This window comes from Micromonospora sp. NPDC049107 (genome assembly GCF_040648595.1).
In the GTDB taxonomy this organism is placed as follows: domain Bacteria; phylum Actinomycetota; class Actinomycetes; order Mycobacteriales; family Micromonosporaceae; genus Micromonospora.
The window spans coordinates 783157-1009866 of sequence record NZ_JBEZEC010000001.1 but is presented as its reverse complement, the minus strand read 5'-3'; the positions used below and the strand labels follow the sequence as shown (position 1 = coordinate 1009866).

Sequence of the window (226710 nt, the reverse complement as noted above, 5' to 3'; positions counted from 1 at the left end):
GGCGCTGCTCGGGCAGGGCGGCTTCGACCGGCTCAATCCGGCCGGCGTGGCGTTCGCGTTCGGCGCGGGCACGATGTGGGCCGCGTACATCGTGCTCAGCGCCCGCGTCGGCGGCCGGTTCCCCGGCGCGGACGGGCTCGCCCTCGCGCTCACCCTGGCCGCGCTGGTCACCCTGCCGCTGGGCATCGTCGACGGCGGCGCGGTCCTGCTCGACCCGCAGGTGCTCGCGTTCGGCGCGGCCCTCGCGGTGCTCGCCTCCGGCCTGCCGTACACCCTGGAACTGCTGGCGCTGCGCCGGATGCCCACCGCCACCTTCGCGGTGCTGATGAGTCTCGGCCCAGCCGTCGCCACCCTCGCCGGCTGGCTGGTGCTGCGCCAGGCGCTGACCGTGTCGGAGTGCGTCGCCATCGTGTTGGTCATCGCCGCCAGCATCGGCGCGGTACGGGTCAGCGCAGCAGTCGCAGGGCCCCGGGCACTGCGGTGATCGTCACCGGGAGGCCGAGCGAGCGTTCCCCGTCGGCGTACGTGACGATCCCGTCGGCGGCCAACTCCACCGTACGGGCCCGGTAGCTGCTCACCACCGGGTGCTCGACGTGGGTGCCCTGGTAGATGTGCGGCTTCACCCGGATCATCGTGCGCCGGTCCGCTCGACCGGCCACCACCACGTCCAGCAGCCCGTCGGTCGGGTCGGCGTCGGGGCAGATCCGCATCCCACCGCCATACGACGGGCAGTTGCCCACCGCCACCAGCACCGCGTCCATGTCGTGCACCACCCCGTCGAGGCGCATCGTGTAGCGCCGCGGCTTCAGGCGGGCCATCTCGATCAGGATCGCCAGGTCGTACCGGCGGGGGCCGCGCGGCCACCGCATCCGGTTGGCCCGCTCGTTGACGATCGCGTCGAAGCCCGCCGCGAGGACCGCGCCGTACCAGCGTTGCGCGCCATCGACGCCCGTCATCCGGGCCAGGTCGACCTCGCGGCTCCGGCCGGTACGCAGCGCCTCGGCGATCACCTCCACGGCGGCGACCGGATCGGCGGGAAAACCGGTGTCGATCGCGAAGTCGTTGCCGGTGCCGGCGGGCACCGGTCCGAACGGGATGTCGGTGCCGGCCACGGCCTGCAGCGCCCGGTGCACGGTGCCGTCTCCGCCGATCGCGACCAGCGCGCCCGCGCCCTCGGCGACCGCCGTCCGGCAGGCCACCTCCGCCTCATCGGGGGTGGACGCCGACAGCACCGTCACCGGCCGGCCGGCGGCGGACAGCCCGTCCAGCAGTCGGGGCAGCAGGGCCCGCCGCCGTCCCCGGCCGGCCGTCGGGTTGGCGAGCACGGCCACCGGGCCGGCGGCCGACGCGGCGTCCTCCGCCGGTCCGGGCCGAAACTCTTTCACGGTCACGGCCAGCACCGTACTCGTCGTACATCTGATGTTCATCGTGCGGAGGTAGCGCTCCCAACCCACCGGGCGGCTCGAATCGGTCGACGGCGGACACAGCGACGCCGCCCCCACCTGGCGGGGACGGCGTCGGCTGGCTCTGGCGGCGCGGGGCCGTCAGGTCATGTCGTCGTAACGGCGTTCGATCGGCGCCGGCTTCGCGATCGGCTCCGGAGCGCCGATCGGCGCGGTCGCGTCGACCCGCTGCCCGGCCACGACCGGGTCCGGGTCGAACTCCAGCGGCGAGACCTCGTCGTCGTCGAGACCGGCGTAGACCTCCTTGCCGCGACCCCGCCGCCGGTCGTTGATGAACGCGATGCCCACCGCGCCGAAGTAGAGCGCGGAGAGGCAGACCGCCAGGGCGGTCATCCCGAACGGGTCGGGGGTGGGGGTGACCACGGCGGAGAACGCGAAGAACACGAAGATCGCCACCCGCCACCAGCTCAGCAGCCGCTTCGCGCTGGCCAGGCCGACGAAGTTGAGCATCAGCACGATCAGCGGGAACTCGAACGCCACCCCGAACAGCAGGATCAGGTTGGTGACGAAGGAGATGTACCGGGTGACTTCCAGCGTGGTCGAGATGTCATCGCCGGACACGTTCATCAGGAACTCGAGGCCCTTGGCGGTGACGAAGAAGGCCAACACCGCGCCGGCGGCGAACAGCGGCGCCGCCAGGGCCGTGAACGCGTACGCGTAGCGCCGCTCGTGCCGGTGCAGCCCCGGCGCGATGAACGCCCAGAGCTGGTAGAGCCAGATCGGCGCCGCGATGATCAGGCCCACCCAGAGGCCGATCTTCAGGTTCAGCAGGAAGAGGTCCGCCGGGCCGAGCTGGACGAACAGGCACTTGCCGGACGCGTCCTTCGACCCCGGCAGGTCGCAGTACGGCTGCGACAGCAAATGCCGCACCGGCTCGGCCAGCCAGATGCCGAAGCCGAAACCGACCAGGATCGCCAGCGAGGCGCGGAACAGACGGTTGCGCAGCTCACGGACGTGCTCGATGAGCGTCATCGAGCCGTCGGCGGCCCGCTCGAACGTGCTCGGGCCGCGCTTACGCAGGGCGAAGGCCACGGTGCGAAGGCCCTTCGGTCAGTTGTCGCGGACGCGGTGCACCGGGTCGACGACCGGCTGCTGCGCCGGCGCCTGCTGGTACGGCGGCTGCTGCGGCTGCCCGGCGTACGGCGGCTGCTGCCCGGCGTGCGGCGGCAGCGGCTGGTAGCCGGCCTGCGCGTCGGCCTTCTCGGCCAGGTCGCGGTCGTCGTCCTGCAGGCTCTTGGTCTCGGCCTTGATGATCCGCAGCGAGCGACCCAGCGAACGGGCCGCGTCCGGAAGCCGCTTCGCACCGAAGAGCAGGATCAGCACAACCACGAGAACGGCGATGTGCCACGGCTTGAGGGCACCCATGAGAAGCTCCAGTCGCTCTGTGTCCGGGGGGTGGTACGCAGCCCATCGTACGTGCGGATCGGTGCGATGCCACCCGCCGGGTGGTGATGGATCGGCCCGGCCGGTGAAGTCTTGACCAACGCGCGATGATCCGTCAACCACCTGGGCCGACGGCGCGGTCAGCCGCGCTTGGCCTTGATCAGCTCAAGGCGCTGCTGGGCGGTGTCGAGCTGACGTTGGACGCCCTCGGCGCGCTGCTGCAACGCCTCGGCGGTCTCCCGCAGCGCCTCCGCCTCACCGGCCCGGCGCTGCAACGCCTCGGCGGCGCGGCGCAGCTTGGACAGCCGGGCCAGCACCGGGCGTACGGCCAGCGCGAGCGCCACGAGCGGGAGCAGCACCAGCGCGAGCACGATCCAGATCAGCACGCCGGCCAGCCTACTGGGTGCGGCCGGCCACCGCCGGATCGCCCGACGGCGCTCCGGGGGCCGCGGCCGTGCGGTCGTCGTCGGGCAGCCGCGTCACCGGCGCGGGCACCGCGTACGCGTCGAGCGCGGCGGACGCGGTCGCCCGGACCTGCTCGGCCAGCTCGACGGGGGCGACCACGGTGACGTCCGGGCCGAGGCCGAGCACGAACCGTCGCGCCCACCCCAGGTCGGTCACGCGCAGCGAGACGAGCCACTGGTCACCGTCGCCGGCCTCGACCCGCTCGCACGGGTAGTACTCGGTGATCCACCGTTCGCCGCGCCCGATCCGCAGGGTGATCAGCGGCAGGTCGGGCGACGGCCGGAAGACCCCCTCGGTGCGATCGTGCGGGACGGCCTGCGGCGGAACGGCGGCCGGCTCGTCCAGCTCGGTTATCGCGTCGATCCGGTCGGCGCGGAACAGCCGCACCGCCTCCGCGCGCCGGCACCACGCCTCCACGTACGCCCGACCGCCGACCATCAGCATCCGCAGCGGGTCGATCACCCGCTCGGTGGTCTCGTCCCGGGCCGCCGTGTAGTAGGTGATCCGCAGCGCTCGGCCGCCCTCCACGGCGGCGCGCAGCGCCTCGACCCGCCGGGTGTCCCCGGGGAGCCGGACCGCGACCGGCGCGCCCACCAGGTCACCGGCGGCGTCCTCGATCTTGGCGAGGGCCCGTTCGATGGCGTCCCGGTTGGCGACGCCGGGGGTCTCGGCGAGCATCCGCAGCGCCACCACGAGCGCGAGGGCCTCGTCGGGGGTGAGCCGCAGCGGCCGGTCGATGCCGGCGTCGTAGGTGATGGTCACCCGGTCGCCGTCGAACGCCATGTCGATCAGATCACCGGGGCCGTAACCGGGCAGCCCGCACACCCACAGCAGCTCCAGGTCCTCCCGGAGCTGTCGTTCGGTGACACCCAGGTCACCGGCCGCCTCGGCGACCTCGATGCCCGGTCGGGCCAGCAGGTAGGGCACCAGGTTGAGCAGGCGCGCCAACCGGTCGGCGGAGGTCTTGGAACCGCCGCGGGCGGCCGGGCGGGTCACCGGGCACCCCCGGAAACCGCCAGCTCGTCGTGGCGGACCGCGATCTCCTTGAGCCGCTGGATGACCGCCTCGCGGACCTCCGGCGGGTCGAGCACGCGGACGTCCGGCCCGTACCCGACAAGGTGGCCGGCCAGACCGTCCGGGTCGGCGTACGGCAGGACCAGGCGGTCGCCGTCCGGCCCGGCGGTCACCTCGACCGCCCACCGACGCAGCCCGGCGGCCCGGCCGGGCGCGGCCAGCACGGTCGCCCGGCCGGTGCGCTCCACCGGCCCGGACCAGCGGGCCACGTGACTGATCAGGTCTTCTCCCAGCGGCGGCTCGTAGGCGCCGGACGCGCCGGTCACCCGGACGGCGCCGACCACCCGGGAGAGGCGGAAGCAGCGGGTGGCGTCCCGGTCCAGGTCGTGGCCGACCACGTACCACCGGCCCCGCCAGCAGACCACGCCCCACGGTTGGAGCCGGCGGCGGCTGGGGGCGTCCCGGTCGGGTACCCGGTAGTCGAAGCCCACCTCCCGGCGGTCCCGGGCGGCGGCGGTCAGCGGCGCGAACGCCGGGTCGACGGTGACCATCGGCTCCAGGCCGAGGGTGGCCTGCGGGTCGACGTCCACCCCGGCGGCGCGCAGCTTGGCCAGCCCGGAGGACGCGGCGGCGGCCAGCCCGGCGTGCTGCCACAGCCGGGCGGCGATGCCGACGGCGGCGGCCTCGTCCGGTTCGAGGGGGATGTCGGGCAGCGCGTACTCGCGGTGGGCGATGCGGTAGCCGGGCTCGGCGTCGAAGACGCTGGCCGTGCCGGTCTCCAGGGGGACGCCCAACTCGCGCAGCTCGGCCTTGTCCCGCTCGAACTTGCGCTGGAACGCCTCGTGGTCGCGCGCGTCGTCGGGATCGTGCTCGTAGCCGGGCACGGTCGCGGCGATCTGCGCGGCGGTCAGGAACCGTCGCGTGGACAGCAGGCAGATCACCAGGTTGACCAGGCGTTCGGTGCGGGTCCGCGACACGCGGTAGACGCTAGCAGCCGACGCGCCCACATCGTGCACCCACGCGGGGCGTGCCGCACACTTGTTCGGATCGGGTCCTCCCCCGGCGCGCCGCCGCTCACCGCCATAGGGTTTCCCTCATGTCGCAAGCCGGGATGAAGACCGAGAGCGAGAGCGTCGGCACCGTGGTCGTCGCGGGCGTCGCCAACCTCGCCATCGCGGTCGCCAAGCTGGTCGCCGGGCTGATCTCGGGGTCGGCCGCGATGCTGTCCGAGGCGGCGCACTCGGTCGCCGACACCACCACCGAGGTGCTGCTGTTTCAGGCGCTGCGCCGGGGCGCCCGGCCGGCCGACAAACGGCACCCCTTCGGGTACGGCAAGGAGAGCTACGTCTGGGCGTTCTTCGCCGCGATGTTCACCTTCGTGGCCGGCGCCGGTTTCGCCGTCACCCACGGCGTCACCACGATCCTCGTGCACGAGCACAGCGGCGACTACCTCGTGTCGTACATCGTGCTGGCGGTCTCGTTCGTCATCGAGTCGATCTCGCTGGCCCGGGCCGTGCGGCAGGTCCGGCGCGAGTCCGAGCGCTGGCAGACCACCCCGCGACGGTTCCTGCGGCTCACCGCCGACACCACCGTCAAGGCCGTCTTCCTGGAGGACAGCGCGGCCCTGATCGGCCTGGTGCTCGCGGGGCTCGGCGTCGGCCTGTCGCACGCCACCGGCGACGAGGTGTGGGACGGCGTCGCGTCGATCCTCATCGGCCTGCTGCTGCTGACCGTCGCCGGGATCCTCGCCAGCAACAACCTGTCGCTGCTGGTCGGCCGGGCCGTCCCGGAGCGGCTGCGTCGCGAGATCGAGCAGGAACTGGCCGGCCTGCCCGAGGTGGAACGCATCGACACCCTGCTGACCATGCAGCTCGGCCCGGACGACATCCTCGTCGCCGCGAAGGTCGACTTCCGCGACGAGGCCACCGGCGCGCAGATCGAGACCACCGCCGACGAGGCCGAGCGGCGGCTCACCGAGCGCTACCCGGAGATCCGGTTCGTCTTCCTCGACCCGACCCGCTCGCTGCCGGGCGCCACCGGCACCGCCCGCCACACCCAGGCCGCGCCGCCCGCCTCCCCCGGCGACGAGCGGACCTGAACCCGAGCGGCGTCGCACCCGGTCGCGGTCCGCCGCGCCCGCGCGGCTAGCGTGCCCGTCATGGTGCGATGGCGTACGGGGACGGTGGCGGCGCTGCGACGGCAGTGGACCGGGGCGGTGGAACTCGACGTCGACCTGCCCGACGGCACGCGCATGCGGGCGCTGGCCTATCCCGAGCTGGTCGGCACGCCCGAGCCCGGCGACCGGGTGCTGCTCAACGCCGGCGCGCTGCTGATGGGGCTGGGCACCGGCGGGTACGCCCTCGTGGTGGCGGTGCCGGACCGGCTGCCCCCGGACCCGCCGGACGCCGGCGACACCCGCGACGCCGGGCACCTGGTCAAGGCCCGCTACACGCCGTTGCAGCCGATCCTGCTCGGTGTCGACGAGGAGGCGTCCCCGCACCGGGCCGTGCTGGCCGACGCCGACGACCTGGGCGGCCTGCCCGTGGTCACCGCCGACCTGCACTCGGCGTTGCCGGCGATCCTGGCCGGCATCCGGGCCGACGCCCCTCGGGCGCGGGTCGCGTACCTGCTCACCGACGGTGGCGCGCTGCCGGCCTGGTTCTCCCGCACCCTGGCCGGGCTGCGCGACGAGCTGGTCGGGACGATCACCGTCGGGCAGGCGTTCGGCGGTGACCTCGAGGCCACCACCCTGCACGGCGGTCTGCTCGCCGCCCACCACGTGCTGCGCGCCGACGTGGCGATCGTGGCGCAGGGCCCCGGCAACCTGGGCACCGGCACCCGGTGGGGCTTCTCCGGTGTCGCCGTCGGTGAGGCGGTCAACGCGATCGCCACGCTCGGCGGGCGGCCGGTCGGCTCGCTGCGCATCTCCGACGCCGACCCCCGCCCCCGGCACAACGGGGTGTCGCACCACAGCCTCACCGCGTACGGCCGGGTGGCGCTCGCCCCGGCGGAGTTGGTGGTGCCCGACGGCCTGGACCCGGCCCTGGCCGCCGAGGTCGACGCCGCCCTGGCGCCGCTGGCGGCCCGGCACCGGATCGTGCAGGTGCCCACCGCCGGCCTCGACGCCGCGCTGCGCGCCAGCCCCGTCCCCCTGTCCACCATGGGCCGCCCCCTGGACGCCGACCACGCCTACTTCCTGGCAGCAGCAGCCGCCGGCCGCCAAGCCACCACCCACCTCCCCTAACCCCAACCCCACCCCACCCCACCCCCACCCCCCAGCCCCGGTGATCAAGAGGTTTGCGTCAGAATCCGGCGCGATATTGACGCGAACCTCTTGATCACCGGGGGCAATCGGTGGGGTTAGCGGATCACGGGGCGTTGGTCTCGGGGTAGGGCCTCGATGAGTTCTCGGGGCAGATTGAGGGTGTCGGCGCTGACCTCGGGCGGGGTGTTCGCCATCCACTGGGTCAGCGAGACGGACTCGAACCGGGGCTTGCGGAACATCTCCAGGAACACCAGCGGCTCGGTGCCGAGGTTCTCGATGTAGTGGCCGTAGGCGAACGGCACGTACCCGACGTCACCGGCGCGCATGTCGAAGGTGCCGGCCACGCCCTGACTGGCGAACACGCCCATCCGACCGTGGCCAGACAGGTAGTACTGCCACTCGTCGTCGGTGGGGTGCCAGTGCAGTTCCCGCATCCCGCCCGGATCCACCTCGACCAGCGCGGCGCAGATCGTGGTGGCCGCGGCGAACTGGGTGACGTCGGCGATGCGGACCTGCCCGCCCGGGAACCGCTGCGGCTGCTGGGCGAGCAGCCGGTGACTGAGGCTGCGGGGCACGTCCCCGGTCGGGCTGACGACCCGGTCCTGGTCCAGCGGCGGCGGCACCTGCCCGGCGAAGATGTACTTTTCCCGCTCGGGGATCGAGTCGAGCTGATCGAGCCGCCACCCGAAGTTCTTGGCCAGCACCTCCTTCGGGGTGTGCGCGAAGAAGTCGCTGATCAGGAACGTGCCGTTCTCGGTGAACGCGCCGTCGTCGAAGACCAGCAGGAACTCCACACCCTCGTCGAGCGCCTGGATGTGGTGCGGCACCCCCTGCGGGAAGAACCACAGGTCGCCGGCGCGTACGTCGTCGAGGAAGTTGCGGCCCTCCTGGTCGACGGCGCTGATCCGGGCGCTGCCACGCGACACGTACGCCCACTCGGACTGCTTGTGCCAGTGCAGCTCCCGGTACCCGCCCGGTTCCAGCGCCATGTCCACGCCACTGAGCTCGGTGGCGATGGGCAACTCCCGTACGGTCACCTCCCGGGTCCATCCGCCGCGCTGCACCCGGGTGTGCGCGTCCGAGAAGGAGAACCGCAGGTTCGGCAGCGTGCCCGCGTCCGTGCTCGGTGGAGTCAACAGATCGGGGTTCTGCCGGTCGCGGACCACGTCGCGTGGCCCGGGGTCCACCCAGCCCCCACCGTCGCGTTCGGGCTGGGGCACCGTCGGGTCGTTCATGATCGCCTCCCGCGTCGTCGCGTCCTCGCGCCGCCGGCCCACTGGGCGGCAGGACGGCCCGCGACGGCGACGGCCAGCGGATACCCGGTGGGGCGACCCGGCCGGGCCAACCCCTGGCCCCGACGGGTCAGCACGTCCGACACCGCGCGGGGCAGCGATCACCGGACACCGTGCGCGACCGCGCGGGGCGGGGATCACCGGCACACCACGCGCGACCGCGCGGGGCGGGATCAGGAGAGGAAGATCAGGGCGAGCCAGCCGCCCACGATGAGCGCCAGCGCCACGGCCAGCACCCAGGTCGGCACGGTGTACTCGCCGCGCCGGTTGCGGTCGATCTCGGCGCGGATCTTCTCCCGCCGGCGCTCGACCCAGTTCTGCCGCGCGTCGCCGCGCTCGGAGGGGTCGGATGGTCCAGAAGTCGTCATGGCGCGCCCAGCCTACCGGTCGTGCCGGCCCCGTCGGCGTACACCACCGTCGGGGCCGGCGGACCCGTCACATGCTGGCGATCAGCCGCTCCACCCGCTCGTCGTACGCCCGGAACGGGTCCTTGCAGAGCACGGTGCGTTGCGCCTGGTCGTTGAGCTTCAGGTGCACCCAGTCGACGGTGAAGTCGCGCCGCTTCTCCTGGGCGTGCCGGATGAACTCGCCGCGCAGCCGCGCCCGGGTGGTCTGCGGCGGAGTCTCCTTCGCCTCGAAGATCTCCGGGTCGGTGGCCACCCGGTCCACCTCGCCGCGGCGCTCCAACAGCCCGTAGAGGCCCCGGCCACGGCGCACGTCGTGGTACGCCAGGTCCATCTGCGCCACCCGGGGGTGCGACAACGGCAGGTCGTGCTTGCGCTGGTACCGCTCGATCAGCCGCAGCTTGCTGACCCAGTCGATCTCCCGCGAGACCGGCTCCAGGTCACCGCTCTCCACCGCGTTGAGCACCCGGCCCCACAACTCGACCACCCGCTTGGCGGCCTGGTCGCCGCCGCGCCGCTCGACGAACTCGGTGGCCTTGGCCAGGTACTCCTGCTGGATGTCCAGCGCGCTCACCTCCTTGCCGGAGGCCAGGCGCACCTTGCGGCGGCCGGTGATGTCGTGCGACACCTCGCGGATCGCCCGGATCGGGTTCTCCAGCGACAGGTCCCGCATGACCACGCCGGCCTCGATCATCCGCAGCACGATGTCGGCCGTGCCGACCTTGAGCAGCGTGGTGACCTCGTTCATGTTCGAGTCACCGACGATGACGTGCAGGCGCCGGTAGCGCTCGGCGTCGGCGTGCGGCTCGTCGCGCGTGTTGATGATCGGGCGACTGCGGGTGGTCGCCGACGAGACGCCCTCCCAGATGTGCTCGGCCCGCTGCGAGAGGCAGTAGACCGCGCCGCGCGGGGTCTGCAGCACCTTGCCGGCCCCACAGATCAACTGCCGGGTCACCAGGAACGGGATGAGCACGTCGGCGAGCCGGCCGAACTCCCCGTGCCGGGAGACCAGGTAGTTCTCGTGGCAGCCGTACGAGTTGCCGGCCGAGTCGGTGTTGTTCTTGAACAGGTAGATCTCACCTGCGATGCCCTCGTCGTGCAGCCGCTTCTCCGCGTCGACGAGCAGCCCTTCCAGGATCCGCTCGCCGGCCCGGTCGTGGGCCACCAGGTCGGTCACCGAGTCGCACTCCGGTGTCGCGTACTCCGGGTGCGACCCGACGTCCAGGTAGAGACGGGCCCCATTGCGCAGGAACACGTTGCTCGACCGACCCCAGGACACGACGCGCCGGAACAGATACCGCGCGACCTCGTCCGGGGACAGCCTCCGCTGCCCGCGATAGGTGCAGGTGACGCCGTACTCGGTCTCGAGGCCGAAGATTCGCCGCTCCATGATGAGACATTAGCCGCCCGGAGGCCCGGTTCGTCACTGTCACACCACAGGTCGTGCCCGAGGGATGGTCACATAGCGGCTGAGTGCGACATTCCGTCCGGTCCGAGGCTGGCCACGAACCGCCGGCAGGCGTCGTACTCCGGAAGCAGGCCGCTCTCGCGGGCCTGCGCGAGGGTCGGCGCGGCGTCGTCGCGCGCGGACAGCAGCGCCGTGTCGGCGGGCCACTCGATGCCCAGTTCCTCGTCGAGCGGGTGCACCGCGTGCTCGCCGGTCGGGTTGTACGTGGCCGAGCAGAGGTAGCTCAGTGTCGCGTCGTCGGTCAGCGCGCAGAACCCGTGCCCCAGGCCCTCGCTGAGGTAGACGGCCCGCCGGTCGGTGTCGTCCAACCGGACGCCCTCCCAACGGCCGAAGGTCGGTGAGCCGACCCGCAGGTCGACGATCACGTCGAGGACCGCTCCGCGCACGCAGGTCACGTACTTCGCCTGCCCAGGAGGTACGTCGGCGAAGTGGATGCCGCGCACCACGCCGCGCGCGGAGACCGACAGGTTGGCCTGGGCGAGGCGCAGCGGGTGCCCCACCGCCTCGGCGAGCTTGTCGAAGCGGTACCACTCCATGAACATGCCGCGCGGGTCGCCGTGCTGCTGGGGGCTGATCTCCCAGGCGCCCTCGATGCTCAGCTCGCGGATCTTCACCAGGACACCCCGTTGCCGTCCAGCAGGCCGAGCAGGTAGTCGCCGTACCCGCTCTTGGTCAGCGGCGCGGCCAGCGCACGCAGCTGGTCGTCGTCGATCAGGCCGGCCCGCCAGGCCACCTCCTCGACACAACCGATCTTGAGGCCCTGCCGCTCCTCGACCACCCGGACGAACTCGGCGGCCTGCATCATTGAGGTGAACGTGCCGGTGTCCAGCCACGCGGTGCCGCGATCGAGCACCGTCACCGACAGCTCGCCGGTCTCCCGGTACACCTCGTTGACGGCGGTGATCTCCAGCTCGCCGCGAGCGCTCGGGGTGAGCTTGCGGGCGATGTCGACCACCCGATTGTCGTAGAAGTACAGGCCGGGTACCGCGTAGCGGGACTTCGGCCGCGCCGGCTTCTCCTCGATCGAGAGCACCCGGCCGTCGGCGTCGAAGTCGACCACGCCGTACTCCTGGGGGTTGGCGACCTGGTAGGCGAAGACCCGGCCGCCGACAGGGTCACCGTGGTCGGCGAGCTGCCGTCCCAGCCCCACGCCGTGGAAGATGTTGTCGCCGAGGATCAGCGCCACCGACTCGTCGCCGATGAAGTCCGCGCCGAGGATGAACGCCTGCGCGATGCCCTCCGGGCGCGCCTGGGCGGCGTACTCCAGCCGCAGCCCGAACTGGCTGCCGTCGCCGAGCAGCCGGCGGAACTGGTCCTGGTCCTCCGGTGTCGTGATCACCAGGATCTCCCGGACCCCGGACATCACCAGAGTAGAGAGCGGATAGTAGATCATCGGTTTGTCGAAGACCGGCATCAGTTGCTTGGACACCGCGCGGGTGATCGGCCACAGTCGGGATCCGGTACCGCCGGCAAGGAGGATTCCACGCACCGGCGAAGCCTACCGGCACGGCTACGGAACGTGCGTGGGGGTCGCGTCCCACGTCCGCCGACGAACGTCGCGTACACTTCCGAACCCGTGAGGATCCTCGTCACCGGCGGAGCCGGATTCATCGGGTCGGAGTACGTTCGACTGTTGCTGGGCAAGCCCCTGGGCAACGCTGAGGGCGTACCCCCGCTCGAACCGGCGGTCGTGACCGTGCTCGACAAGTTGACCTACTCGGGCAACCGGGCCAACCTCGACCCGGTCCGCGACGACCCTCGCCTGCGGTTCGTGCAGGGTGACATCTGCGACCCGGTCGTGGTCGACGAGGTCGTCGCCGACCACGACGTGATCGTGCACTTCGCCGCCGAGTCGCACGTCGACCGCTCGATCGCCGGCGCCGCGCCGTTCGTCACCACCAACGTGCTGGGCACCCAGACGCTGCTCGACGCGGCGCTACGCCACGGCACCGGCCGGTTCGTGCACGTCTCCACCGACGAGGTGTACGGCTCCATCGACGAGGGTTCCTGGACCGAGACCTGGCCCCTCGCCCCGAACTCCCCGTACTCGGCGTCCAAGGCCGGCTCCGACCTGCTCGCCCTGGCCTACCACCGCACCCACGGCATGGACGTGGTCGTCACCCGCTGCTCCAACAACTACGGTCCGTACCAGTTCCCGGAGAAGGTCATCCCGCTGTTCGTGACCAACCTGCTCGACGGCGGGACGGTTCCGCTGTACGGCGACGGCGGCAACATCCGCGACTGGCTGCACGTGCACGACCACTGCCGGGGCATCGCGCTGGTCCAGCAGAAGGGTCGCGCCGGCGAGGTCTACAACATCGGCGGCGGCACCGAGCTGACCAACAAGGAGCTGACCGGCCGGCTGCTGGACGCCTGCGGCGCTGACTGGGACCGCGTCGTGCCCGTCGCCGACCGCAAGGGCCACGACCGCCGGTACTCCCTCGACATCAGCAAGATCAGCGAAGAGCTGGGCTACCAGCCCAGCGTCACCCTCGACGACGGCCTCGCCGAAACCGTGCGCTGGTACCAGGAGAACCGGGCCTGGTGGGAGCCGCTGAAGTCGGCCCCCACCGCATGACCCGACTACTCGTCACCGGCGCCGGAGGGATGCTCGGCCGGGACCTGGTCACCGTCCTGGAGACCCGGCCCGACCTGAAGGTCACCGCCGCCGCCCGTACCGACCTGGACATCACCGACCCCGCTGCGGTCCGCACCGCCGTCGCCGGACACGACGTCGTGATCAACGCCGCCGCGTGGACCAACGTCGACGGCGCGGAAGCCGACGAGACGGCGGCCACCGCCGTCAACGGCCACGGCGTGGCGAACCTCGCGGCGGCGTGCGCCACCAGCGGCACCCGGTTAGTTCAGGTCTCCACCGACTACGTCCTCGCCGGCGACGCCGACTCCCCCTACCCGGAGGACGCGCCGACCGCGCCCGTCAACGCGTACGGGCGCGGCAAGCTGGTCGGCGAGCAGGCCGTCGCCCGCCTGCTGCCGGACACCGGGTACGTCGTCCGCACCGCGTGGCTGTACGGCGCGCACGGGCCGAACTTCGTGGCGACCATGCTGCGGCTGGCCGGCCAACGCGAGCACCTCGACGTGGTCGACGACCAGCACGGGCAGCCCACCTGGTCGTACCGTCTCGCCGAGCGACTGGTCGCGCTCGCCGACGCCGCCCTGGACGGTCGCGCCGCTCCCGGCGTCTACCACGGCACCTGCGCCGGCCAGACCACCTGGTACGGGCTGGCCCGTGCCGCGTTCACCCTGGCCGGTCTGGACCCGGACCGGATCCGACCCACCACGAGCGACAGGTATCCTCGTCCCGCCCCCCGTCCGGCGTACAGTGTGCTAGGGCACAGCCGCTGGGCGGCCGCGGGTCTGCCGCCGCTTCCGGATTGGCATTCCACCCTGGTTGACGCGTTCCACTCCCCCGCTCCACCCGCCCCGTGGAAGGTCGCATGAAGCTCACCCTCGTCACCGGCCTGACCGGCCTGATACTGCTGGCCACGATCGTCGAGCTGCTGCGTCGCCGGCAGCTCCGCGAGAAGTACGGCATGCTCTGGCTCTGCGTCCTGGTGATCGTCATTCCCCTGTCGCTCTTCCCCCGCCTGCTGGACAACGTCGCCGAGCTGCTCGGCGTCCAGTCCGGCGTGAGCCTCGTGCTCTTCCTCGGCATCGTCTTCCTGCTGCTGGTCTGCGTGCACCTCAGCTGGGAGGTCAGCGCCCTGGAGGAAGAGACCCGGACCCTGGCAGAAGACTTCGCCCTGCTCCGCGCCGAGATCGACGCGGACCGGGCGGCCCGAGACGAACTGGTGTCGCACGATGGTTAACGGCAAGCGGGTCCTGATCATCATCCCCGCGCTCAACGAGTCCGGCTCCATCGCCGACGTCGTCGGCGAGGTCCGCGGCGAACTGCCCGGCGTCGACGTGCTCGTGGTCGACGACGGCTCCACCGACCGCACCGCCGCCGTCGCCTCCGCCGCCGGCGCCCGGGTCGCGAAACTCCCGTACAACCTCGGTGTCGGCGGCGCCATGCGGGTGGGGTACCGGTACGCCCGCGATCACGACTACGACGTGGCCATCCAGATCGACGCGGACGGCCAGCACGACCCGCGGTACGTGCCCAAGCTCGTCGACCTGCTCGACGAGACCGACCTGGTGATCGGCGCCCGGTTCGCCGGCGAGGGCGACTACAACGTCCGCGGCCCCCGCCGCTGGGCCATGGTCATGCTCTCCGGCGTGCTGTCCCGCGTCGCCCGCACCAAGCTCACCGACACCACCTCCGGGTTCCGGGCCGCCAACCGCCGGGTGATCGACATGTTCGCCACCTGGTACCCCGTGGAATACCTGGGTGACACGGTCGAGACGCTCGTGCACACCGCCCGGCGGGGCTACACCATCCGCCAGGTGCCGGTGGCGATGCGCAAGCGGATGGCCGGCACCCCCAGCCACTCCCCGGCCAAGGCCATGATCTACCTCGGTCGGGCCTTCGCCGTCCTCACGTTGGCGCTCATTCGCCGGTGATCCGGCGACTGCTGAGTCTGGTCCCACCGGGCACCGTCGCCGTCGGCGCCGGCCTGGCCCTGCTGGGGCTCGCCTCCTACGTCCACCTGGCCGTCGCCGGGCACAGCCTCACCGCGGCCGACTACTCGTCGCTCGCGGCGCTCTGGACGATCGTCTTCACCTTCGGCATCGGCCTGTTCATGCCCGTCGAACAGGAGGTCGCCCGGCTCGTCGCCGGCCGGCGCAGCCAGGGCCTACCCCCAGGACCGGTACTGGCCCGAGGGGCGGCCCTGGCCGCCGGTCTGCTCGCCGCCGTGGTCGCGCTGATCATCGCCGCCCGCGGGCCGCTCACCGACCGGTTCTTCGCTGGCGACGGCACCATGGTCGCCGTCCTGATCGGGTCCCTCGCCGCGCTCGCCGTCGCGCACACCACTCGCGGCGTGCTCTCCGGCCTGCAACTGTTCCCCTGGTACGGCACCCAACTCGGCGTTGACGGCGGCCTGCGCATCGCCCTCGTCGCCCTGCTCGGCCTGACCGGCGTCACCTCCCCCGTCTGGTTCGGCGCGGTGCTGATCGCCGCCCCGCTGATCGGCGTGGCGATCACCGCCCCACCCGTGCTCCGGGCCGTCGGCGGCGGCGTCCCCGTCGCCTGGGCCGCGTTCCTGCGCGGCCTCGGCCTGCTCATCACGTCCAGCCTGCTCTCCCAGGTCGTCGTCAACATCGGCGTGATCAACGTGAAGGTGCTGGACCCCTCCGACGTGGCCACCGCCGGCGCGCTGCTCTCCGCGCTGGTGCTCGTCCGGATCCCACTGTTCGTCTTCGCCTCGCTCCAGGCGTCCCTGCTACCCGGCCTCGCCACCTCCGCCGCGACCGGCGACCGTACGGCCTTCAACAGCCTCCTGCGGCGGGCCCTGGGCATCGTCACCGCGCTCGGCCTCACCGGGGCTGTGCTCGCCGTCCTGCTCGGCCCGTGGCTGGTGCGGACCCTCTTCGACGCGCCCGACGTGCTCGGCCACGGTGACTTCGCCTGGCTCGCCGTGGCCACCCTCGCCTACCTCTGGGCGATGGTCCTCGGTCAGGCGCTGCTCGCCCTCGACCGGCACCGGGCCCAGGCCGTCGCCTGGGCCGTGGGCGTGGCCGCGCTGGTCGCCGCCACCCTCGCGCCGGTGGCCACCGCGCTGCGGGTCGAACTCGGCTACGCCATCGGCTCCGTCGTGGTCGCCGCCACCATGGCCGCCCTGCTGCGCGGCACCCGATCCCCCGCGCCGGCCCCCACCCCCACCCACGAAGCCGCCGCACCCGAAGTAACCACCGCCCCCTGACCCACCACCCCAGCCCAGCCCGGCCCACTCCGGCCCGGCGATCTTGCAGTTTCTGTCGCGACCAATCGTCATCAAACTGACTTTTCGTCAACCGAAAGTGCAAGATCGGCGGGCTGGAGCGGGGCGGGGAACGCGTACGGCGGGCGGCCCGGAAACCGGGCCGCCCGCCGTGTGCGCGTACGGAACTACTTGCCGTCCGCCGGCTTGTCCTCCAGGTCGGCCGAGCCCGCCGACGTCGTCGGCTTGTGCGCCTCCGTGGTCGGCTGCGCCGGCGTGTCCGGCCCACCCGCCTCGGCCGGCTCCTCCGCCGCCGCGACATCACCGTCGAGCAGCGCCGTCAGCGCCGCCCCCGTGATCCGCCGGAACGTACGCCCCACCCGCTGACGGTCCAGCACCGCCACCTCGAGCTGGTTCGCGGCGATCGTACGGGCCGCGCCACCCTCACCGCCGACGGTGCTCAACGCCTGCACCGCCACCCGGACGGCCTCACCGAGGGACATGTCCGCCCGGTGCTGCGACTTCAACACACCGGTGATCGCCTCGGCCTGGCCGCCCATCGCCATCCGGCCCGGCTCGTCGTTGACCGACCCGTCGTACGTGAGCCGGTACAGCTCGTCGTCGTCCGGGGTCGCCCCGACCTCCGCCACACAGATCTCCACCTCGAAGGGCTTCGACTGCTCGGTGAAGATCGCGCCGAGCGTCTGCGCGAACGCGTTGGCGAGGGCGCGTCCGGTCACGTCACGCCGGTCGTAGCTGAGGCCGTTCAGGTCGGCCATCCGCACACCCGCGCGGCGCAGGTTCTCGAACTCGTTGTACCGGCCGACCGCGGCGAAGCCGATCCGGTCATAGATCTCACTGACCTTGTGCAGGGCGCTGGAGAGGTTCTCCGCGACGAAGAGCACCCCGCCGGAGTAGCTCAGGACCACCGCGCTGCGACCCCGGGCGATGCCCTTGCGGGCCAGCTCGGAGCGGTCGCGCATGATCTGTTCGGGCGAGGCGTAGAACTGCATGGCCACGGCGGCGGTTCTCCTTACGGCGCTTGCTGACGACTGCTGACTGGTGGGGGTGGACGGCGCTCAGCCGCCCGGATTCTCCATCCGACCGGCGACCACACCCTCGGCGATCGCCGCCGTCTCGGTGTCGGTCAACCGGCGGGTGCCCTCGGCGGTAGCGGTCATCACCACCGGATAGATCCGGCGGGTCAGGTCCGGTCCGCCGGTCGCGGTGTCGTCGTCGGCCGCGTCGTAGAGCGCCTCGACCGCGAGCCGGGTCGCGTCCTCGAGAGACACGCCGGTCCGGAAACGCTTCTTGAGCGCCGACTTGGCGAAGAGCGAGCCGGAGCCGATGGCGTCGTACCCGGTCTCCTCGTACGGGCCACCGGTCACGTCGAAGCTGAAGATCCGCCCGGCGCGCGCCGGGTCGCTGGCGGCCAGGTCGAAGCCCGCGAACAGCGGGACCACGGCGAGGCCCTGCATGGCCGCGCCCAGGTTGCCCCGGATCATCGACGCCAACCGGTTGGCCTTGCCGTCGAGCGAGAGCATCGCGCCCTCGATCTTCTCGTAGTGCTCCAGTTCCACCTGGAACAGTCGCATCAGCTCGATGCCGATGCCCGCCGTGCCCGCGATCCCGACCAGCGAGTACGCGTCGGCGGGGTGCACCTTCTCGATGTCGCGCTGGGCGATCAGGTTGCCCATGGTGGCCCGTCGGTCGCCGGCCATCACCACGCCACCGGCGGCCGAGATGGCCACGATGGTGGTCGCGTGCGGCGCCAGGTCGGCGGCCATGCCCGGTGGGAGCGGCCGACGACCGGGCAGCATCTCGGGGGCCACCCGGCTCAGAAACGTGGTGAAGGAGGACGTCCCCGCGTTGGTGAACACATCTGGTAGACGCCCGGATGGATCAAAGCCCGCTGCCACGTGGTTCCTCTCAGGTACGTGATCGCCCTGGCCAGCCTCGTAGGACTGTCACGGAACTGGCCAAGACCACCGTTGCAGTTGAAGCAGAGTATCCCGCGCACCCATCCGGTGCGATGATCGTGGTCCAGATGTTGCGGGTCCGCGCCGCCACAGATCGCGCAGACCCCGTCCTGCTCGGCCAGGAGCTCCTGAAACTCCTTCTCCCCGATGCCGTAGCGCCGCTGGAGGTGGTACTCGCGACTGCCGCCATGCAGTCGGAGCCTGCTCTCCTTGCCCTTCTCGTTGTGGCAGGGCTTGCAGTATCGGCCGTAGCCGCTGCGGGCGGAGCGGTTACGCGGAAAGTCATCCAGGGGCTTTGTGACATCGCAGTCAGGGCACCTTCGATGCCCTTCCGGCACCGCGGGCAACTGCCGCACATCCCTGCCCTGCTGCTCCTTCACGCGCTTGGCATAGCTCGCCTTGGATCGAGCGTTGAAGCAGGGCTTGCAGTAGCTACCCCGACCCTCCGGCCGCTTGCTGTTCGCGCAGAATTGATCAAGGGGGAGCCACTCACCGCAGTCGCGGCAGCGGCGGTGGCCATCTTGGTCATTCAGAGGCATATCCGTTTTGCCCGGCTATGCCCTATTCGCCCCCTTTCTGTACATAGCCCCTCACAAATTCTTCTGCGTTTTCCTCCAGGACGGAGTCGATCTCGTCGAGCAGGTCGTCGACGTCCTCGGTGATCTCGGCGTGCCGCTCGGCCACCTCGGGGTTGGCCTCGGTGGTGACGTCCTCGATTTCCTCGCCCTGGCGGGACTTGCCGGACTGCGACTGGCCGCCGCTGTCATGAGTGGCCATTGCTGCCTCCTCCACGATCGTCTGCGATGAACTTACCTCGCCAGGACGACGAAAAGCCCGCCGCGCGCCGGCTTGCGGCACACGGCGGGCATTCGGTTGGCGCGTTCAGCCGCCGGTCAGCGTCTCCAGCAGGTCCTTGGCGCTGGCGCAGCGGTCGAACAGGGCTCCGACGTGGGCGCGGGTGCCCCGCTCCGGCTCCATCATCGGTACCCGGACCAGCGACTCCCGGCCCACGTCGAAGATCACCGAGTCCCAGCTCGCGGCGACCACCTCGGAGGCGTACTGCGCGAGGCAGCGGCCCCGGAAGTAGGCCCGGGTGTCCTCCGGTGGCTCGGTCATCGCGCTGCGGACCTCCTCGTCGGTGAGCAGCGTCTTCATCGCCCCACGGGAGACGAGCCGGTTGTAGAGGCCCTTCTCCGGGCGTACGTCGGAGTACTGCAGGTCGACGAGCTGGAGCTTGTGGGAGCCCCAGCCGAGCTTCTCCCGCTCCCGGTAGCCCTCCAGCAGCCGCAGCTTGGCCACCCAGTCCAACTCGTCCACGCAGAGCATCGGGTCGCGACCGAGCCGGTCCAGGACGCCCTCCCACCGGTCCAGCACGTCGGCGGTCTGCTCGTCGACGTCGGCGCCGTAGCGGTCGTCGACAAAGGACCGGACCCGTTCGAGGTACGCCCACTGCACGTCCAGGGCGGTCAGCCGGCGGCCGTCGCGCAACCGCATGAGGTGCGTGAGGGACGGGTCGTGGCTGACCGCGCGCAGTTCGCTGACCGGGTCGGCGATGCCGAGGTCGGCGCCGAGCGCCTTCTCCTCGATCATGGTGAGGATCAGCGCGGTGGTGCCCACCTTGAGGTAGGTGGAGATCTCGGAGAGGTTGGCGTCGCCGATGATGACGTGCAGCCGGCGGTACTTGTCGGCGTCGGCGTGCGGCTCGTCGCGGGTGTTGATGATCGGGCGTTTGAGGGTGGTCTCGAGGCCGACCTCGACCTCGAAGAAGTCGGCGCGCTGGGAGATCTGGAAGCCGCTCTGCCCGCCGTCCTGTCCGATGCCGACGCGGCCGGCGCCGCAGACGATCTGGCGGGTCACGAAGAAGGGCGTCAGGTACGCCACGATGTCGGCGAACGGGGTCTGCCGGCGCATCAGGTAGTTCTCGTGGGCGCCGTAGCTCGCGCCCTTGTTGTCGGTGTTGTTCTTGTAGAGGTGGATGGGCTGGCTGCCGGGGATGGTGGCGGCGCGGCGGGACGCCTCGGCCATCACCCGCTCGCCGGCCTTGTCCCAGCGCACGATGTCGCGGGGGGTGGTGACCTCGGGGGTGGAGTATTCGGGGTGCGCGTGGTCCACGTAGAGGCGTGCGCCATTGGTGAGTATCACGTTGGCCAGGCCCAGGTCCTCGTCGGCGAGGGCCTCGGCGGGGTCGTAGGCGGCACCGGAGTAGGTGAAGCCGCGGGCGTCGCGCAGCGGCGACTCCTCTTCGTAGTCCCAGCGGGCGCGACCGCCCCGGTTGAGTTCGGGCCGGGCCCCGTAGGCGTTGACCACCTGGGACGAGGTGACCATCGGGTTGGCTCCGGCCTGGCCGGGCACGGAGATGCCGTACTCGACCTCGGTGCCCATGATCCGTCTTACGCTCATCGACCTACCCGCTTCGCTCGCCCGACCCGGTCCCCGTCATGTCGAGCGTAGTCCGACTGTTCGGGGTCGGGGGCGCGCCGGTGCGGGCGGGTCACGGGTGTCGCCCCGCGTCCCGCCCGCCGCGTTCAGTACTTGATGGTCATTGGAACGGTGGTGACCCGGCCGCGTAGATCCGGGTACTTGGTCAGCAGCTTGTCGACGCGTCGTTGCGCGACCGGGTCGCTGATCAGCAGACGGAGTGGGCCTCGGGTCGTACGCAGCATCATCCGGGTGCGCTCGGGCTCCTCGAACAACGTCGGCACATAGATCGCCTTTTCGGTCCGCCCGCTGGTGCCCTGCAGGGCGGAGAGACAGATCGACTCGACGTAACCGCGGTAGCCGGTCCGGTCGAGCACCACGGTGACGGTGCCCGGCTGCTCGGGGTAGCGGCGGTAGGCCGCGGCGCACACCTGGGCGAACCGCACCGGGTTGTCGACGTCGTGGTCGATCCAGCTCTGCGCCCAGTTCTGCTTGTCGACCACGAGCAGGCTGTGCCGCCAGCCGGTGAGCCCGCAGAGGACCACCACGGTGAGCACGGCCAGGGCGGCGGCAAGGGCGGAGACGGCGGCGCCGCGGGCACGGCGGCGGACCGCGCCGCCGGACGGGACGGGCAGCAGCACGACGAGGGCGGCGACGCCGACGAACAGGCCGACGGTGGCGAGGTGCACGCCCTTCATGAAGTAGTAGGCGGGCTGGATGCCGGTGAGGACGTTGGCCAGGGCGATGGCGAGGGCGAAGGCGACGGCTACCGCGATGGCGGCGAGGTGTCGGCGCCAGGCCCGGTCGGCGCGGCGGGCCTGGATCACGAGGCCGATCAGGACGATCGGGGTGAGGCCGAGCAGCGCCCGCCACGCCTCGGCGATCTCCGGGCCGGCCTTGGCGTCGAGGGCCTCGGTCTGGCCTGCGGCGAAGATCCCCAGCAGCATGGGCAGCGGCGCGAGCAGGGCGGTGACCAGGCCGACGGCGAGCACGGTCCGGCGGATGCGGAGCAACTCCCGGCGGTGCGCGATCAGCCAACCGAGCACCAGCAGCCCGGCCGGGGGGAGGAACAGGTAGTAGGTGAAGCCGATACCGATGAGCAGGGCGCCGAGCAGAACGAGTTGTTCCCGGTTGCCGGCGAGCGGGCGTACGACGAGTGCGGTCACCGCGACGGCGAGCGCGAGCCCCAGCGCCTCGCTGGGGTAGCCGGCGATCAGCAGCCGGGGCAGCTGGCTGCCGAGGACGAGGGCGCCCACGACGACGGTCAGGACGACCCGGTGCAGCGGGTGCAGGGGGCCGGGAAGCCGTTGGGCGGCCCAGAAGAGGGTGAGCGCGAGCAGGCCGAAGGTGGCGAGACACCACCACCCGTAGTGGCTGAGGCTGCTCGCGCCGCTCGGGGTGCCGGTGGCGGAGCGCAGGTGCGCGTCGAGCACGGCGGCGTTGAGGTGCCAGCCCTGCGGGTAGCGGACGAGCAGGGAGACGATGTCCTCGCGGGCGGCGGCGGGGTCGAGGAAGACGTACCCGCCGAGCCGTCCGATGGCGTCGACGAGGGCGACGTGGCGGAAGTTGTCCTCGCCGAGGGCGAGCAGGCTGAGACGGCCGGCGAGGCGGCCGGCCCGCAGCCAGGGCGACGCGAAATAGCCGACGATGGCGACGGTGGCGACGACGGGCAGCAGGTCGGTCCAGCCGGGCCGGGGCAGGGTGGGGCGTCGGCCGGTCGCCGCGGCGATGAGGGCGAGGACGGTGAGCGCGGTACCGCTGACCGCGACGGGGTGCAGCCCCCAGGGCCAGAGGGTGAAGAGCAGCCCGGCGGCGGTGGTGACGCCGACGAGCAGCAGCATGGCGAGCACGAGCCGGTCGAGCAGGGTGCGGCCGCCGCGGAGCAGGCTGGCCGTGGCCAGCAGCACCAGCGGGGGCAGCAGCCAGGCCAGGTGCAGGGGGTACGCCACCGCGGGTACCAGCCAGGCGACCGCCAGCGCGACGAGCAGCGCGCGGTACGGGCGGGCGGGGGGCGGGGTCCGCTGGTCGACCGCAGGGCGTGCCGGCGGGTCGGTGACGGTGAGTTCGGACGGCACGCGGATCCTCGACGTTTCGCAGGGTTGGAAGCGCCACAGCGTACCGGTTCGGGTGGGCGGGCGTGGGCCGGTGTGACGAGCGGGGCCCGGGGCGCGTCGCGTCCCGGGCCCCGCTGGTGTCAGCGCCTGCCTACAGGTACTGGCCGGTGTTGCTGGCGGTCTCGATGGACCGGCCGGCCTCGGTGCCCTTGCCGCCGGAGACGAGCGTACGGATGTAGACGATCCGTTCGCCCTTCTTGCCGGAGATGCGGGCCCAGTCGTCGGGGTTGGTGGTGTTGGGCAGGTCCTCGTTCTCGCGGAACTCGTCGACGCAGGCGTCGAGGAGGTGCTGCAGGCGTAGGCCCTTGCGACCGGAGGTGAGGAATTCCTTGATGGCCATCTTCTTGCTCCGGTCGACGATGTTCTGGATCATCGCGCCGGAGTTGAAGTCCTTGAAGTAGAGGACTTCCTTGTCACCGTTGGCGTAGGTGACCTCGAGGAAGCGGTTCTCCTCGGTCTCCGAGTACATCCGCAGAACGACGGCGTCGATCATCGCGGCCACCGTGGCCTGCGCGTCGGTGCCGTGTTCGGCGAGGTCGTCCGGGTGCAGTGGCAGCCCGGAGAGGATGTACTTGGAGAAGATGTCCTTGGCCGCCTCGGCGTCCGGCCGCTCGATCTTGATCTTCACGTCGAGCCGGCCCGGGCGCAGGATCGCCGGGTCGATCATGTCTTCCCGGTTGGAGGCGCCGATGACGATGACGTTCTCCAGCCCCTCCACGCCGTCGATCTCGCTGAGCAGCTGCGGGACGATGGTGTTCTCCACGTCGGACGAGACGCCGGAGCCACGGGTCCGGAAGATCGAGTCCATCTCGTCGAAGAACACGATCACCGGCGTGCCCTCACCGGCCTTCTCCCGAGCCCGCTGGAAGATCAGCCGGATGTGCCGCTCGGTCTCGCCGACGTACTTGTTGAGCAGCTCCGGGCCCTTGATGTTCAGGAAGAAGCTGGTGTGCTTCTCCTTGCCCTGCCGCTCGGCGATCTTCTTGGCCAGGGAGTTGGCCACCGCCTTGGCGATCAGCGTCTTGCCGCAGCCGGGCGGTCCATAGAGCAGGATGCCCTTGGGCGGGCGGAGCTGGTGCTCACGGAACAGGTCCGCGTGCAGGAACGGCAGCTCCACCGCGTCGCGGATCTGCTCGATCTGGGACTGGAGGCCACCGATGTCGGAGTAGTCGACGTCCGGCACCTCCTCCAGGACCAGCTCCTCGACCTCGCTCTTCGGAATCCGCTCGTACGCGTACGCCGAGCGGGGCTCGATCATGAGCGAGTCGCCGGCCCGGATCGCCGAGCCGATGAGCGTCTCGGCGAGGTGCACGATGCGCTCCTCGTCGGAGTGGGAGACCACCAGCGCCCGGTCGCCCGGACCGCCGTTCGGCCCCTCCAGGATCTCCTTGAGCATCACCACCTCGCCGACCCGCTCGTACCCGAACGCGTCGACGATGTTGAGCGCGTCGTTGAGCAGGACCTCCTGGCCGCGCCGCAGCTCGGCCACGTCCAGCGAGGGCGAGACGGCGACCCGCAGTTTGCGGCCGCCGGTGAACACGTCCACGGTGCCGTCGTCGTGCTTGGCCAGGAAGACTCCGTAGCCACTTGGCGGCTGTGCGAGCCGGTCGATCTCCTCCTTGAGCGTGACGATCTGCGTGCGAGCTTCCTTGAGGGTGCTCACCAGCCGGTCGTTGTTCTCGGTCAGCCGCGCCAACTGTGCCTGGGTGGCCGCCAGCCGCTCTTCGAGCTGCCGGACGTGTCGGGGGCTTTCGGTCAACTTGCGCCGCACCAGGGCGAGTTCCTCCTGAAGGAACGCGACCTGCGTGGAGAGATCGTGGGCTTCCTTCTCCCACCGTGCGGCGCGCGAGTCCGCGTCGTCGCTGCGTGCTGCCACGTCCCACCTCCCCGGGGGGCTTGAACGTTCTGAGCTAACACTAGCCGCTATGAGCCCGATTCGGTCCCACGCAACACCCTCGTCACTGAACCTTGATCGCCAAGGGGTGGTCTGCGGGGTCGTTAACGGCGTTCGGGTACCGTCGGAGGCTGGTACGGGAGAACATGGGGGGTGCACCGGTGGCCGAGGTCGCGACCGACCAGTTGCAGGTCTGGGTGGACCAGGATCTCTGCACGGGCGATGGGCTCTGCGTGCAGTACGCGCCAGAGGTGTTCGAGTTCGACATCGACGGCCTGGCGTACGTCAAGGGCGCCGACGGTGAGCTGAGGTTGGCCCCGGGCAGCCGGGTCGACGTGCCCGAGCACCTGCGACTCGAAGTGATCGACTCCGCGAAGGAGTGCCCGGGCGACTGCATCCACGTGGTGCGCGGCGACGGCGTCGAGGTCGCCGGCCCGGACGCCGAGGACGACTGAACCGACGCCGCGCGGTCCGCGCGACGCCGGCCCCAACGGGGTACGCCTCAGAGCATCGGGCGGCCGACCACCGAGGCGACCAGCCGTGCGAACTCCTCCAGCCGGGCGATCTGCCCGGCCCCACCGTCGTCGAGGGTCTTGCCGAACCGCAGCGCGTCGTGCCGGGGCGTACCGGCCATCTCCTCGCTCGGCGGCGCCTCGTCCAGCGAGGTGAGCAGCAGGTAGACGTCGATGCTGTCGACCCGGATCTCGCCGCTGTCGGAGCGGTTCAGTCGCCGCCGGCAGCCCACCTCGGTGACCGTGGAGACGGGCACCACCCGCAGCGACGACGTCATCGAACCGGGCGGCCCCTCCCCCGGCGGCACGTCCTCGCCGTGCCAGAGGATCAGCCGGCTGCCGTCGCAGACGACGACCTCCTGCCACACCCCGTTGACCTCGTTGACGAAGCGTTCCAGGGTGAAGCCGAGCACCGAGGCGCCGCGCAGCACCCCGCCGAGCGCTTCCAGCGCGACGTCCGGGTCCCGCAGATAGGCGCGCGCCGCCGACTCCAGGTCCTGGTAGGGCGACCAGTCCGGAAACACGGCGGGCAGGTCGCCGCCGCCGTAACCCGGTCGGCTCATCGGGCCGCCTCCCCCCGCTCACCGATGGTCACGGCCTGTCCATCTCCCCCGTCGCGTCGGGCTGCCCGTCGGCGGCCTGGGCGGCGGCTGCCTGACGGGCCGCCTCGGCCGCGCGCAGGTCCTCGCGGCGCTGCACGTACGCCTCGGTGCCCTTGCTGGGTTTGCGGCGACGCGGCGGCGCGGTGACGCCCGGGGCGAGCTTGCGCGCCGAGACCAGGAACGCCGTGTGCGCGATCATCCGGTGGTCGGGGCGGACGGCGAGGCCCTCGGCGTGCCAGTCGCGCACCATCGACTCCCAGGCGCGCGGCTCGGTCCAGCCGCCGCGCTCACGCAGCGCCTCGACCAGCTCGGAGAGCTGCGGGGTGGTGGCCACGTAGCCGATGAACACGCCGCCGGGCACCAACGCCCGCTCGACCATGTCGAGGGTCTCCCAGGGGGTGAGCATGTCCAGGATGATCCGGTCGAAGCCGGTCTCCTGGCACTGCGCGACGTCGCCGACGTGCAGGTGCCACGACGGGTGCGGCCCGTTGAAGAACGCCTCGACGTTGCGCTTGGCGATCTGGGCGAAGTCGTCGCGTACCTCGAACGAGTGCAGCTCGCCCTCGGTGCCGACGGCGCGCAACAGGGAGCAACTCAGCGCGCCGGAGCCGGCGCCGGCCTCGAGGACCTTGGCGCCGGGGAAGATGTCGCCCATCGCGACGATCTGCGCCGAGTCCTTCGGGTAGATCACCTGGGCGCCGCGCGGCATCGAGAGCACGTAGTCAGACAGCAGCGGACGCAGCGCCAGGAACGCGGTGCCGCCGCCGGAGGTGGTCACCACGCTGCCGTCGGGCAGCCCGATCAGCGCGTCGTGCGCCAGAATGCCGCGGTGGGTGTGGAACTCCTTGCCGTGCTCCAGCGTGACGGTGTGCATCCGCCCCTTGGGGTCGGTCAGCTGCACCCGGTCGCCGGGCCGGAACGGGCCTCGGTGCACGGGTGTCAGCGTCCGGGGGGCGTCGTCGGCTGCGACGGTGGAGGGAGTTGCGGTCACGGTGTCATCTTCCGGTTGGGTTCGAGGAGCTGTGCCAGGTCCCCGATGTGCAGAATGCCGACGACATCTTCGCCTGACGTCACCACGTACTGCGCGCCCGGGTGGGTCTGCACGGCCTCCATCACCCGTTCGCCGTCGAGTCCCAGCGTCAGGGTGGGGAGCGCGGTGAGCGGCCGGGCGACGGAGTCCACCGCCAGCCAGGCGCGACGCTCGACGGGTACGGCCGCGGCGGCGGCCGGGTCGACCAACGCCACCGGGCGGCCGGTGGAGTCGGTGACCAGCAGCGCGGCGGCGGGCTGCCCGCCCTCGGCGCGGCGGCGCTGGGCCTCGGCCAGCGGCGTGCCGGTGGTCACCGGCCAGATCGGCCGAGCCAGTTGGGCCAGGTCGATCAGCGGGAACCGACGACTGACCCGCGCGGCGCGGATCGACTGCCCGGCGCCGCGCCAGAGGGTGACGGCGACCAGCAGCATCAGCGGCAGCGCCACCGGGGCCAGGTGGTCGGTGGCGGTCAGTATCCCGACCAGCGCGGCGGTGCCGACGGCGACGACCCGGCCGGCCCAGCCGGCGACCTCGGTGCCACGGTGCCGGTCGCGGGTGAGACCCCACACGGCGGCGCGTAGCGCCCGGCCGCCGTCCAGCGGCAGCCCGGGCAGGATGTTGAACACCGCGACGATGACGTTGCTCAGCGCGAGCTGGAAGGCGAGCTGGTGGCCGACGGTGCCCGCCGGCAGGGCGAGGGTGGCGGCGACCGCGAGGGCGCCGAGCACCGCGGAGACCGCCGGGCCGGCCAGCGAGACCAGCAGGTCGATCCGGGGCGTCGGGGCGTCCCGCTCCATCTCGGTGTACCCGCCGAGCAGTTCGAGGGTGATTCCCCGCACACCGATGCCGTAGCGGCGGGCGGTGAGCGCGTGGCCCAGCTCGTGCAGCAGCACCGAGCCGAGCAGGGAGACCACGAATCCGAAGCCGATGAGGTAGCCGCTGATCTGCGGCAGGTCCAGTTGTCGGCGGGCGAACTCGGCGTAGAGCACGGCGACCAGCACGGCGAGCAGGAGCATCGACGCGTTGAGGTGCAGGGGCACCCCGAACACCCGGCCCACGCTCAGACCGGGTCGCCGGTCGGACCGGCGCGGCGGCCGGGAGGTCTGCTCCATCGCACCGATGCTACGGACCGGTCACCTGCGGGGCGGGCGGCGGGCGGTGTCACACCGGTGCCCTAACCTTTGCGCACATGACGGCGGAACCGGTCACCACCCCCCAGTCCTCTCCCCCGGCGCAGACGCCGCCGACGGTGCGGGCCTCGCTGTCGCCGTCGCGGGCGGCGGATTTCAAGACCTGCCCGCTGCTCTACCGGTTCCGCAGCATCGACCGGTTGCCCGAGCGGACGACCCTTGAGCAGGCCCGGGGCACGCTGGTGCACGCGGTGCTGGAGCGGCTCTTCGACCTGCCCGCGTCGAGCCGCACACCGGCCGCGGCCGGTGACCTGGTGGCCCCCCAGTGGGACCGACTGGTCACCGAGCAGCCGGAGCTGGCCGCGATCTTCGACGATGCCGAGCCGGCCGGTCCGGTGGAGTTCCTGCGCTCCGCGGCGGGGCTACTCGAGGGCTACTTCGCGGTGGAGGATCCGACCCGCCTGGAACCGGCCGAGCGCGAGAGCCTGATCTCGGCGGTCGTCGACGAGGAGCTGCTGATCCGGGGCTACCTCGACCGGCTCGACGTGGCCCCGGACGGCGCGCTGCGGGTGGTCGACTACAAGACCGGCGGCGCGCCCCGGGAGGCGTTCGAGGCGCGGGCGCTGTTCCAACTGAAGTTCTACGCGTTGGTGCTGTGGCGCACCCGTGGGGTGGTGCCCCGGGTGCTGCGCCTGCTCTACCTGCGCGACGCCGAGGTGTTGGACTACACGCCCGACGCCGACGAGCTGCTCCGCTTCGAGCGCACCGTGGTGGCGCTGTGGCGGGCGATCGAGCAGGCCACCGCCCGGCAGGACTTCCGACCCCGGCCGAGCAAGCTGTGCGACTGGTGCAGTCACCAGGCGCTGTGCCCCACGTTCGGCGGCACCCCACCCCCGTTCCCCGTAACGGCGACAACCGCCGACCCCCTCCGCGACGCCCGCACCACCCCCACACCCCCCGGCGCCGACGAGTAACCCCACCGCCCACCCGCACCCCGCCCCGCCCCGCCCCGCCCCGCCCCGCCCCGCCGATCTTGCACTTTCGGATGTCGACCTCATCGGAGTCGCACCTTTTGTCCCCACAGAAAGTGCAAGATCGACGGCGTCAGGAGGGCCCAGCCCCGGCACCGCCCGACCGGAGCGGTGCGGTCCGGGTCGGGACAGGGCGCCCGGCCGACCTCTACCGTGGTCCGCGACGCACAGGCCGGTGGAGCGGGGACGGGAGACGAGATGAGCGATCGGGTGGCCCCGGCGCGGCCGGTACGGATCCTGCTCGCCGACGACCAGCCGCTGCTGCGCACGGGCTTCCGGATGGTGCTGGGCGCCGAGGGCGACCTGGACGTGGTGGCGGAGGCCGGTGACGGCGTGGAGGCCGTGGAGCTGTCCCGACGGCTCCTGCCCGACGTCGTGCTGATGGACATCCGGATGCCCCGGATGGACGGGGTGGCGGCGACCCGGGCCATCGTCGACTCCCGCCTGCCGGTGCGGGTGCTGGTGCTGACGACGTTCGATCTCGACGAGTACGTGGTGGGGGCGCTGCGCGCGGGCGCGAGCGGATTCCTGGCCAAGGACGTACCCGCCGAGGAGCTGATCGCGGCGATCCGCACGGTGGCCGGCGGGGACGCGGTGGTCGCGCCGCGGATCCTGCGGCGACTGCTCGACCGCTTCGCCGACCTGTTGCCCGACCCGGCGGCGACGCCGTCGGCGGCCCTCAACGCGCTCACCGACCGGGAACGTGAGGTGCTGGTGCAGGTGGCCCGAGGACTGTCCAACGCCGAGATCGCGGCGGTGTTGTCGGTCAGCGAGACCACCGTCAAGACCCACGTCGGGCACCTGCTGACCAAGCTGCGGCTGCGCGACCGCGTGCAGGCCGTCGTGCTGGCGTACGAGTCGGGTCTGGTCCGCCCACGGGCGTAGTCGCCACGCGGCGACTACCTCACCCGGCGTACCCGAAGATCCCCCCGGGGAGGGACGGCCCGGCTTGCCGTCGTCACCTACCGTGACCGGAGGCGGCGTCGCGCGGTTGACCCTCCTGTGACGTGCGGGGGAAGTGTGCGAAACCGGTCGATCGGCCGTCGGGTCAGGGGCAACCCTGATGCGGCATGGGGGTGCACCCGCAGCGGGAAATCCGCTGCGCGTCCCCCCAGGGGCGGACGGGACGGGCGCTCGCAGCGCCGATGATTGAACGGTCGCGCCGGACCATCGGGGGGCGGCGTGGGATTCGGACAGACGGAAGAGGTAGATGACGTGACCGCGACGGTAGGCCGGCAGGCGCAGGCCGCGGCCCGGGCGAACGACGTGTGGAAGGTGTACGGCAGCGGCGAGGCCCAGGTCATCGCGCTGCGGGGGGTAAGCGCGGAGTTCGAACGTGGCCGCTTTACCGCGATCATGGGGCCGTCGGGTTCCGGCAAGTCCACGCTGATGCACTGCCTCGCCGGTCTGGACTCGGTCACCCGGGGGACGGTGTCGATCGGTGAGACGACGGTCACCGGGCTGGGCGACTCGGGGCTGACGAAGCTGCGCCGGGAGAAGGTGGGCTTCATCTTCCAGCAGTTCAACCTGCTGCCGACGCTCACCGCGAAGGAGAACATCCTACTGCCGATGTCGATCGCCGGGCGCAAGCCCGACCAGGCGTGGTACGACACGGTGATCAAGACGGTGGGCCTGCAGGACCGGCTGGACCACCGGCCGGCGCAGCTCTCCGGCGGTCAGCAGCAGCGGGTGGCGTGCGCGCGGGCGCTGGTCGCCCGCCCCGAGGTGATCTTCGCGGACGAGCCGACCGGCAACCTGGACTCGCGCTCCGGCGCGGAGGTGCTCGGCTTCCTGCGCGACTCGGTGCGCGAGCACGGTCAGACCATCGTGATGGTCACCCACGACCCGACCGCCGCCGCGTACGCCGACCGGGTGGTCTTCCTGGCCGACGGTCAGATCGTGTCGGAGCTGATCGAGCCGACCGCCGACACCGTGCTGGACACCATGAAGAAGCTGGACACGCCGGCCGAGGTGGGCAACTGATGTTCCGGGCGACACTCAAGAGTCTGCTGGCCCGCAAGGTCCGGCTGATCCTGTCCGCGCTGGCGGTGGTGCTCGGGGTCATGTTCGTCTCGGGCGCGTTCGTGCTGACCGACACGCTGGGTCGCTCCTTCGACTCGGTGTTCGCCGACGGCTTCTCCGAGATCGACGTGAACGTCGCGGCGAAGCCGAAGATCGAGGTCAGCGAGTTGGAGGGCGAGCAGACCTCCGCTCCGCTGCCGGCCGCCGTGGTCGACCGGGTCAAGCAGGTGCCGGGGGTGGCCTCCGCGACCGGTGTCGTCAACGCCGACGGCGCACGGGTGATCGGCAGCAACGGCAAGGTCGTCACGTCGTTCGGTCCGCCGCAGCTCGGTGAGAACTGGGTCGGCGAGAGCGACCTGCTGCAACTGCGCGAGGGCCGCGCTCCGCAGGCCGACGACGAGATCGTGATCAACAAGTCGCTGGCCACGACCGCGAAGGTGCGCGTCGGCGAGAAGGTCGGCGTGCTGACCGCGTTCGAGTCGAAGAAGCGGGACTTCACCCTCGTCGGCATCGCCGGTTACAGCGGTGACCGGGACTCGATCGGCGGCGTCAACGAGGTCTTCTTCACCACCCCGGTGGCGCAGCGGCTGATGCTGGGCGAGCCGGACACCTTCAGCAGCGTCACCGTCCGCACCGCCGGCGGGGTCTCCGACGAGGCGCTGCGCGACGACATGGCCCGCACCCTGGGTGCGGACTTCGACGTGAAGACCGGCGAGCAACTGGCCGAGGACGCCGCGGCGAGCCTGAAGGAGGGCCTGTCGTTCTTCAACAAGATCCTGCTGGGCTTCGCCGCGGTGGCGCTGCTGGTCGCCACGTTCCTGATCCTCAACACCTTCTCGATCATCGTGGCGCAGCGCACCCGGGAGTTGGCGCTGATGCGCGCCATCGGGGCGAGCAGCCGCCAGATCATCGGCTCGGTGGTGCTGGAGGCCATCGCGGTCGGTCTGCTCGCGTCGGTGCTCGGTCTCGCCGCCGGCATCGGGGTGGGCGCGCTGCTGGCGTTCCTGTTCGGCAAGCTGGCCGGTGGGCTGACCCTGGCCGGGATCGGCGTGCCGGCGGCGGCCGTGATCGGGTCGTTCGGCGTCGGCCTGGTGATCACCGTGGTGGCGGCGCTGCTGCCGGCGCTGCGGGCCTCCCGGATCCCGCCGATCGCCGCCATGCAGGACGTGGCCACGCCGGACCGGTCGTTGACCAAGATCACCGTGGCCGGGTCGGTGGTCACCGGCATCGGCGCGGTGCTGCTGTTCCTGGGGCTCAGCGGCAACGCGGGCGGCCAGACGCTCGCCACCATCCTCGGCGGCGTGCTGTTCGCCTTCATCGGTGTGGCGCTGCTGACTCCACTGATCAGCCGGCCGGTGGTGAACCTGCTCGGCGCGATCTTCTCCTGGTCGGTGCCGGGCAAGCTGGGCCGGCTCAACTCCGGGCGCAACCCGCGCCGCACGGCCATCACGGCCGCCGCGCTGATGGTCGGCATCGCGCTGGTCACCGGCATCACGGTGATCCTGGACTCGGCCAAGAGCAGCATCAGCGCGCTCGCCCAGGACACCATCAAGGCCGAGCTGGTGATCGCCGGTCAGCAGGGCGGCCCGCGTCCGCCGAGCTTCGACCCGAGCGTGCTGGACCAGGCGAAGGCGCTGCCCGGCGTGCGGATGGTCGACGGCGAGTACGGCGACATGGGGCGCATCGACGGCGAGAGCACGTGGGTGGCGGCGAGCAGCGACATCGCGTCACTGCGGCAGATCTTCGGCGCGAAGGCCGCCGCGGGTGACATCGACCGGCTCTCGCCGACGCAGATGCTCGCCAGCTCCGACACCGCCAAGTCGCGGGGATGGTCGGTCGGCTCGACCGTCAGCGTGCAGCTGACCCGGGGCGAGGCCCGCACGTACACGATCAGCGGCATCTACGAGTCGTCGCAGCTGACCAACCCGGTGACGTTGCCGGCGACGGCGGCGAAGGACTTCGCGATCCCGCAGCCCATCCAGGGCTTCATCCAGCTCGCGCCGGGGGCCCGGGTGGCTGACGTGCAACCGCGGGTGGAGACGCTGCTCGCGGACAGCCCCGAGGTGTCGGTGGCCGACCGGGACGCGTTCATCAAGCAGCAGACGAGTTCGCTCGACGGGCTGCTCACGATGATCAAGATCCTGTTGGCGCTGGCCATCATCATCGCCGGGCTCGGCATCATCAACACCCTGGCGCTGTCGGTGCTGGAACGGACCCGGGAGCTGGGTCTGCTGCGGGCGATCGGCCTGCGGCGCGGCCAGACGATGGGCATGATCACCGTGGAGGCGGTGGTGATCTCCGTGTTCGGTGCGCTGCTGGGCGTGGCGGTCGGCACCGGCCTCGGCGCCGCGGTGGTCGAGGCGCTCAAGGACGAGGGCATCACCGACCTGAACCTCCCCTGGGGGCAGATGGTCGTCTTCCTCGGTCTCGCCGCGATCATCGGGGTGGTGGCCGCGGTGCTCCCCGCCGTGCGGGCGGCCCGGATCAACGTCCTGGGCGCGATCGCCCACGACTGACGCCAGGTACGACAACGAGGGGGTCCCGCACCGCGGGGCCCCCTCGTTCTTTCCGGCCGCGGCTTTCCTTCAGGCCGCGGCGCGGTCGGTCAGCAGCGCCGCCAGCGCCGCCAGGTCCACGCCGACCAGGCTTCGCACCTGGTGTACGGCGGGGATGGGGGGCAACGCCACCTCGGCGGGTACGGCCAGCACGGCCGCCCCGGAGGCGAGCGCGCTGGCCACCCCGGTCGGTGAGTCCTCGATCGCCACGCACCGCTCGATCGGCGCGCCCAACAGCCGGGCGGCGGTCAGGTACGGCTCGGGGTGCGGCTTGGCCGCCACCACCTCGTCACCCGCGACCACCACGTCGAAGGTGTCCCGCCCGAGGGTGTCCAGGGCGACCTCGACCAGCGCCCGGGGGCTGGAGGTGACCAGGGCGGTGGGGACTCCCGCCGCGCGGACCGCGTGCAGCAGCTCGAACGCGCCCGGCCGCCAGGGCAGACCGGTACGGAACAGCTCCAGGATCCGGGCGTTGATCCACGCCGCGCTGATCTCCGGATCGCGCTCGGGTTGGCCCAGGTCGTCGTGCAGGATGCGCATCGACTCGGCCATGGCCGTGCCGATGATCGACCGGCGGGCATCGACGGACAGCTCCCCGCCGTACTCGCGGGCCAGCTCCTGCAACGCGACGTCCCACAGCTTCTCGCTGTCGACCAGCGTGCCGTCCATGTCGAAGAGCACGGCGGCGGGGTGTTGGCTGCTCAGCGGATCCTCCAGGGGTCGTGACCGACACCGGCGATCCTGCCAGCCGGGTCCGCCGCCGGTGGCGGCAACGGCTCCGAGGGTGACCGGGGCAACCCCGCTCAGCTCAGGTCGCACTCCTTCAGCGAGCGTTCGTAGCCACGGAAGAACCTGTCGGTACGCTGTTCGGCGGTGCCGTGCGCGCCCTCGGCGAACCACGGCTGGTCCGGGTCGTCGCCGACCGCCGCCACGCCCTCGCGGAACTCGTCCAGGTCGCCCTTGGCGAGTTTCAGGTCGCCGGCGCGCACCGAGTCGCCGAGGTACGCCCCGGCCATGCAGTCGGCCTGCAACTCCTGCTGGATGGTGAAGCTGTAGTTGATGCCCAGGCGCACCTGGATGCCGTGGGCGTACTCGTGACCGAGCAGGTAGAACACGAACGCGTCACCGACCTCGCGGAACGCCGCCACCGACCAGGCCACGTCGTACGCGATGAAGTCGCCCTGCGAGCAGTAGACCGCGTTGTTGCGCGGCAGTGGCTGACCGCCGCAGGAGACCTCACCGGCCCGCTGGTACGGGGTGACCCGCCGGATCGGCGTGAAGCGCTGCCCGGACGCCTTGAACTGGGCCGCCCAGTAGCGCTCCGCGATCGCCTGCGCGTCGGCGACGTCCTGTTTGAACTCGGCCACGGTGGTGGTGCTGTCGGCGCGGGTGGTGTTCGGCTCCGGCGAGGCGGCCGGCGGGTTCGCCCCTGGACGTTCACCCTCCGGCTCGGCCAGGCCACCTCCCGCGCAGGCGAGCGACACCAGCGCGACGACCACCAGGCCCACGAGAGGTCCCCGCGCGACGCGTCCCGACCATGCCCCCACTGTGCCTCCCCAGACCTCGGCGCCCGCACCACGCCATACCCCGACGGTACGACCACCACGCCCGTCACCGGATTCACGCACAACCACCCCGGACGGTTCACGCCCCGCACAGACCCCCTTCCCCCTCCCACCCCGACCCCCTCCCGATGGGCCCGGTGATCAAGAAGTTTGCGTCAGCCCGTGCGGCGTGTCGTGACGCGAACCTCTTGATCACCGGGCCCATCGGGTGGGGGTGGGTGGGGACGGTTCACCTGGTGGGGGTCGGGGTCGGGGGGCCAGAATGGGCCGGGGCGGAGGTGGCCGTCCGGTCGGGAGGGCGACGTGCACGTGCTCGGCAGCCGTCGACGAAGCCAACCGGCCCCGGCGCATGTCGTGTGGCGGTCGCTGCGGGACCCGTACGAGGCCGGCAGTCGGCCCTGGCTGGAGTTGCGCGACGACGAGGTGCCGCCACGGGTGGTGGCGGGGTACGCGCCGGTGCTGCTGGTGTGGTCGTCGCTGTGGCCGCACCGGCCACTGGACGAGATCCGTTTCGACATCTCACCCGGGCATCCCGGCGGTGACTGCGCGGTGCGCTGGACCCTGACCACCCCCGACCCGGACCTGCCCAGCGAGAGCACCCTCGGCTACCTCCGCCACCGCCTCAACTACCTGATCAACAACCGCCTCCGCCTCTCCTACGGTCAATAACCCCCCACCCACCTACCGCCGTTGATCATGAAGTTATCGCGCCGACACGCCGACATCGATGGCAATAACTTCATGATCAACGGAACGAAAGCGCGGGCGGGAGGGGCGGGGGATGTCCGGGGGGTGGGGTTGGGTTCGACGTTTCTGGTGAGCGGTGCCGGGGCGGCACCGGGAACAGGAAGGCCACCATGAAATACATGATCATGCTTTACGGGTCGCAGCGGGACTACGACGCGTTGTCGGGCCGGCCCTCCGACCGGCCGGCCATGTCGGCCGAGCAGGTGGCGGCCATGCACCAGCACATGGAGACGTTCCACCAGGCGCTCGCCGAGTCCGGGGAACTCGTCGACGCGCGGGGCCTGAGCGAGCCCGTGCACGCCCGTCGCGTACGGGCGCAGGGCGGGACGCCCGTGGTCACCGACGGCCCGTACGCGGAGACGCAGGAGGTCCTGGCGGGTTACACGGTCGTGGAGTGCGTCAGCTTCGACCGGGCCACCGAGATCGCCGCCGGCCTGGTCGACCCGGACACCCCGGGGGCGTACGTGGACGTGCGGCCGGTGCTCGAGGGCGTCGAGGACCTGGCCGGCTGAGCACGTGCCCGAGGCACCCGCCGAGGACCTGCTGCGCGAGTTGGCGCCGCAGGTCCTCGGCGCGCTCGTCCGCCGCTTCGGGCACTTCGACACGGCCGAGGACGCGGTGCAGGAGTCGTTGATCGCGGCGGCGGACACCTGGCCGCGCGACGGCGTACCGGACAGTCCCCGGGCGTGGTTGATCACCGTCGCGTCCCGGCGGCTCACCGACCTGCTCCGGCGCGACCAGGCGCGGGCGCGGCGGGAGGAGAGGGCGGCCCGGTGGATGCTGCCGGAGCAGTGGCTCGCGCCGGCCGCCGACCGGCTCCAGGACGCCGACGACACGCTCATCCTGGTGTTCCTGTGCTGCCATCCGGCGCTCACCCCGGCGTCGCAGATCGCGCTGACGCTGCGCGCGGTCGGCGGGTTGAGCACCGCGGAGGTGGCCCGCGCGTTCCTGGTGCCGGAGGCGACCATGACCCGGCGGATCAGCCGGGGAAAGCAGCGGATCCGCGACAGCGGCCTCCGGTTCGCCCCACCGACGGCAACGGAGCGCGCCGATCGGGTCGCCGCGGTACTGCACGTGCTCTACCTGGTGTTCACCGAGGGGTACGCGCGTACCGCCGGGCCGGGGCTGCTGCGCGCCGACCTGACCGCCGAGGCGATCCGACTGACGCGGTTGGTGCGAAGGCTGCTGCCCGACGACCCCGAGGTCACGGGACTACTCGCGTTGATGCTGCTCACCGACGCCCGCGCGCCGGCGCGGATCGGTCCACACGGCGAGTTGGTGCCGATGGCCGAACAGGACCGCGCCCGGTGGCGGGCCGACCAGATCGCCGAGGGCGTCGCGTTGGTCGGCGAGGCGCTGCCGCGCGGGCCCGTCGGGCCGTACCAGCTCCAGGCGGCCATCGCGGCCGTGCACGACGAGGCGCCGAGCGCGGCGGCCACCGACTGGGCACAGATCACCGCCCTCTACGAGGTGCTGCTGGGCCTGTCCGACAACCCGGTGGTGTCGCTCAACCACGCCGTCGCGGTGGCGATGAGCCGGGGGGCTCGGGCCGGCCTGGCGCTGCTCGCCCACCTGGACGGCGACGCCCGGTTGGCCGACGATCCGCGGCTGCCGGCCGCCCGCGCCCACCTGTGGGAACTGACCGGTGAGCGGGCCGCGGCGCGCGAGGCGTACCGGATGGCGGCCGCACGCTCGACGAACCTGGCGCAGCAGCGCTACCTCAACGCCCGCGCGGACCGGCTGGTCGACGACCCGCCGCCCGCCGGCTGAGGTAGCGACCCGGCCGGGCGTCGACCCCAGCCGAACGCCCACAGCCGAGGCGGGCCGGGCGGACGGTGGCGTCAGGGGCTGGCGGCGAGGAAGACGAACGCGGCCAGCAACACGAGGTGGACGCCGCCCTGCAACACGTTGGCCCGCCCCGGTACGACGGTCAGCACCGCCGTCACCGCGGTGAGGGCCAGCAGCGCGAGCTGGGTGCCGCCGAGGCCGAGCAGCAGCGGGCCGTCCAGCCAGATCGAGGCGATGGCGATGACCGGAATGGTCAGACCGATGCTGGCCATCGCGGAGCCGAGGGCGAGGTTGAGACTGATCTGTACGCGGTCGCGGCGGGCGGCGCGGGCGGCGGCGAGGGTCTCCGGCAGCAGCACCAGCAGGGCGATGATCACACCGACGAACGCGTGCGGCAGGTTGGCGGCCGCCACGCCGGCCTCGATGGTCGGTGAGACGGTCTTGGCGTCGCCGACCACCGCGACCAGCGCGACCAGCAGCAGGGCGAGGCTGACCAGCGCCGCGCGGGTGGTGGGCGGCTTGGCGTGCTCCTCCGCGTCGATGACCCGACCCTCGGTGTCGACCGGCAGGAAGTAGTCGCGGTGCCGGCCGGTCTGCACCAGCACGAACAGCCCGTACAGCGCGAGCGAGGCGACGGCGGCGAAGGTGAGCTGGGCCGGGCTGAACTCCGGGCCGGGCCGGGCGGTGGTGAAGGTCGGGATGACCAGGCTCAGCGTGGCCAGGGTGATCACCGTCGCCAGGGCGCCGCCGGTGCCCTCGGGGTTGAACACGGCCACCCGCCGGCGCAGCGCCCCGAGCAGCAGGGACAGGCCCAGGATGCCGTTACACGTGATCATGACGGCGGCGAAGACGGTGTCGCGGGCGAGCGACTGGGTCTTCTCCGGGCCGCTGATCATCAGGGTGACGATGAGGGCCACCTCGATGACGGTGACCGCGACGGCGAGCACCAGCGAGCCGTACGGCTCCCCCACCCGGTGTGCCACCACCTCGGCGTGGTGCACGGCCGCGAGCACCGCGCCGCCCAGTAGCGCGGCGACCACCACGACGACCGGGCCGGGGAGATCTCGCCCCCACGTCACGAGCAACACCAGCACCGCGAGCACGGGTACGGCGACGGTCCAATCGAGCAGGCGGGATCGAAGCTGGGCTGGCATGCGTCAAGAGTGCCAGGTCACATGATCATGTGCCCACCATCGATGCGCCTCGTGGCGTAATCCGTAACCCATAGGTTACGCTTCCGGCGTGGACGAGGTGGCCGCGGCGATCGCGGACCCGGTACGGCGGCGCATCCTGAGCATGCTGCGTGACGCGCCGCTGACCGCTGGCGAGATCGCCCAACGGTTCGCCATCAGCCGCCCGGCGGTCAGCCGCCATCTGCGGGTGCTCCGCGAGAGCGGGCTGGTCCGCGACGAGCTGGTCGGCCGCACCAGGATCTACCGCCTCGATCCCGCCCCGCTCGCCCCGCTCGTCGACTGGCTCGGCGGGCTCGCCGCGCCGGACCGGTGGGAGCAGCGCCTCGACGCCCTCGAGACCGAGGTCTATCGGACCCGCCGGGAACGCCGCACCCGCGGCCCGGCCGCCCATCGAACGGAGCACACCGCATGACCCGGACCCCCGCTGGCCGCCTGTTCCGCACCGCCACCGGCCACGACCTCGTCCTCACCCGCACCTTCCGCGCCCCGGCGGCGGACGTGTGGGCGAGCCTGACGGACCCGGAGCGCACCGCCCGCTGGTTCGGCCCGTGGGAGGGCGACGCCCGGCCCGGCAACACCATCCGCGTCCAGATGGCGTACGAGGAGCAGCAGCCCTGGTGCGACGTACGCGTCGAGGAGTGCGAACCGCCTCGTCGCCTGGCCGTGTCGATGGTCGACGATCACGGCGACTGGCTGCTGGGATTCGCGCTGACCGAGACCGACGGCACGACCGAGCTGCGCTTCACCCAGCACCTGCGCAGCCTCGACGGCGTCGCCGAGGTGGGCGCCGGCTGGGAGTACTACCTCGACATGCTGGTCGCCTCGCGGGACGGCACGCCCCGACCGGAGTTCGACGAGTACCACCCGGCGATGCGGTCCTACTACGAGGCGCTGGCCGACGGGGTCTGAGGGTCGACCTCCCGCCGCAGTCGGGCGAACTCGGCCGTCAGCGCCGGCAGCGGGAAGTGGGCGTTCAGGCCGCTGGGGTTGGGCAGCACCCAGACCCGGGCCGGGCCCATCCGATCCGGCTGCGGGCCCAGCGCGGCCTTCGGCCGGACGAACGCGATCCGGTACGCGGTCACGCCGAGCACCGCCACCCACCGCGGCCGGTGCCGCTCGACCTTGACCGCCAGCCCGGTCACCCCGGCGACCAGCTCGGCGGCGGTCAGCTCGTCGGCCCGGGCCGTGGCCCGGTTGCTGAGGCTGGTGAGGCCCAGCCCCTGCCGGAGCAGTTCGGCGCGCTCCCACGGGCGCAGTTCCCGGTCGGTGAAGCCCGCGCCGTGCAGGGCCGGCCAGAAGCGGCTGCCCCGCCGGGCGAAGTGCTCCCCCACCGCCGCCGAGTAGAGCCCCGGGTTGAACCCACAGAACAGCACCCGCAGGCCAGGGCCGATGACATCCACCAGGCCGCGACCGGCCGCCGCCGCGACCTCGTGGCGGGTCGGCGGCCGCCACGGCGGTGACACGTCCGCGTCCATGACACCGATCCTGCCGTACGCGCCGACGCCCGTCCCCGCTTGCCGACGACGGCGACGCACGGACCCGGTGCGCGCCGATGGTCATGCTTTGACACCCTGAGCCGATGCAATCCACCGACCACCTGACCGCCAGCCGTTACGCGCGGATGCGCTGGAACACGCCCCTGTCGGAGGAGCACGCGGCCCTGCTGCTGCGCCGCCTCGACGTCCGCCCCGGCGCGCGTGTGTTGGACCTGGGCTGTGGGTGGGGCGAACTGCTGCTGCGCGCTGTCGCCGCCGGCGGTGTGGCCGGTCCGGTCGCGACGAGGGGCGTGGGCGTCGACACCGACGAGGCGGTCCTCGCCCGGGGCCGCAGGCTCGCCACCGAGAGATCGCTGAACCGGCACGTCGCCTTCGTGGAGGGCGAGGCCGCCGCCTGGCAGGAGCCGGCCGACCGGGTTCTGTGCGTCGGCTCGGCGCACGCCTTCGGGGGCACCGGAGCGGCCCTCGACGCCCTCGCCACCGTGGTCCGCCCCGGTGGGCGGCTGCTGCTCGGCGAGGGGTACTGGCAGCGTGATCCCAGCGCGGAGGTCGCGGAGATCTTCGGTGCGGACGTCACCGACCTCGCGGGCCTCGTCGAGGCCGCCCGTGAGCGAGGCTGGCGGCTGCTGCATCTGAGTACCGCCGACCAGCGGGAGTGGGACGACTTCGAGTCCAGCTGGCTCGCGGGCCGACAAGAGTGGCTGTTGACCTATCCCGAGGACCCCCGCGCGGCCCAGGTCCGCACCGAGCTCGACGACCGGCTGCGCGAGTACGTGGGCGGCTACCGCGGCGTACTCGGCCTCGCGTACCTGGTCCTCGGTCGCTGACACCTCTGCCCAAGGTCACCGCCCTGGTGTACGTCGCGTCCGGCGAATGCCGGGCTCGTGCGCGCGTCCCAGGCCGCAGCACGTGGGGTTGACGGGCGCAGACATCGGAGGTTTACTGCCTCAACGACACCAGTCGATACTATCCGTCCGTCCACACTGGCCGGTTGGAGTCGTCGGCTGGCTCGTGTACCGCAACACGGCACCATCACCACCGCTCCACATCACCACCGCTCCACATCACCTCAGCCGAGCATCGGCGGCCCGGCTTCCGCATCACCGCCACCATGGCCCCTGACGCGCCCACGCGCGCCGTGCGGGGTCGACGCTCAGCTAAGGAGCATCACCATGCGTTCCCGTCCCCGCCTGTTGGCCCTCGTCACCGGCCTGGCCGTGATGATGGCCGGTCTGGTCGCGCTGCCGACCACCGCCTCGGCGGCACCACTGACCAAGGTCCTGGTGTTCAGCAAGACCGCCGGCTTCCGGCACTCGGCCATCCCCAACGGCATCGCGGCCATCCAGCAGCTCGGCGCTGCCAACGGCTTCAGCGTGACCGCCACCGAGGACGCCAACCAGTTCACCACCTCCAACCTGGCCCAGTACCAGGCGGTGGTCTTCATGTCGACGACCGGCGATGTGCTCAACTCCAGCCAGCAGACCGCCTTCGAGCAGTACATCGCCGCTGGCGGCGGATACGTCGGCGTGCACGCGGCCGCGGACACCGAGTACAGCTGGCCGTGGTACGGGCAGTTGGTCGGGGCGTGGTTCGACTCGCACCCGGCGATCCAGACCGCGACCGTGAAGATCGAGGACCGGAGCAACCCCTCGACCGCGCACCTCGGCGCCACCTGGGTCCGCTCCGACGAGTGGTACAACTACCGCACCAACCCCCGGTCCACCGCACGGATCCTCGCCAGCCTCGACGAGTCGTCCTACAGCGGCGGCAACATGAACGGCGACCACCCGATCACCTGGTGCAAGGCGTACGGCGGCGGACGGGCCTGGTACACGGGTCTCGGGCACACCGAGGCGTCGTACACCGACCCGAACTTCACCCGGATGCTGCTCGGTGGCCTGCAGGTCGCCGCTGGTTCGGTGAGCGCCAACTGCTCGCCGGGGACGAACCCGACCACCCCGCCGCCGACCACGGCCCCGCCGACCACCCCGCCGCCGACCACCGCGCCGCCCACGACGGCTCCGCCGACCACCCCGCCGCCCGCCGTCGCCGGTTCGACCCTGCGGGCCCGCGCCAACAACCAGTACGTCAGCGCGTCCAACGCCAGCACCCCGCTGATCGCCAACAAGACGTCCGTCGGCACCAGTGAGCGGTTCGAACTGGTCAACCTCGCCAACGGCAACGTCGCGCTGAAGGCCAAGAGCAACGGGCAGTTCGTCGCGGCGGAGAACGCCGGGGCCTCCGCGCTGATCGCCAACCGGGCCACCGCCGGCGCGTGGGAGACGTTCCAGCTGATCCGCAACTCCGACGGCACGGTGAGCCTGCGGGCCACGGTGAACAGCCGGTACGTGGCCGCCGACAACGGAGGCTCCTCCCCGCTGATCGCCAACCGGACCTCCATCGGTCAGTGGGAGAAGTTCGACCTCGTCACCACCAACTGACCGCACCACGACCCACACCCCGCCACCCACACCTGGTCGTGGTGCGCCCCAGCACGCCCCGGCCCTGGTCGTCGAGGAAGGACGATCATGCTTTCGAAATCCCGGCGCTGGTCCCGGGCACTCGTCGCGGCGGTCACCACCGTCGCGAGTGTGACCCTGGCCGTGGCCGCCAACTCCCCCGCCGCGCAGGCGGTGGTGATTCCCGCCAGTGACTACCAACAGATCAAACTCGCCACCGGCTCCGCCGAGCTGGGCGAGGCCATGTCGCTGGCCGTCCTGCCCAACCGCTCGGTGCTGCACACCGCCCGCAACGGCGTCCTGCGGGTGACCGACGTGGCCGGCAACACCAAGACCTCCGGCACCCTGTCGGTCTACACCCACGACGAGGAGGGGTTGCAGGGCGTCGCCGTCGACCCCGGCTTCGCCACCAACCGGTGGATCTACCTGTACTACTCGCCCACGCTGAGCACCCCGTCCGGGGACGCGCCCACCACCGGCTCGCAGTCCGACTGGGACCGGTGGAAGGGGCACCTGCGGCTGTCCCGGTTCACCCTCAACAGCGACGACACGCTCAACCTGAGCAGCGAGAAGATCGTGCTCCAGGTCGCCAACGACCGTGGGCAGTGCTGCCACGTCGGCGGTGACCTGGACTTCGACGCCGCCGGCAACCTGTACCTGACCACCGGTGACGACACCAACCCGTTCGAGTCGTCGGGCTACGCGCCGCTGGACGAGCGGACCAACCGCAACCCGCAGTTCGACGCCCAGCGCTCCGCCGGCAACACGAACGACCTGCGGGGCAAGGTGCTGCGGATCACGCCGCAGGCGGACGGGACGTACACCATCCCGTCGGGCAACCTGTTCGCGCCCGGCACGGCCAACACCCGTCCCGAGATCTACGCGATGGGTATGCGCAACCCGTTCCGGATGAGCGTGGACAAGGCGACCGGCGTCGTCTACGTCGGCGACTACGGCCCGGACGCGGGAAGCACCAACTCCAGCCGGGGCCCGCAGGGTCAGGTCGAGTTCAACCGGATCACCGCGCCGGGCAACTACGGCTGGCCGTACTGCACCGGCAGCAACACCAGCAACGAAACATACAACGAATACACCTTCCCGTCCGGGCCGTCGCAGTCGAAGTACAACTGCACGGGTGGGCCGACCAACAACTCGTTCCGCAACACCGGCCTGCAGACCCTGCCCGCGGCGAAGCCGGCCTGGATCAAGTACGCCGGCGACTCCGGCTCACCGTCGGAGTTCGGCAGCGGCTCCGAGTCGCCGATGGCCGGACCGGTGTACCGGTACGACGCCTCGCTCAACTCCAGCGTCAAGTTCCCGCAGTCGCTGAACGGCCTGTTCTTCGCCGGTGAGTACGGTCGCCGCTGGATCAAGCCCATCGCCATCAACTCCGACGGCTCGCGGGGGGAGATCTCCAGCTTCCCGTGGTCCGGCACGCAGGTCATGGACATGGCCTTCGGCCCGGATGGCGCGCTGTACGTGCTGGACTACGGCACCGGCTCGAACAACCAGGCGCTCTTCCGGATCGAGTACATCGGCGGCGGCAACCGCAACCCCATCGCGGTCGCCTCGGCGAACCCGACGTCCGGGGCCAACCCGTTGACGGTGAACTTCTCCTCGGCGGGCAGCTCCGACCCCGAGGGTGGGGCGCTGAGCTACCTGTGGACGTTCGGTGACGGCACCACGTCGACGGCGGCGAACCCCACCAAGACGTACACCACCAACGGCACGTACTCCCCCACGTTGAAGGTCACCGACCCGACCGGGCTGACCGGTACGGCGAGCCTGGTCGTCACCGTGGGCAACACCGCGCCGACGGTGACGCTCACCTCGCCCGCCGACGGGCAGCTGTTCAACTTCGGTGACACCATCTCGTACCAGATCAGCGTGAGCGACCCGCAGGACGGCACCATCGACTGTTCCAAGGTGAGCCTGACGTACGCGCTGGGCCACGACAGTCACGCCCACCAGATCACCTCGAAGAACGGGTGCAGCGGCTCGATCACCGTCCCGACCGACGGCGAGCACGACTCCGCAGCCAACATCTACGGGGTCTTCGACGCCGCCTACACCGACAACGGCGGGCTGACCACGCACAGCATCCGGACGCTGCAACCGAAGCACCGCCAGGGTGAGCACTTCGGCGGCCAGTCGGGCGTCCAGGCCACCGACCACACCAGCGCCGAGGGTGGCCGCACGGCCGGGTTCATCGAGAACAACGACTGGATCTCGTACACGCCGTACAACCTGACCGGCGCGAACCGCATCACCGTGCGGGCGTCGTCGGCCGGGGCCGGCGGCACGATCGAGGTGCGGACCGGGTCGGCAACCGGCACCCTGCTGGGCACCGTCACGGTGCCGGTGACCGGCAACTGGGAGACCTTCACCGAGGTGTCCGGCACGATCAGCAACCCGCCCAGCGCGTCGACCACCCTGTACCTGGTGTTCAAGGGCGGGTCGGGCTACCTGTTCGACGTGGACGCGTTCACCTTCACCACCGGCACCGGTGGCAGCACGCCGGTGACCACGCTACGGGCGCAGATCAACAACCAGTACGTGTCGGCGGTCGGCACCACCGCGCTGATCGCCAACAAGGCCAGCGTCGGCAGCACCGAGCAGTTCGACCGGGTGGACGCCGGCAACGGCAACATCGCCCTGAAGTCGCGCTCCAACGGGCTCTACGTCTCGGCCACGAGCACTACCGCACCGTTGGTCGCCACCGGCACGTCGATCGGGGCGGCGCAGACCTTCCAGATCGTCAACAACTCGGACGGGACGGTCAGTCTGCGCGCCACGATCAACAACCAGTTCGTGTGCGCGGAGAACTCCGGGGCCGGGTCTCTGATCGCCAACCGGACGTCCGCCGGAGCCTGGGAGAAGTTCTACCTGACCACCGGCTGACACGTGGTGGGCCCGGCCCGTTCGGTGACCGGGCCGGGCCCACCGCACCATCGACTGCCGACGCGCCGCGTCGACAAGGGCCTGTTTCATAAGGGCGGTCGAGCCGAGGCGGAGTCCGGGCGGCGATCCGGCAAGGCGCGGTTTCGTCCGGATACAACACCGGTATCCGGACGAAACCGCAACGCTGCCGGTCGTCGTCCGGGCCCGCCGCAGGCCGGCCAGTCCTCATGAAGCAGGCCCTAGGGGTCCCCGCCGTCACGAGTCGGCGGGGACTCCGCTGTCGAGTTGCCCGATCACCGGCGCCAGCAGATCGTTGAGTTCCCTGGCCAGCACCACGACCGCCCGCCGCGCCGCGGCGGGCACATTGTCGTGGGGACCGTCGGGTGTCGGCGGCAGGCCGTCGAGCGGCAGCGGGGCCTCCACCTGGAGCAGCGCCCGCAGGTACGGGCGGCGCGTCCGGTCCTGCTCGGTGGGCGTGGTGAACTGGCCGAACAACTGCGGCCAGTTCTCCCACCCACGGTCGCGTTGCCACTGCTTGCTCCAGGTCAGCTCCGCGGGCCAGCGGGAGGCCACGGTGACCGCGCAGACCATGCTGCCGTCCCACGGGCTGCGTTCGCAGGTCGCCGAGATGATCCGCCGGTGCCACCGGACGAAGCCGGGCGACAGCTCGCTGGCCACCCGCCAGGCCGTCGCGGCGAACGCGACCGGCGCGAAGTCCCCCCAGGTCTCGGCGAAGTCACCGATCCGGCGGAGCACCTCGGCCTCGTACCGGCCGTGGCCGTCGGCGCCGTGCTCGCGGTCGAACTGCTCGTCCAGCCAGAAGGCGCGCGGTTCCGGCATCCTCGACCCCGTTCTTAACGATCGCGCCCGCCACGGTCACGCGTCGGTCACGCACGGATACGGACGCCTCTATCCCACCATGATGCAGAACGGGTGGCCGGCCGGGTCGGCGTACACGCGCAACGGCTCTTCGGGGTCCTCGATCCGGTCGTAGCGCAGCCGGCCGCCGAGGCGCAGCACGCGCTCGTGTTGGACCAGCAGTTCGTCGACGGAATCCACGGTCAGGTCCAGGTGTAGCTGTTGTGGCACATCGTTCTTCGGCCACGTCGTCTCGGGCAGGCTGTCGACCTGCTGGACCGCGATCTGCGGGCCACCATCCGGGGACCGCAACACCAACCAGTCACGACCGCGCTCGTCGGGTCGGCCGTCTGCCGGTGGCTCGTCGCCGGGCCGGTAGACGAGGCCCATGAGCTGCCGGTAGAACTCCGCCAACTCCCGCGCGTCGGTGCCGTCGAGCACCACCGACGTCAGCCGGGGAACGCTCTCCTGGTCGACCATCCTCGATCACCTCCGGACGCCATTCTGGCCGGGCCACGCTGCCGTCGCATCCGCAGGCGGCACCGTACTTGACACACACCCCGCTGGACAGTGGACGATTCAGCGTGCGAATTCTCGTGGTGGGTGGCAGTGGCCTGATCGGCGCGCACGTCGTGGAGGTGCTGCGCGAGCGCGGTCACGACACGACCTCGGTGGCGCGTTCCGCCCAGCCGGGGGTCGACCACCTGCTCGATGTGGGGTCCGCCTCGATCGACGAGCTGCGGTCGTTGCTCGCCGGTCACGACGGCGTCGTGTACGCCACCCGGACCGACGAGCAGCGGCCGTTGCCGAAGCCGATCTACCCGCAGTTCCGGCGGGAGAACGTCGATCCGGTGGTACGCCTGTTCACCGCCGCCCGCGACGAGGGCCTCACCCGTGGGGTGGTCATGGGCTCGTACTACACGTACTTCGACCGGCTCCATCCGCAGTGGCGGCTCGGTGAGCGGCACACGTACATCCGCTGCCGGCTGGAGCAGGCCCGCGAGGGGCGTGCCGCCGCCGGCCCGGGCCTGCCGGTCGCCGTACTCGAGCTGCCCTTCGTCTTCGGTCGGGCTGGTGACCGGCTACCGAACTGGGCCGGGCCGCTGGACCGGTGGGCGCGCTCTCGTACCCCTTTGCTGGCGCCGACCGGCGGAAGCGCCGCGGCCTCGGCGCGCAGCGTGGCCGAGGTCGCGGCCGACGCCCTCGAGAGCGCCAGCGGCGCGGACATCCCGGTCGCCGACGAGAACCTCACCTGGCACGACATGCTCGGGCGCATCGCCGAGGCGGTCGGCCGACGCCGCCGGGTCGGCCGGCTGCCGGCCGGCGCGGCGCGGACGGCGCTGCGGCTGGGCGGCGCGGCGCAGGCGCTCGGTCGCAAGGAGTCCGGGATCAACCCGACCTTCCTCGCCGACCTTCTGCTCGCCGAGCTGTTCATCGAGCCGACGACCGGCCGTTCGCTGGACGCCGCGCTGCGCGAGACCTTCCCCGGTTAGCCGGGTGGACGCGCGAGGTACGCCGTCTTGACGTCGGCCGAGAACCCGCAGGCACGGTAGAAGGCGTGGGTGGCCGGGTTCCGCGAGCCGGTCATCAGCATCGCCTTGTAGCAGCCCGCGTCCCAGGCGGCCTGGAGCGTGCCGGCCATGATCTGCCGACCCAGACCGGTACCTCGCCGCGATTCCTCGACGACGACGTTCTCGATCACCGCGTACGGCGACGCCGACCGGCTGAGGTTGGGGATCACGTTGAGGTACGTGGTGGCGACGACGATCCCGTCCAGTTCCAGGACGAACAGCCGCAGGCCTGGTGAGCGGAGGATCTGCGCGAAGGCCGCCCGGTCGGTGCCGTCGTCCAACACCGGATCGTCCGGGTTCAGCTGTCGGTAGAGGCGGATGATCTGCGCGAAGTCGTCGGGCCGGGCCGCACGGAACATGCCGGCAGCGTAGCGGCGACGATGGGCGGGCGCTGTCCGCGCGGGCACGTCCCTCGCGTGACCGATCGCGATCAGGATCTTGACAGCCCTGGGTGGGAGGGGAAGCATCATCGCCGATTAGACAACGTTGTCAAACCCGTGCGTGGCTCCGATGTGGAGTGCGAACGCGTGACGGGTCGCCGCCGCCGAGCTTCGTGCAGACGGTGCCAACCGAAGGGCCAACACTGTGTCAGACACATCGGCGCGCCTGGCGTACACCGCCAAACGCCGAACCCTCGCCGCCGCCACCGCCGTGGCCGTGGCGGCGCTGGCGGCGGTCTCCGCGGGCACACCCGCCGCGGCCGCCGCGCCTGTCCGCCTGGTCACCGACCCCGCCGGGTACGTCAACCCGCTGATCGGTTCCACGAACCTCGGCAACACCTACCCCGGAGCGGTCCGCCCCTTCGGGATGCTGGCCTGGAGCCCGCAGACCAGCGCCGGCAAGCAGACCTCGACCCCCGCGCCCGGTGGCTACGAGTACGGCGCGACCCGGATCCGCGGCTTCAGCCTCACCCACCTCAACGGGGTCGGCTGCAACGGCGGCGCGGGCGACATCCCGATCATGCCGGTCGTGGGCGACGTCAACTCCTCGCCGTCCGTCGACACCTCCGACGCGACGTACGCGAGCAGCTTCTCCCACCAGAACGAGACCGCGCGGGCCGGCTACTACCGGGTGGGCCTCGACAGTGGCGCGTCGGCGGAGCTGACCACCACCCCCCGCACCGGCTCGGGCCGGTTCGGCTTCCCGGCCGACCAGCCCGCCAGCATGCTGTTCCGCACCTCCAACTCGGAGACCGGCAGCACCGACGCCACCGTACGGGTGGACGCCGCGGCCCGGACCGTCACCGGCTCGGTCACCGCCGGCAACTTCTGCGGCCCGCACAGCGAGAACAACCGCAAGTCCCTGTACACGCTGCACTTCACCGCCCACTTCGACCAGCCCTTCGCCAAGGTCGGCACGTGGCAGGACGGCACCCGGACGCCGGACGCCACGACGGCGACCGGCGGCACCGGCCTCGACGCGGGCAACCCCGTGCCGGGCAAGGGGTCCGGCGCGTACGTCACCTTCGCCCAGGGCACCACGACCGTCGGCGTGAAGGTCGCCATCTCGTACGTCAGCCTGGACAACGCCGAGGCCAACCTGCGGGCTGAGAACCCACGGCAGAAGAGCTTCGACGCGGTCCGGTCGGAGGCCACGGCGGCCTGGCAGCGCGAGCTGAGCAAGATCAAGGTCGGCGGCGGCACCAACGACCAGCTCAGCACCTTCTACACGGCGCTGTACCACTCCATGCTCGAACCCACCCTGACCAGTGACGTCGACGGCCGCTACCTCGGCGCCGACGGCACGCCGCACCGGCTCACCAAGGGCCAGGACGCGCAGTACGGCACCTTCTCCGGCTGGGACCAGTACCGCGCCCAGGTGCAGCTGATGACGCTGGTCAACCCGAAGGCGGGCAGCGACTATGCGCAGTCGTTGTTCAACTACGCCACCCAGCGGGGCGGCGAGTGGGACCGCTGGCTGCTCCAGCACGGCAAGACGAGCGTCATGTCCGGCGACCCGTCGGCCCCGGCGATCGCCGGCATCCACGCCTTCGGCGGCCGGGACTTCGACGTCAAGGGCGCTCTCCGGTCGCTGATCACCGCGGCGACGGTGCCGAACGCCAACGACTCCGACAGCGCCGGTTGCAACGTGGCGTGCGTCGGTCAGCGTCCCGCCCTCGACAAGTACCTGGAGTTGGGCTACGTCCCCGCTGACGGCTGCTCCTGCTGGGGCGGCGCGGCCGAGACGATGGAGGACGCGGTCGCCGACTCCGCGCTCGCCGAGCTCGCCGGGCAGGTCGGCGACCAGGCGAACGAGCGGATTTTCCGTAAGCGGTCGGGCACCTGGAGCAACGTCTTCGACCTGACCGCCACCGCGCAGGGCGGCTACCCGCGCTCCCGCAAGGCCGACGGCACCTGGGCGGAGCGCGACTTCCAGCCCGCGACCGAGAGCGGGTTCGTCGAGGGCAGCAGTGCCCGCTACACCTGGATGGTCTACTCCGACGTCGCCGGCCTGGCCCGCGCCATGGGCGGCAACAAGGTGGCCGAGCAGCGCCTCGACGCCTTCTTCCGTACGCCGGACGGCGCCTTCGACTTCTCGGCCCGCGACCTCACCCGGTACGACCCCACGAACGAACCGGACATGAACGCGCCCTACCTCTACAACTACTTCGGCGCCGCCGACAAGACCCAGCAGACGGTCCGCGCGGTGATGGACCAGCTGTGGGGCAACACCCCCGGCGGCATCCCGGGCAACGACGACGCCGGCACCATGTCGTCGTGGTACGTCTTCTCCGCGCTGGGCATGTACCCGCAGAACCCGAGCCGGGCCGACCTGGTGCTCACCGCGCCGCTCTTTCGGCGCGCGGTGATCGACGCCGGACCCGGCCGCCGGATCACCGTCGACGCCCCGGCCGCGTCGGCCCAGAACACGTACATCCAGTCGGTCAAGGTCAACGGTAGGACGTCGACCCGGAGCTGGGTCCCCGACACCCTCGTCAACAAGGGCGGCACCGTCTCCTTCGTACTCGGCGACAAGCCGAACACCAAGTGGGGCAGCTCCCCCGCCGACGCCCCGCCCTCGTACGGCGACGGCCGGCGGCCGTACCTGACGGGCGCGAGCCCGCAGACGCTGAAGGTGGAGCCGGGCAGCACCTCGGCGACGACGTACAAGATCCAGGCATTGACCGAGGCTGCCACCACCGCGCGCTGGAAGGTCAGCGCGCCCGCCGGCCTGACCGTCACGCCCAGGCAGGGCGAGTTCAGACTGGCCGGCGACGGGTTGGGCAGCAGGGAGCTCACCGTCTCCGCGCCGGCCGACCTCAAGCCCGGCGCCTACGCCGTGACGGTGACCGCCACCACCACCTCCGGTACGGCACTGCCCACCGTCACCATCCCCGTGACGGTCGCCGTGCGGGACAGCGTGCTGTGGAACCTCAACAACAACGGCATCTCGGCCGACGACACCAATCCGCAGGCCAACTTCGACACCGGCGGCTGGAGCTACTCCGCCACGGCGCTCGAAGCCGCCGGGGTGAAGCCGGGATCCACCGTGTCGGCCAACGGGTTCGACTTCACCTGGCCGAACGTGGCCCCAGGCGACCCGGACAACATCCTGGTCGGCGGCGGCGGTCAGGTGCTCAGCGTGCAGGCGGCGGAGGGTGACACGAAGCTGAGCCTGCTGGGCAGCGCCGCGTTCGGTGCCACCAGCGGCACGCTGACGCTGACGTACACCGACGGCACGACGCAGCAGGCGACGGTCGGCTTCAGCGACTGGACGCTGGGCGGCGGGTCCGACCAGCCGTCGTTCGGCAACGTGACGGCGGTGCACACCACGTACCGCGACAAGATGGGCTCGGGGGTCGAGCCGGTGGCGACGTACGTCTTCGCGACGACCCCGATCGACCTGCAGCCGGGCAAGCGGCTCGCGAGCCTGACGCTGCCCACCACCGCCGAGGGCGGCGTCATCCACCTCTTCGGGGTGGCGACGGACTGACGCGAGACACGAGGGCCTGCTCCGCCACTCGGCGGAGCAGGCCCTCATTGGTACGCGCCGGCTGCACGCCGGGCGGTGGCGCTCAGCGCAGCTCCTCGGCCAACCCGACGACGATGCCCTCGGGGCCGCGGACGTAGCAGAGCAGGAAGATGTCCTCGTACCGCTGCACCTCCCCGACCAGTTCCGCCCCGTGGCGGCGCAGCCGGGCGATCGTGTCCTCGACGTCGTCCACGGCGAACATGATCCGGCGAATGCCGAGGGTGTTCGTCGGCGCGTCCTCCGGCTCGTGCCGAACGGCCTTCGGCGCGTGGAACATCGCCAGCTCGACCTTGCCGTGACCGTCCGGGGTACGCAGCATCGCGACCTCCTGCCGCACGTCGTCGATGCCGATGACACGCTCCACCCAGCGCCCCTCGACCGGTCCCCGGCCCTCCACCTCCAAGCCGAGTTCGACGAAGAACGCGATGACCGCGTCGAGGTCCTCGACCACGATGAGGACGTTGTCCATCCGCCGGATCGCCATGCTGGTTCCTCCTCTACGTGTGGTCGCCGGGACCGACGTCGCCGGCCTGCCGCGCGGCGATGTCGACGAACTCCCGCACCAGCGGTGACCGGTTGTTCTCGGCCCAGGCCAGGCACACCTGGTTGTCAGCGAGGTCGCCGACGGGCACGTGGACGACGTCCGGCCTGGTATAGAACCTCGCGATCGACAGCGGCAGGATCACCACCCCGGCCCCTGCGGCGACGTGCTCCAGCTTTTCCTCGACGGAGGTCAGCACCGGCCGGGGGCGGGGCTCCGGGTCCGTCGGACGATTCGGCAGGTCCCGCCACTCCGGCACCGCGTCCGGGTCCTGAAGCAGGCGCTCCTGGGCCAACTCGGCGAGGTCGACCGACTCCTTGCCGGCCAGATGATGTTCGCCGGGCAGGACCACGACGCGGGGTTCGGTGAACAGCGGGCGGAGGCGCAGGCCCCGCTGGTCGACCGGAAGCCGCACGTAGCCGACGTCGGCGCGCCCCTCGCGGAGCACCTCGGCCTGGTCGTCCCGGGAGGTGCGGACGACACCGACAGCCAGTTCGGGGTGCAGCTGAGCGATGGCACGGGCCTCGGCCGTGACGATGATGCCCGGCATGAACGCGATGGTGAACGTCGGCCGGCCGTGCGCCGCCCGCTGCACCCGCCGACCCAGGGCCTCGGCCGAGGCCAGAAGCGGACCGGCGTCGGCCAACAGTTGACGACCGGCCTCGGTCAGCACGGTGGAGCGGCGATCCCGAACGAAAAGCTCGGCGCGGAGTTCGCGCTCGAACGCCCGGATCTGCCGCGACAGGACCGGCTGGGCGATGTGCAGCCGCGCGGCCGCCCGGCCGAAGTGCAGCTCCTCGGCGACGGCCACAAAGTAGCGGAGCTTACGCAGATCGACGTCCATCCGACCCTCCCGTCCAGCACTCACGATACCCGTCGGGCATCACAGCAGCTCAAAGAGGTCTTGGACGTGAGCATCAGTGCCGACGCACCGTAGTGAGCGTCAGCCGAACGATCCGGAAGGACCATCATGACCCTCACCGACCAGCGCGTCGTCGTCCTGGGCGGCACCTCGGGAATCGGGCTCGCGACCGCCGCCCGGGCCGCCCAGGAGGGCGCCCAGGTCGTGGTCGCCTCGCGCAACCGGCACAGCGTGGACCGCGCCCTCGCCGCCCTGCCGGCCGGCACCCAGGGGTACGTCGCCGACCTCGCCGACCCGGCCGACGTGACGCGCCTGTTCCAGGGGCTCGGCCCGTTCGACCACCTCGTTTACACCGCCGGCGAACCGCTCGCGCTGATGTCCGTCGACGCCCTCGACCTCGCCGCCGCCCGTACCGCCTTCAACCTGCGCTACTTCGGTTCGCTGACGGCGGTCCACGCGGCGCTCCCGCACCTGCGGCCCGGCGGGTCGGTCACCCTCACCACCGGCACCGCCAATCACCGGCCGAAGGCGGGCTGGTCGGTGGTCGCCGGCATCACCGGAGCGATCGACGCGCTGGTCCGCTCGCTCGCCGTCGAACTGGCGCCGATCCGGGTCAACGCCGTCTCGGCCGGCGTCATCCGCTCACCGCTGTGGGACACACTGCCCGACGACACCCGAGAGCAGATGTACGCCCACCTCAGCGCGTCACTGCCGCTCGGCCGCGTGGGCGAGCCCGAGGAGGTCGCCGAAGCGTTCGTCTACCTCCTGCGGTCGACGTACGCCACCGGCACGCTGGTCACCGTGGACGGCGGCACCCTGCTCGCCTGAGAACGGCGCGCTTCGCCTCCCTCTCGCCATGCCAGGACAGGCACCCGATGACCCCCACTGACGTGCTTGATTATTCCGCGCTTGTCGGAGCAGGAAAGCATTTACCCCAATCCAGCATTCACCGGGAATGCCCAACACCAACGGAGGCAACTCGCATGAAGTTGAGATCGTTCGCAAGCGCTACGGCCACGATTGTTGCTCTGACTGGCGGCATGACTGCCTTCGCATCGCCCGTCAACGCATCTGTTTCACAAGGTTACATCAAGGGGATTGACTCGATCAATGACGACTGGGGGGACGAGGGAGTACTCAGCACCACCTCTCACTCATACAGTCTGGCCACGGGCCTCTGGCAGCAGGTCCTCAAGGGAGAGGGGCTCTATTCGGGCTCTGTCGACTGCGCCTTCGGACCTATGACAAAGTCGGCAACCGAAGCCTTCCAGTCGCGTTATCATCTACCGATAGATGGCGCCGCCGGCCCTCAAACCATGGGGCGAGCTGACGACTTTCTCAAGTTGGGCACAACCGACACGTATATCGACTATGATCGCGGCATTAACGGTGGGGCGTGGTTCCGTCGCATCGACAGCACCTATCACCTATATCTCAACGGAGCTTGGCGGCCAGCCTCCTATTCGTCAACGGCTGGCTGTTAACCGGCACTTGCTCCAGGTTCTCTTTCCTGGACAATCCGTTGGTTGAGAGCAGCGCGCTACGGTAGCTGTCGTCATCCCGTATGCCGTCGACCCGCCTTTCCGGGGAGCAGGCCTCCGCCCGGTCCGCCACGTCAGGATGGCTTTGACGCACGTTCGGACGCTGGCGGGTCGGGCGGTGGTCTGCTCGGCTTGCCCGGGTCGATGGCAGGCGGGATGGCCCGCGCAACCACCCACGGACCGCAACCCGTCAACGGGGTTGCGCCCCTCGGGCAGACGGCAGGTCGCCGGCCGGGGCGTGACCCTATCCAACGCGTACGCACGATCACGCCCGTGACAGTGGACGCTGCGCCCACCGGGCGCTGCCCCGGCCTCTCGCCTCGATCCCGTATGGGAAGCTGCGGCGGTGACGACGTTCAACATCCGTACCGCCACGCCGGCAGACGACGGTTTCCTGGTCGACATGCTCGTGCAGGCCGTCAACTGGCTGCCCGAGCGCAACTGGTCACGCGAGGAGATCCTGACGAAGCCCGAGCTGGCCCACTACGTCGCCGGCTGGATGCGCCCGGGAGACTTCGGGGTCGTCGCCGTGGATCCGGCTGATCGGCCGATCGGCGCGGCCTGGTGCCGACACCTGACCGCCGGCGACCCGGGCTACGGGTACGTCAGTGACGACGTGCCCGAGCTGACCCTCGGGGTGGTGGACTCCTGGCGCAATCGCGGCGTGGGCCGGGCGCTCGTACGCGCGGTGCTGTCCGTCGGAGCCGAGCGCGGCCTACGGGCGGTGTCGTTGAGCGTGGAGCGGGCCAACTTCGCCGCGAAGCTCTACGCGAGCGAAGGCTTCCACACGGTCGAGTCGCTCGACGACGCCGACACCATGGTCGCCCAGCTCGCCGACGGCGCCTCGGCTGACGCCGACCCGTCGGTCAACGAGAACCCCTGACCGTCGACGTCGCGGGCTACTGCCCGGGCCGCGCACCGTCCGGCGCGACCGGCCCGTACACGTGGCGACGCACGAGGTCGTCCCGTTCCAGGATCACGTCAACGACCTGCCAGAACTCAGCGATCCTCGGATGACTCAGCCCCTCTTCCCGGCTGAGCTTGCGCCCGAAGATCGGACTGTCGCCGCCCACCTCGCCACCGTTCACGAGCGTCGCGGCAGGGGCCGGGGAACCGACCACGGGACCGACCCGGCAGCCGAACGTGATGTGGTCGTCGACGCGATCCTGGCCCCACGTCCCTAAGATGGCATCGATCCAGGCCTCGTGAACCCCGTCGTGGTGATAGCAGCTCGCGAAGTAGACAGCGAAGGCGGTGTCGCCCTCGTAGATGTTGGCCCAGGTCCGGTCCGCCTGCGTGTCGCAGCACTGGCACACGAACTCGCGTACCTGGCGGCTGCTCTCATCGATCACGAGATTCACGGCGCGAACTCTAGCGGCACCGAGCGCAATCCCTCGACGGCGGCAATACTCGATCAGAGTGCGACGTGACCGTCATCCAGCGACGTCGTCCGCACTGGATCTCCTACGCTGAATCTCCACGTTGATCTCGGCCGCCCGCCGCTGCAACGGCAGCGCCTCCTCCACCAGCCCCAGAGCGCTCAACGTGTACGCCAGGTTGTGCAACCGGAGCGCGATCGTGGGATGCCCCGCCGGCAACGCCGCCTCACTGATCTCCAACGCCCGCCGCTGCAACGGCAACGCCTCCCCCGCCCGCCCCAGAGTCCCCAACGTGTACGCCAGGGTGTCCAATCGGACCGCGATCGTGGGATGCCCCGCCGGCAACGCCGCCTCACTAATTTCCAACGCCCGGCGCCGCAGCGGCAGCGCCTCCTCCGCCTGCCCCAGATCCACCAACGTGCCCGCCAGGTTGTTCAACCGGGTCGCTATGTCGGGGTGTTCGGCCGGCAAGGCCGCCTCACTGATCTCCAACGCCCGCCGCTGCAACGGCAACGCCTCCTCCGCCTGGCCCAGATCCCCCAAGGTTCCCGCCAGGTTGTTCAGTCGGAGGGCGATGTCCGGGTGCCCTGCCGGCAACGCCGCCTCACTGATCTCCAACGCCCGCCGCTGCAACGGCAACGCCTCCCCGGCCCGCCCCAGAGTCCCCAACGTGTACGCCAGGTTGTCCAATCTGGTGGCAATGATGGGGTGCCCCGCCGGCAACGCCGCCTCACTGATCTCCAACGCCCGCCGCCGCAGCGACAGCGCCTCCTCCACCTGCCCCAGCGCCCGCAAGGTGCCCGCCAAGTTGTCCAACCTGAGCGCGATATCCGGATGCCCCGCCGGCAACGCCGCCTCACTGATCTCCAACGCCCGCCGCTGCAACGGCAACGCCTCCCCCGCCCGCCCCAGAGCCCCCAACGTGTACGCCAGGTTGTCGAGTCGGAGCGCGACTGTGGGGTGGCCCGCCGGCAACGCCGCCTCACTGATCTCCAACGCGCGCAGTCGCAACGGCAGCGACTCGCCCGCCCGTCCCAGAGCCACCAACGTGGACGCGAGATTGTCCAGCCTCAGCGCGATGTCCGGATGCCCCGCCGGCAGCGCCGCCTCACTGATCCCCAGCACCCGCTCCTCAGCCTGTAGAGCCTGGCCGTACCTCGCCTGCGTGTAGTGATAGAACGCGACCTGGCCCAGCAGGTACGCGAGGGTCAAATTGACGCTGTCCTCGGGCATGTGGTGATCGAGCGCGTCGACGTGTGGAACAAATGCCCTCCACTGCGGCCAGATGTCGACGTCTTGTGCGGGGTTGCCTGGTGGGCGGGCTCGGTCGAGCAGAGCCAATGCGCGGTCGAGGACTTGCTGCCACAACGACTCGTCAGGATCGGTGGGCTCGTCGTGGTGGTCAACCTGCGTCTGCGCCTGGCTGCGGACCACCGTCTGCACGAGTCGGTGCATGCTGACGGTCGTCTGCGTGAGTGTGACCAGGTTGTACGACGCCAACGCCGCCAACGCCTGGTCGACAGCACCGGCCTGCTCGGCATAACCAGCCAAGATCGATCGTGGGACGTCGTCGGGCGCGTAGCACGACAGTATCCGCAGCAGGTCGATCGCTGCCGGTCGGACTTCGCGTAGCTGGTCGAGGGTGAGGAGCCACACCTGGGCCACCGCGCGCTCCGCCTGGTCCCCCTCGGCGATGGTGTTCAACACCTCGGACGGCTGCGCCCGTAGCCGATCCAGGTATACCGACACCGGCAGGCGCGTCTGCCTCAGGTAGCCCGCCGCCTGCTGCAACGCCAATGGCAGGTACCCCAACTCGTCGGCCAACACCGCCGCCGCCAACACATCCCGCTGCTCCCCCGGCTCCAGCAACAGCCGCACCGCGGACTCGCGATCCAGCATGTCCAGGCGTAGACACCCGTCGACAAGCGCCTCCCAGTTCACGTTGCGCCGCGTGGTGATCAACAGGTGCCCGGTGTCGAGCTGCGCCAACAACGGCTCGACATGTGAGCGCTGCTCCACGTTGTCCAGCACGAGCAACCAGCCCGACTGGTTCTGCAACCAACCGACGGCCCATCTCGCGGCCTCCGCGACGGTCGCCGTCAGCATCAGTTCCGGGTTCATCCGGGCCGTCAACGCCGCCAAGCCATTCTCGATCGCCGCCGGGCTGTCAGCGGTCACCCACCACCGCACCGGGTACCGATCACGCCGCTGATGGGCGTACTGCAACGCCAACTCGGTCTTGCCCACCCCACCCAGGCCATGCACCGCCTGGCAGATCACCCCGCTACCGGCGGACATCACCGCCTCCAATGCGGTCAACTCGTCCTGCCGGCCCACGAACAGCCGCGTCGACGGCTTGGGCAGGTTGTGCAACCGCTTCCCAGTGTCGGGCGCCGTCGACGCCCGGTGCAGCTCGATGCGCCGCGCGTCGACCTTCGCGTCGTCCCCCGTGATGGCGAGCCCGCTGATCTCCCCCGCCGCGATCGACCGACGGCCCTCGGCGCTCACCTCACCAGGCTCCCCCGGGCCGGGGGCATCCCGGTCGCTCATCGAGTCACCTGGCCACCGTCCCCGGTGATCACCACCCCGCTGATCGTCTGGCCGGCGACAGACCGCTCACCCGACGCCGTGATCGTCACCCCCGCCGACGCCAGCAGCTGCGACAACTCGGCGGCCAACCGCGCATCGGCAGCAACCGCCTTGCGGATCTGCCACCGCAACGCCGCCAATCGATCCTCGTCATCCGGATCTTCGGCCACATCGAGTACCGCTGCCTCCACCAACGGGGCTGACTCCTCCCGTCCCAGCAACCGGCGCAGCAGCCGTCCACCCAGACCGACCGTCGCGTCCGCTGCCACCTCCTGCACCCGCGCCACCACACCCGCTCCGTACGCTCCGGCCGCCGCCGCCACGTACGGCACCACCGCACCAGCCAGCGAAGTCACATCCGGATCCATCAGCCCTCGCCCTCCGAGCCAGCAACCAGCGACCTCGATCAGTACCACACCGATGCACGCACCGTAAGGGCGCGGCCTCAACCACCGCGAGTCACCGCAGGAGCTACCCCCGGCGCATCAGGGCTCACTAGGGTGACCAGTGCGGGTCGAGGCTCTTGCCGTGCCCCTGGGGGCATCGTCCGTAGCCGGTGCTGGACACGTTCCAGTGGTGGGAGCAGTACGGGACGTCGCACCGCGCGCACAATCCAGCGTCGTCGTAGAAGCCGGCCGTCGTGACGGCGGCGTACCGGTACGGCGGGGTGAAGGCGTCGACGATGCGCTGCGCCTCTGCCGGGTCCGCCGGTCGTCCAAGCCCGTTGCCCGCCGCGACCCCGGAATACAGCAGCCACCACCGCTGGCCGGTGTGGCGCTTCCGCGCGGCGGCGTAGGCGTCGCGCTGCGCCGACGACCAGCGCTGCCATTCAACCGGCTGGCCATCCGGTGCGACAAGTTCCACGCGGGTGGCCGGACGCCCACACACCGCGCACGGCGGCTCGGCGACGAAGGCTTCAGACATGGCCCCCATCCTCCTACGACCGCCGGGCGGACTGGACCGTCGATGCCGCCAAGGCCGGGGGCGCTACTTGGCGTTGAAGTAGCTCGCCTCTGGGTGGTGGACCACGATGGCGTCGGTGGCCTGCTCCGGCATGAGCTGGAACTCCTCCGACAACTCGACGCCGATCCGCTCCGCGCCCAACAGGTCCACGATCTTCGCCCGGTCCTCCAGATCGGGGCAGGCCGGGTAGCCGAACGCGTACCGGCAGCCCCGATAGTCGTTGCGCAGAATGCCCGCCAGGTCCTGCGGGTCGTCGTGGCCCAGCGGACGCCCGTCGGGCAGGGTCAACTCGGACCGCACGCGCCGGTGCCAGTACTCGGCGAGCGCCTCGGTGAGCTGCACGGACAGCCCGTGCACCTCCAGGTAGTCGCGGTACTCGTTGCGGGCGAACAGCTTCGCCGCGTACTCGCTGACGGGTTGCCCGACCGTGACCAGTTGCAGCGCGACCACATCGAGCTGGTCGCCCTTGGGCCGGAAGAAGTCCGCGAGGCAGAGCCGTCGCTCCTGCCGCTGGCGGGGGAACGAGAACCGGGCGCGCTCCGCGTGCCCGTTCTCGTCGAGCACCACCAGGTCATTTCCTTCGGAGTACGCCGGGAAGTAGCCGTACACCACGGCTGCCTCAAGGACCTGGTCGGCGATCAGCCGGTCCAGCCAGTACCGCAGACGCGGCCGACCCTCGGTCTCGACCAGTTCGTCGTAGGAGGGCCCGTTGCCGCCGCGGGCGCCGTTGAGCCCCCACTGCCCACGGAACGTGGCCCGCTCGTCGAGCAGCGCCGCGTAGTCGGCCATCGGAACGCCCTTGACGACGCGCGTGCCGAAGAACGGCGGGGTGGGTACCTCCACGTCGACGGCCACGTCGGAGCGGACCGAGGAGTCGTGCAGCTCCGGCAGCGAGTCGGTGACCAGCGTGCGCTGCCGCTCGCGGCGGGCCCGGCGGGTGGCCAGCGCCGCCTCGCGCTCCGGGTCGACGACCGGGGCGCCGCCGCGCTTGGCGGTCATCACCCGGTCCATCAGGGACAGACCCTCGAACGCGTCGCGCGCGTAGTGCACCTGCCCGGGGTACGTCGAGCGCAGGTCGTCCTCGACGTACGACCGGGTCAGCGCCGCCCCACCCAGCAGGACAGGCCAGCGCTCGGCAACACCGCGGGTGGCCATCTCGGCCAGGTTCTCCTTCATGATGACCGTGCTCTTGACCAGCAGCCCGGACATGCCGATCGCGTCGGCGCGGTGCTGCTCGGCGGCGTCGAGGATCGCGCTGATCGGCTGCTTGATGCCGATGTTGACGACCTCGTAGCCGTTGTTGGACAGGATGATGTCGACCAGGTTCTTGCCGATGTCGTGCACGTCGCCGCGCACGGTGGCCAGCACGATGCGGCCCTTGCCGCCGTCCTCGGTGGCCTCCATGTGCGGTTCCAGGTACGCCACGGCGGTCTTCATCACCTCGGCGGACTGGAGCACGAACGGCAGCTGCATCTGCCCGGAGCCGAACAGCTCGCCGACGACCTTCATGCCGTCCAGCAGGATGTCGTTGATGATCGACAACGGGGACCGGCCGCCGGCCATCGCCTCGTCCAGGTCGGCCTCCAGGCCGTTGCGCTCGCCGTCGATGATGCGCCGCTTGAGCCGCTCGTCCAGCGGCAGCGCCGCCAACTCCTGCGCGCGGGTGGCCCGCGCGCTGGTCACGTCGACGCCCTCGAACAGCTCCAGGAAACGCTGCACCGGGTCGTACCCGTCGCGCCGCCGGTCGTAGACCAGGTCGAGCGCGACCTCGCGCTGCTCGTCGGGGATCTTCGTCATCGGCAGGATCTTGCTGGCGTGCACGATCGCCGAGCTCAGACCGGCCTGCACGCACTCGTGCAGGAACACCGAGTTGAGCACCTGCCGGGCGGCCGGGTTGAGGCCGAAGGAGATGTTCGAGATGCCCAGGGTGAAGTTGACCCCCGGGTACCGCTGGGCGATCTCCCGGATCGCCTCGATCGTCTCAAGGCCGTCGCGGCGGGTCTCCTCCTGCCCGGTGGCGATCGGGAAGGTCAGCGCGTCGATCAGGATGTCCGCGCGGTCCATCCCCCACCGGCCGGTCAGGTCGTCGATCAGCCGCGCGGCGACCCGGACCTTCCACTCCTTCGTGCGCGCCTGCCCCTCCTCGTCGATGAGCAGCGCCACCACCGACGCGCCGTGCTCGCGCACGATGGGCATCACCCGCGCGTACCGGGAGTCGGGGCCGTCGCCGTCCTCGAAGTTCACCGAGTTGACCACGCAGCGGCCACCGAGCATCTCCAGCCCGGCCTCGACGACGGCCGGCTCGGTGGAGTCCAGCATGATCGGCAGCGTCGACGCGGTGGCGAACCGGCCGGCCAGCTCGCGCATGTCCCGCGTACCGTCGCGGCCGACGTAGTCGACGCACAGGTCGAGCAGGTGCGAGCCGTCGCGGGCCTGGCTACGGGCGATCTCGACGCAGGCCCGCCAGTCGGCGGCGAGCATGGCCTCCCGGAACGCCTTGGAGCCGTTGGCGTTGGTCCGCTCTCCGACCATCAGCACCGAGGCGTCCTGGGCGAACGGCACCGGGTGGTAGATCGACGACACACCCGGCTCGTGTCGGGGCTCGCGCGGCGACGCGGTGACGCCGTGCAGCCGCTCGGCCAGCACCCGGATGTGCTCCGGGGTGGTGCCGCAGCAGCCGCCGACGAGCCCCACGCCGTACTCGGAGATGAACCGTTCCAGGGCCTCGGCCAGCTCCACGGGAGTCAGCGGGAAGTACGCGCCGTCGGCCGTCAACACCGGCAGACCGGCGTTCGGCATCACCGACAGCGGGATCCGGGAGTGCTGCGACAGGTAGCGCAGGTGCTCGCTCATCTCGGCCGGGCCGGTCGAGCAGTTCAACCCGATCAGGTCCACCCCGAGCGGCTCGATCGCCGCCAGGGCCGCGCCGATCTCGCTGCCCACCAGCATCGTGCCGGTGGTCTCCACCGCCACGTGGCAGATGATCGGTACCCGCTGGCCCAGCTCGGCCATCGCCCGCTTCGACCCGACGATCGCCGCCTTGACCTGCAACAGGTCCTGGCAGGTCTCGATGATCAGCGCGTCCGCGCCGCCGGCGATCAGGCCGGCGGCGTTCTCCTGGTACGCGTCGCGCAGGGTCGCGTAGCCGGCGTGACCGAGGGTGGGCAGCTTGGTGCCCGGGCCGATCGAGCCGAGCACGAAGCGGGGCCGCTCCGGCGTGCTGGCCGCGTCGGCGGCCTCCCGGGCGATCCGCGCGCCCGCCTCGGACAGTTCGCGGATGCGCTGCGGGATGTCGTACTCGCCGAGGTTTGCCAGGTTGGCGCCGAACGTGTTGGTCTCCACGCAGTCCGCGCCGGCGGCCAGGTACGCGTCGTGCACCCCCCGCACCACGTCGGGGCGGGTGACGTTGAGGATCTCGTTGCATCCCTCGAGGCCGTCGAAGTCGTCGAGAGTGAGGTCGGCGGCCTGCAGCATCGTGCCCATCGCCCCGTCGGCGATGAGGATCCGATCGGCCAGCACATCCAGCAACGAAGTCCGCACCCGTTCAGGTTAGTGCGGCCCCACGCGAACCCGAGCCCCGTCCACGCCCGATCCCATATTGTGTCGGGCGGATCACCCTGTCCGGTTCGCCGCCGTATGCCCGGTGGCGCAGTGGGTGGACCGGCGCGGCCGACGGGCCGCATCCCTGCCCGGCACGTAGGCTGACGGACGTGAAGGAGAACAGGGACGCCATCGTGCACCACGGTCCGACAACCGGGCGCGGTCCCGGTGCCGGCCGCCACGAGCAGGGTGAGGTGACGGCGTGACCGAGTTCGACGGACTGCCGGTCCTGCGGTCCCCCGTGGCCATCGCCGCGTTCGAGGGCTGGAACGACGCCGCCGACGCCTCCACCGCGGCCGTCGAGCACCTGGAACAGGTCTGGAACGCCCGGCAGATCACCGAGCTGGACCCGGAGGACTTCTACGACTTCCAGGTCAGCCGGCCCACCATCACCATGGCCGACGGGGAGACCCGCCGGGTGGAGTGGCCGACGACCCGGTTCATGGTGGCCAGCCCCGAAGGCACCGACCGCGACGTGGTGCTGATCCGGGGCATCGAGCCGAGCATGCGCTGGCGGACGTTCTGCGAGCAGGTGCTGGAGATCTGCCACAGCCTGGAGGTGGAGCGGGTGGTGCTGCTCGGCGCGTTGCTGGCCGACGTGCCGTACACCCGGCCGTTGCCCATCAGCGGCAGCGCCTCCGACGCCCAGGCCGCGGAGCGCTACCAGCTCACCCCCACCCGGTACGACGGGCCGACCGGCATCGTCGGCGTACTGCACGACGCGTGCGCCCGCGCCGAGGTCGACGCCGTGTCGTTCTGGGTGCACGTGCCGCACTACGCCAACAACCCGCCCTGCCCCAAGGCCACCCTCGCCCTGCTGCACCGGGTCGAGGAGGTCGTCGACCTGCCGGTGCCGATGGCCGACCTGGCCGAGGAGTCCGCCGAGTGGGAGCAGCGGGTACGCAGCGCCGCCGAGCAGGACGCCGAGCTGGGCGAGTACGTCCGCGAGCTGGAGGAACGCGTCGGCGACGAGGGCATCACCCCGTTGACCGGTGACGAGATCGCCCAGGAGTTCGAGAAGTACCTGCGGCGTCGAGGCGGTTCGGCCGGCCCCACCGCCGGCTCCTGGTAGCACTGTCCGTCGCGGGCCCTCGGACCTCCTCTGGTCCGGGGGCCCGTCTCCGCGCTCGGGGGTCCGTTTCCGTTTTCGGGGCCCGTTTCCGCGTGTCCAGAGTGGCGCCGTCACACCCTCTAAGGCATCCTAGGAACCTAGATGTGATCAAGGAGGCGGATGTGCAGATCAATCCCGGCGCCGCCGAGTTCCCCCACCGGCAGATCGCCGCGCAGCTCAAGGCCCAGGTCCGCCGCGGCGACTGGGGCCCCGGCGAGCGGCTGCCGTCCATCCCGGCCATCGCCGAGATGTTCGGCGTCGCCAAGCAGACCGTGCAACGCGCCGTCGACCAGCTACGGGTCGAGGGCATCCTGATCACCAAACCCGGCTCGGGCACGTACGTCCGGGGCACCCGGCGTCGACTGAACCGCCTCTCCCGGGGCCGGTACGGCGGGTTCCGCGGCTACCACACCGACCTGGCCGCCCGATACCGCCAACAGCTCGTCTCCGTCGGCCTCTCTCCCGCGCCCGCCGAGGTCGCCGACGCGTTCGGCGTCTCCGACGGCACCAACCTGCTCTGCCGTCGCCACCTCGTACGCACCGACGACTCCCCCGTCGAGGTCGGCGCCTCCTGGTTCCTCCCCCGCGACACCGACGGCACGTCGCTGGAGCGGGCCGAGGCGTTCGGCCGGCCGCTCTACCAGGAGGCCGAGGAGGCCACCGGCCGCCGGTACGTGTCGGCCACCGACACGATCAGCGCCCGCCAGCCCAGCCGCGAGGAGGCCGAGACCCTCCAGATCCGGCCCGACACACCGGTGCTGCACCTGCTGCACATCGCGTACGACAGTCACCGCAAGCCCATCGAGGTCGCCCAGGCCACCTGGCCCGGCCCGATGACCACCCTCACCGAGGAGTACCAGATCCCCGGCCCCAGCGCAGCGCCCGACCCGGACCCCGGCCTGGTCCTGGGCTAGCCGGCACTCCGGCCTGGCCTGCCCGCCTTAGCCCGTTCGTTCCGCGCCCCGGCCCGACCGCCTCCCTCGCCTCCGTCCGGCCCTGACCACCTCGACCGGCCCGATCCTGCCCTGCCCCGCTCGGGACACCCACCACCGGGACGGGAGCTGCGAAATCGCGGGGTGCCGGAGCGCTCCCGGTGAGTTTCCTGTCGAACGCACCGCCCTATACATCTATACACTCGGTATCTATACTGCGAGTATATAGCTGGCCGGGGATTGGTTCCGGCGGCTCACAACCCAGGGGAGGGTCAATGCCAACCGTCAAATCTGTTGGTGCACGGGGGATCACACGCCGTGGCCTTGTCGGAGCCGCACTGGCGGTCGGGGCCGGCGCATCGATGGGCATTGCCGGCCGCGCCTCGGCGGCAACCGCCGGTTCAGGCCCGGTCCGACTCCGCCTCCCCAGGCCGACCGGGCCGTACCGTGTGGGGGTGGTACCGCTGCACCTGGTCGACCGGTCGCAGCCGGAACCACTGGCCGGGCCGGGGCGGTACCGGGAACTGATGGTCAGCGTCTGGTATCCCGCCCGAGACGAGAGGCGCTACCCGCGCTACCCGTGGATGACCCCCGCCTCGATGCGCGTGCTGCTGGCCTCCGCCGGGTTCGACTCCGACGCCGCGCTGGCACCGTTGACGGCCGGGCACGAGGGTGCCCCGGTGCGGCACCCGGGCCGGCGGTTGCCGGTTGTGCTGTATTCGCATGGCGCCGGCAGCCACCGTTCGGACACCACGATCGTGGTGCAGGAGCTCGCCAGCCACGGGTACGTGGTGGTCACCGTGGACCACACGTACGACGGGTTCAGCGAATTCCCCGACGGCCGAGTCACCATCCCGGAGGACGACTTCGATTCCACTCCGTGGACCTACACGCGGGACGTCCGGTTCGTCCTCGACCAGATCGCCGACCTCGCTGCCGGGGGGAACCCCGACGTCGACCACGCGCCACTACCGAGCGGGCTGGGCGCCACCCTCGACCTGAGTCGGATCGGCATGTTCGGCTGGTCGAAGGGCGGCACCGCGACAGCCCTGACCCTGGGCACCGACCGACGGGTCCGGGCGGGGCTGAGCCTGGACGCCCCGATGCTGTCCCAGCCGCTGCCCACCACCGACCTGTACCGGCCGTTCATGCTCATGACCGCGGAGAACACCCGGGCCGCGATGCCCGCCGTCGCCGAGTTCTTCACGCACCTACGCGGATGGCGACTCGACGTCCAGGCCGCCGGCGCCATCCACTCGTCCTACGGCGACAACCAGTGGCTCGTGCCGCAACTGGCAAAGCTCATCGGCATGAGCGACGAGGAACTCGCCACCTGGGTCGGCACGCTCGACCCTGCCCGCGCGGTCCGCATCGGGCAGGCGTACCCGCTGGCGTTCTTCGACAGGCACCTGCGGCACCGGAGCGGCCACCTACTGAACGGGCCGAGCCGGTCGTTCCCCGAGGTGGCGTACCTTCCGTGACCGTCTGATCGACTCGGCTTCCTGGAAGTCGGGGCATCCCAGGCATCCGGACAGCGCGGTTTCAAGGAACCCGAGTCGATCAAGGACGGGCAGCCCCGATGGGGAACGGCCGGGCTGTTAGAGGCGGATGCCGAGGAGGGCGTCTACGGTTTTCGCGAAGAGGGCCGGGGCTTCCGGGTCTTCCGTGGCGCCGGAGAGGGCCGCGTCGGCCCAGCGGTCGGCGACGGCCAGAGCGCCGGGGGTGTCGAGGTCGTCGGCCAGTCTGGCGCGTACCCCGGACAGCAGCTCGGCCCCGGACGGCCCGGCGGGCGCGGCGGCGGCCCGCCGCCAGCGGTCCAGCCGCTCCTGCGCGGCCGTGAGCAGGTCGTCGGTCCAGGTGCGGTCGCTGCGGTAGTGGCCGGAGATCAACGCGAGCCGGATCGCCATCGGGTCGACCTTGTCGGCGCGCAGCCGGGACACGAAGACCAGGTTGCCGCGGGACTTGGACATCTTCTCGCCGTCCAGGCCGATCATGCCGGCGTGCACGTAGTGCTCGGCGAACGGGGCCTGGCCGGTGAGCCGTTCGGCGTGCGCGGCGGACGCCTCGTGATGCGGGAAGAGCAGGTCGTTGCCGCCGCCCTGCACGTCGATGCGGTCGCCGAGCAGGTTCAGCGCGATGACCGCGCACTCGATGTGCCAGCCGGGCCGGCCCGGGCCCAGCTCCCCGCCCGGCCAGGACGGCTCACCCTCGCGCGCCCCCCGCCACAGCAGCGGGTCGAGGGGATCGCGCTTGCCGGCCCGGTCGGGGTCGCCGCCGCGTTCGGGGAAGATCTCCAGCATCTGCTCACGGGTCAGGTTCGACTCGTAGCCGAACCGGCCGGTGGCGGAGATGTCGAAGTAGACGTCGCCGGTGCCGTCGTCGAGCCGGTACGCGGCGCCGTCCTTGACCAGCACCTCGACCTTGTCGGCGATGTCCGGGATCGACTCGACCGCGCCCACGTAACGCTCCGGCGGGATGATCCGCAGCGCCTCCATGTCCTCGCGGAACAGGGCCGTCTCCCGCATCGCCAGGACCACCCAGTCCTCGCCGTCGCGGGCGGCCCGCTCCAGCAGGGGGTCGTCGATGTCGGTGACGTTCTGCACGTACCGCACGGGACGGCCGGCGTCGCGCCACATCCGCTGCACCAGATCGAACGTGATCATGGTGGCGGCGTGACCGAGGTGGGTGGCGTCGTACGGGGTGATGCCGCAGACGTACATGCTCGCCGCGTCGGCCGGGTCGCTCGGGTGGACACCCTGCCGCGCCGAGTCGTACAACGCCAACGGCTCGCCCCGACCCGGCAGCCGTGGCACCTCGTGTCCCGCCCAAGACTCCATGGCCTCAGCCTAACCAGCCCTCAGACGACACCGGGACGCCCGGCGGGTGATCAAGATGACAGCGAGGTCACATGGGTGGCCAGGGTATCGCCGGCCAGTCCTCCGGCGGCTGCGGGAAGCGGCCGGTCTCGCGCAACTTCTCGACGCGGGCGGCCAACTCGGCGATCTCGCTGATCGTCAGGTGGTCGGCCAGCTCCTCGCCGAGCGGCCCGGCGACCTGCGCGGCGAGCCCGTCGAGCATCTCCATGGCGTCCGGCGGAACCTGCTTGCCGGCCCAACCCCAGAGCACCGTACGGAGCTTGTCCTCGACGTGGAAACTCACCCCGTGATCCACGCCGTAGATGCGGTCGTCGGCGCCGACGAGCACGTGCCCGCCCTTGCGGTCCGCGTTGTTGATGACCGCGTCGAGTACGGCGAGGCGGGCCAGGCGTGGATCGTCGGCGTGCGCGAGGGCGTACGCGGCACCGTCGTCGTCCCGGGCCGCCGCGATCGGAAACCAGCGCGGCGGCACCTCCTCGGCCGGCACGAACCCGACCAACGGCTCCGCGTCCTCCGGCTCGTCGATCCAGAGTTGGCAGGAACCGGGGCCGAACGGACCGTCCCGCAGCACGGTCGGCGGCACCAGGGCCCAGCCGGTGGCGTGGGACACCAGGTACGCGGACACCTCCCGGCCGGCGAGGGTGCCGTCCGGGAAGTCCCACAGCGGGCGCTCGCCGCGTACCGGCTTGTAGACGCAGCGGGCCGTGACGCCGTCGAGGGTCAGGATGCCCCGCAGGGTGGTGTTCGACGCGTCGACCAGCCGACCCTCCAGGTCGAGGGTGCCGTCGCGGAGCAGCCGCAGCGCGGCGTCACCGTCGCGCAGAGGTTGGAGGCCGGACAAGGTCACCGGTGGTAACCGTTGTGCCGCGGGCACAGGTGCCCGGCGGGGTCCAACGGCTGGCCGCACAGCGGGCACGGCGGCCGGCCCGCGTTGACCACACGCCGGGCCCGCTCGATGAACTGGCGGGTGGCCTGCGGTGTGAGCCGCACGCGCAGCCGGTCCAGGTCCTCGTCCGGCTCCTCGTCCTCGTCGTCCTCTTCGTCGTCCTCGTCGCCCAGCTCGACCTCGGGCTCGACCTCGCCGGCGGCGATCGCCTCGATCACCACGGTCGCGGTGTCGACGTCGAAGGCCAGCCCGAGCGTCCCGACCCGGAACTCCTCGTCGACCGGGGTGTCCAACGGCTCGTTGTCGCCGGTCACCGGCGCCAGCTCGGGCAACTCCACCCCGAAGCGGCGCTGCGCCTCGGTGAGCAGCTCCTCCAGCTTCTCGGCCAGCAGGGACACCTGGACCTTTTCCAGCGCGACGCTGACCAGCCTGCCGCCGCCGCGGGCCTGCAGGAAGAACGTGCGCTCCCCCGGCGGCCCGACGGTCCCGGCGACGAACCGCTCCGGCGGTTCGAAGGCGTGCACCTGGTGGGTCATACCCACGACCCTATCCGGCCCACCATGGCATCGCGCACCCCACCGACCCGAATCGCCGCAGGGGCAACGCGCCCGGTGTATCGGGTGCCACACCCGGGCGTGGCGGTGTTTCTCACCTGGCCGCACCCGCTCCGCCGCCGACGGCGGCGTCCGAGTCGGCCGCCCGCGTGGTCCGCCGACGCCGCTTGCGCGGCGGCGGGACCAGCGCGGCGAGGTCACCGCCGGTGTCGTTGAGCCGAACCAGGAAGGGCCGCAGCGGCGTGAAGCGGATCGCGGTCACCGACGCCGGGTCGGCCACGATCCGCTGAAAGGCATCCAGGTGTACGCCGAGAGCATCCGCCACGATGGCCTTGATCACATCGCCGTGGCTGCACGCCAGCCAGATTGCCTCGGGCCCGTGCTCGGCGTTCACCCGAGCGTCCCAGTCGCGGACGGCGGCCACCGCGCGGGCCGCCATCGCCGCCATCGCCTCGCCCTGCGGGAAGACCGCCGCGCTGGGGTGCTGCTGGACCACCGGCCAGAGCGGCTCCTTGGCGAGCTTCTTCAGCGGCTGCCCCTCCCAGCTGCCGTAGTCGCACTCGATCAGGCCCTCCTCGACAACCGGAGTGGCCTGGGGCAACGCCAGTTCCAGGGTCTGCCGGCAGCGAATCAGCGGACTGGTGACGACCGCCGCCAACGGCACCGCCCGCAACCGTTCGCCGACCGCGGTGGCCTGGGCGCGCCCGGTGTCGTCCAGCTCGACCGGCTGCCGGCCGGCCAGGCCGCCGTCGGCGTTCGCGGTGGTACGGCCGTGTCGCAGAAGCAGAAGGGTCGCCACACGATCACCCTAGGCCTCCCCGGTACCTCCCGAGTGCCACGGGCTCCGGCCACGCCGCCCCGATCGCCGTGATCGACACGAGTTCGCCGATATGGGGGCATCGACCGCTCCGGGATACCCCGAGTTCGCCGATCCGGAGTCGATCACCCGGTCGTATCGCCGCACGCGGGCGGTGTGTCCGGTTGTGGGGCCGCTGTGGTGACCCGCTGCACCCGTGGGCCGGAATCGTGGCGGGCCGGGGGTCGTTACACCTCCGGACGATCGCAGGACCACGGCCGAGCCCCCCGCCCCGGGGGAGCCAAGCCCCGGGAATGGCCCCGGACCGCGGGTCGTTACACCCGGACCGGCCGCCACGAGCCCCGCTCCCGGCGGATCGTCAGCCCCCGGGAATGACCCCGGACCGCAGGTCGTTACACCCGGTCCCGGCACGACGAGCCCCGCTCACCGCGGATCGTCAGCCCCCGGGAATGGCCCCGCCCCCCGGGTCGTTACACACGGACCGGCCGCCACGAGCCCCCCGCTCGCAGGCCGCCCCCCAGACTTTGAGCGCCCGGACGAGGTGCTGACACCCCCGTCACCTGATCCCCCGAACGGTGACAGGTGGGTGTTTCCTACCCCCGAAGGAGCAACCCCCGATGAACACGATCTTCCGCAAGAGCATGCTGTCCATCGCTGGTCTCGCGTTCGCCGGTGGCGTCTTCGCCGGCCCCATCGCCGCCCACGCCAACCCGGTCGACGCCAAGCCCGCCGCCGCCGCGGTGCAGACCGCCGCACCCAAGCCGCAGGGCGACCAGTCGCACATCGACCTGAACGGCGAGCAGACCGGCAACGCCAAGGCCATCATCGCGGCCACCAAGAAGGCGGGTCTGCCCGAGCGGGCTGCGGTCATCTCGATCGCGACGAGCCTGCAGGAGTCGAAGCTGGAGAACCTGGGTCACCTCGGCGACATGAACGACCATGACTCGCTGGGTCTGTTCCAGCAGCGCCCGTCGAGCGGTTGGGGCACGCCGGAGCAGATCACGGACCCGGAGTACTCGACGACGGCGTTCCTCAAGGGCCTGCGTCAGGTTGACGGCTGGCAGGACATGCCCCTGACCGACGCCGCCCAGACCGTACAGGTCTCCGCCTACCCCGACGCCTACGCCCAGTGGGAGCAGCAGGCCACCGACCTGGTCGCCCACAACTGGAACAGCTAAGACACACAGATGGCCGGCACCCCGACAACGGGTGCCGGCCATCGCCGTACCCGCGGATCGCGTCAGTGGTGGTGATTGCGGAAGATGTCGATCAACGCCGCCACCAGCGCGAGCGCGATGATGCCCGTGGCGAGCAGCAGCGACTTCTCGAAAGCTCCCGTCCAGTCGCCGTGACTGTCGGCCAGCGAGGAGAAGAACATCGAGCCGACCGCGGCGATGCCGGCGGCGGCGCCGATCCGCTGACCGGTCTGGAGCATGCCCGCTCCGCTGCCCGCCTGCGGGACGGGCACCTGGGCAAGGGTGAGCGTCTGGTTGGGGGCGATGACGAGGCCGCTGCCGATGCCGGCGACGAGCAGCGGACCGGCGGTGACCCAGGGCGCCGGGGAGTGCGGCGCGACGTGCAGGGCGAGCACGGTGGCGGCCAGCCCGATCACCACGGCGAGCAGGCCGATGGCGACCAGGGGTCGGCCGAACCGGTTGACGATGCGTCCTCCGAGAGCGGACGCGGCGGCGGACCCGAGCGCGAAGGGCGTGATGGCGAGACCGGCGACGAGCGCGCTGTAGCCGAGCCCGTTCTGCAGGAACAGCGTGAAGATGAAGAAGATCGCAGTGAACCCGCCGAAGTAGATGAGCGCGATGAGCGACCCGAGCGTGTACGACTGGAAGGTGAACAGGCGCAGGTCGAACAGCGGTTCGCGGTGTCGCGCGTACCACCGCTCCCACAGGCCGAAGGCGACCAGCACCGCGAGGCCGGCCGGGATGAGCGCCCACTTCCACGGCGTACGCCACTGCTGCTCCTGCACGAGGGGCAGCAGGATCAGCACCACGCCGACGCCGAGCAGCAGCACACCGACCGGGTCGAGTCGACGGCGGCCGGGTTGCCCGTCGGGCCGACCGGGTAGCAGCCGCCAACCCAGGATCACCGCGACGATGCCGACCGGCACGTTGACGAAGAAGACCCACCGCCATCCGTGCTCCTCACCGCCGAGGGCGATGAGCAGGCCGCCGAGCAGTGGTCCGACGGCGGTGGAGATGCCGATGGTCGCGCCGAGCAACCCGAACGGGCGGGCCCGCTCCGGCCCCCGGAACAACTGCTGGATCAGCCCGATCACCTGTGGGTTGATGATGCCGGCGGCGGCGCCCTGGAGCAGCCGGGCGGCGACCAGCCAGGTGGGTGAGGTCGCCAGGCCGGCGAGCGCGCTGGTCAGGGTGAACAACGCGATCCCGAAGACGAACGCGTTACGCCGACCTCGGAAGTCTCCGAAGCGGCCGGCCGGTACGAGCACCAGACCGAAGGTGAGCGCGTACCCCGAGAGGACCCACTGCAGGTCGCTCGGGGAGGCGTTCAGCGCGCGGTCGATGGACGGCACCGCGACGTTGACGATGCTCACGTCGAGCAGCGTCATGAACGCGGCGACCAGCCCGACGCCGACGGCCTGCCAGCGTCGGCGGTTCTCGGCCGCATCGACCGGCTGCGGCTCGCGCGCCGCGTTCATCGTGCCCCCCGTTGACGGTCGATCATGCATTCCTGACCGCTACCCCGACCAGCGGGGGCGAACCGTCCAGGGTCACGCCATTTGACGGGCGCAGAACCGGGGGCCGAAGTCGAGGCCGGCCATCGGCGAGTCCTCGCGGTGCAGCAGACCCTTCTCGGTGAGCTGGTGCAGCGGGGCGTGCACCTGCTCCTCGGTCAGCCCGGATCCTTCGGCGATCAGGTCCGGATAGGGCACCTGGCCGCGTGCTTCGAGGGCGGTGACCGCCTCGTACACCCGCTGCTCGACCTCCGACAGCTCCATCCGCTGCATGATCTCCTCCTTCGCCCACCCGCCGGACGCGGACGGTTGCGCCGCATCGGTTACCCCCTGCCCGACCGAAGATGCCCACCCGTTCGGGCGGTGGAGGGCGAGCACGCCCTACGCTGCGATGGTGATCGTCTGGGATCTGGTCGTCGTCGGCGCGGGCCCCGCCGGGCTCTCCGCGGCGCACGCCGCGGCCCGCGCGGGTGTTCGTACCCTGGTTGTCGAGCGGGCCACGCACCCGCGTTACAAGACCTGCGGGGGTGGCCTCATCGGCACCTCGCTGGCCGCCGTGCGGGAACGGATCGAGGTGCCGGCGCACGACCGGGTCGACCGGGTGACGTTCACCCGCGACGGCCGGCGGGAGTTCACCCGCCGCAACGGCAGCCCGGTGGTGACCATGGTGCGCCGGGAGGAGTTCGACGACCGCCTGCGCGCCGCGGCGGTCGCCGCCGGCGCGCAGCTGCGTGAGCAGGTCGCGGTCCGTGCCATCGAGCAGGATCCCGAGGGGGTACGCCTGCGACTGGCCGACGGCACGACCCTGGCGGCCCGCACGGTGATCGGCGCGGACGGCTCGTCGGGGGTGACCGCCCGGCACGTGGGGGTGCGCTACCGCCAGGTGGACCTGGGGCTGGAGCTGGAGATCCCGGTGCCGCCCGCCGAGCAGGAGCGTTGGCGTGGGCGACTGTTGCTGGACTGGGGGGCGATGCCGGGCTCGTACGCCTGGGTGTTCCCGAAGGGCGACCGGTTGACGGTCGGCGTGATCGCGGGCCGGGGCGCGGGGGAGGGGACACGTGCCTACCTGCGGCAGTTCGTCGACCGGTTGGGTCTGACCGGTCTGCCGGCGGCACACGATTCGGGTCACCTGACGCGGTGTCGCGAGGAGGACTCGCCGTTGCGTAACGGCCGGGTGCTCGTCGTGGGGGACGCGGCCGGGCTGTTGGAGCCGTGGAGCCGCGAGGGGATCAGCTTCGCCCTGCGCTCCGGCGAGCTGGCCGGGGCGGCGGTCGCCGCCGGGGATCTGGCCGGGTACGAGCGGTCGGTCGCCGAGCGCCTGACGCCGGAGATGCGGGCGGGGTTCCGGTTGCTCGACCTGTTCACCCGGCGCCCGGAGGTGTTCCACGGGCTGTTGGCGACCCCGCCGGGCTGGCGGATGTTCGTGCGCTTCTGTCAGGGGCAGGCGAGCTTCGACGACATGCTGCGCCGCCGACCGATCCGGGCGGCCCTCGCCGTGCTGGACCGGCTGCCAACCCCGCGCCGCCCGCCCGCCGACCCCCCTTCCTGAGCCCCGCCCCGCCCCAGCCCGCCCCGCCCCAGCCCGCCGATCTTGCGTTTTCTGTGGCGACATTCCACGCGAACCCGCACACCTCGGCAACCGTTAGTGCAAGATCGACGCGAGTTGCCGGGTTCCGTGGCTATGGGACCAGGATCCTAGGATGCTTTACGGGGTGTGTCGGGGTCCACCCAACGTCGACGGGCTGTCAGCCAACGGACCGATGCGCCGAAGGCCCGCCGTTGGACAATGACGGGGGAGTAGGGGGGTGCCGATGACCGAGCAACCGTTCACCGACGACGAGTACGCGTTCCTGCGCCACATCCGGTTCGGGGAGTTGCCACCCGCGGTCCGTCCGGAGGACCAGGTCGCGCTGACCGAGACCGATCCCGGGCGGGACCGGCCGGAGAAGGCCGAGGACCCGGTCCGCTGGAACGTGCAGGGCTGAACATACGCGGACGGGCCGCGGGTGTCGTCACCCACGGCCCGCCGTCACGTCACGGTCAGAAGACCGGCACACCCTCGCGCACGAGACGCCAGTTGGGCTGGAAGAAGTCGTCCGGGTTGATGGTCCCCTTGGCCTGGGCCCAGTCGATGAGCAGCTGGCGGATCTCCTGCTGCGCGTTGTAGACCTGGGTCTTCACGATGCCGGGGAAATTGCCGCCGCCGCTGCGCCGGTAGTTGTTCACCGCCACCACGAACTGCGCGTCGTCCGCGACCGGGGTGTCGGTGCCGGGCAGCATCAGTCGGGTGATGCGCTGGCCGACCGGCTTGGAGATGTCGATGTCGTAGTCCAGGCCGGAGATCACGTCGTAGTTGTAGTCCGGCACGGCCGGGTCGCTGATCTGCTCCGGGTCGACCGGAGCGCCCGGCGCGAGAGTGCGGAAGAACTTCGCCGAGTACTCCAGGTACGCGCGTACCTCGGCGCCGCTGAGCACGACGGCTTCGAGGGTGTTGTCGTACACGTACAGGCCGGCCACGTCGCGGATCTTGACGTCGCCGGCGGGGAAGACGGCGGTACGGCTGAACGGCGCCGCGATCGACAGCACCGGCAGGTCCGCGTACGCGGTGCCGGTCAGGGCCGCGCCGACCACCTCGGTCTGCACGTGGTTGATGAAGTCGAGGATCGGGGTGTCCTGGTAGCGGGACTCCGCCGCCGACAGCTCCACTGTGGACGTGGCGACCGCCTGGTTGACGTACGCCACAGTCTTGGCGTGCTGTGCCCGCACGGCCGCGACCACCTTCGGGTCCTCGACGACCGTGTTGGTGTTCAGCATGGTGGCGGCCTTATTGGTGATCGTCCAACGGCCGCGCTCACGGGTGAGGGTGAAGTCCATCCGGGTGAGCCGCTGGCCCCACTTCGAGGGCTCGGAGAGCAGCACGTGCGTGCCGGTCCGCTCGTTGGTGACGAACCGCTCGACGACCTCGTTGTGGGCGTGCCCGAAGAGGATCGCGTCGATCCCGGGCACCTGCTGGGCGATCAGCGCCACCGGGTTCTCGTTGGGCAGCTCGGGGCCGTAGCTGGAGGTGCCGCTGTCGCCGCCGTGGGCGGAGATCAGCACGATGTCCGCGCCGCGGGCCCGCATGACCGGCACCCACTTCGCGGCGGTCGCGATCATGTCGTCGAAGCGTAGTTTGCCCTCGACGTTGCCCCGGTCCCAGATGGCGACGCCCGGGTTGGTCAGGCCGAGGATGCCGACCCGCAGGGTCGGCGCGGCGAAGCCCAGGGAGACCTTCTTGATGATGTACGGCAGGAAGGCCGGCTTGCCCGTCTTCGCGTTGACCGCGTTGGCGGCGAGGGCGGGGAAGCCGAGCTGGCGGATCCACAGGTCCAGCAGCGGCAGGCCGTAGTTGAACTCGTGGTTGCCCAGGGTCACGGCGTCGTAGTCGATGACGTTCATCGCCCGGGCCATCGGGTGCTTCTCGCCGGTGGCGGTGATGGGCTCCTGCTTGGCGTAGTACGTCGCCAGGGGAGTGCCCTGGATGGTGTCGCCGGCGTCGAGCACGAGCGTGGCCTTGCCGCGCCGCTCGCGGCGGATCTGGTTGATCAGGGTGGCCAGCTTCGCGACGCCGACGTCGTTGTGCTTGCTGTCGTCGTACTCGGCGTCCCGGTAGTAGTCCCAGTTGTAGACGTTGCCGTGCGTGTCCGACGTGCCCAGCAGCGTGAGGTCCCAGGTGCGCGACCGGGCGGGGCCCGCCGCCTGGGCGGGGGCGGCGGCGATCAGCGGGGCGGTCGCCGCGGCGGCGGCGACCGCGAGCACCTGGCGACGCGATGGACCGGATCCAGAGGTCATGACGTGCCCTTCGATGGGGGTTGACGCGCCTCGTGAGCGCCTCGCGCACCATAACGAGCCCCTGTCACTCCCGCCACGTCAGCCCCGGTTTCCGCAGCACGGCACGGGGTGGCCAGCCGGCGTCAGCGGGGCCAGGCGGTGAAGCGTCGGCGTACCCGCGCGACGTCGTCCGGGTTCAGGCCGTAGCGGCCGAAACGGGTGTCGGACAGCCGGTCGAGGTAGCGCCCGGCGGCGCGGACGTCGTCCGGGTCGAGCGCGGGGTCGACCTGCCGGGCCAGCACCAGCAGTTGCGTCACGTCGTAGTGCTCGAGCGCCGCCGCGACGTCGATGAAGTCGCGGACCTCCCGCCGGTTGACCAGTGCCGCGATCTTGTTGGCGACCAGGTCGCGGACGTCCATGACCGGGCCGAGGTCCATCACCACCGGGCTCTGCTGTCGATCGAGTCGGGCCAGGCTGAGCCGGATCTGCCGTGCGTCGCGGCTCACCACGAAGTCCTTCATGTCCCGGCCGTACCCGTCGAACAGGTCGGCGAGTTCGCTGTCCGGATCGGCGTCGGTCACGGTGAACCCGGCGCGTTCCAGCGCGGCGCGTACCCCGGCGGAGGCCGCGGCGGCGGCGCCCTCCACGTCGGCGAAGAGGTCCACGTCCTCGGTGGGCCGGGCCACCAGGCCGTGCGCGGCCCAGGCCACCCCGCCGCCGAGCACGAATCGGTACGGCCGGGCGGCGGTCAGCGCCACCCGGGCCACTTCCCGGTAGAAGTCGTGCAGGTGCGGTGCGATCACGCCGCGCGCAGGCCGCGGTGCCGGCTCTCCCAGGCCTGGCGGACGCCCCGGGGGAGGTTGAGCAGCCGCCACACCCGCCGCAGCGTGCGCCCGTTGATGAGGGTGCGCAGGTCGTCGGTGCTGGCGGTCTCGCGCAGTACGTTCTCGTACATCCAGAGGAGCTGGTCGGGGTCGCCGAGGTCGAAGGTGCGCTCGGCGTTCCACATCAACCGCACCGGCAGTTCGACGACGCCCCGGGTGGGGCCGGCCAGCTCGGTGAGCGTGCGCGCCACGACGGCCGGACGACCCGGGCGGGCCAGGAAGGCCACGCCGGTCGCGGGGGGCGAGACGGCCTGCATGGTGTCAGGGTAACGCCCGTCGGTGCGGGTGTCGCCACGGTACGTCCGGACGCGCGGTCGGCGCGGGTGATGAGTTCTCGTGCCCGCACCCGTCATAGGTGTGACGGGACACGACGAGACGGGAGCATGACGTGATGGGTACGGACGCGCGGAGCGAGGGCGCGGGCGCTCTGGCCGAGGCCGACGAGACCACCTTCGCGGTGCTGGCGCAGCGGCACCGGCGGGAGTTGCACGTGCACTGTTACCGGATGCTCGGGTCGTTCGAGGACGCCGAGGACACCGTGCAGGAGACGTTCCTGCGGGCCTGGCGGCGGCGGGAGACGTTCGAGGGGCGGTCGACGGTGCGGGCCTGGCTGTACCGGATCGCCACGAACGCCTGCCTGGACCTGTTGGCCAGGTGCCGTCCGGAGCCGGCCCGGGGCGGTGAGGTGCGGTGGTTGCAGCCGTACCCGGATCGGCTGCTCGACGAGTTGCCGGCGGGCGACGCGGACGAGCCGGAGGCGGTCGCGGTCGCGCGGGAGACGATCGAGTTGGCGTACGTGGTGGCGGTCCAACACCTCGCGCCGCGTCCCCGGGCCGTGTTGATTCTGCGGGACGTGCTGGACTGGCCCGCGAAGGACGTCGCCGAGCTGCTCGGGGATTCGGTCAACTCGGTGAACAGCGCCCTGCAGCGGGCGCGGGCGGGCATGCGCGAGCACCTGCCCGCCGAGCGGCAGGACTGGACCGGTGGCGACCAGGACGCCGGGACGCGCGAGCTGGTGCGGCACTTCACCGAGGCGAGCGTGGCCACGGACATCGGCCGGCTCACCACGATGTTGCGCGAGGACGTGCGCTGTTCGATGCCGCCCACGCCGGGCCTGCAGGTGGGTCGGGACGCGGTGCTCAGCGACTGGATCGGGGACGGTTTCGACGGGATGACGGGTCTGCGTGGCGTCGCCACCTCGGTGAACCGGCAGCCCGCGGTCGCGTTCTACCACTGGCGGGAGGCGGAGGGCACGTACCTGCCGCTGACCATCGACGTCCTGCGCGTCACCGGCGGGGCGATCACCGAGATCGTCATCTTTCACGCTGACCAGTTCCCGCGGCTGGGGCTGGCGGAGCGTCTGTCGGCAGGTGGTGAGCGGTGAGTGTCTCGGCTACGCCCTACCGCACCCACCGGCTCCTCGGGCTCGTCGGTGTCGGCCTGGTCGCCACCGTGGCGGCGATGGCCACGACGACTCTGGTCGCCGCGCTCGCCGGGGCCGCCGGGGTCGACTTCGAGATTCCCGAGGGTGGCGAGGTGATCCCGGTGGCCGGGTTCGCCGTGGTGACGGGTGTCTTCTCGGTGGTGGGCGTCGTTCTCGCCGTCGTACTCGGTCGGTTCAGCGCGCGTCCCGCCGACCGGTTCCTGTGGACGGCGGTGGTGCTGACCGCGATCTCGCTGGTCCCGCCGTTTCTCTGCGGGGCAGCGCCGGTGACCGTCGTGGCGCTGGTCGTGCTGCACCTCGTCGCCGCGGCGGTGATGGTCCCGGCGCTGACGTGGCGCCTGGGCCGACTGGACCGTCTGGACCGTCGCCGCGACGGACGGACGCTCGATTAGCGAAGACTCCTCATCTGACCTATGTTCGGGAGGTCGCGCGCTCACGGGCAAGGAGGTGTCGGGATGGGTCTACGGACCTTCATCGAGGGTTGGCCGGTGTATCGCCAGCTCACCGGCACGGACCCGTTGGGCCGGGGCGCTGCGGCGAAGTCGGCGCGGTCGGCCGCTCTGACGGCGCGTACCGAGACCGCCGATTCGGTGGCGCGGTCGGTGTGTCCGTACTGCGCGGTGGGGTGTGGTCAGCGGGTCTTCGTCGCCGACGGGCAGGTCACGCAGATCGAGGGTGACCCGGACAGTCCGATCTCGCGGGGCCGCCTGTGTCCCAAGGGCGCGGCCAGCAAGAGCCTCGTGACGAGTCCGCTGCGCCAGACCACGGTCCGCTACCGCCGTCCGTACTCCACCCAGTGGGAAGACCTCGACCTCGAGACGGCCGTCGACATGATCGCCGATCGGATCCTCGCGGCCCGTGCCCAGACCTGGGAGGACCGCGACGCCGAGGGCCGGCCGCTCAACCGGACGCTGGGGATCTCCAGCCTGGGTGGGGCGACGTTGGACAACGAGGAGAACTACCTCATCAAGAAGTTGTTCACCGCGATGGGGGCGTTGCAGATCGAGAACCAGGCGCGTATTTGACACTCCGCCACCGTCCCCGGTCTGGGGGCCAGCTTCGGTCGTGGCGGTGCGACGGACTTCCAGCAGGACATCGCCAACGCTGACGTCATCGTCATCCAGGGCTCCAACATGGCCGAGGCGCATCCGGTCGGGTTCCAGTGGGTGATGGAGGCCAAGCGTCGGGGCGCGAAGGTGTTCCACGTCGACCCGCGGTTCACCCGCACGAGCGCGGTGGCGGACGCGTACCTGCCGATCCGGGCGGGCACCGACATCGCGTTATTGGGTGGGGTGATCCGGTACATCCTCGACAACGAGCTGGACTTCCGCGAGTACGTCCTCGCCTACACCAACGCGGCGACGATCGTCAGCGACCGGTTCAGCGACACCGAGGACGGCGACGGGTTCTTCTCCGGCTTCGATCCCGAGACCGGCAGTTACGTGCAGGACAGCTGGCAGTACGAGGGGCACGAGGACTCCTCGGGCAGCGGACACACCGCGAAGGAGCGGGACACCGCCGCCGGGTTGGAGCACGAGTCGCACGGCGCGCCGGTGGGCGGCCAGACCCAGCGGGACGAGACGTTGCAGCACCCGCGCTGCGTCTATCAGATCCTCAAGCGGCACTACGCCCGCTACACGCCGGAGATGGTGGAGCGGGTCTGCGGCATCCCGCAGGAGAAGTTCCTGGAGCTGGCGCGGGCGTGGACGGAGAACTCGGGCCGGGAACGCACCGGGATGCTTGTCTATTCGGTGGGTTGGACGCAGCACAGCGTGGGCGTGCAGTACATCCGTGCCGGGGCGATCATCCAGCTCCTGCTGGGCAACGTGGGCCGTCCGGGTGGCGGGGTCATGGCGTTGCGTGGGCACGCGAGCATCCAGGGCTCGACCGACATCCCGACCCTGTTCAACCTGCTGCCCGGCTACCTGCCCATGCCCCACCACGCCGACCACCCCACCTTTGACGAGTGGGTGGACAGCATCCGGCACCCCGGGCAGAAGGGCTTCTGGGGCAACGCGCGGTCGTACGCGGCCAGCCTGCTCAAGGCGTACTGGGGGGACGCCGCGACGCCGGAGAACGACTTCGGCTACGGCTTCCTGCCCCGGCTGACCGGGGACCACGGCACCTACCAGCAGGTCCTCAACATGATCGATGGAAAGATCAAGGGGTACTTCCTGCTCGGCCAGAACCCGGCCGTCGGGTCCGCGCACGGCCGGGCGCAACGCCTGGGCATGGCGAACCTCGACTGGCTGGTCGTGCGGGACCTGTTCATGATCGAGAGCGCGACGTTCTGGAAGAACGGCCCCGAGGTGGCCACCGGCGAGATCGTGCCCGAGGAGTGCCGCACCGAGGTGTTCTTCCTGCCCGCCGCGTCGCACGTGGAGAAGGAGGGCACCTTCACGCAGACCCAGCGGCTGTTGCAGTGGCGGGAGAAGGCCGTCGAGCCGCCGGGCGACGCCCGCTCCGAGCTGTGGTTCTTCTACCACCTGGGCCGCCGACTGCGGGAGAAGCTGGCCGGCTCGTCGCTGCCGCGCGACCGGGCGCTGCTCGACCTCACCTGGGACTACCCCACCCACGGTCCGCACGCGGAGCCCAGCGCCGAGTCGGTGCTGCGCGAGATCAACGGGTACGACGTGACGACCGGCCAGCCGCTGTCCAGTTTCGCCGAGGCCCGCGACGACGGCTCCACGGCCGTCGGCTGCTGGATCTACACCGGCGTGTACGCCGACGGCGTCAACCAGGCCGCCCGCCGCAAGTCCCGGCACGAGCAGGACTGGGTGGCCGCCGAGTGGGGTTGGGCGTGGCCGGCGAACCGGCGCATCCTCTACAACCGCGCCTCCGCCGACCCGGACGGCCGTCCGTGGAGCGAGCGCAAGCGTTACATCTGGTGGGACCCGGACAAGGCCGAGTGGACCGGCCACGACGTGCCGGACTTCGAGAAGACCAAACCGCCGTCGTACCGGCCGCCGGCCGGCGCGTCCGGTCCGGAGGGGATCGCCGGTGACGACCCGTTCGTGATGCAGGGCGACGGCAAGGGTTGGCTGTACGCGCCCAGCGGCGTCCTGGACGGGCCGCTGCCCACCCACTACGAGCCAGTCGAGTCGCCGGTGCGCAACCCGCTCTACCGCCAGCAGGCCAACCCGACCCGCAAGTCGTACGCGCACCCGGTGAACTCGGTGAACCCGAGCCCGCCGCAGGAGCACAGTCAGGTTTTCCCGTACATCTTCACGGTCAGCCGGCTCACCGAGCACCACACCGCAGGTGGGATGAGCCGGACGGTACGACCCCTCGCCGAGTTGCAGCCGGAGATGTTCGTCGAGGTGTCGCCGGAGCTGGCCGCCGAGACCGGGTTGGCCCACCTCGGGTGGGCGCACCTGGTCAGCGGTCGGGCGGTGATCGAGGCGAAGGTGCTGGTCACCGACCGGCTCACTCCGTTGCGGGTGGACGGTCGGGTCATCCATCAGGTGTGGCTGCCGTACCACTTCGGGTTCGAGGGTCTGGTGACCGGCGACTCGGCCAACGACCTGTTCGGCATCACCCTCGACCCCAACGTCCTCATCCAGGAGAGCAAGATCGGTACCTGCGACGTACGGCCCGGCCGGCGGCCCACCGGGGCTGCCCTGCTCGACCTGGTCGCCGACTACCAGCGGCGGGCCGGGATCACCCCGGGTGGGCACGCGCCGGCCGTCACCATCGACCAGGACGGGAAGGGCAGCGGTGATTCCTGACCCGAACAGCCTCTACGGGCCGCTCGATCCGGCGCCGGACGCGGGTTATGTGGACGCGCCGCAGCGGATGGGGTTCTTCACCGATACGAGTGTGTGTATCGGGTGTAAGGCGTGTGAGGTGGCGTGCAAGGAGTGGAACGACGTCCCGGGAAGTGGTCTGGATCTGTTGGGGATGTCGTACGACAACACGGGTGCGTTGACGGCGAACTCGTGGCGGCACGTGGCGTTCGTGGAGCAGCCACGCCCGGCGGGACATGGCAGCGCGGCGTTCGCCGGTACGCCCACCGGTACGACGGTCAGCGCGGCGTCGGCGGCGGTCGCCGCCGGCACGGCGGGGCCGACCGGCACCGACCCGGGTCTGCCGCCCGGGTCGCCGTCGGCCGCCGCGCGCATGGCCGACGGCGGCGCGACCAGCACCGGCCCGGCCGACGGCGGCGCGCAGCCACAGTTCCTGGGTATGCCGGGTGCGCGGCCGCCGGGGCGGGACAGCGGTGTGGAGGGTCGGTCGGATTTTCGGTGGTTGATGATGTCGGATGTGTGTAAGCACTGCACGCATGCGGCTTGTTTGGATGTGTGTCCGACGGGGTCGTTGTTCCGGACGGAGTTCGGGACGGTGGTGGTGCAGGAGGACATCTGTAATGGGTGTGGGTACTGCATTTCGGCGTGTCCGTACGGGGTGATTGATCAGCGTAAGGGTGATGGTCGGGCGTGGAAGTGCACGCTGTGTTACGACCGTCTGGGTGTGGGGATGACGCCGGCGTGTGCGCAGGCGTGTCCGACGGAGTCGATCCAGTACGGGCCCCTCGACGAGTTGCGGGAGCGGGCGGCGGCGCGGGTGGCGACGTTGCACGGCCGGGGTGTTCCCGAGGCCCGCTTGTACGGGCACGACCCGGAGGATGGTGTGGGTGGTGACGGGGCGTTCTTCCTGTTGTTGGACGAGCCGGAGGTGTACGGGTTGCCGCCGGACCCGGTGGTGACCACCCGGGACCTACCGGCCATGTGGAAACGCGCCGGCATCGCCGCGCTCGCCATGGCGGCGGCCACCGTCGCCGCCTTCGTGGGGAGATCCTCGTGAGCCCGGAGCGCCAGCCGGTGGGCGACCGGTTCCGCCGGTTCCGCGACCGACTGGCCGCCGCGAGCCTCGACCTACCGGGCCAGAGGCAGGCGGACGACGGCACCGATGTGGCCGTGCCGGCCCGCGCCCACGAGGATCGGACGCCGCAACCCCACGACGATCGGCCGGCGCAGCCCCGGGAGAACGCCGCGCGGCGCTCCCGGCGCGGTCGTCGCGGTGGCGGGGAGGAGCTGCGGGTCCCCGAGGCCGAGTTCACCTCCTACTACGGCCGGCCCATCCTCAAGGCCCCGGTGTGGAAGTGGGACATCGCCGCGTACCTGTTCACCGGCGGTCTGGCCGCCGGCTCGTCGCTGCTGGCCGCCGGAGGTCAACTCACCCGCCGCCCGGCGCTGCGCCGCGCCGGCCGGGTCACCGCGCTGGGCGCCGTCAGCGCCAGCGCGGTCTTCCTCATCCGGGACCTGGGCCGGCCGGAGCGGTTCCATCACATGCTGCGGGTGGCGAAGCTGACCTCGCCCATGTCGGTAGGCACCTGGATCCTCAGCGCGTTCGGGCCGGCCGCCGGGTTGGCGGCGATCGCCGAGACCGCCGACTGGCTGCCCCGGCACGGTCCGCTCGGGTTGGTCGGTCGGGCTCTGCCGCCGGCCGGGCACGCCGCCGGGCTGGTCGCCGCCGTCACCGCGCCCGCCCTGGCGACGTACACCGGGGTCCTGCTCGCCGACACGGCGGTGCCGTCGTGGCATGAGGCGTACCCCGAGTTGCCGGTCATCTTCGCGGGCAGCGCGCTGGCCAGCGGCGCGGGCGTCGGTCTGCTCGCCGCGCCGCCGTCGCAGGCCGGGCCGGCCCGCCGGATGGCGGTGGCCGGGGCGGCCCTGGAGCTGTACGGCGCGCACCGCGTGGAGACCCGTCTCGGGCTGCTCAGCGAGCCCTACCGGTCGGGTCGGCCGGGCCGGCTGTTGCGCGCCGGTCGGCTGCTGACCACCGCCGGGGTGGCCGGGGCGCTGCTGGGTCGGCGTAGTCGCGCCGTCGGGGCGTTGTCCGGGGCCGCGCTGCTGGGCGCGTCGGTCGCCACGCGGTTCGGCATCTTCTACGGCGGCGTCGCGTCCGCCCGCGACCCCCGCTACACCGTCGTGCCGCAACGCGAGCGGGTGAACGCCCGGCGGACCGAGGTGGATCCGACGACTGACTGAGCGGTCGCACCGGCGTTGTGATCGAATGTGCGACGGAGGCGTTCAGGCGGCTGGTGCCCCTCCCGGTCTTCAAAACCGGTGTGGTCCGGGACCCGGGCCAGGCGGGTTCGATTCCCGTCCGTCTCCGCCAACGGCGGCAGGAGTGACGTGATGCGTGACGGCAGCGAGGACCCGCGACGTCGGGTGCCCCGCACCGACACCCTCCTCGCCGATCCGCAGCTGGCGGCGGCCATCGCGACCCTCGGCCGCGAGCGGGTCAAGGCCGCCGTCGTGCGGGCGCAGACGCGGGCTCGCCGTGGTGAGATCGCCCCCGAGGAGGTGCGGGACGCCTCCGTCGCCGGACTGCCCGCGCCGGGTCCCCGCGCGGTGCTCAACGCCACCGGTGTCGTGCTGCACACCAACCTGGGCCGGGCGGCGCTGTCGCCGGCCGCCGTCGCGGCGGTCGTCGCGGCCGCCGGGCACACCGACGTCGAACTGGACCTGAACACCGGGCGCAGAGCCCGTCGGGGCCGCGACGCCCTCGACGCGCTCGCCGCCGCCGTGCCCGACGCCGCCGCCGTGCACGTGGTCAACAACGGCGCTGCCGCGCTGGTGCTGGCGGCCACGGTGTTGGCCGCCGGCCGGGAGATTGTGGTCAGCCGCGGCGAACTCGTCGAGATCGGCGACGGCTTCCGCCTACCGGACCTGCTGGTAAGCACCGGCGCGCGACTGCGCGAGGTGGGCACCACCAACCGCACGACGCTCGACGACTACGCCGCCGCCGTCGGCCCGCAGACCGGGTTCGTGCTGAAGGTGCACCCGTCGAACTTCCAGGTCACGGGCTTCACCTCGGCCGTGCCGGTGCGCCAACTGGCCACCCTCGACGTGCCGGTGGTCGCCGACATCGGCTCCGGGCTGCTCGCACCGGATCCGTTGCTGCCCGACGAGCCGGACGCGGCCAGCACCCTGCGCGCCGGCGCGGCCCTGGTCACGGCGAGCGGCGACAAACTGCTCGGCGGCCCGCAGGCCGGCCTGCTGCTCGGCGACGCCGCGCTCGTCGAACGCCTACGCCGCCACCCGCTGGCCCGCGCGCTGCGCGTCGACAAGCTCACCCTGGCGGCGTTGGCCGCCACGCTGCACCGGCCGGACACCCCGACGCGGACCGCGCTGCACGCCGATCCGGCCGTCCTACGTCGCCGGGTGGAGCTGCTACGCGACCGGCTCGGCGCGGACGGACGCAAGGCGGAGGTCGTGGAGGCGGTCGCCGTCGTCGGCGGTGGCGGCGCTCCCGGCGTCGAGCTGGAATCGTGGGCGCTGAGCCTGCCCGAACGGTACGCCGTCCCGCTGCGCACCGGAGACCAGCCGGTGCTGGGTCGGGTGGTGCGGGGCCGACTCCTGCTCGACCTGCGGTGCGTGCCCGTCGACGCCGACGACACGGTCCTGGCCGCCGTGCTGCGCGTACCCGGGGACGACTGAGCATGTTCGTCGTCGCCACCGCCGGGCACGTCGACCACGGCAAGTCGACCCTGGTCCGGGCGTTGACGGGGATGGAACCGGACCGGTGGGCCGAGGAACGCCGCCGGGGCATGACCATCGACCTGGGGTTCGCCTGGACGACGTTGCCGTCCGGCGGCACGATCGCCTTCGTCGACGTACCCGGGCACGAGCGGTTCGTGCCGAACATGCTCGCGGGGGTCGGTCCGGTGCCGGCCGCGCTGATCGTGGTCGCCGCCGACGAGGGGTGGATGCCGCAGTCCGCCGAGCACCTGGCCGCGCTCGACGCGCTCGGCGTCGGGTGCGGCCTGCTGGTGGTGACCCGCGCGGATCTCGCCGACCCGGGGCCGGCGACGGAGCGCGCCCGGGACGAGATCGCGGCGAGCAGCCTCGGCGCGGTGGAGACGGTGGCGGTCAGCGGGTTGACCGGCGCCGGGCTGCCCCAGTTGCGGGCCGCGCTGGACCGGCTCGTCGCGCGGCTGCCCGACCCCGTCGCGGACGCGCCCGTGCGTCTCTGGGTGGACCGCAGCTTCACCGTGCGGGGCAGCGGCACCGTCGTCACCGGAACGCTGGGCGCCGGTCGGCTGCGGGTCGGCGACACCCTGGAACTGGCCGGCGTCGACGAGCCGGTCCGGGTCCGCGGCCTGCACTGCCTGGGCGAGGCCCGAGCGGAGGCGTCGGCCGTGTCCCGGGTGGCGGTCAACCTGCGGGGTACGCCCCGCGACCGGCTCGGCCGCGGCGACGCGCTGCTCACCCCGGGGCGGTTCCACCGCACCGACCTTCTCGACGTGCGGCTCACCGGTGACCCCGCCGCCGACCTGCCGTCCACCCTCACCCTGCACGTGGGGTCGGCGGCCGTGCCGGCGCGGGTGCGGCCGCTCGGCGTGGACACCGTCCGGCTGCGGTTGGCCCGCCCGCTGCCGTTGCTGGTCGGCGACCGGGCGCTGCTGCGTGATCCCGGCCGTCATCGGGTTGCCGGTGGGGTACGGGTCCTCGACGTCGCGCCGCCGCCACTGTCCCGCCGGGGCGCGGCGGTCGCCCGCGCGGCGGTCCTCGCCGAGCTGGACGGTCGCCCCGACCTGGCCGGCGAGCTGCGCCGCCGTCGCCTGGTCCGGGTCGGCGCGCTGCGGCGCATGGGTGTGCCGGTGGAGGCCACGCCGGTGGCCGCTGACTGGCTGGCCGATCCGGGGCACTGGCGGCAGCTCGGCGACCAGGTGACCGAGGAGGTCACCCGCTACGCCCGGGAGCACCCGTTGGAGGCGGGCATGCCGGTGGACGCGCTGCGGCAACGTCTCGCCCTGCCCGACCGGGCGCTGGTCGAGGCGCTGGTGCGTCCGCCGCTGCGGGTGCACGGTGGCCGGATCGGCACGGCCGCCGTCGACACCCTGCCCGAGCCGGTGGCGCGGGCCGTGCGGCGGGTGCGCGCCGAGTACGCCGACCGGCCGTTCCGCGCCCCGGAGGCGGACCGTCTCGTCGAACTGGGCCTGGGACCTCGGGAGATCGGCGCGGCGGTACGCGCCGGCGCGCTGCTGAGGCTGGCCGACACCGTGGTGCTGCTGCCCGACGCGCTCGACGCGGCGGTCACCGTCCTCGCCGGCCTGCCCCAGCCGTTCACCCTGTCGGCGGCCCGGCAGGCGCTGGACACCACCCGACGGGTGGCGGTGCCGCTGCTGGAACTGCTGGACCGCCGTGGCGCGACCCGTCGGCTGCCCGACGACGCGCGGGTCGTCGTCACCTGAGCGCGTCTCCGCGATGACCAGGGGTGGCCGGGGTTGCGGTGGGCTGTCAGGGTGGAGAGGTGGCCGAGCCGCTGCTGTCCCCGTCGCGGTCGTCACGTGACCGGTGGCGTGGTGTCGTCGCGGGCGCGATGCGCTGGGGATTGCCGCTGCTGTGGGTGCTGTGGGCTGCGCTGGCGTGGTGGGTGACCCCGCGCGAGGCGACGGCGGGCCAGCTCGACCGGGATCTGGCGGCGGGCCGTGTGGTGACCTTCCAGCGGGCGTCCGGCTGGGCCGACGACGACCTGTACTGGGGCAGCCGGCCGCACCTGCGGTACGACATGCGGGGCGCGATGATCGCGTGGAGCGTGCCGAGCGGTCGGGTGCGGTACGCCTTTGTCGACCCGCCCAACGCGCAGGCGCAGTCCCTCGTACCGGAGGCGACCGAGCGGCCCGACGGGTTGGACGCGCGGCTGGCCGCGTCGGCGCGCCCGTGGCAGGCCTCCGGCGTCGCCGCGCACCGGCTCGCTGACACCGCCGGGCTGCTCGCTGGCGCGGTGACCCTGATGTGGCTGGTCCGGCTGGTCGGTGGGGCCCCACCGGCGGTCGGCACCCGGTGGTTCTGGTGGTGGATCGGGCTCCTCCCGTTCGGCGTGGGCGTGCTGGCCTGGTCGTACCGGGAGATCTGGCGACCGCCGCCGGTGCCGCCGCCCGCTCGCGGCTCGGGGTGGCGCGGCGTCGGTTGGCTGCTGCTCGCCGGGATCGGCATCGCCATGCTGGTGTCCGCCGCGCGGGCTCTGCTCGGTGCCGCCGTGGTGCCGGGCTAACCGGCCCCCAAACCGTCGGCGGTCACCTACGGTGACGCCATGGACCCTTCGGCGGTCTGGCGGGACCGGCAGCACCAGTGGCGGATCGAGGCGTACCGCGCCCCGGACCTGCGGTTCGCCATCTACGCGACGAACGGGCCCACCGAGTCGGTGCCGCTGTGGCTGTTCGGCATGACGGCGCTGGCCCGGTGGTTGATGACGCACTCCATCTCGCTGGACGACCTGGAGGTCGACTAAACGCACGCGGGAGCCGGCCGCGCTGCGGTTGAGTGACGGAAGGGCGGTCGACGGGGGTGCGTGGTGGGCGGTCAGCTCGGGCAGTTGGCGCTGGTCGCCGTCCTGGTGCTGGTCAACGCCGCGCTGTCCGGCAGCGAGATGGCGCTGGTGACGCTGCGCGAGGGGCAGTTGCGACGGTTGGGTCGGCGCAGCCGGGCCGGCGAGCGGCTGGTCCGGCTGTCCCGGGACCCGAACCGCTATCTGGCCACCATCCAGCTCGGCATCACCCTGGCCGGGTTCCTCGCCTCGGCGGCGGCCGCCGTGTCCCTCGCCCAGCCACTGGTCGGCCCGTTGGGTTTCCTCGGCGCGGCGGCCCGTCCGGCCGCGGTGCTGCTGGTGACGGTGGCCCTGACCTTCGTCACGCTGGTGATCGGCGAGTTGGCGCCGAAGCGGCTGGCGATGCAGCGCGCCGAGCGGTGGGCGCTGCTCAGCGCCGGCCCCCTGGACCTGCTCGCCCGGGTGTCCCGCCCGGCGGTGTGGCTGCTCAGCTCGACGACCGACGTGGTGGTCCGCCTCGCCGGCGGGAACCCACGGGCCAGCCGTGAGGAGATGACCGAGGAGGAGCTGCGGGAGATGCTGGCCACCCAGCGGGGACTGTCGGCGCAGCAGCGGGAGATCCTGACCGGCGCGTTCGACATCGCCGGTCGGACGCTGCGGGAGATCCTGGTGGCCCGCCGGGAGGTGACCACGTTGCCGGCCGACCTGCCCGCCGCCGAGGGGGTTCGTCTGCTCGGCGTCGCCGGCCGGTCCCGTGCGCCGGTCACCGGCCCGGGCGGCCTCGACGAGGTGGTCGGCGTGGTGCACATCCGCGACCTGGTCCGGGCCGAGGCCGGCACGGTGGGGGAGCGGGCCCGGCCGCCGCTACTGCTGCCGGTCACCGTGGCGGTCGCCGACGCGCTGCGCTGCCTGCGCCAGGAACACCAGCAGATGGCCCTCGTGGTGGACGAGCACGGTGGCATCGACGGCATCGTCACGCTGGAGGATCTGCTGGCCGAGGTCGTCGGCGAGCTGTACGACGAGACCGACCGCGACGTGCGCGGTGTGGTCCGGGAGTCGGACGGGTCGCTGCTGGTGCCCGGTGACTTTCCCCTGCACGATCTGCCCGACGTGGGGGTGCGGCTGAGCTTCCCGCTGTCCCGGGAGTACACGACGGTGGCGGGGCTGGTGCTGTCCCGGTTGCGGCACCTGCCGGGGACTCCCGGTGAGACGGTGCGGTTGCCCGGGTTGACCATCGAGGTGGTGGAGGTCGCCGACCGGGCGGTGCGCCGGGTACGGCTGCGAGGCTTCGTCGCCGAACAGTGACCGCACCCCCGAAAGAGGGACAAAACGCGTGAATAGTCACGGTGCGAAGGTGCCCCGCTTACGGTGCGGTACGTGAAGGACCGAGGGTTACGTACGTTCGTCACCGTCCTCGCCGGCCTCGCGGTGATCTATTTCGGCAGCACCGGCCGCAGCCCCGAGGAGGGCCGGGGCATCTCCGGCGGCGTCATCGTCCTGGCGCTGCTCGCCGCGCTGCTGGTGTGGCACCTGACCCGACCGGGGGACAAGACCGTCAAGTGAGCGGCTCAGCCGGCGGCGACACGGGCGACCTCACCGGCGGACTCCTCGCCGAGCGCCACCCGTACCAGCGCCGAGGCGAGCCGACCGAACTCCGGTTCGTCGACCAGGGACGCCAGCCGGTCCGGTGAGCCCGGCAGACCCAACCGCTTCGCGCCGGCGAGGGCCCGCCGGTCGGCGTACGGGCGCACGTCGGACCAGACCGTCTGCGCCTCGCGCAGGTAGATGTCCGCGCCGGTGGGTCCGATGCCGGGGAACTCGGTGAGCCGTCGACGCAGCCCCGCCGGGTCGCCCTGGGCATCGCGGTGCAGCCGACGCAGGTCGCCGTGCCACCGGTCCAGACACAGCCGGGCCCCGGTGCCCAGCATGGTGGCGGTGCGTTCGTCGTAGCGGCGGTAGTGACCACGCCCCAACGCGTCGACCCGCTGCTGCCAGCTCGCCGCCTCCATCGCCTGCGGTGTGCGGTAGCCGGCCGCGAACAACTCCCGCGCCGCGTCCACCGCGACGCAGGCCCGGATCCGGGTGCTCAACAGGGTGGCCAGCACCAGCAGCTGGTACAGCGGGCCGGGACGGTCGGCCAGCCGGATGCCGGCCTCCTCGGCGTACGTGTCGCCACGCCGGTCCAGCAGGACCCGCACCACCGCTCGATCGTCACCCACACCACGGGGGTACCCGCCGCACGCCCGGCTAGCCCTCCCGACGCCAGCCAGGACCGGAATGTGGCCGGATCCGACGGGTATGCGGCCGGTGGAGGCGGTCCATGCCGCCTGCCGTACCGGGAGGGAGACGCTCGTGGTGAACCCGCAGCAGGAGGAGTTCCGGCGTAACGCCAAGGGAGCGACCAGCCAGGACAGCAAGGGGCCCGGACCGTCGGGTCATCCGCTCAACCGTGGCTCGTCGCGGGGGGACGCCGGCCGGCCGGTGCCCAAGGGTCAGGTGTCGCCGTACGGCCCGGCGGGTGAGCCGGTCGCCGAGGACGACAGCGACACCCGCTCCTAACGACCGTGGCCTGACGGCCGTCGCAGCCTGTTCCAGGTGGCGGCGGCCGTCAGCCCGTACGCCAGGTGCGGGATGATGTCGGAGATCCAGTCCGAGCGCCGCCAGGTACGGGGATCGCTGATGCCCAGCGCCGTGATGGACCCGTCGGTCATCGCCATGACGCCGGCGCCGAGCACGCCGGTGGCCATCGGCAACGGCTGCCGTCGGCCCCCGGCGTAGAGCGCGAAGGCCATGCCGGCGGCGATGCCCAGCCCGTAACCGATCAGGGGGCCGAGCCCCGAGCGGCGGGTGGCCGCCCGGGGCTCCGGTCCCAGGTCCACGTGCGCGAGGTGGGCCAGCTTGTCGACGGTCTGCTCCGGCGTGCTGCTCGCCGGCCGCGCCCGCAGCGCGATGTCGAGGTAGCCGACCACGTTCAGCGCGGTGCTGCCGACCGCGCCGGCGATCGCGCCGTCGGCCAGGTCGACGCCCCTCACTTCGGGTCGCCCGGTTCGCGTTCGCTCTTGGGACCGTACGTGCGCTCACCGCGCACGACGCCCCGTTGGCCGCGATCCTCCTGCAGGATCCGGTTGGCGACCTGGTTGGCCTTGCCGTCGGGTACCCGACGTCCGGAGTCGTCGATCGCGTTGCGCAGGCGCGCCCGCTGCTTGTCGTACGCGTTGCTGCCCGGCCGTGGTCCTGGCATCTGCTGCCTCCTTCGTCGCCGTTGGCGTACCGCGGCCGTCTACCCGTTGGGCGGCGGACCAACCCCGGGGCGTCAGCGGGGACCGCGCACCACCTCGACCGGGCAACGCGCGTGGTGCAGCGCCGACTGGCTCACCGACCCCAGCAGCAACCCGGTCACCTCGCCGCGCCCCTGCCCCCCGACGACCAGCAGTTGCGCGTCAGCGGACGCCTCGGCGAGCACGGCGCTGGCGCGTTCCCGGGTCGCCCGGCACGTCAGGCGCAACCCCGGATGGCGGTCGGTCAGCCCGTGCAGCCAGCCGCCGAGCAGCCGCTCCTGTTCGTCGTGCAACCGCGCCTCGTCGTACACCAGGGGTTGCAGGTCGCCGGGACCGCTGCTGCCGGGGTGCCGGTAGGCGTGCACCGCGCGCAGCGGCACGCCGCGCGCCACCGCGGCCTCGGCGGCGACGTCGGCGGCGAGCAGCGACGCCGGTGAGCCGTCCAGCCCCACCACCACCGGGCCGTCGGGGCGTTGCTCGCCGCGGGCGACCAGCACCGGGCAGTCGGCGTACGCGCTGACCTGCACCGCTACCGAGCCGACGACGAGCCCGGAGAAGCCGCCCAGTCCCCGGTCGCCGAGCACGATGAGCGCGGCGGTCGGGGACTCGCCCACCAGCACCGCGGCGGCCTCGCCGTCGATGATCTCCCCGGAGACCGTCAGCCCGGGTGTGGTCGCCTCGGCCTCGGCCACGGCGGCGGCGACCAGCTCCTGTGCCCGCTCGCGCAGTCCGACGCCCGGCGGCGCGCCGGACGGAGGTGCCACGGGTACTCGTAGCAGCGGCCAGATGAAACCGTGCACCACCCGCAGCGGCCGGTGCCGGCGGACCGCCTCGGCGGCGGCCAGGCGCACGGCGCGCAGGGACGGCTGCGAGCCGTCCACGCCGACCACCACCGCCGCGCTGTTCGCCGCGTTCACCGCCCACCCCCCGCCGGGCCAGTATCGCGGGCGTGGCGGCGCGGCGGAGCGATACCGCCGCTCGGGCACCGGTCGGTACGCTGGCGACGACCCGAGGGGAGGAGCGCCGTCGATGGGTGAACCGGACGAGCCGAGCACCGCTCGCATGATCGACTACTGGCTCGGTGGGGAGCACCACTTCGGCGTCGACGTGGCCGCCGCGACCGCTTTCGAGCAGGCGTACGGGCCGTGCGCGCCGGTCTTCGCGGAGCTGCGGGCGTTTCTCGGCCGGGCGGTCCGGGCGATCGTCGAGCAGGGCGTGGACGGGTTCCTGGTCTTCGGGGCGGGGGTGCCCACGATGGGCAACGTGCACGAGGTCGCTCCCGAGGCCAGCGTGCTCTACACCGACGTCGATCCGGTGACCATCCGGCTGGGTCAGCGGATCCTCGCCGGCAGCGACCGGGCGGGCTACGGCTACGGCGACGCCACCGACATCGGTACCATCGACCCGGCCCAACTGCACCGCTTCGTACCCGGGTGGGGGCGACGGCCGGTGGGGCTGGTCTTCCTCGGGCTCGCCGCGTTCCTCGACGACGACACGCTGAGGCGCACCCTCGACGAGTTGTACGCGGCGGCGGCGCCGGGCAGCCTGCTGGCCGTGGACTTCGACACCGAGGAGCTGGCCGCCCACCCGCAGGCGTTGGCGATGATGGGGCCGGCGTTCCGGATGCGACCCGCGGCGGCGTTCGCGCCGCTGCTGGGCCGGTGGACGCCGACGTCGGACGGAATCGTCCCGGTCAACCGCTGGCGGCCCGCCGGCGTGCCGGTCGACGTGCCGGACGCCTTCCACGGTGTCCTGGCGACGCGCGGCGCCGACTGACCCGCGACGACGGGTTGTCCGGGGTCTCCGTATGATGCTTGCCCTGTAGCAAGTTTTTGGAGGGACGACCAAGCATGGTGGACGCGCCGGACGGGGTGTCGCGCGCGCTACGCGAAGCCGCGCCCGACCAGTTGGCGGAGGCGGCGGACCGGGCGATCCGGGCGGCGTTGGGCGCGGTGCGCACCGACGTGTTCGTCGCCGACTACCGGATCAGCGGGCTCTGGCCCGTGCTGGACCCGGACCTGCCGGCGGCCGGAGCCCTGGCCGGGCACACCGTGGCGCAGCGCTGCTTCTCCAGCCAGCAGCCGGTGCGCGACGGTCTCGAGGACGGGGCCTGCCGGCTCTACCTGCCCCTGACGGTGTGGGGGGAGCGCCTCGGCGTGCTGCTCATCGAGCTGCCGACCGTGCCCGGCCCGGCGGTCACCGGCCGTGCCACCGACATCGCCGGTGACCTGGCGGTGGCGATGCGGGCCGCGGACCGGGAGACCGACCGGTACCGCCGGGCCCGTCGTCGGGAGCGGCTCAGCATGGCCGCCGAGATGCAGTGGGACCTGCTACCCGGGCGCAGCGTGGCACACCGCTGCTTCCACCTGGCCGGGCAGTTGGAACCGGCGTACACCGTCGGTGGAGACCACTTTGACTGGTCGTTGGACGGGGAACGGCTGACGTTGACGGTGCTCAACGGCGAGGGCAACGGCCTGGCCGCGTCGCTGCTGACGGCGGTGACCGTCAACGCCATGCGCAACGCCCGCCGCTCCGACGGCGGCCTCGTGGAGCAGGCGGAGTTGGCCTCGGACACGGTCTACTACCAGCACCGGGGCCGTCGACACGTGGCCACGTTGCTGCTGGAGCTGGACATCGCCACCGGGCGGGTACGGGCGGTCGACGCCGGTTCGCCGCACCTGCTGCGGATGCGCGGCGCGACCGTCGAGCCGATGACGCTGGATCAGCAGTTGCCGCTGGGCATGTTCGCCGAGACCCGCTACGAGGTGCAGGAGTTCCAGCTCGCGCCGGGTGACCGGGTCTTCGTGGTCAGCGACGGGGTGTGGGCGGCCGAGCCGGCGGGGCGGGAGCCGTACGGGCAGCGGATGTTGGCTCGTTCGCTGCGCGCCACTCGGTTGCAGCCGGCGACCGAGGCGGTTGGTACGGTGATGCGCGAACTACACGCCTACCACGCGGATTCCGATTTGCGCGACGACGCCGTCGTCGTCTGCCTCGACTGGCATGGTCCGCGTGGGCGGGATGGCGGATGAGAGTCGCCGCCACCGTCCCGGGCGGGCACCAGCGCGACGACGGCAGGGGACATCGGGTGGAGCGACCGGCGGATCTCGCCGCGGCGATCAACGCGGCCGCAGAGACGCTGATCGCCGTGCTCGACTCGGCGGCGTCACGGCATCAGGTGCCCCCCACGCAGTTGCGGGTGCTGATGCTGATCAGTGGCCGTCCGGAGACCAATGTCAACGGGCTGGCGGAGCTGCTGGACGTGGTGCCCTCCTCGGCCAGCCGACTGTGCGACCGGTTGGAGGCGACCGGCCTGCTGCGTCGCGTGGCGGATCCGCGGGACCGGCGGGAGGTGCGGTTGGTGCCCACCGCCGCCGCGTTGACGCTGTTGCGGGAGTTGGCGGAGCGGCGCCAGCGCGCGGTGCAGGCCGTGCTGGACAGGATGCCGCCCCGGACGCAGCACGACCTGTTGGCGTCCCTGTTGGCGTTCGGCCGCGCGGCGACGCAGACGGTGCCGGAGCAGCAGGCCGACCAGGCAGCGGTCCAGACGGCCTGACACGTTCCACTAGTATCCTAGGACGCTCTGGCGGTGGTGATCCACACCACACCGCCACACCACCGCGCCGACAGCGCACGGCGGCCGGGCCGTCGACGAGAGCCCGATATAGTGGCAGCGCACTTAACCGGCCCGCGATCTCGGTGATCGCGGGCCGTATCAGGGCAGAGGTCCCGTCCCGGGGCCGCAGGGGAGCCGGTGGTTGCCGGCCCGACAGCGCGTACGACCTCCGCCGCGCCCGATCTCGGCCCGGCGTCGGGGCGTGCCGTGAAGGAGGTTCGGTGTCGCGTCGGCCGGCTCAGGCAGAGCACCCGCGGGACACCGGCGAGCAGACGCCCGGCGACCAGGTGCTCACCCTGCCCAACCTGATCAGCTTCGGGCGGCTGCTGGGCGTACCCCTGTTCCTCTATCTCTTCCTGGTCTCCCGGGCGGACGTCGCGGCGGTGGTGGTGCTGGCCATCGGCGGCACCACCGACTGGGTCGACGGTTGGATCGCCCGCCGACTGCGGCAGGTGAGCCGGCTCGGTGAGCTGCTCGACCCGCTCGCCGACCGGCTCTACATCCTCGCCACGTTGCTGGCCTTCACCGCCCGGGGGGTGGTGCCGTGGCAGTTCACGGCGGCGCTGCTGGCCCGGGAGCTGCTGCTGCTCGGTTCGCTGGCGGTGCTGCGCCGCTTCGGGTACGGGCCGCCGCCGGTGCACTACGTGGGCAAGACCGCCACGTTCCTGCTGCTCGCGGCGTTCCCGGTGCTGCTGCTGGCCACCGAGTGGAGCGCGGCGGCGACGGCCACGGCCGCGATCGGCTGGGGATTGGCCTGGTGGGGGCTGGTGCTCTACTGGGTGGCCGGCGCGATGTACGTGGTGCAGGCGTCGCGGTTGGTGCGCGGGGCGCGTGGCCGGGACGCGGCCGCGTGAGCGCGACGCCGCCGACGCCGCGGCCCCGCCCGGATCGGGTGTACGCGCCGGACTTCCTCACCGAGTTGTTCCGTAACCCGCTGGACCCGGGGTACGCGGACGCGGCCGCCGCGCGCCGGCGGGGGTCGTCTCCGGACGCGCCCCGGGGCTGGGCGGCGCGGTCGGTCGGCCTGGTCGTGGTGGTGGTGCTGGGTTTCCTGTTCGCGGTGGCGTACCGCCAGACGATGGCGGACGAGCCGGGGCGCGCCCAGGCGCGCTCGGGGCTGGTGGCGCAGATCAAGGAGCGGGAGAGTCAGACCGACCGGTTGTCGGCGCGGGCGGACCAGCTGCGTGAGGAGGTCAGCCGGCAGCGGGACGCGGCGTTGAGCGGTTCGGCCGCGGCGCGTCTGCGGGACCTGGAGGCGAGCACCGGGCTGGGTCGGGTGCGGGGTGACGGTGTGGTGGTGCGCCTGGCGGACGCTCCGGGGAACGCGGATGCGGTGACCGGTGCGGGCGCGGGGCCGCCGCGGGTGCTGTACAGCGACCTGCAGGGTGTGGCGAACGCGTTGTGGAGTGCCGGCGCGGAGGCGATCGCGATCAACGGCCAGCGGTTGACGTCGACGTCGACGATCCGTTCGGCGGGTGAGGCGATCCTGGTGGATTTCCGGCCGGTGACGGGGCCGTACGAGGTGTCGGCGACGGGTCCGGGGTCGATGCGGCGCAAGTTCGAGGACAGTCGGAACGCGGCGCTGATGCGGGAGGTCGCGCAGAAGACCGGGTTGTCGTTCGGTGTGCGGGAGGCGGAGGACCTCACCCTGCCGGCGGCGCCGGAGCCGCAGCTACGCTACGCCAAGCCGTCGGTCAGTCCGAGCCCTTCGGGGTCGGGTGGCCGGTCTGGCAGTCCTGGGTCGTCGGGTTCGCCGGGGACCGCTAGTCCTTCCGGAGGTGGCGGATGATCGCGGTGCTGGCGTTGCTCGCCGGTGTGGTGCTCGGGGTGTGGCTTGATCCCACGGTGCCGTCGGCGTTGCAGCCGTACCTGCCGATCGCGGTGGTGGCCGCGTTGGACGCGGTGTTCGGTGGGGTGCGGGCGAAGTTGGACCGCATCTTCGACGACAAGCAGTTCGTGGTGTCGTTCATCTCGAACGTGCTGGTGGCGGGCCTGATCGTGTATCTGGGTGACCAGTTGGGCGTGGGTGGGCAGTTGTCCACCGGTGTGGTGGTCGTGCTGGGTGTGCGGATCTTCGGAAATGTGGCGGCGATCCGTCGGCACCTGTTCCGGGCGTAGGTTTGACAGCGATGAGCGACGAGCAGGATGAGACGGGGACGGGCTGGCCGCAGCCGGTGGTGCCGGGGCGGCCCGGTGGGCCGGCGGGTGAGCCGGATCCGCGGCCGGATGCGCCGGATCCGGACGAGTTGAGTCCGTTGGCGCCGCGCGGGCCGGTGTCGGAGCCGCAGCCGGACGACGCGGAGCCGGAGGTGGTGCCGGCCGATGACGGGGCGACGGTGGACCTGCGCGCGGTGTCGCGGGCGGGGGAGCCGGCGGTGTCGTCGGACGAGCCGGACGTGCCGCCGGCCGCGCCCGCGGTGACCGGTCGGTCGCGGTGGAGCGCGGCCGGGGTGATGATCGCGGTGTTGTTGGCGTTGCTGGGGTTCACGCTGGTCGTGCAGTTGAAGACGACGTCGACGGATCCGACGTTGGGGGCGACGCGTCAGGAGGACCTGGTGCGGATCCTGTCGGATCTGGACGCGCGGGAGAGTCGCCTGCAGCAGGACATCCGGGCGTTGGAGGACAGTCAGCGGCAGTTGGCCTCGGGTGAGCAGGGTCGGCAGGCGGCGTTGGACGAGGCGACGCGTCGGGCGGACGAGCTGGGGATTCTGGCGGGTACGTTGCCGGCGGTGGGCCCGGGGCTGACGGTGCAGTTCTCCAGTGGGGTGAAGCCGATCACGGCGAACCGGGTGTTGGACGCGGTGCAGGAGTTGCGGGGCGCGGGCGCGGAGGCGATGCAGATCTCCGGTGGTGACCGGGCGACGGTGCGGGTGATCGCGTCGACGTACTTCCTGGATGGGGAGAACGGGTCGCTGATGGTGGAGGGGCGTCGGTTGACGGGTCCGTACACGATCACGGTGATCGGTGATCCGGCGACGATGCGTACGGCGTTGAACATTCCTGGTGGGGTGGTGGCGTCGGTCCGGGGTGACGGCGGTAACGTGACGTTTGGGGAGCGTGAGGTTGCCGAGGTTTCGGCGCTGCACGTGCCGACCAAGTAGGAAACACGCCCGTCCGGTCTCCTGACCGGCGCGGCCGCGCCGGGCCCGGGTGGTCCGGGGCACGATGGATGAGGACGCGTCTGGTGATTCCCGAGGATCTGCGATACACCGCCGAGCATGAGTGGGTGGCGGGTGACGGTACCGGTTCGATCCGGGTCGGCATCACGCACTTCGCGCAGGACGCGTTGGGTGACATCGTGTACGTGCAGTTGCCGGAGGCGGGTGCGGTCGTGGCGGCCGGTGACTCGTTGGGTGAGATCGAGTCGACCAAGAGCGTGTCGGAGATCTACGCGCCGGTCGCGGGTACGGTGGCCGCGCGGAACGAGGCGCTGGGCGACACTCCTGAGCTGATCAACACGGATCCGTACGGTGCGGGTTGGTTGGTGGAGATCACGCCGGCTGATCCGACGGCGACCGACGGGTTGCTCACGGCGGGCGCGTATCAGAAGATCACCGAAGGCTGAGTGTGCTTGATCCGGCGTGCGGGATGTCTGCGCGCGTCCGGTTGCCCTGCATTTCGGCGCTGGCTAGGCTCGCCCAGTCGACCGAGAAGAACCCATTAGTTGTGCGTTGTGGAATTGCCTTCCCGGGCACGGGGAGCCAGCCGCCGGGTGTTGGAGTGCCCGGCGGCCAGACCCGCCATTACCCGACGCCGACCGAACAGATCCGTGAGGTGGTCCCATGACGCGCCCAGACGACGAGTTCCCCCCGCTCGACGTCACCTCGACGCTCAATCTCGGCTCGCTCGACGAAGTGCTGGAGGGGCCGGACACCGATGTGGTGCCGAGCCGGATGTCCGGTTCGTTGCCGCCGGGTATGGCGCTGCTGGTGGTTCGTCGCGGTCCGAATGCGGGTGCCCGGTTCCTGTTGGACCACGACGTGACGACCAGTGGCCGGCATCCGGACAGTGACATCTTCCTCGATGACGTGACGGTGTCGCGTCGGCACGCGGAGTTCCACCGTGATGGTGGGACGTTCACGGTGCGGGACGTGGGTAGCCTCAATGGCACGTACGTGAATCGTGAGCGGGTCGAGGCGGCCACGTTGAGCAATGGTGACGAGGTTCAGATCGGTAAGTTCCGGGTGGTGTTCATCGCCGGTCCGCGCCCGGAGGAGGAGGCCGGCCGGGGGTGAACGAGCCTGCGGCCTCCACGCCACCCGGGGCGGCCCGGTCCCAGCCGCTGATGAGCATCGGTGAGGTGCTGGGTCAGTTGCGGGTGGATTTCCCGGACACCACGATTTCGAAGTTGCGGTTCCTCGAGGCCGAAGGGCTGGTTGAGCCGCAGCGGACGGCGTCGGGTTACCGGAAGTACAGCTGGGACGATGTGGCGCGGTTGCGGTTCGTGTTGACCGCGCAGCGGGACAGGTACCTGCCGTTGCGGGTGATCCGTGAGCAGTTGGCCGAGTGGGATTCGTCCGGTGAGCAGCCGGAGCGGTCGCGGCCGGCGTTGGTGGCGGTGGGGCCTGATGGTGCGGTTCCGGGTCGGGAGTCGGCGGAGCCGGCCGAGTCGTCGCAGGTGCGGCTCGGCCGGGCTGAGTTGGTGGCCCGCAGTGGGGTCGACGAGTCGACGCTTGTGGAGTTGGAGCGGCTCGGTGTGCTGGTGTCGGATCCGCCGGGGTGGTATGACGCGGATGCGTTGATCATCGCGTCGGCGGTGGCGGGTCTGGCGGCGTACGGGTTGGAGCCGCGGCATCTGCGGGGTTATCGGACTGCGGCCGATCGTGAGGTCGGGTTGTTCGCGCAGTTGGTGGCGCCGTTGGCGCGGCAGAGTGACCCGGCGGCGCGGGCGCGGGCGGCGGAGACGGCGCGGGAGTTGGTGGCGTTGTCGGAGCAGTTGCACGCGGCGTTGGTGCGGGTGGGGTTGCGGTCGACGTTGGGTCGGTGAGGTGCCCGGCAGGTGCGGCGGAGCGGAAAGATCTCTTCTCTGAAGCGTGCCGTAGGCTTGCCGGGGTAACCCCTTTCTGGCGCGGACGTGGTGCTGTAGCGCATGGGACGGCCGTGTTGCGGTCCGTGTACCGTGCAGGGAAGGGCGCGGTGCGTAGGTTGACGACGACACGGAGGCGGCGGTGCGCGAGCTGAGCGTGGTCGGAGTTCGGGTGGAGCTGCCCAGCAACCAGCCGATCGTCCTGCTCAGGGAGGTCGAGGGCGACCGCTATCTGCCGATCTGGATCGGTGCGGTCGAGGCCACGGCTATCGCTTATGAGCAGCAGGGGGTCAAGCCGGCCCGCCCGTTGACGCATGATCTTTTGCGGGATGTGTTGGCGGCGTTGCAGGCGCCGTTGCAGGCGGTGGAGATCACCGAGCTCAAGGAGAACGTGTTCTACGCCGACTTGTTGATCGGTGACGGGGTGCGGGTTTCGGCGCGTCCGAGCGATTCGATCGCGTTGGCGTTGCGGGTTGGTGCGCCGATTCGTTGTGCCGAGCAGGTCCTCAGCGAGGCGGGGATCGTTATCCCTGATGAGCAGGAGGATGAGGTGGAGAAGTTCCGCGAGTTCCTGGAGCAGGTGCGTCCGGAGGACTTCGCGGGCTGAGCGGTTCGGGTGCCCGGCTGGTGTCACGGTGGGTGACGCTGGCGCGCGGTTGGTGATCTTTCTCGGTGGCTGCGCGGCGTGTCGCGCCGGTTCCTCCGCGGTAACCCCTGAAGGTGGCGTTAGGGTTGCCGTGTCGAGGGGTGCGCGTCGCAGGAAACGATGCGTCGCCGCACTGACGGGGAGGTTGTCCGCATGCACGAGCCGCAGGATCCCGATCCGGGTACACAGGTGAACGAGCCGGGTGTGACGCCTGAGGGTGACGGCTCGGTGGGCTACCGAGGTGTGACGGCGTGCCACGCGGTGGGCATCAGTTATCGGCAGTTGGATTACTGGGCTCGGACGACGTTGGTGGTGCCGAGCGTCCGGGACGCGTCGGGTTCGGGGACCCAGCGGTTGTACTCGTTCCGCGATCTGGTGGTGTTGAAGGTCGTGAAGCGGTTGTTGGATGCGGGGGTGTCCCTGCAGAACATCCGTAAGGCGATCGAGGCGCTGCGGTCGCGTGGTGTGGAGGATCTCGCGGGTATCACGCTGATCTCTGACGGGACGACGGTGTACGAGTGCCGGTCCCCGGAGGAGGTGGTCGACCTGTTGCAGGGTGGGCAGGGCGTGTTCGGGATCGCGATCGGTGGGGCCTTCAAGGAGATCCAGGGGTCGTTGTCGCATCTGCCGGCGGAGCCGGCGGCGAGCGGCCCGGCGGAGCCGGTGGTGGGGTCCTCGTCGGATCCGGTGGGGGATGAGTTGGCGGCGCGGCGGGCGCGGCGGCGCGCGGGTTGAGTAGCGCTGCGCGTCTGTCGGTGCGCGGTCCGTTGGTGTGGGTGACTTTTTTTGGGCACGCCCGGCTGGTGACTGTGGGTCAGGGCGGTCGACGTTGGGTGGCTGTTCCCCGGTCGATGAATCCATGGTGGACACTGTCTGTGGTGCTCCGGTTGCGGTGGGTGGAATCTCGGGTGGACCGTGGTGACGGTGCGTGTCCACCAGTTGTCGGGAATCGGATAGGGGGGCCCTGACCGGAGGTTGCGGGCACGCTATGGTCCGTCACGGTCCCCGCCGTGGTGCCCCGTGGCACGCGGGTGTCGCGTCGGTGGCCGTAGCCCCTGCGCGTCACCGCGCGCGACCTTTCACCCCCGGAAGGAACGACCGTGACGGTTACGGAAGAGACCGCTGCCGCCTCGCACTATGACCGCATCGGCGGCGCGAGTTCGGTGAAGGCGGCCGTCGAACTGTTCTACGACAAGGTCCTCGCCGATCCCGAGCTGGCGGGCTATTTCGCCACTGTGGACATGCCGACGCAGCGTCGACACCTGGCGTTGATGTTGGCGGTGGTGTTGGGCGGCCCGAACGAGTACGCGGGTCGCGGTTTGGCCGAGACGCACCAGCCGCTGGGCATCCCGGCGGAGCACTACGCGAAGGTGGGCGTGCACCTGATCACGACGCTGACGGAGTTGGGTGTGCCGGCCGACGTCCTGGACCACGTGCGCGTGGTGCTGGGGCAGGTGCAGGACCAGGTGGTGTCCACCGGAGAGCGTCCGGGCGTCTGAGCGTGGACGCGGCCCGACTCAAGCAGAGTTGGTCCCTCGTCGCCGCGCACGGCGACGAGGTGCCGCTCTACTTCTATTCGACGTTGTTCCTGGCCCATCCCGAGACGCGGCAGATGTTCCCGACGAACATGGCGGGGCAGCGGGATCGCCTCGTCACCGCGTTGGGGCACATCGTGTCGCATGTGGACCAGGTCGATCGGCTGGTGGGTTTCCTGCAGGACCTCGGCGCGGACCACCGGAAGTTCGCGGTGCGCGCGGAGCACTACCCGGCGGTCGGTGAGGCGTTGCTGGCGACGTTGCAGCATTTCCTGGCCGAGCAGTGGACCGACGAGCTGGCTCAGGACTGGGCGGGCGCGTACGGGTTGGTCGCGCAGGTGATGACGGAGGCGGCGCAGGCGGCCGAGGCGGTGAACCCGCCGTGGTGGGTGGCGGAGATCGTGGCCCACGAGCGGCGGGCGTTCGACGTCGCGGTGTTGACGGTGCGTCCGCAGTACCTGTTGCCGTTCACTCCGGGTCAGTCGATCGGGGTGTCGCATCCGTCGGTGCGGTCGTGGCGGTACTACTCGCCGGCGAACGCGCCGCGCGCGGACGGCACGTTGGAGTTGCATGTGCGGGCCGCTCCGGGTGGCGCGGTGTCGTCGCGGCTGGTGTACGGCTCGGCGGTGGGTGACCGTGTCAATCTGGCCGCGCCGGTGGGGGAGCGGTTGGCGTTGTGGTCGGCGGGTTCCAGTGACCTGTTGTTGTTGACCTCGGGCACCGGTTGGGCGCCGATGAAGGCGTTGGTGGAGCAGATCGCCGCGGAGGGCTCCCGTCGGCGGGTGGACCTGTATGTGGGTGCGCGGTCGCGCAGCGAGTTCTACGACAGCGACGCGATCGACAAGATGGCGTCGTCGTTCCCGTGGTTGACGGTGACGTACGTGGTGGGCGCGGACGTGAACCGGCCGGGTGAGTTCGTGCAGGCGGTGGACCGGGCGTTGGCCGATGGTGACTGGCGTTCGCGGCACGTGTACGTGTGCGGGTCCGACGAGATGGTGTCGCATGCGGCGCAGACGTTGGCGCGGGCGGGTTACCACGAGGGTCAGGTGCATCACGAGGGTCTGGGCAAGCAGTGGTACGGCCCGGCGTGGCGTACGGCGGTCCAGCAGTCGAGTTCAGGGGGTGACCAATGAGCGCGAGCCCGATCAGCCGGTACGACGGGATTCAGGTGTCCGGCGGTGTACAGGTGCGGATGACCTCCGACCGGGTTCGGCGGTGGGAGTTCGGTACGGCGCCGTTCGCGCGCCGGGGCTATGACCACGCGGACGTGGACCGGTTCCGGGTGCAGGTCGCCGACGAGTTGGATCTGTTGGCGACGCAGATCGCGCATCTGCGGGCGGAGAACGAGCGGCTGACCGATCGGGTGGAGTTGCACCGCCACGGGGTGATCCCGAGCGCGGGGGCGGCGGCGAAGGTGCCGGCGGCCAAGGAGGTGAACCTGCTGTCGGCGGCGCAGCGGGAGGCGGAGCAGATCATCGCGCAGGCGCACGACTACGCGCGGCGGGTCGCGGAGTACGCCCGGGTGCAGTACGAGAGTTACATGCGGGCGGCGGCGGAGGAGGCGAAGCAGGAGGCCGAGCGTGCGGTGGCGGAGTACCGCAGTTCGGCCGGGTCGAGCTTCGACGACTCGGTGGCGACCCGGGAGGCGTTGCGGATCTTCGGCGAGATGATGGTGTCGCACATGCAGGCGGCGGCGCGGCACCTGGACGACGGCAGTGAGCAGTTGGTGCGCACGATGGACCGGATCGCGAAGGAGACGCCGGGGGCGCCTTTCGTGGGTGGCGCGGCCGGGCAGACGGCGTTGCCGCGTCACCACCAGCGCTGAACACCTGGCGGGTGGGGCCTTACGTGTGAGGCCCCACCCCCGGGTTGAGGTTCAGGTGGTGGCGGCGTGGATCGCGTCGGCGATCGGGGTGGGTCCGTCGACGAGTTCCAGGGTCGCCCCGGCGGTGCGGGGTTCGTCCAGGAGCGCGGCGAGGACGAGGGCGACGTCGGCGCGGCTGATCGCGCCCCGGCCGACGTGTGGGGTGAGGGTGACGTGCCCGGCGGGTTCGTCGTCGGTGAGCCGGCCGGGGCGCAGGATCGTCCAGGCCAGGTCGCGGCCGCGCAGGTCGTCCTCGGCGGCGCGTTTGGCGCGCAGGTAGGCGGCCCACACGTCGTCGGTGCCGGCGGCGAGCGGCCGGTCCACGCCCATCGAGGAGACCAGCAGGTAGCGGTGGACTCCGGCGCGGGTGGCGGCGTCGGCGAGCAGCGCGGCGGCGGCCCGGTCGACGGTGTCCTTGCGGGCGGCGCCGCTGCCGGGGCCGGCGCCGGCGGCGAAGATGACCGCGTCGGCGTCGTGCAGGTGCGCGGCGACCTCGTCGACGTCGGCGTGTTCCAGGTCGCAGAGGACCGGGGTGGCGCCTACGGCACGCAGGTCGTCGACGTGGTCGGGGTTGCGGATCAGGCCGACGGCGGCGTCACCGCGCCCGGTGAGGTGCTGCTGCACGAGCAGGGCGATCTTGCCGTGGCCTCCGGCGATGACGACACGCATGGGCCCAACCTACCGGCACCCGCCGGGCTTGACCTTGACCTGTGGGCAACCCCCAGTGTGGGGTGCGCCGGTCACGGTGACCGGTGCGAGGAGGAACCCGACGTGGGGTTGCTGACGATCGGGGCGTTCGCCCGGGCGGCGGGTCTGACGCCGAAGGCGTTGCGCCTGTACGGCCGGGTGGGGGTGCTGGTGCCCGCGGCGGTGGACGCGGAGTCCGGGTACCGGCTCTACGACCCGCGGCAGGTGCCGCTGGCCCGGCTGGTGGCTCAGCTGCGTCGTATCGGCATGCCGCTGGCGCAGATCCGCACCGTGTGTGCTCTGGAGCCGGCGGCGGCGGCCGAGATGGTCACCGCGTACTGGCGGCGGGTGTCGGTCGACACCGCTGCCCGCGCGCGGCTCGCCGCCCTCCTCGTGCGGGACCTGTCCGAGGGGAGCACCACCATGTCGTCGATGAGTGTCCGTTACGCCACCGGCTGTGAGACCGGGATCGCCCGCGACAGCAACGAGGACGCCGCGTACGCCAACGAGCGGTTGCTCGCCGTCGCCGACGGTGTGCGGGGGCCCGGCGGCGCTGCCGCCAGCGCCGCCGCCATCGACGCGCTCGCGTCGCTGGACCTCACCAACGTGTCGGCGGTGGAGGTGGTGACGGCGCTGGCCGGCGCGGTCACCGACGCCGACCGGGCCGTGCGGGGGCTGGCGACCGACGAGCACCAGCCGGCGACGACGCTGACCGCGCTGCTGCACAGCGGCACCCACCTGGCGTTGGCGCACGTCGGGGACACCCGGGCGTACCTGCTGCGCGACGGCGAGCTGTCGGTGTTGACCCGGGACCACACGTGGGTGCAGGCGCAGGTGGATCAGGGCAGGCTCGACCCTGCCGAGGCGGGCGCGCACCCCCAGCGGGCGTTGCTGGTGCGCGCGCTCGGCGGCGGTCGGCAGGTGGAGGCCGATCTGGCGTTGCGGGTGGCGGTGCCCGGTGACCGGTACCTGCTGTGCTCCGACGGGCTGTGGGCGGTCGTCGACCGGGCCGCCCTGGCCTCGACGGTGGGCGCGGGAGCCGACCCGGAGCGCACGGTGCGGGAGCTGATGGCCGCCGCGCGGGCCGCGGGCGCGCCCGACAACATCGCCTGTGTCGTCGCCGACGTCGTCGCGGCGTAGGCGGGTGCTCGGCATCGGGGGGTGCGCTGAGGCAGCATGAAGGGGTGACGACGAGTGTGCAGGAACTGGCCGCGCTGGTGGCCGGCGGTCAGGTGGTCGTGCTCAGCGGGGCGGGCCTGTCCACCGAGTCGGGTATCCCGGACTATCGGGGGCCCAGCGGGGTGGCCCGCCGGCACACCCCGATGACGTTCCAGGCGTTCACCCGGGACGCGGTGGCGCGGCGGCGGTACTGGGCGCGCAGCCACCTGGGGTGGCGGTTGATCGCGCGGGCGACGCCGAACGCGGGGCATCGGGCGGTGGCGCGGTTGCAGGACGCCGGCCTGGTCGACGCGGTGATCACGCAGAACGTGGACGGGTTGCACGGCGCGGCGGGCAGCGGGCGGGTGGTGGAGCTGCACGGGCGCCTGGACGAGGTGACGTGCCTGGACTGCGGCAACCTGACCTCGCGCGAGGAGGTGGACCGGCGGCTGCGCGAGGCGAACCCGGACTTCGTGGCCCGGGTCGCCGCGGTCAACCCGGACGGTGATGTTGATCTCCCGGACGAGCAGGTGGCGGGGTTCCGGCCGGTGGACTGCGGGATCTGCGGGACGGGGATGCTGAAACCGGACGTGGTGTTCTTCGGCGAGACGGTGCCGCCGCAGCGGGTGGCGCGGTGTTTCGCGCTGGTGGAGCAGGCCCGGGCGGTGGTGGTGCTGGGGTCGTCGTTGACGGTCATGTCGGGCCGGCGGTTCGTGATCCGGGCCGCGAAGCAGGGCATTCCGGTAGCGATCGTCAACCAGGGTCCGACCCGGGGTGACGGGTACGCCACGGTGCGCGTCGACGCGCCGCTGGGGGAGGTGCTGCCGGTGCTCGCCGAGCGGGTGACCGGCGCGTCGGCGGTGCCGGTGTGACAGCCGCCGCGGGGTAGGACATCTGCTGGAAACACCGGCGCTGGTAGCGTTGACCATGCCGGTACCACCCACGTGGGAGAGACCGCCTCGACAGCAGGGGCGGCGCCGAAGGGGCAAATCCTCCCCGGAACCTCTCAGGCAAAAGGACCTCGTGGGCAGGCACTGTGGAGCGCTCCGGTGGGGTGTGACAGAGGGGGAGGCCGACCCGTCGACCTCGCCCGGGAGCGCCCCTGATGTCCGTAGAGCAGTTCGCCACCCGTCACATCGGCCCCGGCCCCGACGACGAGCGCCGCATGTTGGAGGTCGTCGGGCACGACTCCATCGACGAGCTGATGGACGCCGCGATCCCCGAGGTGATCCGCTGGCACGGCACCCTCGACCTGCCGGACGCCGCCACCGAGGCCGAGGCCATCGCCGAGCTGCGGGCCCTGGCGGCCCGCAACACCGTCGCCGTGTCCATGATCGGCCTGGGCTACCACGGCACGCACACCCCGGCGGTGATCCGCCGCAACGTGCTCGAAGACCCGGCCTGGTACACGGCGTACACGCCGTACCAGCCGGAGATCAGCCAGGGCCGGCTCGAGGCGCTGCTGAACTTTCAGACGATGGTCACCGACCTGACCGGCCTGGCCACCGCGAACGCCTCCATGCTCGACGAGGGCACCGCCGCGGCCGAGGCCATGACCCTCGCCCGCCGCGCCTCCAAGAGCAAGAGCGGGGTGTACGTCGTCGACGCCGACGCCCTGCCGCAGACCATCGCGGTGATCACCAGCCGGGCGGTGCCGCTCGGCATCGACGTGCGGGTCGTCGACGTCGCGCGTGACGAGCTGCCGGCCGAGTTCTTCGGCCTGCACCTGCAGTACCCGGGGGCGTCCGGCGCGGTCCGTGACCACGCCGCCCTGGTGCAGGCGGCGCACGCCGCCGGCGCCCTCGTGACGGTCGCGGCGGACCTGTTGGCGTTGACGCTGCTGCGGGCACCGGGGGAGATCGGCGCGGACATCGCCGCCGGCACCACCCAGCGCTTCGGCGTACCCATGGGCTTCGGTGGGCCGCACGCCGGCTACCTGGCGGTGCGCGCGGGCCTGGAGCGGATGCTGCCGGGACGCCTGGTCGGGGTGTCCCGCGACGCGGCCGGCAACCCGGCGTACCGGCTGGCGTTGCAGACCCGCGAGCAGCACATCCGGCGGGAGAAGGCCACCAGCAACATCTGCACCGCGCAGGTGCTCCTCGCGGTGATGGCCGGCATGTACGCCGTCTACCACGGCCCGCACGGGCTGCGGGACATCGCGGCGCGTACCCACGCCATGGCGGCGCGGCTCGCGGCCGGGCTGCGCGCCGGCGGCGTGGACGTCGCGGACGTCGCGTTCTTCGACACCGTCACCGCGACGGTGCCCGGCGGCGCGGCGCGGGTCGTCGCGGCCGCCGCCGAGCGGGGCGTGAACCTGCGCCTGGTCGACGCCGACCGGGTCGGGATGTCCTGCGACGAGACGACCACCGACGCGCACCTGCGGCAGGTGTGGGCGGCGTTCGGCGTGCCCGCGTTCGACGGTGACGTCGACGCGGCCCTGCCGGGCGACCTGGCCCGCACGACCGACTTCCTGACCCACCCGGTGTTCCGCAGCCACCACTCGGAGACGGCGATGCTGCGCTACCTGCGGCGGCTGTCGGACTTCGACTACGCCCTGGACCGGGGCATGATCCCGCTGGGCTCGTGCACGATGAAGCTGAACGCGACCACCGAGATGGAGCCGGTGAGCTGGGCGGAGTTCGCCAACATCCACCCGTTCGCGCCGGACGACCAGACCGTCGGCTACCGGGAGATGATCGGCCAGTTGGAGTCGTGGCTGGCCGAGGTGACCGGCTACGACGCGGTGAGCGTGCAGCCCAACGCCGGGTCGCAGGGTGAGCTGGCCGGTCTGCTGGCCATCCGCTCGTACCACGCGTCACGCGGCGAGTCGCACCGCGACGTGTGCCTCATCCCGTCGTCGGCGCACGGCACGAACGCCGCCAGCGCCGTGATGGCCGGCATGCGGGTCGTCGTGGTGGCCTGCGACGACGACGGCAACGTCGACCTCGTCGACCTCGACGCGAAGATCGACAAGCACCGGGACGCGCTCGCCGCGATCATGGTGACGTACCCGTCGACGCACGGCGTGTACGAGACGGGCATCGCGTCGCTGTGCGCGAAGGTCCACGACGCCGGCGGCCAGGTGTACGTCGACGGGGCGAACCTCAACGCCCTCGTCGGGTACGCCAAGCCCGGCCGGTTCGGCGCGGACGTGTCGCACCTCAACCTGCACAAGACGTTCTGCATCCCGCACGGCGGCGGCGGCCCCGGCGTCGGCCCGGTGGCGGTCCGCGCGCACCTCGCGCCGTTCCTGCCCGGCGACCCCCTGGGCGCCCACGTCGACGCCACCCCGGCGATCTCGGCGGCCAAGTACGGGTCCGCGGGCATCCTGCCGATCCCGTGGGCGTACCTGCGGATGATGGGCGCCGAGGGGCTGACCCGGGCCACCGGCGTGGCGGTCCTCGCCGCGAACTACGTGGCCGCGCGGCTGCGCGAGCACTACCCGGTGCTGTACGCCGGCAACAAGGGCCTGGTCGCCCACGAGTGCATCCTCGACCTGCGGCCGCTGACGAAGGCGACCGGCGTGAGCGTCGACGACGTGGCGAAGCGCCTCATCGACTACGGCTTCCACGCGCCGACGATGTCGTTCCCGGTGGCCGGGACGCTGATGGTGGAGCCGACCGAGAGTGAGGACCTCACCGAGCTGGACCGGTTCTGCGACGCGATGATCGCGATCCGCGCCGAGATCGAGCAGGTCGGCTCGGGGCAGTGGCCGGCGGGGGACAACCCCCTGGCGAACGCCCCGCACACCGCGCCGATGGTCAGCGGCGACGAGTGGCCGCACCCGTACCCGCGGTCGGTGGGCGCGTACCCGGCCGGGGTGGACCGGGCCGGGAAGTACTGGCCGCCGGTACGGCGCATCGACGGCGCGTACGGCGACCGGAACCTGGTCTGCTCGTGCCCGTCGCCGGAGGCGTTCGAGGACTGACGACGGGCGTGCCGGGGCGGGCGGTATCGGGCCGCCCCGGCAGCCGCTGTGCGATGGACAGCGACTCGGCGTGGTGACGCTGGGTGGTCGTTCAGGCCACGAGGGCGTGGCGGGCGGGGCCGCGGTGGGGTGCGATGCTGCTGCCGTCGGGAAGCAGCTCACCGGTGTCCTCGAAGACGATCACGCCGTTGCAGAGCAGGCTCCAGCCCTGCTCAGGGAAGCAGGCGAGGACGCGGGCGGCTTCCCGATCGGTGGCTTCAGCTAAGGGGCAGGTCGGTTGGTGCTGGCACATCGGGTTCTCCGGACTGTGGGGGCACTGTGTCATGGTTCACATGACCAGTGACGCACAGTACCAAGCGAAGGTGTCCAGCATCGAGCAGGTGTCGCCTTGCCGTACCGGAAATCCACTGAACGGATGAGGAAGATCGGACCATACGGCGTGGAAACGCTCCCACAGGTGCTGGTCGATGCGCCCGCGGCACCACCCGGATGCCGCGACAGCCTCGTCGAACGCGCCCGACTCCACTGGCATCGCGCCGACGGCGGCGACCCCGCCGCACTCGCCGAGGAGTTCCTGGCCGCACACGGCCTGGACCTGCGCGACCTGAACCGACCCGCCGCACACGGCCCGGTCGTCTGCGGCGCCGCGCTCTACCTGTCCGCCGCCGCCGGAACGCACCTGGCCGGCGTACCCGCCACCGCGCCCGAACCCGCGCCCACCCTGCCCGACCTCGCCGTCGTCATCTACCACCACGGACCCACCCGAGCACCCGCCGCCCCCGACGACACGCCCTGGTGGCTCGGCCCATGGACCGAGAGCTGGACACCCGCGCAACACGCCGCCGCCGTCGACGCCGTCCGCGCCGCCATCGGCCGCGGCGACATCTACCAGACCAACCTCGTCGGACACGCCGCCGCCCCCTACAGCGGCGACCCGCTACCCGCCCTGCGCCGCCTTGGCGCGCTCCCCGGCGCCCGCTACGGCGGCGTCCTCACCGGCGACGGCTGGGCCATCGGCTGCGCCTCCCCGGAAACCCTCGTCGAGGTCCACCACGGCCAGATCATCACCCGACCCATCAAGGGCACCCGCCCCGCCACCGCCACCGGCCACGCCGAACTGCTCACCAGCGCCAAAGAACGCGCCGAACACATCATGATCGTCGACCTCGAACGCAACGACCTCGCCCGCATCGCCCGCACCGGCACCGTCACCGTCGACGAACTGTTCACCGTGCGCCGCTGGTGCGACCTGTGGCAGGCCGAATCCACCGTCCGCGCCCAGGCCGCCGACGGCCTCGGCCTCGCCGACCTGCTCCGCGCCACCTGCCCCGGCGGCTCCGTCACCGGCGCGCCGAAACTCGCCGCCCTCACCCACATCGCCGCCGCCGAACCCGTCGGCCGGGGCGCCAGCATGGGCGCCCTCGGCTGGATCGCCCCCGGCCGCATCGACCTCGGCCTGACCATCCGCACCGCCGCCGCCACCGGCCACACCCTGCACACCTGGGCCGGCGGCGGCATCACCTGGGACAGCGACCCCACCGCCGAGGTCGCCGAAGCCGCCGCCAAGACCGCACCCGTACGCGCCACCCTGGCCGGACGCTGACACCACCACCACCGGCGATACGCTGACCCCCATGACCATGCGGCCCATCCGGATCATCGGCGACCCCGTCCTGCGCACCGAAGCCGAGCCGGTCACCACCTTCGACGCCGAACTGCGCGCCCTGGTCACCGACCTGATGGACACCCTGCTCGGCGCACCCGGCCGCGCCGGCGTCGCCGCACCCCAGATCGGCGTCAGCGCCCAGGTCTTCGTCTACGACGCCGACGGCCACCGAGGCCACCTCATCAACCCCACCCTCGAACTGTCCGACGAACTCCAGGACGACGAGGAAGGCTGCCTGTCCATCCCCGGGCTGTACTTCCCGACCGCGCGCGCCCTGCACGCCACCGCCCACGGCGTCGACCAGCACGGCGAACCATTGACCATCACCGGCAGCGGATTCCTCGCCCGCGCCCTGCAACACGAGACCGACCACCTGCGCGGCACCCTCTACGTCGACACCCTGCGCGGCGACATCCGCCGCCGGGCCCTGCGCGAAATCCGCGCCGGCCGCTTCGACTCACCCAGCCGCCGCGCCTGAACCCGCGCCCCTACCGGGCCGCCCACTGGTCGTAACCCAGCTTCGCCACCAACGCCAGCACCACCACCAGCAACACCACCCGCACGAACCCCGACCCGCGACGCAACGCCATCCGCGCACCCACCACCGCGCCCACGATGTTGCACACCGCCATCGCCGCGCCCAACCACCACCACACGTGCCCGGTCACCGCGAACACCACCAACGCGCCCAGATTCGTACCCGCGTTGACGACCTTCGCCATCGCCGACCCGTGCACGAAATCCGCACCCACCAACGTCGTGAACGCCAGCACCAGAAACGTGCCCGTCCCCGGCCCGATCAACCCGTCGTACAGGGCGATCCCCACCCCGGCCACACCGATCGCCACCGCCACCCGTGCCCGCGTCCGCCGCGCCGGCACAGCCACCACCCCCAACCGGGGACGCAACAACACGAACACGGCCACCGCCACCAGAACCACCAACACCACCGGCCGGTACGCCGACGCCGGCACCGCCCCGGCCAACGCCGCGCCCACCCCCGCGCTGAGCACCGCCACACCCGCCGCCGGCCCCGCCACCCGCCAGTCCACCTTCGTGCGCCGCGCGTACGTCGCCGCCGCCGTCGCCGTACCGAAGATCGCCGCCAACTTGTTCGTGCCCAACGCGGTCGCCACCGGCACCCCCGGAGCCGCCACCAACAACGCCGGCAGCAGCAACAACCCGCCACCACCGACCACGGCATCCACCCACCCGGCCATCGCCGCGGCGGCCAGCAGGGTACTCAGCGATACGGCGTCCACGGTCGGCAATTCTCCCCACCCGACCCACCCCACCAGCCCCGCAAGTGGCGCGACTCACCGCTCACCGGCCCCGCCTACGCCGCAACCACACCCCCCACGCCCCGACCGCCACGAACACCAGCATCGAACACAGCAACAGCTTCACCACGCGGCAACCCTGCCACGGACACGTAAGGTGCAGGAGTGCGCCTGGCCACCTTCAACCTGCTGCACGGACGATCCCTCACCGACGGCCTCGTCGACCCCGACCGACTCGCCGCCGCCGTACACGCCCTCGACGCCGACGTCCTCGCCCTGCAGGAAGTCGACCGCGACCAACACCGCAGCGGCAACCTCGACCTCACCGCCATCGCCGCCCAGGCCCTCGACGCGCCACACCACCGCTTCGCGGCCGCCGTCGTCGGCACCCCCGGCGAACGGTTCCGACCCCTGCGCCACGACGACGACGGCCACGGCGAACCCTGCTACGGCATCGGCCTCATCAGCCGCCACCCCGTGCGCAGCTGGCACATCACCCGACTCAAACCCGCGCCCGTACGCTCACCCATCTACGCCCCCGGACCCGGCGGCGGCCTCATCCTCCTCGACGACGAGCCCCGCGTCGTCCTCGCCGCCATCCTGGACACCCCCCACGGCCCCCTCACCGTCGCCGCGACCCACCTGTCCTTCGTACCCGGCTGGAACGCCCGCCAACTCCGCCAGACCGTGCGCGCCCTGCGCGCCCTACCCGGCCCCCGCGTCCTGCTCGGCGACCTCAACCTCCCCGCCGGCCCGGCCCGCCTCGTGTCCCGCTGGCAGCCACTCGGCCGACGCCCCACCTACCCCTCCGGACAACCCCGCGTCCAACTCGACCACATCCTCGCCGACCGACACGCCCTCGACGCGCTCCCGCCCGTACGGGCCGTCACCACGCCGACGTCCACCATCTCCGACCACCGACCCCTGCTCGTCGACCTCGGCTGAGGCCAGCATCAGCGCGCCGCGTCACCCTCCGCCGACACCAGAGCAGCCAACACCCGGTGGGTACGACTAGCCCGGATCGCCTCCCGCTGCTGACCCGCCGTCACCTCGATGTACGTCTGCGACGACGCCAACGACGCGTGCCCCAACAACCGCATGATCTCCGCCGCGCCCGCCCCGTCCTCCGCCAACCGGGTCGCGAACGTGTGCCGCAGCGCGTGCAACCGCGCCCCCTTGGGTACCCGGTCACCGATACCCGCCCGCCGGTAACACGACTCGACCAGATACTGCAGGCCACCGCGGCGCAGCGGCTCACCCCGCCGGTCCACCAGCAACGCCGAGTCGGGGCGAACCGACCGCGACCCGAACCGCCGCGCCCGACTGGCCAGATAGTCCGCCAGCACCCGGTCCAGGTCCGTCTCGATCGGCACCACCCGGGGACGCCCACCCTTGCCGGCCACCTCGATCCGCCGCTCACCCGGTCGACCCGCCAACGAACCGACCCGCAACGACAGCAGCTCGGACAGACGCAACCCGGCGCACAGCGCCACCGCCAACACCGCCACGTCCCGCTCCGGCCACGGGTCCCGCTGCCGGCCGTCGTCACGCGCCACCGACGCCAGCAGCACCTCGGGAGTGTCCGCGCCCCGCAGCGGCTTCGGCTCGGGCAGGACGGCCCGGGGCCGATCGACCGCCGGCATCGGGTTGCCCGCCACCACACCGTCGGTCACCAGGAAGGTGAAGAAGCTGTTCCAGGTGGACCAGGCGCGGTGCACCGAGGCGGGGGCGCGGGGAGCGGCGAACCGGGCGAACGCCGCCCGTAACACCCGGGGGGAGAGGTCGGTGATCGACACTTCGTCGAGGGGGAGGGGAGTGGCATTACCGGCGGAGACCAGGTTGGCCACCGCGAACAGGTCGCGTCGGTAGGCCGCCAGGGTGTGGGGGGAGGGCTTACGGGTGGCCCGGGCGGTCAGGAACTCCTCGATCAAGGCTCCGAGCGATTCGTCCTTTTTGTCATGCATAAGGGATATTATGCAGCATTTTCGTGTTCCCGGGAAGCGGGGGGAGTAGGGGATGGAGGCCATCCGGGCGACCGCACCGACCTCGGCGAAGGACTGTCGAGCTGCCCCGTAGGTGGGGCAGGCGTAGCGCAGCCTGGACAGCCCACCACGGCGGCCGGCAGCCCGGTCGGGGCCGGCCCGAACGGCCATAGGCTGATCGAGGAGCCACGGATCGTGTGCGGCATGACGTCGCCCGCAAGCTGTCACACCTGTGGTCGGGCGGGCACGCCCACCGTGTACCGGGACCTCGGCGGTCCGACGGAGCTGGCCTGCTCCCGCCGGTCAACGCACGCCTCGTCAGGTCGAACGAGGACGCGCGTCCACTCGGCCTGATGTGCGACTGGCTCGCCCGTGGCGTGGCGGGGGGCCACCAGATCGGACGACTTTACATAATGTGCATTATCGAATGTGGCACGGCACCCGCAGATCGACGCGGTGGGCTAGCGTGTCGTCGATCTACTGGGGAGATTCCCCGCAGCCTTGTCGGAAAGAAGCAATCACGTGTCACTGTGGAAGAAGACCGCCGTCGTCGCGGTCTCGGCGCTTACGGCGCTCACCGCCTCCGCCTGCGGCGTGGCGACCGGTTCGTCGGGCTCGTCCGACGCGCCGAAGCAGACCAGCGTCCTTGAGCTGCTGGCCAGCGACCTCAAGGGCTCGTTGCAGAAGACGATCGACGTCACCGACAAGAGCGACTCGGTGACGCTGACGATGACGGGAACGACCGGCGGCCAGAAGATCTCCATGCAGGGTGTCCTGGACCTGGGTGACCCGGTCAAGGCCGAGATGACGATGGCGGACCCGAACGACGGTCCGACCACCGTCCGGCTGATCGGGACCGCGTTCTACGTCGAGGTGCCGGCGAAGGACCGTTCGAGCATGGGCGGTAAGCGGTGGCTGAAGATGGACATGGGCAGCATCGGCCAGCAGGCCGGGATGGACTTCAGCAAGCAGTTCGAGGACATCGACCCGACCAAGCAGGTCAAGACCCTGCTCGCGTCCGAGGGCGTGACGGTCGTCGGTGAGGAGACGGTGAACGGGGCGCGCACTGTCCACTACACCGTCACCACCCCGGTGGCGACGCAGCTGGCTCAGGTCGACGCCAAGCTGCGGGCCGCTGTCGAGAAGCAGTTCACCGCCGCGGGCGTCAAGGAGGTCAAGGTCGACCTCTGGGTCGACGAGCAGTACCGGCCGCGTCGTGCGGCCACGGTCATGGGCGCGATGGGCGACATCGTGGTCGACTACACCGACTACGGCAAGGCGGTCACCATCGAGACGCCTCCGCCGGCGGAGACCACTGACTTCGCCGAGATGTTGCAGGGGCTGAAGGGCACCGACAACTGATTTCAGGCGGTGTGACTGCCCTGCCGGTGCCCGGTAGCACCGGCAGGGCAGTGTCGTTTCCGCGGCCTTCTCCCCCAGCTCGGTCAGTCGAACTGGTCGGCTAGCTTGCGCAGCTTGTCGACGTACGCCGGCCAGTCGTATCCGTCGGCAATGCCGGTGCTGTCGCGCTGCCAGCCGATCGCCCCGTCGTGCTGCTCGCGGATGATGTCCAGGTGACCGGCGTGCCGGGCGATGTCGCTGGTGACGTGCATGATGGTCCGGGCCAGTGTCACGTCCTGGCGGCCGGGTTGCCACCAGGGCACCTGCCCCGGCGCGTCGAGCGGTAGTTGGTCGATCGTCTCGTCCGCGAAGGCGCCGACGCGGCGGTACAGGTCGATGAGGCCGTCCTTGGTCTCGTTCTCGTCCGCGTACCAGTCTGCCTGCGGGTCGTCGTCGAACGCGGTGAGCGGGACCAGCTCCTGCGGGGTGGGGAACTCGCGGCCGAAGGTGGGTCCGAAGTAGGCGGCCTCGACGTTGAGGCAGTGTTTGACGACGCCGAGCATGTTGTTGCCGGTGGTGGTGCGGGGCGTTCTGGCCTGGCGTTCGCTGATGCCGTCGAGTTTCCAGATGAGGTCGTCGCGGTTCCTGCGAAGGTAGTAGTGCATCGCGGCCTTGGTGTCGTCCAGGTCAGCCATGGCGGTCATTGTCGCGTACCGGCCTCAGGTTGTGGGGTTCGGCGGAGCCAGGCCCGGGTGTGGGCGCGGAGCAGGGCTGGTTGTTCGAAGGGCAGGTAGTGCCCGGCCTGGTCGACGGTGCTGTAGGTGCCTCGGGGGTAGCGGCGCATGGCGTGGAACTGGTCGGCGAAGCCGACGATGCCGTCCTGGCGGCCGGTGAGCACGCTGACGGGCCCGTCGAAGGGGGTGTCGGCGGTCTCGTCGGGGAGCGCGTACCCGGGGCCTGTGCGCAGTTCCTGTTGGAAGGTGTGGTCGCCGGGGCCGCCCGTGTCCAGGGCGCGCAGGACGGTGGCGACGACGGTCGGGGTGCGGTGGCCGAGCGCGGTGTCGAGGTGTGGGCGCAGGTCGGTGGGCGCGTCGTCGAGCCAGCCGGTGGGTCCTGGCGGCGGGCGGTGCTCGGGCAGGGTGCGGCTGGCCGGTGCGATGGTGATGCCGGGGCAGATCAGGAGTAGGCCGCGGACGAGGTCGGGGCGTTGGCGGGCGATGCCGGCGGCGAGGTAGGCGCCGTAGGAGGCGCCGGCCAGCAGGGCCGGTCCGTCGATGTGGTGGTCGAGCCAGGCGCAGATGGTGGTGAGCAGGGCCTGGGAGGTGGGCGGGCAGGTGGGTGGGGTGTCGCCGTGGCCGGGCAGGTCCAGGTATGTCTCCCGGAGGCCGGTGCCGGCGAGGGCGGGGTGGAAGGCGGCGGCGGTGGCGGCGCGGGTCGTGCCGAACATTGGCAGGCACACCACGTCGGGGCCGGTTTCCGGTGAGCGGTCGGCGGCCAGGGTCATTCTGGTCCTTCCTGGGGGTGTGCGGAGCGCTGTGGGGTCATCTTCCGTTGTGGCGTTGTCGCCGACCTCACGTGGGCCGTTCGCGGGGAATTCCTCCGGTGGGGCGCGCCGTTGTCCGTTCGGAAGATCAGGTCCACATGATCGGATGGAAGTGTCATGCGCGTGCGTTCAGACGCGGTTGTGCTGTTCGGTGTGACAGGTGATCTTGTCTCGAAGAAGCTGTTTCCGGCGTTGTACGAGTTGACGCGGCGGGGGCGTCTCGACGTTCCGGTGATCGGGGTGGCCCGCTCCCCCTGGGATGATCAGCAGTTGGTGGCGACCGCCCGTAAGTCGGTGGCGGAGGCTTCTGACGAGGTGGATGACGAGACGTTCGACGCGTTGGCGGCCAACCTGTCGATGATCTCCGGGGACTATGCGGATCCGGCGACGTACGAGCGGCTGGCGGAGCGTCTGGGTGCGGCGCGGCGGCCGATCTTCTATCTGGCGATTCCGCCCATGGTGTTCGGTTCGGTGGTGCGGGGCTTGGCGGCGGTCGGGTTGGCCGACCGTGGTCGGGTGATCGTGGAGAAGCCGTTCGGGCGTGACCTGGCGTCGTCCGAGGAGTTGGATCGGACGTTGGGTGCGGCTTTCGACGCGAGTCGGGTGTTCCGGATCGACCACTACCTCGGCAAGGAGGCGGTGGAGGGGTTGTACGCGTTCCGGTTCGCCAACCGGCTGTTTGAGCCGTTGTGGAACCGTGAGCACGTCGACAACGTGCAGGTGACCCTCGCTGAGGGTTTCGGTACGCAGGGTCGGGCCGGTTTCTATGACACGGTGGGTGCGACGCGGGACGTGTTGCAGAACCACATTTTGCAGGTCGTGGCGTTGATCGCGATGGACGCGCCGGCTGGTGACGACGTGGATTCGTTCCGGGAGGCGGAGGCGGCGGTGTTGCGGCAGGTCGTGCCGTTGTCGCCGGAGTCGACGGTGCGGGGGCAGTACGCGGGTTACCGGGATGAGCCGGGTGTCGCGCCGGATTCGAACACGGAGACGTTCGTGGCGACGCGGTTGACGGTGGATTCGCCCCGGTGGGCGGGTGTGCCGTTCTATCTGCGGACGGGCAAGTCGTTGCCGGGGACGGCGACGGAGGTGGTGGTCGAGTTCAAGCGGCCGCAGCGGTCGTTGATCCCCGCCGAGGGTGGGGCGGAGGCGCCGGCGAACCTGTTGCGGTTCCGGTTGGGTCGTGGGGATGGCATCACGATGTCGATCCAGGCGAAGAGTCCGGGCGCGGCGGTGGCGAGTCGGCCGGTGGATCTGTCGGTGGACTTCGGTGCGGCGTTGGGTCGGCGTCAGGAGGCGTACGAGCGGTTGCTCGACGACGCGATGGACGGGCAGCATCTGCGGTTCGCGCGGGCGGAGACGATTCGGCAGGAGTGGCGGATCGTGGCGCCGATCCTGGATCTGGCGGCGCCGGTGCGCTCGTACGACAGGGGTAGTTGGGGTCCGGCGGACGCGGATGCGTTGGCGGGTGGCTGGCATGCGCCGGAGCTGCGGTAGGTGCGGCGTGGGCTGAGTGACCGCTCAGCTCACGGGAGGGACCGTCCGGCGATGGTGAGGTTTGCTCCTTGGGTGCGGGGTGGGCACGTTGTGACCACGTTTCGTCCGCCTCGGAGAGGAAGCAGCGCATGCTGTCCGCACTCGATCGTCGGCATACCGTCGCGCCGCCCGGCTACAGCCGGTGGCTCATTCCCCCGGCGGCGTTGGCCATCCACCTCTGTATCGGCCAGGTCTACGCCACGAGCGTCTACAAGAATTCGTTGATCGCCCATTTCGACACGGGTCAGACCGCGATCGGGGTGATCTTCAGTATCGCGATCGTGATGCTGGGGTTGTCCGCGGCGGTGGCTGGGACGTGGGTGGAGGCGAACGGGCCGCGTAAGGCGATGTTCGTGTCGGCCTGCTTCTGGGCGGCGGGTTTCCTGGTGGGGTCGCTGGGCATCGCCACGAAGCAGTTGTGGCTGCTGTACCTGGGGTACGGCCTGCTCGGCGGCATCGGTCTGGGTATCGGGTACATCTCCCCCGTGTCCACGCTGATCAAGTGGTTCCCGGATCGGCCGGGTCTGGCGACCGGTTTGGCGATCATGGGGTTCGGTGGTGGGGCGATGGTGGCCTCTCCCCTGTCGCGGCAGTTGCTGTCGTTCTACGACCCGGGTTACGACCCGTCGAACGCGGGTTCGACGGCGTCGGGCAGCGCGCTGGTGTGGTTGTTCGTGACGTTGGGCCTGGGCTACTTCGTGATCATGATGTTCGGGGTGGCGAACGTGCGGGTGCCGGCCGAGGACTGGCGTCCGGCGGGCTTCGATCCCGCGTCGGTGGCGGCGAAGCCGCTGGTCACCACGGCGAACGTGTCGGCGGCGAACGCGGTGAAGACGCGGTCGTTCTGGTTGTTGTGGGTGGTGTTGTTCTGCAACGTGACGGCCGGCATCGGCATCCTGGAGCAGGCCAGCCCGATGATCCAGGACTTCTTCCGGGAGAACGGGACGTCGGCGGTGTCGGTGGCGGCGGCCGGTGGGTTCGTGGGTCTGCTGTCGTTGTTCAACATGGCGGGCCGGTTCGTGTGGTCGTCGACGTCGGACGTCATCGGCCGTAAGCCGATCTACCTGGTGTATCTCGGCGTGGGCATGGCGATGTACGCGCTGCTGGCGCTGTTCGGGCACACGGCGACGGCGTTGTTCGTGCTGTTCGCGTGCGTGATCCTGTCGTTCTACGGTGGCGGCTTCGCGACCGTGCCGGCGTACCTGCGGGACCTGTTCGGCACGTACCAGGTGGGGGCGATCCACGGCCGGTTGTTGACGGCCTGGTCGGCGGCGGGTGTCGCGGGGCCGTTGATCGTTAACGGGTTCCTCGACGCGCAGGGCAAGCCGGGGACGTTGACGGCGGCGGCGTACCGGCCGGCGCTGCTGACGATGGTGGGTGTCCTCGCGGTGGGCTTCGTGGCGAACCTGCTGGTGCGACCGGTGCCGCAGCGCTATCACGAGCCGGTGGAGCAGGACGTGGACGAGGTCACGGCGGCGGGAAGGAGTGGTACGCGATGAGCGACGACGGTCGGAGCGGGCAGCAGGCCCGGTTGTGGATTTCCTGGCTGGTGGTGGCGGTGCTGCTCGGCTACGGGGTCGTGCAGACGGTGATCACGGCGGCGAAGCTGTTCACCCACTGAGGGCGGTGGGCCGGGGCGCGTGTCGCGCGCCCCGGCTCACAGGGCGCCGGAGACCCGTAGCACGGCGCCGGCGGTGTAGGAGGCGTCCGGGCTGAGGAGCCAGGCGATGGCGGCGGCGATCTCGTCGGGTTCGCCGGCGCGGCCCATCGGGATGCGACCGGCGGCGGTGTCGGCGCGGTCGGGTACGCCGGAGTCGGTGTGGATGTCGGTGCGGACGAGGCCGGGGGCGACGCCGTTGACGCGGATGCCGCGCGGGGCGAGTTCCTTGGCCAGGCCGACGGTGAGGGTGTCGGTGGCGGCCTTGACGGCGGCGTAGTGCACGTACTCCCCCGGGCTGCCGAGGGTCGCGGCGGCGGAGGAGACGTTGACGATGGCGCCGCCGTCGGTGAGGCGGCGGGCGGCCTGCTGGGCGCAGAGGACGTACCCGATGAGGTTGACGTCGACGACGCGGCGCAGGTCGTCCACGCGCAGGTCGGTGAACGGGCCGATGAGGCTGGTGACGCCGGCGTTGTTGACCAGGCCGGTGAGGGGGCCGAGCTGCGCGGCGGCGTCGAACAGGGCGGTGACCTGGTCGGGGTCGGTGGTGTCGGCGCGTACGGCGATGGCCTGGACGCCGGTGGCGTGCAGGTCGGCCAGGACGGTCGCGGCGGCGGCGTCGTCGCGGCGGTAGCACAGGGCGATGTGGTGGCCGGCCGTGGCGAGGCGGCGGGCGGTGGCCGCGCCGATGCCGCGGCCTCCGCCGGTGATGACGGTGACGGGTGCCATGGCGCCTCCGGGTCTGTCGGGCGGGTTGGGCCGACGCTACCGTGACCGGCGCGGACGAGTCGTCGTAAGGAGGGTCACATGCTGCGGGCCGTGGTGCTGGTGGCGCACGAGGCGCTGCGGGTGTGATCGCTTACGCTTCCCGCGCGGTCGTTCGGACTACGGAGGTGCGCGGTGGCGGGTGTGGGTGTCGGCGATGTCGTGGACGACTTCGAGTTGCCGGATGAGACGGGCACGCCGCGTCGGCTGTCGGAGTTCCTGGCGTCGGGGCCGGTGGTGCTGTTCTTCTATCCCGGTGCGATGACGCGGGGGTGCACGGCGGAGAGTTGCCACTTCCGGGACCTGGCGGCGGAGTTCACGGCGCTGGGCGCGTCGCGGGTGGGTATCAGCCGCGACGAGGTGGCGAAGCAGGCGGAGTTCTCGACGATGCACGGCTTCGACTATCCGCTGCTGTCGGATGTGGACGGGACGGTCGCGCGGGCGTTCGGGGTCCGGCGGCGGGTGCCGCTGGGGGCGTTGAGCACGAAGCGGATGACGTTCGTGATCGGAACGGACCGGCGGGTCATCGAGGTGATCCACAGCGAGGTCAGCATGAACGACCACGCCGATCGGGCGTTGCGGGCCCTCGGCGGCTAGGGCGTGTGTGAAAGTCCTCGGTCGAGCCGAGGCGGAGTCCAGCCAACGGCCGGCCAGGGGCTTCACACACGCCCTAAGCCCCGTGCGGCGGGTGTCGCAGTCGACTGGTATCAAGACAGCAATCAAACAGGTGTACGGAAGAGGGTTGTGATGGATGCCGGCCAGGGTTTGTCCACTGACGAGGTGCAAAGCATCCGGGAGGCGTTGGCGGCCGGCCGTAAGCCGAGGGTGGTGTTCACCGCGTCGGCGGGGCAGATCGCCGGTCAGGTCGGCCAGGTGGTCGAGTTGACCGATCCGGACGTGTCCGACGAGTTCGTCGTGGTGCGGTTCGGTCGTGACGAGTTGCCGTTCTCCCCCGCCGATCTGGCGGTCGCGCCCAAGGGCGCGGGCCGGCGGGTGGCGGAGCCGAAACCGGAGCCGGAACCGGAGGCGCCCGCGGTGGCGGCGCCGGAGTTCGTGTTGGACACGCCGCGGGTGCCCGCGCAGCGACAGGAGGAGCCGAAGGTGGAGCAGGTCGAGAAGCCGCCGGCGCGGCGGGCGGTCAAGGCCGCGAAGCCCAAGGGGCCCGCGGGCCTCACGGTGACCCTGGCGTACGCGGACGGCGAGTGGACGGTCGCCGCGCAGCAGGGCAGCAAGGCCCTGGCGAAGCCGTACGTGGTGAAGCCGGCCGAGGCGTTGAAGATGGTGGCGCTGGTGGACGTGCCGGGTGTGCAGGAGGCGGTGGAGCAGATCCTGGGCGCCGAGCGGGCCGAGGCGGAGCAGCAGGCGGAGAAGCTGCGCGCGGAGTTGGCCGAGATCGAGGCCCGGTTGGCGGAGTTGCGCGAGGCGAGCTGAGCGCTGCCTTGCGGTGGGGCGGGCCCGAGCGGCGGTCAGTGGCCGTTGTGGTGCTCGAGCAGTCGGGTGAGCAGGCGGGTCAGCTGCGCGCGTTCGGCGCTCGACAGGGGCGCGAGCAGGTCGTCCTGGACGCGGGCGACGGTGTCGGCCATCCGGTGGGCTTCGTCGGTGCCGGCGTCGGTGAGGCTGATGACGTTGCGGCGGCGGTCGGCCGGGTCGGGGGCGCGTACGACGAGTTCCCGGCCGGCCAGGTCGTTGATGGCGGCCACGACGTCGCTGCGGTCGATGCCGCAGCGGCGGCCCAGGTCGGCCTGGCTCGCGGGGCCGTCCTCGGCCAGCGAGGCGAGGAGCCGGAAGTGGTAGCCGCGTAGGTCGTGTGCGGCGAAGCCCGCGCTGGCGAGTCGGCCGGCGTGGGCGGCGACCTGGTTGAGCAGCCAGCTCGCGGTGGTACGCAGCCCGGCGGGTGACTGCGGGGCGGTGGCGTCCATGGCGGGAGCCTAACAGTAATCGTTGGCGTGACCCACAAACCATGTTACGTTGGTTCTACCAACGTTGGTTCAGCCAACGTTTTCGAAGGAGGCAACGTGTCCACTCTCAACGGTCAGGTCATCGGTCAGGCCCACTTCGCCACCCGGGCCCTGCTCGACCGCGCCGTCGCGCCCCTGGGCATCGACTTCGCCCAGGTCATCGCCCTCAACGCCCTCACCGCCGGCCCCGTCGACCGGACCTCGCTCGTGCGGCGCCTCGCGAGCGCCCGCAGGGTCGACGAGTCGGCCGTGCTCGAGGTGATCGACGGCCTCGTCGACGCCGGCCTGGCGCTGCTCGACGACACCACCGAGCCGCGGGTGTCGCTCACCGATGCCGGCCAGAGCACGCAGGCCCGTGTCGCCGAGGCCGTCGGGGGTATCACCGCCCGGCTGTACGGGGACATCCCGCCCGCCGAGGCCGACGTCGCCGCCCGCGTCCTCGCGCTCGTCACCGAGCGGGCCAACGACGAGCTGGCGGGCGTCGCCTGACGCCGGAACGCGGTTCAACCGGCGGGCGTGGCTTGACGCCGGAAGCGACTCAGGTGCGTCGGTTCATGGCCGCCCGGATCCGCAGCCAGGACGGGTCGGTCGCGGAGGTCTCGCTGACCGGCGCCAGGTCGCCGGACTGCCAGTCCCGCGTGCCGTCGGTGAGGTCGAGCTGGTCCATGTCGACGACCGACGCCTCGCGGGTGCCGGCGAGGAACGCGGTCACTGAGGCCCCGGCTGCCTCGCCCGGGTCGGCCGTGCCCACCGACAGGACAAGAAGCTCGTCGTTGCCGGCGACAACGAGCTCACCGGTGGCGGTGGCCGCCAGCGCGGTCACCGCTGCCCCAGGCAGCACCTCGTGCTCGACTACCCGAGCGCCGTCGACGTCCAGCTCGACGACCACGCCTTCGGGTGTCCCGATCCAGAGGACCCGCGGCGACGGACCGAACGCGACGTTGTGGCGGGACCAGGCCCGCATCTCATCCAACCACTCCTGCGGGTACGGGTACCCCGGGCTCGGCTCCCCCAGCGTCATGCCCAGGACGCGCCGCAGCGAGGGAAACGCGAACACCTCAAGCGAGTTGTTGTACGCGTTGCCCCGTACCGCGAGGTGCCGGCCGTCCGAGCTGAAGATCGGCGCTTCGTAGCCGTCACAGTCCAGGACCAGCGCACGGCGCACCGGCCGCAGCACCGGCCCAGTGTCCGCGCAGAAGAGCACCAGCGTGGCGCCCTGGTCGCTCACGAGGGAGCAGACCAGGCCACCCGCCGGATGCGCCACCACCCCGGTGTCCCACCGAGGGCCGATCAGGGTCGTTCCCGAGGCGAGATCGAGCGCGACGGAGTGCTCCCAGCCGTCCGTTCCGGCGGCGGGCGACAACCAGAGCGTGCGACCGTCGGGGCTGAACGCCACCTTCCGCCGGTACTCGGTCGACGGGACGCCGTCGACCGGCGACGTGCCCGAGGGGGTCCAGAGAACAACGCTCTCGGCGTCCGCCACCGCCAACAACGGGTCGCGGGGGTGCCAGGCGGCGGAGGGTGTCCGCTTCAACCGTTCGTAGCCGACGTCCTCGACGTAGCCGGCCGAATCCACGCCGACGACTCCGCGCTGCCGCAGTTCTCCGTCCCGGTACTCCCAGATCCGGATCGCCGGACCGTCGGCGTCCCAGGCCGCCACCAACGCAAGGCGCGGATGGGGCAGCAGCCGCTGCGCCGTCGCTCCAGAGTGGACGCGGGTCAGGATCTGCACCGACACACCCTACCGGCGCGCCGGACTGCCACCCGTCCCCGAAGGGGCCGTCAGAAGTAGTCGAGCAGGTGTGCCGGACCGCCGGCGCCCAGCAGGTCCAGGGCGTCCGGCTCGACGCCCACGGTGTGCAGCAGGCCGGCCTGGGCCACCGAGCGGGCACCCGCCGCGCCCGCGTACAGCAGGGCGAAACCGCGCACGTCCAGCCGCAGATCCGCCTCGCCGTCGAGTCTGGTCAGCTCGGCTTCGCCGTCGGCGACGGCCAACCGCCAGGTGCCGGTGTTCCAGTCGGCGAGCGGGTCGGTGAGGTGGAAGTCGACGACGCCCCGGGCGTGGGTGGGCCAGCCGCGCTCACCCACCGCCCGTACGACGTCGACCGGGCGGTGCATCCACAGGTCCCGCTCGTGGTCCCGGGCCGCCTCCAACGGCAGGTGGACGCTGACGGCGTCACCGTCGAGCGGGCACAGCCGCAGGGTCGGCGCGACGCTGGCCCAGCTCCCGAGCACCCCGACGAGTTCCCGGGCCGCGTCGGCGGTGGTGGCCAGAGCCTCGTCGACGGTGAGGACCGAGTCGGCGCCGTAGCCCCGGCCGCGCTGCCAGGTGGCGTAGCCGACGAGGTCGCCGTCGTCCTCGACGAGGGTGATCCCGTCACCGGGCAGTTTCGCGTCGGCGGCGAAGAAGTCGAACAGCTTGCCCCGGCGCGTCAACATGCCGTTGCGGTGGCGGGTGACCCGCTCGTAGAGGGCAGCGACGGCGTCCAGGTCGGCGGGCGTGCCGGCGCGGACGGTCAGGTGCGACGCGGGCCGGTGCCGGGGCAGCGCGGCGGTGGCGACGTTGACGGTGCGCAGCACACCGGCGGCCTCCCAGCCGCAGGCCCGGTAGGGGGCGGCGACGGTCGGGTACAGGGCGCTGATCGCCGCGCCACGCTCGTGGGCCCCGGCCAGCAGGGCGGTGAGCAGGGCTCGGGCCACACCCCGGCCCCGCGCCTCGGGGGCGACCGCCACCCCGGCGACGTCGGCCGCCGCGACGGCCCGACCGGACCACCACTGGTCGTGGTGCAGGTCGACGGCCTTGCCGACGAGCCGGCCGGTGTCGTCGAACGCGCCGTAGCGGGTCATGCCGGGCACCTCGACGGTGGTGTGCGGGGACCGCTGAGCATCAGAGCCGAACGCGAACCGGCCCAGTTCCCAGGCGTCGTCCAGGTCGTCGATGGTGAGTTCACGAACGCGCATCGGCACACCGTAGCGGCCCGCCCCGACACCGACCAGCCGATAACCTCCCCGGCCGGACTCCCGTCGATCATGGAGTCGTGGTGGGTGACGAAGCGCCCTTGATGCCCCAGGTCGGGCACCACAAGTCCATGATCGGTGGCGGGTGGGGGGTGGGGGTCAGTGTTGGGGGATGTTGGCTATGCCGATGCGCTTGCGGAACACCCAGTACGTCCAGGCCTGGTAGGCCAGCACCACCGGAGTGAAGATCACCGCCACCCAGGTCATGATCTTCAGGGTGTACGGGGTGGAGGCCGCGTTGGTGGCCGTGAGCGTGCCCGCCGCGTCGAGGGTGGACGGCAGCACGTTCGGGAACAGCGCCGCGAACAGGGTCGCTACGGCCAGGCCGATCGCCACGGCCGTACCCGTGAACGCCCAGCCCTCCCGGCGTACCCGGGCGGCGGCGAGGCCACCGAGCAGGGCGAGGGCCGCGCCGACGGCGAGCACGACGGCGGCCGCGCTGGAGCGGATGCTCAACGTCCAGGCCAGGAAGCCGACCGCGAGCACGGCGGCGCCGACGCCGAGGCGCACCGCCAGGGCGCCCGCGCGGTCGCGGATGTCGCCGGTGGTCTTCAGGGCCAGGAACACCGCGCCGTGGGTCAGGAACAGCGCGAGCGTGGTCGCGCCACCGAGCAGGGCGTACGGGTTGAGCAGGTCGACGAGGCCACCGACGTACTCGTGGTCGGCGTCCAGGGGCACACCGCGCAGGATGTTGGCGAAGGCGACGCCCCACAGGATCGCCGGCAGCAGCGAGCCGACCACGATCGCGGCGTCCCAGCGGCGCTTCCAGGACGCCTCGGGGCGCTTGTGCCGGTACTCGAAGGCCACCCCGCGGGCGATCAGGGCCAGCAGGATCAGCAGCAGCGGCAGGTAGAAGCCGGAGAAGAGGGTGGCGTACCACTCGGGGAACGCGGCGAACATCGCCCCGCCGGCGGTGATCAGCCACACCTCGTTGCCGTCCCAGACCGGGCCGATGGTGTTGATCAGGACCCGGCGTTCCCGGTCGTCGCGGCCGAGCACGGGCAGCAGCATGCCGACGCCGAAGTCGAAGCCCTCCAGGATGAAGTAGCCGGTGAACAGCACGGCGACGAGGAGAAACCAGATGGTGGTCAGGTCCACGATGGGCTCCGGGATCAGTAGGCGAAGGCGAGCGGACGCTCGGCGTCGTCGGTGTCGTCGGTGGAGGGCTGTTCGCTGACGTCCGGCACGCCGGCTCTGGCGTAGCGCAGCAGCAACTTGACCTCGATCACGGCGAGGGTGGCGTAGATCAGCGTGAAGGCGGTGAAGGAGGTCAGCACCTCGGTGAGCGAGACGCTGCGGGACACGCCGTTGCGGGTGAGCATCTCGCCGAAGACGATCCACGGCTGGCGGCCCATCTCGGTGAAAATCCAGCCGAAGGAGTTGGCCAGCAGCGGCAGCACCGGCATGGCCAGGCCGGCGCGCAGTAGCCATTTGCTGCGCGGGGTACGGCCCCTGCGCTGGCTCCAGAGCACCAGCAGGGCGATCGCGCCCGCCGCCAACCCGAAGCCGACCATGAAGCGGAAACTCCAGTAGGTGACCGGGATGATCGGGGTGTAGCTGCCCGCGCCGTACTGGGTGGCGTACTGGGCCTGCAGGTCGTTGATGCCGTGCACGGTGCCGTTCGGGTCGCCGGTGCCCAGGTACGACAGCAGGTACGGGATCTTGAGGGCGAACACCTCGCGGCTGCCGTCGAGGCTGCCGATGGTGAGCACGGAGAACGAGGCGGGGCTCTCGGTGGTGTAGAGACCCTCGGCGGCGGCCATCTTCATGGGCTGCACATCCGTCATGATCTTGCCCTGGATGTCGCCGGTGAACAGCACGGCCGCCGAGGCGACCAGGACCACCCACGAGCCGAACTTCGTGGCGAAGCGGTACGCGCCGGTGTCGGCGGAGTCCCGGTTGCGGATCACGTGCCACAGGCCGACCGCCACGATCAGCGACCCGGCGACCAGGAACGAGCCGGCCAGGGTGTGCGGGAAGGTGATCAGGGCGACCTTGTTGGTGAGCACGGCCGGGAAGTCGGTCAGCTCGGCGCGTCCGCTGTCGGGGTTGATGCGGTAGCCGACGGGGTTCTGCATGAACGAGTTCGCGGCGAGGATGAAGTACGCGGACAGGTTCGTGCCGATGGCGGCGGCCCAGATGCTGGCCAGGTGCGCGCGCTTGGGCAGCCGGTCCCAGCCGAAGATCCACAGGCCGATGAACGTGGACTCGAGGAAGAACGCCACGAGCGCCTCGATGGCCAGGGGCGCGCCGAAGATGTCGCCGACGAAGCGGGAGTAGTCGCTCCAGTTCATGCCGAACTGGAACTCCTGCACGATGCCGGTGACCACGCCCATGGCGAAGTTGATCAGGAACAGCTTGCCGTAGAACTTGGTCAGCTTGAGGTAGCGCTCGTTGCCGGTGCGGTGCCACATCGTCTGCAGGATCGCCACCAGCACGGACAGGCCGATGGTCAGTGGCACGAACAGGAAGTGGTAGACGGTCGTGACACCGAACTGCCACCGGGCGACGTCCAACGCGTCCACCTGAACCCCCAACTATGCGTACTACGAGACGTAGTAAATACTACTGCTCGTCGTAGAGAAAGGGGCAGGGCCGGGCGGCCCAAAGCGGCCCGGGACCAATGACCCTGATCACTCCGGCCACTCGCCCTCGGGGCCCCACCGCCTCGTGCGAGGATGGCGCGCTGATGGACACGACGACCTGGCAGCCACCACTGCTCTGGCGGGCCGCCCTCATGCTGGCCCGCGCCCTGGTGGCCCTGCTCGCCCGCCTGGAGGTCACCGGCGACGTCCCCGCGCACCTGCGCCGGGGACCGCTCGTGCTGGCCGCCAACCACATCAGCCCGTTCGACCCCCTGGTCATGATCGCCGCTTGCCGGGAACGGGGCATCGCCCCACGGATCATGGCGACCGCCGGCCTGTTCCGCGCCCCCGTGCTCGGCGCCGCGATGCGCCACGTCGGGCACATCCGGGTCGACCGGGGCACCAGCGCCGTCCACCAGGCCCTCGACGACGCGGCCCAGGCCGTCGCGGCCGGCTCGGTGATCCTCATCTACCCCGAGGGACGCATCGGCCTGGACCCCGGCATGTGGCCCGAACGCGGCAAGACCGGCGTCGCCCGGCTCGCGTTGGCCTGCGGCGCACCCGTCATCCCGGTCGCCCAGTGGGGCGCGCACGAGGTGCTGCCCTACCTGACGCCGAAGGGAATGCTGCCCGGCATCGCCCGCTCCCTGTGGCGTCGCCCGGTGATCCGGGTGCACTTCGGCGAACCCGTCGACCTGGGCGAGTCAAACGCCGCCACCCCCGGGGCGGCCCGTCGAGCCACCGACCGAATCATCGACGCCCTCACCGACACCCTCGCTCCCCTGCGCCCCGACGAACCCGACCTCCCCCACCACGTCGACCCCGGCCGCCCCACCGACACGAGCCGCACCCACCGCCGCACCCCCTGAAGCCCCGCGCCCGAGGCCCACCCCCGCCCCGCCCACCCCCGCGATCTTGCACTTTCTGTGGCGACATACCGGGCCGAGCCGGCCATAACGGCGACACAAACCGCAAGATCGGCGCGGCCTGTGGGGGTCGCGCGCCGCCTCGGCGCGGCCTGTGGGGGTCGCGCGCCGCCTCGGCGCGGGCTGTGGGGGTCGCGCGCCGCCTCGGCGCGGGCCCACGGCTCCCCCGGGCAGGGGAGGCGGTTGGCTCGGCGTGGGGATCAGCGCGATCAGGGCTGCGACGAGGCTGAAGAGCGTCAAGCCATCGACGCGAGGGAGTTTTCCATGCTCTGGTACGCACGGGTCGGGACGGCATCGGCGGCGACAGTCGCGCTGGTCGCCGCCGGGTCGACGACGGTGTGGGCGCAGCCCACCGCGCCGAACGGGACGTCGCCTCCGAGGCCCGTGGCGCTGGTCGCCGGCTCGGGGCATTTCGTGTACGACGAGCCGAACATGGTCGGGCACCGGATCTGGTTCGGCGTCGCGGCGGTCACGACCGTCGACGGGTCGACGCGTGGCGAGTTCCGTTACCGGCACGCGCTGCCGGACGGCACCGAGGTTGCCCGGGGACGGGCCGACGTGACCTGCCTTCGGGTGGTCGGGAACGTCGCGGTGTTCACGGCGATCGTTCCCGACGGCGTCGACCCGGTCCGCAACCACGGCTACTACGTCAAGATCATCGACGGTGGTCGGCAGCCCGACGTGATCGTCGACGCCCAGACGCAGAACGGGACTCAGCCGGCACCCACCGGCTGCCTCGACCCCGAGACGGAACTGCCCCCGGAAGCGCCCCCACGCCCCCGGTACCCGATCCTCACCGGCGGGTACGTGGTGCGCCCGTGAGCCCCCTGGCGCTCCCGCCCCACGGGGGTGACGGGGGCGCCAGGGCCCGCGCGGACGAATGTCGCCGACAGGCCATCTGCGCTCCACCGGCCGCGTGCATACTGCGTCGCGTGCTCAACCGATCCGCCTACCTCGACGCGCCCGCGCCGCTGGCGTTCGCCCACCGCGGCGGGGCCGCCGAGGGCGACGAGAACACCACTGCGGCGTTCGCCCGTGCCGTCGGGCTCGGTTACCGGTACGTGGAGACCGACGTGCACGCCACCGCCGACGGCGTCCCGGTGATCTTCCACGACCCGACGCTCGCGCGGGTCACCGGTGAGGCGGGGCGCATCGCCGACCTGAGCTGGGCCGACCTCGCCTCGGTACGCGTCGGCGGCGCCGCCGTCGTACCCCGGCTCGACGAGGTGCTGGACGCCTGGCCGCAGGTCCGCTTCAACATCGACGTGAAGGCCGACGGCGGCGTCGCGCCGACGGTCGCCACCCTGACCCGGGTCGGCGCGGCCGACCGGGTGCTGCTCGCCTCGTTCAGCGACGCCCGACTGACCCGGCTGCGGGCGCTCACCCAGGGGCGCGTCGCCACCAGCCTCGGCATGCGGGGAGTCGCCCGGCTGCGGCTGGCCTCGCTGCACGGCCGGCCGCTGCGGCTGCCCCCGTCGGTGGTGGCCGCGCAGGTGCCGCCCCGCTACGGACGGGTGCCGGTGGTGGACCGCCGATTCGTCGACTACTGCCACCGGCTCGGCCTTCAGGTGCACGTCTGGACGATCGACGATGCGGACCAGATGCACGACTTACTGGATCGTGGCGTGGATGGCATCATGACCGATCACGTCGGCGTGCTGCGCGACGTCTACCGCAGCCGCGGCCACTGGACCGCCTGACCAGCACCGAAGGAACCCCCGATGGCCGAGACCGTGACCCCCACGGTGACCGACACCCCGCCTCCGGCGAGCACCCCCCGCGAGCGCCGAGGCTGGTACATCTACGACTGGGCGAACTCCGCGTTCCAGTCCACGGTGATCACCGTGTTCCTCGGCCCGTTCCTGACCACCGTCGCCGAGACGGCCGCCGGCTGCGAGCTGGGCGCGGACACCTGCGACGGGTACGTGCACCCGCTGGGCATCCGGGTCGCGGCCGGGTCGTACTACCCGTACCTGATCTCGCTGTCGGTGTTCCTGACCGTGTTCGCGCTGCCGGTCATCGGGGCGATCGCCGACCGGTCGGCGCACAAGAAACGCCTACTCGGCGGGGCCGCGTTCACCGGCGCCGGGGCGACCATCGCGATGGCCTTCGTCACCGGCGACCGGTACCTGCTCGGCGGCGCGTTGTTCCTGGTCGCCAACATCTCCTTCGGCGCCGCGATCGTGGTCTACAACTCGTTCCTGCCGCAGCTCGGCGGCCCGGACGAACGGGACGGCATCTCCAGTCGTGGCTGGGCGCTGGGCTACCTCGGCGGTGGCCTGCTGCTGGCGGTGAACCTGGCCACCGTCTCCCTGCTCAGCGAGGACGACAACCCGCAGCGCACCCTGGACCTGGCCCGCTGGTCGATCGTGTCCGCCGGCGTGTGGTGGGCGGCGTTCACCCTGGTGCCGCTGCGCTGGCTGCGCGACCGTCCCGTGACAGCGGCCGTGGCCGCGCGGGGCAACGTGCTCACCGACGGGTTCCGGCAGCTCGGGCACACCCTGCGCGAGATCCGGGCGTACCCGCTGACGTTGTTCTTCCTGCTCGCGTTCCTCGTCTTCAACGACGGCATCCAGACCGTCATCACGATGGCCAGCCAGTACGGCACCGAGGAGCTGCGGCTGGAGCAGAGCACCCTGATCGTCACGATCCTGCTGGTGCAGTTCCTCGCCTTCGGCGGCGCGTTGCTCCTCGGCGCGCTGGCCCGGCGCATCGGCGCGCGCAAGACGGTGCTGATCAGCCTGGTGCTCTGGACCGGTGTGATCCTCGGCGTGTTCTGGCTGCCCGCCGAGGCGCCGCTGCCGTTCATGGCGCTCGGCGCCTGCATCGGTCTGGTCCTGGGGGGCAGTCAGGCGCTGAGCCGGTCCCTGTTCAGCCAGCTCATCCCCGCCGGCAAGGAGGGCGAGTACTACGGCTTCTACGAGATCAGCGACAGGGGTACGAGCTGGCTGGGCCCGCTCGCGTTCGGCATCGTGTTCCAACTCACCGCCTCCTACCGCGTGGGCCTGGTCTCACTGGTGGGCTTCTTCGTGGTCGGGTTCCTGCTGCTGTTGGCGGTGCCGATGCGCCGGGCCATCATCGCGGCCGGCAACACCCCACCACGGGTGCTCTGAGCACGTGCGACGCACCTGACAGATCCGGGCCGGTCGATCGGCTAGGCTGCCCGACCGTGACCGACGACGCCGCTGCCACCCCGACCTGCCTGGCCCACCCGTTCCCCGGCCAGCCGCACGCTCCCGCCGCCTGCGCGGCCGCGCGCGGGCTCGACGGGCGGCCGGTGCACGCCGCGGCGTTGAAGTTCTTCTGGGGGCCGATGGACTGCGGTAAGTCCACGATGGCGTTGCAGATGAACTACAACCACGCCCGGCAGGGCCGCCGAGGCCTGGTCACCACCCGCATCGACCGGTCGCTGGGTCCACAGGTCACCACCCGCATCGGCCTGGCCCACGAGGCCATCGAGGTCACCGACGACCTGGACCTGCGGGCGCTGGTGCGCGGGCGCTGGGCCGACGGGGTACGCGTCGACTACCTGATCTGCGACGAGGCCTGCTTCTACACCGTCGAGCACGTCGAGCAGATGGCCGAGTTGGTGGACAGCTACGACGTGGACGTGTTCGCGTTCGGCCTCGCCACCGACTTCCGGTCCTGCCTGTTCCCCGCCGCGCAGCGCCTGTTCGAGTTGGCCGACGAGGTGGCCCGCATCCAGGTCGAGGTGCTGTGCTGGTGTGGCCGGGAGGGGTTGCTCAACGCTCGGGTCGTCGACGATCGGGTGGTCCGCGAGGGCGAACAGGTCGTCATCGGCGACACCGTGGAGACCGCCGACGTGCGCTACCAGGTGCTCTGCCGGCGGCACTACCGCAGCGGCGACCTCGGCCCCCGCGACTGACGCGTCGACGCGGTGGCCGGCCGCCCCCGTGCTGGGGACGGCCGGCCGTGGTACGGGTGGGTCAGCCCACGCAGACCTGCTGCGCCCTGATGTTCCACGGCGTGGCGAACGCGACGATCTCCCGTCCGGTCGCCTCGGCGGTGTCCAGTGCCGGCCGGGGCACCAACGTCGCCACCGAGCCGGCCCCGGAGAGCCCGGTCAACACCGCGCCGACCCCGGCGGTCTGCGATCCCGCCGGGCAGGCCGGCGTCGTCACGGACTTCGGCGCGTTCGCGTTGAACGCGCTCGTCGCCTCCGTCAACGCCATCGCCGGCAGCGCGGTGGCGCAGAACGCCTGGGTCTGCAACGTGAAGTTGCCCGGAGCGCCGAACACGTACGCGGTGCTCGACACCGAACCGAGCGCCGCGGTGAACGCCAGCTCGTCGATCGCCACCGCTGCGTTGGCGTTGTCGATCCGGTACCCACCGCCGAAGGTCTTCTTGCCCGGCGGGCACACGGCGGTGATCCCCACCTTGTCCAGCGCGTTGTTCGCCGACGTGGTGGTGACCAGTTGCAGGCCGGACACCGCCCCGGCCGGGGCGCAGACCGCGAACGCGTCCACCGACCAGGGCACGTTCGTGGCGTTGGCCTCCACCCCGAACACCGTCACCGTACGCAGGGTCGCGTCGGCGTAGACCCGGGTCATCAGGACGTCACCCTGACCGTCGTTGATCCGTCCACCCGCGCCGACCACCTGGTCGACGCCGTTGCACGAGATGGTCATCGTCTTGGCGTTCGTCGCGTCCAGGACGCTCGTCGCGGCGACCCGGTACAGGCCGACCGACGCCTGCGCCGCTGTGCTCGGCGCGAGCAGCGTCGTGGCCGCCGCCACGCTGGTCAGCACTGCCAGACCAGCCAGTTTCCGGTTCATTGGATTCCCTCCGCCCTGCCTCGTCGACGGTCGACGACGGCGTTGCGACCAGACTCCGCACCCTGGTCAGGGGCCGGTCATCGGCGCGGACGCGGACGGCGTACTGACGCCACGATGACGGGCGGCTGCGACCCTGCCGGCGACGTCACCGTGGCGTCACCGGACTCCGGACGGGGTCCACGAACGGGAGGTCCCATCATGCGTATCCGAGCGGCGGCGCTGGCCGCCCTCCTGGTCAGCGGCGCTCTGATCGGCGTCGGCGGTGGCACGGCGTACGCCGACCCGGACGCGAACCCGTGCGCCTCCACCGCCGGCGACCCGATCATGGGCACCGAGGGCGACGACGTCATCTACGGCGGCGCCGGTCCCGACGAGATCCACGGGCTCGGCGGCAACGACACCATCTACGGCGGCGGTGGCGTCGACACGATCTACGGCGGCGCCGGCAACGACATCCTGTTCGGTGAGGGCTGCGGTGACACCCTCGTCGGCGGTCCGAACGACGACGTGCTGGCCGGTCTCGACGGCAACGACCATCTCAACGGGTCGCACGGCGCGGACCTGCTGATCGGCAAGGCCGGCGTCATCGTCTGGGGCGTTGCCACCAACGGCGACATCTTCGACGGCGGGGGCGGGGCGGACACCTGCGCCCAGGACGACAACCCCGACGCCAGCGTGATCTTCTACGCGTACGTGGACACCAACGCGGGCAACGAGAACCTCTACCCCTGCTGACCGGCCCTGGCGCGCAGCACATCCGGGTGCGGGGGCGGTGCGTCGATCGCGCGCATCGCCCCGCCCCACCTGTCGAACGCCCGCCGGGCCTCCCCGTGCCGGCCGGCCCCGACAAGCGTCGCGACCAGCGCCCGGTGCGCCCACTCGTCGTAGCAGTCGGCGTCGAGCAGCCGGACCAGGGTGGTCGCGGCCCGGTCGGAGTCGCCGTCGCTCCGGTACTGCCGGGTCAGTTCCCGCAGCGCCCGCAACCACATCGAGCGGGCCTGTTCCCGCAGCCCGTCGGCCCAGTCCTCGTAGGGCTCGTCGGTGAAGGCGTCACCCCGGTAGGCGGCGTCCACGTCGGCGAGCACCGCGCGGGCCTGCGCCGGGTCACCCTCGCGGGCGAGCCGCTCCGCCCGGGGCACGTCGGCCAGCAGGGTCTCCGCGTCGACGACCACCCGGGTCAGGTCGACGCGTACGCCGGTCAGGTCGGCGCGCACGTACCGGTCGACGGGCCACCGCCGGGGCGGGTCGAGCACGGCACGCACGGCGGACAGCAACACCGACAGGCGGTGCGCGGTGCGCCGCGGCTCGTCGTCGGGCCACAGCAGTTCGCACAGCTCGGCCCGTCCCACGGCGCGGCCACGCCGGGCGACGAGGATCTTCAGCAGCGTGCGGGCCTGCCGCGACCGCCACGCCGGCAGCGGGACCTCCCGCCCACCGACGATGACTTCGAACCGGCCGAGCACCCGCACCTCGACGGTCCCACCGTCGACGGACAGCTCGGACAACTGCCGGCCGTCGACCGTCTCGATTCCGAGCGCCAGCAACCGGTCGGCCGCGGCCCGCGCCGCCGAGCGCTGCGCGGCGTCCGCGCCCGGCACCCGGCCCAGCAGGACGACTGTCCGTTCGGCGGCCGGACCCGCGCCCGCCGCCTGCCAGATCGCGCCGGCCTCCACCAGGGCGTCGCGACTCGCGGCCGGGTCGGCGGCGACCGCGGCGGTGAGTTCCAACGCCTCGGCCAACGCGTCGGCCTGCCGCCCGGTCCGGGCCGCCCGTACCGCTTCGGCCGCCCGCCGCCGGGCCACCTCCAGGTCACCTTCGGCGTACGCCACCCAGCCCGTCGCGGCCAGCGCGCAGGAGAGCAGGAACGCCGGCGCCAGCCGGTGTGCCTCGTCGGCGGCGGCACGGGCGGCGTCGAGGTCGGCGGCGTTGCTCTCGCAGCGCAGCCGGGCCAGGCCGGCCAGCGCCGGGATGCGTACCTGCAGGTCCCCCACGTCACGGGCCAGTTCGGCGGCCTCGGCGAAGGCGGCCAGCGCCTCCTCGCGCCGGCCGAGCCGGCGACTGACCTCGGCCAACCCGTATACCCCGGCGGCCGCCCGGTTGAGCCCCAACCGTTGCGAGACCAGTTTGGACCGGGTGAAGTGCAGGGTCGCCTCGTCGTAGCGGCCCAGCCGGACCAGCGCCTCACCCGCGTTGTGCAGGGCGGTCACCAGCACTCCGGGCGGGCCGGCGAGCTCCGCCGCGCGGACCGCCCGTACCGCGGTGGCCAGCGCCGACGGGTACCGGGCCTCCCGCAGCAGGCAGTGCGCCTGGTTGACCAGGACCCGCGCCTGCTGAACCAGGTCACGCGCGCGTTCGGCCGCGGCGAGGGCGTCGGCGAGGTGCCCGTCGCGGCGGGTGCCGGACGAGGTGAGCGCGGCCGCGATGTGCGCCGCCGCCAACGGGGCGTCCTCGTTCACCCGCTGAGCGGCGACGAGCGCGCGGGCCCCGGTGGTGACCGCGTCGTCGACCCGGCCGAGTTGGGCGAGGGTGCTGGCGCGGCAGGCCAGCAGCAGGACGTCGTCGGGGCCCGGTGGGGCGGGCGTCGGCGCGGCGTCCGCCCGGTCGAGCACCGCGAGCGCGCCGGCGTAGTCGGTCCGCAGGTACGGCACCATCGCGGCCCGCCAGAGCAGCCGCGCCGGCCACCGGCGGTCGTGGTCCGCCTGGGCCAGCAGCGGGGCGAAGACGCGCGACGCCCAGGTCACCGAGCCGGACATCCGCAGCGCGTCGCCGAGGATCAGTTGCAGGTCGGGGTGCTGCTCGGCCGGCGGCAGCGCGCTGATCAGGTCGGTGACGTCGGACGCCCCACCGCCGGCGAGCATCTCCACGCCGTGGCTGACGATCAGCGCCGCGCACCGGGCGGTGTCGTTCGCGTCGCGCAGGGCTCGGGCGGCGGCGAGGGGGTACGCGTGGGCGAGGTACCAGTCGGCGGCGGCGGACAACCGGCGGCGACCCGAGGCGTCCGGGCGGCCTTCCTGTTGGGCCAGCACCGCCGCGAGCACCGGTACCAGCCGCACCGTCGCGGCGGTGAGGTCGGACCGCCGGCGGGGGTGAGCCACCAGCAACCCGGTGCGGGTCGCCCACCGCAGCGCCTGCGCGGTGGCGTCGGCTGGCGCGTCGGCGTCGATGGCCACGCACAGCGGCGCGGTGATCGGGTCGAGGTGGTGGATGTCGCCGAGCAGACGCGCCACCTGCGCGGGCAGGTCGGTGAGGATCTCGTCGCGGGCGAACTGCCCGCCGGCGGTGCCGGGTTCGGTCAGGGCCGCGAGCAGCTCCCGCCGGCCGACCCCTTGGCGGCCGAGCGCGTCACCGGCGAGGTGTACCCACGCCGGCCAGCCGGCGGTCAGCTCGTAGACCAGGTAGGCCAGGTCACTGTCGGGGACCGCGTGTTCGTCGCGCAGGATCCGGGCGACCTGGTCCCGACCGAGGGCGAGGGTTTCCGGTCCCCGGTGCACCACGGGTCCGGCACAGGCGCTGCGGGCCGCGTCGGCGAGGGGGTGTCGAGCGGCCAGCGTCACCGCGGGCTGACCCGGCAGCGCGCCCAACAGCCGCACCAGGGCCAGTTGCTCGTCCCCGGTGAGCGCGGACACCTCGTCCACGGCGACCCGGGCGGGCGGGTGCGCGTCCGACGGGCCGCTCGGGTGCGACAGCGCGTCGAGCAGATCCGCCGCCCGGTGACAGGCCGTCGGACCGTCCCCGCCGATGACCTCCAGGGCGGTGCTCTTGCCGTAACCGGGGGCGGCCACCAGCAGCAGCCAGCGCTGTGGTCGGGTCCGCCGGTCGGTTGCCATCACGTCGCCTCCGCTCGACCGAGCACCGAGGAAGGCCACCCGGAGGGCCGGTGACCCCACGCTAACCATCGTGCGGCCCGCCCACGGTGGCGTTGTCCGAGAACCGACGCAGTGCCGCCGGCCGGGGTCAGGACGGCTCTCGGGCGGCGGACCGGGCCCGCGACCGGTCGGCCACGATGACGGCGACGGTCACCGCCAACGCCAGCGCGGCGCACACCGCGACGGGCACTTCCAGCCCCACGCAGACCGGCACCAACGCCAGCAGCACCAGCACGGCGGTGATCCGGCTGGTCGGCAGGCGGCGCCACAGCAGCGCCTTGTAGGCGGCGTGCCCGGCGAGGAACAACGCCGGACCACCCAGGGTGAACAACGCCGCGGACTTGGTGGTGGGCTCTCCGGGCTGCCGCAGCAACACCTCCGGGTGGTCCGCGAGGGTGAACAGGTCGTCATCGGCGACACCGTGGAGACCGCCGACGTGCGCTACCAGGTGCTCTGGCGGCGGAACTACCGCAGCGGCGACCTGGGCCCCCGCGACTGAGACGCCCGTCGTTCCGACATCCGGTCTGCGACAATCACCGCGGCCGTCACCAGCAGCGCCGCCCCGGCGGTGACCGCTGTCGGCGTGGCCAGCGCGACCGTCCCGGGGATCAGCGCGAGCAGCAGCAGCGTCGCCGTGACGCGGCCCGCCACCCCGACGAAGCCCAGAACCAGCTGGTAGGCGGCGTGCCCGGCCAGGAACAGCGCCGGGCCGCCGAGTACGACAAGCGCGTCCGCCCAGCCGACCGCGTGGCCGGGAGCGTGCAGCAACTGCTCGTCGCCGACCGCGGTGATCACGATGCCGCCCACCATCACCGGGTGCAGGTAGTTGAACACCAGCCGCGACAGCCGTCCGGCCCGTTCACCGGCCTGGGCCAGGGCTCGCATGACGGTGTCCGCCCGGTCGAAGTACACCCACCACAGGGCCACCGATCCCGCGAAGGCGAGCAGGAATGCGAAGATGCCCACCCGGTCCAGGCGCTGCGTCAACGTGCCGCCGGTGATGAGGATCGACTCCCCCAGCGCGATGAGGACGAACGCCTGGCAGCGTTCGGCCAGGTGCCCACCCTCGACCTCCCAACGTTCCGGGGTGCTGCGGCCCATGCCGGGCACCGGGAATCCGGTGGCCAACCCGAGCGCGTCGACGGCGATCACACCGATCCAGATCACCTCGCGGGCTGGGGGGTCCACCAGGCCGCCGACGAGAGCCAACAACCCGGTGGCGGTGATCCAGACGACGCACTGGCGGAAACTGTCACTGACGTACGGCTGGCCGCGGATCGCCCACATGGCGAAGACCGTCCGACCGATCTGCACCACCGCGTGCGCTCCGGCGAAGAGCAGACCGTCGCCGCCGAACGCGGTGGGCAACGCCGCCGCGAGCAGCAGACTGCCCAGCGTCACCACCAGCAGCGTGGCGCGCACCGGCGCGCGGTCCGGGCGTAGCCAGTTGCCCATCCACACGGTGTAGATCCAGACCAGCCAGACCATGCCCAGCAGCACCGCGGTACGCCCCACACCCGGCCAGTCGAGGTGCGCGCTGAGGTACTGGGACAACTGGGTGATCGTGAAGACGTAGACCAGGTCGAAGAACAATTCGGTGGACGTGGTCCGCTCCACCCCGCGGCGGGGACGCAGCAACTGCGGGTGCGCCGGCCGGCTCACGACGTGCCCCGCCGGGCCCGCAGGCGATCCGCCATGATCACCGCGACGGTCACCGCCGTTGCCAGCGCCGCGCAGGTCACCACCGTGGCGCCCAGACCTACGCAGGCCGGTATCAGGGCCAGCAGCACCACCACAGCGGCGATCCGGCTGGTGGGCAGCGCCCGCCACAGCACCGCCTGGTAGGCGGCGTGCCCGGCGAGGAACAGCGCCGGGCCGGCCAGGGTGAACAGGGCGGTGACCGTGGTGGCCGTCGCGCCCGGAGCGTGCAGCAGCCGTTCGTCGCCGGCCGAGGTGACGACGATGCCGGCGACCATCACCGGGTGCAGGTAGTTGAACGCGAGCCGGCCCAGCGCCCCGGTACGCGTGCCCGCGCGGGCGACGACCTCCGCGGCGGCCGGGGCGGACCGCGCGAAGTACACCCACCACAGCGCCACCGAGCCGGCGAACGCCACACCGAACGCGCCGAGGCGCACCACGTCCACGTGTGACGTCAGGGTGTTGCCGGTGACCAGGATCGACTCGCCGAGCGCGATGAGCACGAACGCCGCGCAGCGCTCCGCCAGGTGCCCACCCTCCACCATCCACCGCTCCGGGCGGCTGCGTGCACGCCCCGGCAGGGGGTAGCCGGTCGACAGGCCCACCACCTCGAGCACGATCACGGCCGTCCACACCACCTCCCGGGCCGGGGTGTCGAGCAGGCCGCCGACCACCACGAGCACCGACGTGGCGGCGATCCAGGGCAACGACTTCTGGAACCCGTCGACCAGCCACGGATTGCCCTGCGCCGCCCACAACGCGAACGCGGTCCGGCCCACCTGCACGCTGACGTAGACCACCGCGAAGAGCAGACCCATCCCGGCGAACGCCTGTGGGATCGTCGCCGACAACAGCAGGCTGCCCAGCGTCACCCCGATCAGCATCGCCCGTACCGGGCCCTGGTCCGGTTGCAGCCAGTTGGTCACCCAGGTGGTGTAGACCCAGACGAACCAGACCAGCGCCAACAGCAGCGCGGTGCGGGCTGCGCCACGCCAGTCCGGGTGCGCGATCAGGTAGTGCGACACCTGGGTGATCGTGAAGATGAAGACCAGGTCGAAGAACAACTCGGTCGAGGTGGTCGGCTCGACGCCCTGCCGCCGGCGCAAGAGCCGGGGGTGCGCCAGCTCCGGGGCCGGCGGCTCAGAAGGGGTCACCGCACACCCGCCAGTCGCCGCCCTCGCGGACCACCGGCAGGCGGTGTTCCTCGCTGATGCCGCCGGCGCGGGTCACCTTCGCGGTCACGGTGCCGCGCGGACGCCCACCCTTGGTGGACACCGACACGTCGGTGATCTCGTAGTCGGTCACCATGGGCGGGGTCCGCACCCAACTGGTGAACCCGATCGCGCTCCACCGGGTCCGGGCGTCGGCGCACAGCCGTTCGTACGCACGATCGCTGTCACCCAGGGACACCTCGCTGAGGAACCCGTCGGCGGTCTCCCGGATCGGGCCGGCGGCCTGCCGCACGGTCTGCAGGTTCCACGCTCCCAGTCCGGCGACTCCGACGCAGCACAGCGCCATGCCGAACCCGGCGAAGACCAGCCCGGCACGCATCGGGCGGCGCCGCCGGGCCGGTCGGCTCCACGACTGGCCGGCACCCACGACTACCGACCGTAGAGAAAGCCGTCGCGGTGAGGCATGGCAAGCCGGAAACTGGGCCTTCTTTCGGTGCGGCGACGCATCGTCTACCGTCGGCGCACACCCCCGTAGCGTCAGGGAGCCGATCGATGAGCCGCTTCGTGCAGCCGGTACCACCCCCTGCCGACCCGTACGCCGGTGATGCCCTGCTGCGGTCCTGGCTGGAGCGTCACCTCGGGGCGGCCGGTCACGCCGCCGCGAAGGGCCGCCTGGCCGACCTGGCCGCCGATGTGAGCGGGCCGCTGCGCGCGGCGCACGCCGATGCCGAGGCGCACCCGCCGACGCTGGTCCGGTACGACCCGTGGGGCGCCCGCGTCGACCGCATCGAGGTGTCCGCCGGTTGGCAGGCGCAGCGGGCCGCCGCCGCCCGGCACGCGGTGGTGGCGCTGCCCTACCTGCCCGACGCCCGGGGCACCTGGGGCGCTGCCGCGCGGGTCGTGCAGCATGCGCTGCTGCACCTGTACGGGCCGGAGTCGGCGACGTTCTCCTGCCCGGTGGCGATGGCCGACGGCGCGGCGGCGCTGCTCAGCCTGCCCGACGTCGACGCGGGTGTCCGCGACGCGTGGCTGCCCCGGTTGACCTCCACCGATCCGGACACCGCGATCACCAGCGGGCAGTGGATGACCGAGTCGCAGGGCGGCTCGGACCTGGGCCGCTCCAGCACGATCGGCCGGCCGGCGGCGGACGGTTCGTGGCGGCTGACCGGGGAGAAGTGGTTCTGCTCCGCGGCCGACGCGGCGATGGCGGTGGCGCTGGCCCGTCCCGAGGGCGCCGGGCGGGGCAGCCGGGTGCTCGCTCCGTTCCTCGTACCCCGGTACGCGGTCGACTCGCCGCTGGCCACCGGCGCGGCACCGGACGCGCCCGCTCCCGGTGTCGTCGTGCACCGGCTCAAGGACAAGCTCGGCACCCGGGCGCTGCCGACCGCCGAGATCGGCCTGCGCGACGCGTACGCGGTGCCGTTGGGCGACCCGGCGGTGCCCGGCCTGGTCCGGGCCATGACGCTGGTCGTGGTGACCCGGGTGCACAACGCCGCCGCCGCTGCCGGCGGGATGCGACGGGGGCTCGCCTACGCCCGCGCGTTCGCCGACGCGCGGCACGTCGCGGGGGGCCCGCTGTCGTCCTCGCCCCTGCACCGCGCCACGCTCGGCACCCTCGCGGTCGACGCGGCGGGCGCGTTCGCCCTGGCCGGACACGCGTTCGCGCTGCTCGGGCGGGTGGAGGTCGGCGCCGACCCGGAGGCGGTCGCGGAGCTGCGCATCGTCGCGCCGCTGGCCAAGCTCGCCACCGGCCGGCTCGCCGTCAGCTCCGCCAGCGAGTACGTGGAGAGCTTCGGCGGCGCCGGGTATGTGGAGGACACCGGGGTGCCCCGGCTGCTGCGCGACGCGCAGGTGCTGCCGATCTGGGAGGGCACCACAAACGTCCTGTCCCTGGACGTGCTGCGCGCGTTGACCCGGGAGGACGCCGGGTCGCCGCTGCTGCGACGGCTGTCGGCCGCCGTCGACCTGGCCCGGCCGCTGTCGCCCGCGCTGGCCGACACCCTGGCCACGGTCGCCGGGCAGCTCCGCGACACCATCGTCGCGGTGACGGCCGACCCGGGCGCGGCGACGGTCATCGCCGGTGCCCGTGCGCTGGCGCTGCGTCTGGCGTACGCGCTGACCGCCGCGCTGCTCGTGGAGCACGCCGCCTGGGGTGACGAGCAGGCGGAGCTGGCGGCCCGGCTGTGGGCGCGGCGGTGGCTGCGGCACGAGGACATCGCCGAGGACGCCCACCATCACCTGGACCTGCTCTGCTGACCGGTCGACGGGAGCGGGGGTGACGGTCGCCGGCGTCGAGAAAAGTCGACGTACCTGACAGGAGTTGGCAGGTACACCGGCGCAGACTGCACGCATGACGACAACCGCCGACCTCGCGATGGTCAACCTGGACAGCTCCGACCCTGCCGCGCACGCCGCCTTCTACCACCGGGCGTTGGGCTGGGAGATCACCCACAGCCAAGCCGAGTACGCCATGATCCGCAACGGCGGCGTGTCCATCGGGTTCGGCCTCGTCGAGGGCTACCAACCGCCGGCCTGGCCGGATTCGGCCGGGCAGAAGCGGTACCACCTCGACCTCTACGTCGACGATCTGGCCGTGGCCGAGAAGGAGTTCGTGGCCGCGGGCGCGTCGAAGCCGGAGTTCCAGCCCGGCGAGACGTGGGTGGTGCTGCTCGACCCGATCGGGCAGCCGTTCTGCCTCTGCCGCCGACCGCAGGGCTGACGCCCGGCCCTCGGCGCGTCACCCGTGGCCTGCCGTCCGGCGCGCCACGGGTGATGCCGCAGGGCTGACGCGGCGTTCAGCGCAACGGGCCGCGGGCCACCGCGTCGCGCATCGCCGCCGGGTCGCCGACCGGCACGTACTCCAGCCACCAGGTCGCCCCGGCGGCGGCCAACTCCCCGAGGTAGGCCCGTTCGGCGCGCTCGTCCGGGCGGCGGCGTCGCCCGCCGATCGCCACGTCGAACGGCTGGCCGTCGGCCCGGGTCGGCGGCATGGCCGCTGCCAGCTCGTGAACCTCGTCGGGGGTGAAGTCGGCCCAGCCGTCGGTGTCGGTCAGCTTGTAGGGCACGATGCCGTCGGCGCGTGCCGCGCGACGCCGCACCGCCCCGGCCTGGGTGCTGCCGCCGACCCAGACCGGCACCCGGGGCGACTGCACGGGCGGTGGCCGCAGCGCCACCTGCTCGGCGCGGTAGTGGGTGCCGTGGTGCTCGATCCGCTCACCGCTGAGCAGGCCGGTCAGCAGGTCCAGACCCTCGTCGAGCATCGCGGCGCGCACGGCTACCTCCGTCGGCTCACCGAACGCGGCCAGGCCCCGGTCAGCGGGGTCACCGACACCGACGGCAACCGTGGCCCGGCCGGCGCTCAGGTGGTCGAGGGTCAACACCTCGCGGGCCAGCTTCGCCGGACGCCGACGGGGCAGCGCCGTGACCGCGGTGCCGAGGCGCACCCGCTCGGTACGCCCGGCGATCGCCGTGAGCATCAGCCACGGGTCGTACGTGGACGGGTCGTCGCCGCAGTGGTGGATGACGTAGTCCTCCAGGAACACCCCGTCCCAGCCGGCGCGCTCGGCCAGCTCACCCAGCTCGACGAGGGTGGCGACGTCGAGGTCGTCGCCGCCGCAGGGGATCTCCAGGCCGTGTCTCATCCCCCGACCGTAGGGCGGGGGTACGACGGTCAGCCGCGCCGACGCGACCGGGCGGCCCACACCGCGTACGCCGGGTCGCGGTCGAGGTTGTGCCGGTCCCGGTCGTAGCGGCGGGTGGTGCGCGGGTCGGCGTGCCCCATGGCGTCCTGCACGTCTTCCAGGGGGACGCCCTCGGAGCGGGCGGTGGTGGCGAACGCGTGTCGCAGCGAGTGCGGGGACAGTCGCGCCCACGCCGGGATGCCGGCGGCCCGGGCGAGGCGGCGGACCATCCGGAACACGGAGTGCCGGTCGAGTCGTGCGCCGCTGGCGGTGACCAGCAGCGGCCCGGTCAGGTGGGTCACCGGCACGCCGGCGGCGGCGGCCCGCTGGGCCAGGTACGCGTCGAGGGCGTACGCGGTGCCCGGCGTGAGGGCGCGGCGGCGCTGCTTGCCGCCCTTGCCGACGAACCGCACGCTGCGGTGCCCGCGTTCGGTACCGAGGTCGGTCAGGTCCAGCGAGACCAGTTCCCCGACCCGCAGGCCCAGGTCGGCCAGGAGCGCGATGGCCGCCCGGCTGCGGGCCGCCGTCGGGCCGGTCTCGGCGTCGGCGGCGGTGAGCAGGGCGTCCACCTCCTCGGGGGTGAGTCCGATGGTGGCGGAGTGGTCCCGGTCGACGCGGGGGCGGTCCGCGCCGGAGACCGGGTTGGCGGGTACGCCACCGAGCTTGACGAGGAAGTCGTACCAGCTCGACAGGGCGGAGAGTCGGCGTGCCACGGTCGCCGGGGTCAACGGTCGGCCGCTGCGGGCCACGAGGGTGGACTCCAGCGTGCGGGCGTACTCGTTGACGTGCAGGAACGTGGCCCGCAGCGGGTCCAGGTCGTGTCCCGCGCACCAGCCGAGGAAGGCGGCGACGTCGCGCCGGTACGCGTCGCGGGTGTGCTCGGAGAGGCGACGGTTGCGCAGCCAGGCCTCGGTGACGTCCAGCGGCGCGCTCGGCAGGGCCGGTCGGGCGGTGGGGCGGGCGAGCATGGGCGCGTCGGTGGACACCATGTGAAAAAGGTTCTCAGCAGCGGATGGGATTGCCACGCAGGCGCGCCGACGGCCGGCCCTCGCAGCGGCGACGTCGGGGTCGGCTACGGTCGCATCGTGCGTGCCAGCCGGCTGGTCTCCCTGCTACTGCTCCTGCAGGCCCGGGGGCGGATGACCGCTGGCGAGCTGGCCGATGCCCTGGAGGTGTCGGTTCGTACGGTGTACCGCGACGTGGAGTCGCTGGGGGCCGCCGGCGTGCCGGTGTACGCCGAGCGGGGCCCGGCCGGTGGTTACCGCCTGCTCGACGGCTACCGCACCCGCCTCACCGGCCTGACCGCCGGTGAGGCCGAGGCGCTGTTCCTGGCGGGGATGCCCGGCCCGGCGGCTGAGCTGGGCCTGGGTTCGGTGCTGGCCACGGCGGAGCTGAAGTTGCGCGCCGCGCTGCCGGCGGACCTCGCCGACCGGGGCGCCCGGCTCCGGCAGCGGTTCCACCTCGACGCGCCGAGTTGGTTCCGCGAACCCGAGCCCACACCACACCTGGCCGCACTTGCCGCAGCCGTCTGGGAGGACCGCCGGGTGCAGGTGCGCTACCGGCGGTGGAAGGCGCCTCGGGAGGTGACGCGCACCCTCGATCCGTTCGGCGTGGTGCTCAAGGCCGGCCGCTGGTACCTGGTCGCCGCGGCGTCGGGGCAGGTGCGGACCTATCGGGTGGCGGCGATCCTCGACCTGGCCGTGCTGGACGAGCCCGCCGAACGGCCGACCGGGTTCGACCTCGCCGAGAGCTGGCAGGAGCTGGCCGCACGCTACGAGCGGAGCGTCTACCGCGCCGAGGCGCGGGTACGGATGACGGTGGCGGCGCTGGCGCAGACGACGTACCTGTTTCCGCCGGCGATGAGCCGCGCGGCGCAGGAGAATGCCGGTGCGCCGGACGCGGCCGGCTGGGTCACGACGACAGTGCCGATCGAGTCGGTCCGCCACGGCTGTGTAGAGATGCTCAAGCTCGGCGCGCAGGTGGAGGTGCTGACCCCGACCGAGTTACGCGAGCTGGTCGCCAGCACCGCCCACGCCCTCGCCGCCCTCTACCCATCGTCCGGCGACGCGCTCCCCCGAGGGCCGAGGGCCGGCGACGCGTCGGCCCGGGAGTCGAAGGCCGGCGACGCGCCGATGGCCGGCACCCCGGGGCGGGCGCCGGCCGTCGAGGCGGTGTTCAGGCGTTGATCTGCCGTCGGCCGTTGCCGTTGGCGGTGATGGTGACCCGGCGGGGCTTGGCCCGCTCGGCGACGGGAATGCGCAGCGTCAGCACCCCGTGCTCGTAGCCCGCCTCCAGCTTGTCGGTGTCGAGGGTGTCACCGAGGAACAGTCGCCGGGTGAAGGTGCCCATCGGACGTTCGGCGGCGACCAGCTCGATACCGTCGCCGGCGGGTCGGCGGCGCTCGGCACGGACGGTCAGGACGTTGCGCTCGACGGTGCAGTCGATGGTGTCGGGGTCGACGCCGGGCAGGTCGAACGCGGCGTAGAAGAAGTCTCCGTCGCGGTAGGCGTCGAGTTGCATGGTCGCCGGCCGGGCTGCCGTACCGAAGAACTGCTCGGCGAGCCGGTCCACCTCGCGGAACGGGTCGGTACGCATCAACATGGTCATGCCTCCTCGGTTCTCCTGGCCGAAGGTGATGGTTGAGTCGAGGTGACTCAAGTTCCTCTTCTTATTTAGCGCCTTCCGAGCCGGCCGTCAACTCCTTCTCGAACCAGTGGTCGGCGTACGGGCCCCGCGAGTAGGCGGGGATCTCGACATAGCCGTGCCGGGCGTACAGGGCGCGGGCCTCGACCAGGTCGGCGCGGGTGTCCAGGCGGATGCGGTCCACCCCGGCCGCCCGCGCCCGACGCTCGACGGCGGCCAGCAGCGCCGCGCCCCCACCGGCCCCCCGGTGCGCGGGGCGGACGAAGACCCGGGTCAGCTCGGCCCAGTCCCGGTGCCAGCGCAACCCGGCGCAGCCGGCCAGATCCGCGCCGCGGTGGGCGAGCAGGAGCACACCAGTGGGGTACGCCAGGTCGTCGCTGGGCATCTCGGCCAGCGCGGCGTCGACCTCGCCGGGTCGGTCGGGGCGGCGGTGGTAGCGCACCACCATCTCCGTCATGTACTCGCGCAACAGGAGTGTCGCGTCCGGATGGTCGGGACGGACAGCGGCGGTCACCCAGTCGGGTCGAACGGTCGTGGTCACCCGTCGATCATCAGTGGCCGGTCAACGGGTTTTCGGTGTCGGTCCGCTGGTAGATGCCCTGCTCGCGGGTGAGCAACCGCTCGTCCACGAGGTAGCGGCGCAGGGTGGCGTGGTCCGACGCGCCGCCGGCACACCACGGCTTGAGCGCGTCGTCGACGGCACGCTCCGGATAGCGCGTACCCGGCTCGAACGAGCGTTGCGCGATGTGTGCCAGCAGCGTTCGCCGCCGTCCGCGCTGCGCCGGCATGCCGACCAGGACGTCCCCGCGCAGGAACGTACGCAGCACGGGGTCGTCGGCCGGCGCGGCGTCGTCGGCCGGGCGGCGCTCGCGCGCCGCGGCCCGCAGCGACGCCTCGTCGACCGCGAGCGCGCCGTCACCGCCGGTGATGAGGCCCGCGGCGGCGAGCCGACCGAGCCCGGTGCGCACGGCCCGCGTGGCCAAGCCGGAGCGCTGCACGACCTCGGGCACGCTTGTCGATCCCAACGCGACCGCCGCGAAGATCCGTCGCCGTCCGTCGTCGGCCAGGGCCCCGGCCAGAGCGTGCGCAGTCATGCCGGTCACCCTCCCATCGCGGTATGCGTGCCGCCAGGCAATTTCCGGGGTACGCGCCCAGGTCCACCATCCCTGGCCTGCCGGTCCTCATCTCGAGGTTGAAAAGGATCGGGACAGCGGTCAGCGGTGGGCGTGATCGTGGTGAGAAGGCTGCCGCGGCGAGGTCACACCGGGAGACGCCGCGCTGGGGGCGCGGCAGCGGTGGGGTCGCGAAGACGCCTGACGCGTCGAACTCGAAGGCAGGCGTGTCCGCGCGGACGAAGGCGGGCACCCGGACCTGGCGGGAACTACTCATGGTTTCGGCGATTCCAGGGTTTCGGCAGGAGGCGCCGAGGGGCCTCCTGGATCCAGTGGCGGGTAGCCGGTGTCTCCGGCTGGCGCGACGTCGCAGATCACGTCGCTGAAGGAGCCCGTACCGGTCCTGCGGCGTGGGCTTCGAGTGGCACGGCGGACGGAGGCGGGGAGGTCACTCGAACCCGTCCTCATCGCGCACGTGCGCCACTGGTCACTGATCCATGCGCGTCAGCATGGTCAACCCGTGCCTGGTGGGCAACGGATTTACCGCAGGGCTGCGCCCGCCCCGACCGTCCGGGTCTGTTGACCCACCTGGCGGCGGTCCAGAAGGAGGCCGAAGTCGACCTCGCCACGCTCAACCCCGACGTGGTGCTACCCGATCTGACTCCGCGTTTCGTCGGCTGGGCGCAGCCCCGCTGAGTCGATCGGCCCCTCGGTGCGCAGTCGCGCGTGCTGGTGCATGTCGTGCCAGCCGTCGGCGTGCCGCATCGACTGACGCGCCACCCCCTCCACGGCGAAGCCGCCCCGCGTGGCGACCCGGCACGACGCCGCGTTGGCCGTCGAGTGGTTCAGCTCCAACCGGTGCAACCCGGCCTGGGTGAAACTCCACCGGGTCAGCGCCTCCAGCGCCGCGGTGGCGATCCCCCGACCGCGCGCGTCGGGCAGCAGCCAGTACGAAATCTGCGCCGACCCCTCGGTCAGCAGCACGTCCCGCAGTCCCGTCTGGCCGACCGGCCGGTCGGCGCCGTCGACGATCGCGAAGCTCACGGCCGTCTCGGCACGCCACCGACCGGTCCACTGTGCCGTCCACGCCCTGGCCTCGGCGTCGTCGTCGAGTCGGAGCACGTGCCACCGCTGGATCGCCGGGCAGCCGAACGCCGCGTGTACGGCGGGGGCGTCGTCGTCGCGCCACGGCCGCAGCGCCAGCCCGGGGCGTACCGCAAGGTGGGGTTGTTCCTGGGCGGCGAGGCTCCCGGCGGGCAGGGCGGGCGTGACGAGCAGCGGCATCGGCCCATTATCGGCCGGGCGGCCTCACTCCCCGGTCGGGCCTCCCGCCAGCTCGGCGACCACGTCGAGGTGGCCCAGGTGACGGGCGTACTCCTGCACCAGGTGGAACAGCACCCGTTCCAACGACGCCGGGTCCGCGCCGTCCCAGCGTGGGCCCGGCGCCCCGATCTCGGCCAGGTCGTGCGCCGACACCACGGCGGTCGTGTGCGCGCCCTGCGCCCGCAGCGCCGCCACCAGGTCGTCACGGGTCTCGTCGGGGGCGACGTACCAGCGGTCGTTCCGACGGTCTCCCCACGGCTCGGCGACGTCCCGACCCTGAAAACCCCACTCGATCCAGCGCCGCTCGACGTGGCGCAGGTGCGTGAGCAGCTCCAGCGGCGTCCACCCGGACGGCAGCCGGCTGCTGCGCAGCTCCGCCTCGTCCAACGCCGACACCTTGGCCACCACCGACTCGCGGAAGTAGTCCAGGTAGCGCAGGAAGACCTCGGTGCGGCTGCCGGCCGGTGCGGTCGGCTCGGGGAAGGCAATCATGACCCGCTCGACAGGTCGCGTCCGCGCACCGTGCCGGTGGCGTCCAGAGTGCGGTATCGCATGTCGTCCTCTCGGTCGGGTTGCGAAACTGATCTTCGCACCTGCTCAGGGCACGTGCACCCGGAGGCTTTACGGGCACCCGCCCGGCGTCGTCACGGGCGATGATGGATCGGTGAGCGAGCCCGTCATCGACACCGAGCGCCCGCCGGCCCGGTCGTCCACACCGACCGAGCTGCCGCAGCCCGGTCCGCGTACGCGGGGGCCGTGGCTGGTGGCCGCCGCGACCAGCGTGACGCTGCTGCTCCTCGCGGGGCGCTACGGGTATCACCGCGACGAGCTGTACTTCCTGCTCTGCGGTCGGCACCTCGACTGGGGTTACGTCGACCAGGGCCCGCTGGTCCCCGCGCTGGCCCGCCTGCTCGACGAGATCGCGCCGGGCAACCTGGTGGTCCTACGGACGCCGTCGGCGCTGCTGGCCGGGGGCGCGGTCCTGCTGGTCGCCGCCATCGCCCGGGAGCTGGGTGGCGGCCGGGGCGGGCAGAGCTTCGCGGCGGTGCTCGCCGCGATCTCCGGCATCGTGCTCGCCAGCGGGCACCTGCTCAGCACCACGACCGTCGACCTGCTGGTCTGGCTCGGCGTGGCGTGGTGCGCGGTGCGACTGCTGCGCACCGGCGACACCCGGTGGGCGCTCCCGCTCGGTCTGGTGCTCGGCGTGGGCATGCTCAACAAGCTGTTGCCGGCGCTGCTGGCCGTGGGCCTGCTCGCCGGGGTGCTGATCGCGGGGCCGCGTCGGCTGCTGCGCGACCGGCGGGTGCTCGCCGCCGCCGCGATCGCCCTGGTGCTGGCCGCGCCGAACCTGATCTGGCAGGCGGCGCACGGATTCCCGCAGCTCGGCGTGGCCGCGTCCATCTCCGACGGGGGCAGCTCCTACAGCGGCCGCCTCGACGCGTTCACCCTCCAGTTCCTCATCATCAGCCCGTACGCCGTACCGATCTGGATCGCGGGTCTCGTCGCGTTGCTGCGCCGGCCGGCGTGGCGGTCGTACCGGGCGGTGGGTTGGGCCTGGGTTGTCGTGTTCGCTGTGGTCCTGGTGGCCGGCGGCAAGGGCTACTACGACGCTCCCCTGCTGTTGGCGCTCGTCGCGGCGGGCGCGGTGGTCACCGCCGCCTGGGCGTCGCGCGGCCGGTCGTGGCTGCGGCGGGGGGTGCTCGCGGCCGGCGCGGTGCCGTTCCTGCTGCCCAGCATCGTGCTGCTGTTGCCCGTGCTGCAGGCCGACCGGCTGCCCGCCTTCGTGGTCGACGTGAACTACGACGCCGGTGAGACCATCGGCTGGCCGGCGTTCGCCGACTCACTAGCCACCGTCCACCGTGGCCTGCCGGAGTCCGAGCGCGCGCGGGCGGTCGTGCTCACCGCCAACTACGGCGAGGCCGGGGCGGTCGCGCGCTACGGACCGGCACGGGGGCTGCCCCGGGCGTACTCCGGTCACAACAGCATGCTGGACTTCGGACGCCCGCCCGCCGACGCGGACGTGGTCATCGCGGTCGGCTGGGAGCGCCCCGACGCGCTGAACGGCTGGTTCGAGCAGTGTGTGCTGGCCGGGCGGGTGGACCAGCGGGTCGAGGTGGCCAACGACGAGAACGGCGGCCCGATCCACGTGTGCCGGGGGCTGCGACGTCCGTGGGCCGAGATCTGGGACACCGAGGTACGCCGCGCCGGCTGAGCCACGTCACGCCCGCCGAGCGCTCAGCCGGCGGGGTCGCCGGTGAGCCAGGCGCGGACGGTGGCCAGGGCCTCGGGGCCGGAGTCGACGTCGACGTCGCGGGCGAGGTCGGCGATCGTGATGCCGGCCAGGGCGTCACGCCACGCCGTCTCGGCGGTCCACATGGCGCGGGCGATCGGGCACGCGCCGGTGCAGTCGCCGGGTGGGGTGGCCAGCGGCCCGCGCTGGCGGATCTCGGTGCACACGAAGGCCGGGCCGGGCCCGTCGACGGCGTGGACCACGTCCAGCACGCTGATCGACTCCGGCGCGCGGGTCAGCGCGTAGCCACCGGACTTGCCCTGCACGGAGTGGATGAGCCCCGCGCGGGCCAGCGACTGGAGCTGTTTGGCGAGGTAGCTGCCGGAGACGTCGTGCAGCTCCGCGAGCCGGGCGGCCGGGACCGGCCGGCTGCTGGTGGTGAGCACGACACAGCAGTGCAGCGCCCACTCGACACCGCCGGACATCTTCATCGCCTCACCCTAGCCACCCCTGATACTCGGATCCTTCTTATCCGAGTATAGTTCTCGGACATAAGAGGTCCGAGTTTGCCGGCGCCGCTGGGGCGCCGGGACGAACGGGACACGGAAGGTGGAACGGACATGAAGATCGCTGTGATGGGCGGGACGGGCCTGATCGGCTCCCAGGTCGTCCAGATCCTGCGCACGGCCGGGCACGACGCGTTCGGGCACTCGCAGTCGACCGGAGTCGACCTCCTCACCGGGCAGGGCCTCCCCGAGGCGCTCAAGGACGTTGACGTCGTCGTCAACCTCACCAACTCGCCGACCTTCGACGAGGCCTCCCCCGCGTTCTTCCAGACCACCATGGACAACCTCCTGACCGCCGCCGAGAAGGCCGGCGTCGGACACGCCGTGGTCCTGTCGATCGTCGGCGTCGACCAGGTGCCCGACCTGGCCTACTACCGCGCGAAGGTGCTCCAGGAGGACATCCTCAAGGCCAGCGGAGTGCCGTACTCGATCGTCCGCGCCACCCAGTTCTTCGAGTTCATCGACGCGGTCATCTCCTGGACCGCCGACGAGACCGGCGTACGGCTGCCCAGCACCCCCGTCCAGCCGATGGCCGCGGCCGACGTGGCCCAGGCCGTCGCCGACGTGAGCGTGGGCGCGCCGCTTCAGGGCATCCGCAACGTCGCCGGCCCCGACGTGTTCGGGCTCGACGAGCTGGGCCGGATCACCCTCGCCGCGCGCGGCGACCAGCGGACCGTCACCACCGACGACACCGCCGGCATGTTCGCGGCGGCCCCCGGCGACGTGCTCACCGGCAAGCAGGACGCCGTTCTCGCGCCCACCTCGTACCGGGAGTGGCTGGCGCGCTGACCTGCGGCTGGGCGTCCCGGGACGCGGGGCGTCCGCCGCTCGTGCGGACTAGGCTCTGGCCATGGTCACGGCGGGTCTCCTCCTGGCGGCCGGCGCCGGCCGACGGCTCGGCCAACCCAAGGCCCTCCTGCCCTACCGTCGCCGCCCGCTCGTGGAGCACGCCGCCGGCCTCCTCACCGCCGCCGGCTGCCGACCGGTGCTGGTGGTGCTCGGCGCGCAGGCCGACCAGATCCGCGCCCGCACCCGACTGCCCGAGGTGGTGGTGAACGACGACTGGGCCTCGGGCATGGGCTCGTCGCTGCGGGCCGGGCTGGACTCCCTGGCGTCCAGCCCGGCCGCCGCCGTCGTGGTCACCCTGGTCGACCAGCCCGGCCTGACCCCCGAGGCGGTACGCCGCGTCGCCCGCGACGCCACCGCCGAATCCCTCGCCATGGCCACCTACCGCGACGGGCGACGCGGACATCCGGTGCTGCTCGGGCGCGACCACTGGCCCGGAGTCGCCGAGGCGGCGACCGGCGACCGGGGCGCCCGCGACTACCTCCGAGCCCACGCGACAGCCGTACAACTGGTGGACTGCGCCGACGTCGCCGACGACACCGACGTCGACCTGCCCGAGCACGCCGCCCGCCTCCGATAGGGTGACGCCGTGCTCAGCGAGGTCAAGGGGTTGTCCCGCCACTTCACCGAGGCCAGTCTGCGCGACCATCTCCTGCGGCGTTCGGTACGGCAGGACGACGGCTGCCTCATCATCAGCGGGTACGGCACGCGGCGCGGCGTTCACCAGAAGGTCGCCGGCCGCGCCTGGGCGCACATCGCCGCGTACGTCGTCCTCGTCGGCGGGTACCGCCCCGATCTGGAGGTCGACCACCTCTGCCCGGCGCAGGACTGCATCGAGCCCACCCACCTGCGGCAGGTCAGCCGCGCCGAGAACTGCCGCACCCGAGCGCAGGTCCCGACCTGCCGCAACGGGCACGACCGCGAGATCGACGAGTCGACGGGTCGATACCGCCGGACGTGCCGCGCCTGCAACCGGGACAGCCAACGCCGGTGGCGCGAGCGCCAGGCCGCCGAGGTGAGCCAGGCCCGCTCGGCGTACCTGCCGAACTGACGCCGCGACCCCTCGGCGCGGTGCTGATTCGCGCCCTACGGCGAGCACCTCTGGGTCTGTGACACGGGCCTCGGTCAGCGGCAGCCGGCTCTACGAGGTTCCCGCCGGCGACTGACGCCCTCCGCGCACCACCGCCGCAGCCGGCCCCGGGACTCCGTCAAGGAGTCCCGGGGCCCGCTGCCGTGCCGTCCCAGCCCGTAGACGGCGGTCCTCGCGATCCGGATCCGAGAATGTCTCCGAATACAATGGAGAGACATCTTGAGCGAATCTTGAATCGCCTGGTCAAGCCGGGAACGGCGACAGCGGGGGACGGTGTCGGTGAAGTTCAGGCTGCTCGGCGAGGTCGAGGCGGAGATCGACGGCGCATGGGTCGACCTGGGCCACGCTCGGCAACGCAGCGTCCTGGCGATCCTGCTCATCGAGGCGAATCGCGTCGTGCACGTCGACCAGTTCCTCGAACGCGTCTGGGCCGATAATCGTCCGCAGCGCGCCGTGAATTCGCTGTACAGCTACCTGTCCCGCCTGCGGTCCTGCCTGGCCGACGGTGCCGAGATCTCCCGCCGCTCGGGCGGCTACCTGCTCAGCGTGGACCCGGCCGCGGTGGATCTGCACCGGTTCCGCGACCTGGTCGCCGGGGCGCGCGCCGTGCCCGACGACGAGGCGGCGCTGGGGCGGTTCGACGAAGCCCTCGGCCTGTGGCGTGGCGAGCCCTTTCCCCGGCTGGACACCCCGTGGCTCAACGAGACGCGCGAGGCGCTCACCCAGGAGAGGCTGGCCGCCGAACGGGACCGCACGGACACCGCGCTCCGCCTGGGTCTGCACGCGTCCCTGCTACCGGACCTCCTGCGGGACGCGCCGGCCCATCCGCTGGACGAGCGCCTCGCCGGGCAACTCATGCGCGCCCTCTACCGCTGCGGTCGGCAGGCCGAGGCGCTGGAGCATTACGACCGGCTGCGCCGTGTCCTGGCCGACGAGACCGGCGTCGACCCCGGCCCCGATCTGCAAGCGCTGCACCTGGGCATCCTCAACGGCGACCCGACACTCGCCGCGCCGACGACCGGGACCGCCGCGACCCACCCGACGCCCCGGCAACTGCCGGCCCCACCGCCGTTGTTCACCGGCCGGGTCCGCGAACTGGCCACACTGTCCCGCCTCGTCGAGGATCAGACCAACGACGCGGACGCCGTCGCCGTCGCGGTCATCGGTGGCACCGGCGGCGTCGGCAAGACCTGGTTGGCCCTGCGCTGGGCGTACGACCACCTGGACCGCTTCCCCGACGGCCAGTTGTACGTCAACCTGCGCGGCTTCGACCCCGCCGCCGAGCCGGTGCCGCCACCGGTGGCCCTGCGCGGCCTCCTCGACGCCCTGGCCGTACCGCCCAAGGCGATCCCGACCGGCGTGGACGCGCAGGCGGCCCTCTACCGCACCCTGCTCGCGGGCCGGCGGATGCTGATCGTGCTGGACAACGCCCACGACACCGAGCAGGTCGCCAGCCTGCTACCCGGCAGTCCCACCTGCACCGTCCTGGTGACCAGCCGTCGCCGCCTGGGCGGCCTCGTGGCGCAGGGCGCGCAGGGCTTCACCCTGAACGTGCTCACCGACGACGAGGCCCACGACCTGCTGTCCCGCCGGTTCGGGCCGCGACTGCTCGCGGAGGAACCCGACAGCGTCGCCGCGCTGCTGGCCCGGTGCCACGGCCTGCCACTGGCCCTCAGCATCGTCGCGGCGCGCGCGGCGATGCACCCCGGTCTCCCGCTGCGGGCGCTGGTCGAGGAGCTGTCCGAGGAGGCGACGCGGCTGGACGCCCTGACTACCGGCGACCTGAGCGCCGACCTGCGCGCGGTCTTCGCCTCCTCCACGCGCGCCCTGCAGCCGGAGGCGGCCCGGATGTTCCGGCTGCTCGGTCTGACTCCCGGCCCCCAGGTCGGCCTGGGGGCCGCGGCGAGCCTCAGCGGGCTCTCCCCGCGGCAGACCCGGCCGCTGCTGCACGACCTGCACGAGGCGCACCTGGTCCACCAACAGACGTCGACGCGGTACCGCCTGCACGATCTGGTCCGCCTGTACGCGGCCGAGCAGGTCGAGCGCGACGCCCCGGACCACCGGCAGGCCGCCCTCGTCCGCATGCTCGACCACTACCTGCACACCGCCCACGCGGCGGCGTGCCTGCTCGACCCGGCCCGCGAGCCGATCACGCTGCCGCCCGCCCAGCCCCAACTCACCCTCGATCCGGTGGCCGACCAGGCGCAGGCGCTGGCCTGGTTCCACACCGAACACGCCGTGCTGCTCGGCATCCTGCGGCAGTCCGCGCGCGACGGGCTCGACGCGTACACCTGGCAGTTGGCCTGGACGATGGAGAGTTACCTCGACGAGCAGGGGCACTGGCGTGACTGGACCGCGACGCAGCTCGCGGCGCTGCGGGCCGCGAGCCGGCTCGGTGAGCGGCACTGGCAGGCGTGCTCGCACCGCAGTCTGGGAGTGGCCCACACCCAGCTCGGAGAACTCGACGAGGCCCACCGGTACTACCAGGGGGCACTCGCGCTGTTCGAGGAGCTGGGCGACCCGGTCAGCCAGGCGCACACCCACCGTGGGCTCGGGTGGGCCTTCAACCAGCAGGACCGCTGGTCCGACGCGCTGCGCCACAACGAGCTGGCCCTTGGGCTCTACCGGCAGGCCGGGCACCGGGCCGGGGAGGCGATGGCCGTCAACAATGTCGGCTGGCTGCACACCCAGCTCAGCGACCACGGCGCGGCCGTGGCGTACTGCGACCGGGCGGTCGAGCTCAACCAGGAGATCGGCGACCAGCACGCCGAGGCGGGCGCCTGGGACAGCCTCGGCTACGCGTACCACCACCTGGGCCGGCACGCCGAGGCCAACACCTGCTACCAGCGGGCCCTCAAGCTGGTCCGCAACTTCCGGGACCGGTACAACGAGGCGGAGATCCTGACGCATCTGGGGCAGAGCCACTCCGCCGCCGGCGAGGCGGAGCAGGCGCGCGATTTCCTGCGGCAGGCGGCCACGATCCTTCGCGAACTCGACCATCCGAATGCCGAGACGGTGGCCCAGGCGTTACGCGACCTCGACGGCTGACCGCCTCCACCACCTCGTCGAAGAGGAGAGTCAAGACTCCCTCAAGGGCCGCCCAAGCCGGCACGCCGACGCTTTCTGACGTCCACCTTCGTCAGTCAGAAAGCAGGAGAACCGATGAGACGGATCCGTATGGCGCTGGTCACGGCGGTCGCCCTCGCGGCGTCGACCCTCAGCGTGGCCAGCCCCGCGTACGCCGCGGGCGACACCCAGCTCGGCATCGACGTCGGCAACATCGCGTGGGAGCAGTACACGTCCACCAACGCCGACGTCCAGGCACGGCTGTCCGAGACCTCGACCGAAGACTGCAACTTCTACACCGGCTTCTGGGCCGACCCGGCCAACGACCGCAATGACGGCACCGCCTCCACCTACGGCAAGTGCGGCAAGACCACCAACGGCTACATGTACCGCGACGGCACCAAGGCCTGGGGGCCGGTGGCGTGGCGCAAGCGGCAATGGTGCGCGGACTTCGCGAAGTTCGCCTTCTACTGGGGCGGCGCGAAGTACACCGGGCTCACCGCGGCGGCGGGCAGCTTCCGGACGTACGGCATCAACAACGGCACCTGGCACGGGCGCGGCAGCGGCTACGTCCCGCGCAAGGGTGACGCGGCGGTCTACGACTGGGACGGCAACGGCAGCTACGACCACGTCGCCATCGTCACGTCGTACTACGACACCAGCACGGACGGCAACCACTACGTGGTCGGCGGCAACCAGTCCGACGGCGTGACCCACCCGCAGTACAGCAACTGGGCCTCGTCCATCGTCGGGTACGCCTCACCGGCCGCGAGGTAGACCGGGCAACGACATCGGCTCCGGGCCCTGCGGGTCCGGGGCCGGTGTCGAACGCCGACCAGCGCTCGGAGAGGGTAGCCGTGCAGCGCCGGGCGGCGGCCGGTGCGTCTTCCTAGTGGAGAGCACTGACGGGAGCGGGCGTGTCGTTCGAGGAATTCGTGGCGGGGTATGGCCGGTCGCTGGTGCGCCTGGCGTTCGTCCTGAGCGGCGATCGGCAGGTGGCTGAGGATCTGGCGCAGACCGTGCTGGCCGACGTGTACCGGCACTGGAAGCGGGTGCGCGCGGCGACAGACCCCGAGGCCTACGTACGCCGCATGCTGGTGAACGCGCATCTGAGTTGGCGTCGCCGGCGCTGGACGACGGAGCGGCCCACCGACCTGCGCCAGGAGACCGGCGCCACGGTGGCCGACCCGGCCGACGCGGTCGCCGCCCGGGACCAGATGCGGGTGCTGTTGAGCAGGCTCGCCCCGCGCGCCCGCACAGTGCTCGTCCTGCGCTACTACGCCGACCTGGACGACGCGGCGGTCGCCGCGGCCATGGGGGTCAGCGAGAGCTCCGTGCGGGCCACCGCCTCACGTGCCCTGGCGAGCCTGCGCGGACCCGCGGCCATCGACGCACAGAGGGAGACCCGATGAGCCAGTCGACCGAGCGCGAGTTGCGCGAGCTGTTCGCCGCCGACGCCCCCGACGCCCCCGACGAACTGGCCGTGGTCGCCGGGGCGGTGCGCAGGGTCCACCGCCGACGCCGGACCCTGATGCTGGCGGCGGCCACGACCACGGTGATCATCGCGGCGGCTGCGTACGGCGTCCACCGGCCGACCGCGACGCCGCAGGCACAGCCGCCGGTCACGTCATCGTCCGCACCGGTCACTCCGACGCCCGCGGCCGACCTGCCGGCCGGGGTCAAGCCCGGCGACCCGCTCGCCTTCGGCGCGGCGCAGTGCGTCAAGGCGTACGCACCAAAGACCCTCGCCGAGCAGGCCTTCGCCTTCGACGGCACCGTGACCGGCATCGGACCGGCCCGAACCGAACGCGGCGCGCATCCTCCGCTGGACCTGCGATCGGTGACGTTCCAGGTGCACACCTGGTTCCGGGGCGGATCCGGGGGCACCGCCGTGGTGGACATGTCGCCGCCCGCCGCCTCGGGCGGGACGGGCGATGCCACGTCCGAGGCTGGCCCGGCCTATCAGGTCGGCACCCGGTTGCTCGTGTCCGGCATGCCCCGCTGGGGCGGCGCGCCGCTCGCCGACCCGATCGCGTGGGGCTGTGGCTTCACCCGGTACTACAGCCCTTCGCTGGCGGCCGAGTGGGCCACCGCGACGAGATGAACGGCCGCCTATCAGGACGGTCCGTCCGTATGAGGTGGCATTGCGGCCGGGGCTGCCAACGCCGGCGAGGGGGCGCTGCGCCCCGGCACCACGAGAACGTGCACTTCTACGCACCTACTCGGTCGGCATCGACGGCGAACTCGCCCAGCTGGGCGATGACGGCTACCGCCCGCTGCGCCTGGACACCCCTGGCCACATATACCCCCTAGGGGTATATTCAGCGGGGTTGAAGGAGGCGAACATGACACACGAACATCACCACCACGAGGGCACGCCAACGCTGGTTGCGGCACACGAGAACGACGGGCGCCCCGCAGCGGCGGCGGGTTGGGCGGTCGCCGCGCAGGCGACACTGCACTGCTTGACAGGCTGCGCGATTGGCGAGGTGCTGGGCATGGTGATCGGTACCGCGTTCGGGTTGCACAATGCCGCCACGGTCGTGCTGTCGATCGTCCTGGCGTTCGTGTTCGGGTACGGGCTCACGATGCGCGGTGTGCTGCGCGCCGGCGTCGGGTTCCGCGCGGCGCTGACGGTCGCCCTGGCCGCCGACACCGTGTCGATCGCCATCATGGAACTGCTGGACAACGCGTTCATCGTCGCGGTGCCCGCGGCGATGGACGCCGGGCTGACCAGCGTGTTGTTCTGGGCGTCCCTCGTGGGTTCGCTGGTCGTGGCGTTTGTGCTGACCATCCCGGTGAACCGGTGGATGATCTCGCGGGGCAAGGGCCACGCCGTAGTGCACCAGTACCATCACGCGCACTGACACGACCGACCCGCGCGGCCGCACCCCAGCTCGGGTGCGGCCGCGGTTGCTGTCTACACCTCCCCGGTCTACGACCACCTCGACAAGCCCGGCTCGGGATCGGCCCATCACACCCGTCACCGGCCGTGCCGCGCGCGCCTGTGGCCTGGAAGCTGCGGGCGGCCCGGGGCGGCGACGGACCGCCGAAACAACAGCGTAAGTGCTTACGCATCTTAACTGTCATTATGGTGCGCGCGCGTTATGTCCCGTTTGTGGGCATGAATTAACAGATTGTTGTTACCGGTAATTCGTTAATTGGTGCGACCCGGTCCCCCGGAGGGTTGCGAACGGTTTGCGGGCGTGTCGGCGCGGTCAGATGCTGCCACTGTGGCGCACGACTGCTTGTGGAGCGGTCAGGATCCGGTCGTTGCGGCGCGCTCGCGATTCGCACGGATCTCGTCGTGGTGGTCGGCGGCCCAGCCGATCAGCGAGGTGACGATCTCGTGTAGGCCGCGACCCAGCGGGGCGAGGGTGTACTCGACGCGCGGAGGGACCTCGGCGTAGGCGGTGCGGATGATCAGGCCGTCCTGCCCGAGCTGTCGAACATCAAGGCAGGCGTCGACCAGGTCATCCGTGCCCCGTCCGGCATCGACTGGACCCTGGTCCGCGCCGTGACCCTGACCGACAAGACCACCGGTGGCACCGTGCGGGCGTCCGAGGCCGGCACCGAAAAGCCCGGCGCACGGATCAACCGCGCCGACCTCGCCCGGTTCCTCGTCCAGACGATCGAGGACGACGCGTGGACCCGCAAAGCGCCCCTGGTCTGGAGCACCCCCGGCTGACCCCTCCCGACCAACCTCTCGATCCCTGATCGCACATCCGCCAGCACACGCCCTAGGCTCAGGAGCCGGTATTGGGACAGCTCGGAGGCGTCATGGCGTTGCGGTTCGAGCATCGTCCGACCGACGCGGACGCGGACATCGTCGACCGCGTGTGGCGCACCACCAGCGACGCCGAGGAGACGATGACGTCCGTGGCGCGTACGTGCTGCCACCTGATCGTCACGCGTTCGGCCGGGCGGCTCCTGGTCTCGCTACGCGGGCCCGAGACCAAGGCGACCACGGCACCGGTCCCGCCGGACGCCGAGTTCCTCGGGATCCGGTTGACGCTCGGCGCTGTCTTCCGGCCGCACCCCGCGACGTCGATCGTCGACAGTCACGTGTCCTTCCCGGTGACACGCTCGGGCCGGGTGGTCATCGGCGGCGAGGACTGGGAGACGCCGACGTACGAGAACGTCGAGCAGTTCGTCCGACGGCTGCGCGACTCGGGGCTGCTGGTTCCCTCACGCCTGACGGGAACCGAGGCCGACCGTCACGGGTCCACGCGCACCCACCAGCGGCAACACCGTGCCGTCACCGGACTGTCGCCGACCGCCGTGACGCAGATCGACCGCGCGAACGCCGCGGCCACCATGCTGCGCGACGGCCTCGACTGGCGCGCGGTCGTCTCGGTGCTGGGCTACTTCGACCAGGCTCACCTGGCACACGCGCTGCGGCGCTACGTCGGACACACCGCGCGAGGGCTGGGCGCCGGTGACGACCCGACGATGTCGTTCCTGTACAAGACCGATCCGCGACCCGGCAGCTAACCTCCGTCGGCCGGCCGCCGGAGGGCGGCGGCCCGACCCACCCGACGGAGGATAACCGTGCTGCTCAGCGTCAACGTCTTCGTGAGCCTCGACGGCGTCATGCAGGGACCGGGCGCCCCGGACGAGGACCGCTCGGACAGCTTCGACCGGGGCGGCTGGCTCGTCCCGCACATGTCCGCGCACACCAACGAGGTCGTCGAGGGCTGGTTCCGTACGGCCGACGCCTTCCTCTTCGGCCGCACGAGCTACGGCCTGCTCGGCGGCTACTGGCCGAAGGTCACCGCACCCGACGACCTGATCGCCGCCAAGCTCAACACCCTGCCCAAGTACGTCGTCAGCGAGACCCTGACCGACGAGGAGGCCGACTGGAGCCCGACGACGGTGTTGCGCACCGACATCCTCGACGAGGTCCGCCGGCTCAAGGACCGGCCGGGCGGGGAACTCCAGGTGCACGGCAGTTGGCGGCTCGTGCAGACGCTGCACGAGGCCGGACTCGTCGACCTCTACCGGCTGCTGCAGTACCCGGTCGTCGTCGGCAGCGGCAAGCGCCTCTTTCCGGACGGGTCGACGCCCGCGACGTTCGCGGCGTCCGAGGACAGCATCCGCGTGTTGCCCGGCGGCGTCGTGTCGCTGACCCTGACGCCGGCGACCCTCGGCGTCCTCTCGACGGGCGCCTACACGGTTGACGAGGGGCGCTCGGTGCCGGTGCTCGGCTGACACCGATGAGTGGCGCAGGTGGTGGGACCGTGGCCATCCCTGAAGGCTCAATCCGTGGTTCTGATCGAAACCCTGTCGAGCTGCTGCCGAAGACCGTCCGCTTCCTCCCTGCGGCCGACTCCTTCCAGCACATCGGCCAGAGTCCGGTACGCGGAGAGTGCTTGGCCTGCGAACTTCTGCGGCATACGTTTGGCCAACGATCCGTAGAGCTGAGTCGCCTCGGTGATCGCCTTCAAGGCTTCGGGCAGGTTCTGCTTCGCGTCTGCGCACACCGTGGCGTATGTCCACAACGACATGGCGAGGTCGGGTAGGTGGGCGTCCCGGTTCGTCTCGGCCAGTTGCCGCCGGACGGCCACGATTTCCTCGGCCGGGGCGATGGCCCGTTCGCGGCGGCCCAGCGCGAAAAGGATGCTGCCGACGCTGGTCAACGAGGTGGCGAGGTCGGCTAGGTAGACGTCCGGATTTACCTCGGCCAGCCGCCGGTGAATGACGGCGGCGGCCTCAGCAGCAGCCAACGCCTGCTCAGGGCGGCCCAGCGCGGACAGGTGGGCCCCGAGGTTGGTCAACGAGTCGGCGAGGTCGGGAAGGTGGACGTCCGGGTTCGTCTCGGCCAACCGCCGTCCGATGGCCACGGCTTCCTCGGTCGGGGCCAGGGCCTGCTCAGGGCGGCCCAGCTCGAACAGGTAGGCGCCGAGGTTGTTCAACGAGTCGGCGAGGTGGGGAAGGTGGACGTTCGGGTTCGTCTCGGCCAGCCGCCGCCGGATGGCCACGGCTTCCTCGGCCGGGGCCAGGGCCTGCTCAGGGCGGCCCAGCGCGGACAGGCGGAGGCCGAGGTTGTTCAGCGACAGGGCGAGGTCGGGTAGGTAGGAGTCCGGATTCGCCTCGGCCAGTACCCGGTAAGTGCCGGCGGCCGACTGAGTCGCCTCCAGCGCCTGCTCACGGCGGCCCAGCGCGGACAGGCAGTTGCCGAGGTTGTTCAACGACAGGGCGAAGTCGGACACGTAGAAGCCGCGTTTCTTCTCGGCCAGCCGCCCCAGGATGGTCACGGCTTCCTTGGCTGGGGCCAGGGCCTGCCCGGAGCGACCCAGCTCGGACAGGCAGGCGCCGAGGTTGTTCAACGAGTTGGCGAGGTCGGATAGGTAGGCGTCCGGGTTCGCCTCGGCCAGCCGCCGCCAGGTGGCCACGGCCTCCTCGGCCACGGCCAGAGCCTCCGCCAGGCGGCCCAGCCGGGCTAGAACCGCAGCGACAGTGTTCAGCGACGTGGCAAGAAAGGGTAGGTAGTCGCCCGGGTCTGCCGCGGCCAGCCGACGGAAGACGGCGACAGCCTCCTGGACCGGAGCCACGGCCTGCTCGCCGCGACCCAGCTCGGACAGACGGAGGCCGAGGTCGCTCAACGAGGTGGCGAGGTTTTCTTGGTGGGCGTCCGGGTCTGCCTCGGTCAGCCGCCGCCAGGTGGCCACGGCCTCCTCGGCCACGGCCAGAGCCTCCTCCTGGCGGCCGACACGGGCAAGGCGGAAGACCTGTTTGGACTGCAGAACAGCTTGTTCGGCGGGATCAGTGGTGTGGGCGAGGCGGTGCGCGGTCAGCACGCTCGTCACGGCGGCCGCGGCGATGTCATAGTTTATGTGCCTCTCGATCGGTAGCAGAGGTTCGATGCTCTCCAGCACCTCGATGCTCACGGATCGGCTGGTGGCGAGAGCGGTCAACGCGGTGCCGCCCGCTCTGATCGCGAGATCGGGATGTGTGCGCAATAGCGGGTAGAGGAGAGTGCTGCCCACGTGGGGCCAGCGGTCAGCGGCCGCGGCGAGGAACGTGACCGATCGGGAGAGCACCGAGCTTGTCGAGTCGTCCTGGGAGCGGGCGGTCAGGAGAGCGGTTGCGGTGCGGGGTGCCCAGTCCTGCGCGGGGTAGTCGGTGTGGTGTCCCGGCAGGGTGAGTGCGAGGAAGTCCTCGGTGAGCCGGTCCGGATAGAGGGGTTCCAGGACGGTTGGCTGGTTGGGTTCGGCAGGTGGATAGCAGACCGTGTGGTCGCGGAGGATCTGTTCGACATCTGGCCCGACACCGAGCTGTTCGAGAAGCTCGGCGCCGGCGGTGCGGTCGAGCGCGCCGGTGAGGGCAGCGGTGAAAACGGCGTGGTTCATCACGTCGCCCGGGGTCCGATAGCCGCTCCCGGTTCCCGTGACGCCGTCGTGGTAGAGCCGTCGCCAGTGCAGTTGTTCCCGATTGAGCAGGTACCGGGTCAGGGCGTCCATGCCTTCGGGAGGCCGCTCGCCGCTGACAGCGGCGTCGACGGCGACCAGGGCGGCCATGTGTACGGCGAGGGTGAGCCCGAACTCGGGACTGTCGAGCGGGACCGAGGGCAGGATCGTGGAAGGGCGGGGATGCCGGTAAATGGCGGCGAACCGGTCGCGGGCCGCGGTGAACATGGTGGGCCGGGCGTGATCGGTGGGCAGGTCGGGGAGCCGCTGGGCGCTCGTGTGGCCCCGATAGTTGTCGAGGATGGCGCTGATCGCCGGCCACGTGTCCAGGCTGCGGCCGATCATGAGAATTCGGGTGGGGACGCCGACCTGGTGAAGCAGGGTGTTCTTGAGTAGCCAGGTGAGGTTGCTCAACAGCCACCGGTCGGCGTAGTCAACCACGAGAAGAAGCCCGGCGGTCCCGGTCAGGGCGAGGTCGTGGCTGCCGGGCTCGGGCCGGTCGGCGTCGGGACCGTGGAACGCGGCAACCACTTTCCAGCCGGCGCTGAGCGACTCGGCCGCGAGTTGGGCGGCGAGACGGGTCTTGCCCTGCCCGCCGGGCCCGTGCAGCCAGCGCACGCTCAGCCGCGGCGGTCCGCTGTCGCGCCACTGCCGCAGGTCGGCGAGTTCCTGATCGCGGCCGGTGAACGGCACCACGGCGCGTCGGGCGTTGAGCATGCGGCTGGGCATCTGCCGCAGCCAGTCCACGTCGGCGTCCGGTTCGGGTTGCCAGTTGGCCAGCAGGTAGAGCGGTTCGCCGTTGGCGAAGACGTGGATGTCGGCGTTGATCACGCCGTAGGCGAACCCAGCGACCGACGTGACCTGCTGGAAGGAGGGGTGTGGTTCCTCTGCCGTGGCCATGCGATCCATCGACTCCCGCTCACGCTTCCGTCGACGGTGACGCCTCGTGGTAGATGATGTTGCCGTTCTGGACGCCGAACGCGACGCCGTGGTCCCGGGCCACGATGTTCTGGATCTGCACCTTCTGCTCGGCGGGTAGCCGGGCGGTGACCTCGGTGACAAGGGCCCGCAGGTCATCGATGACGGCCGGGTCGTCTTCGGCGAGATCCTGCAACCGGGTCAGCCATTGCGGCTGCTGCTGGGCCCGGACCTCGACCTGCTTGTCCGCCGGTGCCTGCTCCACGGTGGCCGCCAGCGCATCGAGCCGACGCGCGGCCTTCGCCTCCTGGTCGGCGCGACCGCGTCCGAACAGCCGGATGAACCCCGGGCGAGCCAACCCGTTCCACACGTCCGTAGCGGCGGCGGTCACCAGTGTCGTGGCGCCGATGGCCAGCACCGCCTGAATGTCCGGGGTCACGTCTCTCCTCGCCGGTGGTAGGCGCACTCGCGTTCGGTGGCGACCGAGTTGGCGTCACCGTCTCGAACCCGAGAACCGAAGCCGATCGACGCACCGAACGTCCAGATCGACATCCTGGCACCATCATGGAGCGCCGTCGCCACCTGCGTAATTACCCGGACACGACACACAATTTCGCGGTCGGTCATGGTTCGATATCGCGGCGTCAGCCGCGGGGCAGGCTCCGGCCGTCGGGCAGCGTTCGACCGCTCAGCAGCGCCACCAGAGAACCGCTGTCACCACGGACGACCTCACCGCTCCCCCAGCGCCGGTCCGTGTCGGTCGCCTCGAGTCGGACACCGGCCAGGTCGATTCCGAAGATGGCGCCGTTGGCGTCACCTAGATTGCCCAGGACGGTGCCGACCGCGTCCGCCGGTGCGACATCGGGCCGGCCGAGGGCGAGCGTCACGTCCAGGGAGTGGATGACGGCGTGACTCAGCGCGCCGGCGGCGCCACCGCCCGGCGGCTGCCAGGCGTGCAGGCTCGGCGATCGGAGCTGATCGAGAAGGTCGGTGCGGGGCAGCTCGGCGTCGCGCGTGGCCACGGTGTCGGAGAGCACGGTGAAGTCACCGCGGGCTGCGGCCATTTCGGCCGCGAACTGTACGGGGGTCAGCCGTACCGGCATCGTGACGTGCGCGACGACGTGTCGCACCAGCCACTTCTCGCACAACGAGGGCGCATCCCAGATGTCGATGGCCGAGGTGGCGAGAAGGTCGGCGAGCCCTCGGTAGGTCGATGCGACCCACGGCTGCGGGTCAGTCATGGTTGATCCTTCCGGGTGAGGTGGGCGAGGCGCTCCGCGAGCTTGTCGAGCGAGGTGGCGAAACCAGCGCGAGCATCGGGCGTACGCATCGCCTCGGGCACGTGCCGCTGGTGGATGACGACCGCGGTTCCGCCGTCGCCGAGATCGTGAAACGTGCTGGTCGTGTGCATCCGGGTCGCCGGCTCGACCCAGGCGAGCAGCTCAGGCACAACGATCTCGGTGAACGTGGCGACCATCCGGTAGCTGCCCTGGTCTCCGATCATCAGGGTCTCGAACCGACCCCCGGGCCGGAGGTCGACGACGATGCCCTCGACCGGTGTCACCATGCCGCGCGGTCCCCAGAACTGCGCGAGTTCGTCGGGCTCGGTGAGGCACCGCCACACAAGTTCGCGCGGCGCGCGGAAGACCCGCCGGTAGACGAGTTCGTCGTCACCCACGGATTTCAGCCTTCCTGCAGGTGGGCGAGGTGTGTCTCCAGGCGGTCCAGGCGATCCGCCCAGGCCTGGCGGCTCTGCTCGATCCAGGACAGCGCGGCGTCCAGCGCCGCGGGTTCGAGGCGACACGGCCGGCTCTGCCGGTGCCGCCCCTGACTGATCAGGCCGGCCCGCTCGAGCACCCGGATGTGCTGCGACACGGCCTGCATGCTCATGGCGTACGGCTCGGCCAGCTCCTTGACCGTCGCCTGGCCCGTGGTCAGCCGAGCCACGATGTCGCGCCTGGTCCGATCGCTCAGTGCGGTGAACAGCGCATCAAGCTGCTGGTCGTCGAGGGTCACGCTCATGACCCTTATTTAAGCAGAAGCTTTATAAAGCGTCAACTTGAATAAGGGCCCTGAGCGTCGCTCGTACTCACGGCATGCCGAACCACCGGGCGAGATGGTCGTCGAGGTTCCGCTGCTCGTCGCCGATCCAGGCGACGTAGCCGTCGGGACGCAGCAGGAGGCACGGGACGTCCACCGCCGCCCCGGCGTCCGCGAGATGATCGACCCGGTCCTTCCAGCCACCGACGGTCAGTCGCTCGGTGCGGTCCACCAGCAGGCCACGGCCGCGATGCAGCAGCCCGTAGAGGTTGCCCTGTCGCACGTCGACGTCGGGCAGCCGGCGACCGAGCAGGTCCGGGCCCTCGCCCAGGTCGTAGCGGAGGCCGGTTCCGGTGATCTTCTCCAGCAGATGGCGGTTCACCTCGTCGAAGTCCATCAGCTCACTGAGCAGACGGCGTACGGCCCGCGCGCCCGGTTCGTCGGACAGCAGTTGCGTCTGGGCGCGGGTGTTGTCCAGCACGTCGGCGGCGACCGGACGACGTTCGGCCTGGTAGGTGTCCAACAGGGTGTCCGGGGCCCAGCCCTGAACCTGCGCGGCCAGTTTCCAGCCGAGGTTGACCGCGTCCTGCACGCCCAGGTTGAGGCCCTGACCGCCGATGGGCGGATGAATGTGGGCGGCGTCGCCGGCCAGCAGGACCCGACCGACCCGGTACCGCTCGGCAAGCCGGGTGGCGTCGCCGAAGCGGGACATCCAGCGCGGCGAGTGCACGCGGAAGTCGGTTCCGGCGACGGCCCGCAGTTGTTGAGCGAAATCCTCGATGGTGGGCGGCTGAGCGCGATCGCTGACTCCGGCCGCCGGGACGACCACGCTGTAGGCCCCGACACCCGCGGGTCGGACCCAGAATCGGTGCCGGGCTCCGCCGATCGCGGCGACGGTGGCGGCGATCTCCTCCGGCGGGACACCCGCTTCCATCTCGCCCATCAGCGTCTCGGTCCGCGTGGGCTCGCCGGGGAAGCCGACGCCGAGGAGCTTGCGCACCGTGCTGCGCCCGCCGTCACAGCCGACGACGTAGCGGCTGCGCAACCGCTCCCCGTCGGACAGCTCGACGGTCACCCCCTCGTCGTCCTGCGCGAGACCGGTGACCGCCCGCCCGCGCCGGACCTGCGCGCCCAGTCCGGTCGCGTGTTCCGCGAGCAGACGTTCGATGACCGGCTGTGGGATGCCCAGCAGGTAGGCGTACGGGGAGTCCAGCCCGGTGGGCGCGGGTTTGTCGATGGCGGCGAAGTAGGCACCGGCCGGACGTCGCCGTCCGTGCGCGAGCATGCGGTCCAGGAGTCCGCGCATCGCCAGCACCTCGAGGCTGCGGATGTGCAGACCGACGATGCGGACGGCCGACGGAGGTTGGGTCTCCTTCTCCAGCACGAGGACCCGCACGTCGTGCAGGCGTAGTTCGGCGGCAAGCATGGCGCCGGTCGGCCCGCAGCCGACGATGATCACGTCGAACAGGCGCGGCGGACGATCCGCGTCGGGGCTCGGCGAGGAAGCAGGATCACGGTGAACGGAGGACACAGGAGCGGCCTTTCGAGAGTGCCTTGGTGAAAGGCGCTCCCGGCGACAGCTACGTCAGTCGCCCAACCGTGACGGCGAGGGGAGCACCCACATCGAACCAGCGGTCATGGGTCTCACCTCCTCGGACGGTGTCGCGGTCGACTGCAAGCTACCGGCCGCGCGGTATCGCGTCCAGCTCTTTTGTGTCGCTCACCGCAGCATCGCCCGGGTCATCCGGCGCGTCGCCACGTACATCGCGATCGAGCCGAGCGTCGCCTCGACGAGCGGTTGCTCGATCACCCGGGCAGCCTACGAAAATTCGACTGACAGGTGCAAGATTAATACCGATCATTGAAATTTTTGGACGAGATCCAGCGCGCTCGCCGTTTGACCCTCGACCTCCTTGAGGCCTGACCATCGGCCACATGAACGACCAGATGACCCTCGACCCGACCATGACCCGCGTCATCGAGGCGGTGCGGCTCGGCCAGACCGGCGACACCGCCGAGGCCCGCGAACTGCTCACCGCGCTGTGGGACGACCTCGGCCCGACCGCCGACGCGCTGCACCGCTGCACCGTGGCCCACCATCTCGCCGACCTTCAGGACACCCTCGACGCGGAGCTGAGCTGGGACGAACGCGCCCTGGCGGCGGTGTCCGAGCTGACCGACGAACGCGTCCGGCGGCACCTGCCCTCGCTCGAGGTCCGGGCGTTCCTGCCGTCGCTGTACCTCAACCTCGCCGACTGTCACCGGCGACTGGGCAACGCCGGCCCGGCCCGGGAACACCTCGCCCGGGCCCGGGAACACCTGGACCAGCTACCGGACGACCCGTACGGCGAGATGATCCGCACCGCCGTACGCGACTTCGACGCGGACGACCCGACCGACCACCGACGGCCCTAACGGCTGCCGGCTCAGCGGTCCGCTGCCGTGTGGGCCGCCCGGTACGCCTGCGGTGAACGTCCGTAGCGGGCGCGAAAGAGGCGGCTGAAGTGGGCCTTGTCCGGGAAACCCCAACGGGCGGCGATGAGGTGCACCGGCTGCCGCGCGTGCAGGGGGTTACCCAGGTCCCGCCGGCACCGCTCCAGACGCTTGGCCCGGATCAGCTCGGCAGGTGTCGTCGCCTCACCGTCGAACAGGCGGTGCAGGGAGCGCAGGGAGATGTGGTGGGCGGCGGCGACGCTACGAGGGTTGAGTTCGGCGCTGTCGAGGTGGCGGTCGATGAAGGCGACGACGCGGGCGCGTAACGCGGCGTGCCGTGTCTCCGGCGACAGAACACCCTCGATGTCGAGGCGCTGGGCGAGCGTGGCGGCGAGCAGGTCCAACGCCATGCCGCCCAGCATCTCGGCCTGGTTCGGCTCGTACTGCTCCGGGTGCGCCGCGATGCTGCGCAGGTGGTGGGCCAGGAGCCCGGCGACGCCGGAACCCGACGACATCGGCGTGGCCAGGAGGCGACGCACGCGATCCGGCGGCAACGGCAGCGCCGCGTAGGGGATCTGCACGGTGATCGTCGTGGCGAGACCGGGCTTGTCCGCCCGGTGCCGGGCGATGTGCGGACGGGCCGTGTCCAGCAGGGTGAAGTGGCTGGCGGCGACGAGCGCGGTCTCGGTGCGATCCTGGACCAGCGTGCTACGACCCGTCAGTGGCAGCGTGAGCTGGTAGATGTCCGCCTGGGCTCGACGGACCAGCCCGCCGGGCCGGGTGGCGAGCAGCGACGGGTACCGCAGCGAGGCCAACCGGATCCGGCCGAGGTCGATGGCCTGGGCGTACGCGACGAAATCGTCCAGCCGCGCGCTGGTGATGTGCACGGGCCCCGTCTCCTGGGCGATCAGGGCGTACCAGAACTCGAACCGGTCCGCCGACGGCAGTACCGTCGTGTCCACCACCAGGTTGGGCAACATGGTGTCCGCCTCCCCCCGAGCACGAGGATGGATTCTTGCACGCATCGACCTACGGACGTCCGTGATGACCGGCGCCGACGTACGGGCGGCGGCCGACGAGATGACCCGGGTGCTGCGCCCGCACCTCGACCGCGACTGGTCGGTGCCGGCCGGCACGTTGACCTGGAGCTGCTGGACGACCGCCGCGCACGTCGCGCACGACCTGCTCGCGTACGCCGGCCAGGTCACCGGCCTGGCGCAGGACAGCTACCTGCCGTACGACCTGCGGGTCTCCCCCACGGCGAGCCCGGCCCGGGTGCTCGACGTGGTACGGGCCTGTGCCCGGCTGCTCGCGGTCGCCGTCGAGGCCGCCGAACCGACCGAGCGGGCCTGGCACTGGGGGCCCTGCGACCCGGCCGGGTTCGCCGCGATGGGGGTGGCCGAGACGGTGCTGCACACCCACGACATCGCCCTCGGCCTCGGCGTGCCGTGGCAGCCGCCGCACGGCCTGAGCGCGCTGGTGCTGCGGCGGCTCTTCCCGGACGCCCCGCCCGGCGACGCGCCCGACGTGCTGCTGTGGATGACCGGCCGTGGTGAATTGCCGGGTCGGGCACGGCGTACCTCCTGGGTGTGGCGGGCCGCGGTGGAGTGACCCCGTCAGCCGGTCGGGCGGGTGCCGCGCAGGTCGAGGGACCAACGACCCGCGCGGCACCCGCGCCTGCTCTGCTGAACGCCGTCGGCACCCGCGGGGATGCCGAGGCCGTTCCAGGTAGTTCCTCAGGTCCAGCTGATGCCACGCTCGCGAACGCCACGCATGCGCTTCTCCTTCCCCCCTTCGGGGCGGCCCCGTGCCCACCCGACGACCTCAGCGTCGACCGCCGCCCACCTCGGCGGTAGGGCTTTCGGCGTTCGGGACCGTTCGGGTTTGTACGACCCGCCCCTCAAACGGCGCGAAACGGGCGGCACGTCTCCACAGCGGACCGAGGGCGAGGACCGCCAGCACGCCCGACAGTCCGCTGAACCCGACGACCGTGGTGGCCGGCCACCGGTCGGCGGCCAGACCCGCGAGCACCATCGCCGTCCCCTGCAGGCCACTGAGGCCGGTGACGGCGACCCCGAACGCGCGTCCCCGGTACTCCGCCGGCACCGCCCGGCCGAACAGCGCGTTCAGCGGGACGGCGAAGGCGCTCGCGGCCCCGGCCAGCGCCAGCAGCAGGAGCAGCACCCACAGCGGCGGAACGAGCCACGCCGCCGTCAGCACGCCGGTGGACAGCGCGGCCAGGGGCAGGATGAGCCGGGGTCGGGTCGCCGGTGGGCAGAACCGGGTGAGCGCGACCCCGCCGAACGCCATGCCCGTCGGCGCGGCGGCCAGCAACACACCCACCGTGGCGGCGTCGCCGTCGTACTGCCGCGCCAGTGGCGCCATCAGCCCTTCGGCGGCGTAGGTGCAGGCGCTGGCCGTCCAGAGGACGAGCAGGTAGGCGCGCAGCCGGGGGTCGGCGGCGAGCACCCGCAGGCCGTCCGCGCGGCCGGCGCGGACCCGACCCGACGGCGCCGGGGGCGCCGGACGTGCCCGGACGCCGCGCGCGATCAGCAGGGCCGAGACGAGGAACGTGCCGGCGTCGACCAGCAGCGCGCCGCGCAACGACAGCAGCGCCACCAGGCTCCCGCCGACGGCGAATCCGAGCACCTGCACGACCTGGGCGCAGATGTTGTCCACGCCGTTGGCCACCGCGTACCGGTCGCCGTCGAGCACGTCGGGCAGCAACGCCGCGCGCGCGGCCACGAACGGCGGCCGCATCAGGTTGACCGCGAAGAGCATCGCCACCAGGGCCGGCGCGGGGACGGCCGGCAGCGCCGCCACCGGCACGAGGGCCGCGCGGGCAAGGTCGCACACGATCAGGACACGGCGGCGGGGATACCGGTCGGCCAGGCCGGACAGCAGCGGTCCGCCGACGAGCCAGGCCAGATAGGAGCTGGCGTACGCGGCGGCGGCAAGCGCCGCCGATCCGGTCCCGTGGTAGACGAGGTACGCCACGGTGACGGCCGTGAGCTGGTCGCCCGCCAGGGACAGCAGGTACGCGCCGAAGAGGTGGCGGTACTCGCGTACCGCGAACACCTCGGCGTACGTCGCGGCGCGCTCACCCACGTCGCCCCCGTTCCCCGTGCCTGCCGTCAGGTCGCCCGGTGCCGACCGTAGCGGCGGCACGGGGATCGAGGGCGAAAGCGGGTGTTCGGGACTGTTCGGGACTGTTCGGGGCGTCAGGCCCGGCGACGCCAGGGCAGCCACCAAGCCCGGCGGGATCGGCGGGCCGGGGCGGCGATGGTGGCCGGCTCGGTGGCGGCGGCGGCGGTCACGTGCCGAGGGGCGCGTTCGGCACGCCAGCGGGCGACCACCTCGTCGGCGTTCACCGGCCGGACCGCGACCCGGGGCCCGTCGGGGTTGCGCAACCAGGCCACGATCTGCGCGTTGAGCTGCCCCACGAAGGCCCGCACGGCCTGTTCGGTGGGCAGGTCGCGGACCTCGTCGGGGACCTGCTCGACACGTCGACGCAGTTGCAGCGGGGTGGGCAGCAACAGGTCGCTGGGCAGCTTCTCGCGCTCCAGGAAACTCTTGATCCACCACGACTCGTCGTACGGCATCCCGCGCCCGGGGATCGGCTTGCCCATCCCGGGCAGGTTGTCGAACTCGCCGCGTTGCGCGGCGCCCCGGATCTGCGCCTCCACGGCCGCGTCCCACGCTTCGGTCACCCTGCGGCACCTCCTTCGGCCACCGTAACGCGCCGCCTCCGACCGGCGACACACGCCGCAACAGGTCAGCGCCGTCGGGCCGGTGACCATTCCCGTGCGGCAGGCCACCGCCTCGCAGGTGGCTCTGGGTCACCGGTCGCCGTCCGGCCTACCGTCGGTCGGGGGCCGGTGAACGGGGGCGACGTCATGGTCGATGCGGGTGCGCTGCTGGGTATCGCGCTGGTGGCGTTGGGTCTGGTGCTCACGCCCGGCCCGAACATGGTCTACCTGGTCTCCCGGTCGGTGGCGCAGGGCCGCCGGGCCGGCCTGATCTCGCTGCTCGGGGTGGCCGCCGGTTTCGGCGTCTACCTGGCCACGGCGGTCGCCGGTCTGGCCGCCGTGTTCGTCCTGGTCCCGGCGCTGTACACGGTGGTGAAACTGGCCGGCGCCGGCTACCTGCTGTGGCTGGCCTGGCGCACGGTGCGCCCGGGTGGTGGGTCACCGTTCACGCCCGCGCCGCTGCCACCGGACCGGCCCCGGCGGCTGTTCACCATGGGCCTGGTCACCAACCTGCTCAACCCGAAGATCGCCATCCTGTACGTGTCGCTGCTACCGCAGTTCGTCGAGCCGGCGCGGGGACAGGTGGCGGCGCAGAGCCTGCTGCTCGGCCTGACCCAGATCGCCGTCGCGCTGAGCGTCAACGCGATGATCGTGCTCAGCGCCGGGACGCTGGCCGGGTTCTTCGCCCGCCGGCCGATATGGTTGCGCGTCCAGCGGTGGGTGACCGGTACGGCCCTTGCCGCGTTGGCCGTCCGTATCGCCGCCGACCGTTCCCGGGCGGCTGTCGCCGTACCCTGATCCGGTCCTCACCGCCCACGGTGGCGGCGGACCATCCCGGCGGCCAGCGGCGCGGCGTCCAGGTCACCGGCGGCGAGCCGGGCCACGAGGGTACGGCGGACCAGCCGGTCGGCCAGCGCGGGCGCGTGCCGGCCGACGGCCATCTCCAGCCGGCCGCGTCGGGTGGTCGCCACGTCCCGGGGCGCCCGCCGGGCGGTGGCGGCGCGCAGGATCGCCGCGACGACACCCTCGACCGGCTCGGGGCGGGACACTCCCCGCAGCGACAGCCCGGCCTCGGCGGTGCTGTCGTGGATCGGCGAGGCGACCATGCTGGGGTAGACGACGCTCACCCCGACGTGGGTGCCCACCTCGTGGCGCAGCGCGTCGGCGTACGCGACGAGGGCGCGTTTGCTGACCCCGTAGGCGGCGGCGAGGGGCAGCGGCAGCACCGCCATCCGGCTGGCCACGAAGATCACCCGCCCGCGGGTGTCGAGCAGGGCCGGCAGCGCGGCGGCGGTGGTGCGCCAGGCGGCCAGCAGGTTGACCTCCAACTGCTGGCGGACCACCTCGTCCGGTGCCAGCTCCGCCGGGGCGGGACCGCCCACCCCGGCGTTGTTGATCAGCAGGTCGAGCCCTCCGAGCCGGGTGACGGCCTCCCGCACGGCGGCGGGGACGGCGGCCGGGTCGGTCAGGTCGCAGCCGAGCACCGGCAGGTCGTCGTCGTCGCGGGCGTGCAGGTCGAGCCCCACCACCCGGGCGCCGCCGGCGCGCAGCGCGACGCCGAGGTGCCGGCCGAAGGTGCCGCTCGCGCCGGTGACGAGGACCCGCCGGCCGGTCAGCGCCGTCACCGGCGTGCTCCGGTCTTCAACTCCCGGGTCAACTCGGCCAGGTACACGTCGAAGTCCACCCGCATCGCCGGGCGGCGCTGGCCCCAGCGGGCCGTCGCCGCTCGCAGCTCGGCCCGGCAGGCGGCCCGCTGCCGCGCGGGGTCGGGCAGGGCGTACCGGCCGGCGAGCTGCGCGGCGACCAGCTTGGCCTGCGCCTCGACCAGCGGGAACGCGGAGCCGGTGGACTGCATCAGCCCGACGAACATCAGGCCGGGGGCCGCGGGGTGGAACACGTGCCGGTACAACGCCAGGGTGTCGGCCCCGCCGCCCAGCAGCTCGGCCGGCAGGAACCCGATCTCCACCCGGTAGCCGGTGCACCACACGATCAGGTCGACCTGGTCGGCGCGGCCGTCGGTGAACTCGACCCGGTCGCCGTCGAGGGCGGCCACACCGGGGCGGGCCTCGACGTCGCCGTGGGCGAGCCGGGACAGCAGGCCGTCCGAGAGCGTCGGATGGTCCTGCAGGAAGCCGTGCGTCGGCGCGGGCAGCCCGTAGCGGGCGGGGTTGCCGACGGCGGCGGCGAGCATGGTCTGGCTGATGCGCTGGCGCAGCCGCCACGGGAGCCGGCGGGCCAGCGCGCCGTTGAGGGTGTCCGAGGGGCGACCCAGCAGGTGCTTGGGCACCACCCAGACGCCCCGGCGCAGCGACAACAGCGTCCGCTCGGCGGCGTACGAGGCGTCCACCGCGATGTCCATCGCCGAGTTGCCGCCGCCGACGACCAGGACGCGCCGGCCGGCCAACTGCTCGGGGCCGCGGTAGTCGTGGCTGTGGATCTGCTCGGCGGTGCTGGTGCCGGGGTACGGCGGCTCGGGCAGCCGGGGCACCCGGTTGTGACCGTTGGCGACGACCACGGCCTCGACGGTGACCTCGACCGGCCCGTCCGGCCCGCTGGCCGTGACCGTCCACCTGCCGTCCGGTCGGCGGATGACCCGCTCGACGGTGTGCCGCAGCCGGATGGCGTCGCGCAGCCCGAACCGGTCGGCGTAGTCGGCCAGGTAGCCGGCGACCCGCGTGTGGTCCGGGTAGTCGGGCCAGTCGGCGGGCATCGGGTGGTCGGCGAACTCGGTACGGCCACGGCTGGTGTTCAGGTGCAGCGTGCGGTACGCGGGTGAGTCGGGCGCCCCGTACACCCAGAGGCCGCCGACCTGGTCGGTGGCCTCGAAGCAGACCACGGTGACGGCGGCGTCGCGCAGCGCCTTGACGGTGGCGAGTCCGGCCGCGCCGGCGCCGATCACCGCAACCCTGGGTTCTGCCCGCATCGCCGCTCCCCCGCATTATCCAACGTCCGATGGATAATCGTCGGGCGGCGGCGGCCCGTCAACCCGTCGGTCCGTACAACGCTGTGAGGAAGCGGTGCACGAACGCCCGGAACTCGCGGCGTTCCCGGGCCGCCGGCACGCCCGAGGCCAACGCCACGACGTGTCCGTGCGTGGCCCAGACCAGGCTGCGTACGGTGATGTGCGGGGTCGGCTCGGCCAGCGCGCCGGCCGCCGCGGCGGCGGTCAGCAGCTCCGCCACCAGCCGGTAGAGCGGTTCGGCGTAGCGCTGGTCCAGCTCGGCGTGCCGCTGCGGCTCCAACCAGCGTCGCAGCCACAGAGCGGTGGTCTCCGGGTGGTCCTGCAGGAAGTCCACGAACACGTCGACCAGGTCGTGCAACGCCCGCCGCGCCGCGTCCGGGCCCGCGTCGAGGGCCGTGCGGGCCCGCTCGGCGGCGGCGGTGAGGACCTGCCGCTCCACGTCGAACACCCGCGCGAAACACGCCTCGTAGAGCGCTGCCTTCGTACCCGTGTGGTGGGCGACCGTGGCGACGTCGACCCCGGCGGCGGCCGCGACCTCCCGCAGCCCGACGGCGTCGAAGCCACGCTCGGCGAACAGCGCGGTCGCGGCGGTGAGCACCACCTCGCGGGTGGGTCGGGTCTGGTCGCGCCGAGGTCGACCCGGACGGCGTCGGGGCGTGGTCATGGCCGCCATTGTGCCCCTAGAATCCAGCAACTGTTGGATTGCGGAGAGGATGCGGCGATGACCGGGCTCGACCGGCGGCCCGCGGCCGCCACCGACGCGACGCTGCCCCGCGGCCCCCTCGCCGGGTTCGCCGCCGGCTCCCTCGGCATGGGTGTCTGGGTGACCGTTCCCGGCCTGCTGCTGCTCTACTTCCTCACCGACGTGCTGGCCGTCGGGCCGTGGCTGGCCGGTCTGGCGCTGCTGCTGCCGAAGATCGCCGACGTGCTGCTGCACCCGTGGGTCGGGCACCGCGCCGACGTCGAACAGGCCCGCCGGGGTGACCGGCGACGGCTGCTGCTGCTCGGCTGCGCCCTGCCGGTCGCGTTCGCCGCGCTGTTCGCGGTGCCCGGCGGCCTGACCGGCGCGCCCGCCGCCGGCTGGGTGGCGGTGGCCTTCGTCGCCGGCAACCTGCTCTTCGCCGCCTACCAGGTCCCCTACCTGGCCACCCCCGCCGACCTGCGCATCGGCTACGACGAACGCACCCGGCTGATGGCGTTCCGGATGGTCGTGCTGACCCTCGGCATCCTCGCCTCCGGCCTGCTGGCCCCGCTGCTGACCGGCGGCGACGCCGCGACCCGGGGCGGTTACCAGCGGATGGGCGTGGTCCTCGCCGTCGGGATGCTGGTGGCCATGCTGGTGGGCGTGGCCGGCATCGCCCGGCTGCGCGGCGTCGCGTCGGGCGGCACGGCACCGAGGCACGGCGGGTGGCGGGCGCTGCGCACCGCCCTGCGCGATGAGCAGTTCCGCCCGCTGGTCGCCGCCTACCTGGCCATGTCCACCAGCACCCACCTGGTCCTGGCCGGGGTGCCCTACTACGCGGAGTACGAGCTGCGTGCCCCCGCGCTGACCACGGTGCTGGTGGCCGCGTTCGTCGCTCCGGCGCTGCTGGTCACCCCCGCCTGGCTGGTGCTGGCCCGCCGGATCGGCAAGCAGCGGGCGCTGCTCGGCGCGCAGGGCGCGTTCGCGGCCGGGTCGCTGGTGCTGGCGGTGGGCAGACCGGCCGGCCTACCGGTGCTCGTCGGCGCGGTGGCGGTGCTCGGGGTGGCGTTCGCCGGCATGCAACTGCTGCCCTTCTCGATGCTGCCCGACGTGATCCACGCCGCCGGCGCCACCACCGGAGCGGGCACCTACACCGGGGTGTGGACGGCCACCGAGGCCACCGGCGCGGCCCTGGGCCCCTACGCGTACGCCCTCTGCCTGGCGGCGGGCGGCTTCGTGGCGTCGACCGCCGGTGAGTCACCGGCGCAGCCGGACGCGGCGCTCGCGGCGGTCCGCTACGGCTTCGGGCTGCTGCCGGCGGCGGCGATGCTCGCCGCGCTGCTGCTGCAGCGCCGCTACACCCTGGACGCGACGGCCCGGGCGGCGACCTGAGCGGCCGACACGCGGCCTAGACTTCGCCCTTGATGGACACCCCGCTCACCCCCACCGAAACCCGCCCGTGCGCCCACTGTGGAGCGCCGGTGGCGCAGCGTGTCGGCGCCGGCCGGCCGTTCCGCTACTGCCGTGACAACGACGGCGCCTGCCAACGCGCCTCGCGCAACAGTCGGATGCGCCACCGCAACGCCCCCGGCCTGCCCGGGCAGGTGGCCCGCACCTGGGAGGCGGTGGACCGCCTCGACCAGATCGTCGAGACGTTGACCGAGGCGCTGCACGCCGAGCTGTCCCCGGTGGGTGTGCAGCGGCAGCTCGCGCAGGCCCGCGCGGAGGCAGCCACCGAGATCGTGGCCGCGCAGACCGAACGCGACGAGGCCCGCGACGACGCCGAGACCGCGTCGGCCGACGCGGCGCGCGCCCGCGAGCAGGCCCGCACGGCCCGCGCCGAGGCCGACGACGCCACCCGACGTGCCGAGGTCGCCGCGCACCGCGCCGCCGCGGCCGACGAGCGCGCCCAACAGGCCGAGGCCGCCCGGGACCAGGCCCGCCACGACGTCAGCGCCGCCGAGGCGCTGCGCGCGCAGGCCGAACGCGACCGCGACCAGGCCCGCGCCGAGGTCCGTGACCTGCGGGGCGAGCGCGACACCGAACGGCAGCGCGCGGCCGACCTGACCGTCGAGCGGGACGCGGCGCGCGCCGACGCCGAACGGGCCACCCGGGACGCCGCCGACGCGGGCGAGCGGGCCGCGCGGTGGCAGGCCGAGGCGCAGGACGTACGCCGTCAGATCGACCAGGCCCGCGCCGACGCCGCCCGGACCCGCGCCGAGGCCGCGGACGCCGCCCGGGCCCGCGAACAGGCCGAACGGGCCCGGGACCGCGCCCAGGCCGTCGCCGCCGAGGCCGACGGCGCCCGGCAGGACGCCGCCGAGCTGGCCGCCCGGCTCCGCGCGGAGTTGACCGCCGCGACCGAGCAGCGCGACACGCTCACCGCCGAGCTGACCGCCGCCCGACAGGCCGCGGCCACCGCCGAGGGCCGGCTCACGGCCCTGACGGTACGGCTCGAGGCCGCCGAGGCCGACCGGGACGTGGCCCAGCGGCGGGTGGCGCAGCTCGGTGACCAGGTCAGCGACCTGGCGCTGGCGCTGGCCCGCCTCGGCGCGGCCGCACCCGGCGGGGCGGGTGCTTCCGACCCGGGTGCGACGTCGCCGCAACCTTGACCGCGTTCGGGCGGTTAGGGCGTGTGGCACAGTCCTCGCACGCCTTAACATCCCCGGTGGCAGTCACGACACGCCACCGCCGTGGCGTCCCGGTCGTGGCCGGCTACCCTTGGTTCCGGCCCGCCCGTGGACGCCTCACGCCCTCGGGCGGGAATGGTGCGACGGGAACGCGCCGTTACACCCAGAAGACCAGCACCACGAACGAGGGGAAGTCGATCATGGGCGAGCGTATGCTGCGCGGAAGCCGGTTGGGCGCGGTCAGCTACGAATCCGACCGCAACACGGAGCTCGCGCCGCGTCAGACCCGCGAGTACCTCTGCGCCAAGGGCCACCAGTTCGAGGTGCCGTTCGCCGTCGACGCCGAGGTCCCGACGACCTGGGAGTGCAAGTTCGACGGCAGCGTCGCCCGACTCGTCGACGGCAGCGAGCCGGAGCAGAAGAAGGCCAAGCCGCCGCGTACCCACTGGGACATGCTGCTGGAGCGGCGTTCGATCGCCGAGCTTGAGGACATCCTCGCCGAGCGGCTCCAGGAGGTTCGTACCCGCCGCGGCCGCGCCTGAGCCGCACCCGCACGACACGGCGCCCCCGGGAAACCCCGGGGGCGCCGTCGTGTGAGTGGGTGGATTCAGTTGCGGCCCGGCTCGACGATCTCGCCCTCGATGGCGCGGCCACCGTCGACGACCACCGGCTGCTCCGGCTGCGGACGTGGCGGCGGCTGTGGCGCGCCCTGACGCACCCGGACCGTACGCGGCCCGAACAGGTCACCGGCGACCATCGACGACACCCGCCGTTCGGCGGCGCGTTGCACCCCGACGCGGGCCAACCGGCGCACCGGCGGCACCATCAGCGACAACCCGACCAGGCCGCTGACCAGCCCGGGTATCGCCAGCAGCAGCGCACCGGCCAACCCGACGAGCCCGTCGGTCACCTGCCGTCCCGGCGGCTGCCCGGCCTGCGCCGCGGTGCGGAACCCCCGCCAGGCGCGCATTCCCTCGCGGCGCAGCAGCACCAGCCCCAGCAGGGACGCGGCGAACACCAGCAGCACCGCCGCGCCGAACCCCACCGCCCTGCCCACGACGACGAACACCGCCAGCTCCAGCACCACCGTCAGCAGCAGGGCCAGCGGCACGAACCTCAGTCCTCGGCGCATCTCACCTCATCGCCATCCCGCGGCCCGACACGAACCGCGCATCCAGCATGACACGGCCGCGCTCACGGCCACCGCACCTGACCGGTGGGGGTGCCGTTCAGGCTGCGGCGTACGGCCTGCCGCCGGTCCTGCACACCCCACGCGGTGATCCGCCACAACGCCTCGGCGACGATGCGCGGACTCATCTTGCTGTCCCCGCGTTCCCGCTCGGCGAACGTGATCGGCACCTCCACGATCCGCACCCCCGCCCGGTGCGCCAGCCGCGACAGCTCCACCTGGAACGAGTACCCCTGCGAGGTCACCGACGCCAGGTCGATGGCGTCCAGGGCGCTGGTCCGGTACACCCGGTAGCCGCCGGTGGCGTCCGAGACGGGCATGCCCAGCGCGAGACGCGCGTACAGGTTGCCGCCGCGCGACAGCAGCAGCCGCCGCAGCGGCCAGTTCACCACCCGCGCCCCGCTGGTCCACCGCGACCCGATCACCACATCGGCGTCGCGGGCGGCCTCCAGCAGCGCCGGCAGGTCCTCCGGGGCGTGGGAGCCGTCGGCGTCCATCTCCACCACCGCGTGGTAGCCGCGCTCGCGCGCCCACCCGAACCCGGCCAGGTACGCGGCGCCGAGCCCCTCCTTGCCCCTGCGGTGCAACACCTGCACGTGCGGGTCGCCGTCGGCGAGAGCGTCAGCGATCGCGCCGGTGCCGTCGGGGCTGTTGTCGTCGGCGATGAGGATGCTCACGGTGGGAGCGGCCCGGCGGACCCGCCCCACGATCGCCGCCACGTTGTCGGCCTCGTTGTAGGTGGGGATCACCACCAGGACCCGACCCACGCCGGGCACCTCGTCGGGACGCCGGATCGTATCGGTCGCCTGGACCACGGTTCCTCCGCTCCCGCCGGCGTACCGGCTGCTGCTATCCGGGCACGACCCGCTGGCGGCGCCGCAGCACACCCGCGCCGACCAGGGCGGCCACCGCCAGAGCGGCCAGGGCCAGCTCCGGCCACCAGCCGAGGCGGGTGGCGAGGGTGCGCCCGCTGTCGAGCCGTAGCTGCCGCACCACGACCTCCCGGGTGTTGAACCCGGTGGCATCGCTTACCCGCCCGTCGGGGGCGACGAACCCGGACACGCCGACCGTGGAGGCCATCAGCGCCGGGCGGCCGTGCTCGACGGCCCGCAGCCGCACCATGGCCAGCTGTTGGCGGGCCTCCGCCTCGTTGAAGGTGGCGTTGTTGGTCTGCACCACCAGCAGTTGCGCACCGCCGGTGACCGTGTCGCGGACCACCTCGTCGTAGGCGACCTCGAAGCAGATCACGTCGCCGAGCGTCGCCGGGCCGGCGCGTACCACGCCCGGGGTGCTGCCGGGCACGAAGTCGGTGCGGATCAGGTCGACCTTGTCGCTGACCATGCGCGCGATGTTCCTCAACGGCACGTACTCGGCGAACGGCACCGGATGCCGTTTGGTGTAGAGCTGCGCCATGTCGGCCCCGGTGCCGGGCCGCCACAGGATGCCCGCGTTGCGGACCTGCCCGGCGCCGGGCCCGAGCAGCACCGCGCCGACCAGGATGGGCGCGCGGATCGCGTCGGCGGCCTGGGCGATGCGGGCCCCCGCGGTGGGGTTGCGCAGCGGGTCGATGTCGCTGGAGTTCTCCGGCCACACCACCAGGTCGGGCCGTTGCGCGGTGCCGGCGACGACCCGGGCGGCCAGCTCGATGGTGGCGTCGACGTGGTTGTTGAGCACGGCCTGCCGCTGGGCGTTGAAGTCCAGCCCGAGGCGCGGCACGTTGCCCTGCACGATGGCGACGGTCACGGCCTTGCCGCCGCCCTCGGCGGCGACGGGCACCAGCAGGCTCACCGCGCCCACCGCCACGGCGACGGCGGCGGGTACGACCGCCGCCAGCCACCACTCGGGCCGGGCGTCGCGGCGGGCCGCCCAGCCCCGCCAGACGGCGGCGGCGAGCAGGCCACCGGCGAGGGCCACGGCGAAGGTGACCAGTGGCGCGCCGCCGAGGGCGGCCAGGCGCAGCAGCGGAGAGTCGTCCTGGCTGAACGCGAGGCGACCCCACGGGAAACCGCCGAACGGGGTACGGTCGCGCACCGCCTCCTGCCCCACCCACAGCAGCCCGGTCAGCGCCGGCCACTGCCAGGGGCCCCGGTCGGCCAGGGGGGACACCCAGGCGGTGGCGGCGCCGAGCAGCGCCAGGTAGCCGGCCTGCAGCAGGGACAGCAGCACCCACGGCAGGTAACCGGTGTGCAGGTTCGTCCAGGCCAGCATCGGCGCGAACAGCGCCACCCCGGTGAGGAAACCCAGGCCGGCGCCGGCGCGCAACCGCCGCCGGTGGGCGGCGGCGGCCAGCAGGGCCACCCCGACGGGCGCGAGCGGCCACACCCCGTACGGCGGGAACGCCAGCAGCAGGGCCAATCCGGCGACCACGGCCATCGGCGCGGCCACGCGCAGCGGCAGCGGCCGACCCGCGGCGACCGGCGCACTGGTCGCCGTGGGGACGTGACTCTCGTCCCGGTCCAGCGTCGTCACCGCAGCTTCACCTCGATCACCCGCCGAAGGCTACCCGGCCGCCATCCGCGCCTGACCCCTGCTCCGCGATCTTGCACTTTCTGTCCCGACGAACGGGGCATTCCTGCCCGTTTCAACAACAGAAACCGCAAGATCGGCGCGGAGGTTGGGGGCGACGTCGCGCGCACATGAAATCGGGGCGCGGCTTGCGCCGCGCCCCGATGCTCCCAGGCCCTTCCCGGCCGGTGGGGCGAGAATGGGGCACGCCGACCTTCGGACCGACCAGGCGGTTGACTGGCTGCCCCCGCCGGGCCGTTGTCTACTGGCCGTGCACCTCACCCTGCCCGTACACCGGTAACCGCGGCCGGTTCGCGCCGCCCCGCCGACCCCCGCCCGCTGGACCTGGCCGCCGCGACGATGACGCTCAAACATGTCGCTCGGCCAGCGGACGAAGGGACGAAGCGAACAACAGCCGCTTCCCGTGGTAGGACTCAAAGACGGTACGTGCTACACCCCGCCTCCTGTCAACCCACCCCGGCCTGTCGTGTGTTGCGCCACGGCGTGTCGGATCGGTGTGTCTCACTGCGGGCACAGATGGTGGCGCAACAGCGCCTGCGCCGCCGTCCGGTGCTCCTCGGCGAGCAGCCCACCGGCGGCCAGCACGTAGTCCACGTCCACCACGGCGCGGGCGGCGCGCGGCACCGCCCACCCGCCCGCGTGGTCGGCCAGGACCGCCGCCAGCACCCGCCCCGACGCGTCGGGCGGCGCGTGCCGCAGCACCCCACCGGAGCCCACCAGCAGCCGCACGTCCCGCAGATCCCGCCCGGCCCGCTCGCCGGTGGCGACACCACGGGCGTGCCGGCGCAGCGCCACCGTCGCCGCCAGGGTGGCGATCCGCGCGTCCACGGCCCGCTCGGCATCATCGGCGGCCAGGAACGCCGGGTCGGCCGCCCGCCGGTCGGCGGCGACACTGAGGTCGCCGGCGTCGGTGAGCAGCCGCTCCTCGACGGCGGCGCGCACCACGCCCGGCGCGCTCCACCGCATGCCGAGATCGCCCTCGACGGTGCGGGCACGCCACAGGCTGCCGGCGACCTCCCGGCCCGGCCCGCTGGCCCGCTCGTCGGGGGTGAGCACCGAGTACACGTCGGTGGTGGCCCCACCCACGTCGACGACGGCCAGGTCGCCGCCGATGGTGTCGGCCAGCACCTCCACCCCGGTCAGAACCGCGTCCGGCGTGGCCGCCCGCACCAGCCGCGCGAAACGGGTACCCCGGGACAGTCGTTTACCACCGATGACGTGCCGCAGGAACACCGCCCGGATCGCGGCCCGCGCCGACGCCGGCGTGAGGACCCCGATGCGCGGCAGCACGTTGTCCGCGCTGCTCACCGGCACCCCGGCGTCCCGCAGCAGCGCGGTCAGCTCGGCGCGGACATCAGCGTTGCCGGCCAGGACGACGGGCGTGCGCCAGCGGGCGCGGCCCAGCCGGGTCGCGTTGTGGCGGATCGTGTCGGCGTCGCCGCCGTCGGTGCCACCCACCAGCAGCACCACGTCCGGCCGGGCCGCCCGCAACGCGGCCAGGGCCGCCGCGTCGAGCCGCCCGGCGCCGGTGTGCACCACGTGCGCGCCCGCGGACAACCCGACCCGCCGGCCCGCCTGCGCGGTGACGAGGGCCTCGTAGCCGATAACGGCCAGCCGCAGCCCACCGCCGGCCGACGAGCAGACGTACCACGGCACGTCGCGCAGCCCGAGCCCGGCGGTGGCCGCCGTGACCGCGGCGTCCAGGCCGCGCAGCACGTCACTGCCCACCGTCGTCGGCGCGGCCGCCGCGCCGACCAGGACACCGGCCGCCAGGTCCACCACGGCCGCCTTGGTGTACGTGGAGCCGACGTCCGCGCAGACCGCGAGGGTCATGAGGAAGCGGGTACGACCACGGTGCCGGTCGCGGTCACCGCCACGATCGGCGGGTCGAGGACCTCGGCGGCGGACTCGGAGCGGTCCGGGCGGCCCCGGCACACCACCACGCAGCTCAACTCCAGGGTGCGGCTGCGGGAGCCCACCCGCGACACCTGCGCCGTCACCTCGACCACGTCACCGGCCCGGATCGGCGCGGTGAACCGCACGTCGGAGTACCCGGCGAACAGGCCCTCGTCGCCGTCCGTGCGGATGCACACCTCGGTGGCGACGTCACCGAACAGCCCCAGGGCGTACGCCCCGTCGACGAGGTTGCCGGCGTAGTGGGCGTGCGCGTACGGCACATACCGCCGGTGCGTCACCGTCAACCCGAGCCGCGCGTCGTCGGTCATGCGTTCGCCTTCCGTTGCGTGATCAGGGCGTGCACCAAATAGCTGGCCACCTCGCCCGGCGTGGTGCCCCGACCGAAGATCCGGTCGACGCCCAACTCGTCGGTCATCGTCTCGTCGAAGCGGGGACCGCCGACGATCAGCAGCGGCCGCTTGCCCGCCGGCATGGCCTCCCGGAACGCCGCCGACATCTCCCGCGTGTTGTGCAGGTGCGCGTCGCGTTGCGTGACGACCTGCGACACGAGCACCGCGTCGGCCTTCTCCGCCCGCGCGGCCTCCACCAGCTCCGGGACACTGACCTGCGCGCCCAGGTTGGTGACCTTCAACTCCCGGTAGTACTCCAGGCCCTTCTCCCCCGCGATGCCCTTGACGTTGAGGATCGCGTCGATGCCCACCGTGTGGGCGTCGGTGCCGATGCACGCGCCGACCACGGACAGCTTGCGCCGCAGCCGCTGCTTGACCACCGTGTTGACGTCCTTGGCCGACAGCAGCGCGAAGTCCCGCTCCACCACCTGCACCGCGTTCAGGTCGACGAGGTGGTTCACCCGCCCGTACACGACGAAGAACGTGAACCCGTCCCCCATCGGTTTGGCGTGCACCACCATCGCCGGATCGATGCCCATCTTGTTGGCCAACTGCACCGCCGCGCCCTCGGCCCGCTTGTCGTGCGGCACGGGCAGGGTGAACGACACCTGCACCATCCCGTCGCCGGTGGTGTCCCCGTAGGGCCGAACGATCCCCTTACTCACGACCCGCCTCCAGGATCTCCGTGGCCGGGTTGTAGTAGTCGCCCTCGTGCGCGGCGACCCCGTCGAGGCCCTTGCCCCGGTCCGCGGGCCGCTTCATGATCCCGAAGGTGCCCTCGGCGATCGCGGTGAGCAGCGTCTGCTCCCCGATGCGCTCCAGCAGGTCCAGAGCCTCACCGAGCACCTGGTTGGCGCGGCGACGGATGAACCCGCCCGCCGCCGGCACGAAGTCCTCGTGCAGCCCGCCGGCCGCGCCGAGGACGTACCGCACGTTCTGCAGGGCGATGTCCCGGTCCGACAACCACGGCGTCACCACCGCCTCGGTCATCATCCCCACCAACAGGATGCCCTGACCGGTCAGCGTCCCCGCCAGGTTGAAGAACCCGTCGAGCAGGTTGCCCCGGAACACATCACCGGTCATGTGCTTCGTCGGCGGCATCCACTTCAGCGGCGCGTCCGGGAACAACTCCCGCGCCAGCAGGGCGTGCGCCAACTCCAGGCGGAACGACTCCGGCACCTCCGGGTTGATCTCGAAGGCGTGCCCCAGGCCCAACTGCCAGTCCGCCAGGCCCGCCTCGTGCGCGAAGAACTCGTTGAGCAACTGCGACACCGTCACCGTGTGCGCCTCGTCAACCGCATCGGCGGTGGTCAGGTAGTTGTCCTCACCGGTGTTGATGATGATCCCCGCGCGGGCGTGGACCTGCCGGGAGAACCGCTGGTCGACGAACGTGCGCACCGGGTTGATGTCGCGGAACAGGATCCCGTACATCGAGTCGTTGAGCATCATGTCCAGGCGTTCCAGGCCGGCCAGGGTCGCCATCTCCGGCATGCACAACCCCGACGCGTAGTTCGTCAGCCGCACGTAGCGGCCCAACTCCTTCGACGACTCGTCCAGGGCCGCCCGCATCAACCGGAAGTTCTCCTGCGTGGCGTACGTGCCGGCGAACCCCTCCCGGGTGGCGCCCTCGGGCACATAGTCCAGCAACGACTGTCCCGTCGAGCGGATCACCGCGATCACGTCCGCGCCCGCCCGCGCCGCCGCCTGCGCCTGCGGGATGTCCTCGTAGATGTCCCCGGTCGCCACGATCAGGTAGATCCACGGCCGCTGCTTCGGGTCACCGTGCCGCTTGACGAGCCGGTCCCGCTCGACCCGCCGCCGGTCGATACGCCGAATCCCCGCGCCCACGGCCCTGCGGGCCGCCGACCGGGCCGCCGTGGCCGCCCGACCCGACGGCACGCCGAACCGCACCGACCCGGCGGCGGCCTTCTGCGCCAGCAACGTCACGTCGGTGCTGCCCTCGCGCACCAGCGCGTCGAACACCGGCGCCGCCACCCCGTGCCCCAGGCCGACGTCCGCGACGACCGCGTCGACCAGCCGGTTCACCCACGGAATGCCGTCCGGGTCGGCGCCCGTCACCCCGGCCAGGCGCAACACCGCCCGCTCCACCGACACCGTCGTGTGGCTGCGCGCCAGGTCGACCACCGGCTGACCGGCCCGCCGCGCCAACTCCCGCGCCCGCGCCACCAACACCGGATCAAGATCAAGCTTCCCGGTCACGCCACACCGCTCATCTGCTCGCTCACGACGACCCTTCCTCATAGATGACCTCGCCGCGCAGCACCAGCCGCCGGCACACCGGCAGCGGCGTCGGATCGTCCGGGCCGCGCAGGTCCGGATCCTCGGCCAGCAGCACCGGCAGGCCCCGCTCGACGCCGGCCGGCGTCGACCACACCGCGAACGTCGCCGGGGCGCCCAGCGCCAGCACCCCCTCGGCGTCCAGGTGCACCGCCCGCCACCCGCCGCGCGTGTGCGCCGCGAACGCCGCCCGCACACTCATCCGCTGCGCCGGGTTGTGATGCGCCGCCGCCGCCCGCACCGACCCCCACGGGTCCAACGGCGTCACCGGCGAATCCGACCCGAACGCCAACGCCACACCCACCGAGTGCATGGCACCCATCGGGTTCGACTCCAACGACCGCGCAAGGCCCAGGCGCGCCTCGTACATCCGGCCCGCACCACCCCACAGCCGGTCGAACGCCGGCTGCACGCTCGCCACGATCCCGTACTCCACGAACCGCGCGATCATCCGCCGGCTCATGATCTCGGCGTGCTCCACGCGGTGCCGGGCCGCCCGCAGCCGCTCCACACCCAGCGTCGCCGCCGCCGCCGCGAACCCGTCCAGCACCGTGCCGATCGCCGCGTCACCAATCGCGTGGAACCCGCCCTGCAGACCGTGCGCCGCGCAGTCCACCAGGTGATCACGCACCTGCTCGACCGTCAGGTAGCCGTGCCCGCAGCCGTCACCGTCGCCGTACGGCTGCGACACGTGCGCCGTACGCGACCCCAACGCCCCGTCGGCGAACAGGTCCCCGCCAGCGCCCACCGCGCCCAACTCCCGGGCCCGCGCCGCGCCACCCAACTCACCCCAGTACCCGTACACCTCCGGCACCCCCGCGCCGGAAATGCCCAGCAGGCCCGTGAAGTCCTCCTCGTCGGAGATCTCCGGACCGCCACACTCGTGCACCGCGGCGATCCCCAGCGACGCCGCGTGCGCGAGCGCCACCCGCTGCGCCGCCACCCGCTGCGCCCGCGTCACCGAACCCTGCGCCGCCGCCCGCACCACATGGTGCGCGTCGCGACGCAGCCAACCCGACGGGTCGTACCCGGCCGCGTCCACCACCTGCGGGCACGCCGCCAGCAACGCCGACGACACCAACGCCGAATGGATCGACGCCTGCGACAGGTAGACCCGCCGGCCACCGGCGGCCCGGTCCAACGCCGCCGCGTCCGGCAGCGTCGCGTCCGACCAACCCGACTCGTCCCAGCCATGCCCCAGCACCACCGCGTCCGCCGGCAGACCCGCCGCGAAACCCGCCACCGCGTCCAGCAACTGCCCCGCCGAGCGCACGCCAGACAACTCCAGCCCCGACAACGCCAACCCGGTGTCCGTGGCGTGCACGTGCGCGTCCACGAACGCCGGCGTCACCAGCGCCCCACCTAGGTCCACCACCTTCTCGGCCGGCGGCGCGTCACCGTCCGTGCCCAACCAGGTGATCCGCCCACCGGACACCAGCAGCGCGGTCGCGCTCGGATCCGCCGGACAGTGCAACACGCCGCCGCGGTACAACGTCGAGGGGTTCGTCATGACCTCAGTCTGCCGCGATCCGCGCCGCGAAAAGCTGGCGCACCCCCGGCTCGGCACGCAGCAACCCCAGCGCCAACTCCGCGTGCCCCGGCACGTACCCGTTGCCCACCAGCATCGTCACGTCCGCCGCCAGCCCCTCCGCGCCCAACGCCGCCGCCGAGAAGCTCGTCGCCATCGAGAAGAAGATCACCGTGCCGCCGTCCGCGGTCGCCAGGACCGCCCCGTGCTCACAACCCGGCACGTCCACGCAGACCACCGTCACGTCAGCCGGCGTACCCAACGCCGTGGTCACCGCCGTGGACAGGCCCACCGGATCCCGCGCGTCGGCCACCGCCACCACCGACGCCAGACCCGCCGCCGTCAGCGCGTCGCGCTCCGCCGCCACCGGAACCACCCCGACGGTACGGGCGGCGCCCGCGCGCCGCGCCGCGGCCAGGGACAGCGACCCGCTCTTGCCCGCCCCACCGATCACGGCCACGCTCACCGGCGTCGGATCACCCGCACGCCGCCGGTCCTCGACCTGACGCGACACCACCCGCGCCGTCAGCGCCGGCGCCCCGCACACGTCCAGCACGGCGAGGGACAGCTGCGGATCCTCGTCCGCGGGCAGCACCGCCGCGATCGACCGGGCGAACAGGATCGCCCACCCGTCACACGGCACCTGCTCGCTGCGACCGTCCCAGCGGGCCAACCCGTCGGTGATCACCAGCGGCGTCAGCGTCAACGACACCAGCGAGGCGACCCGCTCGCCGGCCTTGAGTCCCAGCGGGGAACGCCGACCGGCCTCCTCGACGACGCCGATCAACATCCCACCCGAGCCGGTCACCGGGTTCTGCATCTTGCCCCGCGTGGAGATGATCTCCAGGACCTCGGCGCGTACCGCGTCACCGTTCCCGCCGTGCTTCTCCGACAACTGGCGGAAGCTCGCCGCGTCCAGGTTCAGACGCTGCACCCGGATCCGCACCTCGTTCGGCGCGATCTCCCTCGACGCGTCCAGGCGCCACGCCGCCTGCGGCAGCACCCCCGCCGGTTGCACGACGCGGTGCAGTCCCACCGGTGACGTCACGCCAACCTCCCCTGCGCAGCCGCTCGAAGCCCCGGCCAGGGCTCGCGTAACGGGAAAACTTACGGCAGACTAATTTCTTTGCCGAATATTTTCCAGTAGCCTTCGAGCTTCAATGATCCACCGCACCACCGAGGAGGGGCCGTGACCCAGACCATCCCCCAACCCCGTCACGCCCCGGTCGCCACACCGACCGCCGGGCAGCCGTACGAATACCACCGCCGCCCCCTGGTCGAACCCGACTGGACCCGCTTCCCCGGCTGGCGACACGTCACCCGCGACCAGTGGGAAAGCGCCCAGTGGCAGCGGGTCAACTGCGTCAAGAACATCAAGCAGCTGCGCGCCGTCCTCGGCGACACCATCGACGAGACCTTCTACGCCGACCTCGAGGCAGACCAGAAGGCACTGGCCACCATGTCCATGCTGGTGCCCCCACAGATGATCAACACGATGGTGCCGTTCGAGACGATGAGCACCGAAGCGCTGCTCGCCGACCCGATCCGCCGCTACATGATCCCGGTCGCCTCCGACCGACGCACCGACTGGCCCTCACACCCCTACGCCAGCCGTGACAGCCTCCACGAGCACGACATGTGGGTCGCCGAAGGCCTCACCCACCGCTACCCCACCAAGGTCCTCGCCGAACTGCTCTCCACCTGCCCGCAGTACTGCGGGCACTGCACCCGCATGGACCTCGTCGGCAACTCCACCCCCACCGTCGACAAACTCAAACTCACCCTCAAGCCCGTCGACCGCTACGACGCCCACATCGCCTACCTCAAGAACCACCCCGGCGTACGCGACGTCGTCGTCTCCGGCGGCGACGTCGCCAACGTCCCCTGGCGCAACCTCGAGTCGTACCTCATGCGGCTGCTCGACATCGAAACCGTCCGCGACATCCGGCTCGCCACCAAGGCCCTCATGGGCCTCCCCCAACACTGGCTCCAGCCCGACGTCGTCGAAGGCCTCGAACGCGTCGCCCGCACCGCCGCCCGACGCGGCGTCAACCTCGCCATCCACACCCACGTCAACCACGCCCAGTCGCTGACCCCACTGGTCGCCAAGGCCGCCCAGACCGCGCTCGACGTCGGCGTACGCGACGTCCGCAACCAGGGCGTCCTCATGCGCGGCGTCAACGCCACGAACGCCGACCTGCTCGACCTCTGCTTCGCCCTGCAGGGCGAAGCGGGCATCCTGCCGTACTACTTCTACATGTGCGACATGATCCCCAACGCCGAGCACTGGCGGGTCCCGGTCTGGCACGCCCAGCAACTCCAGCACGACATCATGGGCTACCTGCCCGGCTACGCCACCCCGCGGATCGTCTGCGACGTCCCCTTCGTCGGCAAGCGCTGGGTCCACATGCTCACCGACTACGACCGTGAGCGCGGCATCTCCTACTGGACCAAGAACTACCGCACCTCCATCGAGTCCGCCGACCTGGAGGCGCTCAACAAGCGCTACGCCTACTACGACCCGATCGACACCCTGCCCGCCGACGGCCAGCAGTGGTGGAGCGACCACCGCGACGACTGACGTACCCGAGGTGCTGGCCGCCCACTCAACCGGCGGCCAGCACCTCGGACAACGGCGCCGGCGTCAACCCACGCTCGCGTAACCCGGCCAGGATGTGCGGCAACGCCTCATCGGTCATCGTCGCGTTCGCCTCGGTCACATGCATGATCACCACCGAGCCGGGACGGACGTGGTCCAGCACGGCCCGCACCAGCGGCTTCCACGCCTTCGCGAACGGATCACCGCTGATCACGTCACCGTCCACCACCGTCACACCCAACGGCGCGAGGGCGTCCAACGCCGCCGCGTCGTGGCACAACCCCGGAAAGCGGAAGTACCGGGTCTGCCGCCCCCCGTACGGCGCGAGCACCTCGAACGTCTTCGCCACGTCGGCGGCCAGCTCGTCGACCGGCAGCCGGGGCAGGTCGTAACAGTCCGCCGTGAACGCCGCGTGCCCGTAGGTGTGGTTCGCCAACTCGAAGCGCGGATTGCCGGCGATCCGCCGGGTCACCTCCGGGTACCGCCGCACCCACTTGCCGGTCAGGAAGAACGTCGCCGGCACCTGCTCGCGCTCCAGCAGGTCGAGGATCCGCAGGTTCGCGTACGACCGCACCTTGCCGCTGCGCAGATTGGCCAGCATCCCGTCGGTCATGTCCGCGTCGAACGTCAGCGCGACCCGGGTGCCGGCCCGTGGCCCGTGGTCGACCACCGGCGCCCTGGTCCCCACCCTCGACGCCCCGGGGACGCTCGCAACCCCCGGCGTCGGAGTAGCTGTCGATGCGGCGCTGCTGGCCGAGGGCGCGGCGGAGGATCCGACGAACGTCGGCCGCTCCGGCGGCGGCACCCGAGAATCCGCGCACCCGCCCACGCCAAGCGAACCCACCACAACCAGCACCCCACACCAGAACGAGCGGAGCCGTGGTCCCATCACGCGCCGCATCATCGCAGAATCGGGTACGTCTCACCGCCCCGCCCACCTCACGCCGATCTTGCGCTTTCGGTCGCCGGAATAAGCGATATGACCCCTTACGACACCACAGAAAGTGCAAGATCGCCGCACGCGGGAGCCCCGGGCCTCCTAGCGGGCCGTCGATCATGGACTTGTGGTGCCTGATTCAGGGTCTCGCGAGTGTTTCGTCCCCACCACAACTCCATGATCGACGGCGTGGAGGGGGGGTGGCGGGGTGGAGGGGTGGAGGGGGTGGGTGGCGGGGGGTTATGGGGTTGTGGTGCGGGGGGTGTACATGATGATGGCTACGCCTAGCAGGCAGAGCGCTGCGCCCAGCAGGTCCCAGCGGTCTGGGCGGAATCCGTCGACCACCATCGCCCAGCCCAGCGAGCCGGCCACGAACACGCCGCCGTACGCGGCCAGGATGCGGCCGAAGTTCGGATCCGGCTGGAACGTGGCCACGAAGCCGTAGCAGCCGAGGGCGACCACACCGGCGGCGATCCACCACAGACCGCGCTGCTCACGCCAACCCTGCCAGACCAGCCAGGCGCCGCCGATCTCAGCCAGGGCGGCCAACGCGAACAACACCAGCGAACGAAGCACGGTCACGCCGCCGACCCTAACGGCTCGCACGCGTGGGGTCCCGGAGCGGCATCTGCTCGGGGACCCCACGACCGCTCAGGTCACTTGTTGAAGGCGTCCTTCACGTTGCGACCCGCGTCCTTCACGTTCTGACCGGCCTGCTTGGCGCGCGCGTCACTCTGCTCACTGGCGCCCTCGCCACGCATCCGCTCGTTGTTGGTCATGTCGCCGACCCGCTCCTTCGCGGCCCCGGCCATCTGCTCGACCTTGTTCTTTGCCTTCTCGGTGAAGCTCATCGCGCCTCCTCGGTCTGGCGGTTGTCGCCGCTCGCTTGCCCGGTCTTCCGGTGCTGAAACCGGTGGTGCCGGTCGGCACACCCGCTAGGGCGTCCTAGGAAGATAGGTTGAGGGAGGGCGGCCCGGACCACGCCGCCACGGTGGTTAACTGGCCGCATGGGAGAGCTCCTGCTGATCCGGCACGGCGAGACCACCTGGAGCGCCAGCCTCCGGCACACCTCGTACACCGACCTGGAGCTGACCCCCGACGGCGAGCGACAGGCCCGCACCCTCGCGGCGTTCCTCGCCGGCCGGCGCTTCGCCACCGTCCTGTCCAGTCCCCGCTCCCGGGCGCTGCGCACCGCGCAGCTCGCCGGGCTCACCGTCGACGCCGTCGACGAGGACCTCAGCGAGTGGAACTACGGCGAGTACGAGGGCCGCACCACCGTCGACATCCACGACGACGACCCGCACTGGAACATCTGGACCGACGGCTGCCCCGGCGGCGAGTCACCCGCCCAGGTGGGCGAGCGTCTCGACCGCGTGCTGACCCGCGTCACCCCGTTGCTCGACCGCGGCACCGTGGCCCTGGTCGGCCACGCGCACAGCCTGCGGGTGCTCGGCGCCCGCTGGATCGGGCTACCGCCGTCCGCCGGCGGACGACTGCGGCTGGACACCGCGACGGTGAGCGCGCTCGGTCACGAGCACGACCGGCAGGTCATCCTGCGGTGGAACCAGCCGGCTCCTCCGGCGCCCGGGACCGCGACCGACCAGGCGCCCCGGCACTGATCTTCGGCGGACGGTTCTCGTACGGCGTGGACAGCACCACCGTCGTCCGGGTCGTCACGTTCGCCGAGGTGCGGATCTCCTGCAACACCCGCTCCAGGTCCGTCGGGCTGGCCACCCGCACCAACAGCAGGTAGAAGTCCTCCCCCGCCACCGAGTAGCACGAGTCGATCTCGGGTAGGTGGGCGAGCCGCTCCGGCGCGTCGTCCGGCTGCGACGGATCGAACGGCCGGATCGCCACGAACGCGGTCAACGGCAGGTCCAGCGCCTCGAAGGAGACCCGGGCCGCGTACCCCTTGACGACGCCGCGTTGCTCCAGCCGCCGTACCCGCTGGTGCACGGCGGACACCGACAGTCCCACCCGCTCGGCCAGGTCGGTGTACGACAGGCGGCCGTCAGCGGTCAGGGCGGCGACGATGGCGCGGTCGATCTCCTCCACGGCGAGCAACCTACCGGGAAATCGGCGCGACGGCGACGAGGAACCCCGCCGCGCCGCCCCGCGCCTGGTCAGCTCTTCGCGAGCGCCCGCGAGATCACCAACCGCTGGATCTGGTTGGTGCCCTCCACGATCTGCAACACCTTCGCCTCGCGCAGGTACCGCTCCACCGGGTGATCGGCCACGTAGCCGGCCCCGCCGAGCACCTGCACGGCGTCGGTGGTCACCCGCATGGCCATGTCGGTGGCGAACAGCTTCGCCTTCGCCGCCTCGATCGAGTACGGCCGCCCGGCGTCGCGCAGCCGGGCCGCCGCCAGGGTCAACGCGCGGGCGGCGGAGATCTGGGTGGCCGCGTCGGCGAGCAGGAAACCCAGACCCTGGAAGTCGATGATGGACCGGCCGAACTGCTGCCGCTCCCGGGCGTAGCCGACGGCGTAGTCCAGCGCCCCCTGAGCGAGCCCCACCGCGCAGGCCGCGATGCCGAGCCGGCCGGAGTCCAGCGCGGACATCGCGATGGTGAACCCGGCCCCCTCGCCACCGACCAGCCGGTCGGCCGGCACCCGTGCCCCGTCGAAGACGATCTGCGCCACCGGCGAGGAGCGCAGCCCCATGGTCCGCTCCGCGGTCTGCGGCGCGATGCCGGCGGTGCCCGCGTCGGCCACCAGGCAGGAGATGCCCTTCGGGCCGGGACCGCCGGTGCGGCAGAACACGTTGTAGAAGTCGGCGCTGTGGGCGTGCGTGATCCACGCCTTGGTGCCGGAGACGACGTACGCGTCGCCGTCGCGGACCGCCCGGGTGCTCAGTGCCGCCGCGTCCGAGCCACCCTGCGGCTCGGAGAGGCAGTACGCGCCGAGCAGCTCGCCGCCGAGCATGTCCGGCAGCAGCTTGCGCTGCTCGTCGGTGCCGAACGCGGCCACCGGGTAGCAGCTCAGGGTGTGCACGCTGACCGCCTCGGCGACCGCGAGCCAACGGCTGGCCAGGATCTCCAGCACCTGCAGGTACACCTCGTACGGCTGCGCCGCGCCGCCGTGCTCCTCGGCGTACGGCAGACCGAGCAGGCCGGCGCGGCCGATCGTGCGCAGCACCTCGCGGGGAAACTCGGCGCGTTCCTCGAAGCCGGCGGCCTTGGGCGCCAGCTCACGGTCGGCCAGCTCGGTAGCGAGGTCCAGCAGGTCGTGGGCCTCGTCGGTGGGGAGGATCCGGTCGACAGTCATAGCGCGATGAGCTCCGTGGGGGTGGTGTTGAGCCGTTGCACGCCGTCCGTCGTGCAGACGACGATGTCCTCGATGCGGGCGCCGTGCCGGCCCGCCAGGTAGATGCCGGGTTCGATGGAGAACGCCATACCGGCCTCCAGGGGCCGGTCGTTCCCGGCCACCAGGTAGGGATCCTCGTGACCGTCCAGGCCGATGCCGTGCCCGGTGCGGTGCAGGAACGCGTCGCCGTATCCGGCGGCCGTGATGGGCGTCCGGGCCGCCGCGTCGGCCGCCGCCGCGGTGCGGCCGGGCCGGACCGCCGCCACCGCCGCGCGCTGGGCCGCGTGCAGCACCGCGTAGTACGCCACGAACTCGGCCGGCGCGGTCCCGCCCGCCAGGTAGGTGCGGGTGCAGTCCGAGCGGTAGCCCGACGGCATGGTGCCGCCGATGTCGACCACCACCGGCTCGCCGACGCCGATCGGCCGGTCCGAGGTGCCGTGGTGCGGGCTCGCGGAGTTGGGGCCGGCGGCCACGATGACGAAGTCGACGCTGACGTGCCCGGCGGCACGGATCGCGGCGGCGATGTCGGCGGCCACCTCGACCTCGGTGCGCCCGGGTCGCAGCCACTCGCCCATGCGCAGGTGCACCTCGTCGATCGCCGCGCCGGCCTCGGCGAGGGCCGCGATCTCCGCCGGGGACTTGCGGATCCGCAGCTCGCGCAGCACGTCGCCGGCGAGCCGCTGCGCGGCGCCGGGCAGCGCCGCGCGCAGGGCGAGGACCTGCTCGGCCCACATCCGGTCGGCGAGCCCGACCGCCGCCGCCGGGCCGTCGAGGGCGGCCACGACCAGGGGGTACGGATCCGCGCCGTCGGCGTGGTCGACGATGCGCAGACCGGTGGTGGTCGAAGCCTCGGCGGCGGGACGTTCCAGCCGGGGCACCACGAGCGTGGGCTCACCCTCGGCGGGCAGCACCAGGCAGGTCAGCCGCTCCCCCGCGTGGGCGTCGTAGCCGGTCAGGTAGCGCAGGTCGGAGCCGGGCGTGAGCAGCAGCGCGTCCAGGCCGGCAGCGGCGGTGGCGCGCTGCGCGGCGACCAGCCGGTCCGGCGGGTACAGCTCGTCGGTTCCCACCCGGTCAGCTTAACGGTCGTTTGGGCATCGTCAGAAGCCGCGTGGGCTCCGCGCCGGAAATTCATCGGTGTTGATTGACTCGGACAGTTAACACTCTTTAAGATTTGGCCACCTCGAGGCCCACCCGTTCCTGCATCCCCCACGTCCCGCCCGCGACAACCCTGCGCGGGCGGGTGTCGTCCCCCGCCCACGGGAAGGCCCCCATGTCCTCACCACTGCGCCGCGTCCTCAGCGCCGGCCTGCTCGCCCTGGCCACCGCCGCCACCACCGTCGCCCTCGTCCCCACCGCCGCGCAGGCCGTGGTGCTGCCGAACGGTTTCAAGAGCGTCGGCTACATGCCCTCGTGGGCCGGCAACGTCAACACGATCCAGTACAACAAGCTCACCCACATCAACTACGCCTTCGTGCTGCCCAACAACGACGGCAGCCTGCGCGCCGTGGAGAACCCGAGCAAACTCTCCTCGCTCGTCTCCCAGGCGCACGCCAACAACGTCAAGGTCTCCATCGCCGTCGGCGGCTGGAACGACGGCAACGACTCGGCCTTCGAAGCCCTCGCGGCCAACTCCGGCAGCCGGTCGGCGTTCGTCAACAACCTGGTCAACTTCGTCAACCAGTACAACCTCGACGGCGTCGACATGGACTGGGAGTACCCCGACCCGGGCGCCTCGGCCAACAACTACACCCAGCTCATGACCCAGCTCGGCAGCGCCCTGCACAGCCGCGGCAAGCTGCTCACCGCGGCCGTCGTCTCCGAGGGCTACTACCTCGACGGCGTGCCGACCGCCGTGTTCAGCCAGGTCGACTGGCTCAACATCATGGCGTACGACGGCGGCAGCCCGCACTCCAACTACGACTGGTCGATCAACAGCATCAACCTGTGGAAGTCCCGTGGCCTGCCGGCCAGTAAGGCCGTCCTCGGCATCCCCTTCTACAGCCGCCCCGGCTACTACACGTACTCGGCGCTCGTCGCCCTGGACCCGGCCAACGCCAACCGGGACTGCACCACGGCCGGCGGCGCGCAGCAGTGCTACAACGGCATCCCGACCGTCAAGCGCAAGACGCAGTGGGCCCTCGCCAACGCCGGCGGCGTGATGAACTGGGAGCTGTCGCAGGACACCACCGGCTCCACCTCGCTGGTGAGCGCCATGTACGACACCATCATGGGCGGCACCACCCCGCCGCCGTCGGGTCGTACCGGCCGGATCACCGGGATCGGCGGCAAGTGCGTCGACGTGGCGGCCGCGAGCACCGCCAACGGCGCCGCCGTCCAGATCTACACCTGCAACGGCACCGCCGCGCAGACCTGGACCGTCGCCACCGACGGCACGCTGCGCGCCCTCGGCAAGTGCGCCGACATCACCAGCGGCTCCACCGCCAACGGCGCGAAGGTGCAGCTGTACGACTGCAACGGCAGCGGCGCGCAGGTGTGGCAGGCGCAGTCCAACGGCACGCTGCGCAACCCGCAGTCCAACAAGTGCCTGGACGTCACCGACAACACCTCGGCCGACGGCGCCCGCCTGCAGATCTGGGAGTGCTTCGCCGGCGCCAACCAGCGCTGGACGCTCCCGGCCTGACCCGACCCGTACGCCTCGATCCCCGGTCGACGCCTCGCGTCAGCCGGGGATCGTCGCGTGGTCGCGGGCCAGCGCCAGCATCTCGTCGACCGACCCGGCCGGATCGGTGACCGGGAACTGCACCGCCCGCACCACCGACGCCGGGTCGACCAGCATGGTCAGTCGCTTGAACCGGGTCACCCCGCCGGCCCGGAAGGTGGGCAGCAGCAGGCCCGCGGCGAGTCGGCCGTCCTCGTCGGACAGCAGCGGAAAGGGCAACCCGGCGTGGGCGGTGAAGTCGGCGAGCTGGTCCGGTCGTTGGGTGCTGATGCCGTACACCCGCACCCCCAGGTCCCGGAACCGCGGATACCGGTCGGCGTAGGTGGTCGATTCCAGGGTGCAGCCCCGCGCGCCCGGGATGTCGGCCCACCCGGGCGGATAGGCGTTCACGCCCGGCGCGTACGCGCCCGGGAAGAGGTAGAGGACGCTCCAGGCGTCCGGCGTCGCGACCGGGACCGGCCGTCCGTCCGGCCCAGGCAGGACGACCTCGGGCAGTCGCCGCCCGACGAGATGGTGCACCCGTCGGGCCTCGGCGGAGGCGTCGTCGGCGGTCGCGGTCAGTTCCCCGTCACCCATCAGGTGCCTCGTTCCCCAGTCCTGTAGGGCGATCAGCACCGGTAGCAGGCCCTCGCCCCGCGCCGTGAGCAGGTAGTCGTGCCGGGGCGGGTGCGCGGAGTACGGGCGACGTTCCAGCACGCCGTGCTCCACCAGCGCGGCCAGGCGTTCGGTCAACGCCCGCCGACTGACGCCCAGCTCGCGCTGGAGCGCGTCGAAGCGGGTCGTGCCGCCGGCGACGTCGCGCACGATGAGGAACGTCCACCAGTCCCCCAGCACACCGAGCGCCTGCGCGATGCCGCAGTCCGCGTCGGCGAGATCCTCCCGTCGCACCCGCTTCCTCCCTCTGTCCCGCCCCGACTATAGTCCGTCCCAGAATGGAACGCACTGACACCGGGAATGCCGCGGCGCGACGAACGGGGGCCGACGACATGCACGTCGACGCACGGGCCGGGGTGTTCTGGCGCTGGTGGACCGCCGGCACGACCAGCATGGTCGGGTCGGCGGTCGGCGCGGTGGCCCTGCCGCTGACCGCGCTGGTCGTCCTGAACGCCTCCGCCTGGCAGATGGGTCTGATCGCCGCGGCCAGCTACGTCGCCTGGATCGTGATCGGCCTGCCGGCCGGTGTCATCGTGCAACGCCTGCCGCTGCGCGGCGCCCAGGTCGGTGCGGACGTGGCCCGAGCGCTCGCCGTCGCGTCGATCCCACTGGCCTGGTGGTGGGGGCAGCTCACGGTGACCCACCTGGTGATCACCGCGCTGGTCGTCAGCTTCGCCAACGTGCTGTTCGACGTGGCCAACTCGACCTTCCTGCCCAGCATCGTCGAGCGCGAGCAGTTGCAGTCGCGCAACAGCCTCACCTCGGCCACCCACGCCGCGACCCTGCTCAGCGGCCCCTCGCTCGGCGGACTCGCCGTGCAGGCGCTCGGCGCGGTGCCCACCCTGCTCGTCGACTCGGCCAGCTACCTCGTCTCCGCGGCTCTCCTGCGTACGCTGCCCGCGCGCCGGGTCGACGCGCCCGAGCACTGGCCGCCGGTCGGTGCGCTGATCCGCGAGGGCTGGCGCTACGCCGCGTACCACCCCGTCATCGGTCCGTGCATGTGGGCCGCGACGGCCATGAACTTCGTCTGCGGCGCGCAGTTCGCGCTGCACCCGCTCTACCTGGTCCGCGACCTGCACGCGCCACCCGGCCTGGTCGGTGTCCTGCTCGCCGTCGAGGGTGTCGGCGCGCTGGTCGGCGCCGCCCTCACCACCCGGATCACCAGGTGGCTCGGCAGCGCCCGCGCGCTGGTCGCCGCCGGATTCACGACGGTCGTCGGCGCGGTCCTGATTCCCGGAGGCACCGGTTGGCCCGCGTACGTGGCCTTCGCCGCCGGCAGCATCGTCTTCTCCCTCGGCACGGTCGTGCTCAGCGTGACCACCCGCACGTACCGGCAGATCGCCAGCCCGCCCGAGCTGCTCTCGCGGGTGATGGCGACCGTACGGTTCGTCTCCTGGGGCGCGATCCCGGTCGGTGGGCTCGTCGCCGGCGCGCTGGCCGGCCCGCTCGGCACGCGCGCCACCCTGCTCGTCGTCGCGGCTACCCTCATCGGTGCGCCCCTGGTGCTGCTGCTCTCACCGGTCCGGCACCTGCACGACCTCACCGACCATGACCGCGACGAGAGCCGGCGTCCGGCCGTCACCGCTGGTCGGTGAGCGCATCCGACCACAGACCGCCGGCCACCCGGCGAGCCCTGGCCGCGTCGCCGAGCACGTCGACGCTGTGCACGTACTGGTCGACCGCACCCCACAGCGGTCGGTCGCGCATGGTCGGATCGGTCATTGCGGCGCGTAGCGCGACGGCGACACGCTCGGCACGCAGCACCAGGAACGGCCGGCGGTGGAACGGGACGGCCCGGGCGCGTACCGGCGCTGCCAGAGACGTTTCGTCGGTCCACCGGGCCATGGTCTCCAGCGCCTCGACCAGACCAGCCTGGCGTCGGGTCCAGTCGCCCGGGCCCACCGCCTCGGCCAGCGCCGCGACCACCGGGGCCGCGCCGGGCAGTCCGGCGAAGACCGTGCCGAGCCACTTGTCGTACGGCGGCCAGCGCCGACGCAGCAGCAGACCGAGCCGGAGCAGGTCTCTGGCGAGGCCCCCGGTGACGATCCGGCTGCCCAACTCGTCGCCGACCTCGGCGCACCGGCCGGGCAGGTGCTCAGCCTGCGCGACCCGGGTCCACACCGCGGCCAGGACGTACCGCCACACGTCCGGCGGATACCACCGCACCGCGTCCCGCCGGGCCGTCAGCGCCCCGTCGAGCCCGTCGTGGAAGACCGCGCCGCCGGTCACCTCGGCGAGCCGCTGGGTCGGGCACGCCAGCCAGTCCGCCGTGCCGACCCCGGCCATCGGGTCGAACCCGAGCCGCTGGCGCCACCACACTGCCACGTCGTCGATCGTGACCCCGTGCCGCGTCCCGGCCGCGTCGGCGACGCCCAGTCGACCGTCGTCACCGGCGAAACGAGTGGGCCAGCCCAGGAAGGCCGCGGGCAGCTCAGCGTCCAGTACGGCGCGCAGTCGCGGGATCGCGGCGACGTCCGCCGGCCCGACGAACACCTGCACCCGAGGACCCCAGTCGTGGTCGGTGGACCGGGCCGTGTCCAGGCCGAGCACCTCCGAGCCACCGTCGAGCAATCCCGCCGCGTACCGCAGGCCAGGGAGGCGACCGCGCAGGATCGGCGCGACCACCTCGTCGTGGTACCGCCGGGCCAGCACCAGGCCGGGAAGGAACGCCACACCGGCAGTCTGCGCCGTCGGCGGCCCGGCCCGCACGCTGGTTTCCCGGGTGGGACCGGGGCGGGGGCCATAGCCTGGGATCGGGAGGCCGACATGGGTGGCCCCGACCGGGAGGGCCGACGTGACATCGAACGACGCGAACCGGGCGGCGACCCGCCGTCGTCGGCAACTGTGGGCCGGAGTCCTCGCGCTCGTCGGCCTGGTCCTGCTCGTGATCGGCCTGACGGTGGCCGACGGCGTCGCCGCCTGGGTCGAGGTGGTGGTCGCGATCCTGTTGCTGGTGACCAGCTACGTGGTGCAGCACCTCGCCCGCCGCGACACCGTCTATCGGCGCTGACGCCGCTGGGCGGCCGGGCGTACCGCTGATCGTCGGAGGGCTGTGCCAGGCTGTCGGGCGTGGCACACCGACCCCCGATCCTGCTGATCGACGCAGCCAGCCTCTACTTCCGGGCGTACTTCGGCATTCCGGAGTCCGCCGCGCGCACCGAGGACGGCCAGCCCGTCAACGCGGTGCGTGGCTTCCTCGACATGCTTGCCACGCTCATCCGTGGTCGCGGCGCGGACCGGATGGTGTGCGCCCTCGACTACGACTGGCGACCGGCGTGGCGGGTCGAGCTGCTGCCGTCGTACAAGGCGCACCGGGTGGCCCCGCAGGGCGGCGAGGTCGTCCCCGACACGCTCTCCCCCCAGGTGCCGATGATCCTCGAGGTCCTCGACGCGGTCGGCATCACCGCCGTCGGCGCGAAGGGCTACGAGGCCGACGACGTGCTCGGCACGCTGTCGGTGACCCAGCCGGGCCCGGTCGAGGTGGTCTCCGGCGACCGGGACCTGTTCCAGCTCGTCGACGACTCCCGGGACGTGCGCCTGCTCTACGTCGGGCGCGGCGTGGCCAAGCTCGACGACTGCGACGACGCGGCGGTACGCGCCCGCTACGGCGTGCCGGCCGATCGGTACGCCGACTTCGCCGCCCTGCGCGGCGACCCCAGCGACGGGCTGCCCGGGGTGCCGGGCGTCGGCGAGAAGACCGCCGCACGGCTGATCGAGCGGTACGGCAGCATCGACGGCGTCCTGGCCGCGCTGGACGACTCCGACTCGTCGTTCGCGCCGGGTCTGCGTACCAAGCTGGCGGGCGCCCGCGACTACCTGGCCGTCGCGCCGACGGTGGTCCGGGTGGCCCTGGACGTGGCCCTGCCGGAGCTGCCCACCGCGCTGCCGACGGCCCCCGCCGACCCGGAGCGGCTGCTCGACCTGGCCGGCCGATGGAACCTGGCCGGCTCCGCCCGCCGACTCGTGGACGCCCTGGCCGCCCGCGTCGACGCCGGCTGAGGAGACCCGGCCCGGCGCGGCGTCGAACCCGCGTGGCGGTCGCGCCCCGATGTCTGTCGGACCTTTCCGGCACAATGCCTGCCCATGGACGTACGACAGGAGTTCCGGGCCGCGGCCCGGAAGCAGGGCGTGCCGCTGGACGAGATCGAGCGCTGGGTGCGGCTGGCCCGACCACAGACGGAGCTGGTTCCGAAGGGCGACGGCCTGCCGGTGGTCGGTCGGTTCGGCGGTCTCGCAGCGTTGCCGCAGGGCCAGGAGTGGCCGCCCGGGCAGTGTCTCGTGTTGACGCTCGACCTCGCCGCGATCCCCTCGCACGGGCACGACCTCGACCTGCCGGCCGACGGGTCGCTGCTGTTCTTCGTCGAGCCGCGCTTCACGCCCACCCGGTGCCGGGTCGTGCATGTGCCGGCCGGCACTGCGGTGACCGAGCGCCCCAACCCCGGGGTGCCAATCTTCGATCCGGTCCCGCTGCACGCTCGTGCCGGCTGGAGCCTTCCGGAGAACGAGCGCGAGACGCCGTTCGACCTTCGTCTGGACGACGAGGTCGAGGAGGCGATCGGGGAGGTGATGTGGTACCTCGACGGCAACGACCACGAGTTCTCCCTCGGCGGCTACGGCGCCGCCAGCACCGGCGGCGCGGACAATCCCATCCTCGACGCCACCGAGCACACCGTGCTGGCCACCGTCTGGCTGGACGAGGGGCAGGTGGGTGACGCGTTCGGCGAGACGTTGATCGTCGTCAACTTCATGATCAGGCATACGGACCTGGCCGAGCGCGCCTTCGACCGGATCTGGCTGATGACGGACTTCAACGGCTGACCCGGTCAGGGGCGCCGACGGCGTGTGTGGCGGCGCGACGGTGTCGGGGCACCGCCCTAGTGCTGTGACCACGAACGTTCACGGTGTTGGGTGACGCGCCGCCTAGCTAGGCTGAACGCATGACTCATGCGGCGGAACCGATCGAACCGTCCGGGGTGTGGGCCACAGCCGTGGGCGTGGCCCGGGTGCGGGCAATGGAGACGGCACGCGAGCAGCCGCTGTTCCGCGACCCGCTGGCGCTGGCATTCGCCACGGCCGGCGGGAGAGGCCCCGGGACGCCGCCGCCCCCGCGCACGGACGAGGCGGCGCGGCGCCGCTGGCTCGGTGTGGCCTTCTCGATCGTCATCCGGACGAAGTTTCTGGACGACCTGCTGGATCGGGCGGTCGCGTCCGGCGTCCGGCAGGTCGTGCTGCTCGGGGCCGGGATGGACAGCAGGGCCTTCCGGATGGACTGGCCCGCGGGTACGCGGTTGTTCGAGGTCGACACGGCCGAACCGCTGGGCTTCAAGGCCGCGGTGCTGCGTCAAGAGCGTGCCGTTCCGCGCTGCGAGCGGATCACCGTCCCGGCCGACCTCCGCGAGGATTGGTCCGCCGCCCTGGCCGCGGCCGGGCATGATCCGGCGCAGCCGACGGTGTGGATCGCCGAGGGACTGCTGATCTATCTACCCGAGGACGCAGTGGAGTCGCTGCTCGAACGGGTCGGCGCGCTGTCCGCCGCAGGCAGCAGGATGGGCCTCACACTGGGCTCGCGCGGTGTGGTCGAACGCTTCCGCGGGGATGCCGTTTCGGGATCGGCAGCGTCGATGTGGGTCTGGGAGATGCCGGAGGACCCGGTCGGCTGGCTGGACGGCCTCGGCTGGGAGGCGGAGGCCTTCACCCTGCGTGAGCGCGCCGAGGCCTACGGACGTCCTGCGCTCACCCCGCCGCAGCAGGACGAGGGCGCGGGCGGGCTCGTCTCGGCGGTTCGCGCCGCGCCCTGATCACTGCGCCGCCGCATCCGTACGAGATCTGTCACCGACGCAGCCTGACCGCCACGACGCCGTCCGACCAACAGGCCCGACGGCCTGTCGGCCAACGTGAACGTTCGTGGTCACGGCACTAGACGCGCAGGTTCGCCGCCAGGTCGCCGATCGCGCCCATCGCGTACCGCTGCAGGCCCGGGCCGAAGGTGATGCGGGTGGCGCCGTTGCGGGCCAGCTCGGCCACCGACTCCCGGCTCGGGGCGGCGGCCATGTTGATCGGGCCGGCGATGCCCTCGCGCAGCGCCGGAAGGACCTCGATGGGCGCGCGCAGCGGGTAGACGCAGTCGACCCCCGCCGCCACGTAGAGCTTCGCGCGGGCGATCGCGTCGGCCGGATCGCCGGTGCCGAACAGGAAGGTGTCGACGCGCGCGTTGATGACGAGCGCGTCGCCGGCCGCCGCCCGCACCTCAGCCAGCCAGTCCGCGTGCCGCTGCGGTTCCTTGACCGTGGCGTGCCCCTCGGAGTCCTCCAGGTTGCAGCCGACGGCACCGGCCTCCAGCAGCCGCTCGACCAGCTCGGCGGGCGTCAGCCCGTACCCGTCCTCGACGTCGGCGGAGACCGGTACGGACACGGCCCGGACGATCCGCGCCACCGCGGCGAACATCTCGGCGGCCGGGGTCGCGCCGTCCTCGTAGCCGAGGGAGGCCGCGACTCCGGCGCTGGGCGTGGCGAGCGCGTCGAAGCCGGCGTCGGCGAAGACCCGGGCGCTGCCCGCGTCCCAGGCGTTCGGCAGGACGAGCGGGTCGCCGACCGGGCGGTCGTGGTGCAGGGCACGGAGCACGGAGGCGGTCATCGTTCAGGTCTCCCGGGGGTCGTGAAGGGACGGCGGTGCGGGCCGGACAGTCCACCCGACCTGCACCGTACCGCCGTCGCACGCTCCATGCTGCCGGGAGACCCGCCGCACCGACGCGCAACAAAAGGTTGCACGTCGCCGCCGGGCCGTTGTACCGTGACGCAACCAAAGGTTGCGAGAGGGTGGTACGCATGGAGTACGGAGTGATCGAACGCGACATCGACGTCGACGCCTCACCCGAGGTGGTCTTCGAGGTGATCAGCCAGCCCGAGCACGTGCGGGAGTGGTGGCCGGACGACGCCCGGTTCGAACCGGTCGCGGGCGCGCCCGGCGAGCTGGTGTGGCGCGACGCGCAGACCGGCGCGACGACGACCGTCGACCTGGCCGTCGTCGACGTGGACCCGCCGAAGCGGTTCTCCTTCCGGTGGTGCTTCACCGAGCCGGACCGCGGCGGCCAGTCGTTGCTGGTCACCTTCGACCTCGTTCCGACCGCCACGGGGACCCGCGTCCGGATGACGGAGACCGGGTTCCGCGAGATGGGCTGGGAGGTCGCCCTGCTGGAGAAGCAGTACCAGGACCACGTCAGCGGGTGGAACCACTACGTCCCGAACCTCGGCGCGTACGTCACCCGGCTGGTCGCCACGTCATGACCACGGCAGTCGACGATGCCCTGTGGTCGGCGATCGGCGATCCCATCCGGCGCAGCATGATCGACCTGCTGCTCACCGGCGGGCCCGGCACGGCCACGTCACTGAGCGAGCGACTCCCCGTCACCCGCCAGGCCGTCTCGAAGCACCTGACCGTCCTGGACCGGGTGGGCCTGATCCACTCGACTCCCGCCGGTCGGGAGCGTCACTACCAGGTCGACGAGGCGCAACTGGCCCGCGCGGTCGCCCAACTGACCGCCGTCGGGGCGACCTGGGACGCCCGCCTGCGCCGGATCAAGCGGATCGCCGAGACGATCGAACGTCACCGCACCGACAACCACGGAGAATGAGATGGTCGACATTTTGCACCGGGTCGGCGTGGTCGCCCCGCTCGACGACGTCTACCGCGCGGTGGCCACCCCGGAGGGACTCGCCGGTTGGTGGACGACCGACACGGTCGGCACGAGCGAGGTCGGCGGGCAGCTGGCCTTCCGGTTCGGCGACGTCGGTGGCTTCGACATGCAGGTCCTCGACCTGGACCCCGGCGGCCACGTCCGCTGGCGGGTCACCGGGGGTCCCGAGGAATGGGTCGGCACCGAGATCGACTGGCACCTTGACCAGCGGGGCGACCACACGATCGTCCTGTTCGCCCACGAGGGCTGGCGTGCGCCGGGCGAGTTCATGCACCACTGCAGCACCAAGTGGGCGACGTTCCTGATGAGCCTGAAGGAGCTGGTGGAGACCGGGCGGGGCAGGCCCGCCCCGGACGACGTCGCAATCAGCGACTGGCACTGAGCGCGGGGCTACTTCACCTTGCGGGTGGACCGTACGACGATGTCCTCGTACTCGGGGTGCTTCACCAGCCACTCGGCGAGGAACGGACAGATCGGCACCACGCTGCGGCCCTTGGCGCGCGCGTCGTCCATGACGGCGCGCGCCAGGGTCGAGCCGACGCCCCGACCCTCGTACGCCGGATCGACCTCGGTGTGGGTGTAGGCGATGATGGCGCCGGTCAGCTGGTAGGTGACGATGCCGGCGACCGCGTCCGTCTCGTCGCGCGCCTCAAACCGCTCCCGCGCGGGCACGTCTGTCACGGTGAACTGCACCGGATCATCCAAGCACAGCGCCCGTGGCGACCAGTCGTCGCCACGGGCGCGTGGGGGACGCGGGCCCCCGAGGGAGCGGGGCGTCAGGAGCGCCGCCGGCCCAGGACGGCGGCGGTGCCGGCCACACCGATCGCGGCGAACACGACCTGCAGGAGCAGCTCGATCCAGTCGATGCCGGCGGTGTCGTCGACGCCGAGAGCACCGGCGACGAGCGTGCCGAGGATCGCGGCGAGCACGCCGATCGCCAGGGTGAGCACGATCGAGATGTTCTGCTTGCCGGGAACCACGAGGCGACCGAGGGCGCCGATGACCAGGCCGATGATGATGGCGGTGAAGAAGCCCTGGATTTCCACGGGGGCCGTCCCTTCCGAATGCGTTGTCGTCAGCGACGTCTGGTTGCCCCACGCCCGGCCCCGCCGAAACCGGCGATCGGCCCGCGGGCTGATTTGTCACACAGTTGTCATGTCCCGGCCGGGACGGGAACGCGCGCTGGTCCCGGCCGAAATCGACCGGGACCAGCGGGGTGTGGACGGTCAGGAGGCGGCGATGCCCTCCATGCCGATGCCGTCGGTGAACTTCGGCAGGCCCTCGACGGTGGTGACGAGGCGCAGCGAGCCGTCGTCGTTCACCTCGTAGCCCTGCACGTTGCCGGCGGCGGCGTTCTGGACGTACAGGAAGCCGTCGCTGGTGGTCATGTCGATCGACCCGCCGCCGGTGTCGGCGGCGACGCCGTGCACGAGCTGGAGCTTGCCGTCGTCGTCGACCTTGTAGGCGCTGATCGTGGAGCTGCCGGCGTTCGCGACGTAGAAGTAGTCGCCGACCCGCTGGATCCAGCAGGGCGCCTGCTGGCCGTTCGGCACCGACGGCCCGAACTGGTCGAGGGCGCCGTCGTCGTCGATCTCGAAGCGGCTGACCTCGTTGCTGCCGGACTCGGTGACCAGCACCGAGTCCTCGCTGTCGAAGGTGAAGCCGAACGGCGTGGACCCGGCGTCACTGATGACCGGCTGGCGGGACAGTTCGCCGTGGCGACCGATCTCGTAGCTGAACATGACGTTGGCCGCCTTCGTCGACACCAGGACGAACTCGCCTTCCGGGTCGATCTTGACCTGGGCGGGGGCGGTCATGAACGCCGGCGGGTTGCCGTTGTGCAGGCCGAGCGAGCGGTTGGCGCCGTGGATCGGCGACAGGCGTCCCTTGTCCAGCTCGAAGCCTTGCACCGACCCCTCGCCACCGGCGTTGAGCACGTAGACGAGGTGGTCGCGGACCGTGACGCTGACCGGGAGCAGACCCCCGGACCAGATCACCTGCCGCTTGTGCAGCCGGGTGCCGTCGACGTCGAAGACGGTCACGGTGTTGCTGCCGGCGTTAACGGCGAACAGCAGCCCGCGGTGGTAGATCAACGACCCCTGCGACGCCAGCGCGTCGACCGGCGCGCCGATGGTGAAGCCGCCGAGGCCGCCGGTCTCGTACTCCCCCGCCTTGCTGAGCTGGCCGTCGTCGTCGCGCTCGTACACCTTGATGGTGTTGCCCTCGGCCTTGTTGGTCTGGACGAAGACCGCGCCCTCGCTGCCCCGGTGGTGTCCGCGTCCCCCGCCGTCATCGTGGCCACCTGCGGGACCGCCGTCCGCGAAGGCGGCCCCGGGAAGGCTTCCGGCGCTGGTCAGACCCACCAGGAGGGCCGCCGCTAGCGCTACGCTGCGCTTCATCACTGATCTCCTTAGCCGCAACTCACGAGGAATGAGAGTTTTTCTCTCCTTCGCAAGCTATCGGAGGAAGATCCCCCTTCGCGGTTGGTTACCCGTAAGTGGCATCGCCGCGCGTAACGGCGGATTTGTGCTACAAGAGGCGTTCCAGGAGCCGGAACCACCTCGCTGCCCAGGCGTCGTCGGCGCGGTAAGGGGAATCGCAGAGCGGTCAGCGGTCGCACCGGAGGAGACACACCATGACGAACCCCGCACCGGGTCCACGCTCGTCGATGAACGGTGGTGGTGTCGCCGTCGTGGAGTTGTTCACCTCCCAGGGCTGCAACAGCTGCCCGCCCGCCGAGGAGCTGCTCACCGAGACCGAGCGCGACGCCCGCACGCGTGGGGAGCCGGTGTTCGCCCTCGGCTTCCACGTGGACTACTGGGACGATCTGGGCTGGCCCGACCAGTTCGCGGACGCGGCACACACCGCACGGCAGGAGGCGTACGCCCGCGCCTTCGGCTCCGGACGTCTCTACACCCCGCAGATGATCGTCAACGGCAGCGTGGAGTTCGTCGGCTCCGACCGGGGCCGGGCCGCGAGCGCCATCGCGTCCGCCCTGACGTCGGCCGCCGCCGCGCCCCTGACGGTGTCGGTGCCGCAGGTCGGCGGAGGCGGCACGCCGTTGGTCCTGGACTACCGGGTCGAGCGGCCGCCGCAGCGCGCGGTGGTGAACGTGGCGATCGTGCAGCGCGGCCTGGACAGCGCGATCGCCCGGGGCGAGAACGCCGGCCGGACGCTGCGGCAGGACAACGTCGTACGCGCCTTCGCGTCGACACCCCTGCACGGCGAGCGGGGGCAGGTGGAGCTGGCCGTGCCGCCGGACCTCGACCCGGGCCAGGCCACGGTGATCGGTTACGTCCAGCGCGAGGCCGACCGGGTGGTCGTGGGCGCCGCGGCGGTCGACCTGTCCGGCTGAGTCCTGTCGGTCCCGGTGCGTACTCTCGGCTCATGCGAATGGCGCGTGACGTGCGGGGTCCCGGTGGCTGACGCCGACGACGTCCGCCGCCTGGCCCTGGCCCTGCCCCAGACCGTCGAGATCGACAGCGAGGGCTTCGACTTCCGGGTGGCCGACAAGGGTTTCGTCTGGTCCTATCCGGAGCGCACGCCCGGCCGGCCACGGGTGATCCGCCTCGACATCGCGGTGCTGTTCGTCGGGGACGAGGCCGAGAAGCAGGCGCTGCTGCTCGGTGAGCCCGACGTCTTCTTCACCACGCCCGGGTACGACGGCCTGCCGCTGGTGCTGCTGCGCCTGGCGGCCGTCGACGTCGACCGGCTCCGCGAGCTGGTGACCGACGCCTGGCGGATGCGCGCGCCGGAGGCGCTGCACGCCGAGCTGGACGGGGTCGGCCGGTAACCCCGGTCAGTTCGCGACATCCGCACGCAACCGAACGGACACATTGACGGGGATCTCGACGGTCGATTACCGTGCCGTCTGAGAGAGCGCTCTCTCGATCGACGTTTTCCACAATTCAGACGCAAGGCGCCGGGGCGGCACGATCCGCGCCCGGACGCGCGATGGAGGCACCATGAAACCTCCCGTCCCCCACCGCCGATGGGCGCTGGCAGCCGCCACCGCCCTGGCCCTGGTCGTCGGTGGCCTCACGATCCCCGTCACCCGTGCCGCCGAGGCCGCGCCCGTCGGCGCCGGCAGCTACACCACCACCCCGGTCGGCGCTCTCCCCACCGGCTGCGGGCAGATGTCCAGCAACCCCCGGCAGTTCGCCACCGCCAACGCCCCCGCCGGAGCGGTGCCCACCAACGACTGGTGGTCCTCGCTGCTGTGGAAGCGCACCGACTGCGCCTTCAGCGAGCCCCTGCACGCCCACCCCACCTCGTACGACACGTTCACCGACGGGCTCGGCTTCTCGGCCAACTCCACCCCCGCCATCAGCGGCACCGCCACCGGCGTCGGCGAGTACCACTACCCGTACGTGCAGGACATCCGCGTCGGCGTGGCCGGGCTCGCCGCGCCCCAGGTCAAGGTGGACGGCTGGACCGACTGGACGGTCAGCCCGTACTGGAGCGACGGGGCCCGCACCCTGCGCGCCACCATCGGCCACGGCCTGCCGTTCGCCTACTTCCAGGCCACCGGCGGGGACGCGGTGATCGGCACGTCCGGCACCCCCGACGTGTGGTCCAACAGCGGGACCACCATCGGCTTCCGGGTCAACGGCCACGACTACGTGGCGTACGCCCCGAGCGGCGCGAGCTGGGCCGTCAGCGGTAGCCGCATCTCCTCCACCCTGGCCGGTCGCGGCTACTTCTCGGTGGCCCTGCTGCCCCCGACGGGCAGCGCCAGCGAGCGGGCCGACCTGGCCACCAGCTACGGCCGGTACGCGCACGCCCACGTCACCGGCACCCGGGTCTCCTACTCCTACGACCCGTCGACCAACGGCCTGAGCACGACGTACGCCTTCACCACCACCGCCCGCGAGGGCAGCGCCACGCAGACCGTGGTGAGCCTCTACCCGCACCAGTGGAAGTCCCTGTCGGGCTCGACCCCGATCACGCCGACCTACCCGTCGGCGCGGGGCCGGATGAAGGTCCTCACCGGGATCAGCCAGTTCCGTACCGCCATGACGTTCCAGGGCGTGCTGCCGGAGCTGCCGGCCGTCGGCGACGGGAGTGGATCGGATCTGTCCACGTTGACCGGTCACCTGGCCGCGGCCCGGAGCAACCCGATGGACCAGCGCGGCAACGACACGTACTGGACCGGCAAGGGGCTCGGCCGGGCCGCCCGGATCGCCGAGATCGCCGACCTGGTCAACGACACCACCACCCGCGACAGCGCGCTGAACGCGATCCGCTCCACGCTCACCGACTGGTTCACCGCCTCCACGGGCAAGACCAGCAAGCTCTTCTACTACGACGCGAACTGGGGCACCCTGATCGGCTACCCGGCGTCGTACGGCTCCGACCAGGAGCTCAACGACCACCACTTCCACTACGGCTACTTCGTCGCCGCCGCCGCGACGCTGGCCAAGTTCGACCCGTCGTGGGCCGCGAGCAGCCGCTACGGCGGCATGGTGGACCTGCTGATCCGCGACGCCAACAACTACCGTCGCGACGACACCCGCTTCCCGTACCTGCGGGACTTCGACATCTACGCCGGGCACGACTGGGCGTCCGGGCACGGCTCGTTCGGCTCCGGCAACAACCAGGAGTCGTCCTCCGAGGGGATGAACTTCGCCAACGCCCTCATCCAGTGGGGGCAGGTCACCGGCGACACCGCCGTCCGGGACGCCGGAATCTTCCTCTACACGACACAGGCCGCCGCGATCCAGGAGTACTGGTTCGACGTCAGCGACCAGAACTTCCCGGCCGCCTTCGGGCACTCCACCGTCGGCATGGTCTGGGGCGACGGCGGGGCGTACGCCACCTGGTTCAGCGGCGAGCCGGAGATGATCCAGGGCATCAACCTGCTGCCGGTCACCGGTGGGCACCTCTACCTGGGCGCCAACCCGGCGTACGTGCGCACCAACTACGCCGAACTGGTCCGCAACAACGGCGGGCCGCCGACGGTGTGGCAGGACATCCTGTGGCAGTTCCAGGCCCTCGGCGACCCCGACGCGGCCCTGGCCAACCTGCGCGCCAACCCGGGCTACACCCCGGAGGAAGGCGAGAGTCGGGCGCACACCTTCCACTGGATCCGCAACCTCGCCGCGCTGGGCACCGTCGACACGACGGTCAGCGCCAACCACCCGCTCAGCGCGGTCTTCTCCCGTAACGGCGCGCGCACCTACGTGGCGTCGAACCCGACCGCGAACCCGATCACCGTCACGTTCTCCAACGGCACGCGGCTCACGGTAGGGGCCGGACGGACGGCCACCACCGGGGCGTACACCTGGAGCGGCGGCAACGCCTCCGGCGGCGTACCGCCGACGAGCACGCCGACCACCGCACCGCCCACGACGGCACCGCCCACGACGGCGCCACCGACCACCGCCCCGCCGACCACGCCGCCGCCCAGCTCGGGCTCGCCGACGCGGTACCTGCTCGCCGGTGGCGGGTTGGGCAACGCGGGCAGCACGGCCACGACCACGGTCGCGGCCGCCAACGGAAACCACGACGGTACGCCGACGAACGCCCAGGTCTTCACCGCGACCGGCCTGAACCTCACCTACTCCGGTGCGCAGACCGCGTTCGACCTGTTCGTGGACGCGGGAACCGCCGTCGGCAACGGCACGCAGGTACGGGTCTCCTACGACCTGACCGGCAACGGCAGTTGGGACCGGACGGAGACGTGGCGCTACTTCGCCACCGACCCGGTCACCGGCTACGAGCACTACACCCAGAGCGCCGGCCTGGCCTCGGCGACCGGGACGTTGGGCACGTTGAGCAACGGCACGGTCCGGGTGGAGGTCTGGTCGGCCATCGGCAACAACCCCACCACCCTGGGCATCGGCAACCAGTCGGTGCTGCGCCTTCCGTACTCCTGACCGGTCCCTCCGCGCCCGCCGTCGGCCGTGCCCCGGCCGACGGTGGGCGCGGTGCCGTCACCCGGGGCCCGGGCGATCGTTGCCCGGAAATGGGGAAGCGCGGGTACGACGGATCGGGGCAAGCACCAGCCTGCAACGTGCAGCGGGCGAGGGCCGAGATGGTCCTGCATTTCACAAATCACGGCACCGCTAAATAGATAAACACCAATCTTGACGTACGCATCGGGGCAGCGCACCGTGAGGAGCAGGCGGCGGATGCCCACCATTGTCGGCCCGCCTCGCGCGACGGACGGAATGCGAGCGCCGCTGAATTCGCGCGGCGCGTCAGGAGGCATTCGATGCAGTTGAATCCGTACTCAGGAGCCTATCTCAGCGATCCCGCCGCCACCTGGCGACGCATTCTCGACGATCCCGCTCGGGCGTTGTACGCCGAGGATCTGGGCCTGTGGTTGATCAGTCGGCACGCGGACGTCCGGCGGGCCCTCGCCGACGCCACGACGTTCGGCAACGCCCTCACCCTGGCCCCGGTGTACGAGGTCTGCCCGGCGGCGATGAGCCTCGTCACGCAGCTCGACGCGCCGCCGACCACGGTCGCCGCCGACCCACCGGTGCATCCCCGTACCCGCCGCGCCCTACGGGCGACCTTCGCCAACACCGCCGAGCGGGCCGAGGCGGAGTACGGCCGGATCGTCCGCCGCCGCGTCGAGGACCTGGTGTCCCGACTCGTCGCCCAGCAGGGCCGGCGGGTGGACCTCGTCAGGGAGTTCACCACCGAGCTTCCGCTGCTGGTCATCCTGGACATCCTCGGGGTTCCCGACGCCGACGTCGACCGGATCCGGCGGTGGGCGGACGGCCAGGTGGCCCTCATCTGGGGGCAACCGGACGAGGACGAGCAGGTACGCCTGGCCCGGGGCCTGCTGGACTTCTGGCGCTACTGCCAGGACCTGGTGCGGCAGCGACTCGACAGCGGCGCCGAGGGCGGCGATTTCATCAGCCGCGCCCTGGCCTACCGCGACGATGACGACGACGTGCTGACCGTGCCGGAGGTGGCGAGCCTCGCCTTCAACCTCCTGGTGGCCGGGCACGAGACGACCGCCGGGCTGCTCGCCCACGCGCTCGACGCGACCCTGTCCAGCCCGCACCGGTGGCGCGCACTCGTCGGCGACCCGCGTTCCGTGCCCGCCTTCGTGGCCGAGACCCTCCGGTTCGCGCCCGCCATCGACGGCTGGCTGCGGGTGACCCGTCGGGACGTCACCCTGGGCGAGGTCACCATTCCGGCGGGCGCACGCTGCCTGCTGATGATCGGGGCGGCCAACCGGGACCCGTTGGTGTTCGCCCGACCGGACCGGTTCGATCCATACCGTACGGACGCCGCCGATCACCTGTCATTCGGCCACGGACCACATTTCTGCATCGGCGCGGCATTGGCGCGATTGGAGGCCGACGTCGCGCTGACCCACCTCGCCGCGACCATTCCCGGCCTGCGCCTCTCCCCCGACCATCGCCGTTCGTTCACCCCCAATGTGTCGTTCCGGGCGCACGACGCCCTGCTCGCAACAATCGACATCCACGCGCCCGCCGACGTCCCGGAGGCAACCCCGACCGCTCCGGCCACGGCACAGGCCGCCTGACGGGCAGGCCACGGCGGTGTCGACCGGTGCGGCGGCCGGACGGCGGCCCGGGTCCTATCGGCAGGACGCTGCCGACACCTGCGGACGAGTCGGGCGCGTGGATCTCTCGCGCATTGCGCGACAATTCATCGCGCACGTCTTCACACCCATCGTGTCATGGGTTAAGAATTGCCCCCTATGAATGTCCGGCCCGTCGGTCAATCTCGATCTGACGCCCGTCGCTGATTCGCGGACGCCACGAAGGTGAGCGCATGGAGCACACGCCCCCGCCGAGCGCCGCGTACTCCGCGGCCAGCCAACAGTTCCGGTGGGAGCTGCGCGCCTGCCGGGTACGGCGGGGCCTGACCCAGCGGGCCCTGGCGGACCTGGTGCGGTTCAGCCGGGAGACGGTCGCGGCGGTGGAGTCGGGCCGCCGCTTCGGCAGCCAGGAGTTCGCGGTCCGCTGCGACGACGTGCTCGACACCGGCGGTCGGCTGGCGACACTGTGGCCGCAGGTCGCGGCCGAACAGTTGGCGGCGGACGGTCGACGGGGTCCGCGATCCTCGGACCGCGCTCGCCTCGACCCACCCGTGCCGCGCCAGCGCGGTCGTCGCGACGCGCGCGACCCGGGCGCCGTGGTGGACGCCATCGACGAGCTGCGCGAGTTGATCGGTCAGGTGCTCAGCAGCCAACCCGAGGCGGACGACGCCGCACCCTGGCGCGGGCCGGAGCGCTTCGACGATCAGCCCTGAGCGCGTCCCACACCGGCCGGAGGCGGCACGCCACCGGCCGCTGACTCTGGGTACAGATGCTGGTACGGCCAGTTTGTACCACCGCGAGGTCTGGCCTCCGAGCGCGGGTTCCGGCGGAATGGGACTTGCATTCGGCAAGGTGCATATAGACCGTCATCGACGAGTCGCGGGAGTCAATCTTGGCGTCGAGCACGAGGTCCCACGCGGCCCGACCCTACCCGACCCGCCAGCGCGGCTGGAAGATCGCCGGCCGGATGCGCCTCATCGTGGCGGCGCCACTGGTCGCCGTCATCGGGTTCGCCGGCCTCGCGCTGACCGAGAGCGCCCGCCAGACGAGCCGGGCCAGCGACCTGGAGGTGTTGGCCCGCCTCGGCGCGGAGGCCGGTGACCTGGCGTACCGGCTGCAACGCGAACGGGTCGCGGCCGCCGACCTGCTCACCAACGCCGCCGCCGAACAGCAGGACGCGTTCGGCACGGAGATGGCCGCCACCGACGCCTCCGTCGCGCGCTACCGCCGCCAGCGCGACCGGGTGCCCACCGACGCCAACGCCCCGCTCCTGCGCCGCGTAGACGCCGCGCTCGACGGCCTGGCACCGCTGCGCACCCAGGTCCGGACGGCGGAACACGCCTCGGTGTCCGCGATGACGTTCAGCTACCGCATCGCGATCGCCGACCTCATCACCTTCCGGGACAACGTCTCGCACGGCGTCGTCAACGCGCGGCTCGCCGACGGCATCCGCGCCTCGGCCGCGCTGTCGAAGACCGCCGAGGCGATCGGCCAGCAGCAGGTCGCCGTCCTGCGGGCCGTGGCGGCCGGCGAGCTGACCCCCGCCACCCAGCAGGACATCACCGCCGCCCGCACCAGCTACACCGAGTCCAGCCTGTCGTTCCTGGCCCTCGCCCCGGCCGAGTGGGGCCTCTGGTGGGAGCAGGCCGGCACCGGCACGGAGGCGCTCGCCCTGCAACGGATGCAGGACGAGGTGAACCGCGCCCAACCGGGATCGTCGCTGCGCCTGGCGACCGCCGACTGGGTCACCACGACGCAACAGCGCGCCGCCCGCCTGGCCGACCTGCGGGGCCGCGTCGACGTGGCGGTGCTCGACGACGTGCGCGCCGCGTACGCCGACCAGCGCCGCCGGGCCGTGGCCGAGGCCGTCGGCGTACTCCTGGCGCTGGTGCTGACCGCCCTGGTGACCTGGGCCGTCGCCCGGCAGATCACCCGCCGGCTGCGACGACTGCGCGACGCGGCCAACGCCGTCGCGTTCGAACAGCTCCCCGCCGTGGTGGCCCGGCTGCAACGCCCCGACAGCTCCAGCGTCGACCCCGACGAGCTGGCCCGCCAACAGTCCACGGCGGCCCTGGAGGCGTCCAGCGACGACGAGATCGGCGAACTCGGTCAGGCGTTCAGCGCCGTGCACCAGGCCGCCGTGCGGACCGCCGCCGAGCAGGCCGTGATGCGCGCCAACACCGCCGACATCTTCATCCACCTCAGTCGACGCGAACAGCGGCTCGTCGACGCCGTGCTCGCGCAGGTCGACCGGGTCGAACGGGACGAGACCGACCCCGACCGCCTGCACCAGCTCTACGCCCTGGACAACCTGGCCACCCGGATGGGCCGGATCAACGCCAGCCTCCTCGTGCTGGGCGGCGTCGGCGTCGGCCGGGTACGCCAACACGACGTCCCCCTGCAACAGGTGCTCCAGGCCGCCCAGTCCCAGATCGAGCACTACCCGCGGATCCGGCTCGGCATGGTCGACGGCGACGTCGCGGTGGCCGCCAAGTCCGTCGACGAGGTCGTGCACCTGCTCGCCGAACTCATGGACAACGCGACGGCCTACTCACCGCCGGGCAGCGAGACCTGGGTGAGCGGCCGCAGCCTCGGCGACCGGGTCATCGTCCAGATCAGCGACGAGGGCGTGGGCCTGGCCCCGCAACGATTGCAGCAACTCAACGAGCTGCTGGCCCGGCCACCCGCCATCGACGTCGCCGCCGTCCGGGCCATGGGCCTGGTCGTCGTGGGTCAGCTCGCCGCCCGCCTCGGCGCGAGCGTCCAACTACGCCGTGGCCCCCGACGCGGCACCCTCGCCGAGGCGACGCTACCCGCTGCCATGATCCGGTCACTGCCGCCGGAGGAGTACCTGCTCGCGCCCGGCCGACTGTCCCGGCGGGCCGCCCGCACGTCCGCCGCCCCGCCCCCGTACCGGCCCGGCCCGGAACCCACCGCCGGGCGCGCCCCCGCCACGCGGACGCTGCCGGCGGCGCCCGTGTTCCGCCCGACGCCCCGCCTGGACCCCGCCGACGCGCCGACCGAGGAGCTGCTCATCTTCGAACAGGTCAACCACTGGTTCCACGCCGACGTCGTGGACGCCCCGAACGGCCGCCAGTGGTCCAGCCCCGCCGACGACGCGTGGCAGACCGCCGCCCAGGCCCAGACGCCCGAGGTGGCCACCACCACCACGGCCGGGCTGCCCAAACGACAACCGCAGCGGCATCTGGTGCCGGGCGGCGTCACCCCGCCCGCCCCGCAGCAACGCTCCGAGTACCGCGACCCGGCCCAGGTCGCCACCGCGATGGCCGCGTACGCGCGCGGAGTGGCGGCCCGCCGGCGTACCCCGATCAACCTGAGCAACAAGTGACGGGACAGGAGAGCACGTGACCGACCACCAGGACCTCGGCTGGCTGCTGGACAGCTTCGCCGAGCGCGCGACCGAGGTCAGCCATGCGATCGCCATCTCCAGTGACGGCCTGATGGTGGCCGCCACCCGCGACCTGCCGCCGGACCGGGCGGACCAGCTCGCCGCGACCGGCAGTGGCCTGGTCAGCCTCCTACGGGGCGCGGCGGCCTTCTTCGACGCCGGGGCGGTGATCTCCAACGTCACGCAGCTCGAGGGCGGCTTCATGTTCTCGATGGCCTTCAACGACGGCGCGTCGCTGCTCGTGCTCGCCGCGCCCGACTGCGACGTGGGCAAGGTGTCCTACGAGATGACGGAGCTGGCGAACCGGATCGGCGACGCGCTGACCCCCGCGGCCCGAGCGGCGCTCGCCCGCAGCCGCTGACCCACCGACCGACCCCCTCCCTCTTCCCCTGGAGACGACATGTCCCTCACCACCCCTGCGCGCAGCCGTGCCGTCGGCGCCACGCTGCTCACGCTCGTGCTCGCCGTGAGCACGGCCTGCGCAGACAACGAACCGGCCACGAGCGGCGGCGGGTCCATCAAGATCGGACTCCTCGCGTCGCTGTCCGGGACGTACCAGTCCGTCGGCAAGGAGATCCGCGACGGCTTCGAGCTGTACCTGGACACCCACGACGGCAAGCTCGGCGGCCGGCAGGTCGACCTCGTCGTCGCCGACGAGGGCATCGGCGCCGCGACCGCCGTGCCGGCGGCGACCAAGCTCCTCAAGCAGGACCGCGTCGCCGCGCTCACCGGCATCGTCGGCGGCGGCTCGGTCGCCGGCGTCTACCCGCTGCTACAGGAGACCAAGGTGCCGCTCGTCGGCTCCAACGGCCGACCGGAGATCAAGGACGTCTCCCGGGTGTGGCACACCTCGTACCTCTCCGACGAGCCGGGCGCCGCGATCGCCCAGCACGTCAAGGACGACGTCAAGGGCTCGGTGTACGCCATCGGCCCCGACTACCAGGGCGGCTGGGACGAGCTGCGGGGCTTCACCGAGGCGTTCGCCAAGGCCGGCGGGACGCTCGCCAACCCCGACGGCAAGACCACCTTCACGCCGTTCCCGGCCACCACCAACTTCACGCCGTACTTCGCCCGGATCAAGGCCTCCGGCGCGCAGGCCGTCTACACCTTCTACGCCGGCAGCGCCGCCGTCGACTTCGTCAAGCAGTACGCCCAGTCCGAGATCAAGGACATCCCGCTGTACGCGGCCGGATTCCTGACCGAGGGCGGCGTGCTCAACGCCCAGGGCGAGGCGGCCCGGGACATCTACTCCGTGCTCAACTACTCCCCCGACCTCGACAACGCCGAGAACCGCAACTTTGTCGCGGCGTGGAAGGCCAAGCACGACGGGTCGCCGACGACGTACGCCCTGGCGTCGTACGACGCGGCGGCGGTGCTCGACCGTGCCATCGGGGCCGCCGGCAGCGACCCGACACCGGAGGCGATCAACGCGGAGATCGGCAAGCTCGGGCAGATCGCCAGCCCGCGCGGCGCGTGGCAGTTCTCCTCGGTCACCCACTCGCCGGTGCAGAAGTGGTACCTGCGTCAGGTCCGCCAGGACGGACGGGCGCTGTCCAACACCGTCGTGGGCGACCTCGCGACCGTCGGCCGGTGAACACCGTGGCGGCCGGCACGAACCGGATCGACCCGTACCTCATCCCGGCGCTGGACGGTGTCGCCTACGGGCTGCTCGTGTTCGTCGCCGCGGCGGGCCTGGTCTTCTGCTTCGGCGTCGCCAACATCCTCAACCTGGCACACGGCATGCTCTACGCGATCGGCGGCTACACCGCCGCGGCGGTGCTCGACGGCGGCTGGGCGAGCCTCGCGCTGGCTCTCGGCGTCGGTGTGCTGGCCGCCGCCGCGGCCGGCGTGGTGCTCGCCGGGCTGCTCACGCCGGTCGCCACCGGCAACCACCTCACCCAGGCGCTGCTGACCTTCGGGGTGGCGCTGGCCGGCGGCAGCCTCCTCGTCGCCGGTTTCGGCCCCGACGACCCGCAGGTACGGGTCCCGGCCGCCCTCGACGGGTCGGTGGCGGTCGCCGGGCACCGCTACGCCGCGTACCGGCTGGTCTTCATCGTCGTGGCGGCGGCGCTCGCCGCCGGTCTCTACCTGATCGTGCGGCGGACCCGCGCCGGGATGCTGGTCCGCGCGGCCGTGGACGACCCGGAGATGGTCGCCTGCCTGGGCGTGAGCCCGACACGGATCCGCGTCGGCGTGCTCGCCGCCGGTGGCGCGCTGGCCGGCGCGGCCGGGGTCCTCGGCGCGCCCATCATCGGCCCCGGCGCGGACACCGCCGACACGGTACTGCTGCTGTCGCTGGTCGTCGTCGTCCTCGGTGGGCTCGGCTCCATGGTGGGCACCCTGCTCGCGGCCCTCGCCGTCGGCGAGATCCAGACGCTGGGCGTGGCGCTGCTGCCGTCCGCCGCGCCGTTCCTGCTGTTCGCCGCCATGGCCGCCGTGCTCGCCGTCCGGGCGCGCGGTCTGGCCCTGCACTGGGCGGCGACGTGAGGGACGGAGTGCTCCGCCGGGTACGCGCCACCATCGCGGTGCTCGTCGTCGCCGGCCTGATCGTGGCCCCGTGGGTGGTCGACGACTACACCGCGGCGATCCTCGCCCGGACCCTCGCGCTGGGCCTGGTCGGGGTGAGCGTCGCGCTGCTCACCGGGGTCGCGGGCCTGCCCACCCTGGGTCAGACGGCGCCCTACGCCGCCGGCGCGTACGCCAGCGCGGTGCTCGGCAGCCAGGTCTCGGACGTCGGCGTGGTGCAGGTCGCCGTCGCCGCGCTGGCCGGGGCGACGCTCGCCGCGGTGACGCTGCCGCTGGTCGTGCCGGCCCGGGGCGTCATCGTCCTGATGATCACCCTGGCGATCGGCGAGCTCGTCGTGACCGTCCTCGGACGCTGGCGGTCGGTGACCGGCGGCACGGACGGCCTGGCCGGAATCACCCCGGTCCGTCCGCTGTGGGGACTGCCGGTGCTGGCCTCCGACCGGGCCCGGTACGTCTACACCCTCATCGTCGTGGCGGCGCTTGTCGGCGCGGTCCTGCTGCTGGTGCGCACCCGCGGCGGACTGCTGCTGCGGGCCGCCCGCGACGACGAGGCGCGGCTACGGGCCAGCGGGCACCGGGTGCCGCTGTACCTGTCCGGCGCGCACGTCGCCGCCGGGGCGATCGCCGGCGCGGCCGGCTCCCTGCTCGTCGTCGCCCAGCAGTACATCTCCCCCGCCGACTTCGGCTTCGACACCTCGGCGCTGCTGCTGCTCGGCGTCGTCATCGGGGGCACCGCGTCGGTCGGCGGCGCGCTGGTGGGCGCGGTTCTCGTCATCGCCGTACGCGACTGGTTGTTCGGGGTCCTGCCCGGACACGCGCCGCTGGTGCTGGGCGCGCTGTTCGTGGCGACGGTCTACCTGCTGCCCACCGGCGTCACCCGGGTCCGCCGCCCTCGGTCGCGGCAACCCGTCCCCACGCTGGACCGCCCGGCCGCGGCAGCCGCCCGCACACCGGAGCTACGGGTATGACCTGCCTGCTCAGCGCCGAGAAGGTCACCGTGCGGTACGGCTCGCTCGCCGCGCTCACCGACGTCGACCTGTGCGTGCACGACGGCCAGCGCCACGCCCTGATCGGGCCCAACGGGGCCGGCAAGACGACCCTGCTCAACGTGCTCGGCGCGACGACCCGCCCGCAGCACGGCACGGTGCGTTTCGCCGGGAGCGACGTCAGCCGGCTGGGGCCGGCGGCCCGGGCCCGCCGCGGCATCGACCGGACACACCAGCGGCCCGCCGTCTTCGCGACCCTCACCGTCAGCGAGAACATCGAGGTCGCCGCGCTGCCCCGGACGGTCCGACCACACCGCTGGTGGCCCGGTGGAACCCGGGACGCCGCCCGACGGCGCGCCGCCGCGCTGCTCGATCAGCTCGACCTGTCCGACCTCGCGACGGTACCCGCCGGTCAGCTCGCACACGGGCAACGCCGACAGGTGGAGATCGCGAT

228 protein-coding genes, 1 tRNA gene, 2 pseudogenes and 1 riboswitch (2 of these 232 cut by a window edge) are annotated in these 226710 nt (G+C 72.0%); of the genes and pseudogenes, 123 read left to right on the top strand and 108 right to left on the bottom strand.

The window, feature by feature from the left end:
• Positions 1–484, top strand: the 3' portion of a protein-coding gene (locus AB0B55_RS04495) for an EamA family transporter (protein ID WP_357119213.1). 428 nt of this gene lie to the left of the window's left edge; only the last 484 of its 912 coding nucleotides appear in the window; the start codon falls outside the window, past its left edge; it ends in the stop codon at positions 482–484.
• On the opposite strand, the gene AB0B55_RS04490 is transcribed toward AB0B55_RS04495, so the two are convergent.
• The 6 genes from AB0B55_RS04490 to AB0B55_RS04465 form a co-directional block, all read right to left on the bottom strand.
• Complete coding sequence (locus tag AB0B55_RS04490; RefSeq protein WP_357119486.1) at positions 447–1385, bottom strand: diacylglycerol kinase; 939 nt, start codon at positions 1383–1385, stop codon at positions 447–449. The two genes, AB0B55_RS04495 and AB0B55_RS04490, sit on opposite strands and share 38 nt — an antisense overlap.
• A gap of 159 nt (positions 1386–1544) precedes the next feature.
• Positions 1545–2495: a twin-arginine translocase subunit TatC gene (tatC, locus tag AB0B55_RS04485; RefSeq protein ID WP_357119216.1), complete on the bottom strand. Its 951-nt coding sequence runs from the start codon at positions 2493–2495 to the stop codon at positions 1545–1547.
• Between the two features lie 18 nt (positions 2496–2513).
• Positions 2514–2828, bottom strand: a complete 315-nt coding sequence (tatA, locus tag AB0B55_RS04480) for a Sec-independent protein translocase subunit TatA (protein WP_357170290.1) — start codon at positions 2826–2828, stop codon at positions 2514–2516.
• Positions 2829–2986: 158 nt separating this feature from the next.
• On the bottom strand, positions 2987–3232 hold the full coding sequence (locus AB0B55_RS04475) for a hypothetical protein (RefSeq protein WP_357170287.1): 246 nt from the start codon (positions 3230–3232) through the stop codon (positions 2987–2989).
• Between the two features lie 10 nt (positions 3233–3242).
• A complete protein-coding gene (locus AB0B55_RS04470; protein WP_357119222.1) occupies positions 3243–4307 on the bottom strand; it encodes a YafY family protein in 1065 nt (354 codons plus the stop codon).
• Positions 4304–5302: a WYL domain-containing protein gene (locus tag AB0B55_RS04465; RefSeq protein WP_357119225.1), complete on the bottom strand. Its 999-nt coding sequence runs from the start codon at positions 5300–5302 to the stop codon at positions 4304–4306. Before AB0B55_RS04465 ends, AB0B55_RS04470 begins: the two co-directional genes overlap by 4 nt.
• A 119-nt stretch (positions 5303–5421) precedes the next feature.
• Between AB0B55_RS04465 and AB0B55_RS04460 the strand changes: the two genes are divergently transcribed.
• On the top strand, positions 5422–6423 hold the full coding sequence (locus AB0B55_RS04460; RefSeq protein WP_357119228.1) for a cation diffusion facilitator family transporter: 1002 nt from the start codon (positions 5422–5424) through the stop codon (positions 6421–6423).
• 60 nt (positions 6424–6483) lie between these two features.
• Positions 6484–7569, top strand: a complete 1086-nt coding sequence (locus AB0B55_RS04455) for a DUF3866 family protein (RefSeq protein ID WP_357170284.1) — start codon at positions 6484–6486, stop codon at positions 7567–7569.
• A gap of 116 nt (positions 7570–7685) precedes the next feature.
• Here AB0B55_RS04455 and AB0B55_RS04450 read toward each other — a convergent pair whose 3' ends face one another.
• From AB0B55_RS04450 to rfbA, 5 genes are all read right to left on the bottom strand, one after another.
• Positions 7686–8825, bottom strand: coding sequence for an oxalate decarboxylase family bicupin (locus AB0B55_RS04450; protein ID WP_357119234.1), 1140 nt, complete (start codon positions 8823–8825; stop codon positions 7686–7688).
• 230 nt (positions 8826–9055) lie between these two features.
• Complete coding sequence (locus AB0B55_RS04445) at positions 9056–9250, bottom strand: hypothetical protein (protein WP_357119237.1); 195 nt, start codon at positions 9248–9250, stop codon at positions 9056–9058.
• Positions 9251–9317: 67 nt separating this feature from the next.
• Positions 9318–10676, bottom strand: a complete 1359-nt coding sequence (gene pafA / locus AB0B55_RS04440) for a Pup--protein ligase (protein ID WP_234581936.1) — start codon at positions 10674–10676, stop codon at positions 9318–9320.
• 68 nt (positions 10677–10744) lie between these two features.
• Positions 10745–11368, bottom strand: coding sequence for a dTDP-4-dehydrorhamnose 3,5-epimerase (gene rfbC / locus AB0B55_RS04435; protein WP_357170281.1), 624 nt, complete (start codon positions 11366–11368; stop codon positions 10745–10747).
• Complete coding sequence (gene rfbA / locus AB0B55_RS04430) at positions 11365–12243, bottom strand: glucose-1-phosphate thymidylyltransferase RfbA (protein ID WP_357119244.1); 879 nt, start codon at positions 12241–12243, stop codon at positions 11365–11367. The genes rfbC and rfbA overlap by 4 nt, the downstream gene beginning before the upstream one ends.
• Positions 12244–12330: 87 nt before the next feature.
• On the opposite strand from rfbA, the gene rfbB reads away from it, so the two are divergent.
• Genes rfbB through AB0B55_RS04405 form a run of 5 tightly spaced genes read left to right on the top strand, consistent with a single transcriptional unit; the run spans position 12331 to position 16579 of the window.
• Positions 12331–13332 carry a dTDP-glucose 4,6-dehydratase gene (rfbB, locus tag AB0B55_RS04425; protein WP_357119247.1) on the top strand — a complete coding sequence of 334 codons (1002 nt, stop codon included), beginning with the start codon at positions 12331–12333 and terminating at the stop codon, positions 13330–13332.
• Positions 13329–14216 carry a dTDP-4-dehydrorhamnose reductase gene (gene rfbD, locus AB0B55_RS04420; protein WP_357119249.1) on the top strand — a complete coding sequence of 296 codons (888 nt, stop codon included), beginning with the start codon at positions 13329–13331 and terminating at the stop codon, positions 14214–14216. The genes rfbB and rfbD overlap by 4 nt, the downstream gene beginning before the upstream one ends.
• Entirely contained in the window at positions 14213–14584 is a 372-nt protein-coding gene (locus AB0B55_RS04415) for a DUF2304 domain-containing protein (protein WP_007459918.1), read from the top strand. The genes rfbD and AB0B55_RS04415 overlap by 4 nt, the downstream gene beginning before the upstream one ends.
• On the top strand, positions 14577–15278 hold the full coding sequence (locus AB0B55_RS04410) for a glycosyltransferase family 2 protein (RefSeq protein WP_357119253.1): 702 nt from the start codon (positions 14577–14579) through the stop codon (positions 15276–15278). The genes AB0B55_RS04415 and AB0B55_RS04410 overlap by 8 nt, the downstream gene beginning before the upstream one ends.
• Complete coding sequence (locus tag AB0B55_RS04405) at positions 15275–16579, top strand: polysaccharide biosynthesis protein (RefSeq protein WP_357170278.1); 1305 nt, start codon at positions 15275–15277, stop codon at positions 16577–16579. Before AB0B55_RS04410 ends, AB0B55_RS04405 begins: the two co-directional genes overlap by 4 nt.
• 185 nt (positions 16580–16764) lie before the next feature.
• Here the strand turns inward: AB0B55_RS04405 and prcA are convergent, their stop codons facing one another.
• From prcA to arc, 7 genes are all read right to left on the bottom strand, one after another.
• Positions 16765–17595: a proteasome subunit alpha gene (gene prcA / locus AB0B55_RS04400; RefSeq protein ID WP_355053023.1), complete on the bottom strand. Its 831-nt coding sequence runs from the start codon at positions 17593–17595 to the stop codon at positions 16765–16767.
• Positions 17596–17655: 60 nt separating this feature from the next.
• Complete coding sequence (gene prcB, locus AB0B55_RS04395) at positions 17656–18495, bottom strand: proteasome subunit beta (RefSeq protein ID WP_357119261.1); 840 nt, start codon at positions 18493–18495, stop codon at positions 17656–17658.
• On the bottom strand, positions 18414–18935 hold the full coding sequence (locus AB0B55_RS04390; protein ID WP_357119264.1) for an endonuclease VII domain-containing protein: 522 nt from the start codon (positions 18933–18935) through the stop codon (positions 18414–18416). Before AB0B55_RS04390 ends, prcB begins: the two co-directional genes overlap by 82 nt.
• A 181-nt stretch (positions 18936–19116) precedes the next feature.
• Complete coding sequence (locus AB0B55_RS04385; protein WP_088948111.1) at positions 19117–19332, bottom strand: ubiquitin-like protein Pup; 216 nt, start codon at positions 19330–19332, stop codon at positions 19117–19119.
• A 105-nt stretch (positions 19333–19437) separates the two neighbouring features.
• On the bottom strand, positions 19438–20955 hold the full coding sequence (gene dop / locus AB0B55_RS04380) for a depupylase/deamidase Dop (RefSeq protein ID WP_357170275.1): 1518 nt from the start codon (positions 20953–20955) through the stop codon (positions 19438–19440).
• 125 nt (positions 20956–21080) lie between these two features.
• The gene (locus tag AB0B55_RS04375) at positions 21081–23048 is read right to left on the bottom strand and encodes a hypothetical protein (protein ID WP_357170272.1); all 1968 of its coding nucleotides are present in this window, start codon (positions 23046–23048) and stop codon (positions 21081–21083) included.
• 130 nt (positions 23049–23178) lie between these two features.
• Complete coding sequence (gene arc / locus AB0B55_RS04370; protein WP_357170269.1) at positions 23179–24963, bottom strand: proteasome ATPase; 1785 nt, start codon at positions 24961–24963, stop codon at positions 23179–23181.
• 179 nt (positions 24964–25142) lie between these two features.
• Here arc and AB0B55_RS04365 point away from each other — a divergent pair, with 179 nt between their 5' ends.
• Positions 25143–25436 (top strand): ferredoxin, encoded by a 294-nt coding sequence (locus tag AB0B55_RS04365; RefSeq protein ID WP_357119276.1) that lies wholly within the window; start codon positions 25143–25145, stop codon positions 25434–25436.
• Between the two features lie 47 nt (positions 25437–25483).
• Here AB0B55_RS04365 and AB0B55_RS04360 read toward each other — a convergent pair whose 3' ends face one another.
• From AB0B55_RS04360 to AB0B55_RS04350, 3 genes are read right to left on the bottom strand one after another with little or no spacing between them, the layout of a single operon-like run.
• Complete coding sequence (locus AB0B55_RS04360; protein WP_007459901.1) at positions 25484–26056, bottom strand: hypothetical protein; 573 nt, start codon at positions 26054–26056, stop codon at positions 25484–25486.
• 28 nt (positions 26057–26084) lie between these two features.
• Positions 26085–27038 carry a tRNA (adenine-N1)-methyltransferase gene (locus AB0B55_RS04355; RefSeq protein WP_357119489.1) on the bottom strand — a complete coding sequence of 318 codons (954 nt, stop codon included), beginning with the start codon at positions 27036–27038 and terminating at the stop codon, positions 26085–26087.
• A 44-nt stretch (positions 27039–27082) separates the two neighbouring features.
• Entirely contained in the window at positions 27083–28237 is a 1155-nt protein-coding gene (locus tag AB0B55_RS04350; protein WP_357119280.1) for a site-2 protease family protein, read from the bottom strand.
• 77 nt (positions 28238–28314) lie between these two features.
• Here AB0B55_RS04350 and AB0B55_RS04345 point away from each other — a divergent pair, with 77 nt between their 5' ends.
• The 4 genes from AB0B55_RS04345 (at position 28315) to AB0B55_RS04330 (ending at position 33824) form a co-directional block, all read left to right on the top strand.
• Complete coding sequence (locus AB0B55_RS04345; protein ID WP_357119283.1) at positions 28315–29229, top strand: RecB family exonuclease; 915 nt, start codon at positions 28315–28317, stop codon at positions 29227–29229.
• Between the two features lie 255 nt (positions 29230–29484).
• A complete protein-coding gene (locus AB0B55_RS04340; RefSeq protein WP_355053013.1) occupies positions 29485–30171 on the top strand; it encodes a response regulator transcription factor in 687 nt (228 codons plus the stop codon).
• A gap of 330 nt (positions 30172–30501) precedes the next feature.
• Positions 30502–31269 (top strand): ABC transporter ATP-binding protein, encoded by a 768-nt coding sequence (locus tag AB0B55_RS04335; RefSeq protein WP_357119286.1) that lies wholly within the window; start codon positions 30502–30504, stop codon positions 31267–31269.
• Entirely contained in the window at positions 31269–33824 is a 2556-nt protein-coding gene (locus tag AB0B55_RS04330) for an FtsX-like permease family protein (protein WP_357119289.1), read from the top strand. Before AB0B55_RS04335 ends, AB0B55_RS04330 begins: the two co-directional genes overlap by 1 nt.
• A 69-nt stretch (positions 33825–33893) precedes the next feature.
• Here AB0B55_RS04330 and AB0B55_RS04325 read toward each other — a convergent pair whose 3' ends face one another.
• A complete protein-coding gene (locus AB0B55_RS04325; protein WP_357119492.1) occupies positions 33894–34544 on the bottom strand; it encodes an HAD family phosphatase in 651 nt (216 codons plus the stop codon).
• Positions 34545–34666: 122 nt separating this feature from the next.
• On the bottom strand, positions 34667–35410 hold the full coding sequence (locus AB0B55_RS04320; protein ID WP_357119291.1) for a neutral zinc metallopeptidase: 744 nt from the start codon (positions 35408–35410) through the stop codon (positions 34667–34669).
• Positions 35411–35731: 321 nt separating this feature from the next.
• Here AB0B55_RS04320 and AB0B55_RS04315 point away from each other — a divergent pair, with 321 nt between their 5' ends.
• From AB0B55_RS04315 to AB0B55_RS04305, 3 genes are all read left to right on the top strand, one after another.
• Positions 35732–36097: a hypothetical protein gene (locus tag AB0B55_RS04315; protein WP_357119293.1), complete on the top strand. Its 366-nt coding sequence runs from the start codon at positions 35732–35734 to the stop codon at positions 36095–36097.
• 197 nt (positions 36098–36294) lie between these two features.
• A complete protein-coding gene (locus tag AB0B55_RS04310; protein ID WP_357119296.1) occupies positions 36295–36687 on the top strand; it encodes a YciI family protein in 393 nt (130 codons plus the stop codon).
• Positions 36688–36691: 4 nt separating this feature from the next.
• The gene (locus AB0B55_RS04305; RefSeq protein ID WP_357170266.1) at positions 36692–37945 is read left to right on the top strand and encodes a sigma-70 family RNA polymerase sigma factor; all 1254 of its coding nucleotides are present in this window, start codon (positions 36692–36694) and stop codon (positions 37943–37945) included.
• A gap of 71 nt (positions 37946–38016) precedes the next feature.
• Here AB0B55_RS04305 and AB0B55_RS04300 read toward each other — a convergent pair whose 3' ends face one another.
• Positions 38017–39117, bottom strand: coding sequence for an ionic transporter y4hA (locus AB0B55_RS04300; protein ID WP_355053005.1), 1101 nt, complete (start codon positions 39115–39117; stop codon positions 38017–38019).
• Between the two features lie 88 nt (positions 39118–39205).
• Between AB0B55_RS04300 and AB0B55_RS04295 the strand changes: the two genes are divergently transcribed.
• Positions 39206–39568 carry a metalloregulator ArsR/SmtB family transcription factor gene (locus tag AB0B55_RS04295; protein ID WP_357170263.1) on the top strand — a complete coding sequence of 121 codons (363 nt, stop codon included), beginning with the start codon at positions 39206–39208 and terminating at the stop codon, positions 39566–39568.
• Entirely contained in the window at positions 39565–40065 is a 501-nt protein-coding gene (locus tag AB0B55_RS04290; RefSeq protein ID WP_357119305.1) for an SRPBCC family protein, read from the top strand. Before AB0B55_RS04295 ends, AB0B55_RS04290 begins: the two co-directional genes overlap by 4 nt.
• Here AB0B55_RS04290 and mug read toward each other — a convergent pair.
• Positions 40038–40631 (bottom strand): G/U mismatch-specific DNA glycosylase, encoded by a 594-nt coding sequence (gene mug, locus AB0B55_RS04285; protein WP_357119308.1) that lies wholly within the window; start codon positions 40629–40631, stop codon positions 40038–40040. The two genes, AB0B55_RS04290 and mug, sit on opposite strands and share 28 nt — an antisense overlap.
• Positions 40632–40735: 104 nt before the next feature.
• Between mug and AB0B55_RS04280 the strand changes: the two genes are divergently transcribed.
• The 3 genes and pseudogenes from AB0B55_RS04280 (at position 40736) to AB0B55_RS04270 (ending at position 46012) form a co-directional block, all read left to right on the top strand.
• Positions 40736–41479: a methyltransferase domain-containing protein gene (locus AB0B55_RS04280; protein WP_357170260.1), complete on the top strand. Its 744-nt coding sequence runs from the start codon at positions 40736–40738 to the stop codon at positions 41477–41479.
• A 393-nt stretch (positions 41480–41872) separates the two neighbouring features.
• A pseudogene (locus tag AB0B55_RS04275) lies at positions 41873–42592 on the top strand (ThuA domain-containing protein); the annotation flags it as partial.
• 588 nt (positions 42593–43180) lie between these two features.
• Positions 43181–46012 carry a PQQ-dependent sugar dehydrogenase gene (locus AB0B55_RS04270; RefSeq protein WP_357170256.1) on the top strand — a complete coding sequence of 944 codons (2832 nt, stop codon included), beginning with the start codon at positions 43181–43183 and terminating at the stop codon, positions 46010–46012.
• Positions 46013–46267: 255 nt separating this feature from the next.
• Here the strand turns inward: AB0B55_RS04270 and AB0B55_RS04265 are convergent, their stop codons facing one another.
• On the bottom strand, positions 46268–46852 hold the full coding sequence (locus tag AB0B55_RS04265; protein WP_357119317.1) for a hypothetical protein: 585 nt from the start codon (positions 46850–46852) through the stop codon (positions 46268–46270).
• A 69-nt stretch (positions 46853–46921) separates the two neighbouring features.
• Positions 46922–47350, bottom strand: a complete 429-nt coding sequence (locus tag AB0B55_RS04260) for a VOC family protein (protein ID WP_357170253.1) — start codon at positions 47348–47350, stop codon at positions 46922–46924.
• Between the two features lie 104 nt (positions 47351–47454).
• Between AB0B55_RS04260 and AB0B55_RS04255 the strand changes: the two genes are divergently transcribed.
• The gene (locus AB0B55_RS04255) at positions 47455–48363 is read left to right on the top strand and encodes an NAD-dependent epimerase/dehydratase family protein (protein WP_357119323.1); all 909 of its coding nucleotides are present in this window, start codon (positions 47455–47457) and stop codon (positions 48361–48363) included.
• Here the strand turns inward: AB0B55_RS04255 and AB0B55_RS04250 are convergent.
• The gene (locus AB0B55_RS04250) at positions 48360–48800 is read right to left on the bottom strand and encodes a GNAT family N-acetyltransferase (protein WP_357170250.1); all 441 of its coding nucleotides are present in this window, start codon (positions 48798–48800) and stop codon (positions 48360–48362) included. The genes AB0B55_RS04255 and AB0B55_RS04250 overlap by 4 nt on opposite strands.
• 226 nt (positions 48801–49026) lie before the next feature.
• On the opposite strand from AB0B55_RS04250, the gene AB0B55_RS04245 reads away from it, so the two are divergent.
• Positions 49027–52374 carry a GH92 family glycosyl hydrolase gene (locus tag AB0B55_RS04245; RefSeq protein ID WP_357170247.1) on the top strand — a complete coding sequence of 1116 codons (3348 nt, stop codon included), beginning with the start codon at positions 49027–49029 and terminating at the stop codon, positions 52372–52374.
• 82 nt (positions 52375–52456) lie between these two features.
• On the opposite strand, the gene AB0B55_RS04240 is transcribed toward AB0B55_RS04245, so the two are convergent.
• Entirely contained in the window at positions 52457–52897 is a 441-nt protein-coding gene (locus AB0B55_RS04240; RefSeq protein ID WP_357170244.1) for a VOC family protein, read from the bottom strand.
• A gap of 13 nt (positions 52898–52910) precedes the next feature.
• The gene (locus AB0B55_RS04235; protein ID WP_357119335.1) at positions 52911–53798 is read right to left on the bottom strand and encodes a LysR substrate-binding domain-containing protein; all 888 of its coding nucleotides are present in this window, start codon (positions 53796–53798) and stop codon (positions 52911–52913) included.
• A 126-nt stretch (positions 53799–53924) separates the two neighbouring features.
• On the opposite strand from AB0B55_RS04235, the gene AB0B55_RS04230 reads away from it, so the two are divergent.
• The 3 genes from AB0B55_RS04230 to AB0B55_RS04220 all read left to right on the top strand — a co-directional run bounded on the left by AB0B55_RS04230 (position 53925) and on the right by AB0B55_RS04220 (position 56240).
• Positions 53925–54644 (top strand): SDR family oxidoreductase, encoded by a 720-nt coding sequence (locus AB0B55_RS04230; RefSeq protein ID WP_357170241.1) that lies wholly within the window; start codon positions 53925–53927, stop codon positions 54642–54644.
• A 155-nt stretch (positions 54645–54799) separates the two neighbouring features.
• Entirely contained in the window at positions 54800–55300 is a 501-nt protein-coding gene (locus tag AB0B55_RS04225; protein WP_357170238.1) for a peptidoglycan-binding domain-containing protein, read from the top strand.
• A gap of 403 nt (positions 55301–55703) precedes the next feature.
• Entirely contained in the window at positions 55704–56240 is a 537-nt protein-coding gene (locus tag AB0B55_RS04220; RefSeq protein WP_357170235.1) for a GNAT family N-acetyltransferase, read from the top strand.
• 16 nt (positions 56241–56256) lie between these two features.
• On the opposite strand, the gene AB0B55_RS04215 is transcribed toward AB0B55_RS04220, so the two are convergent.
• The 5 genes from AB0B55_RS04215 to metH form a co-directional block, all read right to left on the bottom strand.
• A complete protein-coding gene (locus AB0B55_RS04215; RefSeq protein WP_357170232.1) occupies positions 56257–56718 on the bottom strand; it encodes a hypothetical protein in 462 nt (153 codons plus the stop codon).
• A gap of 72 nt (positions 56719–56790) precedes the next feature.
• Positions 56791–59286 carry an FxSxx-COOH system tetratricopeptide repeat protein gene (fxsT, locus tag AB0B55_RS04210; RefSeq protein WP_357170229.1) on the bottom strand — a complete coding sequence of 832 codons (2496 nt, stop codon included), beginning with the start codon at positions 59284–59286 and terminating at the stop codon, positions 56791–56793.
• On the bottom strand, positions 59283–59693 hold the full coding sequence (locus tag AB0B55_RS04205; protein WP_357170226.1) for a hypothetical protein: 411 nt from the start codon (positions 59691–59693) through the stop codon (positions 59283–59285). Before AB0B55_RS04205 ends, fxsT begins: the two co-directional genes overlap by 4 nt.
• Positions 59694–59820: 127 nt before the next feature.
• Positions 59821–60249, bottom strand: a complete 429-nt coding sequence (locus tag AB0B55_RS04200) for a hypothetical protein (protein WP_357170223.1) — start codon at positions 60247–60249, stop codon at positions 59821–59823.
• A 63-nt stretch (positions 60250–60312) separates the two neighbouring features.
• Positions 60313–63828 carry a methionine synthase gene (gene metH, locus AB0B55_RS04195; protein WP_357119359.1) on the bottom strand — a complete coding sequence of 1172 codons (3516 nt, stop codon included), beginning with the start codon at positions 63826–63828 and terminating at the stop codon, positions 60313–60315.
• Between the two features lie 262 nt (positions 63829–64090).
• Between metH and AB0B55_RS04190 the strand changes: the two genes are divergently transcribed.
• From AB0B55_RS04190 to AB0B55_RS04180, 3 genes are all read left to right on the top strand, one after another.
• On the top strand, positions 64091–64960 hold the full coding sequence (locus tag AB0B55_RS04190) for a PAC2 family protein (RefSeq protein ID WP_269678735.1): 870 nt from the start codon (positions 64091–64093) through the stop codon (positions 64958–64960).
• Positions 64961–65121: 161 nt separating this feature from the next.
• Positions 65122–65913: a GntR family transcriptional regulator gene (locus AB0B55_RS04185; protein WP_357119362.1), complete on the top strand. Its 792-nt coding sequence runs from the start codon at positions 65122–65124 to the stop codon at positions 65911–65913.
• Positions 65914–66206: 293 nt separating this feature from the next.
• Positions 66207–67412, top strand: coding sequence for an acetylhydrolase (locus AB0B55_RS04180; protein WP_357170220.1), 1206 nt, complete (start codon positions 66207–66209; stop codon positions 67410–67412).
• A 117-nt stretch (positions 67413–67529) separates the two neighbouring features.
• On the opposite strand, the gene mshC is transcribed toward AB0B55_RS04180, so the two are convergent.
• From mshC to AB0B55_RS04160, 4 genes are all read right to left on the bottom strand, one after another.
• Positions 67530–68768 (bottom strand): cysteine--1-D-myo-inosityl 2-amino-2-deoxy-alpha-D-glucopyranoside ligase, encoded by a 1239-nt coding sequence (gene mshC, locus AB0B55_RS04175; RefSeq protein ID WP_357170217.1) that lies wholly within the window; start codon positions 68766–68768, stop codon positions 67530–67532.
• 67 nt (positions 68769–68835) lie between these two features.
• Entirely contained in the window at positions 68836–69654 is an 819-nt protein-coding gene (locus AB0B55_RS04170; protein ID WP_357119371.1) for an SCO1664 family protein, read from the bottom strand.
• A complete protein-coding gene (locus AB0B55_RS04165) occupies positions 69651–70229 on the bottom strand; it encodes a DUF3090 domain-containing protein (RefSeq protein WP_355052975.1) in 579 nt (192 codons plus the stop codon). Before AB0B55_RS04165 ends, AB0B55_RS04170 begins: the two co-directional genes overlap by 4 nt.
• Before the next feature lie 112 nt (positions 70230–70341).
• Positions 70342–71046 carry an MSMEG_4193 family putative phosphomutase gene (locus AB0B55_RS04160; protein WP_357119374.1) on the bottom strand — a complete coding sequence of 235 codons (705 nt, stop codon included), beginning with the start codon at positions 71044–71046 and terminating at the stop codon, positions 70342–70344.
• A 635-nt stretch (positions 71047–71681) separates the two neighbouring features.
• Between AB0B55_RS04160 and AB0B55_RS04155 the strand changes: the two genes are divergently transcribed.
• The gene (locus AB0B55_RS04155; protein WP_357170214.1) at positions 71682–72242 is read left to right on the top strand and encodes a hypothetical protein; all 561 of its coding nucleotides are present in this window, start codon (positions 71682–71684) and stop codon (positions 72240–72242) included.
• A gap of 62 nt (positions 72243–72304) precedes the next feature.
• Here the strand turns inward: AB0B55_RS04155 and AB0B55_RS04150 are convergent, their stop codons facing one another.
• Both AB0B55_RS04150 and AB0B55_RS04145 read right to left on the bottom strand, forming a co-directional pair.
• Positions 72305–73768 carry an MFS transporter gene (locus AB0B55_RS04150; protein WP_357170211.1) on the bottom strand — a complete coding sequence of 488 codons (1464 nt, stop codon included), beginning with the start codon at positions 73766–73768 and terminating at the stop codon, positions 72305–72307.
• A gap of 42 nt (positions 73769–73810) precedes the next feature.
• Positions 73811–74047: a hypothetical protein gene (locus AB0B55_RS04145; protein WP_355249091.1), complete on the bottom strand. Its 237-nt coding sequence runs from the start codon at positions 74045–74047 to the stop codon at positions 73811–73813.
• Positions 74048–74168: 121 nt separating this feature from the next.
• Between AB0B55_RS04145 and AB0B55_RS04140 the strand changes: the two genes are divergently transcribed.
• Together AB0B55_RS04140 and AB0B55_RS04135 are read left to right on the top strand one after the other, a co-directional pair.
• Entirely contained in the window at positions 74169–75323 is a 1155-nt protein-coding gene (locus AB0B55_RS04140) for a geranylgeranyl reductase family protein (protein WP_357170587.1), read from the top strand.
• Between the two features lie 262 nt (positions 75324–75585).
• The gene (locus tag AB0B55_RS04135; protein ID WP_357170208.1) at positions 75586–75759 is read left to right on the top strand and encodes a hypothetical protein; all 174 of its coding nucleotides are present in this window, start codon (positions 75586–75588) and stop codon (positions 75757–75759) included.
• Positions 75760–75814: 55 nt separating this feature from the next.
• Here the strand turns inward: AB0B55_RS04135 and AB0B55_RS04130 are convergent, their stop codons facing one another.
• From AB0B55_RS04130 to AB0B55_RS04120, 3 genes are all read right to left on the bottom strand, one after another.
• Positions 75815–77605, bottom strand: coding sequence for a 5'-nucleotidase C-terminal domain-containing protein (locus tag AB0B55_RS04130; protein ID WP_357170205.1), 1791 nt, complete (start codon positions 77603–77605; stop codon positions 75815–75817).
• A 122-nt stretch (positions 77606–77727) separates the two neighbouring features.
• A complete protein-coding gene (locus tag AB0B55_RS04125; RefSeq protein WP_357118819.1) occupies positions 77728–78387 on the bottom strand; it encodes a nucleotidyl transferase AbiEii/AbiGii toxin family protein in 660 nt (219 codons plus the stop codon).
• On the bottom strand, positions 78384–78725 hold the full coding sequence (locus tag AB0B55_RS04120; protein WP_357118817.1) for a hypothetical protein: 342 nt from the start codon (positions 78723–78725) through the stop codon (positions 78384–78386). Before AB0B55_RS04120 ends, AB0B55_RS04125 begins: the two co-directional genes overlap by 4 nt.
• Positions 78726–78859: 134 nt before the next feature.
• On the opposite strand from AB0B55_RS04120, the gene AB0B55_RS04115 reads away from it, so the two are divergent.
• The 12 genes from AB0B55_RS04115 to AB0B55_RS04060 all read left to right on the top strand — a co-directional run bounded on the left by AB0B55_RS04115 (position 78860) and on the right by AB0B55_RS04060 (position 91753).
• A complete protein-coding gene (locus AB0B55_RS04115) occupies positions 78860–79852 on the top strand; it encodes an RNA polymerase subunit sigma-70 (protein ID WP_357170202.1) in 993 nt (330 codons plus the stop codon).
• Positions 79849–80304, top strand: coding sequence for a DUF6069 family protein (locus AB0B55_RS04110; protein ID WP_357170199.1), 456 nt, complete (start codon positions 79849–79851; stop codon positions 80302–80304). The genes AB0B55_RS04115 and AB0B55_RS04110 overlap by 4 nt, the downstream gene beginning before the upstream one ends.
• 63 nt (positions 80305–80367) lie before the next feature.
• Entirely contained in the window at positions 80368–83640 is a 3273-nt protein-coding gene (gene fdh, locus AB0B55_RS04105) for a formate dehydrogenase (RefSeq protein ID WP_357170196.1), read from the top strand.
• A complete protein-coding gene (locus AB0B55_RS04100; RefSeq protein ID WP_357170585.1) occupies positions 83633–84715 on the top strand; it encodes a 4Fe-4S dicluster domain-containing protein in 1083 nt (360 codons plus the stop codon). The genes fdh and AB0B55_RS04100 overlap by 8 nt, the downstream gene beginning before the upstream one ends.
• Entirely contained in the window at positions 84712–85902 is a 1191-nt protein-coding gene (gene nrfD / locus AB0B55_RS04095; RefSeq protein WP_357170193.1) for an NrfD/PsrC family molybdoenzyme membrane anchor subunit, read from the top strand. The genes AB0B55_RS04100 and nrfD overlap by 4 nt, the downstream gene beginning before the upstream one ends.
• Before the next feature lie 34 nt (positions 85903–85936).
• A tRNA-Sec gene (locus tag AB0B55_RS04090) sits at positions 85937–86032 on the top strand.
• A 20-nt stretch (positions 86033–86052) separates the two neighbouring features.
• The gene (gene selA, locus AB0B55_RS04085; RefSeq protein ID WP_357118805.1) at positions 86053–87357 is read left to right on the top strand and encodes an L-seryl-tRNA(Sec) selenium transferase; all 1305 of its coding nucleotides are present in this window, start codon (positions 86053–86055) and stop codon (positions 87355–87357) included.
• Between the two features lie 2 nt (positions 87358–87359).
• A complete protein-coding gene (selB, locus tag AB0B55_RS04080; protein ID WP_357170190.1) occupies positions 87360–89114 on the top strand; it encodes a selenocysteine-specific translation elongation factor in 1755 nt (584 codons plus the stop codon).
• A gap of 59 nt (positions 89115–89173) precedes the next feature.
• Complete coding sequence (locus AB0B55_RS04075) at positions 89174–89917, top strand: hypothetical protein (protein WP_357170187.1); 744 nt, start codon at positions 89174–89176, stop codon at positions 89915–89917.
• 39 nt (positions 89918–89956) lie between these two features.
• On the top strand, positions 89957–90154 hold the full coding sequence (locus AB0B55_RS04070; protein ID WP_145781709.1) for a hypothetical protein: 198 nt from the start codon (positions 89957–89959) through the stop codon (positions 90152–90154).
• Between the two features lie 63 nt (positions 90155–90217).
• On the top strand, positions 90218–91495 hold the full coding sequence (locus tag AB0B55_RS04065; RefSeq protein WP_357170184.1) for a hemolysin family protein: 1278 nt from the start codon (positions 90218–90220) through the stop codon (positions 91493–91495).
• A 72-nt stretch (positions 91496–91567) separates the two neighbouring features.
• Positions 91568–91753 carry a hypothetical protein gene (locus AB0B55_RS04060; protein WP_355244916.1) on the top strand — a complete coding sequence of 62 codons (186 nt, stop codon included), beginning with the start codon at positions 91568–91570 and terminating at the stop codon, positions 91751–91753.
• Between the two features lie 5 nt (positions 91754–91758).
• Here AB0B55_RS04060 and AB0B55_RS04055 read toward each other — a convergent pair whose 3' ends face one another.
• The gene (locus tag AB0B55_RS04055) at positions 91759–92409 is read right to left on the bottom strand and encodes a hypothetical protein (RefSeq protein WP_357118794.1); all 651 of its coding nucleotides are present in this window, start codon (positions 92407–92409) and stop codon (positions 91759–91761) included.
• A gap of 133 nt (positions 92410–92542) precedes the next feature.
• Between AB0B55_RS04055 and AB0B55_RS04050 the strand changes: the two genes are divergently transcribed.
• On the top strand, positions 92543–92749 hold the full coding sequence (locus AB0B55_RS04050) for a hypothetical protein (protein WP_355051033.1): 207 nt from the start codon (positions 92543–92545) through the stop codon (positions 92747–92749).
• Here the strand turns inward: AB0B55_RS04050 and AB0B55_RS04045 are convergent.
• From AB0B55_RS04045 to AB0B55_RS04035, 3 genes are all read right to left on the bottom strand, one after another.
• Positions 92746–93222, bottom strand: coding sequence for a hypothetical protein (locus tag AB0B55_RS04045; protein ID WP_357118790.1), 477 nt, complete (start codon positions 93220–93222; stop codon positions 92746–92748). The genes AB0B55_RS04050 and AB0B55_RS04045 overlap by 4 nt on opposite strands.
• Positions 93219–93431 (bottom strand): phosphatidylethanolamine-binding protein, encoded by a 213-nt coding sequence (locus AB0B55_RS04040; RefSeq protein WP_088948250.1) that lies wholly within the window; start codon positions 93429–93431, stop codon positions 93219–93221. Before AB0B55_RS04040 ends, AB0B55_RS04045 begins: the two co-directional genes overlap by 4 nt.
• Before the next feature lie 72 nt (positions 93432–93503).
• On the bottom strand, positions 93504–94385 hold the full coding sequence (locus AB0B55_RS04035) for a universal stress protein (RefSeq protein WP_357118786.1): 882 nt from the start codon (positions 94383–94385) through the stop codon (positions 93504–93506).
• Positions 94386–94497: 112 nt separating this feature from the next.
• Between AB0B55_RS04035 and AB0B55_RS04030 the strand changes: the two genes are divergently transcribed.
• From AB0B55_RS04030 to AB0B55_RS03960, 15 genes are all read left to right on the top strand, one after another.
• Positions 94498–95244 carry an SAM-dependent methyltransferase gene (locus AB0B55_RS04030; protein WP_357118783.1) on the top strand — a complete coding sequence of 249 codons (747 nt, stop codon included), beginning with the start codon at positions 94498–94500 and terminating at the stop codon, positions 95242–95244.
• A gap of 74 nt (positions 95245–95318) precedes the next feature.
• Positions 95319–96497, top strand: a complete 1179-nt coding sequence (locus tag AB0B55_RS04025) for a PP2C family protein-serine/threonine phosphatase (RefSeq protein ID WP_357170180.1) — start codon at positions 95319–95321, stop codon at positions 96495–96497.
• A 56-nt stretch (positions 96498–96553) separates the two neighbouring features.
• Positions 96554–97021, top strand: a complete 468-nt coding sequence (locus AB0B55_RS04020; RefSeq protein WP_357119458.1) for a MarR family transcriptional regulator — start codon at positions 96554–96556, stop codon at positions 97019–97021.
• Positions 97022–97302: 281 nt separating this feature from the next.
• Positions 97303–97935 (top strand): CDP-alcohol phosphatidyltransferase family protein, encoded by a 633-nt coding sequence (locus AB0B55_RS04015; RefSeq protein ID WP_357118777.1) that lies wholly within the window; start codon positions 97303–97305, stop codon positions 97933–97935.
• The gene (locus tag AB0B55_RS04010; RefSeq protein ID WP_357118774.1) at positions 97932–98870 is read left to right on the top strand and encodes a DUF881 domain-containing protein; all 939 of its coding nucleotides are present in this window, start codon (positions 97932–97934) and stop codon (positions 98868–98870) included. The genes AB0B55_RS04015 and AB0B55_RS04010 overlap by 4 nt, the downstream gene beginning before the upstream one ends.
• The gene (locus AB0B55_RS04005; protein WP_355051040.1) at positions 98867–99199 is read left to right on the top strand and encodes a small basic family protein; all 333 of its coding nucleotides are present in this window, start codon (positions 98867–98869) and stop codon (positions 99197–99199) included. Before AB0B55_RS04010 ends, AB0B55_RS04005 begins: the two co-directional genes overlap by 4 nt.
• A gap of 11 nt (positions 99200–99210) precedes the next feature.
• A complete protein-coding gene (locus tag AB0B55_RS04000) occupies positions 99211–100182 on the top strand; it encodes a DUF881 domain-containing protein (protein ID WP_357118770.1) in 972 nt (323 codons plus the stop codon).
• A gap of 83 nt (positions 100183–100265) precedes the next feature.
• Positions 100266–100646 (top strand): glycine cleavage system protein GcvH, encoded by a 381-nt coding sequence (gene gcvH / locus AB0B55_RS03995; protein WP_357119455.1) that lies wholly within the window; start codon positions 100266–100268, stop codon positions 100644–100646.
• A gap of 217 nt (positions 100647–100863) precedes the next feature.
• Positions 100864–101316: an FHA domain-containing protein gene (locus AB0B55_RS03990; protein WP_007071101.1), complete on the top strand. Its 453-nt coding sequence runs from the start codon at positions 100864–100866 to the stop codon at positions 101314–101316.
• Positions 101317–101366: 50 nt separating this feature from the next.
• On the top strand, positions 101367–102068 hold the full coding sequence (locus AB0B55_RS03985; RefSeq protein ID WP_357119452.1) for a MerR family transcriptional regulator: 702 nt from the start codon (positions 101367–101369) through the stop codon (positions 102066–102068).
• Positions 102069–102249: 181 nt separating this feature from the next.
• Entirely contained in the window at positions 102250–102714 is a 465-nt protein-coding gene (locus tag AB0B55_RS03980) for a bifunctional nuclease family protein (protein ID WP_007460347.1), read from the top strand.
• A gap of 192 nt (positions 102715–102906) precedes the next feature.
• A complete protein-coding gene (locus AB0B55_RS03975) occupies positions 102907–103488 on the top strand; it encodes a MerR family transcriptional regulator (protein ID WP_355051042.1) in 582 nt (193 codons plus the stop codon).
• Between the two features lie 365 nt (positions 103489–103853).
• Positions 103854–104252 (top strand): group 1 truncated hemoglobin, encoded by a 399-nt coding sequence (locus AB0B55_RS03970; protein ID WP_357170177.1) that lies wholly within the window; start codon positions 103854–103856, stop codon positions 104250–104252.
• Positions 104253–104254: 2 nt separating this feature from the next.
• Positions 104255–105421, top strand: coding sequence for a globin domain-containing protein (locus tag AB0B55_RS03965; protein ID WP_357118762.1), 1167 nt, complete (start codon positions 104255–104257; stop codon positions 105419–105421).
• Positions 105418–106113 carry a DivIVA domain-containing protein gene (locus AB0B55_RS03960; RefSeq protein ID WP_357118759.1) on the top strand — a complete coding sequence of 232 codons (696 nt, stop codon included), beginning with the start codon at positions 105418–105420 and terminating at the stop codon, positions 106111–106113. The genes AB0B55_RS03965 and AB0B55_RS03960 overlap by 4 nt, the downstream gene beginning before the upstream one ends.
• Before the next feature lie 51 nt (positions 106114–106164).
• On the opposite strand, the gene AB0B55_RS03955 is transcribed toward AB0B55_RS03960, so the two are convergent.
• The gene (locus AB0B55_RS03955; protein ID WP_357170174.1) at positions 106165–106821 is read right to left on the bottom strand and encodes an NAD(P)-binding oxidoreductase; all 657 of its coding nucleotides are present in this window, start codon (positions 106819–106821) and stop codon (positions 106165–106167) included.
• A gap of 102 nt (positions 106822–106923) precedes the next feature.
• Between AB0B55_RS03955 and AB0B55_RS03950 the strand changes: the two genes are divergently transcribed.
• The 3 genes from AB0B55_RS03950 to gcvP all read left to right on the top strand — a co-directional run bounded on the left by AB0B55_RS03950 (position 106924) and on the right by gcvP (position 111925).
• Positions 106924–107979, top strand: a complete 1056-nt coding sequence (locus AB0B55_RS03950; RefSeq protein WP_357170171.1) for a MerR family transcriptional regulator — start codon at positions 106924–106926, stop codon at positions 107977–107979.
• A 44-nt stretch (positions 107980–108023) separates the two neighbouring features.
• Positions 108024–108869, top strand: a complete 846-nt coding sequence (locus AB0B55_RS03945; RefSeq protein WP_357170168.1) for an NAD-dependent protein deacetylase — start codon at positions 108024–108026, stop codon at positions 108867–108869.
• A gap of 63 nt (positions 108870–108932) precedes the next feature.
• A riboswitch (glycine riboswitch) is annotated at positions 108933–109029 on the top strand.
• Between the two features lie 73 nt (positions 109030–109102).
• Positions 109103–111925, top strand: a complete 2823-nt coding sequence (gene gcvP, locus AB0B55_RS03940; RefSeq protein ID WP_357170166.1) for an aminomethyl-transferring glycine dehydrogenase — start codon at positions 109103–109105, stop codon at positions 111923–111925.
• 91 nt (positions 111926–112016) lie between these two features.
• On the opposite strand, the gene AB0B55_RS03935 is transcribed toward gcvP, so the two are convergent.
• Entirely contained in the window at positions 112017–112217 is a 201-nt protein-coding gene (locus AB0B55_RS03935; protein ID WP_234586185.1) for a DUF5999 family protein, read from the bottom strand.
• A 96-nt stretch (positions 112218–112313) separates the two neighbouring features.
• Here AB0B55_RS03935 and AB0B55_RS03930 point away from each other — a divergent pair, with 96 nt between their 5' ends.
• Positions 112314–113528 (top strand): chorismate-binding protein, encoded by a 1215-nt coding sequence (locus AB0B55_RS03930; RefSeq protein WP_357170163.1) that lies wholly within the window; start codon positions 112314–112316, stop codon positions 113526–113528.
• Positions 113529–113559: 31 nt separating this feature from the next.
• A complete protein-coding gene (def, locus tag AB0B55_RS03925) occupies positions 113560–114069 on the top strand; it encodes a peptide deformylase (protein WP_357170160.1) in 510 nt (169 codons plus the stop codon).
• 10 nt (positions 114070–114079) lie between these two features.
• On the opposite strand, the gene AB0B55_RS03920 is transcribed toward def, so the two are convergent.
• A complete protein-coding gene (locus tag AB0B55_RS03920; protein ID WP_357170157.1) occupies positions 114080–114853 on the bottom strand; it encodes a TSUP family transporter in 774 nt (257 codons plus the stop codon).
• 183 nt (positions 114854–115036) lie between these two features.
• Between AB0B55_RS03920 and AB0B55_RS03915 the strand changes: the two genes are divergently transcribed.
• Positions 115037–115816, top strand: coding sequence for an endonuclease/exonuclease/phosphatase family protein (locus AB0B55_RS03915; RefSeq protein WP_357170153.1), 780 nt, complete (start codon positions 115037–115039; stop codon positions 115814–115816).
• An 8-nt stretch (positions 115817–115824) separates the two neighbouring features.
• On the opposite strand, the gene AB0B55_RS03910 is transcribed toward AB0B55_RS03915, so the two are convergent.
• A complete protein-coding gene (locus AB0B55_RS03910; RefSeq protein ID WP_357170150.1) occupies positions 115825–116835 on the bottom strand; it encodes a tyrosine-type recombinase/integrase in 1011 nt (336 codons plus the stop codon).
• 540 nt (positions 116836–117375) lie between these two features.
• Here AB0B55_RS03910 and AB0B55_RS03905 point away from each other — a divergent pair.
• Entirely contained in the window at positions 117376–118215 is an 840-nt protein-coding gene (locus tag AB0B55_RS03905) for a hypothetical protein (protein WP_357170147.1), read from the top strand.
• Positions 118216–118298: 83 nt separating this feature from the next.
• Here AB0B55_RS03905 and AB0B55_RS03900 read toward each other — a convergent pair whose 3' ends face one another.
• Complete coding sequence (locus AB0B55_RS03900) at positions 118299–118889, bottom strand: DinB family protein (RefSeq protein WP_357118725.1); 591 nt, start codon at positions 118887–118889, stop codon at positions 118299–118301.
• 5 nt (positions 118890–118894) lie between these two features.
• On the bottom strand, positions 118895–119698 hold the full coding sequence (locus tag AB0B55_RS03895; RefSeq protein ID WP_357118722.1) for an alpha/beta hydrolase: 804 nt from the start codon (positions 119696–119698) through the stop codon (positions 118895–118897).
• A gap of 156 nt (positions 119699–119854) precedes the next feature.
• On the opposite strand from AB0B55_RS03895, the gene zwf reads away from it, so the two are divergent.
• From zwf to AB0B55_RS03880, 3 genes are all read left to right on the top strand, one after another.
• The gene (zwf, locus tag AB0B55_RS03890; protein ID WP_357170144.1) at positions 119855–121234 is read left to right on the top strand and encodes a glucose-6-phosphate dehydrogenase; all 1380 of its coding nucleotides are present in this window, start codon (positions 119855–119857) and stop codon (positions 121232–121234) included.
• Positions 121235–121362: 128 nt separating this feature from the next.
• On the top strand, positions 121363–122772 hold the full coding sequence (locus tag AB0B55_RS03885; RefSeq protein WP_357118716.1) for an OFA family MFS transporter: 1410 nt from the start codon (positions 121363–121365) through the stop codon (positions 122770–122772).
• Entirely contained in the window at positions 122769–122894 is a 126-nt protein-coding gene (locus AB0B55_RS03880; protein WP_357118713.1) for a hypothetical protein, read from the top strand. The genes AB0B55_RS03885 and AB0B55_RS03880 overlap by 4 nt, the downstream gene beginning before the upstream one ends.
• A gap of 36 nt (positions 122895–122930) precedes the next feature.
• Here AB0B55_RS03880 and AB0B55_RS03875 read toward each other — a convergent pair whose 3' ends face one another.
• Complete coding sequence (locus AB0B55_RS03875) at positions 122931–123659, bottom strand: SDR family oxidoreductase (RefSeq protein WP_357170141.1); 729 nt, start codon at positions 123657–123659, stop codon at positions 122931–122933.
• Between the two features lie 171 nt (positions 123660–123830).
• Between AB0B55_RS03875 and AB0B55_RS03870 the strand changes: the two genes are divergently transcribed.
• Both AB0B55_RS03870 and AB0B55_RS03865 read left to right on the top strand, forming a co-directional pair.
• Complete coding sequence (locus AB0B55_RS03870; RefSeq protein ID WP_357170138.1) at positions 123831–124292, top strand: peroxiredoxin; 462 nt, start codon at positions 123831–123833, stop codon at positions 124290–124292.
• Between the two features lie 150 nt (positions 124293–124442).
• Entirely contained in the window at positions 124443–125126 is a 684-nt protein-coding gene (locus AB0B55_RS03865; RefSeq protein ID WP_357170135.1) for a hypothetical protein, read from the top strand.
• Between the two features lie 35 nt (positions 125127–125161).
• Here the strand turns inward: AB0B55_RS03865 and AB0B55_RS03860 are convergent, their stop codons facing one another.
• On the bottom strand, positions 125162–125614 hold the full coding sequence (locus AB0B55_RS03860) for a MarR family transcriptional regulator (protein ID WP_357170132.1): 453 nt from the start codon (positions 125612–125614) through the stop codon (positions 125162–125164).
• Between the two features lie 96 nt (positions 125615–125710).
• Here AB0B55_RS03860 and AB0B55_RS03855 point away from each other — a divergent pair, with 96 nt between their 5' ends.
• Complete coding sequence (locus tag AB0B55_RS03855; RefSeq protein WP_357170129.1) at positions 125711–126142, top strand: hypothetical protein; 432 nt, start codon at positions 125711–125713, stop codon at positions 126140–126142.
• Between the two features lie 49 nt (positions 126143–126191).
• Here AB0B55_RS03855 and AB0B55_RS03850 read toward each other — a convergent pair whose 3' ends face one another.
• The 4 genes from AB0B55_RS03850 to AB0B55_RS03835 all read right to left on the bottom strand — a co-directional run bounded on the left by AB0B55_RS03850 (position 126192) and on the right by AB0B55_RS03835 (position 131196).
• A complete protein-coding gene (locus tag AB0B55_RS03850) occupies positions 126192–127385 on the bottom strand; it encodes a hypothetical protein (protein WP_357170126.1) in 1194 nt (397 codons plus the stop codon).
• A gap of 50 nt (positions 127386–127435) precedes the next feature.
• Positions 127436–128614, bottom strand: a complete 1179-nt coding sequence (locus tag AB0B55_RS03845) for a GNAT family N-acetyltransferase (protein WP_357170123.1) — start codon at positions 128612–128614, stop codon at positions 127436–127438.
• A gap of 156 nt (positions 128615–128770) precedes the next feature.
• Positions 128771–129769 carry a cytochrome d ubiquinol oxidase subunit II gene (cydB, locus tag AB0B55_RS03840; RefSeq protein WP_357118690.1) on the bottom strand — a complete coding sequence of 333 codons (999 nt, stop codon included), beginning with the start codon at positions 129767–129769 and terminating at the stop codon, positions 128771–128773.
• A gap of 14 nt (positions 129770–129783) precedes the next feature.
• A complete protein-coding gene (locus AB0B55_RS03835; protein ID WP_357170120.1) occupies positions 129784–131196 on the bottom strand; it encodes a cytochrome ubiquinol oxidase subunit I in 1413 nt (470 codons plus the stop codon).
• Positions 131197–131360: 164 nt separating this feature from the next.
• Between AB0B55_RS03835 and AB0B55_RS03830 the strand changes: the two genes are divergently transcribed.
• From AB0B55_RS03830 to AB0B55_RS03810, 5 genes are all read left to right on the top strand, one after another.
• Complete coding sequence (locus AB0B55_RS03830) at positions 131361–132125, top strand: lysophospholipid acyltransferase family protein (protein ID WP_357170116.1); 765 nt, start codon at positions 131361–131363, stop codon at positions 132123–132125.
• Between the two features lie 321 nt (positions 132126–132446).
• On the top strand, positions 132447–133004 hold the full coding sequence (locus AB0B55_RS03825; protein WP_357170113.1) for a hypothetical protein: 558 nt from the start codon (positions 132447–132449) through the stop codon (positions 133002–133004).
• A 110-nt stretch (positions 133005–133114) separates the two neighbouring features.
• A complete protein-coding gene (locus AB0B55_RS03820) occupies positions 133115–133882 on the top strand; it encodes a glycerophosphodiester phosphodiesterase (RefSeq protein WP_357170110.1) in 768 nt (255 codons plus the stop codon).
• A 21-nt stretch (positions 133883–133903) separates the two neighbouring features.
• Positions 133904–135295, top strand: coding sequence for an MFS transporter (locus AB0B55_RS03815; RefSeq protein WP_357118678.1), 1392 nt, complete (start codon positions 133904–133906; stop codon positions 135293–135295).
• Between the two features lie 164 nt (positions 135296–135459).
• On the top strand, positions 135460–136068 hold the full coding sequence (locus tag AB0B55_RS03810; protein WP_357119446.1) for a thymidine kinase: 609 nt from the start codon (positions 135460–135462) through the stop codon (positions 136066–136068).
• Between the two features lie 61 nt (positions 136069–136129).
• Here AB0B55_RS03810 and AB0B55_RS03805 read toward each other — a convergent pair whose 3' ends face one another.
• On the bottom strand, positions 136130–136978 hold the full coding sequence (locus tag AB0B55_RS03805) for a hypothetical protein (protein ID WP_357170107.1): 849 nt from the start codon (positions 136976–136978) through the stop codon (positions 136130–136132).
• Positions 136979–137176: 198 nt separating this feature from the next.
• On the opposite strand from AB0B55_RS03805, the gene AB0B55_RS03800 reads away from it, so the two are divergent.
• The gene (locus tag AB0B55_RS03800; RefSeq protein WP_357170104.1) at positions 137177–137713 is read left to right on the top strand and encodes a hypothetical protein; all 537 of its coding nucleotides are present in this window, start codon (positions 137177–137179) and stop codon (positions 137711–137713) included.
• Here AB0B55_RS03800 and AB0B55_RS03795 read toward each other — a convergent pair.
• Both AB0B55_RS03795 and AB0B55_RS03790 read right to left on the bottom strand, forming a co-directional pair.
• The gene (locus AB0B55_RS03795) at positions 137701–140805 is read right to left on the bottom strand and encodes a BTAD domain-containing putative transcriptional regulator (RefSeq protein ID WP_357170101.1); all 3105 of its coding nucleotides are present in this window, start codon (positions 140803–140805) and stop codon (positions 137701–137703) included. The two genes, AB0B55_RS03800 and AB0B55_RS03795, sit on opposite strands and share 13 nt — an antisense overlap.
• 127 nt (positions 140806–140932) lie before the next feature.
• Positions 140933–141220 (bottom strand): low temperature requirement protein A, encoded by a 288-nt coding sequence (locus AB0B55_RS03790; protein ID WP_357170099.1) that lies wholly within the window; start codon positions 141218–141220, stop codon positions 140933–140935.
• A 6-nt stretch (positions 141221–141226) separates the two neighbouring features.
• Between AB0B55_RS03790 and AB0B55_RS03785 the strand changes: the two are divergent.
• Positions 141227–141343, top strand: a pseudogene (locus AB0B55_RS03785) (thymidine kinase); the annotation flags it as partial.
• Here the strand turns inward: AB0B55_RS03785 and AB0B55_RS03780 are convergent.
• Genes AB0B55_RS03780 through AB0B55_RS03770 form a run of 3 tightly spaced genes read right to left on the bottom strand, consistent with a single transcriptional unit; the run spans position 141310 to position 144093 of the window.
• The gene (locus AB0B55_RS03780) at positions 141310–142506 is read right to left on the bottom strand and encodes a low temperature requirement protein A (protein ID WP_357170096.1); all 1197 of its coding nucleotides are present in this window, start codon (positions 142504–142506) and stop codon (positions 141310–141312) included. The pseudogene AB0B55_RS03785 and the gene AB0B55_RS03780 overlap by 34 nt on opposite strands.
• Positions 142503–143696 carry a low temperature requirement protein A gene (locus tag AB0B55_RS03775; protein WP_357170093.1) on the bottom strand — a complete coding sequence of 398 codons (1194 nt, stop codon included), beginning with the start codon at positions 143694–143696 and terminating at the stop codon, positions 142503–142505. Before AB0B55_RS03775 ends, AB0B55_RS03780 begins: the two co-directional genes overlap by 4 nt.
• On the bottom strand, positions 143683–144093 hold the full coding sequence (locus AB0B55_RS03770) for a hypothetical protein (RefSeq protein WP_357170583.1): 411 nt from the start codon (positions 144091–144093) through the stop codon (positions 143683–143685). Before AB0B55_RS03770 ends, AB0B55_RS03775 begins: the two co-directional genes overlap by 14 nt.
• A 173-nt stretch (positions 144094–144266) precedes the next feature.
• On the opposite strand from AB0B55_RS03770, the gene AB0B55_RS03765 reads away from it, so the two are divergent.
• Together AB0B55_RS03765 and AB0B55_RS03760 are read left to right on the top strand one after the other, a co-directional pair.
• Positions 144267–145970, top strand: coding sequence for an acyl-CoA dehydrogenase family protein (locus tag AB0B55_RS03765; protein ID WP_357118660.1), 1704 nt, complete (start codon positions 144267–144269; stop codon positions 145968–145970).
• 94 nt (positions 145971–146064) lie between these two features.
• Positions 146065–146433, top strand: coding sequence for a VOC family protein (locus tag AB0B55_RS03760; protein ID WP_357118657.1), 369 nt, complete (start codon positions 146065–146067; stop codon positions 146431–146433).
• Positions 146434–146509: 76 nt separating this feature from the next.
• Here AB0B55_RS03760 and AB0B55_RS03755 read toward each other — a convergent pair whose 3' ends face one another.
• Both AB0B55_RS03755 and AB0B55_RS03750 read right to left on the bottom strand, forming a co-directional pair.
• The gene (locus AB0B55_RS03755) at positions 146510–147355 is read right to left on the bottom strand and encodes an LLM class flavin-dependent oxidoreductase (protein ID WP_357170089.1); all 846 of its coding nucleotides are present in this window, start codon (positions 147353–147355) and stop codon (positions 146510–146512) included.
• A 29-nt stretch (positions 147356–147384) separates the two neighbouring features.
• Positions 147385–148383, bottom strand: coding sequence for a tyrosine-type recombinase/integrase (locus AB0B55_RS03750; RefSeq protein WP_357118651.1), 999 nt, complete (start codon positions 148381–148383; stop codon positions 147385–147387).
• A gap of 96 nt (positions 148384–148479) precedes the next feature.
• Here AB0B55_RS03750 and AB0B55_RS03745 point away from each other — a divergent pair, with 96 nt between their 5' ends.
• Entirely contained in the window at positions 148480–149580 is a 1101-nt protein-coding gene (locus AB0B55_RS03745) for a YafY family protein (RefSeq protein WP_357118648.1), read from the top strand.
• Here AB0B55_RS03745 and AB0B55_RS03740 read toward each other — a convergent pair.
• From AB0B55_RS03740 to AB0B55_RS03720, 5 genes are all read right to left on the bottom strand, one after another.
• On the bottom strand, positions 149570–149995 hold the full coding sequence (locus AB0B55_RS03740; RefSeq protein WP_357118645.1) for an Hsp20/alpha crystallin family protein: 426 nt from the start codon (positions 149993–149995) through the stop codon (positions 149570–149572). The genes AB0B55_RS03745 and AB0B55_RS03740 overlap by 11 nt on opposite strands.
• A 67-nt stretch (positions 149996–150062) precedes the next feature.
• Entirely contained in the window at positions 150063–150578 is a 516-nt protein-coding gene (locus AB0B55_RS03735; protein ID WP_357170086.1) for a GNAT family N-acetyltransferase, read from the bottom strand.
• 10 nt (positions 150579–150588) lie between these two features.
• Complete coding sequence (locus AB0B55_RS03730; RefSeq protein WP_357118639.1) at positions 150589–151131, bottom strand: DUF2087 domain-containing protein; 543 nt, start codon at positions 151129–151131, stop codon at positions 150589–150591.
• A gap of 666 nt (positions 151132–151797) precedes the next feature.
• Positions 151798–152433, bottom strand: a complete 636-nt coding sequence (locus tag AB0B55_RS03725; protein ID WP_357118636.1) for a GNAT family N-acetyltransferase — start codon at positions 152431–152433, stop codon at positions 151798–151800.
• A 24-nt stretch (positions 152434–152457) separates the two neighbouring features.
• The gene (locus AB0B55_RS03720; protein WP_357118633.1) at positions 152458–152964 is read right to left on the bottom strand and encodes a DinB family protein; all 507 of its coding nucleotides are present in this window, start codon (positions 152962–152964) and stop codon (positions 152458–152460) included.
• A 172-nt stretch (positions 152965–153136) separates the two neighbouring features.
• Between AB0B55_RS03720 and AB0B55_RS03715 the strand changes: the two genes are divergently transcribed.
• Entirely contained in the window at positions 153137–154684 is a 1548-nt protein-coding gene (locus AB0B55_RS03715) for a glycosyltransferase family 39 protein (RefSeq protein WP_357170083.1), read from the top strand.
• A gap of 23 nt (positions 154685–154707) precedes the next feature.
• On the opposite strand, the gene AB0B55_RS03710 is transcribed toward AB0B55_RS03715, so the two are convergent.
• On the bottom strand, positions 154708–155193 hold the full coding sequence (locus AB0B55_RS03710) for an Rrf2 family transcriptional regulator (RefSeq protein WP_357118627.1): 486 nt from the start codon (positions 155191–155193) through the stop codon (positions 154708–154710).
• Between the two features lie 129 nt (positions 155194–155322).
• Between AB0B55_RS03710 and AB0B55_RS03705 the strand changes: the two genes are divergently transcribed.
• The 8 genes from AB0B55_RS03705 (at position 155323) to AB0B55_RS03670 (ending at position 163137) form a co-directional block, all read left to right on the top strand.
• Complete coding sequence (locus AB0B55_RS03705) at positions 155323–156057, top strand: NAD(P)H-binding protein (protein WP_357118624.1); 735 nt, start codon at positions 155323–155325, stop codon at positions 156055–156057.
• 61 nt (positions 156058–156118) lie between these two features.
• Positions 156119–156694 (top strand): nucleotidyltransferase family protein, encoded by a 576-nt coding sequence (locus AB0B55_RS03700; RefSeq protein ID WP_357170081.1) that lies wholly within the window; start codon positions 156119–156121, stop codon positions 156692–156694.
• 9 nt (positions 156695–156703) lie between these two features.
• Positions 156704–157165 carry an HNH endonuclease gene (locus AB0B55_RS03695; protein ID WP_357118618.1) on the top strand — a complete coding sequence of 154 codons (462 nt, stop codon included), beginning with the start codon at positions 156704–156706 and terminating at the stop codon, positions 157163–157165.
• 318 nt (positions 157166–157483) lie between these two features.
• A complete protein-coding gene (locus tag AB0B55_RS03690; RefSeq protein ID WP_357170078.1) occupies positions 157484–160252 on the top strand; it encodes a BTAD domain-containing putative transcriptional regulator in 2769 nt (922 codons plus the stop codon).
• Positions 160253–160366: 114 nt separating this feature from the next.
• Positions 160367–161047: a hypothetical protein gene (locus AB0B55_RS03685; RefSeq protein WP_357118612.1), complete on the top strand. Its 681-nt coding sequence runs from the start codon at positions 160367–160369 to the stop codon at positions 161045–161047.
• A 140-nt stretch (positions 161048–161187) separates the two neighbouring features.
• Positions 161188–161682, top strand: coding sequence for a SigE family RNA polymerase sigma factor (locus AB0B55_RS03680; RefSeq protein ID WP_357118609.1), 495 nt, complete (start codon positions 161188–161190; stop codon positions 161680–161682).
• Positions 161679–162374 carry a hypothetical protein gene (locus AB0B55_RS03675; protein WP_357118606.1) on the top strand — a complete coding sequence of 232 codons (696 nt, stop codon included), beginning with the start codon at positions 161679–161681 and terminating at the stop codon, positions 162372–162374. Before AB0B55_RS03680 ends, AB0B55_RS03675 begins: the two co-directional genes overlap by 4 nt.
• A 226-nt stretch (positions 162375–162600) precedes the next feature.
• A complete protein-coding gene (locus AB0B55_RS03670) occupies positions 162601–163137 on the top strand; it encodes a DUF4396 domain-containing protein (RefSeq protein WP_357118603.1) in 537 nt (178 codons plus the stop codon).
• Between the two features lie 392 nt (positions 163138–163529).
• On the opposite strand, the gene AB0B55_RS03665 is transcribed toward AB0B55_RS03670, so the two are convergent.
• Complete coding sequence (locus tag AB0B55_RS03665) at positions 163530–163691, bottom strand: winged helix-turn-helix transcriptional regulator (protein WP_357170581.1); 162 nt, start codon at positions 163689–163691, stop codon at positions 163530–163532.
• 12 nt (positions 163692–163703) lie between these two features.
• Here AB0B55_RS03665 and AB0B55_RS03660 point away from each other — a divergent pair, with 12 nt between their 5' ends.
• The 3 genes from AB0B55_RS03660 to AB0B55_RS03650 all read left to right on the top strand — a co-directional run bounded on the left by AB0B55_RS03660 (position 163704) and on the right by AB0B55_RS03650 (position 165481).
• The gene (locus AB0B55_RS03660; RefSeq protein ID WP_357170579.1) at positions 163704–163958 is read left to right on the top strand and encodes an NAD(P)H-binding protein; all 255 of its coding nucleotides are present in this window, start codon (positions 163704–163706) and stop codon (positions 163956–163958) included.
• Positions 163959–164050: 92 nt separating this feature from the next.
• A complete protein-coding gene (locus tag AB0B55_RS03655) occupies positions 164051–164764 on the top strand; it encodes an AraC family transcriptional regulator (protein ID WP_357118598.1) in 714 nt (237 codons plus the stop codon).
• A gap of 57 nt (positions 164765–164821) precedes the next feature.
• A complete protein-coding gene (locus tag AB0B55_RS03650) occupies positions 164822–165481 on the top strand; it encodes a dihydrofolate reductase family protein (protein ID WP_357170074.1) in 660 nt (219 codons plus the stop codon).
• A 47-nt stretch (positions 165482–165528) separates the two neighbouring features.
• Here AB0B55_RS03650 and AB0B55_RS03645 read toward each other — a convergent pair whose 3' ends face one another.
• From AB0B55_RS03645 to AB0B55_RS03620, 6 genes are all read right to left on the bottom strand, one after another.
• Positions 165529–168579 carry a tetratricopeptide repeat protein gene (locus tag AB0B55_RS03645; protein WP_357170071.1) on the bottom strand — a complete coding sequence of 1017 codons (3051 nt, stop codon included), beginning with the start codon at positions 168577–168579 and terminating at the stop codon, positions 165529–165531.
• A 19-nt stretch (positions 168580–168598) separates the two neighbouring features.
• Positions 168599–169036, bottom strand: a complete 438-nt coding sequence (locus AB0B55_RS03640; protein WP_357118590.1) for a hypothetical protein — start codon at positions 169034–169036, stop codon at positions 168599–168601.
• Between the two features lie 205 nt (positions 169037–169241).
• Positions 169242–169838 (bottom strand): maleylpyruvate isomerase family mycothiol-dependent enzyme, encoded by a 597-nt coding sequence (locus AB0B55_RS03635; protein WP_357170068.1) that lies wholly within the window; start codon positions 169836–169838, stop codon positions 169242–169244.
• Complete coding sequence (locus AB0B55_RS03630; RefSeq protein ID WP_357118584.1) at positions 169835–170275, bottom strand: SRPBCC domain-containing protein; 441 nt, start codon at positions 170273–170275, stop codon at positions 169835–169837. The genes AB0B55_RS03635 and AB0B55_RS03630 overlap by 4 nt, the downstream gene beginning before the upstream one ends.
• 5 nt (positions 170276–170280) lie before the next feature.
• On the bottom strand, positions 170281–170619 hold the full coding sequence (locus AB0B55_RS03625; RefSeq protein ID WP_357118580.1) for a metalloregulator ArsR/SmtB family transcription factor: 339 nt from the start codon (positions 170617–170619) through the stop codon (positions 170281–170283).
• A 67-nt stretch (positions 170620–170686) separates the two neighbouring features.
• Positions 170687–172105, bottom strand: a complete 1419-nt coding sequence (locus tag AB0B55_RS03620; RefSeq protein ID WP_357170577.1) for an FAD-dependent monooxygenase — start codon at positions 172103–172105, stop codon at positions 170687–170689.
• 467 nt (positions 172106–172572) lie between these two features.
• Here AB0B55_RS03620 and AB0B55_RS03615 point away from each other — a divergent pair, with 467 nt between their 5' ends.
• The gene (locus tag AB0B55_RS03615; protein ID WP_357170065.1) at positions 172573–173052 is read left to right on the top strand and encodes a hypothetical protein; all 480 of its coding nucleotides are present in this window, start codon (positions 172573–172575) and stop codon (positions 173050–173052) included.
• Positions 173053–173063: 11 nt separating this feature from the next.
• Here the strand turns inward: AB0B55_RS03615 and AB0B55_RS03610 are convergent, their stop codons facing one another.
• Positions 173064–174050: a helix-turn-helix domain-containing protein gene (locus AB0B55_RS03610; RefSeq protein WP_357170062.1), complete on the bottom strand. Its 987-nt coding sequence runs from the start codon at positions 174048–174050 to the stop codon at positions 173064–173066.
• Positions 174051–174114: 64 nt separating this feature from the next.
• Between AB0B55_RS03610 and AB0B55_RS03605 the strand changes: the two genes are divergently transcribed.
• Positions 174115–174681 carry a maleylpyruvate isomerase N-terminal domain-containing protein gene (locus AB0B55_RS03605; protein WP_357170059.1) on the top strand — a complete coding sequence of 189 codons (567 nt, stop codon included), beginning with the start codon at positions 174115–174117 and terminating at the stop codon, positions 174679–174681.
• Between the two features lie 213 nt (positions 174682–174894).
• Here AB0B55_RS03605 and AB0B55_RS03600 read toward each other — a convergent pair whose 3' ends face one another.
• Positions 174895–176178, bottom strand: coding sequence for an MFS transporter (locus tag AB0B55_RS03600; protein WP_357170056.1), 1284 nt, complete (start codon positions 176176–176178; stop codon positions 174895–174897).
• Positions 176179–176291: 113 nt separating this feature from the next.
• Entirely contained in the window at positions 176292–176780 is a 489-nt protein-coding gene (locus AB0B55_RS03595; RefSeq protein ID WP_357170053.1) for a DUF1992 domain-containing protein, read from the bottom strand.
• A 186-nt stretch (positions 176781–176966) separates the two neighbouring features.
• On the opposite strand from AB0B55_RS03595, the gene AB0B55_RS03590 reads away from it, so the two are divergent.
• Positions 176967–177617 (top strand): LysE family translocator, encoded by a 651-nt coding sequence (locus tag AB0B55_RS03590; protein ID WP_357170575.1) that lies wholly within the window; start codon positions 176967–176969, stop codon positions 177615–177617.
• An 8-nt stretch (positions 177618–177625) separates the two neighbouring features.
• Here AB0B55_RS03590 and AB0B55_RS03585 read toward each other — a convergent pair whose 3' ends face one another.
• From AB0B55_RS03585 to AB0B55_RS03575, 3 genes are read right to left on the bottom strand one after another with little or no spacing between them, the layout of a single operon-like run.
• A complete protein-coding gene (locus AB0B55_RS03585; RefSeq protein ID WP_357170050.1) occupies positions 177626–178444 on the bottom strand; it encodes an SDR family NAD(P)-dependent oxidoreductase in 819 nt (272 codons plus the stop codon).
• A complete protein-coding gene (locus tag AB0B55_RS03580; protein WP_357118558.1) occupies positions 178441–179742 on the bottom strand; it encodes an NAD(P)-binding domain-containing protein in 1302 nt (433 codons plus the stop codon). Before AB0B55_RS03580 ends, AB0B55_RS03585 begins: the two co-directional genes overlap by 4 nt.
• A gap of 58 nt (positions 179743–179800) precedes the next feature.
• The gene (locus AB0B55_RS03575) at positions 179801–180445 is read right to left on the bottom strand and encodes a TetR/AcrR family transcriptional regulator (RefSeq protein WP_357118555.1); all 645 of its coding nucleotides are present in this window, start codon (positions 180443–180445) and stop codon (positions 179801–179803) included.
• A 57-nt stretch (positions 180446–180502) separates the two neighbouring features.
• On the opposite strand from AB0B55_RS03575, the gene AB0B55_RS03570 reads away from it, so the two are divergent.
• The 3 genes from AB0B55_RS03570 to AB0B55_RS03560 all read left to right on the top strand — a co-directional run bounded on the left by AB0B55_RS03570 (position 180503) and on the right by AB0B55_RS03560 (position 183635).
• A complete protein-coding gene (locus AB0B55_RS03570; protein ID WP_357170047.1) occupies positions 180503–181855 on the top strand; it encodes an MFS transporter in 1353 nt (450 codons plus the stop codon).
• A gap of 32 nt (positions 181856–181887) precedes the next feature.
• Entirely contained in the window at positions 181888–183075 is a 1188-nt protein-coding gene (locus tag AB0B55_RS03565) for a hypothetical protein (RefSeq protein ID WP_357170573.1), read from the top strand.
• A gap of 218 nt (positions 183076–183293) precedes the next feature.
• Positions 183294–183635, top strand: coding sequence for an RNA polymerase-binding protein RbpA (locus tag AB0B55_RS03560; protein ID WP_046564157.1), 342 nt, complete (start codon positions 183294–183296; stop codon positions 183633–183635).
• A gap of 65 nt (positions 183636–183700) precedes the next feature.
• On the opposite strand, the gene AB0B55_RS03555 is transcribed toward AB0B55_RS03560, so the two are convergent.
• The 9 genes from AB0B55_RS03555 to AB0B55_RS03515 all read right to left on the bottom strand — a co-directional run bounded on the left by AB0B55_RS03555 (position 183701) and on the right by AB0B55_RS03515 (position 193976).
• Positions 183701–184225 carry an FxsA family protein gene (locus AB0B55_RS03555; protein ID WP_357118548.1) on the bottom strand — a complete coding sequence of 175 codons (525 nt, stop codon included), beginning with the start codon at positions 184223–184225 and terminating at the stop codon, positions 183701–183703.
• A gap of 62 nt (positions 184226–184287) precedes the next feature.
• The gene (locus AB0B55_RS03550; RefSeq protein ID WP_357118545.1) at positions 184288–185097 is read right to left on the bottom strand and encodes a polyprenol monophosphomannose synthase; all 810 of its coding nucleotides are present in this window, start codon (positions 185095–185097) and stop codon (positions 184288–184290) included.
• Positions 185098–185131: 34 nt separating this feature from the next.
• Positions 185132–186751 (bottom strand): apolipoprotein N-acyltransferase, encoded by a 1620-nt coding sequence (gene lnt, locus AB0B55_RS03545; RefSeq protein WP_357170044.1) that lies wholly within the window; start codon positions 186749–186751, stop codon positions 185132–185134.
• A gap of 558 nt (positions 186752–187309) precedes the next feature.
• Positions 187310–188641 (bottom strand): glutamate mutase L, encoded by a 1332-nt coding sequence (locus AB0B55_RS03540; protein WP_357170042.1) that lies wholly within the window; start codon positions 188639–188641, stop codon positions 187310–187312.
• On the bottom strand, positions 188638–189033 hold the full coding sequence (locus AB0B55_RS03535) for a hotdog domain-containing protein (protein WP_357118535.1): 396 nt from the start codon (positions 189031–189033) through the stop codon (positions 188638–188640). The genes AB0B55_RS03540 and AB0B55_RS03535 overlap by 4 nt, the downstream gene beginning before the upstream one ends.
• Positions 189030–189779 carry an OAM dimerization domain-containing protein gene (locus AB0B55_RS03530; protein ID WP_357118532.1) on the bottom strand — a complete coding sequence of 250 codons (750 nt, stop codon included), beginning with the start codon at positions 189777–189779 and terminating at the stop codon, positions 189030–189032. Before AB0B55_RS03530 ends, AB0B55_RS03535 begins: the two co-directional genes overlap by 4 nt.
• A complete protein-coding gene (locus AB0B55_RS03525; protein ID WP_357118528.1) occupies positions 189772–191334 on the bottom strand; it encodes a lysine 5,6-aminomutase subunit alpha in 1563 nt (520 codons plus the stop codon). The genes AB0B55_RS03530 and AB0B55_RS03525 overlap by 8 nt, the downstream gene beginning before the upstream one ends.
• Before the next feature lie 22 nt (positions 191335–191356).
• The gene (locus AB0B55_RS03520; protein WP_357170039.1) at positions 191357–192922 is read right to left on the bottom strand and encodes an amidohydrolase; all 1566 of its coding nucleotides are present in this window, start codon (positions 192920–192922) and stop codon (positions 191357–191359) included.
• A gap of 4 nt (positions 192923–192926) precedes the next feature.
• Positions 192927–193976 carry a zinc-binding alcohol dehydrogenase gene (locus AB0B55_RS03515; protein WP_357170571.1) on the bottom strand — a complete coding sequence of 350 codons (1050 nt, stop codon included), beginning with the start codon at positions 193974–193976 and terminating at the stop codon, positions 192927–192929.
• A gap of 153 nt (positions 193977–194129) precedes the next feature.
• Between AB0B55_RS03515 and AB0B55_RS03510 the strand changes: the two genes are divergently transcribed.
• Complete coding sequence (locus AB0B55_RS03510; RefSeq protein WP_357170036.1) at positions 194130–195521, top strand: lysine 2,3-aminomutase; 1392 nt, start codon at positions 194130–194132, stop codon at positions 195519–195521.
• A 25-nt stretch (positions 195522–195546) separates the two neighbouring features.
• On the opposite strand, the gene AB0B55_RS03505 is transcribed toward AB0B55_RS03510, so the two are convergent.
• The 3 genes from AB0B55_RS03505 to AB0B55_RS03495 form a co-directional block, all read right to left on the bottom strand.
• On the bottom strand, positions 195547–196227 hold the full coding sequence (locus tag AB0B55_RS03505) for a polysaccharide deacetylase family protein (protein ID WP_357118519.1): 681 nt from the start codon (positions 196225–196227) through the stop codon (positions 195547–195549).
• 489 nt (positions 196228–196716) lie between these two features.
• Positions 196717–197058: a YnfA family protein gene (locus AB0B55_RS03500; RefSeq protein WP_357118516.1), complete on the bottom strand. Its 342-nt coding sequence runs from the start codon at positions 197056–197058 to the stop codon at positions 196717–196719.
• 74 nt (positions 197059–197132) lie between these two features.
• Positions 197133–197327: a CsbD family protein gene (locus tag AB0B55_RS03495; RefSeq protein ID WP_357118513.1), complete on the bottom strand. Its 195-nt coding sequence runs from the start codon at positions 197325–197327 to the stop codon at positions 197133–197135.
• 156 nt (positions 197328–197483) lie between these two features.
• Between AB0B55_RS03495 and AB0B55_RS03490 the strand changes: the two genes are divergently transcribed.
• On the top strand, positions 197484–198095 hold the full coding sequence (locus AB0B55_RS03490) for a histidine phosphatase family protein (protein WP_357170033.1): 612 nt from the start codon (positions 197484–197486) through the stop codon (positions 198093–198095).
• On the opposite strand, the gene AB0B55_RS03485 is transcribed toward AB0B55_RS03490, so the two are convergent.
• The 3 genes from AB0B55_RS03485 to AB0B55_RS03475 all read right to left on the bottom strand — a co-directional run bounded on the left by AB0B55_RS03485 (position 198025) and on the right by AB0B55_RS03475 (position 200848).
• Entirely contained in the window at positions 198025–198531 is a 507-nt protein-coding gene (locus AB0B55_RS03485) for an Lrp/AsnC family transcriptional regulator (RefSeq protein WP_355051132.1), read from the bottom strand. The two genes, AB0B55_RS03490 and AB0B55_RS03485, sit on opposite strands and share 71 nt — an antisense overlap.
• 68 nt (positions 198532–198599) lie before the next feature.
• The gene (locus AB0B55_RS03480) at positions 198600–199742 is read right to left on the bottom strand and encodes an acyl-CoA dehydrogenase family protein (protein ID WP_357170030.1); all 1143 of its coding nucleotides are present in this window, start codon (positions 199740–199742) and stop codon (positions 198600–198602) included.
• Positions 199739–200848 (bottom strand): Xaa-Pro peptidase family protein, encoded by a 1110-nt coding sequence (locus AB0B55_RS03475; RefSeq protein ID WP_357118504.1) that lies wholly within the window; start codon positions 200846–200848, stop codon positions 199739–199741. The genes AB0B55_RS03480 and AB0B55_RS03475 overlap by 4 nt, the downstream gene beginning before the upstream one ends.
• Positions 200849–201051: 203 nt before the next feature.
• On the opposite strand from AB0B55_RS03475, the gene AB0B55_RS03470 reads away from it, so the two are divergent.
• A complete protein-coding gene (locus tag AB0B55_RS03470) occupies positions 201052–202422 on the top strand; it encodes a glycosyl hydrolase family 18 protein (RefSeq protein WP_357118500.1) in 1371 nt (456 codons plus the stop codon).
• A gap of 39 nt (positions 202423–202461) precedes the next feature.
• Here the strand turns inward: AB0B55_RS03470 and AB0B55_RS03465 are convergent, their stop codons facing one another.
• On the bottom strand, positions 202462–203349 hold the full coding sequence (locus AB0B55_RS03465) for a winged helix-turn-helix transcriptional regulator (RefSeq protein WP_357118497.1): 888 nt from the start codon (positions 203347–203349) through the stop codon (positions 202462–202464).
• 98 nt (positions 203350–203447) lie between these two features.
• Between AB0B55_RS03465 and AB0B55_RS03460 the strand changes: the two genes are divergently transcribed.
• Positions 203448–204710 (top strand): MFS transporter, encoded by a 1263-nt coding sequence (locus tag AB0B55_RS03460; RefSeq protein WP_357170569.1) that lies wholly within the window; start codon positions 203448–203450, stop codon positions 204708–204710.
• Here AB0B55_RS03460 and AB0B55_RS03455 read toward each other — a convergent pair.
• Positions 204694–205788, bottom strand: coding sequence for a DUF4037 domain-containing protein (locus tag AB0B55_RS03455; protein WP_357170027.1), 1095 nt, complete (start codon positions 205786–205788; stop codon positions 204694–204696). The genes AB0B55_RS03460 and AB0B55_RS03455 overlap by 17 nt on opposite strands.
• Before the next feature lie 121 nt (positions 205789–205909).
• On the opposite strand from AB0B55_RS03455, the gene AB0B55_RS03450 reads away from it, so the two are divergent.
• The 4 genes from AB0B55_RS03450 (at position 205910) to AB0B55_RS03435 (ending at position 208913) form a co-directional block, all read left to right on the top strand.
• On the top strand, positions 205910–206125 hold the full coding sequence (locus AB0B55_RS03450; RefSeq protein ID WP_357170024.1) for a hypothetical protein: 216 nt from the start codon (positions 205910–205912) through the stop codon (positions 206123–206125).
• Positions 206126–206184: 59 nt separating this feature from the next.
• Positions 206185–207114 carry a 5'-3' exonuclease gene (locus AB0B55_RS03445; RefSeq protein WP_357170021.1) on the top strand — a complete coding sequence of 310 codons (930 nt, stop codon included), beginning with the start codon at positions 206185–206187 and terminating at the stop codon, positions 207112–207114.
• An 84-nt stretch (positions 207115–207198) separates the two neighbouring features.
• A complete protein-coding gene (locus tag AB0B55_RS03440) occupies positions 207199–207933 on the top strand; it encodes a DUF1963 domain-containing protein (RefSeq protein ID WP_357170018.1) in 735 nt (244 codons plus the stop codon).
• A gap of 119 nt (positions 207934–208052) precedes the next feature.
• A complete protein-coding gene (locus AB0B55_RS03435; RefSeq protein ID WP_357170015.1) occupies positions 208053–208913 on the top strand; it encodes a class I SAM-dependent methyltransferase in 861 nt (286 codons plus the stop codon).
• Positions 208914–209031: 118 nt separating this feature from the next.
• Here the strand turns inward: AB0B55_RS03435 and AB0B55_RS03430 are convergent, their stop codons facing one another.
• The gene (locus AB0B55_RS03430) at positions 209032–209748 is read right to left on the bottom strand and encodes an isocitrate lyase/phosphoenolpyruvate mutase family protein (protein ID WP_357170012.1); all 717 of its coding nucleotides are present in this window, start codon (positions 209746–209748) and stop codon (positions 209032–209034) included.
• A gap of 191 nt (positions 209749–209939) precedes the next feature.
• On the opposite strand from AB0B55_RS03430, the gene AB0B55_RS03425 reads away from it, so the two are divergent.
• Genes AB0B55_RS03425 through AB0B55_RS03415 form a run of 3 tightly spaced genes read left to right on the top strand, consistent with a single transcriptional unit; the run spans position 209940 to position 211190 of the window.
• Positions 209940–210398, top strand: a complete 459-nt coding sequence (locus AB0B55_RS03425) for an SRPBCC domain-containing protein (protein ID WP_357118475.1) — start codon at positions 209940–209942, stop codon at positions 210396–210398.
• Positions 210395–210745 (top strand): metalloregulator ArsR/SmtB family transcription factor, encoded by a 351-nt coding sequence (locus tag AB0B55_RS03420; RefSeq protein WP_357118472.1) that lies wholly within the window; start codon positions 210395–210397, stop codon positions 210743–210745. Before AB0B55_RS03425 ends, AB0B55_RS03420 begins: the two co-directional genes overlap by 4 nt.
• 1 nt (position 210746) lies before the next feature.
• Positions 210747–211190, top strand: coding sequence for an SRPBCC domain-containing protein (locus tag AB0B55_RS03415; RefSeq protein ID WP_357118469.1), 444 nt, complete (start codon positions 210747–210749; stop codon positions 211188–211190).
• A gap of 8 nt (positions 211191–211198) precedes the next feature.
• Here the strand turns inward: AB0B55_RS03415 and AB0B55_RS03410 are convergent, their stop codons facing one another.
• The 3 genes from AB0B55_RS03410 to AB0B55_RS03400 form a co-directional block, all read right to left on the bottom strand.
• Positions 211199–211489 (bottom strand): GNAT family N-acetyltransferase, encoded by a 291-nt coding sequence (locus AB0B55_RS03410; RefSeq protein ID WP_357118466.1) that lies wholly within the window; start codon positions 211487–211489, stop codon positions 211199–211201.
• A gap of 95 nt (positions 211490–211584) precedes the next feature.
• Positions 211585–211854 carry a GlsB/YeaQ/YmgE family stress response membrane protein gene (locus AB0B55_RS03405; RefSeq protein ID WP_357118463.1) on the bottom strand — a complete coding sequence of 90 codons (270 nt, stop codon included), beginning with the start codon at positions 211852–211854 and terminating at the stop codon, positions 211585–211587.
• Between the two features lie 180 nt (positions 211855–212034).
• A complete protein-coding gene (locus AB0B55_RS03400) occupies positions 212035–213207 on the bottom strand; it encodes a beta-propeller fold lactonase family protein (RefSeq protein WP_357170009.1) in 1173 nt (390 codons plus the stop codon).
• Between the two features lie 236 nt (positions 213208–213443).
• Between AB0B55_RS03400 and AB0B55_RS03395 the strand changes: the two genes are divergently transcribed.
• The 11 genes from AB0B55_RS03395 to AB0B55_RS03345 all read left to right on the top strand — a co-directional run.
• Positions 213444–214163 carry a DUF1223 domain-containing protein gene (locus AB0B55_RS03395; RefSeq protein ID WP_357170006.1) on the top strand — a complete coding sequence of 240 codons (720 nt, stop codon included), beginning with the start codon at positions 213444–213446 and terminating at the stop codon, positions 214161–214163.
• Between the two features lie 63 nt (positions 214164–214226).
• Complete coding sequence (locus tag AB0B55_RS03390; RefSeq protein ID WP_357170004.1) at positions 214227–214601, top strand: MmcQ/YjbR family DNA-binding protein; 375 nt, start codon at positions 214227–214229, stop codon at positions 214599–214601.
• 172 nt (positions 214602–214773) lie between these two features.
• Positions 214774–217686, top strand: a complete 2913-nt coding sequence (locus AB0B55_RS03385; RefSeq protein ID WP_357170001.1) for a glycosyl hydrolase — start codon at positions 214774–214776, stop codon at positions 217684–217686.
• 338 nt (positions 217687–218024) lie between these two features.
• On the top strand, positions 218025–219317 hold the full coding sequence (locus AB0B55_RS03380; RefSeq protein WP_357118447.1) for a cytochrome P450: 1293 nt from the start codon (positions 218025–218027) through the stop codon (positions 219315–219317).
• Between the two features lie 251 nt (positions 219318–219568).
• Positions 219569–220048: a helix-turn-helix transcriptional regulator gene (locus tag AB0B55_RS03375; RefSeq protein WP_357169998.1), complete on the top strand. Its 480-nt coding sequence runs from the start codon at positions 219569–219571 to the stop codon at positions 220046–220048.
• Between the two features lie 179 nt (positions 220049–220227).
• Positions 220228–222684, top strand: a complete 2457-nt coding sequence (locus tag AB0B55_RS03370) for a nitrate- and nitrite sensing domain-containing protein (protein WP_357169995.1) — start codon at positions 220228–220230, stop codon at positions 222682–222684.
• A 16-nt stretch (positions 222685–222700) separates the two neighbouring features.
• Positions 222701–223105 carry a roadblock/LC7 domain-containing protein gene (locus AB0B55_RS03365; protein WP_355051152.1) on the top strand — a complete coding sequence of 135 codons (405 nt, stop codon included), beginning with the start codon at positions 222701–222703 and terminating at the stop codon, positions 223103–223105.
• 39 nt (positions 223106–223144) lie between these two features.
• A complete protein-coding gene (locus tag AB0B55_RS03360) occupies positions 223145–224338 on the top strand; it encodes an ABC transporter substrate-binding protein (RefSeq protein WP_357169992.1) in 1194 nt (397 codons plus the stop codon).
• Positions 224335–225231: a branched-chain amino acid ABC transporter permease gene (locus tag AB0B55_RS03355; protein WP_357169989.1), complete on the top strand. Its 897-nt coding sequence runs from the start codon at positions 224335–224337 to the stop codon at positions 225229–225231. The genes AB0B55_RS03360 and AB0B55_RS03355 overlap by 4 nt, the downstream gene beginning before the upstream one ends.
• Positions 225228–226238: a branched-chain amino acid ABC transporter permease gene (locus AB0B55_RS03350; RefSeq protein WP_357169986.1), complete on the top strand. Its 1011-nt coding sequence runs from the start codon at positions 225228–225230 to the stop codon at positions 226236–226238. Before AB0B55_RS03355 ends, AB0B55_RS03350 begins: the two co-directional genes overlap by 4 nt.
• Positions 226235–226710: the 5' portion of an ATP-binding cassette domain-containing protein gene (locus tag AB0B55_RS03345; protein WP_357169984.1), read on the top strand. The gene runs 268 nt beyond the window's last position; 476 of the gene's 744 nt are visible here — the first part of the coding sequence; it begins with the start codon at positions 226235–226237; its stop codon lies beyond the right edge, outside the window. Before AB0B55_RS03350 ends, AB0B55_RS03345 begins: the two co-directional genes overlap by 4 nt.

Coding starts and splice junctions, on each gene's coding strand:
- AB0B55_RS03845 (WP_357170123.1), bottom strand. CDS start 128,614: ATGCGCGTTCGTGAACTCACCATCGACGACCTGGACGACGCCTGGGAA.
- AB0B55_RS03645 (WP_357170071.1), bottom strand. CDS start 168,579: ATGGCCACGGCAGAGGAACCACACCCCTCCTTCCAGCAGGTCACGTCG.
- AB0B55_RS03750 (WP_357118651.1), bottom strand. CDS start 148,383: ATGGTGTCCACCGACGCGCCCATGCTCGCCCGCCCCACCGCCCGACCG.
- AB0B55_RS03725 (WP_357118636.1), bottom strand. CDS start 152,433: ATGCCGCTGCTCGTCACGCCCGCCCTGCCCGCCGGGAGCCTCGCCGCC.
- AB0B55_RS04250 (WP_357170250.1), bottom strand. CDS start 48,800: ATGTTCCGTGCGGCCCGGCCCGACGACTTCGCGCAGATCATCCGCCTC.
- AB0B55_RS04455 (WP_357170284.1), top strand. CDS start 6,484: ATGGTGCGATGGCGTACGGGGACGGTGGCGGCGCTGCGACGGCAGTGG.
- AB0B55_RS03470 (WP_357118500.1), top strand. CDS start 201,052: ATGTCCTCACCACTGCGCCGCGTCCTCAGCGCCGGCCTGCTCGCCCTG.
- AB0B55_RS03610 (WP_357170062.1), bottom strand. CDS start 174,050: ATGTTGCCCAACCTGGTGGTGGACACGACGGTACTGCCGTCGGCGGAC.
- AB0B55_RS03700 (WP_357170081.1), top strand. CDS start 156,119: ATGGTCACGGCGGGTCTCCTCCTGGCGGCCGGCGCCGGCCGACGGCTC.
- AB0B55_RS04180 (WP_357170220.1), top strand. CDS start 66,207: ATGCCAACCGTCAAATCTGTTGGTGCACGGGGGATCACACGCCGTGGC.
- AB0B55_RS03535 (WP_357118535.1), bottom strand. CDS start 189,033: ATGACCGACGACGCGCGGCTCGGGTTGACGGTGACGCACCGGCGGTAT.
- AB0B55_RS03935 (WP_234586185.1), bottom strand. CDS start 112,217: ATGTGCCAGCACCAACCGACCTGCCCCTTAGCTGAAGCCACCGATCGG.
- AB0B55_RS03800 (WP_357170104.1), top strand. CDS start 137,177: ATGCGTATCCGAGCGGCGGCGCTGGCCGCCCTCCTGGTCAGCGGCGCT.
- AB0B55_RS04025 (WP_357170180.1), top strand. CDS start 95,319: ATGGTGGACGCGCCGGACGGGGTGTCGCGCGCGCTACGCGAAGCCGCG.
- AB0B55_RS03520 (WP_357170039.1), bottom strand. CDS start 192,922: ATGACGAACCCCTCGACGTTGTACCGCGGCGGCGTGTTGCACTGTCCG.
- mshC (WP_357170217.1), bottom strand. CDS start 68,768: ATGGAGTCTTGGGCGGGACACGAGGTGCCACGGCTGCCGGGTCGGGGC.
- AB0B55_RS04005 (WP_355051040.1), top strand. CDS start 98,867: ATGATCGCGGTGCTGGCGTTGCTCGCCGGTGTGGTGCTCGGGGTGTGG.
- AB0B55_RS03730 (WP_357118639.1), bottom strand. CDS start 151,131: ATGACTGCGCACGCTCTGGCCGGGGCCCTGGCCGACGACGGACGGCGA.
- AB0B55_RS04145 (WP_355249091.1), bottom strand. CDS start 74,047: ATGCAGCGGATGGAGCTGTCGGAGGTCGAGCAGCGGGTGTACGAGGCG.
- AB0B55_RS03425 (WP_357118475.1), top strand. CDS start 209,940: ATGGAGTACGGAGTGATCGAACGCGACATCGACGTCGACGCCTCACCC.
- selB (WP_357170190.1), top strand. CDS start 87,360: ATGTTCGTCGTCGCCACCGCCGGGCACGTCGACCACGGCAAGTCGACC.
- AB0B55_RS04345 (WP_357119283.1), top strand. CDS start 28,315: ATGACGGCGGAACCGGTCACCACCCCCCAGTCCTCTCCCCCGGCGCAG.
- AB0B55_RS03385 (WP_357170001.1), top strand. CDS start 214,774: ATGAAACCTCCCGTCCCCCACCGCCGATGGGCGCTGGCAGCCGCCACC.
- AB0B55_RS03685 (WP_357118612.1), top strand. CDS start 160,367: ATGAGACGGATCCGTATGGCGCTGGTCACGGCGGTCGCCCTCGCGGCG.
- AB0B55_RS03420 (WP_357118472.1), top strand. CDS start 210,395: ATGACCACGGCAGTCGACGATGCCCTGTGGTCGGCGATCGGCGATCCC.
- pafA (WP_234581936.1), bottom strand. CDS start 10,676: ATGGAGCGGCGAATCTTCGGCCTCGAGACCGAGTACGGCGTCACCTGC.
- AB0B55_RS03395 (WP_357170006.1), top strand. CDS start 213,444: ATGACGAACCCCGCACCGGGTCCACGCTCGTCGATGAACGGTGGTGGT.
- AB0B55_RS03490 (WP_357170033.1), top strand. CDS start 197,484: ATGGGAGAGCTCCTGCTGATCCGGCACGGCGAGACCACCTGGAGCGCC.
- AB0B55_RS04265 (WP_357119317.1), bottom strand. CDS start 46,852: ATGCCGGAACCGCGCGCCTTCTGGCTGGACGAGCAGTTCGACCGCGAG.
- AB0B55_RS03615 (WP_357170065.1), top strand. CDS start 172,573: ATGAACGACCAGATGACCCTCGACCCGACCATGACCCGCGTCATCGAG.
- AB0B55_RS03430 (WP_357170012.1), bottom strand. CDS start 209,748: ATGACCGCCTCCGTGCTCCGTGCCCTGCACCACGACCGCCCGGTCGGC.
- AB0B55_RS04445 (WP_357119237.1), bottom strand. CDS start 9,250: ATGACGACTTCTGGACCATCCGACCCCTCCGAGCGCGGCGACGCGCGG.
- AB0B55_RS04150 (WP_357170211.1), bottom strand. CDS start 73,768: ATGCATGATCGACCGTCAACGGGGGGCACGATGAACGCGGCGCGCGAG.
- AB0B55_RS04290 (WP_357119305.1), top strand. CDS start 39,565: ATGACCCGGACCCCCGCTGGCCGCCTGTTCCGCACCGCCACCGGCCAC.
- AB0B55_RS03575 (WP_357118555.1), bottom strand. CDS start 180,445: ATGACCACGCCCCGACGCCGTCCGGGTCGACCTCGGCGCGACCAGACC.
- selA (WP_357118805.1), top strand. CDS start 86,053: ATGCGTGACGGCAGCGAGGACCCGCGACGTCGGGTGCCCCGCACCGAC.
- AB0B55_RS04360 (WP_007459901.1), bottom strand. CDS start 26,056: ATGAGCCGACCGGGTTACGGCGGCGGCGACCTGCCCGCCGTGTTTCCG.
- AB0B55_RS04415 (WP_007459918.1), top strand. CDS start 14,213: ATGAAGCTCACCCTCGTCACCGGCCTGACCGGCCTGATACTGCTGGCC.
- AB0B55_RS04205 (WP_357170226.1), bottom strand. CDS start 59,693: ATGGATCCGGATGTGACTTCGCTGGCTGGTGCGGTGGTGCCGTACGTG.
- dop (WP_357170275.1), bottom strand. CDS start 20,955: ATGAGCGTAAGACGGATCATGGGCACCGAGGTCGAGTACGGCATCTCC.
- AB0B55_RS03495 (WP_357118513.1), bottom strand. CDS start 197,327: ATGAGCTTCACCGAGAAGGCAAAGAACAAGGTCGAGCAGATGGCCGGG.
- AB0B55_RS03770 (WP_357170583.1), bottom strand. CDS start 144,093: ATGCGTGCCGGGCTGGTCTTCGCCGGGTTCGGCATGGCGCTGTGCTGC.
- AB0B55_RS03895 (WP_357118722.1), bottom strand. CDS start 119,698: ATGACCCTGGCCGCCGACCGCTCACCGGAAACCGGCCCCGACGTGGTG.
- AB0B55_RS03910 (WP_357170150.1), bottom strand. CDS start 116,835: ATGCATGACAAAAAGGACGAATCGCTCGGAGCCTTGATCGAGGAGTTC.
- AB0B55_RS03635 (WP_357170068.1), bottom strand. CDS start 169,838: ATGACTGACCCGCAGCCGTGGGTCGCATCGACCTACCGAGGGCTCGCC.
- AB0B55_RS03955 (WP_357170174.1), bottom strand. CDS start 106,821: ATGCGTGTCGTCATCGCCGGAGGCCACGGCAAGATCGCCCTGCTCGTG.
- AB0B55_RS04030 (WP_357118783.1), top strand. CDS start 94,498: ATGGGTGAACCGGACGAGCCGAGCACCGCTCGCATGATCGACTACTGG.
- AB0B55_RS03825 (WP_357170113.1), top strand. CDS start 132,447: ATGCTCTGGTACGCACGGGTCGGGACGGCATCGGCGGCGACAGTCGCG.
- AB0B55_RS03765 (WP_357118660.1), top strand. CDS start 144,267: ATGAGCCGCTTCGTGCAGCCGGTACCACCCCCTGCCGACCCGTACGCC.
- AB0B55_RS03740 (WP_357118645.1), bottom strand. CDS start 149,995: ATGTTGATGCGTACCGACCCGTTCCGCGAGGTGGACCGGCTCGCCGAG.
- AB0B55_RS03960 (WP_357118759.1), top strand. CDS start 105,418: ATGAGCGCGAGCCCGATCAGCCGGTACGACGGGATTCAGGTGTCCGGC.
- AB0B55_RS04235 (WP_357119335.1), bottom strand. CDS start 53,798: ATGGACGTCGATCTGCGTAAGCTCCGCTACTTTGTGGCCGTCGCCGAG.
- AB0B55_RS04135 (WP_357170208.1), top strand. CDS start 75,586: ATGACCGAGCAACCGTTCACCGACGACGAGTACGCGTTCCTGCGCCAC.
- AB0B55_RS03830 (WP_357170116.1), top strand. CDS start 131,361: ATGGACACGACGACCTGGCAGCCACCACTGCTCTGGCGGGCCGCCCTC.
- AB0B55_RS03655 (WP_357118598.1), top strand. CDS start 164,051: ATGGCGTTGCGGTTCGAGCATCGTCCGACCGACGCGGACGCGGACATC.
- def (WP_357170160.1), top strand. CDS start 113,560: ATGACCATGCGGCCCATCCGGATCATCGGCGACCCCGTCCTGCGCACC.
- AB0B55_RS03985 (WP_357119452.1), top strand. CDS start 101,367: ATGAGCATCGGTGAGGTGCTGGGTCAGTTGCGGGTGGATTTCCCGGAC.
- AB0B55_RS04410 (WP_357119253.1), top strand. CDS start 14,577: ATGGTTAACGGCAAGCGGGTCCTGATCATCATCCCCGCGCTCAACGAG.
- AB0B55_RS03880 (WP_357118713.1), top strand. CDS start 122,769: ATGAGCGACGACGGTCGGAGCGGGCAGCAGGCCCGGTTGTGGATTTCC.
- AB0B55_RS03885 (WP_357118716.1), top strand. CDS start 121,363: ATGCTGTCCGCACTCGATCGTCGGCATACCGTCGCGCCGCCCGGCTAC.
- AB0B55_RS03460 (WP_357170569.1), top strand. CDS start 203,448: ATGCACGTCGACGCACGGGCCGGGGTGTTCTGGCGCTGGTGGACCGCC.
- AB0B55_RS03625 (WP_357118580.1), bottom strand. CDS start 170,619: ATGAGCGTGACCCTCGACGACCAGCAGCTTGATGCGCTGTTCACCGCA.
- AB0B55_RS03565 (WP_357170573.1), top strand. CDS start 181,888: ATGGACACCCCGCTCACCCCCACCGAAACCCGCCCGTGCGCCCACTGT.
- AB0B55_RS03555 (WP_357118548.1), bottom strand. CDS start 184,225: ATGCGCCGAGGACTGAGGTTCGTGCCGCTGGCCCTGCTGCTGACGGTG.
- AB0B55_RS03755 (WP_357170089.1), bottom strand. CDS start 147,355: ATGAGACACGGCCTGGAGATCCCCTGCGGCGGCGACGACCTCGACGTC.
- AB0B55_RS04300 (WP_355053005.1), bottom strand. CDS start 39,117: ATGCCAGCCCAGCTTCGATCCCGCCTGCTCGATTGGACCGTCGCCGTA.
- AB0B55_RS03795 (WP_357170101.1), bottom strand. CDS start 140,805: ATGGCAACCGACCGGCGGACCCGACCACAGCGCTGGCTGCTGCTGGTG.
- AB0B55_RS04240 (WP_357170244.1), bottom strand. CDS start 52,897: ATGGCGATCCGGCGGATGGACAACGTCCTCATCGTGGTCGAGGACCTC.
- AB0B55_RS04200 (WP_357170223.1), bottom strand. CDS start 60,249: ATGTCTGAAGCCTTCGTCGCCGAGCCGCCGTGCGCGGTGTGTGGGCGT.
- AB0B55_RS03360 (WP_357169992.1), top strand. CDS start 223,145: ATGTCCCTCACCACCCCTGCGCGCAGCCGTGCCGTCGGCGCCACGCTG.
- AB0B55_RS04460 (WP_357119228.1), top strand. CDS start 5,422: ATGTCGCAAGCCGGGATGAAGACCGAGAGCGAGAGCGTCGGCACCGTG.
- AB0B55_RS04115 (WP_357170202.1), top strand. CDS start 78,860: ATGGGTACGGACGCGCGGAGCGAGGGCGCGGGCGCTCTGGCCGAGGCC.
- AB0B55_RS04040 (WP_088948250.1), bottom strand. CDS start 93,431: ATGCCAGGACCACGGCCGGGCAGCAACGCGTACGACAAGCAGCGGGCG.
- AB0B55_RS03990 (WP_007071101.1), top strand. CDS start 100,864: ATGACGCGCCCAGACGACGAGTTCCCCCCGCTCGACGTCACCTCGACG.
- AB0B55_RS03805 (WP_357170107.1), bottom strand. CDS start 136,978: ATGAACCGGAAACTGGCTGGTCTGGCAGTGCTGACCAGCGTGGCGGCG.
- AB0B55_RS04350 (WP_357119280.1), bottom strand. CDS start 28,237: ATGGAGCAGACCTCCCGGCCGCCGCGCCGGTCCGACCGGCGACCCGGT.
- AB0B55_RS04330 (WP_357119289.1), top strand. CDS start 31,269: ATGTTCCGGGCGACACTCAAGAGTCTGCTGGCCCGCAAGGTCCGGCTG.
- AB0B55_RS03705 (WP_357118624.1), top strand. CDS start 155,323: ATGAAGATCGCTGTGATGGGCGGGACGGGCCTGATCGGCTCCCAGGTC.
- AB0B55_RS04225 (WP_357170238.1), top strand. CDS start 54,800: ATGAAGTTGAGATCGTTCGCAAGCGCTACGGCCACGATTGTTGCTCTG.
- AB0B55_RS03480 (WP_357170030.1), bottom strand. CDS start 199,742: ATGACTGTCGACCGGATCCTCCCCACCGACGAGGCCCACGACCTGCTG.
- AB0B55_RS03900 (WP_357118725.1), bottom strand. CDS start 118,889: ATGGCTGACCTGGACGACACCAAGGCCGCGATGCACTACTACCTTCGC.
- zwf (WP_357170144.1), top strand. CDS start 119,855: ATGCGCGTGCGTTCAGACGCGGTTGTGCTGTTCGGTGTGACAGGTGAT.
- AB0B55_RS03720 (WP_357118633.1), bottom strand. CDS start 152,964: ATGATTGCCTTCCCCGAGCCGACCGCACCGGCCGGCAGCCGCACCGAG.
- AB0B55_RS03815 (WP_357118678.1), top strand. CDS start 133,904: ATGGCCGAGACCGTGACCCCCACGGTGACCGACACCCCGCCTCCGGCG.
- AB0B55_RS04310 (WP_357119296.1), top strand. CDS start 36,295: ATGATCATGCTTTACGGGTCGCAGCGGGACTACGACGCGTTGTCGGGC.
- AB0B55_RS04070 (WP_145781709.1), top strand. CDS start 89,957: ATGGACCCTTCGGCGGTCTGGCGGGACCGGCAGCACCAGTGGCGGATC.
- AB0B55_RS03560 (WP_046564157.1), top strand. CDS start 183,294: ATGGGCGAGCGTATGCTGCGCGGAAGCCGGTTGGGCGCGGTCAGCTAC.
- AB0B55_RS03590 (WP_357170575.1), top strand. CDS start 176,967: ATGGTCGATGCGGGTGCGCTGCTGGGTATCGCGCTGGTGGCGTTGGGT.
- fxsT (WP_357170229.1), bottom strand. CDS start 59,286: ATGAGCGACCGGGATGCCCCCGGCCCGGGGGAGCCTGGTGAGGTGAGC.
- AB0B55_RS04155 (WP_357170214.1), top strand. CDS start 71,682: ATGAACACGATCTTCCGCAAGAGCATGCTGTCCATCGCTGGTCTCGCG.
- AB0B55_RS03865 (WP_357170135.1), top strand. CDS start 124,443: ATGGATGCCGGCCAGGGTTTGTCCACTGACGAGGTGCAAAGCATCCGG.
- AB0B55_RS03580 (WP_357118558.1), bottom strand. CDS start 179,742: ATGCGGGCAGAACCCAGGGTTGCGGTGATCGGCGCCGGCGCGGCCGGA.
- mug (WP_357119308.1), bottom strand. CDS start 40,631: ATGGACGCGGACGTGTCACCGCCGTGGCGGCCGCCGACCCGCCACGAG.
- AB0B55_RS03860 (WP_357170132.1), bottom strand. CDS start 125,614: ATGGACGCCACCGCCCCGCAGTCACCCGCCGGGCTGCGTACCACCGCG.
- AB0B55_RS03675 (WP_357118606.1), top strand. CDS start 161,679: ATGAGCCAGTCGACCGAGCGCGAGTTGCGCGAGCTGTTCGCCGCCGAC.
- AB0B55_RS04130 (WP_357170205.1), bottom strand. CDS start 77,605: ATGACCTCTGGATCCGGTCCATCGCGTCGCCAGGTGCTCGCGGTCGCC.
- AB0B55_RS03875 (WP_357170141.1), bottom strand. CDS start 123,659: ATGGCACCCGTCACCGTCATCACCGGCGGAGGCCGCGGCATCGGCGCG.
- AB0B55_RS04165 (WP_355052975.1), bottom strand. CDS start 70,229: ATGACCCACCAGGTGCACGCCTTCGAACCGCCGGAGCGGTTCGTCGCC.
- AB0B55_RS04270 (WP_357170256.1), top strand. CDS start 43,181: ATGCTTTCGAAATCCCGGCGCTGGTCCCGGGCACTCGTCGCGGCGGTC.
- AB0B55_RS03540 (WP_357170042.1), bottom strand. CDS start 188,641: ATGACCCTCGCGGTCTGCGCGGACGTCGGCTCCACGTACACCAAGGCG.
- AB0B55_RS03760 (WP_357118657.1), top strand. CDS start 146,065: ATGACGACAACCGCCGACCTCGCGATGGTCAACCTGGACAGCTCCGAC.
- AB0B55_RS03375 (WP_357169998.1), top strand. CDS start 219,569: ATGGAGCACACGCCCCCGCCGAGCGCCGCGTACTCCGCGGCCAGCCAA.
- gcvP (WP_357170166.1), top strand. CDS start 109,103: ATGTCCGTAGAGCAGTTCGCCACCCGTCACATCGGCCCCGGCCCCGAC.
- AB0B55_RS04260 (WP_357170253.1), bottom strand. CDS start 47,350: ATGGTCGACCAGGAGAGCGTTCCCCGGCTGACGTCGGTGGTGCTCGAC.
- AB0B55_RS03570 (WP_357170047.1), top strand. CDS start 180,503: ATGACCGGGCTCGACCGGCGGCCCGCGGCCGCCACCGACGCGACGCTG.
- AB0B55_RS04340 (WP_355053013.1), top strand. CDS start 29,485: ATGAGCGATCGGGTGGCCCCGGCGCGGCCGGTACGGATCCTGCTCGCC.
- AB0B55_RS03605 (WP_357170059.1), top strand. CDS start 174,115: ATGACCGGCGCCGACGTACGGGCGGCGGCCGACGAGATGACCCGGGTG.
- AB0B55_RS03435 (WP_357170015.1), top strand. CDS start 208,053: ATGACTCATGCGGCGGAACCGATCGAACCGTCCGGGGTGTGGGCCACA.
- AB0B55_RS03710 (WP_357118627.1), bottom strand. CDS start 155,193: ATGAAGATGTCCGGCGGTGTCGAGTGGGCGCTGCACTGCTGTGTCGTG.
- AB0B55_RS03400 (WP_357170009.1), bottom strand. CDS start 213,207: ATGAAGCGCAGCGTAGCGCTAGCGGCGGCCCTCCTGGTGGGTCTGACC.
- AB0B55_RS04385 (WP_088948111.1), bottom strand. CDS start 19,332: ATGGCCACTCATGACAGCGGCGGCCAGTCGCAGTCCGGCAAGTCCCGC.
- AB0B55_RS03415 (WP_357118469.1), top strand. CDS start 210,747: ATGGTCGACATTTTGCACCGGGTCGGCGTGGTCGCCCCGCTCGACGAC.
- AB0B55_RS04000 (WP_357118770.1), top strand. CDS start 99,211: ATGAGCGACGAGCAGGATGAGACGGGGACGGGCTGGCCGCAGCCGGTG.
- AB0B55_RS04450 (WP_357119234.1), bottom strand. CDS start 8,825: ATGAACGACCCGACGGTGCCCCAGCCCGAACGCGACGGTGGGGGCTGG.
- AB0B55_RS03380 (WP_357118447.1), top strand. CDS start 218,025: ATGCAGTTGAATCCGTACTCAGGAGCCTATCTCAGCGATCCCGCCGCC.
- AB0B55_RS04230 (WP_357170241.1), top strand. CDS start 53,925: ATGACCCTCACCGACCAGCGCGTCGTCGTCCTGGGCGGCACCTCGGGA.
- tatA (WP_357170290.1), bottom strand. CDS start 2,828: ATGGGTGCCCTCAAGCCGTGGCACATCGCCGTTCTCGTGGTTGTGCTG.
- rfbD (WP_357119249.1), top strand. CDS start 13,329: ATGACCCGACTACTCGTCACCGGCGCCGGAGGGATGCTCGGCCGGGAC.
- AB0B55_RS03975 (WP_355051042.1), top strand. CDS start 102,907: ATGCACGAGCCGCAGGATCCCGATCCGGGTACACAGGTGAACGAGCCG.
- AB0B55_RS03440 (WP_357170018.1), top strand. CDS start 207,199: ATGGACGTACGACAGGAGTTCCGGGCCGCGGCCCGGAAGCAGGGCGTG.
- AB0B55_RS04120 (WP_357118817.1), bottom strand. CDS start 78,725: ATGCAGGCCGTCTCGCCCCCCGCGACCGGCGTGGCCTTCCTGGCCCGC.
- AB0B55_RS04280 (WP_357170260.1), top strand. CDS start 40,736: ATGCAATCCACCGACCACCTGACCGCCAGCCGTTACGCGCGGATGCGC.